The sequence below is a fragment of the Streptomyces sp. NPDC005408 genome (assembly GCF_040606445.1).
Lineage (GTDB): Bacteria > Actinomycetota > Actinomycetes > Streptomycetales > Streptomycetaceae > Streptomyces.
In genome coordinates, this window is sequence record NZ_JBEXEX010000005.1 from 57672 (window position 1) to 273651 (window position 215980).

At 69.4% G+C, this 215980-nt stretch carries 179 protein-coding genes, 4 pseudogenes and 1 riboswitch (1 of these 184 running past the window's edge); of the genes and pseudogenes, 122 read left to right on the plus strand and 61 right to left on the minus strand.

Annotated elements, in window-relative coordinates; genetic code table 11:
• Nucleotides 1–419, plus strand: the 3' portion of a protein-coding gene (locus ABZS64_RS07055; protein ID WP_355824252.1) for a ribonuclease HII. 283 nt of this gene lie to the left of the window's left edge; only the last 419 of its 702 coding nucleotides appear in the window; its start codon lies off the left edge, out of view; the stop codon is at nt 417–419.
• Between the two features lie 82 nt (nt 420–501).
• Nucleotides 502–1116: a hypothetical protein gene (locus ABZS64_RS07060; protein WP_355824255.1), complete on the plus strand. Its 615-nt coding sequence runs from the start codon at nt 502–504 to the stop codon at nt 1114–1116.
• Between the two features lie 109 nt (nt 1117–1225).
• Here ABZS64_RS07060 and ABZS64_RS07065 read toward each other — a convergent pair whose 3' ends face one another.
• Entirely contained in the window at nt 1226–1855 is a 630-nt protein-coding gene (locus ABZS64_RS07065) for a hypothetical protein (protein ID WP_355824258.1), read from the minus strand.
• Between the two features lie 227 nt (nt 1856–2082).
• Nucleotides 2083–4263 carry a RecQ family ATP-dependent DNA helicase gene (locus tag ABZS64_RS07070; protein ID WP_355824261.1) on the minus strand — a complete coding sequence of 727 codons (2181 nt, stop codon included), beginning with the start codon at nt 4261–4263 and terminating at the stop codon, nt 2083–2085.
• A gap of 110 nt (nt 4264–4373) precedes the next feature.
• Here ABZS64_RS07070 and ABZS64_RS07075 point away from each other — a divergent pair, with 110 nt between their 5' ends.
• The 10 genes from ABZS64_RS07075 (at nt 4374) to ABZS64_RS07120 (ending at nt 17400) form a co-directional block, all read left to right on the plus strand.
• Nucleotides 4374–5720 (plus strand): DUF4192 domain-containing protein, encoded by a 1347-nt coding sequence (locus ABZS64_RS07075; protein ID WP_355824263.1) that lies wholly within the window; start codon nt 4374–4376, stop codon nt 5718–5720.
• Between the two features lie 115 nt (nt 5721–5835).
• Complete coding sequence (locus tag ABZS64_RS07080; protein WP_355824266.1) at nt 5836–7869, plus strand: glycogen debranching N-terminal domain-containing protein; 2034 nt, start codon at nt 5836–5838, stop codon at nt 7867–7869.
• Between the two features lie 98 nt (nt 7870–7967).
• Complete coding sequence (locus ABZS64_RS07085) at nt 7968–8732, plus strand: NUDIX domain-containing protein (protein ID WP_355824268.1); 765 nt, start codon at nt 7968–7970, stop codon at nt 8730–8732.
• Between the two features lie 103 nt (nt 8733–8835).
• Complete coding sequence (locus ABZS64_RS07090) at nt 8836–10776, plus strand: ATP-binding cassette domain-containing protein (protein WP_355824271.1); 1941 nt, start codon at nt 8836–8838, stop codon at nt 10774–10776.
• A 159-nt stretch (nt 10777–10935) separates the two neighbouring features.
• Nucleotides 10936–11823 carry a FadR/GntR family transcriptional regulator gene (locus ABZS64_RS07095; RefSeq protein WP_355824274.1) on the plus strand — a complete coding sequence of 296 codons (888 nt, stop codon included), beginning with the start codon at nt 10936–10938 and terminating at the stop codon, nt 11821–11823.
• A 344-nt stretch (nt 11824–12167) separates the two neighbouring features.
• On the plus strand, nt 12168–13724 hold the full coding sequence (locus ABZS64_RS07100; RefSeq protein ID WP_355824277.1) for an RNA polymerase sigma factor: 1557 nt from the start codon (nt 12168–12170) through the stop codon (nt 13722–13724).
• 116 nt (nt 13725–13840) lie between these two features.
• Entirely contained in the window at nt 13841–14737 is an 897-nt protein-coding gene (locus ABZS64_RS07105) for a tyrosine-type recombinase/integrase (protein WP_355824279.1), read from the plus strand.
• 452 nt (nt 14738–15189) lie between these two features.
• A complete protein-coding gene (locus ABZS64_RS07110; protein ID WP_355824282.1) occupies nt 15190–15486 on the plus strand; it encodes a hypothetical protein in 297 nt (98 codons plus the stop codon).
• Nucleotides 15487–15577: 91 nt separating this feature from the next.
• Complete coding sequence (locus tag ABZS64_RS07115; RefSeq protein ID WP_355824284.1) at nt 15578–16363, plus strand: bifunctional DNA primase/polymerase; 786 nt, start codon at nt 15578–15580, stop codon at nt 16361–16363.
• Nucleotides 16363–17400: an AAA family ATPase gene (locus ABZS64_RS07120; RefSeq protein WP_355824287.1), complete on the plus strand. Its 1038-nt coding sequence runs from the start codon at nt 16363–16365 to the stop codon at nt 17398–17400. The genes ABZS64_RS07115 and ABZS64_RS07120 overlap by 1 nt, the downstream gene beginning before the upstream one ends.
• A 640-nt stretch (nt 17401–18040) precedes the next feature.
• Here ABZS64_RS07120 and ABZS64_RS07125 read toward each other — a convergent pair.
• Nucleotides 18041–18358, minus strand: a pseudogene (locus ABZS64_RS07125) (serine hydrolase); the annotation flags it as partial.
• Between the two features lie 893 nt (nt 18359–19251).
• On the opposite strand from ABZS64_RS07125, the gene ABZS64_RS07130 reads away from it, so the two are divergent.
• Both ABZS64_RS07130 and ABZS64_RS07135 read left to right on the plus strand, forming a co-directional pair.
• Nucleotides 19252–21192, plus strand: coding sequence for an AAA family ATPase (locus tag ABZS64_RS07130; protein ID WP_355824290.1), 1941 nt, complete (start codon nt 19252–19254; stop codon nt 21190–21192).
• A 358-nt stretch (nt 21193–21550) separates the two neighbouring features.
• A complete protein-coding gene (locus tag ABZS64_RS07135) occupies nt 21551–22210 on the plus strand; it encodes an HAD family hydrolase (protein WP_355824293.1) in 660 nt (219 codons plus the stop codon).
• Here ABZS64_RS07135 and ABZS64_RS07140 read toward each other — a convergent pair.
• Nucleotides 22191–23462 (minus strand): transcriptional regulator, encoded by a 1272-nt coding sequence (locus ABZS64_RS07140; protein WP_355824296.1) that lies wholly within the window; start codon nt 23460–23462, stop codon nt 22191–22193. The two genes, ABZS64_RS07135 and ABZS64_RS07140, sit on opposite strands and share 20 nt — an antisense overlap.
• Before the next feature lie 362 nt (nt 23463–23824).
• On the opposite strand from ABZS64_RS07140, the gene ABZS64_RS07145 reads away from it, so the two are divergent.
• Genes ABZS64_RS07145 through ABZS64_RS07160 form a run of 4 tightly spaced genes read left to right on the plus strand, consistent with a single transcriptional unit; the run spans nt 23825 to nt 27199 of the window.
• Entirely contained in the window at nt 23825–24184 is a 360-nt protein-coding gene (locus tag ABZS64_RS07145) for a hypothetical protein (RefSeq protein ID WP_355824299.1), read from the plus strand.
• Between the two features lie 5 nt (nt 24185–24189).
• The gene (locus tag ABZS64_RS07150) at nt 24190–25491 is read left to right on the plus strand and encodes a radical SAM protein (RefSeq protein ID WP_355824302.1); all 1302 of its coding nucleotides are present in this window, start codon (nt 24190–24192) and stop codon (nt 25489–25491) included.
• On the plus strand, nt 25488–26393 hold the full coding sequence (locus tag ABZS64_RS07155; protein WP_355824305.1) for a radical SAM protein: 906 nt from the start codon (nt 25488–25490) through the stop codon (nt 26391–26393). Before ABZS64_RS07150 ends, ABZS64_RS07155 begins: the two co-directional genes overlap by 4 nt.
• Before the next feature lie 35 nt (nt 26394–26428).
• Nucleotides 26429–27199: a hypothetical protein gene (locus ABZS64_RS07160; protein WP_355824308.1), complete on the plus strand. Its 771-nt coding sequence runs from the start codon at nt 26429–26431 to the stop codon at nt 27197–27199.
• 58 nt (nt 27200–27257) lie between these two features.
• Here ABZS64_RS07160 and aspS read toward each other — a convergent pair whose 3' ends face one another.
• Entirely contained in the window at nt 27258–28568 is a 1311-nt protein-coding gene (gene aspS / locus ABZS64_RS07165; protein ID WP_355824311.1) for an aspartate--tRNA(Asn) ligase, read from the minus strand.
• A 978-nt stretch (nt 28569–29546) separates the two neighbouring features.
• Between aspS and ABZS64_RS07170 the strand changes: the two genes are divergently transcribed.
• The 3 genes from ABZS64_RS07170 to ABZS64_RS07180 are packed head-to-tail and all read left to right on the plus strand — an operon-like array spanning nt 29547 to nt 36165.
• Entirely contained in the window at nt 29547–33137 is a 3591-nt protein-coding gene (locus tag ABZS64_RS07170; protein WP_355824313.1) for a DEAD/DEAH box helicase family protein, read from the plus strand.
• Nucleotides 33134–34615 carry a restriction endonuclease subunit S gene (locus ABZS64_RS07175; protein WP_355824316.1) on the plus strand — a complete coding sequence of 494 codons (1482 nt, stop codon included), beginning with the start codon at nt 33134–33136 and terminating at the stop codon, nt 34613–34615. The genes ABZS64_RS07170 and ABZS64_RS07175 overlap by 4 nt, the downstream gene beginning before the upstream one ends.
• On the plus strand, nt 34612–36165 hold the full coding sequence (locus tag ABZS64_RS07180; protein ID WP_355824319.1) for a class I SAM-dependent DNA methyltransferase: 1554 nt from the start codon (nt 34612–34614) through the stop codon (nt 36163–36165). Before ABZS64_RS07175 ends, ABZS64_RS07180 begins: the two co-directional genes overlap by 4 nt.
• A 238-nt stretch (nt 36166–36403) precedes the next feature.
• Here ABZS64_RS07180 and ABZS64_RS07185 read toward each other — a convergent pair whose 3' ends face one another.
• Nucleotides 36404–36979: a hypothetical protein gene (locus tag ABZS64_RS07185; protein ID WP_355824322.1), complete on the minus strand. Its 576-nt coding sequence runs from the start codon at nt 36977–36979 to the stop codon at nt 36404–36406.
• 239 nt (nt 36980–37218) lie between these two features.
• Between ABZS64_RS07185 and ABZS64_RS07190 the strand changes: the two genes are divergently transcribed.
• Nucleotides 37219–37443 carry a hypothetical protein gene (locus tag ABZS64_RS07190; RefSeq protein WP_355824325.1) on the plus strand — a complete coding sequence of 75 codons (225 nt, stop codon included), beginning with the start codon at nt 37219–37221 and terminating at the stop codon, nt 37441–37443.
• A gap of 252 nt (nt 37444–37695) precedes the next feature.
• Nucleotides 37696–38511, plus strand: a complete 816-nt coding sequence (locus tag ABZS64_RS07195) for a serine protease (RefSeq protein ID WP_355824327.1) — start codon at nt 37696–37698, stop codon at nt 38509–38511.
• Between the two features lie 132 nt (nt 38512–38643).
• On the opposite strand, the gene ABZS64_RS07200 is transcribed toward ABZS64_RS07195, so the two are convergent.
• On the minus strand, nt 38644–38874 hold the full coding sequence (locus ABZS64_RS07200) for a hypothetical protein (protein ID WP_307660675.1): 231 nt from the start codon (nt 38872–38874) through the stop codon (nt 38644–38646).
• 433 nt (nt 38875–39307) lie between these two features.
• On the opposite strand from ABZS64_RS07200, the gene ABZS64_RS07205 reads away from it, so the two are divergent.
• The 5 genes from ABZS64_RS07205 to ABZS64_RS07225 all read left to right on the plus strand — a co-directional run bounded on the left by ABZS64_RS07205 (nt 39308) and on the right by ABZS64_RS07225 (nt 45515).
• Nucleotides 39308–41425, plus strand: a complete 2118-nt coding sequence (locus ABZS64_RS07205; protein ID WP_355824330.1) for a DNA topoisomerase IV subunit B — start codon at nt 39308–39310, stop codon at nt 41423–41425.
• Between the two features lie 105 nt (nt 41426–41530).
• A complete protein-coding gene (locus ABZS64_RS07210) occupies nt 41531–42712 on the plus strand; it encodes a sensor histidine kinase (RefSeq protein ID WP_355824333.1) in 1182 nt (393 codons plus the stop codon).
• Complete coding sequence (locus ABZS64_RS07215; protein ID WP_355824336.1) at nt 42709–43383, plus strand: response regulator transcription factor; 675 nt, start codon at nt 42709–42711, stop codon at nt 43381–43383. The genes ABZS64_RS07210 and ABZS64_RS07215 overlap by 4 nt, the downstream gene beginning before the upstream one ends.
• Before the next feature lie 99 nt (nt 43384–43482).
• The gene (locus ABZS64_RS07220) at nt 43483–43926 is read left to right on the plus strand and encodes a DUF485 domain-containing protein (RefSeq protein WP_355824339.1); all 444 of its coding nucleotides are present in this window, start codon (nt 43483–43485) and stop codon (nt 43924–43926) included.
• Complete coding sequence (locus ABZS64_RS07225; RefSeq protein WP_355824341.1) at nt 43923–45515, plus strand: cation acetate symporter; 1593 nt, start codon at nt 43923–43925, stop codon at nt 45513–45515. Before ABZS64_RS07220 ends, ABZS64_RS07225 begins: the two co-directional genes overlap by 4 nt.
• 46 nt (nt 45516–45561) lie before the next feature.
• On the opposite strand, the gene ABZS64_RS07230 is transcribed toward ABZS64_RS07225, so the two are convergent.
• Nucleotides 45562–46251, minus strand: a complete 690-nt coding sequence (locus ABZS64_RS07230) for a response regulator (protein ID WP_355824711.1) — start codon at nt 46249–46251, stop codon at nt 45562–45564.
• Nucleotides 46251–47891, minus strand: coding sequence for a sensor histidine kinase (locus tag ABZS64_RS07235; protein ID WP_355824344.1), 1641 nt, complete (start codon nt 47889–47891; stop codon nt 46251–46253). The genes ABZS64_RS07230 and ABZS64_RS07235 overlap by 1 nt, the downstream gene beginning before the upstream one ends.
• A gap of 254 nt (nt 47892–48145) precedes the next feature.
• Here ABZS64_RS07235 and ABZS64_RS07240 point away from each other — a divergent pair, with 254 nt between their 5' ends.
• The 7 genes from ABZS64_RS07240 (at nt 48146) to ABZS64_RS07270 (ending at nt 61311) form a co-directional block, all read left to right on the plus strand.
• Nucleotides 48146–52435 (plus strand): discoidin domain-containing protein, encoded by a 4290-nt coding sequence (locus tag ABZS64_RS07240; protein ID WP_355824347.1) that lies wholly within the window; start codon nt 48146–48148, stop codon nt 52433–52435.
• A 76-nt stretch (nt 52436–52511) separates the two neighbouring features.
• Nucleotides 52512–53519, plus strand: coding sequence for a LacI family DNA-binding transcriptional regulator (locus tag ABZS64_RS07245; protein ID WP_355824350.1), 1008 nt, complete (start codon nt 52512–52514; stop codon nt 53517–53519).
• A gap of 397 nt (nt 53520–53916) precedes the next feature.
• Entirely contained in the window at nt 53917–55302 is a 1386-nt protein-coding gene (locus tag ABZS64_RS07250) for an extracellular solute-binding protein (RefSeq protein WP_355824353.1), read from the plus strand.
• Nucleotides 55303–55305: 3 nt separating this feature from the next.
• The gene (locus ABZS64_RS07255) at nt 55306–56268 is read left to right on the plus strand and encodes a sugar ABC transporter permease (RefSeq protein WP_355824356.1); all 963 of its coding nucleotides are present in this window, start codon (nt 55306–55308) and stop codon (nt 56266–56268) included.
• 16 nt (nt 56269–56284) lie between these two features.
• The gene (locus ABZS64_RS07260) at nt 56285–57157 is read left to right on the plus strand and encodes a carbohydrate ABC transporter permease (RefSeq protein ID WP_355824362.1); all 873 of its coding nucleotides are present in this window, start codon (nt 56285–56287) and stop codon (nt 57155–57157) included.
• A gap of 108 nt (nt 57158–57265) precedes the next feature.
• On the plus strand, nt 57266–58882 hold the full coding sequence (locus ABZS64_RS07265) for a glycoside hydrolase family 13 protein (protein WP_355824364.1): 1617 nt from the start codon (nt 57266–57268) through the stop codon (nt 58880–58882).
• 56 nt (nt 58883–58938) lie between these two features.
• Nucleotides 58939–61311 carry a discoidin domain-containing protein gene (locus ABZS64_RS07270; protein ID WP_355824366.1) on the plus strand — a complete coding sequence of 791 codons (2373 nt, stop codon included), beginning with the start codon at nt 58939–58941 and terminating at the stop codon, nt 61309–61311.
• Between the two features lie 59 nt (nt 61312–61370).
• Here the strand turns inward: ABZS64_RS07270 and ABZS64_RS07275 are convergent, their stop codons facing one another.
• Nucleotides 61371–62606: a citrate synthase gene (locus ABZS64_RS07275; protein WP_355824369.1), complete on the minus strand. Its 1236-nt coding sequence runs from the start codon at nt 62604–62606 to the stop codon at nt 61371–61373.
• Nucleotides 62607–62693: 87 nt separating this feature from the next.
• Here ABZS64_RS07275 and ABZS64_RS07280 point away from each other — a divergent pair, with 87 nt between their 5' ends.
• Both ABZS64_RS07280 and ABZS64_RS07285 read left to right on the plus strand, forming a co-directional pair.
• Entirely contained in the window at nt 62694–63854 is a 1161-nt protein-coding gene (locus tag ABZS64_RS07280) for a citrate synthase/methylcitrate synthase (RefSeq protein ID WP_355824714.1), read from the plus strand.
• A gap of 13 nt (nt 63855–63867) precedes the next feature.
• Entirely contained in the window at nt 63868–64968 is a 1101-nt protein-coding gene (locus ABZS64_RS07285) for a GTP-binding protein (protein ID WP_355824371.1), read from the plus strand.
• Here ABZS64_RS07285 and ABZS64_RS07290 read toward each other — a convergent pair.
• On the minus strand, nt 64965–67415 hold the full coding sequence (locus ABZS64_RS07290; protein ID WP_355824374.1) for a DNA topoisomerase IV subunit A: 2451 nt from the start codon (nt 67413–67415) through the stop codon (nt 64965–64967). The genes ABZS64_RS07285 and ABZS64_RS07290 overlap by 4 nt on opposite strands.
• A 173-nt stretch (nt 67416–67588) precedes the next feature.
• On the opposite strand from ABZS64_RS07290, the gene ABZS64_RS07295 reads away from it, so the two are divergent.
• From ABZS64_RS07295 to ABZS64_RS07310, 4 genes are all read left to right on the plus strand, one after another.
• Nucleotides 67589–68926 carry a pitrilysin family protein gene (locus tag ABZS64_RS07295; RefSeq protein ID WP_355824717.1) on the plus strand — a complete coding sequence of 446 codons (1338 nt, stop codon included), beginning with the start codon at nt 67589–67591 and terminating at the stop codon, nt 68924–68926.
• A complete protein-coding gene (locus ABZS64_RS07300) occupies nt 68923–70311 on the plus strand; it encodes a pitrilysin family protein (RefSeq protein ID WP_355824377.1) in 1389 nt (462 codons plus the stop codon). The genes ABZS64_RS07295 and ABZS64_RS07300 overlap by 4 nt, the downstream gene beginning before the upstream one ends.
• 230 nt (nt 70312–70541) lie before the next feature.
• A riboswitch (cyclic di-AMP (ydaO/yuaA leader) is annotated at nt 70542–70706 on the plus strand.
• A gap of 12 nt (nt 70707–70718) precedes the next feature.
• Complete coding sequence (locus ABZS64_RS07305) at nt 70719–71486, plus strand: M23 family metallopeptidase (protein WP_355824379.1); 768 nt, start codon at nt 70719–70721, stop codon at nt 71484–71486.
• A 217-nt stretch (nt 71487–71703) separates the two neighbouring features.
• Nucleotides 71704–72381: a GntR family transcriptional regulator gene (locus tag ABZS64_RS07310; protein WP_355824381.1), complete on the plus strand. Its 678-nt coding sequence runs from the start codon at nt 71704–71706 to the stop codon at nt 72379–72381.
• Nucleotides 72382–72530: 149 nt separating this feature from the next.
• Here the strand turns inward: ABZS64_RS07310 and ABZS64_RS07315 are convergent, their stop codons facing one another.
• A complete protein-coding gene (locus ABZS64_RS07315; RefSeq protein WP_355824383.1) occupies nt 72531–72812 on the minus strand; it encodes an HPr family phosphocarrier protein in 282 nt (93 codons plus the stop codon).
• 106 nt (nt 72813–72918) lie between these two features.
• On the opposite strand from ABZS64_RS07315, the gene ABZS64_RS07320 reads away from it, so the two are divergent.
• The 4 genes from ABZS64_RS07320 to ABZS64_RS07335 are packed head-to-tail and all read left to right on the plus strand — an operon-like array spanning nt 72919 to nt 78429.
• Nucleotides 72919–75879, plus strand: coding sequence for a GNAT family N-acetyltransferase (locus ABZS64_RS07320; protein ID WP_355824385.1), 2961 nt, complete (start codon nt 72919–72921; stop codon nt 75877–75879).
• 37 nt (nt 75880–75916) lie between these two features.
• On the plus strand, nt 75917–76501 hold the full coding sequence (locus ABZS64_RS07325) for a DUF5998 family protein (RefSeq protein WP_355824387.1): 585 nt from the start codon (nt 75917–75919) through the stop codon (nt 76499–76501).
• Nucleotides 76501–77706 (plus strand): nucleotide pyrophosphatase/phosphodiesterase family protein, encoded by a 1206-nt coding sequence (locus ABZS64_RS07330; protein WP_355824389.1) that lies wholly within the window; start codon nt 76501–76503, stop codon nt 77704–77706. Before ABZS64_RS07325 ends, ABZS64_RS07330 begins: the two co-directional genes overlap by 1 nt.
• 42 nt (nt 77707–77748) lie before the next feature.
• Entirely contained in the window at nt 77749–78429 is a 681-nt protein-coding gene (locus ABZS64_RS07335; protein ID WP_355824391.1) for a thymidine kinase, read from the plus strand.
• Here ABZS64_RS07335 and ABZS64_RS07340 read toward each other — a convergent pair.
• Nucleotides 78401–79174 (minus strand): VOC family protein, encoded by a 774-nt coding sequence (locus tag ABZS64_RS07340; protein ID WP_355824393.1) that lies wholly within the window; start codon nt 79172–79174, stop codon nt 78401–78403. The two genes, ABZS64_RS07335 and ABZS64_RS07340, sit on opposite strands and share 29 nt — an antisense overlap.
• A gap of 225 nt (nt 79175–79399) precedes the next feature.
• Between ABZS64_RS07340 and ABZS64_RS07345 the strand changes: the two genes are divergently transcribed.
• Complete coding sequence (locus ABZS64_RS07345) at nt 79400–80230, plus strand: sulfurtransferase (RefSeq protein WP_355824395.1); 831 nt, start codon at nt 79400–79402, stop codon at nt 80228–80230.
• 70 nt (nt 80231–80300) lie between these two features.
• On the opposite strand, the gene sepH is transcribed toward ABZS64_RS07345, so the two are convergent.
• From sepH to ABZS64_RS07360, 3 genes are all read right to left on the minus strand, one after another.
• On the minus strand, nt 80301–81344 hold the full coding sequence (sepH, locus tag ABZS64_RS07350; RefSeq protein WP_355824397.1) for a septation protein SepH: 1044 nt from the start codon (nt 81342–81344) through the stop codon (nt 80301–80303).
• A gap of 533 nt (nt 81345–81877) precedes the next feature.
• Nucleotides 81878–83191: a D-arabinono-1,4-lactone oxidase gene (locus ABZS64_RS07355; protein ID WP_355824399.1), complete on the minus strand. Its 1314-nt coding sequence runs from the start codon at nt 83189–83191 to the stop codon at nt 81878–81880.
• Nucleotides 83157–84392: an MFS transporter gene (locus tag ABZS64_RS07360; protein ID WP_355824402.1), complete on the minus strand. Its 1236-nt coding sequence runs from the start codon at nt 84390–84392 to the stop codon at nt 83157–83159. The genes ABZS64_RS07355 and ABZS64_RS07360 overlap by 35 nt, the downstream gene beginning before the upstream one ends.
• 186 nt (nt 84393–84578) lie before the next feature.
• Between ABZS64_RS07360 and ABZS64_RS07365 the strand changes: the two genes are divergently transcribed.
• Together ABZS64_RS07365 and ABZS64_RS07370 are read left to right on the plus strand one after the other, a co-directional pair.
• Nucleotides 84579–85730, plus strand: coding sequence for a ferrochelatase (locus ABZS64_RS07365; protein WP_355824405.1), 1152 nt, complete (start codon nt 84579–84581; stop codon nt 85728–85730).
• Nucleotides 85727–86527, plus strand: coding sequence for an inositol monophosphatase family protein (locus ABZS64_RS07370; protein WP_355824408.1), 801 nt, complete (start codon nt 85727–85729; stop codon nt 86525–86527). Before ABZS64_RS07365 ends, ABZS64_RS07370 begins: the two co-directional genes overlap by 4 nt.
• Before the next feature lie 107 nt (nt 86528–86634).
• Here ABZS64_RS07370 and ABZS64_RS07375 read toward each other — a convergent pair whose 3' ends face one another.
• Entirely contained in the window at nt 86635–86802 is a 168-nt protein-coding gene (locus ABZS64_RS07375; protein WP_355824410.1) for a hypothetical protein, read from the minus strand.
• 334 nt (nt 86803–87136) lie between these two features.
• On the opposite strand from ABZS64_RS07375, the gene ABZS64_RS07380 reads away from it, so the two are divergent.
• From ABZS64_RS07380 to ABZS64_RS07395, 4 genes are all read left to right on the plus strand, one after another.
• On the plus strand, nt 87137–87790 hold the full coding sequence (locus tag ABZS64_RS07380; RefSeq protein WP_142213241.1) for a response regulator transcription factor: 654 nt from the start codon (nt 87137–87139) through the stop codon (nt 87788–87790).
• A 5-nt stretch (nt 87791–87795) separates the two neighbouring features.
• Nucleotides 87796–89031: a HAMP domain-containing sensor histidine kinase gene (locus ABZS64_RS07385; RefSeq protein WP_355824413.1), complete on the plus strand. Its 1236-nt coding sequence runs from the start codon at nt 87796–87798 to the stop codon at nt 89029–89031.
• Nucleotides 89032–89424: 393 nt separating this feature from the next.
• Nucleotides 89425–89721: a DUF4193 domain-containing protein gene (locus tag ABZS64_RS07390; RefSeq protein ID WP_355824416.1), complete on the plus strand. Its 297-nt coding sequence runs from the start codon at nt 89425–89427 to the stop codon at nt 89719–89721.
• A 13-nt stretch (nt 89722–89734) separates the two neighbouring features.
• Entirely contained in the window at nt 89735–90652 is a 918-nt protein-coding gene (locus ABZS64_RS07395) for a hypothetical protein (RefSeq protein ID WP_355824418.1), read from the plus strand.
• A gap of 12 nt (nt 90653–90664) precedes the next feature.
• Here the strand turns inward: ABZS64_RS07395 and ABZS64_RS07400 are convergent, their stop codons facing one another.
• Nucleotides 90665–91123: a DUF3093 domain-containing protein gene (locus ABZS64_RS07400; protein WP_355824421.1), complete on the minus strand. Its 459-nt coding sequence runs from the start codon at nt 91121–91123 to the stop codon at nt 90665–90667.
• A gap of 118 nt (nt 91124–91241) precedes the next feature.
• On the opposite strand from ABZS64_RS07400, the gene ABZS64_RS07405 reads away from it, so the two are divergent.
• The 7 genes from ABZS64_RS07405 (at nt 91242) to ABZS64_RS07435 (ending at nt 97759) form a co-directional block, all read left to right on the plus strand.
• The gene (locus ABZS64_RS07405) at nt 91242–91805 is read left to right on the plus strand and encodes a PaaI family thioesterase (protein WP_355824720.1); all 564 of its coding nucleotides are present in this window, start codon (nt 91242–91244) and stop codon (nt 91803–91805) included.
• A complete protein-coding gene (dut, locus tag ABZS64_RS07410) occupies nt 91805–92317 on the plus strand; it encodes a dUTP diphosphatase (protein ID WP_355824422.1) in 513 nt (170 codons plus the stop codon). Before ABZS64_RS07405 ends, dut begins: the two co-directional genes overlap by 1 nt.
• 1 nt (nt 92318) lies before the next feature.
• Nucleotides 92319–93095 (plus strand): DUF3710 domain-containing protein, encoded by a 777-nt coding sequence (locus ABZS64_RS07415; RefSeq protein WP_355824425.1) that lies wholly within the window; start codon nt 92319–92321, stop codon nt 93093–93095.
• A gap of 204 nt (nt 93096–93299) precedes the next feature.
• Nucleotides 93300–95843 carry an ATP-binding protein gene (locus ABZS64_RS07420; protein WP_355824428.1) on the plus strand — a complete coding sequence of 848 codons (2544 nt, stop codon included), beginning with the start codon at nt 93300–93302 and terminating at the stop codon, nt 95841–95843.
• A 47-nt stretch (nt 95844–95890) separates the two neighbouring features.
• A complete protein-coding gene (locus ABZS64_RS07425; protein ID WP_355824723.1) occupies nt 95891–96577 on the plus strand; it encodes a response regulator in 687 nt (228 codons plus the stop codon).
• Nucleotides 96578–96610: 33 nt separating this feature from the next.
• Nucleotides 96611–97018, plus strand: a complete 408-nt coding sequence (locus ABZS64_RS07430) for an OB-fold nucleic acid binding domain-containing protein (RefSeq protein ID WP_355824432.1) — start codon at nt 96611–96613, stop codon at nt 97016–97018.
• Nucleotides 97019–97021: 3 nt separating this feature from the next.
• The gene (locus ABZS64_RS07435) at nt 97022–97759 is read left to right on the plus strand and encodes a DUF3159 domain-containing protein (RefSeq protein WP_355824434.1); all 738 of its coding nucleotides are present in this window, start codon (nt 97022–97024) and stop codon (nt 97757–97759) included.
• Nucleotides 97760–97864: 105 nt separating this feature from the next.
• Here ABZS64_RS07435 and ABZS64_RS07440 read toward each other — a convergent pair whose 3' ends face one another.
• Together ABZS64_RS07440 and ABZS64_RS07445 are read right to left on the minus strand one after the other, a co-directional pair.
• Nucleotides 97865–98533: a TrkA family potassium uptake protein gene (locus tag ABZS64_RS07440; RefSeq protein WP_266481867.1), complete on the minus strand. Its 669-nt coding sequence runs from the start codon at nt 98531–98533 to the stop codon at nt 97865–97867.
• Nucleotides 98533–99201 (minus strand): TrkA family potassium uptake protein, encoded by a 669-nt coding sequence (locus tag ABZS64_RS07445; RefSeq protein ID WP_355824437.1) that lies wholly within the window; start codon nt 99199–99201, stop codon nt 98533–98535. The genes ABZS64_RS07440 and ABZS64_RS07445 overlap by 1 nt, the downstream gene beginning before the upstream one ends.
• A gap of 184 nt (nt 99202–99385) precedes the next feature.
• Here ABZS64_RS07445 and ABZS64_RS07450 point away from each other — a divergent pair, with 184 nt between their 5' ends.
• Together ABZS64_RS07450 and ABZS64_RS07455 are read left to right on the plus strand one after the other, a co-directional pair.
• The gene (locus ABZS64_RS07450; protein ID WP_355824440.1) at nt 99386–101434 is read left to right on the plus strand and encodes an APC family permease; all 2049 of its coding nucleotides are present in this window, start codon (nt 99386–99388) and stop codon (nt 101432–101434) included.
• 85 nt (nt 101435–101519) lie between these two features.
• Nucleotides 101520–102848, plus strand: a complete 1329-nt coding sequence (locus ABZS64_RS07455) for a TRAM domain-containing protein (RefSeq protein WP_355824443.1) — start codon at nt 101520–101522, stop codon at nt 102846–102848.
• A gap of 73 nt (nt 102849–102921) precedes the next feature.
• On the opposite strand, the gene ABZS64_RS07460 is transcribed toward ABZS64_RS07455, so the two are convergent.
• Nucleotides 102922–104397, minus strand: a complete 1476-nt coding sequence (locus ABZS64_RS07460) for an APC family permease (RefSeq protein ID WP_355824446.1) — start codon at nt 104395–104397, stop codon at nt 102922–102924.
• Between the two features lie 160 nt (nt 104398–104557).
• Here ABZS64_RS07460 and ABZS64_RS07465 point away from each other — a divergent pair, with 160 nt between their 5' ends.
• Nucleotides 104558–105736, plus strand: a complete 1179-nt coding sequence (locus tag ABZS64_RS07465; protein WP_355824448.1) for an ROK family transcriptional regulator — start codon at nt 104558–104560, stop codon at nt 105734–105736.
• 6 nt (nt 105737–105742) lie between these two features.
• Here ABZS64_RS07465 and ABZS64_RS07470 read toward each other — a convergent pair whose 3' ends face one another.
• Entirely contained in the window at nt 105743–106312 is a 570-nt protein-coding gene (locus ABZS64_RS07470) for a PadR family transcriptional regulator (protein WP_355824450.1), read from the minus strand.
• Nucleotides 106313–106435: 123 nt separating this feature from the next.
• Between ABZS64_RS07470 and ABZS64_RS07475 the strand changes: the two genes are divergently transcribed.
• The 5 genes and pseudogenes from ABZS64_RS07475 to ABZS64_RS07495 form a co-directional block, all read left to right on the plus strand.
• On the plus strand, nt 106436–106870 hold the full coding sequence (locus ABZS64_RS07475; RefSeq protein WP_355824453.1) for a nuclear transport factor 2 family protein: 435 nt from the start codon (nt 106436–106438) through the stop codon (nt 106868–106870).
• A gap of 81 nt (nt 106871–106951) precedes the next feature.
• The gene (locus ABZS64_RS07480) at nt 106952–107350 is read left to right on the plus strand and encodes a cell division protein SepF (protein WP_355824454.1); all 399 of its coding nucleotides are present in this window, start codon (nt 106952–106954) and stop codon (nt 107348–107350) included.
• Nucleotides 107351–107406: 56 nt separating this feature from the next.
• A complete protein-coding gene (locus tag ABZS64_RS07485; RefSeq protein ID WP_355824457.1) occupies nt 107407–108579 on the plus strand; it encodes an ATP-binding protein in 1173 nt (390 codons plus the stop codon).
• A gap of 89 nt (nt 108580–108668) precedes the next feature.
• Nucleotides 108669–109013, plus strand: a complete 345-nt coding sequence (locus ABZS64_RS07490; protein ID WP_355824460.1) for a nucleotide pyrophosphohydrolase — start codon at nt 108669–108671, stop codon at nt 109011–109013.
• A gap of 182 nt (nt 109014–109195) precedes the next feature.
• A pseudogene (locus ABZS64_RS07495) lies at nt 109196–109645 on the plus strand (DUF6099 family protein); the annotation flags it as partial.
• Between the two features lie 221 nt (nt 109646–109866).
• On the opposite strand, the gene ABZS64_RS07500 reads toward ABZS64_RS07495, so the two are convergent.
• Nucleotides 109867–110145 (minus strand): hypothetical protein, encoded by a 279-nt coding sequence (locus ABZS64_RS07500; protein ID WP_355824729.1) that lies wholly within the window; start codon nt 110143–110145, stop codon nt 109867–109869.
• A gap of 251 nt (nt 110146–110396) precedes the next feature.
• On the opposite strand from ABZS64_RS07500, the gene ABZS64_RS07505 reads away from it, so the two are divergent.
• From ABZS64_RS07505 to argF, 9 genes are all read left to right on the plus strand, one after another.
• A complete protein-coding gene (locus tag ABZS64_RS07505) occupies nt 110397–111320 on the plus strand; it encodes an LLM class F420-dependent oxidoreductase (RefSeq protein WP_355824463.1) in 924 nt (307 codons plus the stop codon).
• 5 nt (nt 111321–111325) lie between these two features.
• Nucleotides 111326–112249 carry a homocysteine S-methyltransferase gene (mmuM, locus tag ABZS64_RS07510; protein WP_355824466.1) on the plus strand — a complete coding sequence of 308 codons (924 nt, stop codon included), beginning with the start codon at nt 111326–111328 and terminating at the stop codon, nt 112247–112249.
• Nucleotides 112250–112269: 20 nt separating this feature from the next.
• Nucleotides 112270–113745, plus strand: a complete 1476-nt coding sequence (locus tag ABZS64_RS07515; RefSeq protein ID WP_355824469.1) for a 3' terminal RNA ribose 2'-O-methyltransferase Hen1 — start codon at nt 112270–112272, stop codon at nt 113743–113745.
• Entirely contained in the window at nt 113742–116294 is a 2553-nt protein-coding gene (locus ABZS64_RS07520) for a polynucleotide kinase-phosphatase (protein ID WP_355824472.1), read from the plus strand. Before ABZS64_RS07515 ends, ABZS64_RS07520 begins: the two co-directional genes overlap by 4 nt.
• 224 nt (nt 116295–116518) lie before the next feature.
• Nucleotides 116519–117175, plus strand: coding sequence for a Crp/Fnr family transcriptional regulator (locus ABZS64_RS07525; protein WP_355824475.1), 657 nt, complete (start codon nt 116519–116521; stop codon nt 117173–117175).
• Nucleotides 117172–117501, plus strand: a complete 330-nt coding sequence (locus ABZS64_RS07530; protein ID WP_355824478.1) for a hypothetical protein — start codon at nt 117172–117174, stop codon at nt 117499–117501. The genes ABZS64_RS07525 and ABZS64_RS07530 overlap by 4 nt, the downstream gene beginning before the upstream one ends.
• Nucleotides 117501–119432 (plus strand): hypothetical protein, encoded by a 1932-nt coding sequence (locus ABZS64_RS07535; RefSeq protein WP_355824481.1) that lies wholly within the window; start codon nt 117501–117503, stop codon nt 119430–119432. Before ABZS64_RS07530 ends, ABZS64_RS07535 begins: the two co-directional genes overlap by 1 nt.
• A gap of 81 nt (nt 119433–119513) precedes the next feature.
• Nucleotides 119514–120746, plus strand: coding sequence for an arginine deiminase (locus tag ABZS64_RS07540; protein WP_355824484.1), 1233 nt, complete (start codon nt 119514–119516; stop codon nt 120744–120746).
• Between the two features lie 82 nt (nt 120747–120828).
• Entirely contained in the window at nt 120829–121827 is a 999-nt protein-coding gene (argF, locus tag ABZS64_RS07545; protein WP_355824487.1) for an ornithine carbamoyltransferase, read from the plus strand.
• A 27-nt stretch (nt 121828–121854) separates the two neighbouring features.
• On the opposite strand, the gene ABZS64_RS07550 is transcribed toward argF, so the two are convergent.
• Nucleotides 121855–122274, minus strand: a complete 420-nt coding sequence (locus ABZS64_RS07550) for an ATP-binding protein (RefSeq protein ID WP_355824490.1) — start codon at nt 122272–122274, stop codon at nt 121855–121857.
• A gap of 241 nt (nt 122275–122515) precedes the next feature.
• Between ABZS64_RS07550 and ABZS64_RS07555 the strand changes: the two genes are divergently transcribed.
• Nucleotides 122516–123343, plus strand: a complete 828-nt coding sequence (locus ABZS64_RS07555; protein ID WP_355824493.1) for an enoyl-CoA hydratase family protein — start codon at nt 122516–122518, stop codon at nt 123341–123343.
• Between the two features lie 2 nt (nt 123344–123345).
• The gene (locus tag ABZS64_RS07560) at nt 123346–125916 is read left to right on the plus strand and encodes a bifunctional salicylyl-CoA 5-hydroxylase/oxidoreductase (protein ID WP_355824496.1); all 2571 of its coding nucleotides are present in this window, start codon (nt 123346–123348) and stop codon (nt 125914–125916) included.
• Here ABZS64_RS07560 and ABZS64_RS07565 read toward each other — a convergent pair.
• Genes ABZS64_RS07565 through ABZS64_RS07575 form a run of 3 tightly spaced genes read right to left on the minus strand, consistent with a single transcriptional unit; the run spans nt 125903 to nt 128821 of the window.
• The gene (locus tag ABZS64_RS07565; protein ID WP_355824499.1) at nt 125903–126367 is read right to left on the minus strand and encodes a hypothetical protein; all 465 of its coding nucleotides are present in this window, start codon (nt 126365–126367) and stop codon (nt 125903–125905) included. The genes ABZS64_RS07560 and ABZS64_RS07565 overlap by 14 nt on opposite strands.
• A 26-nt stretch (nt 126368–126393) precedes the next feature.
• The gene (locus ABZS64_RS07570; protein WP_355824502.1) at nt 126394–127200 is read right to left on the minus strand and encodes a PaaX family transcriptional regulator C-terminal domain-containing protein; all 807 of its coding nucleotides are present in this window, start codon (nt 127198–127200) and stop codon (nt 126394–126396) included.
• Between the two features lie 4 nt (nt 127201–127204).
• Nucleotides 127205–128821, minus strand: a complete 1617-nt coding sequence (locus ABZS64_RS07575) for an AMP-binding protein (RefSeq protein WP_355824505.1) — start codon at nt 128819–128821, stop codon at nt 127205–127207.
• Nucleotides 128822–128952: 131 nt separating this feature from the next.
• On the opposite strand from ABZS64_RS07575, the gene ABZS64_RS07580 reads away from it, so the two are divergent.
• The 5 genes from ABZS64_RS07580 to ABZS64_RS07600 all read left to right on the plus strand — a co-directional run bounded on the left by ABZS64_RS07580 (nt 128953) and on the right by ABZS64_RS07600 (nt 134539).
• Complete coding sequence (locus ABZS64_RS07580) at nt 128953–130062, plus strand: acyl-CoA dehydrogenase (RefSeq protein ID WP_355824507.1); 1110 nt, start codon at nt 128953–128955, stop codon at nt 130060–130062.
• 49 nt (nt 130063–130111) lie between these two features.
• Nucleotides 130112–130510, plus strand: a complete 399-nt coding sequence (locus tag ABZS64_RS07585; RefSeq protein ID WP_355824510.1) for a RidA family protein — start codon at nt 130112–130114, stop codon at nt 130508–130510.
• Between the two features lie 64 nt (nt 130511–130574).
• The gene (locus tag ABZS64_RS07590) at nt 130575–131420 is read left to right on the plus strand and encodes an alpha/beta hydrolase (RefSeq protein WP_355824513.1); all 846 of its coding nucleotides are present in this window, start codon (nt 130575–130577) and stop codon (nt 131418–131420) included.
• Between the two features lie 141 nt (nt 131421–131561).
• The gene (locus ABZS64_RS07595) at nt 131562–133061 is read left to right on the plus strand and encodes an MFS transporter (RefSeq protein WP_355824726.1); all 1500 of its coding nucleotides are present in this window, start codon (nt 131562–131564) and stop codon (nt 133059–133061) included.
• A gap of 65 nt (nt 133062–133126) precedes the next feature.
• Entirely contained in the window at nt 133127–134539 is a 1413-nt protein-coding gene (locus ABZS64_RS07600) for a GAF domain-containing SpoIIE family protein phosphatase (RefSeq protein WP_355824516.1), read from the plus strand.
• A gap of 33 nt (nt 134540–134572) precedes the next feature.
• Here ABZS64_RS07600 and ABZS64_RS07605 read toward each other — a convergent pair whose 3' ends face one another.
• Complete coding sequence (locus ABZS64_RS07605; RefSeq protein WP_355824519.1) at nt 134573–136102, minus strand: UDP-N-acetylglucosamine 1-carboxyvinyltransferase; 1530 nt, start codon at nt 136100–136102, stop codon at nt 134573–134575.
• A 48-nt stretch (nt 136103–136150) separates the two neighbouring features.
• Complete coding sequence (locus ABZS64_RS07610) at nt 136151–136507, minus strand: VOC family protein (protein ID WP_355824522.1); 357 nt, start codon at nt 136505–136507, stop codon at nt 136151–136153.
• Nucleotides 136508–136768: 261 nt separating this feature from the next.
• On the opposite strand from ABZS64_RS07610, the gene acnA reads away from it, so the two are divergent.
• The gene (gene acnA, locus ABZS64_RS07615) at nt 136769–139483 is read left to right on the plus strand and encodes an aconitate hydratase AcnA (protein WP_355824525.1); all 2715 of its coding nucleotides are present in this window, start codon (nt 136769–136771) and stop codon (nt 139481–139483) included.
• 244 nt (nt 139484–139727) lie between these two features.
• On the opposite strand, the gene ABZS64_RS07620 is transcribed toward acnA, so the two are convergent.
• Nucleotides 139728–143564, minus strand: coding sequence for a GH92 family glycosyl hydrolase (locus ABZS64_RS07620; protein ID WP_355824528.1), 3837 nt, complete (start codon nt 143562–143564; stop codon nt 139728–139730).
• Nucleotides 143565–144075: 511 nt separating this feature from the next.
• Here ABZS64_RS07620 and ngcE point away from each other — a divergent pair.
• The 11 genes from ngcE (at nt 144076) to ABZS64_RS07675 (ending at nt 157168) form a co-directional block, all read left to right on the plus strand.
• Entirely contained in the window at nt 144076–145524 is a 1449-nt protein-coding gene (gene ngcE / locus ABZS64_RS07625) for an N-acetylglucosamine/diacetylchitobiose ABC transporter substrate-binding protein (RefSeq protein WP_355824531.1), read from the plus strand.
• 49 nt (nt 145525–145573) lie between these two features.
• Entirely contained in the window at nt 145574–146497 is a 924-nt protein-coding gene (locus tag ABZS64_RS07630; protein WP_355824533.1) for a sugar ABC transporter permease, read from the plus strand.
• A 2-nt stretch (nt 146498–146499) separates the two neighbouring features.
• Complete coding sequence (locus ABZS64_RS07635) at nt 146500–147417, plus strand: carbohydrate ABC transporter permease (RefSeq protein WP_355824535.1); 918 nt, start codon at nt 146500–146502, stop codon at nt 147415–147417.
• Between the two features lie 145 nt (nt 147418–147562).
• Nucleotides 147563–148039 carry a MarR family transcriptional regulator gene (locus ABZS64_RS07640; protein WP_355824537.1) on the plus strand — a complete coding sequence of 159 codons (477 nt, stop codon included), beginning with the start codon at nt 147563–147565 and terminating at the stop codon, nt 148037–148039.
• A gap of 2 nt (nt 148040–148041) precedes the next feature.
• Complete coding sequence (locus ABZS64_RS07645; protein WP_355824539.1) at nt 148042–148485, plus strand: MarR family winged helix-turn-helix transcriptional regulator; 444 nt, start codon at nt 148042–148044, stop codon at nt 148483–148485.
• A gap of 233 nt (nt 148486–148718) precedes the next feature.
• A complete protein-coding gene (locus ABZS64_RS07650; RefSeq protein WP_355824542.1) occupies nt 148719–149918 on the plus strand; it encodes an ROK family transcriptional regulator in 1200 nt (399 codons plus the stop codon).
• 121 nt (nt 149919–150039) lie between these two features.
• The gene (locus tag ABZS64_RS07655; RefSeq protein WP_355824545.1) at nt 150040–151152 is read left to right on the plus strand and encodes a substrate-binding domain-containing protein; all 1113 of its coding nucleotides are present in this window, start codon (nt 150040–150042) and stop codon (nt 151150–151152) included.
• A gap of 182 nt (nt 151153–151334) precedes the next feature.
• Entirely contained in the window at nt 151335–152123 is a 789-nt protein-coding gene (locus ABZS64_RS07660) for an ATP-binding cassette domain-containing protein (RefSeq protein ID WP_355824547.1), read from the plus strand.
• Nucleotides 152120–153409, plus strand: coding sequence for a sugar ABC transporter permease (locus ABZS64_RS07665; protein ID WP_355824550.1), 1290 nt, complete (start codon nt 152120–152122; stop codon nt 153407–153409). Before ABZS64_RS07660 ends, ABZS64_RS07665 begins: the two co-directional genes overlap by 4 nt.
• A 165-nt stretch (nt 153410–153574) precedes the next feature.
• Nucleotides 153575–155488 (plus strand): 1-deoxy-D-xylulose-5-phosphate synthase, encoded by a 1914-nt coding sequence (dxs, locus tag ABZS64_RS07670; RefSeq protein ID WP_355824553.1) that lies wholly within the window; start codon nt 153575–153577, stop codon nt 155486–155488.
• A gap of 162 nt (nt 155489–155650) precedes the next feature.
• Nucleotides 155651–157168 carry an amino acid permease gene (locus ABZS64_RS07675; protein ID WP_355824555.1) on the plus strand — a complete coding sequence of 506 codons (1518 nt, stop codon included), beginning with the start codon at nt 155651–155653 and terminating at the stop codon, nt 157166–157168.
• A gap of 227 nt (nt 157169–157395) precedes the next feature.
• Here ABZS64_RS07675 and ABZS64_RS07680 read toward each other — a convergent pair whose 3' ends face one another.
• The 6 genes from ABZS64_RS07680 to ABZS64_RS07705 all read right to left on the minus strand — a co-directional run bounded on the left by ABZS64_RS07680 (nt 157396) and on the right by ABZS64_RS07705 (nt 164677).
• The gene (locus ABZS64_RS07680) at nt 157396–157782 is read right to left on the minus strand and encodes an NTP pyrophosphohydrolase (protein ID WP_355824557.1); all 387 of its coding nucleotides are present in this window, start codon (nt 157780–157782) and stop codon (nt 157396–157398) included.
• A gap of 91 nt (nt 157783–157873) precedes the next feature.
• Nucleotides 157874–160000, minus strand: coding sequence for a 3-hydroxyacyl-CoA dehydrogenase NAD-binding domain-containing protein (locus ABZS64_RS07685; protein ID WP_355824560.1), 2127 nt, complete (start codon nt 159998–160000; stop codon nt 157874–157876).
• Nucleotides 159997–161217 carry an acetyl-CoA C-acyltransferase gene (locus ABZS64_RS07690; RefSeq protein ID WP_355824562.1) on the minus strand — a complete coding sequence of 407 codons (1221 nt, stop codon included), beginning with the start codon at nt 161215–161217 and terminating at the stop codon, nt 159997–159999. The genes ABZS64_RS07685 and ABZS64_RS07690 overlap by 4 nt, the downstream gene beginning before the upstream one ends.
• A 308-nt stretch (nt 161218–161525) precedes the next feature.
• Nucleotides 161526–162800: a ribonuclease D gene (locus ABZS64_RS07695; protein WP_355824565.1), complete on the minus strand. Its 1275-nt coding sequence runs from the start codon at nt 162798–162800 to the stop codon at nt 161526–161528.
• Between the two features lie 78 nt (nt 162801–162878).
• Entirely contained in the window at nt 162879–163541 is a 663-nt protein-coding gene (locus tag ABZS64_RS07700; RefSeq protein WP_108153209.1) for a response regulator transcription factor, read from the minus strand.
• A 464-nt stretch (nt 163542–164005) separates the two neighbouring features.
• Nucleotides 164006–164677: a DUF3000 domain-containing protein gene (locus ABZS64_RS07705; protein ID WP_355824568.1), complete on the minus strand. Its 672-nt coding sequence runs from the start codon at nt 164675–164677 to the stop codon at nt 164006–164008.
• Between the two features lie 92 nt (nt 164678–164769).
• Between ABZS64_RS07705 and hemE the strand changes: the two genes are divergently transcribed.
• From hemE to ABZS64_RS07720, 3 genes and pseudogenes are all read left to right on the plus strand, one after another.
• Entirely contained in the window at nt 164770–165834 is a 1065-nt protein-coding gene (gene hemE, locus ABZS64_RS07710; protein WP_355824571.1) for a uroporphyrinogen decarboxylase, read from the plus strand.
• Nucleotides 165835–165985: 151 nt separating this feature from the next.
• A pseudogene (locus ABZS64_RS07715) lies at nt 165986–166171 on the plus strand (acyltransferase); the annotation flags it as partial.
• A gap of 187 nt (nt 166172–166358) precedes the next feature.
• A complete protein-coding gene (locus ABZS64_RS07720) occupies nt 166359–166601 on the plus strand; it encodes a hypothetical protein (protein ID WP_355824574.1) in 243 nt (80 codons plus the stop codon).
• 11 nt (nt 166602–166612) lie between these two features.
• Here the strand turns inward: ABZS64_RS07720 and ABZS64_RS07725 are convergent, their stop codons facing one another.
• Together ABZS64_RS07725 and ABZS64_RS07730 are read right to left on the minus strand one after the other, a co-directional pair.
• On the minus strand, nt 166613–167992 hold the full coding sequence (locus ABZS64_RS07725) for an FAD-dependent oxidoreductase (RefSeq protein WP_355824577.1): 1380 nt from the start codon (nt 167990–167992) through the stop codon (nt 166613–166615).
• Nucleotides 167993–168019: 27 nt separating this feature from the next.
• Nucleotides 168020–168964: a DUF4349 domain-containing protein gene (locus tag ABZS64_RS07730; RefSeq protein WP_355824580.1), complete on the minus strand. Its 945-nt coding sequence runs from the start codon at nt 168962–168964 to the stop codon at nt 168020–168022.
• Nucleotides 168965–169092: 128 nt separating this feature from the next.
• Here ABZS64_RS07730 and hemG point away from each other — a divergent pair, with 128 nt between their 5' ends.
• A complete protein-coding gene (hemG, locus tag ABZS64_RS07735; RefSeq protein ID WP_355824583.1) occupies nt 169093–170535 on the plus strand; it encodes a protoporphyrinogen oxidase in 1443 nt (480 codons plus the stop codon).
• 4 nt (nt 170536–170539) lie between these two features.
• Complete coding sequence (hemQ, locus tag ABZS64_RS07740; RefSeq protein ID WP_355824586.1) at nt 170540–171253, plus strand: hydrogen peroxide-dependent heme synthase; 714 nt, start codon at nt 170540–170542, stop codon at nt 171251–171253.
• Nucleotides 171254–171262: 9 nt separating this feature from the next.
• Here hemQ and ABZS64_RS07745 read toward each other — a convergent pair whose 3' ends face one another.
• The 7 genes from ABZS64_RS07745 to ABZS64_RS07775 form a co-directional block, all read right to left on the minus strand.
• A complete protein-coding gene (locus ABZS64_RS07745) occupies nt 171263–172864 on the minus strand; it encodes an alpha/beta hydrolase (RefSeq protein ID WP_355824589.1) in 1602 nt (533 codons plus the stop codon).
• 87 nt (nt 172865–172951) lie between these two features.
• Nucleotides 172952–173719, minus strand: coding sequence for a TIGR04222 domain-containing membrane protein (locus tag ABZS64_RS07750; protein ID WP_355824592.1), 768 nt, complete (start codon nt 173717–173719; stop codon nt 172952–172954).
• Between the two features lie 64 nt (nt 173720–173783).
• Nucleotides 173784–174539 (minus strand): DUF4142 domain-containing protein, encoded by a 756-nt coding sequence (locus ABZS64_RS07755; protein ID WP_355824595.1) that lies wholly within the window; start codon nt 174537–174539, stop codon nt 173784–173786.
• Between the two features lie 222 nt (nt 174540–174761).
• Complete coding sequence (locus ABZS64_RS07760; RefSeq protein ID WP_355824598.1) at nt 174762–175754, minus strand: TIGR04222 domain-containing membrane protein; 993 nt, start codon at nt 175752–175754, stop codon at nt 174762–174764.
• Between the two features lie 6 nt (nt 175755–175760).
• Complete coding sequence (locus ABZS64_RS07765) at nt 175761–177095, minus strand: DUF692 domain-containing protein (protein WP_355824601.1); 1335 nt, start codon at nt 177093–177095, stop codon at nt 175761–175763.
• 139 nt (nt 177096–177234) lie between these two features.
• A complete protein-coding gene (locus tag ABZS64_RS07770) occupies nt 177235–177996 on the minus strand; it encodes a DUF4142 domain-containing protein (RefSeq protein WP_355824604.1) in 762 nt (253 codons plus the stop codon).
• A gap of 107 nt (nt 177997–178103) precedes the next feature.
• On the minus strand, nt 178104–178820 hold the full coding sequence (locus ABZS64_RS07775) for an aminoacyl-tRNA hydrolase (RefSeq protein ID WP_355824607.1): 717 nt from the start codon (nt 178818–178820) through the stop codon (nt 178104–178106).
• A gap of 81 nt (nt 178821–178901) precedes the next feature.
• Here ABZS64_RS07775 and ABZS64_RS07780 point away from each other — a divergent pair, with 81 nt between their 5' ends.
• Together ABZS64_RS07780 and ABZS64_RS07785 are read left to right on the plus strand one after the other, a co-directional pair.
• The gene (locus tag ABZS64_RS07780) at nt 178902–179576 is read left to right on the plus strand and encodes an AIM24 family protein (RefSeq protein ID WP_355824610.1); all 675 of its coding nucleotides are present in this window, start codon (nt 178902–178904) and stop codon (nt 179574–179576) included.
• Between the two features lie 200 nt (nt 179577–179776).
• A complete protein-coding gene (locus tag ABZS64_RS07785) occupies nt 179777–179953 on the plus strand; it encodes a hypothetical protein (protein WP_355824612.1) in 177 nt (58 codons plus the stop codon).
• A gap of 25 nt (nt 179954–179978) precedes the next feature.
• Here the strand turns inward: ABZS64_RS07785 and ABZS64_RS07790 are convergent, their stop codons facing one another.
• Nucleotides 179979–180869, minus strand: a complete 891-nt coding sequence (locus tag ABZS64_RS07790; RefSeq protein ID WP_355824615.1) for a polysaccharide deacetylase family protein — start codon at nt 180867–180869, stop codon at nt 179979–179981.
• A 174-nt stretch (nt 180870–181043) separates the two neighbouring features.
• Between ABZS64_RS07790 and ABZS64_RS07795 the strand changes: the two genes are divergently transcribed.
• Together ABZS64_RS07795 and ABZS64_RS07800 are read left to right on the plus strand one after the other, a co-directional pair.
• A complete protein-coding gene (locus ABZS64_RS07795) occupies nt 181044–181529 on the plus strand; it encodes a hypothetical protein (protein ID WP_355824617.1) in 486 nt (161 codons plus the stop codon).
• Nucleotides 181530–181680: 151 nt separating this feature from the next.
• On the plus strand, nt 181681–182919 hold the full coding sequence (locus ABZS64_RS07800) for a S1 family peptidase (protein WP_355824620.1): 1239 nt from the start codon (nt 181681–181683) through the stop codon (nt 182917–182919).
• Between the two features lie 86 nt (nt 182920–183005).
• On the opposite strand, the gene ABZS64_RS07805 is transcribed toward ABZS64_RS07800, so the two are convergent.
• Nucleotides 183006–183503 (minus strand): MarR family transcriptional regulator, encoded by a 498-nt coding sequence (locus ABZS64_RS07805; protein WP_355824622.1) that lies wholly within the window; start codon nt 183501–183503, stop codon nt 183006–183008.
• Nucleotides 183504–183601: 98 nt separating this feature from the next.
• Here ABZS64_RS07805 and ABZS64_RS07810 point away from each other — a divergent pair, with 98 nt between their 5' ends.
• Entirely contained in the window at nt 183602–184015 is a 414-nt protein-coding gene (locus ABZS64_RS07810) for an organic hydroperoxide resistance protein (RefSeq protein ID WP_142214965.1), read from the plus strand.
• Nucleotides 184016–184077: 62 nt separating this feature from the next.
• Here the strand turns inward: ABZS64_RS07810 and ABZS64_RS07815 are convergent, their stop codons facing one another.
• From ABZS64_RS07815 to zapE, 6 genes are all read right to left on the minus strand, one after another.
• Nucleotides 184078–184968, minus strand: coding sequence for a PPK2 family polyphosphate kinase (locus ABZS64_RS07815; protein WP_355824626.1), 891 nt, complete (start codon nt 184966–184968; stop codon nt 184078–184080).
• Nucleotides 184904–185245, minus strand: a complete 342-nt coding sequence (locus tag ABZS64_RS07820) for a hypothetical protein (protein ID WP_355824629.1) — start codon at nt 185243–185245, stop codon at nt 184904–184906. Before ABZS64_RS07820 ends, ABZS64_RS07815 begins: the two co-directional genes overlap by 65 nt.
• Before the next feature lie 9 nt (nt 185246–185254).
• Complete coding sequence (locus ABZS64_RS07825; RefSeq protein ID WP_355824632.1) at nt 185255–185446, minus strand: solute carrier family 23 protein; 192 nt, start codon at nt 185444–185446, stop codon at nt 185255–185257.
• Nucleotides 185447–185579: 133 nt separating this feature from the next.
• The gene (locus tag ABZS64_RS07830; RefSeq protein ID WP_355824634.1) at nt 185580–186938 is read right to left on the minus strand and encodes an alkaline phosphatase PhoX; all 1359 of its coding nucleotides are present in this window, start codon (nt 186936–186938) and stop codon (nt 185580–185582) included.
• A gap of 149 nt (nt 186939–187087) precedes the next feature.
• Nucleotides 187088–187513 (minus strand): OsmC family protein, encoded by a 426-nt coding sequence (locus ABZS64_RS07835; RefSeq protein WP_266482248.1) that lies wholly within the window; start codon nt 187511–187513, stop codon nt 187088–187090.
• 38 nt (nt 187514–187551) lie between these two features.
• A complete protein-coding gene (zapE, locus tag ABZS64_RS07840; protein WP_355824638.1) occupies nt 187552–188661 on the minus strand; it encodes a cell division protein ZapE in 1110 nt (369 codons plus the stop codon).
• Between zapE and ABZS64_RS07845 the strand changes: the two genes are divergently transcribed.
• The 8 genes from ABZS64_RS07845 to ABZS64_RS07880 all read left to right on the plus strand — a co-directional run bounded on the left by ABZS64_RS07845 (nt 188660) and on the right by ABZS64_RS07880 (nt 195577).
• The gene (locus tag ABZS64_RS07845; RefSeq protein WP_355824641.1) at nt 188660–189424 is read left to right on the plus strand and encodes a pyrimidine reductase family protein; all 765 of its coding nucleotides are present in this window, start codon (nt 188660–188662) and stop codon (nt 189422–189424) included. The two genes, zapE and ABZS64_RS07845, sit on opposite strands and share 2 nt — an antisense overlap.
• A 106-nt stretch (nt 189425–189530) precedes the next feature.
• Nucleotides 189531–190001: an indole-3-glycerol phosphate synthase gene (locus ABZS64_RS07850; protein WP_355824644.1), complete on the plus strand. Its 471-nt coding sequence runs from the start codon at nt 189531–189533 to the stop codon at nt 189999–190001.
• A 44-nt stretch (nt 190002–190045) separates the two neighbouring features.
• Nucleotides 190046–191440: a UDP-N-acetylmuramate--L-alanine ligase gene (gene murC, locus ABZS64_RS07855; RefSeq protein WP_355824647.1), complete on the plus strand. Its 1395-nt coding sequence runs from the start codon at nt 190046–190048 to the stop codon at nt 191438–191440.
• 13 nt (nt 191441–191453) lie between these two features.
• On the plus strand, nt 191454–191861 hold the full coding sequence (gene msrB / locus ABZS64_RS07860; protein WP_355824650.1) for a peptide-methionine (R)-S-oxide reductase MsrB: 408 nt from the start codon (nt 191454–191456) through the stop codon (nt 191859–191861).
• 98 nt (nt 191862–191959) lie between these two features.
• A complete protein-coding gene (locus ABZS64_RS07865) occupies nt 191960–192958 on the plus strand; it encodes a branched-chain amino acid ABC transporter permease (protein WP_355824652.1) in 999 nt (332 codons plus the stop codon).
• A 13-nt stretch (nt 192959–192971) separates the two neighbouring features.
• Nucleotides 192972–193964 (plus strand): branched-chain amino acid ABC transporter permease, encoded by a 993-nt coding sequence (locus ABZS64_RS07870; protein WP_355824655.1) that lies wholly within the window; start codon nt 192972–192974, stop codon nt 193962–193964.
• On the plus strand, nt 193954–194820 hold the full coding sequence (locus ABZS64_RS07875; protein ID WP_355824658.1) for an ABC transporter ATP-binding protein: 867 nt from the start codon (nt 193954–193956) through the stop codon (nt 194818–194820). Before ABZS64_RS07870 ends, ABZS64_RS07875 begins: the two co-directional genes overlap by 11 nt.
• 4 nt (nt 194821–194824) lie before the next feature.
• Entirely contained in the window at nt 194825–195577 is a 753-nt protein-coding gene (locus tag ABZS64_RS07880; RefSeq protein ID WP_355824661.1) for an ABC transporter ATP-binding protein, read from the plus strand.
• 16 nt (nt 195578–195593) lie between these two features.
• Here the strand turns inward: ABZS64_RS07880 and ABZS64_RS07885 are convergent, their stop codons facing one another.
• Complete coding sequence (locus ABZS64_RS07885) at nt 195594–196853, minus strand: ABC transporter substrate-binding protein (protein WP_355824664.1); 1260 nt, start codon at nt 196851–196853, stop codon at nt 195594–195596.
• 131 nt (nt 196854–196984) lie between these two features.
• The gene (locus ABZS64_RS07890; protein ID WP_355824666.1) at nt 196985–197374 is read right to left on the minus strand and encodes a VOC family protein; all 390 of its coding nucleotides are present in this window, start codon (nt 197372–197374) and stop codon (nt 196985–196987) included.
• A gap of 48 nt (nt 197375–197422) precedes the next feature.
• Here ABZS64_RS07890 and ABZS64_RS07895 point away from each other — a divergent pair, with 48 nt between their 5' ends.
• On the plus strand, nt 197423–198073 hold the full coding sequence (locus ABZS64_RS07895) for a nucleoside/nucleotide kinase family protein (RefSeq protein ID WP_355824668.1): 651 nt from the start codon (nt 197423–197425) through the stop codon (nt 198071–198073).
• On the opposite strand, the gene ABZS64_RS07900 is transcribed toward ABZS64_RS07895, so the two are convergent.
• Entirely contained in the window at nt 198057–198854 is a 798-nt protein-coding gene (locus tag ABZS64_RS07900) for a hypothetical protein (protein ID WP_355824670.1), read from the minus strand. The two genes, ABZS64_RS07895 and ABZS64_RS07900, sit on opposite strands and share 17 nt — an antisense overlap.
• A 76-nt stretch (nt 198855–198930) precedes the next feature.
• On the opposite strand from ABZS64_RS07900, the gene ABZS64_RS07905 reads away from it, so the two are divergent.
• The 3 genes from ABZS64_RS07905 (at nt 198931) to ABZS64_RS07915 (ending at nt 202002) form a co-directional block, all read left to right on the plus strand.
• Nucleotides 198931–199797, plus strand: a complete 867-nt coding sequence (locus tag ABZS64_RS07905) for a LysR family transcriptional regulator (RefSeq protein ID WP_355824672.1) — start codon at nt 198931–198933, stop codon at nt 199795–199797.
• Between the two features lie 60 nt (nt 199798–199857).
• A complete protein-coding gene (locus tag ABZS64_RS07910) occupies nt 199858–200811 on the plus strand; it encodes a hypothetical protein (protein WP_355824675.1) in 954 nt (317 codons plus the stop codon).
• A gap of 69 nt (nt 200812–200880) precedes the next feature.
• Nucleotides 200881–202002 carry an aminopeptidase P family protein gene (locus ABZS64_RS07915; RefSeq protein WP_355824678.1) on the plus strand — a complete coding sequence of 374 codons (1122 nt, stop codon included), beginning with the start codon at nt 200881–200883 and terminating at the stop codon, nt 202000–202002.
• Nucleotides 202003–202007: 5 nt separating this feature from the next.
• On the opposite strand, the gene treZ is transcribed toward ABZS64_RS07915, so the two are convergent.
• Complete coding sequence (treZ, locus tag ABZS64_RS07920; RefSeq protein ID WP_355824681.1) at nt 202008–203753, minus strand: malto-oligosyltrehalose trehalohydrolase; 1746 nt, start codon at nt 203751–203753, stop codon at nt 202008–202010.
• Nucleotides 203754–203855: 102 nt separating this feature from the next.
• Between treZ and ABZS64_RS07925 the strand changes: the two genes are divergently transcribed.
• A complete protein-coding gene (locus ABZS64_RS07925; protein ID WP_355824685.1) occupies nt 203856–205217 on the plus strand; it encodes a GH1 family beta-glucosidase in 1362 nt (453 codons plus the stop codon).
• Nucleotides 205218–205249: 32 nt separating this feature from the next.
• On the opposite strand, the gene ABZS64_RS07930 is transcribed toward ABZS64_RS07925, so the two are convergent.
• Both ABZS64_RS07930 and ABZS64_RS07935 read right to left on the minus strand, forming a co-directional pair.
• Nucleotides 205250–206476 carry an MFS transporter gene (locus ABZS64_RS07930; RefSeq protein WP_355824688.1) on the minus strand — a complete coding sequence of 409 codons (1227 nt, stop codon included), beginning with the start codon at nt 206474–206476 and terminating at the stop codon, nt 205250–205252.
• Between the two features lie 57 nt (nt 206477–206533).
• Nucleotides 206534–207430, minus strand: coding sequence for a GNAT family N-acetyltransferase (locus tag ABZS64_RS07935; RefSeq protein WP_355824691.1), 897 nt, complete (start codon nt 207428–207430; stop codon nt 206534–206536).
• 312 nt (nt 207431–207742) lie between these two features.
• Here ABZS64_RS07935 and ABZS64_RS07940 point away from each other — a divergent pair, with 312 nt between their 5' ends.
• Together ABZS64_RS07940 and ABZS64_RS07945 are read left to right on the plus strand one after the other, a co-directional pair.
• Nucleotides 207743–208291: a DUF1707 and FHA domain-containing protein gene (locus tag ABZS64_RS07940; protein ID WP_355824694.1), complete on the plus strand. Its 549-nt coding sequence runs from the start codon at nt 207743–207745 to the stop codon at nt 208289–208291.
• Between the two features lie 135 nt (nt 208292–208426).
• Nucleotides 208427–208546, plus strand: a pseudogene (locus ABZS64_RS07945) (cytochrome); the annotation flags it as partial.
• On the opposite strand, the gene treY reads toward ABZS64_RS07945, so the two are convergent.
• Nucleotides 208503–210863, minus strand: coding sequence for a malto-oligosyltrehalose synthase (gene treY / locus ABZS64_RS07950; RefSeq protein WP_355824697.1), 2361 nt, complete (start codon nt 210861–210863; stop codon nt 208503–208505). The pseudogene ABZS64_RS07945 and the gene treY overlap by 44 nt on opposite strands.
• Before the next feature lie 490 nt (nt 210864–211353).
• Nucleotides 211354–213474: a glycogen debranching protein GlgX gene (glgX, locus tag ABZS64_RS07955; protein WP_355824699.1), complete on the minus strand. Its 2121-nt coding sequence runs from the start codon at nt 213472–213474 to the stop codon at nt 211354–211356.
• 297 nt (nt 213475–213771) lie between these two features.
• Between glgX and ABZS64_RS07960 the strand changes: the two genes are divergently transcribed.
• Both ABZS64_RS07960 and ABZS64_RS07965 read left to right on the plus strand, forming a co-directional pair.
• A complete protein-coding gene (locus ABZS64_RS07960; RefSeq protein WP_355824702.1) occupies nt 213772–215004 on the plus strand; it encodes an SAV2148 family HEPN domain-containing protein in 1233 nt (410 codons plus the stop codon).
• 110 nt (nt 215005–215114) lie between these two features.
• Nucleotides 215115–215840 carry a 3'-5' exonuclease gene (locus tag ABZS64_RS07965; RefSeq protein WP_355824705.1) on the plus strand — a complete coding sequence of 242 codons (726 nt, stop codon included), beginning with the start codon at nt 215115–215117 and terminating at the stop codon, nt 215838–215840.
• Nucleotides 215841–215980 lie beyond the last annotated feature (140 nt).

The window sequence follows — 215980 nt, forward strand, 5'->3', positions numbered from 1 at the left end:
CCGCGGCGCTGCGGCTCGCCGCCGTCCGCGCGCTGGACGCTCTTCCGGTCCGGCCGGACGCGGTCATCCTCGACGGCAAGCACAACTACCTCGGGTCCCCCTGGCAGGTCCGTACGGTCATCAAGGGGGACCAGTCCTGTGTGGCGGTCGCCGCCGCCTCGGTGATCGCCAAGGTGCGCAGGGACGCGATGATGGCCGAACTGCGGAGTGAGTTCGCCGATTTCGGCTTCGACGCCAACGCGGGCTATCCCTCGCCCGTGCACAAGGCAGCCCTTGAGGTGCTGGGGCCCACGCCCTACCACCGGCTTTCGTGGGCCTATCTCGACTCGCTGCCCCAGTGGCGGCACCTCAAGAAGGTCCGCCTCTCCGCGGAGGCGGCCGCACTGGAAAGCGGGGGCCAGCTCGGCTTCGAATTCTGAACCCGCCCCCGCGTCAGGGGAGTCGCACCCATGTGCCCACCCGCCGGTGCCTTCCGCTCCGGCATTTGATAGACATCCACCCATGCCTCTCATCCCCGAGGAGCCTCAGATTCACGAGAGTGCCCAGGGTCCCCGCGCTACTCCGGCCGCAGGCCGCACCGCGCCGACCCCCCGTCCCGTACCCGGTCCGCGTTCCGCGGCCTCGCCGCGTCCCGGACACCCGGGCCCCGGTCCGGCCAGGCCCGCTCCGCCGCGTACACACACCTCTGCCGGGCAGCCCCAGGCCGCCCGGCCGTCCAAGACCTCAGTGCCTCAGATCCAGCTGATCCCCGCCCCGGCCGACGGCGCGCTCGATGCCGCCGACGAGGCGGTCGATCTGCTGCTCGACTCCGGTCGTGCCCCGGGCGACGTCCTGGTGCTCACCACCGGTGAACAGCACCCGTGGGCCGCGCACGAGCTGTCCTTCGGCGAGGCCGCCTACTGGGCCCAGCACGACGCCCGTGACGACGTCTTCTACGCGGACGTCGCTGCGGTGGGCCGGGCCTCGGCCCGTCCCGTGGTGGTCGTCGCGGTCAACGGAGGCGCCTGCGACGACGCCGCCCGCGCACTGCCCGCGGCCCTGGCGAAGGCGACAGCGCTGCTGATCGTGTGCGGTGACCCCAAGCGGATCAACACCGTGCTGGGCACGGGTGTCTGACCCGTACGGTCTCCACGGACCGCGGGGTTCTCACGTCGTGATCCGGCTGCCCACGAGCTGGGCAGCCGGAAAGTGACACCCGTCGGCTCTCTGACGCCTGCGGGGTATTTCAGCGGGCTGCCGTGCGCCGCAGTGCTTCGGCCGCGCCGCCGGCAGTCCGCAGCGGCAGCGGTTCGGCGTCGGCCACCGTGTCGGCGAGATCGCCCGGCGACGACAGGGAGTTGGGCCGTCTGCCGCCCCGCCCCTCACCGAGCACCTGCCAGCCTCCGCGCGTCAGTGTGATGTACGCCCCGCAGCGCAGCCCATGCAGGGTGCAGGCGTCCCGCAGCCCCCACATCCACGCCCCGTCCTCCTCCGTCCATCGCTCGTCGCCCTCGCGGCAGTAGAGCAGCACGGCGGTGCGTACGGGCGTGCGCCGACGCAGATCGTGCGGGATGACCCTGCGCAGATGGACCAGCAGTACGTTGCGGAACTCCCAGCCGTCCACGGGGGCGGAGCGCCGGGCGAACGACGCACTGGCAGCGAGCCGTTCCTCGTGGTCGAGCACGGCGACAACCGCGGTGGCGGGTGCCGGCCGGTGCCGGGTGTGCAGTCCGCTGACCACCTCGCGGGGGCTGCGCAGCAGGGGTATCCCTGCCGCCGCCCACTCGGCAGGTTCGAGCATCCTGGCGAGGCGGCTGGCGGAACTCGCCGACGTGCTGATCGAAGTGGCTGCGGACGGAGCGAATCCGAAGGTCACGTTCCTCCCTTCGCATACGCGCCCACAGTGCGGGCAGGGACGGGTGCGGGCGCACCGCGGCACGGCCCTTCAGGGCCGCGAACGGGCCCGCGGGGAGCGCTCCAATTCTTGCTGGCGCGTGGTCATGCGGCAACGAGCAATTTGGCGTCACCGGCGGGAATCGGCGGGTATGAGGCTCATATCCCTGCCCTAACCCTGCCCATCCGCAACCCCGCTGACCCCTGGCGTCACGCCTGAACGGCAAGGACCAGCGGAAACACCCCCTTCGCCCCGGACCTGCGCAGCAGCCGCGCTGTTACGGCGAGGGTCCAGCCACTGTCCGAAAGATCGTCGATCAGGAGGACAGGACCGTCTGCTGCGGCCAGCGCCTCGGCCAACCGGGGCGGTACGGCGAACGCCTCGTGCAGTCCGCGCACCCGCTGGGCGCTGTTGGTGCGCGAGATCCGTGCCTCCATCGCTTCCGGCGCGTACTCCACCGTGCCCAGCAGGGGCATCCGGCCGACCTCGGCGATCCGGGCGCCGAGAGATCCCACCAGCTGAGGCTTGCTGTGCGAGGCGACGGTGACCACACCCACCGGCCGCGGCGGTGCGTCCGATGCACCGGACGCCCATCCACCGGGGCCCTTGGCCCAGTCGGCGAGCACGGTCACGACGGCCTGCACCACATCGTCCGGAACCGGTCCGTCCGGCGCCTGCGCCGCGAGCATCGGCCGGAGCCGGTTGCCCCAGCCGATGTCGGAGAGCCGCCCCAGCGCCCGGCCCGTGAAGGACTGCTCCCCTTCGGGGATACGGCCCTTGAGGCTGATGCCCACCGCCGCAAGGCCGGTCGGCCACATCTTGCGGGGCTCCACGTCCGCACCGGGCCTGCCCAGCTCCCCGCGCGCGGTGTCCAGGGCCGCGTCGGAGACCTTGTCACTGAAGCGGGCCCCCGAGCAGTTGTCGCAGCGCCCGCACGGCGCCGCTTCCTCGTCGTCCAGCTGCCGCCGCAGGAACTCCATACGGCAGTCCGTCGACCGTGCGTAGTCGCGCATCGCCTGCTGCTCGGACTCGCGCTGCCGGGCGACCCACGCATACCGCTCGGCGTCGTACGACCAAGGCTGGCCCGTGGTCGTCCAGCCACCCTTCACCCGGCGCACCGCACCGTCCACGTCGAGGACCTTGAGCATGGTCTCAAGTCGCGTACGCCGCAGCTCGACCAGTGGCTCCAGCGCGGGCAGGGACAGCGGCCTGCCCGCATCGGCAAGCACGCCGAGGGTGCGTCGCACCAGCTCCTCGGGCGGGAAGGCCACCGAGGCGAAGTACTGCCAGATCGCCTCGTCCTCCCGACCCGGCAGCAGCAGCACCTCCGCGTGCTTCACTCCACGCCCCGCGCGGCCCACCTGCTGGTAATAGGCGATGGGCGAGGAGGGCGAGCCCAGATGCACGACGAATCCGAGATCGGGTTTGTCGAAGCCCATGCCCAGGGCGGACGTGGCGACCAGTGCCTTGACGCGGTTGGCCAGCAGATCCTCCTCGGCCTGCTGACGGTCGGCGTTCTCCGTGCGGCCGGTGTACGAGGCCACCGTGTGGCCGCACTGCCGCAGATACGCGGTGACCTCCTCGGCCGCGGCGACCGTGAGCGTGTAGATGATCCCCGAGCCCGGCAGCTCGCCGAGGTGATCGGCCAGCCAGGCCAGCCGGGTGGCGGCATCGGGGAGCTGGAGCACGCTGAGGCTGAGGCTCTCGCGGTCCAGCGCGCCGCGCAGCACAAGGGCGTCGGTGCCCGCCCCGGTGCCCAGCTGCTCGGCGACGTCCGCGGTCACGCGGGCATTGGCGGTGGCGGTGGTGGCGAGCACCGGGACACCCGCCGGCAGATCCGCCAGCATGGTCCGCAGCCGTCGGTAGTCCGGCCGGAAATCATGGCCCCAGTCGGAGATGCAGTGCGCCTCGTCCACCACCAGGAGCCCTGTCGCGGCTGCCAGCCTGGGAAGCACCTGATCACGGAAGTCGGGGTTGTTGAGCCGCTCCGGACTGACCAGCAGCACATCCACCTCGCCTGCGGCCACCTCGTCCTGGACCGTGTCCCACTCCTCGGTATTGGAGGAGTTGATGGTCCGGGCGCGGATTCCGGCCCGCGCCGCCGCCTCCACCTGGTTACGCATGAGCGCGAGCAGGGGGGAGACGATCACGGTCGGGCCGCTGCCGCGCTCGCGCAGCAGCGAGGTCGCAACGAAGTACACCGCGGACTTGCCCCAGCCGGTCCGCTGCACGACCAGCGCCCTGCGCTTGTCGGCGACGAGCGCCTCGATCGCCCGCCACTGGTCCTCGCGCAGCCGGGCAGTGCCCGTGGTGTCCGAGACGAGGCGGGCGAGTACGGAATCGGCCGAGGCCCTGAGGTCCGCGGAATCAGCGAGGTCTGCGTTGGTCATGCCCCCATGCAACCCGATAGCACCGACAAAGCGCGAACGAGGCCGCCAGCCTGTGGATAACGTTATCCACAGGGGTCGCGGAGCCGGGGCCGCCACGAGACCGTCGTGCCATGAACAAGCACCACGAACCCACCGGTCCCGCCGACGAGCAGCAGATCACCCTGCGCGGACCCGCCGAACTGGCCGATGCTCTCCCGTACATGATGGGCTTCCATCCGAACGATTCGATCGTGCTCGTCGCAGTGCACGGCAACCGCGGCCGCTTCGGCGGGCGGCTGCGGCTCGGCATTCCGAGCTCGCCCCGCGAGTGGTCGCCCGTGGCCGAGCAGCTCGCGGAATGTCTGATCGAGGGCAGCGAACGCCGCGGCTCCCGCCCCGACGGCATCGTCGTCTTTCTCTGCCAGGACCCTGCCGAAGGTGAGACGAGCCGCCGGGTGATGGAGCGGCTGCGCCCGCTCGCGCAAAGACTGAGGACCGCGTGCGGCACCCTCGAGGTGCCGGTCTACGAGGCTCTCTGCATCTCCGACGGCCGTTTCTGGTCCTACTGCTGCCCGGATGCCCGCTGCTGTCCGCCCGAAGGCAGTGCCCTGGCGCTGCCCGGCACCTCGGTGATGGCCGCGGCCGCCGCCTATGCGGGGGTCCAAGTGCGTGGATCCCTGAGGGAGATGGAGGGGCGCGTCGCTCCCATGACCGCTCCGTCGGCGGCCGACCAGGAGAAGGCACTGGACAAGGCGGGCGCTGCGCTGATGTCCAGGATCCTGGACACAGAGGGGCGTGAGCAGGTCGCCACGGAGACCCTCTCGCTCGCCCGCCGGCTGATGAAGTGCATCGCGGAAACACCCCGATCCGGGGGCTGGGCCGAGACAGATGTTGCGGACGACCGGCTCATCACTCACGAGGAAGCCGCCGCCCTGATCCTCGGCCTCCAGGACCGGGACACCCGGGACCGGGCCGCGGAGTGGATGGAGGGCCCTGACGCAGGTCCGGCGCAGCGGCTCTGGCGGGCGCTCGCTCGACGCTGTGTCGGGCCCTACTGCGAGCACGCCGCCGCACCGCTGACCCTCGCAGGCTGGGTGGCCTGGTCAACGGGCGACGAACCCGGAGCGCGGGTCGCCCTTGGACGTGCCCTGCGAGTCGACCCGGACTACGTCTTCGCCCGCCTGCTGCACCGGGCATGCAACGAGGGCCTGGATCCGGAGACGCTTCGCAGCTGTCTGCGTGCGGCGCGCAGCTCACGGGAGCCGTCCGACGGCTCCGACGGCTCCGACGGCACCGGTGGCTCCGACCCGGGCGGGCGCGGCGAAGGTCCGTACCGCCCGCGGCCGCAGAAGGTTCGGCCGCCCCGGGGCAGGAAGGGCCTGCCGCCCGCCGGAACACACCCTGCGAAGTCGGCGTCGGCCGACCGGGTCCGGGGGAGTCGGCGCAGCGGGGAGCGCGGGACAAGGAGCGGGAGATGACGGCCGTGACCTGGGCGCCCGTGCCGCCGTTCACCGTCGTGGCGGAGTCGTACGACCCGTGCCGCCGTCATCGCAGCGGCTGTCCGGAGCGCACGAAAGGCACAGCAGATCACCCATGGCCCTCACCGCCCCTCGACCGCCCCAACAGCCTCGGACGGTTCAGGGCTCCGGCTCGGGCCCCGCGCCGCCCGGAGCCGGACGGACCGCTGATCTGCCGCCGGTGCACAACGCGCTCATCTGTGTCGCCCTGCCGTGCCTGGCGATCTCCCCCGAGCACGGCCAGCTCACCGGGACAGGGCTCGAAGGCGTCTATCAGTCGGGCCGGCGGCTGCTCTCCCGCTGCCAGTTGCGCATCGCGGGGCGCGAACCGGTCGCGGTGCAGAGCAGGTTGGTCTCCGCGGACCGCGCCACCTTCTTCGCCGTGGTGCGGACACCCGCCGACATTGGGCCGGACCCAGAGGTCGCCGTCGAGCGCTCGCGCGACGCCGACGGTACGGAACGGATCACGCTGCGCAGCTCGGCAGCGAGACCCCTCAGGCTCCCGGTGGAGATCGCGCTCGGCACCGACCTCGCGAGCCTGGGGGCGGTCGCGGCCGGACGCCCCGGTCCCGAACTGCGCGCCAGTGTCCACGACTCGGGAATGCGATGGTCCGCCGGCACCGGCTCCCACGCCGTCGTCACGGCGGATCCACCGCCGAAAGACGCCCTGGCCTCCGCCGGAATGCTTCGCTGGGAGGTGGAGCTCGCACCGGGGGCCTCGCGGACCATCGAGCTGCGGGTCCGCTCCGACCGTCCGGCCCGTCCTTCCGGCCGGACGGGCTGCCACCCCTTCGCCGAGGCGCGAGCAGAGGGGGACGACCCGAGGCTGCAGGCGCTGCTCAGGAGCAGCATGGGCGACCTCAAGGGGCTGCTGCTGCGGGACCCGGGGGGATCCGCGGACGTATACCTGGCCGCGGGCGTGCCCTGGCGATGCGGGCCGGCACCCGCCGATGCGCTCTGGGCTTCGCGGATGGCGCTCCCGCTCTCCACCCGGCTGGCCGCGGCCACCCTGCGGACGTTCGGCCGGACCCAACTCTCGGGGCCGGGATCGGACTTCGGGCGCATCCCCGGTCCGCTCAGGGACGCGGGTCCGCATCTGCCACCGAGTTGCACGGGTGTGGAGGCGACCCTCGCGTTCCCCTCGGTCCTTGCCGAGGCATGGCGCTGGGGTCTGCCCGAGCAGGAGCTGCTCGGGCTGCTGCCGACGGCGGAGCGCTGTCTGCACTGGCTGCGTCAGGCCGCGGGAGACGACGGCGTCCTGCCGGAGCCCGGTCCGTCCGGGGCCCGGCGCGCCGAGACCCAGGCCCATGCGCATCGGGCCGCGCTGCTGGGAGCCGACCTTCTGGAGGCCTTCGGCCGTCCCGGTGCCGAGGGCTGGCGCGAGTGGGCGAGCACGCTGCGGAGGCGTTTCAGGGAGGATTTCTGGATCGATGACAGGGCAGGTGGCCGTCCCGCCGCGGCGCGTCTGGCCGACGGACGGCCGGTACCTCATCTGGGAGGCGGCGCCGCGCATCTCCTCGACACCGGGCTGCTCGGCGGGGGACGGCTCGCCCCCGGCCTGCTGGACAAGGTGCAGACCGGGCAGCTGGCCAGGCTGCTCGGCGGTCCCGCGCTGGACTCCGGCTGGGGGCTGCGCAGCCTCGGGGCCAAGGAGCCGGGACACAACCCGTTCGGCCACCGCGCCGGAGCCGTCCGGGTGCACGAGACCGTCGTCGCCGTGGCGGGCCTGGCTGCCGCGGGGTACGAGAAGGAGGCCGTGTCCCTGCTGCGCGGCGTCATCGATGCAGCCGAGGCCTTTCGTTACCGGCTGCCCGAGATGTACGCGGGGGAGCAGCGCACGGCGGACGGCGCGCCGGTACCGCACCCCGCCGGCTGCCGGCCTGCGGCTCTGGCTGCGGCCGCCGGGATCCAGCTCCTGACGACCCTCGCCGGGATCCGTCCCGATGCCCCGGCCCGTATGGTCGCGCTGCGACCGGTGCGCTGCGTTCCCCTCGGCGCGGTGCAGCTGTCCGGACTGTGCGTCGCAGGTGAGCCCTTCGCCGTCCGGATCAGCAGGCTCGGCTTGGGAATGGTGGAGGAGGCCGCCGACGGCCTTCAGTTGGGGGTGTGAGCCGGGTGGGTGGGCAGGGCTGGGGGGTTGATGAAGAAAGAGTCGCGGCAGGTGGCGAAGGGAGTGTTTATCGTCAGGCAGACGACTATGATCACGGCATGTCTCCCTACGACCCGTCGGCCTTTCCGCCTTTTGCTGTCACCGTCGACCTGGTCGTGCTCACCGTGCGTCGTCATGCGCTCTGCGCGCTGGTCGTACGCCGCGGAGAGCCGCCGTTCCAGGGTCGGTGGGCGCTGCCCGGCGGCTTCGTCAGGGGCGACGAGGATCTTGCGGCGGCGGCAGCGCGCGAGCTCGCCGAGGAGACCGGACTGTGCGCGGACGACCCCACATCGCCGGCACCCGGGAACGGCGCGCATCTCGAGCAGCTGGCCACCTATGGAGACCCCAAGCGGGACCCTCGTATGCGCGTTGTCAGCGTGGCTCATCTGGTGTTGGCGCCCGACCTTCCCGCGCCCCGCGCGGGCGGTGACGCCAACAGCGCGCGCTGGGCCCCCGTCGAGGATCTCCTGGTCCAGGAGAACGGGTTCGGCCGCGAGGACGATCAGTCCGCCTCGCTCGCCTTCGATCATGCGCGGATTCTGGCGGACGGGGTGGAGCGGGCCCGTTCCAAGATCGAGTACTCCTCGCTGGCCACCGCATTCTGCCCGCCGGAGTTCACGGTCGGCGAGCTACGACGGGTGTACGAAGCGGTGTGGGGCGTCGCGCTCGATCCACGCAACTTCCACCGCAAGGTGACCGGCACTCCCGGCTTCCTGGTGCCCGCGGGCGGGACCACCACCCGTCAGGGCGGCCGCCCCGCGCAGTTGTTCCGCGCGGGCGGCGCCACCGTGCTGAACCCCCCGATGCTGCGTCCGGAAGTCTGACACCCGCGTCGGGCCCCTGCGCAAAAAGTCCTAAATGTCGCGTTATCTTGCTGCGGTACCCCCGAACTGCCGCCGAGCGGTCTCACCTCCCGCGAGAGAAGCGATGCTCCAGGCCATCGGACTGACCAGCACCCAACGCCGAGACCACCCGCCCGCCGTCGACGACGTCACGTTCGAGGCCCGGCCGGGCCTCGTCACTGCCCTCCTCGGCGTGGCCGGCTCCGGCAAGACGACGGCGCTGCGTCTGATGCTCCAACTCGAGGCCGGCCGAGGCGTCACGTACTTCCGAGGAAACCCTCTCCACCGCATCGCCCACCCGGCCCGTGAGGTCGGGGTGCTCCTCGGTGACGTACCCGGTCATCCGGCACGGACGGCTCGGGGCCAGCTCCGTGTGCTCTGCGCCGCCGCCGGAGTGCCCGGCTCCCGCGCCGACGAGATGCTGGAGGTCGTCGGTCTTGCGGGCCTAGGCGGCCAGCGCCTCGGCACGCTGTCGCTCGGCATGGACCGCAGGCTCGGCCTTGCCTCAGCCCTGCTCGGCGATCCGCAGACGCTGATCCTTGACGAGCCCGCGAAGGGGCTCTCGCCGCGGGAGAACAGTTGGTTGTACGGACTGCTGCGCGCGCACGCCGCCCATGGCGGCACGGTCCTGTGCACCACCGGTGACCCCAAGGAGGCCGCCCGCCTCGCCGACCGCGTCGTCACCCTCGACGGGGGCCGCCTCGTCGCCGACCAGGACGCGACCGCCTTCTCGCGCACCCGGCTCCGCCCCCGCGTCGCCGTCCGCACCCCGCATGCCACCCGCCTGGCCGCCGTCCTCGCCCGTGAGGCGCGCGCCGCTCAGCGTTCCGTCGAGGTCGTCGCCGAGAGCGGCAGCCTGCTGTCCGTCTACGGCAGCAACTGCGCCGAGATCGGCGAAACCGCCTTCCGGCACGGTGTGCTCATCCACCGGCTGACCGACGAGGTCGGAGACACAGGCCCCACCCCGGCCGCCGCGCCCACCGCCGTGCCAACGCCCGCGCAGCCCGCGCCGGCCACCGGACCATCCGCGGCGACCCCCGCGCCCGCCTCCGCGCCTGCAGCCGCGCCGACCCCTGCGCCTGCAGCCGCGCCGACCCCTGCGCCTGCAGCCGCGCCGACCCCTGCGCCCGCCTCCGCTACCGAAGAGCACCCCCCGCCCACCGAACAGGCCGCGCACTCCCCGCGCCCCCCGGACCCTCCTCGAGCCCCCCGTCCCCCCGTCCCCCCTCAGTCCTCGCCCCTCCCGCGTCCCGTACGCAGCCCTCTGTGGCCCCTGCGCTACGAACTCCGTCGTCTTCTCGGGGTCCGTACCGCCCTGTTCGTCCTGGCCGCCGTGCTCGTCGCCTCCGCCGTGCTGTGCGTTCTGCTCGGCCGCACCGGCGGCACCCCGCTCCCGGCCGTGCTCGCTGCCTGGCCCGATTTTCTTCCGCTGCCGCCCGCGGCCTTCGGCGCCGGACTGCTCGGGGCGCTCTCCTTGGGCGAGGAGTTCCGCTATCCCGCCCTCGCCGCCTCCCGTGGCACCGTGCCCCGCCGCCTGGGTCTCCTTCTCGCCAAGCTCGCAGTGACTGCCGCTGCCGCCCTGCTCATCGCATTCCTCGTTGCGGTGGCCGACTTTCAGGCGCTCCGACTCGCCTACGGGAGCGAGGCGACGCCCGTTCCGCAGAACTGGCCCGCACTGATGGCCAGTTGGGGCGGTCTCGCGGTCGGCTGTGCCTGGGCCGGACTGCTCGCCGCCGGGGTGTTCAGGGTCGCCGCCGCCGGAGTGGCCGCCGTACTCGCCGTACCGGTCCTCATCGCTCCTCTCGTACAGAAGGCGCTCATCGCGCCGTCCGTCCGTTCGATCGCGGGGCTTCCCGGCAGACTGCGCGAACTCACCTGGGTACGGCTGCCGCAGCAGGCGGACGACTTGCTGATGGCCGGAGTGCATGTGCTCGCCCAACCGGTCGGTGCGGCACTGACGTTGTCGTTGTTGGCCCTGATCTGCGCATATCTGGTCATGGGCCTTCGCCGCAGCGCTGGTTGGTGATCATGATCGACCGGGACTCGGCGATCTGCTCACAACTCCCTTGAGGGCGCCCGTTTCTTTCCGATAAGGCGTCAATTGTAAGGCCAGCGCCGATCACCCTTTCGTGTGCTTTTCACCAAAGACCTCAAGGGCCGCCGGAGCCACGCCGACAAAGGATGCGTGAGTACCCTTGCGCACACCATGATGACCGCCGCCCGCCCCGCCGAGTCCGGCCTCGCCGGCCCGGGCGAACTCGACCGATACCCCTACGCGGAGTCGCCCGGCGCCGACCGCGTCGGCCCTCCCTCATGGGACGGCGGCGACGCCGAGTTGGGCCGGGTCGGCCGCCGCGCGGCAGGCAGCCGGGGCCGCGGACTGCACGGCCAACTCGTCCAGCAGCTCGGCCAGATGATCGTCTCGGGCGACCTGGGCGCCGATCGCCCGCTGGTCCCCGAGGAGATCGGCCAGCGCTTCGAGGTCTCCCGCACGGTCGTGCGGGAGTCGCTGCGCGTCCTCGAGGCCAAGGGCCTGGTCAGCGCCCGCCCCAATGTCGGCACCCGGGTCCGCCCGGTCAGCGACTGGAACCTGCTGGACCCCGACATCATCGAGTGGCGCGCGTTCGGCCCGCAGCGTGACGACCAGCGCCGGGAGCTGAGCGAGCTGCGCTGGACCATCGAGCCGCTCGCCGCCCGTCTCGCCGCAGGTCACGGCCGTGAGGACGTCCAGCAGCGGCTCGCCGACATGGTCGAGATCATGAACCATGCGCTCACTCAGGGTGACGGAATCACCTTCTCCCGGGCCGACGCGGAGTTCCACTCCCTCCTCATCCAGCTCGCGGCCAACCGCATGCTGGAGCACCTCTCGGGGATCGTCTCCGCCGCCCTCCAGGTCTCCGGCGGCCCGGTCACCGGCTGTGACCGCCCCACCGAGGTCTCCCTCGCCCATCACGCGCGGATCGCCGACGCCCTCGCGACCGGCGACTCGCACGCGGCCGAATCGGCCATGCGTCAACTGCTCACCGTTCACCCTGAGGTGGAGCGAGTCGTCCCCGCGCCGCGCGAGCACTGAGCGCGGGAGGCGGGACGCGGTCAGGAAGTACGGAGGCGTACGCATCGCGTGTCGCCGGATTCCACGGGATCCGGCGGCACGATTGTGTGGTGAACGACTACTCTGGCCGTTTCGTCGTGTATGAGGTGTGACTCGGGCCACGTGGATTGGGCGTAACACTCCTCGAAACAGTGCGATGACCTAAGAGGTGACAGCCGAGGAGGGAATACAGCCGCCATTCAGGGCGCTGTGCAAATCCGAGGTTCAGCCCGCGCCACCGGCACATCCGCAGCCTGGTGGTCGTCGGCTCCGGCCCGATCATGGGCGGGGCCGGAAGCCGTTTCCATCGTTCCGAGAGGTTGTTCGTGTCGGCCAGCACATCCCGTACGCTCCCGCCGGAGATCGCCGAGTCCGAGTCTGTGATGGCGCTCATCGAGCGGGGAAAGGCTGATGGGCAGATCGCCGGCGATGACGTGCGTCGGGCCTTCGAGGCTGACCAGATTCCGCCAACCCAGTGGAAGAATGTTCTGCGCAGCCTCAACCAGATCCTCGAGGAAGAGGGTGTGACGCTGATGGTCAGTGCCGCGGAGTCGCCGAAGCGCGCCCGCAAGAGCGTCGCTGCGAAGAGCCCGGCAAAGCGCACCGCCACCAAGACCGTCGCGGCCAAGACCGCCACGGCGAAGACCGTCGCGGCCACCGCGGCGCCGACGGCCGAGACCGTCGACGTCCCGGCCGACGAGGTCTCGGAGACCGCGCCTGCCAAGAAGACGGCCGCAAAGAAGACAGCGGCCAAGAAGACGGCGGCGAAGAAGACCGCCGCCAAGAAGACCGTGGCCGCAAAGAAGACCACGGGCAAGAAGGACGCCGACGAGGCCACCGAGGGCGAAGAGCTCGATGAGGCCCAGCCCGGTGGCAAGGGCGAGGAGGAAGAGGCCGAGGGCGAGAACAAGGGCTTCGTTCTCTCCGACGACGACGAGGACGACGCGCCCGCTCAGCAGGTCGCCGTCGCCGGTGCCACTGCCGACCCGGTCAAGGACTACCTCAAGCAGATCGGCAAGGTTCCCCTCCTCAACGCCGAGCAGGAGGTCGAGCTCGCCAAGCGCATCGAGGCCGGTCTGTTCGCCGAGGACAAGCTGGCGAACTCCGACAAGCTCGCGCCGAAGCTCAAGCGCGAGCTGGAGATCATCGCCGAGGACGGCCGCCGCGCCAAGAATCACCTGCTGGAGGCCAACCTCCGCCTGGTCGTCTCGCTGGCCAAGCGCTACACCGGCCGCGGCATGCTCTTCCTGGACCTGATCCAGGAGGGCAACCTCGGTCTGATCCGCGCGGTCGAGAAGTTCGACTACACCAAGGGCTACAAGTTCTCCACGTATGCCACCTGGTGGATCCGTCAGGCGATCACCCGCGCCATGGCCGACCAGGCCCGCACCATCCGTATCCCGGTGCACATGGTCGAGGTCATCAACAAGCTCGCGCGCGTGCAGCGCCAGATGCTCCAGGACCTGGGCCGCGAGCCCACCCCGGAGGAGCTGGCCAAGGAACTCGACATGACCCCCGAGAAGGTCATCGAGGTCCAGAAGTACGGTCGCGAGCCGATTTCGCTGCACACCCCCCTCGGCGAGGACGGCGACAGCGAGTTCGGTGACCTGATCGAGGACTCCGAGGCGGTCGTTCCGGCCGACGCAGTCAGCTTCACGCTTCTGCAGGAGCAGCTGCACTCGGTCCTCGACACCCTGTCCGAGCGTGAGGCGGGCGTGGTTTCCATGCGCTTCGGTCTCACCGACGGCCAGCCGAAGACCCTGGACGAGATCGGCAAGGTCTACGGCGTGACGCGTGAGCGCATCCGTCAGATCGAGTCCAAGACCATGTCGAAGCTGCGCCACCCCTCGCGTTCGCAGGTGCTGCGCGACTACCTGGATTAAGTCAAAACCCTACCGACGCCCCTGACCTGCGAACCTTGCGGGTCGGGGGTGTTCCTGTTGCCTGCACAGCGCTCCTAGTCCAGATAGTTCATTCGGCGGGAGTACCCTCGGGCGACATGAACGGTTATTCGGACATACGTGCGCTTCTGGACTCCTGGACTCTGCACCTGGCCGCCGAGCGAAAGAGCGCCCAGACGCTCAAGACCTATGGCGACGGTGTCCGCGCCTTCCTGCGCTGGTGCGAGGCGACCGGCACTGCACCCACCCTCGACCGGCCTACCGTGAACGCCTTCGTGACTGCACTGCTGGACGGTGGGGCCGAGCCCGCGACGGTCAGGTCACGCCAGCTTGCCGTCCGGCGGTTCTCGGCATGGCTGGCCGAGGAGGGCGAGACCGACAACGATGAACTGGTCGGTCTCAAGCCGCCGAAGCTGGACGTGAAGGTGATCAACGAGCTGGACGACGACCAGCTCCGGGCTCTGATCAAGGCGTGCGGCGGGAAGGAGTTCCGCGACCGGCGGGACGAGGCGCTCGTCCGGCTCATGATCGAGACCGGGGCCCGTGCCGGAGAGGTCGTGGCGATGGCCGTGGCCGACGTGGATCTGAGGGCGGGCGGCGCGGTCATTCGCAAGGGCAAGGGCGGCAAGGGGCGCACGGTGCCCTTCGGCGCGCAGACCGGCCGCGCCATCGACCGGTACCTCAGGCTCCGGCGGTCGCACCAGCTCGCCGACACCCCCGCCCTGTGGCTCGGCGACCGGGGCAAGGGCTTCAGCTACGACGGCCTGTACGTCGCCCTGAAGGGCCGGGCGGAGCTGGCTGGTATCGATGGCTTCCACCCCCACCGGATGCGGCACACGGCGGCGTCCAGGTGGCTGGCGGCCGGTGGCAGCGAGGGCGGGCTGATGGCCGTTGCCGGATGGACGCGGCGGGACATGCTGGACAGATACACCCGGGCGTCGTCCGAGCGCCGGGCAGCCGAAGAGGCACGGCGGTTGAACCTGGGGGACCTGTGAATACCCGCCGCTTGCCCGAGGCCTGGACCGGTGCTGGGGTCGTCCTTGTCTGCACGGGACGCGGTGCTCACCGGGAGCGGCGTCTCAGTGGTGTTCTGTGGAATGAGCGGGGGGAGCTCTGCGGCTGGGATGGGCGCAGGCTTGGCCTGCTCGCCGATGGCGGTACGGCCACCCGTATGACTGTGAACAACGTGTGCCCGACATGTGGGCGTGACATGCCAGTGCGCGTGGATACGCTCGCGCGCGCCCAGCCCTCTGCTCAGCAGCTCGCCCAGGCAGGGCATGCGCTGGTGATCGACATCTCTCTCGGGCTCTAGCCGAGCCGCACGCTATGCTAAGTGGCGTGCTCGGGCGTTTTAGCCCGAGTCACCGTCTGCTTGGCGAGTCGCAGTCCGCCGAGGTAAGGCTCTCCCACCGGGGAGCAGATACCTCGCGCCCGGAGGACTGCCCCCGTGTCTCTCACTCCCGAGCAGCGCAGGCTTCGCGCCAGCATCGCCGCTCTCACTCTGTGGTCCAAGACCGAAGATCCCTCTGCCCACACCGCGCCCGCCCGCGCGGCGTTCAACGACCGCTTCGAGCGTGAGGTCGACCCGGGCGCCACCCTGACCCCCACCGAGCGCGCCCGCCGCGCCGAGTACGCACGCAAGGCGTACTTCAGCCGCCTGGCCCTGGCTTCGTCACGCGCCCGCGCCGCCAAGGCCGCGGCCCGCCGCACCGCCAAGGGCGGAGGTGGCGAAGATGCCGCATAACAGCACCGGAGCCGCCGCCCACGGCCAGGGCAACGGCTCCGCAATGATTATCAACCAGGCGACGGTTTCGATCCCTGCCAGGGTAACGCCGATGGCTGCCGCCATCAGCTGCGCCGAGCGTGGCCAGCGGGTCATGTGGGCACCGCCCGGCAGCAAGCACCCGACCGTGAAGGCATGGCAGGACCGCGCCACCACCGACGTTGCCACCATCGCGCGTTGGTGGACGCAGTGCCCCGACGCCAACGTCTGCATCGTCACGGGGCAGGCGTCGGGGATCTGGGTACTCGACATCGACGACAAGAACGGGGCCGTTGGATCGACCACCCTCACCGACCTGGAGCGCCGGTACGGAGAACTCCCGCTGACGTACGCCGTAGGTACCGGGAGCGGTGGCGTCCACTATTACTGGGCGTGGCAGGGCGTCGACTTCGCCCTTGGCAACTCCGCTGGCAAGCTCGGCCCCGCCCTGGACACTCGGGGCAACGGGGGTCAGGTCGTCGCGCCCCCGTCAAGGGCCGACGACCCCGCGCACACCATGGCATATGTCGTGCTCGACCCCCGGCCGCCTGTCGCTGCGCCGGCGTGGCTCCTCGGCCTGCTGCGGCCCGCGAGGCCGGTGGCACGCACGGCGCCGTCCGGCTGGCCCGCGGCGGGCGGTGTGGGCCGCGTCCTCGGCTGGCTCGCCTCCGTGCAGCCGGGAGGGCAGGACAACGCGCTGGCGTGGGTGGTGCGCGTGCTCAAGGACGACGGGCTGAGCCCGCAGGAGGCCGGGGATCTGCTGTGGCCGGTCGTGGCCGCCTGGCCGTGCTCGCGTGCGCCGTGGACCGAGCGGGACATCGAGCGTCATCTGCGCTCCGCGTACCGGGGGGTGGCGTGATGGCGACCCCCCTGTGGTCACCTGGTGGCAGCGGGGAGCAGAGCAACGGCGGCGGCCAGGTACCGCCGTCGGACAACCCCATACAGGCCCGTCTCGCTGCCCTGCGCCAGAAATTGCTGGACAGCGCCGAGCTGGACCAGAGGCCGGACCCCAAGCCGCTGATTGCTGGGGTGCTGTGCCTGGACTCGATCGCCTGGATGTACGGCAAGCCGGGGTCGGGCAAGTCGTTCGTGGGCCTCGACATGGCGTGCTGCGTCGCAGCGAAGGACAAGGCGTGGCAGGACCACCCGACGGAGACCGGGGCGGTCGTGTTCCTGGTCGCCGAGGGAGTCTCCGGGACCGGGAAGCGGAAGCGTGCCTGGGAGAAGGAACACGGCATCACGACCAGCGTGCTGTTCCTGCCGGTAGCCGTGCAGCTCCTCAATGGCATCGACCTGAGTGCGCTGCTGCTCCTGCTTGCGGAGATCAAGCCGCTGCTGGTTGTCATCGACACGCAGGCTCGCTGTACGACCGGCGTGAACGAGAACGACAACGGCGAGATGAGCAAGGTCATTGCGGCCGTCGACCAGATCCGGGCGGTGACCGGCGCGTGCGTCTTGCTCGTTCACCACTCGGGGAGGTCCGGCGAGAACTTGCGGGGAGCGTCCGCCCTCGACGGCGCGGCCACAACCGTGATCAAGGTGTCGATGGACGGCATCTACATCGACCTCGTGTCCGAGAAGCAGAAAGACGCTCCCGACTTCGAGCCCATCCTGCTGCGCACCAAGCCGGTCGGCGACTCGCTTGTCCTGGAGCCTCGGAGCGGTGGGACTAACACGGAGTCAGAACAGACCATCCTCCGCACGCTGCGGGACTGCTTTGGGACTAGCAGCGCCACCGGCACGAAGCTGATGGAGGAGAGCGGGCTGAAGAAATCGACCTTCTACCGGGCGCTGAATGCGCTGGTCACGAGGGGTCTCGTTCAGAACATCGGCACGAGGAAGCGGCCGGTATACGCCCTCCCGGAAGGGCAGGAAATGTTCGACCAGTCTCAGTAGTCCCAACCAGTCCCGCCCGCCTTTCCAGAGTCTCTCCCACCCCCCTCCTCTTAGGGGGTGGGACTAGGACTGAGACGGGACTCAAGGAAGGGACGAAAAACGAAGAGCGCCTCGCCGTCGCTCTGGAAGGCCAGCGGCGCCCGACCCCCCTCTGCCTGGCGCGGGTTGCCACCCCACACCCAATCTGGCCCCTGTGCCGCCCCCTCATGCCCATGAGTGATGTGTTCATGGCCAACATCAGAACAACGCAAAAGACAATCGAAGTCATCGAACGAGTCGAAAAGATCGCGGGACTCATGAGTGATCTTGTGGACTTGGTACATGTGCATGTACCCCGTGCAACGTGGCTCTCGCCGATGTCCTCGTCGGCCACCGAGCGGGTGGTCTGGCCCGAGTTCGGGGGGACGTACGGGTAATCCCCAAAGCCCCCTGGGCAAAGGGGGGAGGGGGTGCACGTAGCGAGATCAAGGGGCCGCGGACCCCGGGGGGTCGGCCCCTTCTCTCTCTAATGTGAAATCGCACTAGTTGATCTTCGAGGCGGCCACCTCACGGATAACGAGGAGTTGAGCGAGGATGGCCGCTCCGAGTTGCGGATCCTCCGCTTCGCCCGCCAGTAGAGCTCGCAGTGCGGCCCGAACAGTTACGCCAGCGGCCTTCGCACTGCGGCGACCAGCGATGTCGCACGCACATCGCTGGGGCCCCCGATGATGTGGTTCATCGCGTAGCCGAAGGCAATGCCGTGCTCCGGGTCGGCGAAGCCAAGCGAGCCGCCTCGACCGATGTGGCCAAAGGAGCGGGGTCCCGCCATGGGGTTGGTCTCGGTGGGCAGCATGTATCCGGAGCTGAACCGGCTTGGCAGCACCATCACCTGGTCCGCCCCGCTGGCCTGCTCCTTGGTCGCGGACGCGAGGGTTTCCGGGGTGAGTATGCGCACGCCGTCCACGTCGCCGATCAGCGCGGTCCACCGTCGGCCGGCCACCCAGGTATACGCACACCGCCGCGCCGATGTCCCCGTGCCGGGCGAAGTTCGCCGCGAACGCTTCGCGCACCGGTTCGAACCCGGCCGCGACATCACCGTCGATCGTCGTCATGCCGCCCATCCTGGCATTATTGGCCGCCTGTTCCGAGGGCCCTGGATCTTGAAAGAGTGGGTGCCCTCAAGTGCTGTCAGGTGGCACTCCCTGTGGCTATCGATCAAGAACCGTACCTCCCAGCGACCGCGACCTGAATCACGCCGTCCCAAGCGGCGGCCGAGGTGCTTGTGCTTCTCAAGGCACGCCTGCTATCTCCATTGAGCCTGGCGCTCGGAGACCCGGGCAACACCAGCCTGGGGTAGTTCACGGCGAACAAGTTCGAAGGCCGCAGCCTGATAGCCGACAGTTGAAATTTCGACTTTCTGATCTGCGCTGACCAGCAACTTCATCCCGAATTGACGCCACCATTCCCGTCAGTCAGCCTGGTAATAGGAGCTGTCACCTTTTGGCGGCTGGGCGCCTTGCCCCGAGACACAGCCGGGACCTGGCGCAACAGACATCGCGCTTGACGCGAGAATCCCTATACGAATGCGCCCATGGGTCGCGGCATGCGAACCGGAAAGCCTAGCCGTTCTGGATGGGGAAGCAAATGAATGACGCAACGCACCACGTAGTTGTTTCAGGGGACGCTCTAGCGGATTGGCTAGTCGCACGACCTGATGAAAGTGACCTAAGAAGGAATGCAGGAGCGAAGTGGCAGCGATCGCGGATAGCTAAGCAGGCGGAGGTTCCCGGAGGTGCGCGCCTACTAGCGAAACTGGTCGACTCCATGCGTCCCGAAAGCTTCGCGCTTCGAACTCACGCGTGGCAGGAGCCGATGGCATGGAATGACAGACAAGTGAGTCATTACTATGCCATCCTTAAGGGATTTCCCGCAAGCGATGAAGTGGACGAAGGGAGCGATACAAAAGCAAAGAATCGACGTTGGAGAATCTTCGAAAATCTTGGCGTTTCGACATGTGATGGCCCCTGCATAACCCACGCACGTTCATGCGAAATCCCAGATGATAAAGAAAAAGCCGAACTCGTCGTCCTTGCGGATGTTGGACTGGGCTATTGTAGTACACCGAACCACTGGCCTAAAGCTGTCACGGATGATACTCAAAACCCTTGGGTTGTCATTAAGCTGGGCGGTGCCAGCGTAGCTGATGAGGGGAATGGACTCTGGGAAAAACTGTCCCAGCGTCGAAATAAAGTTGTTGCTGTGACTACTGCCGATGACCTGCGACGCGAAAAAGCGATTGAAATAAGCAAAGGGACGTCGTGGGAGCGCACTGCCCGAGAGTGCGCTGACGTCTTGCAAAACGATCCTCGCCTTCAAAAACTCGTCCAATGCCGCTATGTGATCGTCTTGTTCGATCCAACGGGTGCCCTAGTGTTTGATCGTGATGCGCGCGGGAGCGGCAGATACTTTCTATTCTTCGATCCCGCAAGGGTGGAAGCCGCACCTGATTTCTGGGGTCAGGGGCGTATGTGGGGCTACACCTCCGCGTTGACCAGTGCACTCGCACACGAGATTATGAGGGCTATTGACGGCGACATTGAAGTGAGTTCTGATGCCATCCGGGAAAGTGTTGAGCGTGGACTTAAAGCTGCACGCATGATCTATGAGTGTGGATTCGGAACGCTCGCTGACGGTGACGAAGCCGACCTCGAGGTACTCGTGCAGTCAATCGCCTACCCCCTGCAGGAAGTCTCCCTCGTAGTAAAAGGGCAAGACTCCGATGAAACGTGGACGAAGAAGCGTCCTCCTCACTTCGCCAAGGCAGAAGTGAGGCTTAGCGCGCCGTTGGAATCATGGACCATATTGGATGATACTCACGGAGTAAATCTCCAAATGCTTGCAAGGGGAATAGTGGAGAAGGGGATAGAATCGGCGCTTGGAGGTGTACCTCGTCTCGAATATGGGAAAGTGGTCACAGTTGACCGAACTGAAATAGAGAGCTTCCAATCTGTTCGATCTCTCGTTAGGGACTACGCGCAGAAGAAAGTGCAGCGCCCGATCGCGCCCCTGTCCATAGTCGTATTCGGTGCTCCCGGGTCTGGCAAATCAACCGCTGTCAAGCAGGTCATAGGGGAGCTCCAGATACCCAACTCGAAGTTTAAGTTCGAAGAGTTCAATCTATCTCAATTCCGCAATACGTCCGACGTAATAGATTCCTTCCATCGACTCCGGGATGATCGACTGAACGGCGTAATACCGCTAGTTCTTTGGGATGAATTCGACACCTCATTTGAATGTAGCCTCGGCTGGCTCCGTTACTTCCTTTCCCCTATGCAGGACGGGACCTTCCAAGAGGGGCAGGCAATTCATCCAATCGGTCGCTCAATCTTCGCATTTGCCGGAGGGGTGTCGCACAGCCTGGAAGATTTCAAGAGTCATCCCGCATACGATGAAGCAAAAGGTCCTGACTTTCTGAGCAGGGTTCGCGGCACTATCGAACTTCGAGGCATCGACGAGTCGGCAGGCGACGAGCATTATGTGGTTAGGCGTGCCATCTTGCTCCGGTCAATCCTAGAAAAAGAGACACAGCTCGCCCAAGGGGGGCGAAACGGCCCTATTCGTATAGATGAAGGAGTTCTGACCGCGTTCTTGAAGGTGTCCAGTTTTAATCATGGCGCGCGCTCGATGAGAGCCATAGTTGCGAACAGTTCCCTTTCGGGCGAGGACTATTTTGGGAGATCAAGCCTGCCCGCTGAAACGCAGCTGAACCTGCACGTCGACGCGAATGAATTCTATACGAAAATGCGAACGTGAGTGGCAGTGCTTCATGGGCACAAGGAGAGTTCCGGCTGGCGGTGACGCAGTTCGAGCTGCAGGATCGTGATCACGCTGCGACCGGCAGTAGTGCCTGAAGCCGCTCGCAGTACCTACGAATTGCCGGAAGGGACTTGTGCGGTGGAGCTGCTCGGAGAACTCCTTCAGGCGGTCCAGAGCCCGGACGGAGCTGACCCTGTCTTCGAGGAGTTCGGCGCCTAGTTGGCGGCGTCGAGGGCTCAGAGGCATGTCCGGCAGGCACGGCGAGGTGATGCTCCCGCTCACCGCCCAGCGGTCAGGACCATTGCTGTCCGAGAGGCCGCTTCGCCGCCGGCTTGGACCGTCTAACCTGCGGAGCATGATTCGTGCGGTGGTATTCGACGTGGGCGAGTGTCTTGTTGACGAGACCCGGGAGTACGGGACGTGGGCGGACTGGCTGGGGGTGCCACGGCACACCTTCGCGGCGATGTTCGGGGCGGTCATCGCGCAGGGGCGCGACTACCGCGAGACGTTCCAGGAGTTCCAGCCCGGGTTCGATCTGACCGAGGAGCGGGAGAAGCGCGCCGCGGCCGGGAAGCCGGAGTGGTTCGGCGAAGACGACCTCTACCCGGACGTCCGGCCCACCCTGGCCGCCCTCCGTGAAGCAGGGCTGTGGGTTGGCATCGCCGGGAATCAGACCGTGAGGGCCGGCGGGCTGCTGCGCGGGCTGGACCTGCCATCCGACCTGATCGCCACCAGCGACGACTGGGGGGCGTCAAAGCCGGACGTGGCCTTCTTCGAGCGGGTCATCGAGGCGACGCCCGCCGAGCCGGGCGAGGTCCTTTACGTCGGTGACCGGCTCGACAACGACATCCGCCCGGCCGTACAAGCGGGGCTCCTGACCGCCCTCATCCGGCGCGGCCCCTGGGGCACGATCCAACAGCGCGATCCGGACGCGGATGCGATCACGACGATGCGCATCGACTCACTCGCGGAACTGCCGGAAAAGATCGCCAAGTTCAACGCTGAAGGGCGCTGACCGTCGTGCCCCAGTCGTAGAGACGGTCATCGAGGTCCCGGACGCACTGCTCGTTCTGCCGGGGGGCGAGCGTGCGCCGGACCTCGCGGATGCGATCCATACCGGTGGCATACCAGGTGATAGCCAACTGGTCGAGGGCCATGATGGCGTATCTGCATGCCTCCTCCGGCTTGCCGTCCGCGGCTTCGACCGCAGCTAGGTCACCAAGGACGACGGTGCGCTGTTTGTCCGACTCGGGTGGTAGACCGGCGAGTACGTCGTGGAGCGTCTGACGAGCCTGCGGCAAGTGGCCTGCCTTCAACTGCGTGTTGCCTTTGAACGCGGACAAGCGGACAGGGCTGAACCAATCCAGCCAGTCGGGAGTGGCATGTTCGGAGCCCGCAGAGAGTGTGTCCTCGGCGCGGCGGATCAAGCGCAGGGCTGCGCGAGGATCTCCGCAGCGGGTTTCGCATTCCGCCTCGACGGCGTCCAGCCACGCCCAGAACTCCGCCGATGTGTGTCCGCGGCGGGCGTAGGTACGGGCGGCCAGCATGCGCTCGACTGCCGCTTCCCGATCGTCCGCCCAGCCTGGGATGAAGGCCATGTGCGCCAGGATGGCCGCTCCGAGCAGTGGGTCGTCCGCTTCGCCTGCCGCCTGCAGAGCCCGCAGGAGGGTCTCTGAAGCCTGTCCTGGTTGTTGCAGGTCGAAGAACTCGATACGGCCGGCCAGCAGGTAGGACTCGGCCAGTGCGGCCGCGACGGTCTGGCGGGCTGGGTTCGCCGTTTCTGGGAGGAGGGCGCAGCCCAGGCGAGCATGCTCCAGAATCGCTGGATGTAGCACGGTCGGCGCAACGGACCAGTACAAGTGCCGGTGCGCGCGTGTGACGGACCCGAAGTCCCGGCCGATTGTTGCTGGTTGCGTTGCGGTTCCACCCTGAGCGGGGACGGACGCCAACCGTGCTCCTGACAGGGCGTGCGGTGTGTTGTCGCGCCCCGTGTTGGGCTGGGGCCGGGAGCTTCCCCAGGGCGGGGTGAAGCCGAGGTCTTCCATGCTCTGCGACAGGAGGTGGGTCAGGACCCGGTGCACATCGGGCTGCGGCCATGGCGGTGTGGAGGACTCCCAGCGCCGGACCTGCCGGACGCCGACGGCCAGACCTCTGATGCCGAGCGTCAACGCCGCCTTGGTGATGGCGTCGGCCAGGGCCTGCTGCGAGTTGTAACCGGCAGCCAGGCGGGCGGCCTTGAGTCTGATGTTGCCTGTGGGGCGCGGCATGGATCTCCTCTGGGGCGAGCTCTCGTCAGAGAGCGACATGCGATGTCCTCATGATGGCGCAAACACATCCATCAGACAGCAACAAGGCCCTGTATAAGTCCCTTTGATGGCCTGTCAGAGTCCTCGAATAGGACCTCTCAGGTCAGCATGATGTCACCACGTCACTGCGAAGCCACGTCTCACCACGCGGCTGTGCGCACCGCGGAGCAGCGGGGCTGACAACTGGGAGTCTGCACTACCCCTCGTGCCCGCTTGTCGCAGTGCTGCCAAGCGCCGCCCCGCCCAAACTCCCCGAGCGGGGCGGTACCTGCCGGTCTGCGGGGGTTGTTCAGCACATCCAGCACACAGGAAAGGGATCAGCTATGCCTCAAGCCAGGAGAGAGAAGAAGGACCACCTGATCTACGCGGACGTCGTGGACTCCAAGTCCAAGGCGGGCGTGTGGATGGGGGAGCGCGCCTCCTTCCAGGAGAAGCAAGGTCGCATCATCGAGGCCCTCAAGGAGCAGACCGACTGGGTTGACCTGAAGGACGCGATCATGGTCATCGGCACCGATCCGGCCGGTGTCACGGTCATCGCGCCGAACCCGACGCTGCCGGGTGTGATCGTCCTCGCTGACGGCGGTTCGCCGGCCACCTCCGCGAAGCTCCAGGCCACCGCCGAGGAGACGGTCCGCGCGGTTATGGGCGAGCTCGGGATCGCCGAAGAGGAAACGACGGCCTGATTACCATGGTCGTCCCCCAGATGCTGTGGGGGAAGTACTTCCAGTACGAGCGGGATGGGGAAGCGGTTCTCCTCGACCCGGTCGCGTTGGACAGTGTCTTCATCGACTCCGGCGAGGTCCGTGACCTCGCCGGGGTCCCCCCGACCGTGACCCATGAAGCCCTTGGAGGGCTCGGCTTCGCTCCCGGTGCCCCCGTGGCCGACCGGCGTGAAGCACTCCATGACCGTCTTCGGCTGCTTGGCCTCGACGCTGCTCCCGGCCGAATCAGCGGTCTGCGGGTGGTGCTCACCGACCGCTGCAACATGGCCTGCACGTACTGCTTCGTCGATACGAACAGCGGCAAGCCGGACATGACGAAGGAGGAACTCTCCAAGGGGCTGGAGTTCCTGTTTGAGCAGAATGCCGGGCAGGACGAGGTGTCAATCCAGTGGTTCGGTGGTGAGCCCACCATCCGCTTCGACCTCATGAGGTACGGCGATCAGCTCGCCGACACCCTTGCCCACCGCTATGACGTGGCTAGGGTACGGCGCACCGTCGTCACCAACGGCGCCCGCCTGACCGACGATGCCCTCGATCACTTCGTCGCGTACGAGTACGGAGTCGGCATCTCCATCGATGGCCCGCCTGGCATCAACTCTGCCAACCGTCTTCTGCTCGGCGGACAGCCCGCCGACGACCGGATTCGCCGTAACGTCGCTCGATTCGTCGAAGCGGGCGGGCTGCATGTGGGCTGCAACCTCACCCCGACGGCCGCGAACATCGGCCGCCTCGCCGAGACCGTCCGGTGGATCATCGATGACCTCGGGCTGAAGTTCATCTACGTCAACACGCCCATCCCGACCGCGGGCCAGTGGCAGGTCAACGGCGCGGACCTAGCCCGCGAGCTGTACGAGGCCCGCGTGGCGGCGCTGGGGCGGGGCGGGATGCTGTTCTCCGTCCTGGACCGCGCCTTCCAGGCCCTCGATACCCGCCGGCCGATGCTGTTCGACCACATGCAGGTCGATCGCAGCCTGAACGCTGCTCTGCTGCCCGGCAACCGGGTGAGCCTGTGCGACATCAACTTCACCGAGCCGTCGTTCCTGCACACCCTCGACGAGCTGCGCGCTGATCCGGGCCTCCTGGCCGGCGTGGCGAAGAGGGTCGCGCCCATCCCCGAGTGCGGGAACTGCCCGGCGCTCGCCATCTGCGGCGGGCCGTCCCGCAACGAGCAGGCTCTCATCGGCGGCAGCACCCCGGATCCGGAGATGTGCGCGTTCTACACGAGCACCGTGGAGATCGCGGTGTGGGACAACACGGGGGTGCAATGAACACACATGTACGCACGGCGTTGGTGTCCACGGCCGGGCACTGCAAGGTGGCCTGCGGATTCTGCTTCCGGGCCGACCGCGCTCACGGCTTCCTGAATACCGCGACCTACGCCCGCCTCCTGTCGCGGCTGAAGGAGGCGGGCGTGGAGGGGGTGTGCCTGACCGGCGGCGAGCCGACCCACCACCCGCAGCTGAGGCACCTCATACAGCTGGCCCACCAGTTCGGAATGTCGGTGTCGATGGTGACCTCGGCCCGCACCGTCGCGGAGGTGGTCACCCTCTCCGAGGTGGCGCATCTGCTGGCCAACGTGACCGTCTCCGCCGACTCGCAAGGAGCGATGGTGCTGGGTCGCACCACCCGCACCGCGACCTCGGGCCTGGCCACGCTGCGCGCCATCAGCACCGAGACGAAGATCCTGCATGTCATGTGCTGGGGCCTAGGCGAGGGTGAGTGTCAGGAGCTGGTCGGCCTCGTGTCCGAGGCTGGGGTGGAGGTTCAGTTCAGCCCCGTCGTCCTCGACGAGCGTGCCCTCCGCCGCGAGGGCACGTCGGTCCAGGACTATCTGGTGCAGCACCACCTCGACGCCGATCGGCTGGACCGCTACTTCAACCTGTCCGACCGATACCGCACCTACCTCGGCGAGCTTAAGGACCTTCAGTTCCCCCCGGAGGGGGGCGAGCGGTGGCCATGCCGTTCGGCGACCGCGTACGTATCCGCCGATGGCTCAATACGGCGCTGCCCCTACGGCCAGGCATCCGTCAGCGTCCACGCTCCCCGGGCCGCGATCAGACATTTCCTGACCGCCCCGGCGCAGGACCGGGTGACACCGGACTGCGCTGCCATCTGTCGCCCCTCCACCACATCCGACGACCGCAGTGCTTCGTGCACCGCGCCGGCATGAAGCGGCCCAGTGCACACGACCCCATGGACCGATCTATGACGATCACGACACCCGAAGATTTCACCCAGCGGTGGCGGCAGCCGCCGAACTTCCCGATGGAGGCCGGCTTCGACTACACGTTCCTGCCCGCCATCGACATCCTCGACCACGTCCGTAGGGACAAGGAGGTCCGTTTCACGATCCTCGGGGACGACGACTGGCAGGTGCGCATGGACCGCACTGCCGCCTTCCGCACCGCGCCGATCGAGGTGGTCGTCACCTGGCCATTCCGGCTGGTGCACTTCAGGCTCAGCCTCTTCTACGACGACCTCCTGGACGGGTTCCAGGAGGAGGTCGTGATCCCCTGGCGCACTCATCTGGCCGCTCAGGGCTTCACCTGGCAGCGCTTGGCGCCCATCCTGTTCCTGTCCACCGAGGGTGCCGCCTCGACCTACCACAACGACAACTCGCACGGCCTTGTCTGGCAGGTTCATGGCATCAAGACCTTCCATAGCTACCTGGATCCCGACAAGCATCTGCCGGCTGACGCGGCGGTCATCGGCGAGACCACAGGCGAGGACCCGCCCGAGCACGATGCGTCCGACCGCCAGTCCGTCACCATGCAACCCGGAGACCAGCTCTGGAGCCACGCACTGACCCCCCACTGGGTCACAACCGAGTCGAAGTTGGCCATGAGCGTCACGCTCTCCCACGGCGGCCTGTGCCACCAGGGCCGCTTCTCGGAGAGGGAGCTAGCGCTGCGCGCCTACTGGGACAAGAACCCCGCTGACGCGTGGACGCATGACCTGCGCAATGTCCGCTACTGAGACCGCGTCCCACGACACGAGGCACTGGCCCATGTCGTGGGACGCAGCCCGCGGCCGGTTACGGGGTGAGCCGGTTCGGCCCGCGGAAGAGGAACGTGGCCTCGCGGATGGAGTCCAGGCCGAGCATCACCATCAGCACCCGGCCGAGGCCCATGCCGAGCCCGCCGTGCGGCGGGCACCCGTATCGGAACGCGTTCAGGTAGTCCTGCAGCGGCTCCGTGCTCATGCCCTTCTCGGCGGCCTGCTTCAGCAGCACGTCGTACCGATGCTCGCGCTGGGCGCCGGTGGTGACCTCCAGCCCGTTCCAGAGCAGGTCGAAGCTCAAGGTCACGCTCGGGTCGTCGGCCGGCCGCATGTGGTAGAAGGGCCGGATGCCGACCGGGTAGTGCGTGATGAACACGAACTCGTGCCCGGTGGTCTCCTTGATGTGCGCCGAGATGCTCCGCTCACCCTCCGGGTCCAGGTCTTCCTTGATGCCCGCCAGGTCCCAGCCGTCCTTGCGTAGGATCTCGTGCGCCTCAGCCATGGTGACGCGGGGGAAGGGCGTGGTGGGGACGGTGACCTCGACGCCGAAGTGCTCTGCGATCGCCTCACCGTGCGCGTCGGCGACCTTGGCGATCGCGTAGGCGAGCATCTGCTCCTCGAACGCCATCACGTCCTCGACCCCGTGGATCCAGGCCAGCTCCACGTCGACGCCGGTGAACTCGGTGGCGTGCCGCGAGGTGAACGACGGCTCGGCACGGAAGACCGGCGCGATCTCGAAAACCTTGTCGATCCCGGCCGAGATCGCCATCTGCTTGTAGAACTGCGGCGACTGCGCCAGGTAGGCGCTGCGGTCGAAGTAGCCGAGCTTGAAGACCTCCGCACCCGACTCCGAGGCGGTGCCCATGAGCTTGGGCGTGTGCATCTCCGTGGCGCCCAGCTTGTAGGCGTACTCGCGCATCCCCTGCTCCAGAGTGGTCTGCACGGCGAACATCAGCTGGGTGGCAGGACGGCGGCGTACGTCCAGGAATCGCCAGTCCAGTCGCTGCTCCAGGCCGGTGTGCTCGTCGATCGGCAGCGGTGTCGCAGCCAGGTTCAGGACCTCGACCACCTCGGGGACGATCTCCAGGCCTCCGAGCTTCACCTGGGCGGCGTCGACGACCCGGCCGGTGATACGGACGGCGGATTCGGGGGTGAGGGCTTCGAGTTGGGCTTCCAGGGGTCCGCCGTCGCGCTTGTGGGTCACCTGCGCCATGCCGGTGCTGTCGCGCACGATGACGAACTGCATTTTGCTCTGCAGGCGGAGGGTGTTCACCCACCCGCAGACGGAAACGGTACGGCCGACGTGTTCTCGCATGTCGGAGACAAGTACGCGGCTGTGGATCATTTCGGTCCTCCGAAGGACGTCGTCATGATCCCTTGGGAGTGCGGGCGAGAAGGGCAACTCGCGGTACCACCGCACTTTCGCCGCCACGAGGTGACGGCCTCATTCGGGCCTTATGACGGGGGCCGGCCGGCGGGGCATGGGACCACCAGATGGGGTCGTTCCTCCCCGCGCTCAGGAGGGTCTTCACCTCGGGCGCGAGACCGCCTTTCCAGCTTCCGGCGGCTCTCTCGGCTCGCGTGTTCCGTGGCTACTCGTCTCCGTCAACGCGTTGCCCAGCAGGATACGGAGCGTGTGGCGGCGGTGGCAATCAAGAAACTCATTCGTTGATGGGAGAACCTGCCGTGAGTGGCGGTGCGACGGGCGGTGGTCGCCGATGTCGAGGAACTCGCCCGCATCCGCCAGCTATCGCTGACCTGTCCGACGGAGCCTTGCACTACGCCGAGAGATTTGCCGGGCGGTCCTTGGACCAAGGGTCGCCGGGAAGCCTTCACCGCTCTGCTCGGTGACCATGCCACGTCCGCTGCGTTCATGGTGATGCCGCAACGCCTGGCTGCCAGGCGCGCTGGGCTTCTTCCGCTCCGGCCGTCAGGCCCCTAACACCAGCAGCCGTTCAACGGGGAGTCAACCCGGCCGCCATCGATCCGCGGTTCCGCCATGGTCTCGCGGGAGTGCTACTGCATCAGCAGGACGTCCAGCTCTGAAGACGAGCCCGAAGATGCGCTATGCCCAGTTGGTGAACCGTCTGTGTCGAAGCTGGCCGAGACGCTTGCGGACGCGGGATGAGGCGGAGAGCTGCGGCTGTGGATGCCGGGGATCCGGTGACGCGGCCGAGCGAGCGGATGCCGGGGAGTCTCCTTCCAGGACGCACCGCACCCGCCGAACACGCCGCATCGGCTAAAGTCCTTGCCAGCGCTGGCTGTTCATGTCATCCTGCAAGGCTTTGCACTGACATATCGACCAGCACTTTGAGGGGAACGCATGGTGACGGCGGCGGTTGGCCCGTCCGGTGGGGACGACGAGCAGGTCGCGCGGTTGGCCGCGGGATCGTCCAACTTCGGCCACCTGCTCGGCCACGAGCCATTACTGGTGACGCTGGGCTGCGCCGCGGAGTCGTACGTGCACACCGATCCGCATGCGGCCATGGTGAAGGCTCGCCTCTTCAGCGAGATCATGGCAAAGCATCTCGTCACCCTGGTCAATGTCACCGTTCCCGGCAACAAGCAGGTCGACCGCATCAACGCCCTGACCGGGGCGGATGTTCTCGTTCCCCAGGTGCGTGCGTGGTTCGAGGGGATCCGCACGACGGGCAACCGGGCGGTCCACGAGTACTACGCCAACGTGCGCGCCGCGCTCCAGGCGGTGGAGACGTGCTTCCGCCTCGGTGACTGGTTGCACCGCTCTCTCGACCAGTCCGACACCACGCACCGCGTCTTCCTGGCGCCCGCGCCCCCGTCCGCCTCGCCCGACCCCGAGACGGTCACCGACGCACAGGAGTTGGAGCAGCTTCGCGCCGAACTCGACGCCTACCGCCGGAAGCTGGAGGTGGCCCGGCTCCGTTACGACGGCAAGCAGAGCCGGCTGGAGCGCGAGCAGGCCGCCCGCGCTCAGGCCGAGGCGGAACTGGCTCGTGCCGAGGCCGAGAGGGCTGCTCTGCACGACGTGGTCGCCGAACTGAGCGACCAGATCACCGAGTTGACCGCCCCCGCCCTGGAGTCGCGTACCACCGCCCGGCCGCTGGACGGAGCGTCGCAGCGCGACGAGTTCATCGCCTACGCGCAGAAGGCTGCCCTTTCGCCGATGAGCGAGGCGCAGGTCCGTACCGAGCTGGACCGCATCCTGGAGAAGGCAGGATGGGCCGTCCAGGACGACAGCACCAAGAACCTCTTCGCGGAGGAGCGCGGCGTCGCCGTCCGGGAGGTCTCCACTGCCGTCGGCCGCGCCGACTACCTGCTCTACGTAGACCAGCGCCTGGTCGGGGTCATAGAGGCTAAGCGGGAGGGCGCCGACCTGGAGGCCGCCATGCAGCAGGCCGCGCGCTACGCCACGGGGCTGACCCGCAGCCAGCAGCTCAGCGCATGGCGTGCCAGCCTGCCCTTCCGGTACGTGGCCGACGGCAACACCGTCCGCTTCCACAACGCGCTCGACCCCTCTCCGCGCACGCGTGAAGTGTTCGCCGTGCACCGGCCGGAGACGATCGCACGCTGGATCGACGAGGCCGAGGCCGACCCCGCCGTGCCGACCCTGCGCGCCCGGATGCGTCGCCTGCCGCAGACCTTCCTCGACCCGGACCCGCTGCGCCCGGCTCAGAGGACGGCTATCACCGGCCTGGAGCGCTCCCTGGCCAAGGACGACCCGCGCGCCCTGATCCAGATGGCAACCGGTGCCGGGAAGACGTACACGGTGGTTAGCGAGAGCTACCGGCTGCTCAAGCACGCGGGCGCCAAGCGTGTGCTGTTCCTCGTCGACCGCAACAACTTGGGCAGCCAGGCCGCCACCGAGTTCGAGAACTTCGACACTCCGGACGACGGCGGCAAGTTCACCGAGCTGTACGTCGTGCAGCGCCTCGCAGGCGACACCGTCCTCGGTTCCGCACACGTGGTGGTGTCCACCGTGCAGCGGCTGTGGCTCGCGCTGACGGGCCAGGCGGTGCCGAGCGCTGACGACAACACCGAGGCGCTCGACCGCTACGATCTCGTCGACGAGCCGGTGGGGGTCGGCTACAACCCGGCCCTGCCGCCGGAGTCCTTCGACCTCATCGTCGTCGACGAGTGCCACCGCTCCATCTACGGCAAGTGGCGAGCGGTTCTTGAGTACTTCGACGCCCACCTGGTCGGCCTGACCGCCACTCCGGTCATGCAGACCTTCGGGTTCTTCTTCCAGAACCTGGTCAGCGAGTACCCGTACGAGCAGGCCGTCGCCGACGGAGTCAACGTCGACTTCGACGTCTTCCGGATCCGTACGGAACTGGGGGAGAACGGCGGAACGATCCCCGCCGAGACGGTCGTGCCGATGCGGGAGCGGAAGACCCGGCGGGAGCGGTACCAGGAGTTGGAGGAGGACCTGGAGTGGAAGGCGTCCCAGTTGGGCCGCCAGGTCATCAGCAAGGGCCAACTGAAGCTCGTCATCGAGACCTTCCGCCAGCACCTGTACACGGACATTTTCCCGCCGGTGGGCGAGGGCGAGGTCCAACGGTCGCGTACGCATGTGCCCAAGACGCTGATCTTCGCGGCGGACGACAACCACGCCGACGAGATCGTCCAGATGGTGCGGCAGGTCTTCGGTGAGAGCGACGACTTCTGCATGAAGATCACCCATGCCGCGAAGCGCCCCGCCGAACTCATCAAGGCATTCCGCAACAGCCCTGAGCTGCGTGTCGCGGTGACCGTGGACATGATCGCCACGGGCACTGACATCCCGCCGCTTGAGTGTGTCTTCTTCCTGCGGGACGTGAAGAGCTGGGCCTACTTCGAGCAGATGAAGGGCCGGGGTTCGCGGACGATCGACCCCGCGGAGTTTCAGGCGGTCACGCCCGACGCCGAGGTCAAGGAGCGGTTCGTGATCGTCGACGCGGTCGGGGTCACGGACTCGCCGCGTGTGGACGCGCGCCCGCTCAACCGTGTCTCCGAGCGGAAGATCCCGCTGGAGCGGCTGATGGCCAAGACGGCCGGACTGGCGCTGACGGAGGACGAGGTCGCCACGCTGGCGGGCCGCCTTGCGCGCCTCGACCGGCAGCTCACTCCCGAGGAGCGCGAGGAGGTCCAGGAACTCGCCGGCCAGCCGCTCCAGGAGATCGTCGGCGGGCTGGTCCGATCTGTCGACCCTGACCAGCAGGAGAGGGCTCGGAGGCTCGGCGGCCAGGAGCAGATCCGGCAGGACATGCTGGAGGCATTGAAGCCGATCGCCGCCAACCGAGAGTTGCGCGTCCGGCTGATGTCGATGCGCCGCGCCCACGACATCGTCATAGACGAGGTCAGCGTGGACGAGGTGAAAGAGGCGCGCGGCATCACGGCGGACGAGCTGGCGATGCGGCGCGTGTCCTCCTGGCAGCAGTACCTGAAGGACCACCGGGACGAGATCGCCGCGTTCAACATCGCGTTCAGCGAGCGGCGCGACCCGAAGGAGGTCTACCGGCGCCTGAGGGATCTGGCGCGGAAGATCGAGCGCCCTCCGTTCCAGTGGACTCCGGCGCGCCTGTACGACGCGTACGTGCAGCTGGGCAAGGCAGCTCAGCATCCGCGGGGGGCGGCTGGTGTCGTGGATCTGATCGGCCTCCTGCGGTTCGAGTTGGGGCTGGATGAGGAGGTACGGCCGTACCGGGCGCTGGTCGAGGAACGGTACGCGGCATGGCGGGCCCAGCAGGAGCAGGCGGGAGCGGAGTTCACGGCCGACCAGGTGTGGTGGCTGGACCGGATGGTGGACGTGATCGCGACGGATGCGGCGATCGAGCCCGAGCACTTGAAGGACGTACCCTTCATCGAGCGTGGGGGCGTGGACGGGTTCCTGAGGGAATTCGGGGCCGATCGGGGGGCTGAGATTTTGGATGAGCTGGGACGGGAGTTGGGTGCGTGAGCGAGGGTGGTTTTTCTTCGGCGTTGCCGGAGGGGTGGGCTTGGGCCACGCTCGACGAACTCCAGGCGGCCGAGCCTGGGGCGATGACAGATGGCCCTTTCGGTTCCAATCTCAAGTCCAGCCACTACACAGAATCTGGCGCTCGGGTGATCCGACTCCAGAACATCGGAGATGGCGAGTACATGGACGAGAAGGCGTTCGTCTCTCTCGACCACTTCGAACAACTCCGAAAGCACGAGGTGCGGGCGGGGGATCTGGCCATTGCATCGCTGGGCAACGAGTTGCCGCGTGCCTGCCTCATTCCTGACCTCAAAGCTCCGGCGATCGTCAAGGCAGACTGCATCCGCATGCGGGTCCACCCTGACATCGACAACCGGTGGCTTCTCTACAGCCTCATTGCGCCGCAGACGCGGGCCTACGCGGCAGAGCGCATCCGTGGGGTGGGGCGCCCCCGGCTTGGGTTGAACGAGATCCGTCGAATTCCGGTGCCCGTGCCCCCGCTGGAGGAGCAGCGACGCATCGTCGCGGCGCTCGAAGAGCGGCTGTCGCGCCTCGAAGCGGCTGATGGGACTCTCCAGATCAGCGCCCGCCGCATCGAGCGGTACCTCCAGGCGGTGCTCCACAAGATGACGTCGTCCCACGACGCGGTGCAACTGGGCGATGTGTTGGCTTCCGGCCTGACGAATGGCCGATCCGTCCCGACTCGAGCGGGTGGATTCCCTGTGCTTCGTCTCACTGCTCTGTCCGACACCTACGTTGACCTCAAGCAATGCAAAGAGGGCGACTGGGAGGAAAGCGAAGCGGAGTCGTTCCTTGTTAAACAAGGTGACTTCCTCATCGCTCGCGGAAATGGTTCGGTTTCTCTGGTAGGTCGTGGGTCACTCGTTGTCGATGTCCCAACTCCTGTCGCTTACCCGGACACTATTATTCGGGCGCGCCCTGACATAAAGAAGATCCTGCCAGGGTATCTGCGCATCGTCTGGTCTTCCTTGGCGGTTAGACGCCAGATTGAAAGCCAGGCACGTACAACAGCGGGCATCCACAAGGTTAATCAGAAGATTCTTGGCGCGATTGAGTTCCCGCTGCCTGACCCGTCGACCCAGCGAGCGCTATTTGCTCAGTGGTCCGACATCGAGCAACAAGCCAGGCATCTCACGCACACTGTGTCCGCCAGCAAGCGACGAAGTGTCACCCTCCGTCGCTCACTCCTCGCCGAGGCCTTCGCCGGACGTCTCGTCCCCCAGGAGCCGGCCGATGAGCCTGCCGACGCGCTGCTTCTTCGCATCCGCGCCGAGCGCGAGGCGGCCGGAGCGACCAAGTCCCGGCGCCGAAGCCCCCGCCGGACGCCCGCGCGACGCACGCGCACGACGGACACCGCACCGGCATCAGACGCGCCCCCATCACCCTCGGCCGACGCCCCCGCCCTCGCCCTCGCTTCCGCCATTCAGCCCACCCTCGACATGGAGATCCCTTCGTGACCACGACCGAGGCCCGTCGGCTCGTCGACAAGCTTTGGAGTTATTGCCATGTCCTGCGCGACGATGGCGTCTCCACCATCGACTACATCGAGCAGTTGACGCTTCTCGTGTTCCTCAAGATGGCGCACGAGGCGCAGTCCCGTCCGCCTATGTTCCGCGAGCAGATCATGCCCGAGGGGTCGGTCTGGGAGGGCCGTGGCTGGCCCGAGCTGCTGAACAACGACGGTGCCGAGCTCGAAGCTGCGTATACACAGCTGCTCGAAGACCTCGGCAACCAGCGCTCCGGCACCACCTTCCGCCTGATCTTCAACGGAGCCAGGAACCGCATCCACGACCCCGCCAAGCTCAAGCGCCTGGTCAAGGACCTGATCGACAAGGAGAACTGGTCGGGTCAGAAGACCGACATCAAGGGCGACGCGTACGAGGAACTGCTATCCCGGGGTGCGGAGGACATCAAGTCGGGTGCAGGGCAGTACTTCACCCCGCGTCCGCTGATCCAGGCGATCATCGACTGCGTCCGCCCGACCCCGGACGACACCATCACCGACCCCGCCTGCGGAACCGGCGGCTTCCTGCTGGCCGCCGCCGAGTACATCCTCCACGAGTACGGCAACCAGCTCACCCCCGAGCAGCGCAAGCACCTCAGCAGCGGCGGCATCTGGGGCACCGAGCTGGTCAAGAACACCGCCCGTCTCGCTGCGATGAACCTCTTCCTGCACGGCATCGGTCAGCCCACCGGACCTGCTCTGGTTCGTACCAAGGACGCCCTCGCCGCTCCGCCCGACAAGCGGGCGAGCCTGGTCCTGGCCAACCCGCCGTTCGGCAAGAAATCGTCCATCACCGTCTACGGCGACGACGGTTCCGCCGCCCGCGAGGCGATCGCCTACGAACGGCGCGACTTCTGGGTAACCACAACCAACAAGCAGCTCAACTTCGTGCAGCACATCGCCTCGCTCCTGGAGATCCACGGCCGAGCTGCGGTCGTCGTCCCCGACAACGTCCTCTTCGAGGGCGGCGCGGGTGAGACCATCCGCCGGCGTCTGCTGAACGAGTACGACGTCCACACGCTGCTCCGCCTGCCCACCGGCATCTTCTACGCGGGCGGCGTCAAGGCCAACGTCCTGTTCTTCGAACGCAAGCCGGCCCGGCCCAACCAGCCGTGGACCGAGAAGCTGTGGGTCTACGACTTCCGTACGGCCCAGCACTTCACCCTCAAGCAGAACCCGCTCACCCGGACCCACCTTGAGGACTTCGTGCAGTGTTACCGCGCTGACGAGGACCGCTCCAAGCGCGTGGAGACGGAACGCTTCAAGGCGTACACGTACGAGGATCTGATCGCCCGCGACAAGGCCAACCTGGCCATCACCTGGCTCCGCGACCCGAGCCTCGACGACGCGGCCAACCTTCCCGCACCCGAGGTGCTGGCCGCCGAGATCGTCGAAGACCTCCAGGCCGCCCTGGAGGAGTTCGCCGCGATCGCGGAGACGCTGCAACAGGCTCGGAGTAAAGGACAGAGTGCGGCAGCGGAGGAAGCGCACGTTGCGGACTGAGCGCACATGCGGCCCAACACGCGTGCAGGCGGGTGCGGGGCCGCATATGTTTGCGCCGTCAGTGCCCGGAGGCAATCCGGGCGGCCCTGGCCGGTCTCAGCCTCCCCGAAAGCGTCTGGGGCAGCGTGCGCCCGATGGTCACAGACGGGGGCTCGCCCTACGTGCACCTGGGCATGATCCGCGGCGGACGTTGCCAAGCGGATGGCCGAGGCCATTGGGGCGTCCACCGAGGAGTCCGTTACTTGATGACGATGTTGAATTGGGCGTTGCCGTTGCTGTCCTCAAACTGCAATGTGCCCGAGGTATTCGGGACTCCTAGCACCTCGGTTGCTTTGACGTACTCGCCGGGGCGCGGCTCGGGCGTGCTGGAGAACGGGTCGTACGGGATCAGCTTGGGGTCCACGGGTCCGGCCACAAAGACAGGGTTTACGGCTTCCCCGTTGGTGCCGGACCAGCGCGGGCTTTCCAGCCAGCCGGTGTCCCACTCTGTCTGACCCAGGTTCTTTACCTGCATGGTGTAGACGACGTACTGCTGTCCTGCGTCCGCCTTCGCGTCGCCGATGGAAGTGGTGTTCTTCACGGCCAGCAGGGTGATGGCAGCAGGCCCTTCCTCGGTCGTGACGGAGATGGTCTGCTCGACCTTCAGCTCGCGCGGCTCAGACGGCGTAGGCGTCGGTGGTGACGGCGTTTGCGGCGTGCTGCTGGGCGGTGCCTTGGGCGGGGTGCTGCCGCTGTCTCCGCCATCTCCGCAGGCTGCGACGCCGCCGATGACGAGCATCGCGACGACAGCGACGCAGGCGGTCTTGTACTTCATGACGATCTTCTTCCGGACTGGTCCCGCCCATCCTCGATCAGGCTGCGATAGGGGCGGCGTAATGTTCTGATTACGCACTGAAATCGTATGCCTTGCTTGTCGAGGAGGTATTGCTGATGACCGACACCCCGCCCCCACAGTGGGGACGGCCACCCCCTGGGGCTGGGGGCTCCCCGGGCCCCGCCCCGGTTGCTAAGAGGAAGAAGCCCCGCAGGATCTTCCTCTGGATCTTCCTTGCTGTGCAGGTGCTGTTCTTGATCTGGATCATCGTGGGCGTGAACAGCGGCAGCGATGACCCCTCCTGTGAGGGCCTGACCGGAGACGCACTTCAGCTGTGTAAGGACGCCGGGGATGCCGGGACTGCGATCGGCGTTGGCCTCGTGATCGGCCTATGGGCAGCCGTGGACATCATCCTGGGCATCACCTACGGCATCTACCGGCTCAACCGCCGAGAGCGAACGTGAATCCAGGATATTTCGACTCCCCCGCTCGGCTCCGACGTGCGTCTATGCAGGTCAAGCGCAGCGTTCAGCCGCTCATACTGCGCGACTACCTCGACTAGGTCGTAGCGATACCTAACAGGTCGTAGAAGTAACGGCCGGCGAAGGGCCCGGATCCCGTCAGGGACCGGGCCCTTCGCCATGTGCGCAGGTGCGTGCCGCGGCGAGCTGGCTGACCCTGAGTGGACTCGACACAACGCAGAGTCAGGAGGCCGTATGCGCCGCTCCTTCGCCCGAGCCCTGACCGGGGCGCTGGCCCTGATCACCGCAGCCGCTGTGGCGCCCTTGGTATCGCCTGTCCCCGCCGGCGCCGACGGCGTGGTCGTCGGCGGCTATCCGGTCCATGCCACAGACACCCCGTGGGTCGTCGCACTCGCCAGCCGTGACCGGTTCGGGGGAACGCGCGCGGGCCAGTTCTGCGGCGGTGTGGTTGTGGCGCCCACGAAGGTGATGACCGCCGCCCACTGCCTGAGCCGGACCGTGCTCGGCCAGGACGTGAAAGAGGCCCGGGATCTGCGGGTCATCTCCGGGCGCTCGGAGCTGCTCGGCACGGGAGGCCGGGAGATCGCGGTCAGCGACAGCCGGGTCGCTCCGGAGTACAGCCCGATGACCAACAGTGCGGACATGGCCGTGCTGACGCTGGCCGAGGCGCTGCCCGCCTCCCAGGTGATCGATCTGGCGGGCGCCGGTGATCCGGCGTACGAGCCGGGAACGAGCGCCACCGTCTACGGCTGGGGCGATACGAGAGGCGACGGCAGCTATGCGTCCTCGCTCCGGGCCGCGCAGGTGACCGTGCTCTCGGACCAGGCCTGCGGACAGGCCTATCCGGGCGGCCTGGGCGGGCGCTACGTGCCCGCAACGATGCTCTGCGCCGGAGACACCGGGGGCGGGCGGGACGCCTGTCAGGGGGACAGTGGAGGGCCGCTGGTGGCCCGCGGGAGGCTCATTGGCCTGGTCTCCTGGGGCAGCGGCTGCGGGCGGGCGGACAGCCCGGGGGTGTACACGCGGATCTCGGCGCTGGCCGGGTTCTAGAGCTCGGGCTGCGGGGCCTCGCGCCGCCGCGGCAGTCACGGTATGAGAGCGGGCGGCCGCCCCTGGTATTCAGGGGCGGCCGCCCGTCGACCGGTCCGAGACCGGCCCTTGGCTCGTCGTGGATGCGAGGTGTCAGTGTTCCTCTTCACCGACGGCGGCCGGCACGGCCGTGAGTCGGTCGGTCTCATCCTGTATTTCCGCGGCGATCTTCTTGAGTTCCGGCTCGAACTTGCGCCCGTGGTGGGCGCAGAAGAGCAGTTCACCGCCGCTGGTCAGTACGACGCGCAGATAGGCCTGGGCGCCGCAACGGTCGCAGCGGTCAGCGGCCGTCAGCGGGCTCGCGGGGGTCAGAACAGTAGTCACGTCGCCTCTTCTCTAGCTCGACGAGCTGTCGTACCAGGGTCAACATCCAACCAGGCCGAAAACGTTCCCGCTCGTGGCTTTTCCTCGAAACTTCTTGTCAAGGTGGCTGTCTGCTGCCGGTTGGCGGCGAATGAGCCGTATTGCTTCGCTCTACGGATTTCGCGTTGCTTGTCTCGTTTGGCCCTCCCGGCTGGGTTGCCGGTTGTTCATGAGGACGTGCCCGGAGCCTAAATGGTTCATGCCTGGAAGGGAACGTGATGTGCGCGTCACTCCATCGAGGGATCGAACATGCATACGAGACTGGACTAGCATGAGAAATCACGAGGGTGGCGTTACATCGGCTCTACCAGGCCTCGGTACCCTCTGACCGGCGACCGACGCCGGGCCTTTACCCCACCGGGCCACATCTCAAATTCAGCGAGGAGCGAACCGCGTGACCGCCGAAACGTCCGTGCCGTCCAGTGCGGTACTGACCGCAGACCGTGACGGGTCCAATTACACCGCGCGGCACCTGCTCGTACTCGAGGGGCTCGAGGCGGTCCGCAAGCGCCCCGGAATGTACATCGGGTCCACCGACAGCCGGGGGCTGATGCACTGCCTCTGGGAAATCATCGACAACTCCGTCGACGAGGCCCTCGGGGGTCACTGCGACCACATCGAGGTGATCCTCCACGAGGACGGCTCGGTCGAGGTCAAGGACAACGGCCGGGGCATCCCCATCGACAAGGAGCCCAAGACCGGCCTCTCCGGCGTCGAGGTCGTGATGACCAAGCTGCACGCGGGCGGCAAGTTCGGCGGTGGCTCGTACGCCGCGTCCGGCGGTCTGCACGGCGTGGGCGCGTCCGTCGTCAACGCCCTCTCGGCCCGCCTGGACGTCGAGGTCGACCGCAACAGCGCGACCCATCTGATCAGCTTCCGGCGCGGGGTCCCCGGCATCTTCACCGAGTCGGGCCCGGACGCCCCCTTCGACCCGGCGAACGGGCTGCTCAAGGGCAAGCGTGTCCCCAAGACCCGGACCGGCACGCGCGTGCGGTACTGGGCGGACCGGCAGATCTTCCTCAAGGACGCCAAGCTCTCCCTGGAGCACCTGCACCAGCGCGCCCGCCAGACCGCCTTCCTGGTGCCCGGCCTGACCATCGTCGTCCGCGACGAGCGGGACCTGGAGGGAGAGGGCAAGAGCGAGGAGACCTTCCGCTTCGACGGCGGCATCAGCGAGTTCTGCGAGTACCTCGCCCAGGACAAGGCCGTCTGCGACGTGCTGCGGCTGACCGGACAGGGCACCTTCAAGGAGACCGTCCCGGTCCTCGACGACCGCGGCCACATGACCCCCACCGAGGTCACCCGGGAGCTCGCCGTCGACATCGCCCTGCGCTGGGGCACGGGCTACGACGCCTCCGTGAAGTCCTTCGTGAACATCATCGCCACCCCCAAGGGCGGCACCCATGTGACCGGCTTCGAGCGCTCCGTCACCAAGACGATGAACGAGGTGCTGCGCTCCGCCAAGCTGCTGCGCGTCGCCGAGGACGACATCGTCAAGGACGACGCCCTGGAGGGCCTCACCGCGGTCGTCACGGTCCGGCTGGCCGAGCCGCAGTTCGAGGGCCAGACCAAGGAGGTCCTCGGCACCTCGGCGGCCAACAGGATCGTGGCCAATGTCGTCGCCAAGGAGCTCAAGGCCTTTCTGACCTCCACGAAGCGGGACGCCAAGGCGCAGGCCCGCGCGGTGCTGGAGAAGGCCGTCGCCGCGGCCCGTACCCGCATCGCGGCCCGCCAGCACAAAGATGCACAGCGCCGGAAGACGGCGCTCGAGTCCTCCTCGCTGCCCGCCAAGCTCGCCGACTGCCGCAGCGACGACGTGGAGCGCAGCGAGCTCTTCATCGTCGAGGGAGACTCCGCGCTCGGCACCGCCAAGCTCGCCCGGAACAGCGAGTTCCAGGCCCTCCTGCCGATCCGCGGCAAGATCCTGAACGTACAGAAGTCGTCCGTCTCGGACATGCTCAAGAACGCCGAGTGCGGCGCGATCATCCAGGTCATAGGAGCCGGATCGGGCCGGACCTTCGACATCGACGCAGCCCGCTACGGCAAGATCGTCCTGCTCGTCGACGCCGACGTCGACGGCGCCCATATCCGCTGCCTCCTGCTCACGCTCTTCCAGCGCTATATGCGGCCCATGGTGGAGGCGGGCCGGGTCTTCGCCGCCGTGCCGCCGCTGCACCGCATCGAGCTGGTCCAGCCCAAGAAGGGCCAGGACAAGTACGTGTACACGTACTCCGACAGCGAACTGCGCCAGACCCTGCTGGAGTTCCAGCGCAAGGGGGTCCGCTTCAAGGATTCCATCCAGCGCTACAAGGGCCTGGGCGAGATGGACGCCGACCAGCTCGCGGAGACCACGATGGACCCGCGGCACCGCACCCTGCGCCGGATCAACATCGGTGATCTGGAGTCCTCCGAGCAGGTCTTCGACCTGCTCATGGGCAATGAGGTGGCGCCCCGCAAGGAATTCATCACCAGCTCCGCGGCGACGCTCGACCGCTCGCGGATCGACGCCTGACGGCGGTCTGCCCACCCAGGGGTGGAGCCGGCGGCTCCACCCCTGATCCGATCCCGGGTCCCGTCCCTGCTCCGTAGCATCGGGGGCGACGGAGGAGGACTTGACGTGCCCAGCAGCCAGTGGACAACGTGGCCCACACGGGAAGCGCTGTCCCGCGTCGGCGTACCGCGCGTCCGTATCGCCCTCGACATCGCGGTGCTCGCCGGTCTTGCGGCATGGGCGGTGTCCAGCGCGTACGACTCGGAGGCCTTCCACGGCTGGGGCGCGGTGCTCCCGCCGCTGGGGCTGCTCTGCTGCGCAGCAGCAGTCTTTGGCTTTCACCGGACGACCATCGACAACAGGCTGGGGCCCTCGCTCGGACTGGTCGCCGCCATCACGGCCTTCGGAGCAGGGGCATACGTCGCCGGGGCCGCGGTGCCGGCGATGGTGTTGTGGATCGCGGCATCCGCCATGGCGATGGAGTGCCTCCCGCTCTTCGCCGGTCTGGGTACCACAGCGGTGATGTCCATCGGCTTCACGCTGGCCGACGACAGCGAACTGGGGGCCTACTTCACGATCGCCGCGGTACTGCTCGGTGGATACTCCCTGCGGCTCGACGCGCAGGCCAGGGGCGCCGGATTCCGCCTGCTCGCCCAGGAACGGGCCGCCCGTGAGGCCGAGGCCACCTCCGTCGCCCTCGCCGAACGGGCCCGTATCGCACGCGAGATCCACGATGTCCTCGCGCACAGCCTCTCCGCGCAGCTCGTGCATCTGGAAGCGGCCCGGATACAGATCGAGCGCGGACCGGAAGGACCGTTCCGGGAGCAGATCCTGGAACGGGTGGTGGCGGCGCGGATGATGGCCCGCGAGGGACTTGCCGAGACCCGGCAGGCTCTCTCCGCGCTGCGCGGCGAGATGGCCCCCGTCGAGGACTATCTGCGCGAACTCGCTGTCGCGGACGGAGCGGTGACCGAGGTGACGGGGGAGCGGCGGCAGCTGACCGCGGAGGCCTCGCAGGCGGTACGTCGCGTGGCCCAGGAGGCCCTGACGAACGCGCGCAAGCACGCGCCGGGCGCCAAGGTGCGCCTGCTGCTCGCCTATGGGATGGATGAAGTGACCCTGGAAGTGCGGGACTCGGGCGCCGACGGGCACGGTGACGAGATCACCGGGCACGGCGGTGAGCTGGGGGCATCCGGTTCCGGGTACGGTCTGCTGGGGATGCGCGAACGGGCCGAACTGCTCGGCGGCACCCTGGAAGCAGGACCCGAGGGAGAGGGCTTCGTGGTGCGGCTGCGAGTGCCGGCATGACCGAGCAGAACGCCAGAGTGATCGTCGTCGACGACCAGGCGGTGGTGCGCGAGGGCATTGTGATGCTCCTGGGGCTGCTGCCCGGCATCGAGGTCGTCGGCTCCGCCAAGGACGGCGAGGAAGCGGTTGCCCTCGTCGCCGAACTCGCCCCCGACGTCGCCCTGATGGATCTGAGGATGCCCCGTTGTGACGGCGTGGAGGCGACTCGCCGTATCCGCAGCGAACATCCGGGCACCCAGATCGTCGTGCTCACCACCTATGCCGACGACGACTCGCTCTTTCCCGCGCTGCGGGCAGGAGCGCGGGGCTATCTCACCAAGGACGCCGGCGGCGACGAGATCGTACGGGCCATCCAGGACGTGATGGCGGGTCGCGCCGGGCTCTCACCGGTCGTGCAGCGGCGCCTCCTCGAGCAGGTCACATCCGCGCCGGAACCGTCCGGGCCGACGCTGCCCGACGGACTGACCGCACGCGAGGGCGAGGTGCTGACCCTGATCGCGGAGGGCCTCACCAACACGGACATCGCCCGCAGACTCCACATCTCCACGGCGACGGTGAAGACCCACATCAACAATCTCTTCTCGAAGGCAGGCATCCACGACCGCGCTCAGGCGGTGCGATACGCCTACCGCGAAGGTCTGGCGCAGCCACCTGGGCCGAGCATCACCTGATGGGGTGAAGACCGGTGGGAGAAGAGTCCTGGATCTTCCCGCTCTGTCCATCCTTGGGCACGCGATCTGAAACGGTTCGCTGACGAGGAGAGTTGATCGGTGGAGCTCGACGACCCGTGGTACGACGCCCTGGCCTCCGGCTGGGGGGAGTTGGACGGTACCGGCACCCCCGCGCCCGTCGCGCCGCCCACACCCGCAGCCCCGGGGCGCGGGCCGAGCGCCGCCGACATCTATCTGGAGGTGCAGCGCAGCGCCGCTTTCCAGGAGGTCCGCAGTCGCTACCGGCGGTTCGTGGTCCCCGCTGCTCTCGCCTTCTTCGTCTGGTATCTGGCGTACGTCGTCGCGGCGACCACCGCGCCCGGACTGATGGCTCGTCCGGTGGCGGGCGCGGTCAATATCGCCATGGTCGCCGGACTCGGGCAGTTCCTCACCACCTTCCTGCTGACCTGGGCGTACGCACGTCATGCACGGCTGCGCCGGGACCGCGCCGCGCTCGATCTCCGGTGGGACACACAGGAATTGACGCGGGGGATCAACCGTTGAGCGGCGACCACCAGACCCTGGCGCTGCTGCTGTTCAGCGCGTTCATCGCGGTCACTCTCGGCATCACGACCTGGGTGAGCCGTAACAGGCATGGTTCGGCGGAGGAGTTCTACGCGGGCGGGCGATTGTTCTCGCCTCTGGAGAATGGTTTCGCCATCGCGGGCGACTACATGTCCGCCGCCTCCTTCCTCGGCATCTCCGGGCTCATCGCGCTCTACGGCTACGACGGAATGCTCTACTCCGTCGGCTTCCTGGTCGCCTGGCTGGTCGTCCTGCTGCTGGTGGCCGAACTCGTCCGCAACTGCGGCAGGTTCACGCTCGCCGACGTCGTCGCATCCAGGATGAGCGAGCGCCCGGTCCGCATCGCTACGGGAACTTCTTCGGTCACCGTGTCCGTTCTCTATCTGGTGGCGCAGATGGTGGGGGCCGGCAGCCTCGTCGCGCTGCTGCTCGGCGGTACGAGCGAAGCCGCGCGCTCGTGGACCGTCATCGGCGTGGGTGCACTGATGGTCATCTATGTGTCGTTGGGAGGGATGCGAGCCACCACCTGGATCCAGATCGTGAAGGCCGTGCTGCTGATGGCGGGCGCGATCGCGATGACCGTCCTCGTCCTCGCGCGCTTCCACGGCGATGTCAACCAGCTGCTCTACTCCGCAGCCGAACGAAGCGGCCACGGCAAGGACTTCCTCTCACCCGGCCTCAAGTACGGCGGGGACTGGACAGCACGCTTCGACTTCATGAGCCTCGGCCTGGCGCTCGTGCTGGGGACGGCGGGGCTGCCGCACATCCTGTCCCGCTTCTACACCGTGCCGACCGCGCGGGCCGCCCGCCGCTCGGTCGTCTGGTCGATCGGTCTCATCGGCAGCTTCTATCTGATGACGATCGTGCTCGGCTTCGGTGCGGCCGCGGTGCTCGGCTCCGACGAGGTACGGAAGTCGAACGCGGCCGGGAACACCGCGGTCCCGCTGCTGGCGCTGGATCTCGGCGGAGGTGCGGGGTCCACAGGCGGAACGGTTCTGTTCGCGGTGGTCGCGGCGGTGGCCTTCGCGACGATCCTCGCCGTCGTCGCAGGGATCACGCTGGCGTCGTCGGCATCCGTCGCCCACGATCTGTACGCCTCGCTCAAGCGCCGCCACGCCAAGCAGCACAGCGAGGTGGCCGTCGCACGGGTCGCGGCGGCGGGCATCGGGGTGGCTGCGATCGCGCTCGGGCTGCTCGCCCGCGACCTGAACGTCGCGTTCCTGGTGGGCCTGGCCTTCGCGGTCGCCGCCTCAGCCAATCTGCCCGTGCTGCTCTACTCCCTGTTCTGGCGGAACTTCACCACGCGTGGAGCGGTCTGGGCGGTGTACGGAGGGCTGATTCCGGCCATGTTGCTCGTGGTGCTGTCGCCGGTCGTCTCGGGCAGCCCGGAGGCTCTGTTCCCGGGGGTGGACTTCCGTGTCTTCCCGCTGCAGAACCCGGGCCTGGTGTCCATCCCCCTGGGGTTCCTGGCGGGCTGGATCGGTACGGCGACCTCGACGGAGCCGCCGGACGAGGCGAAGCATGCGGAGACCGAGGTGCGGGCGCTGACGGGTGCGGGCGCGGTGTGAGCGGTCTGAGGCCCGGGGCCTGTCCGGGATCCGTTCCGTTGTGTCCTCAAGCGCCGGACGGGCTCGAGGACCAGACGTAGCGGTGTTCCGGGCGGCCTGTTTCGCCGTACTTCAGGCTCAGGCGGACCCGGCCCGTCCGCTCCAGCAGCTTCAGATAGCGCTGCGCCGTCTGCCTGCTCACGCCCGCCCGCTCCGCGATCTCCTGGGCGGACAGCGGCCCTTCGGCTGCCAGCAGCACCTGACGGACCACTTCGGCCGTGGTCGGGGAGTGGCCCTTGGGCAGGTCCGGGGTCACCGAGCCCGCCGACAGGGCTCCGAAGATACGGTCCACCTCGGCCTGTTCCGCCTCGCCGCCGCCCTCCAGCGTCCGGCGCAGTGTGGCGTACGCCTCCAACTTGGCGCGCAGACCGGCGAAGTTGAACGGCTTGACCAGGTACTGGAGCGCGCCGTGGCGCATCGCCGCCTGGACGGTGGCCACATCCCGCGCGGCGGTCACCATGATCACGTCGGTCTGGTGGCCGAGCCTGCGCAGCTCCCGTACGACCGCGAGACCGTTCCCGTCCGGCAGATAGTGGTCCATGAGGATCAGATCCACCGGGCTGTCCGCGATCCGGGCGAGCGCCTCGGTGGCCGAGTGCGCTGTCGCGGAGACCCGGAAGCCGGGCACCTTGGAGACATAGGCCGCGTTGATCTCCGCGACCCGTTTGTCGTCGTCCACCACCAGTACGTCGATCATCATGCCTCCACCGCAGCGGCCAGCCCCGGCTCCGTCAGCGCCTCGGGGAGTACGACGGTGAACTCGGCGCCGCCGCCCTGCGCCTCGCGCACCCGCGCGCTGCCGCCCTGCCGTTCCGCGAGCCTGCGCACCAGGGCCAGCCCCAGGCCGCGCTTGCCGTGGACCGGGAGTTCCTTGGTGGACCAGCCCTCGGTGAAGATCAACTCCCGCTGCTCGGGCGGGACCCCGGGACCGCTGTCCGCGATCCGCAGGACAGCCGTACGCCCCTCCGCGTGCACCTCGACCTCGATCCGCGGATCCGGCGAGCCGGTCGCCGCGTCCAGCGCGTTGTCGACGAGGTTGCCCACGACCGTGACAAGCCCGCGCGGATCCACCAGTCGGTCGGGCAGCAGCGTCCCCGGCGCGATGCGCAGCGAGACGCCGCGCTCCGCCGCCACCGTCGCCTTGCCCACCAGCAGGGCGGCCAGCAGCGGATCGTGGATTTTCTCGGTGACCTGTTCGGCGGTGGCCCGGTGGACGCCGACCACCTCGGTGACGTACTCCACCGCCTCCTCGTGCATTTCCAGCTCGAGGAGGCCGAGCAGGGTGTGCATGCGGTTGGCGTGCTCATGGTCCTGTGCGCGCAGGGCGTCGATCAGTCCGCGGGTGGAGTCGAGCTCGCGGCCGAGCTGTTCCAGCTCGGTGCGGTCGCGCAGGGTGGCGACGGCGCCGCCGTCGTCGGTCGGCATCCGGTTGGTGATCAGCACCCGGCTGCCACGTACGGTCAGCAGATCCTCGCCGGTGACCCGCCCGGCCAGCACATCGGTGGTGCGGCCTTGGCCGAGTACCTCGTCGAGGGGACGCCCCTCGGCCTCGGGGCCGAGGCCGAGCAGCCGCTGGGCCTCGTCGTTCATCAGCCGGATCCGGCCCGATGCGTCCAGGGCGACGACGCCTTCACGGATGCCGTGCAGCATCGCCTCGCGCTCCACAAGCAGCGCGGAGATATCGGAGAAGGCCAGGTCATGGGTCTGCCGCTGGAGCCTGCGGGAGATCAGATAGGCGGCCAGGGCCCCGACGGCCAGCGCCCCGCCCGCGTACGCGAGCAGGCCGGGAATCGCCGCAAGGAGCCGGGCGCGCACGCTGTCGTACTCGATGCCGACCGACACCGCACCGACGATCGTGCCGCTGTCGTCGCGCAGGGGCACTTTTCCGCGGGCGGAGCGGCCGAGCGTCCCGCTGTCGATCTCCATGACCTCATGGCCGGCGAGCGCGTCGCTGGGGTCGGTGGAGACTACCCGGCCGATCTGCTCGGGCGCGGTGTGCGACCAGCGCACCCCGCGCTTGTCCATGATCACGATGTACTCGGCGCCGGTGGCCTTCCGGATCCGTTCGGCATCGGCCTGCACCGGACCGCCGGCCGTCGGCTGTGAGCCGAGCAGCTGGTCGGCGACCTTCGGGGATGCGGTCGTCTCGGCGATGGCGAGCGCGCGGCGCATCGCCTGATCGTCGAGCTGGGCGCTGAGCGGGGCGAGAAAGAGGCCGGTGGCCAGCACTGTGACACCGGTGGCGATGGCCAGCTGCATCAGCAGGACCTGGGAGAAGACCCGCTGCGGCCAGCCGAACCGCCGGCGCCGGGCGGGGGCGGTCGGTACGGGGCTCATGCCTAGGAACGGTAAAGGGCGTGCGGCCCTTTCCGAAATCCCTGCTCCACGCAAATCGCTTGCGCATTTTGCGGCCGACTTACGTTTTCTTGGAAGCGGGCGGTAAAGCTGCTGGTGCGGCCGGATTTCGCGGTTCCGGCTGACCGGAGGCGGCCGATTTGACGCGGTCATGGCGGTAGACGACTTGGCATATCTCTGCAACTCTCTGACCGCCACACGCAAAAGACTCAATCTGACGTGCAGATCGGGGACATATGAGACCGCAACGCTGGGGTTGGCGGGTTCTCTCCGCCGTGATCACCACCAGTCTTCTGATAATCGGCTGGCCGTCGCTGACCGCCTCGGCGGCCGCCGGCCCCAATATCGCCGCGGGCCGCTCCGCGGCGGCGAGCAGCGCCCACAGTGACTACGCCGCCCGGAACATCACCGACGGAAACCAGGCGACCTACTGGCAGAGCGACGGCACCAGCTTCCCCCAGTGGGTCCAGACCGACCTCGGCTCCACGAGCCGGATCGACGAGGTCGTGCTGAAACTGCCCGCCGGATGGGAGAGCCGGCAGCAGACCCTCTCCGTCCAGGGCAGCGCCGACGGCACCAGCTTCACGACCCTGAAGACCTCGGCCGCGTACACGTTCAGCCCGGGGCAGGCCAATACAGTGGCGGTCGCCTTAGCCGCCGCCCAGACCCGTTTCGTACGTATCCACATCACGGCGAACACGGGCTGGCAGGCCGCCCAGCTCTCCGAACTCGAAGTCCACGCGGCCGGTGAGTCCTCGCTCGATCTCGCCCGCGGCAAGACCCTGACGGCCAGCAGCTACACCGAGGTCTACGCGGCCGCCCAAGCCAATGACGGCAACCGGGCCAGCTACTGGGAGAGCCGCAACGGCGACCTCCCGCAGTGGATCCAGGCCGACCTCGGCTCGTCCGTCCGTATCGACCGGGTCGTGCTGCGGCTGCCCGACGGCTGGGGAGCCAGAACGCAGACCCTGAAGATCCAGGGCAGCGCCAACGGCACGGACTTCACCGATCTGACCGCCTCGAAGGCGTACGAGTTCAACGCGGCCGGCGGACAGTCGGCGACGATCGCCTTCGACGCCGCCACCACGCGGTACGTCCGCGTCCTGGTCACGGCCAACACCGGCCGGGTGGCCGCGCAGGTCGCCGAGTTCGAGATCTACGGCCCGACGACCGGCGACACCCAGGCTCCGACCACGCCGACAGCGCTCGCCTACACCGAGTCGGCCACCGGCCAGATCAAGCTCACCTGGGAGGCGTCCAGCGACAACACCGCGGTCACCGGCTACGACATCTACGCCAACAACGAGCTGCGCACCAGCGTCGCCGGCAACGTCACGACGTACACGGACACCCAGCCTGCGAGCGCCACGGTCTCGTACTTCGTCCGCGCGACGGACGCCGCCGGGAACCAGTCGGGCAACAGCAACACCGTCACCCGCAAGGGAGAAACCGGCGACACCCAGGCGCCGACCGCGCCCGCCAGTCTCTCCTTCACCGAGCCCGCCGCCGGCCAGATCAAGCTGAGCTGGGGCGCGTCCTCAGACAACACCGCGGTCACCGGCTATGACATCTACGCCAACAACTCGCTGCGCAAGAGCGTGGCGGGCGATGTCACGACGTACACGGACACGCAGCCCGCGAGCGCGACCGTGTCCTATGTCGTACGTGCCAAGGACGCGGCCGGGAACCAGTCGGGCAACAGCAACACCGTGACACGCAACGGCTCCACGGGCTCGGCGTCGAACCTCGCCGTCGGCAAGCCGATCACCGCCTCCTCGGTGATCCACACCTTCGTCGCGGAGAACGCCAACGACAACAGCCTGACGACCTACTGGGAAGGCGCCGCGGGCAGCTACCCGAACACCCTCACCGTGAAACTGGGCGCCAACGCCGATCTCAGCAGTGTGGTGCTCAAGCTCAATCCGGACAGCAGCTGGGGCACCCGGACCCAGAACATCCAGGTGCTGGGACGTGAACAGAGCGCATCCGGCTTCACCAGCCTGGTCGCGGCTAAGGACTACGCCTTCGACCCGGCGGGTGGGAACACCGTGACCGTCCCGGTGGACGCCCGGGTCGCCGACGTACAGCTGAAGTTCACGTCCAACACCGGTGCCACCGCGGGCCAGGTGGCGGAGTTCCAGATCCTGGGCGTCCCGGCGCCCAACCCCGATCTGGAGGTCACCGGTCTGACGGCATCGCCCGCCGCTCCCGTCGAGTCCGACCCGATCACTCTGTCGGCCACCGTGCGCAACAGCGGCCCCGTCGCCTCGGCGGCGAGTGCCGTGGCGCTCCGGCTTGGCGGTACCAAGGTCGCGACGGCCCAGGTCGGCGCGCTGGCAGCCGGGGCCTCGACCACGGTGAGCGCCTCCATCGGGGCGCGAGACGCGGGTACGTACCAGCTCAGCGCCGTCGCCGACGAGGCGAACGCTGTCATCGAGCAGAACGAGACCAACAACACCTACACCAGCCCCACTTCACTGGTGGTCAAGCCCGTCGACAGCTCCGACCTGGTCGCAGCCGCGGTGAGCACCTCGCCGTCGGCCCCGGCCAACGGCGACAGCGTCACCTTCTCCGTGGCCGTCAAGAACCAGGGCACGCAGCCGTCCGCGGGCGGCAGCCACGGTCTGACCCTCTCCCTGATCGACTCCAAGGGCGCGACGGTCAAGACCCTGACCGGTGCGTACAGCGGGACCATCGCCGCGGGTGCCACCACCGCGCCGGTGAATCTGGGCACCTGGACAGCCGCGAACGGTTCGTACACCGTCAAGGTCGTCATCGCGGACGACGCCAACGAACTGCCGGTCAAGCGCGCCAACAACACCAGCACGCAGGCGCTCTTCGTCGGCCGCGGCGCCAATATGCCGTACGACATGTACGAGGCGGAGGACGGCACGGCGGGCGGCGGCGCACAGGTCGTCGGGCCGAACCGGACCATCGGCGATGTCGCGGGCGAGGCGTCCGGTCGTAAGGCCGTCACCCTCGACAACACCGGCAACTATGTGGAGTTCACGACCAGGGCGAGCACCAACACGCTGGTGACGCGGTTCTCCATACCGGACGCGCCGGGCGGCGGAGGCATCGACTCCACGCTCAACGTCTACGTCGACGGCACTTTCCGCAAGGCGATCGACCTGACGTCCAAGTACGCCTGGCTGTACGGGGCGGAGGCCAGCCCGGGGAACTCTCCGGGAGCCGGCGCCCCACGCCACATCTACGACGAGGCGCACATCATGCTGGGCGATTCCGTCCCGGCAGGCAGCAAGATCAAGCTGCAGAAGGATGCGGCCAACACCTCCAAGTACGCGATCGACTTCGTGAGCCTGGAGCAGGTCGCGCCCATCGCCAACCCCGATCCGGCGACGTACACCGTGCCTGCCGGGTTCACCCATCAGGACGTTCAGAACGCCCTGGACAAGGTGCGGATGGACACGACCGGCACACTGGTCGGCGTCTATCTGCCGGCCGGCGACTACCAGACATCCAGCAAGTTCCAGGTGTACGGCAAGGCGGTGAAGGTGGTCGGCGCCGGGCCCTGGTACACCCGGTTCAACGCGCCGACGACACAGGACAACACCGACATCGGCTTCCGGGCGGAGGCGTCCGCGAAGGGCTCGTCGTTCGCGAACTTCGCGTACTTCGGGAACTACACCTCGCGCATCGACGGCCCGGGCAAGGTGTTCGACTTCTCGAATGTCTCGGACATCGTGATCGACAACATCTGGAACGAACACATGGTGTGCCTCTACTGGGGCGCGAACACCGACAAGATCACCATCAAGAACTCCCGCATCCGCGACATGTTCGCCGACGGCATCAACATGACCAACGGGTCGACGGACAACCTCGTGACGAACAACGAGGCGCGGGCCACCGGAGACGACAGCTTCGCGCTCTTCTCGGCGATCGACGCCGGGGGCGCGGACATGAAGAACAACGTCTACGAGAATCTGACCTCGATCCTCACCTGGCGTGCGGCAGGCATCGCCGTCTACGGCGGCTACAACAACACCTTCCGCAACATCCATATCGCGGACACGCTCGTCTACTCCGGGATCACCATCAGCTCGCTGGACTTCGGCTATCCGATGAACGGCTTCGGGACCGATCCGACGACGGTCGAGAATGTCTCGATCGTCCGGGCCGGCGGGCACTTCTGGGGAGCGCAGACCTTCCCGGGGATCTGGCTCTTCTCGGCCTCGAAGGTGTTCCAGGGGATCCGGGTGAACGACGTCGACATCGTCGATCCGACGTACAGCGGAATCATGTTCCAGACCAACTATGTGGGAGGACAGCCGCAGTTCCCGATCAAGGACACCATCCTCAGCGACATCTCGATCTCCGGCGCAAGGAAAAGCGGCGACGCGTACGACGCCAAGTCCGGCTTCGGGCTCTGGGCGAACGAGATGCCGGAGGCGGGTCAGGGGCCCGCGGTCGGTGAGGTCACCGTCAACGGCCTGAAGTTCAGCAACAACGTGCAGGACGTGAAGAACACCACCTCCACCTTCAAGATCAACATCAATCCCTAGGCGGTCCCCGCAGGCCCGGGCGCCGATACGCGGACTAGCGCAAGCCACTTGCATGGCTTGCGCTAGTCTTGCGTGTATGACGCGACGACTTGCTCAGGTGGCGAAGAAGGTTGGGGTCAGCGAGGCCACGGTCAGCCGGGTGCTCAACGGCAAGCCCGGAGTCTCCGAGGCCACCCGGCAGTCGGTGCTGACCGCACTCGACGTTCTCGGGTACGAGCGGCCTACTCAGCTGCGCGGCGAGCGGGCGCGGCTGGTCGGTCTCGTCCTGCCGGAGCTGCAGAACCCGATCTTCCCGGCCTTCGCCGAGGTGATCGGCGGGGCGCTGGCGCAGCAGGGGCTCACGCCCGTGCTCTGCACCCAGACCAAGGGCGGTGTCTCCGAGGCGGACTATGTGGAGCTGCTGCTCCAGCAGCAGGTCTCCGGAGTCGTCTTCGCGGGCGGTCTCTTCGCGCAGGCGGACGCCCCGCACGCCCACTACAGGCTGCTGGCCGAACGCAAGATTCCGGTGGTGCTGATCAATGCCTCCATCGAGAATCTCGACTTCCCCTGTATCGCCTGCGACGACGCGGTGGCCGTGGAGCAGGCCTGGCGCCATCTGGCCTCGCTCGGCCACGGGCGCATCGGCCTTGTCCTCGGCCCGCCCGACCATGTGCCCTCGCGACGCAAGCTCGCCGCCGCGCACGCGGCCGCGAAGGCGGCAGGCGGGGAGCTGCCCGACGAGTGTGTCGAGCGCTCCATGTTCTCCCTGGAAGGCGGGCAGGCCGCGGCCTCGCGGCTGCTCGACCGGGGGATCACCGGGATCATCTGCGCCAGCGATCCGCTCGCGCTCGGAGCCGTACGGGCCGCCCGCCGGCGCGGTCTCGCCGTCCCCGGCGAAGTCTCGGTCGTCGGCTACGACGACTCCGCCTTCATGAACTGCACCGAGCCGCCGCTGACCACCGTTCGCCAGCCGATCGAGGCGATGGGCCGTGCCGCGGTCGAGCTGCTGTGCGCGCAGATCCAGGGCGGCGATGTCCCCCCGGGTGAGCTGCTCTTCGAGCCGGAGCTGGTGGTGCGCGGCTCGACGGGGCAAGCTCCGCGCTAGGGTCTGTCGTTTGGATCAGGCCGGATCAGTGAGCGGCCCGCCGCGGAGCGGCTGATGTCACTGCGGTGCGTGCGATCGCAAGGCGGAGGAAGGAGCCGACGCGGAGCGTCGGCGACTGACGACAACGCAGCGTGGGGGCACCTCCCGTGCCCGAAGGGCTACGGGGGAGTGCGTGCCAATGCACGCGAGCCCGGCAAGATCCGAACGGCAGACCCTAGCCGTACGACCGGCTGCGCAAGCTGTACGACCAACTGCGCCAGCCGTACAACCGACTGTCAAACTTTTACGAAATCGGCGCGAGATATTGCGGTCTTCTGTCGCCGGTGGTTGAGTGTGCCGCGCCTCCCGCAGCGTGTTCGCCGCGGGTCATCCGGCTCATGCCCGAAGGGGACCACCGATGAGAAGTGCTACGACCGTCCTCGTCTCCGCGCTCGCCCTCACCGTCCTGGCCGCCTGCGGCACGAGCAGCAGCGGCAACAACGACGAGGGCTCCGGCGGCGGTTCGTCCGACCCGTCCGCCCCGCTGGACCCGAAGACCAAGCTGACGCTCACGATCGACTGCATGCCCTCGCCCGCCAAGGCCGCCGAGCTCAAGGAGTGGAACGAGGACGTCAAGGCGTTCAACAAGACGTACCCGAACATCAAGATCCAGGGACGTTCGACGCCAGGCCAGTGTCTTGAGCCGCCGCGCTTCACCGCGATGCTGAAGGCCAAGTCCCAACCGGACGTGTTCTACACGTACTTCACCGATCTCCAGCAGGTCCTCGACAACGCCGGAGCCGAGGACATCTCCGCGTACGTCACCCCCAAGACGGTCCCCGCACTCGCCGACATCGACGCCGACGTCATGAACTCCCTCAAGCACGACGGCAAGCTCTACGGCCTCCCCACCAGCAACTACACCATGGGCCTTCTGGTCAACCGCAAGCTCTTCCAGCAGGCCGGGCTCAACCCCGACACCCCGCCGAGGACCTGGGCAGAGGTCCGCACCGCGGCGAAGGCGATCGCCGGACTCGGCAAGGGAGTTGCGGGATACGGCGAGTACAGCGCGGGCAACACCGGCGGCTGGCACTTCACCGCCACGATGTACGGCCTCGGGGGCGAGATCGTCGACGCCAGCGGCAAGAAGGCCGCGTTCAACAGCGACCTGGGCAAGCAGATCGTCGGGAATCTCCACGCCATGCGCTGGGACGACGACAGCATGGGCAAGACCCAGCTGCTCAAGTGGGGCGACCTGCAGAAGCAGATAGCCAGCGACAAGCTCGGCATGTTCCTCGCCGCGCCCGACGACATCGCGTACATGGTCCAGCAACTCGGCGCCACATACGAGAACTTCGGCATGGGACCGATCCCCGGCGAGAAGAACACCCTCTTCGGCGGCAACAACTACGTGATCAAGAAGGGGAACTCCCCGGACAAGATCAAGGCCGCGGTTGCCTGGCTCAACTTCAAGAACCTCACCGTGGGCAAGGGGCAGTTCGACTGGGCGCGCACCAAGACCGACGGTCTGCCCGTCGGCGTCCCGCAGCCCAACTTCTGGCTGAACGCCAGCAAGACGAAGGACGACGCGGCACGCGCGGCCAGTGCCACCATGCCGGTCGAGAACTTCAAGGCCTTCATGGACAACTCGGTCAAGGGCAAGGCCGAGCCGCCCAAGGCACAGGAGATCTACAAGGTCCTGGACAACGTGATGTCGGGAGTGCTCACCAACAAGAACGCGGACGCGGCCAAGTTGCTGGCGAGCGCCGAGTCGCAGGTCAACCAGATCCTGGCGAACCAGTAGCCGATGTCGGCCCCCACCCTGACCCCGCGCAAGGCCGCACCGCGCCGCCCCGGGCGCTCTGCCGGGCTCCGTACGAACGCCTCCAGGGAGGCGTTCGTACGGGCCCTGCGCCGCAATCTGTCGGCCCACGGCTTCCTGATCGGCGCCGTCCTCTGCTTCTCGTTCTTCTCCTGGTATCCGATGGTCAGGGAGTTCGTCCTGGCCTTCCAGAAGACCGAGGACGGGCAGACGACCTGGGCCGGCTGGTCCAACCTCACCACCGTGTTCAACGACCCGGCCTTCTGGCAGGCCTGGCGCAACACCCTGCTGTTCACCGGGCTGGCGCTGCTTCTCGGCTTCGCCGTCCCGTTCGTCGTCGCCCTGGTCCTCAACGAATTCCGGCACGCGCAGGGCTACTTGCGGCTGCTTGTCTATCTGCCCGTGATGCTGCCGCCGGTCGCGTCCGTCCTGCTCTTCAAGTATCTGTACGACCCCGGATACGGACTCCTCAACCGGATCCTGGAACTGCTGCACCTCCCGCAGCAGCAGTGGCTCCAGGACCCCGACACCGCGATGCTCTCGGTCGTCATCGCCGCCACCTGGATGAACATGGGCGGCGCGACCCTGATCTATCTCGCCGCACTGCAGGGCATACCGGGCGAGCTCTACGACGCGGCGGAACTCGACGGCGCGGGACTGCTGCGCAAGATCTGGTACGTCACCATCCCGCAGACCCGGCTGATCCTCTCGCTGATGCTGCTGATGCAGATCATCGCGACGATGCAGGTCTTCACCGAGCCGTTCCTGCTCACCAACGGAGCGGGTCCGGAAGGGTCCACGACGACCGTCGTCTATCTCATCTACCAGTACGCCTTCAACTTCAACAACTACGGCAGCGCCGCCGCGCTCGGCCTGGTCCTGCTCGTACTGCTCGCGGGATTCTCGGCGGCGTACGTCCGGCTCAGCCGCAGCAGCGAGGACGAGTAGGACGGGTGAGACGGACATGACACGCACACTCATCTCACCGGCCCAACTCGCAAGACCACGCGCCAAGTTCCTCTACTGGGCCGTCTTCGCCCTGGTCATCGGCCTCTTCACACTGGTCTTCCTCGGCCCGCTCTACTGGATGGTCTCCGGCGGACTCAAGACCACCCAGGAGGTCGTCCAGTCACCGCCGAGCTTCGTGCCCCAGGCACTGCACCCCGAGAACTACTCCCGGGCCTGGGACGTGATGGACCTGGCCCGGCTGCTGTTCAACACCCTCTACTACGCCTTCGGCGCGCTCGCCTTCCAGCTGGTCCTCGATGTCGCCGCGGCCTATTCGCTGTCCCAGCTGCGGCCGGTGTTCGGCAAGGTCATCCTCGCGATGATGCTGGCCACGCTGATGATCCCGGCCACCGTCCTGGTCGTACCGCAGTATCTGACGGTGCTCGACGTCCCGATCGTGCAGCGCAATCTGCTCAACTCGCCCTGGGCGATCTGGCTTCCGTCCGTCACCAACGCCTTCAACATCTTTCTGCTGAAGCGGTTCTTCGACTCGATTCCGCGCGAGCTCCTCGACGCGGCATCCATCGACGGAGCGTCCCGGATGCGGACCCTGTGGTCGGTCGTGCTGCCGATCTCCCGGCCGATCCTCGGCGTCGTGTCCATCTTCGCGGTCGTCGGAGTCTGGAAGGACTTCCTCTGGCCGATGCTCACCCTCCCCGATCCGAGCAAGCAGACGCTCAACGTCGGCATCTACTCCCTCGCGAACGGTGTGCCCGAGAACGTGCTCATCGCCGCGCTCACCATCGCGTCCGCGCCGACGCTGCTGATCTTCCTGATCTTCCAGCGCAACATCATGAGCGGTCTCACCGCGGGCGGCCTCAAGGGCTGAACCCGGCCCGCTCCTCTGCTCCTCCTCAAGCCTCCGCCGCCGGCCTCTCTCCGGCGCCCCGCTGTCCGGGCCGGCGGCGGAGTCCCACCTGCCCGAAAGGACCGTCACGTGGCAGCCCCTCATTCGGAGCACACGGCCGTGGATCACACGGACGACTGGTGGCGATCGGCCGCCATCTACCAGGTGTACGTACGCAGCTTCGCTGACGGCGACGGTGACGGCACGGGTGATCTCGCAGGCGTACGGGCGAGGCTGCCCCACCTCGCGGATCTGGGCGTCGACGCGATCTGGTTCAACCCGTGGTACCTCTCCCCGCTGGCGGACGGCGGCTACGACGTGGCCGACTACCGCGCCATCGACCCGGCCTTCGGGACCCTCGCCGAGGCCGAGAAGCTCATCAGCGAGGCCCGCGCGCTGGGGATCCGCACCATCGTCGACATCGTGCCCAACCATGTCTCGGACCAGCACGCATGGTTCCGGTCGGCCCTCGCCGCCGGGCCGGGGAGCCCCGAGCGCGAACTGTTCCACTTCCGTCCGGGCCGCGGTGACAGGGGCGAACTGCCGCCCAACAACTGGCCGTCGCAGTTCGCGGGGGAGACCTGGACGCGGGTCCCCGACGGCGAGTGGTACCTGCACCTGTTCACGCCGGAGCAGCCCGACCTCAACTGGGACCACCCGGTCGTACGCCAGGAGCACGAGGACGTGCTGCGCTTCTGGTTCGAGCGCGGTGCCGCGGGTGTACGGATCGACTCCGCGGCCCTGTGCGCCAAGGCCCCCGGTCTGCCGGACGCCGACGAGGACGACACGACTCTCTACGTCGACCGCGACGAGCTGCACGACATCTACCGCGCCTGGCGGGCCGTCGCCGACGAGTACGGCGGGGTGCTCATCGGGGAGCTGTGGGTGCCCGACCCGGACCGCTTCTCCCGCTATCTGAGATCCGACGAGCTGCACACCGCCTTCAACTTCGACTTCCTGGCGCGCCCTTGGGAGGCGGCGGAGCTGCGGGCCTCCATCGACACCACCCTCGCGTACCACGCGCCGGTCGGAGCACCGGCGACCTGGGTGCTGTGCAACCACGACGTGACGCGCACGGTGACGCGCTACGGGAGGGACGACACCGGCTTCGACTTCGCGAAGAAGCGGTTCGGAACACCCACCGACCTCGCCGTCGGCACCCGGCGCGCGCGGGCCGCTGCCCTGCTCTCGCTCGCCCTGCCGGGCTCGGTCTATCTGTTCCAGGGCGAGGAACTGGGGCTTCCCGAGGCGGACATACCACTCGATCGCATCCATGACCCGATGCACTTCCGCTCCGGGGGAGTGGACCCGGGGCGCGACGGCTGCCGGGTGCCGCTGCCCTGGGCCGCGGGCGCGCAGTACTACGGGTTCGGCTCGGCGGTGGATCCCTGGCTTCCGCAGCCCGAGGACTGGGCCTCGTACGCCGCCGACGGGCAGGCGGTCGATCCCGACTCCATGCTGACCCTCTACCGGCATGCCCTGCGGCTGCGCCGGACCGACCCCGGGTTCGGGGACGGACCGCTGCGCTGGCTGCCCGCCGCTCCCGGAGTCCTTGCCTTCAGCCGCGGCGGCGGCCTGATGTGCGTCGTCAATCTCGCCGGAGACCCCGCCGAACTCCCCGGCCACACAAGCGTCCTGCTGACGAGCGGCCCCCTGGACGACGAGGGCCGGCTGCCGCGGGACACGGCGGTCTGGCTGCGGGCCTGACCCCGCGGCCGGCGCCGCCGGTCATCGATCCCCCCACCCCTGGAGGTCTGAGTGTCATGAGCGCAACAAGAGCCGCACCACGTGGACGCCTGTTAACCGCCCTGCTCGCCTCACTGGCCTGCGCCGCATCGCTCGGCACGGCCGCCGTCGCTTCCGGTTCCGGCTCGGCCGCGCCGCCCGCGGCGCCCGCCCTGTCCCCGCTGGCCGTCGAAGGGCGCGGAGCCACCGTGCCGTTCACCGAACTGGAGGCGGAGACCGCCGCCACCAACGGCTCGGTGATCGGCCCCGACCGTACGTACACCACGCTGCCCTCCGAGGCGTCCGGCCGCCGCGCCGTACGGCTCGATGCGGCGGGCGAGTATGTCGAGTTCACGCTGACCCAGCCCGCCAACGCGATGACCGTCCGCTATGCCGTCCCGGACAACGCGGCCGGAACGGGCATCACCGCCCCGGTCGCACTCAGCCTGGACGGCGTCAAGCTGAAGGACGTCGACTTCACCTCCAAGTACGGCTGGTTCTACGGGAGTTACCCGTTCACCAACACCCCGGGCGACAAGCCGCACCACTTCTACGACGAGACCAGAACGCTCTTCGGCCGCACCCTGCCCGTCGGCTCGAAGGTGCGGATCACCCTGGCCCAGGCCGGAGCCACGCCCTGGACCGCGGTCGACCTCGCCGACTTCGAGGAGGTCGCCGCCCCGGTCGGCAGGCCCGCGGGCTCGCTGTCCGTGACGGACTACGGCGCCGACGCGAGCGGCGCCGCCGACTCCACCGCCGCGTTCCAGCAGGCCGTCGACGCGGGCAAGGCGCAGGCCAAAGAGGTGTACATCCCGCAGGGCACGTTCAGGCTCACCGACCATGTCGTCGTCGACCAGGTCACGCTGCGCGGAGCCGGGCCCTGGTACAGCGTGCTGACCGGCCGGCATCCCACCGACCGCAAGCGGGCCGCCGGGATCTACGGGAAGTACGTGGCCGGGGGCGGCTACGGCGGTGAGATACGCCCGCACGAGGCAGGCGGTCCCAGCCGCAATGTGACGCTGAAGGACTTCGCGATCCTCGGCGAGATCGGCGAGCGGATCGACGAGGACCAGGTCAACGCCATCGGCGGCGCGCTCAGCTACTCGGTCGTCGACAACGTGTGGATGCAGCACACCAAGGTCGGGGCGTGGATGGACGGCCCGATGAACAACTTCCACATCAGGAACAGCCGGATCCTGGACCAGACCGCCGACGGCGTCAACTTCCACTGGGGAGTGACCAATTCGTCGGTCGAGAACACCTTCCTGCGCAACCTGGGCGACGACGGCCTCGCCATGTGGGCCGACACCAAGCCCAATGTCGCCAATACGTTCAGCAGGAACACCGTCGTCCTGCCGATCCTCGCGAACAACATCGCGATCTACGGCGGCAAGGACATCGCGGTCACCGACAACGTGGTGGCCGAATCACTGACCAACGGCGGCGGGCTCCACGTCGGCAACCGATACCCGGGCGTGACACCCGGTCAGGGAACCGATGTCCAGGGCACCTTCACCCTCTCCCGCAACACCACGATCCGGGCCGGGAACACCGACTACGGCTGGCCCTTCCCGATCGGCGCGATCTGGTTCGACTCCCGCAACAGCTCCATCGACAAGGCGACGATCAACGTCACCGACACCGACATCCTCGACAGCTCCTACGCGGCGATCCACTTCGTCTCCGGCACCACCAAGGGCGTCAACTTCGGCAAGGTCAACATCGACGGCACGGGCACCTTCGCCCTTCAGTTCAACGACCCGGCGCAGGCCTCGTTCACGGGCGTCACAGCCAAGCACATCGGATTCACCGAGCCCGTCTACAGCTGCCTGGGCAGCCAGCTCAACATCACTCAGGGAGCGGGCAACTCCGGCTGGAACGAGAAGCTCCCGGCCACCTACTGCGGACCGTGGCCGGAGCCGAACCACGGCGGCGGTACGGATCCGAGCCCCTCGCCCGACCCCAGCACCACCCCGCCCCCCGACCCGGACCGCAATCTCGCCGCCGGCCGGCCCGCGACGGCGACCGGATCGGTCGACGTCTACACGCCCGGCAAGGCCGTCGACGGTGATGCGGGCTCGTACTGGGAGAGCACCAACAACGCCTTCCCGCAGTCGCTGACAGTCGACCTCGGCGGGGCGAGCGAGGTGACCCGGCTGGTGCTCAAGCTGCCTCCGCCCGCCGCCTGGCAGGCGCGGACCCAGACCCTGGCGGTGCTGGGGAGCGCCGACGGTTCGTCCTGGTCCACGCTCCTGGCGGCGACCGGCTACCGCTTCGACCCGGCGACCGGCAACACCGTGACCGTACGGCTTCCTGCCGGTACGAGCACGCGCCATCTGCGCCTCACCGTGACGGCCAACACCGGTTGGCCGGCAGCGCAGTTCAGCGAAGTGGAGGCCTATCGCTCCTGACGAGGCTCATGCCTCCTGACGGGACCTGTCGCTCGCGACGCGTCGACTCCTCCGCCCGCTCACGGCAACGGCCTGGGCGGGCGGGGGCCGTCGTACTGCCCGCTCGGACGCATCCGCAGCGGGCGCTCCTCGTACTCCTCCAGCGCGTGCGCGATCCAGCCCGCCGTACGCGCCACGGCGAAGACAGTCTCACCCGCCTCGGCAGGCATAGCGGACGCCACCGAAAGCACCGCCAGCGCCAGATCGACATTGGCGTGCAGCTCGACATGGCGGGCCGTCGTCGCCTCCACCTCGCGTGCCGCCTCCAGCGCGGGCCGGGCGGCGGGCAGCTGTGCCAGTACGCCGAACAGCGCCTCGGCGCGCGGGTCCTTGCCCGGGTAGAGCCGGTGGCCGAGGCCCGGCACACGACGGCCCGCCCGCAGATGGTCCGCCACCACGGCCGCCGCGCTGCCGCGCTCCAGCACCTCGCTGAGCATCCGGTGCGCAAGACCGCTTGCGGCCCCGTGCAACGGGCCGTCGAGCGCGCCGAGTCCAGCCGACACCACGGCGTACGGATGGGCGCGCGCGGACGCGGCGACCCGCACGGCGAGCGTCGATGCGGCCAGATCGTGGTCGATCAGCAGCGAGAGCGCCATGTCCAGAGCTCGTACGGACGCCTCGTCCGGGCGCTCGGTGGTGAGCCGCGACCAGAGCCGCCAGGCGATCCGGCCCTCGCCCCGGTGCCGTTGCCCGACGGTGGGGAGCGCGTCGACCAGGGTGGGGATCAGCATGCGCGCGCTGCCGAGCACCGCATCCCGGTCGAGGTCGAAGCGCAGCGGATCAGCCACCGCTGCCGCGATGGCGGCCACCCGGAGCCGGTCGGTCGATCCGCTGTGTGCGGGCAGCGCATCGACCGCGCGACGGGCCGCGGCGAGCGTCTCGGCGGGGGCGGTGAACCGGACACCGGCCCGCAGGTTGCCGGTCCAGAGCCAGTCGGCGATCTCCTCGTAGCCGTAGCGGCGGGCGAGTTCGGTCGCGTCGACGCCCCGGAAGTAGTAGCGGTCCTTGTCGATCAGCGTGATGCCGGTGCGGATCCGCTGGATGACGTCGCTGCCGGACGAGGGCTCCCGCCGCCCCCTGCGGACGAGCGCGTCGACCTCTTTGGCGTCGAAGGTGCTGCCGCGTCCGGAGGGATCGCGCCTGCTGGAGAGCTGGCCGCGGCTGACATACGCGTACACCGTCTCGGGTTTCACGCCGAGCCGTGCGGCCGCCTCCTTGGTGGTCAGCCGCTCGCCGTCCGCTCCGTGGTCCGTCATGCCGTCACCGTACACATATTGATTCAATCAATATTGACAGTGATCCCGTCAAGCATGGACAGTCGAATCAAGTTCAGGGAGGACACCATGCAGAGCACCGGCACCACCGCACCCGTCGACGTACCGCGCGGACTCGCCGGCGTCGTCGTCACCGACACCGCGCTGGGTGACGTCAGAGGACGCGAGGGCTTCTACCACTACCGCCAGTACTCGGCCGTCGAGCTCGCCGAGAACCGCGGCTTCGAGGACGTCTGGCATCTGATGTTCTACGGCGAGCTGCCGAACGCGGCGCAGCGTGCGGCCTTCGTGGAGCACACCGCGCCTCTGCGTCATCTGCCCGAGGACGTCCGTGCCGCGCTGCCCGCCATAGCCCACTCGTGCGCGCTGTCGGGTCCGCTCGCCGGACTGCGCACCGCGCTCTCCCTGCTGGGAGCCTCCGCGGGGCTGCGCCCGGTGTACGACCTCGACACCGACCGCCGCCGGGCTGACGCGCTCGCCGCGTGTGCGGCCGTGCCGACGCTGCTCACCGCGCTGTACCGCCTCGGCCAGGGCCTTGAGCCGGTCGAACCGCGCGACGACCTGCCCTACGCCGCCAACTACCTCTACATGATGACCGGTTCGGAGCCGGAACCGGCGCGGGCCCGTGCGATCGAGCAGTACCTCGTCTCCACCATCGACCACGGCTTCAACGCCTCGACCTTCACGGCCCGCGTGATCACCTCCACCGGAGCCGACGTGGCCGCAAGCCTGGTGGGAGCGATCGGCGCGCTCTCGGGCCCGCTGCACGGCGGCGCCCCGAGCCGGGCCCTCGACACCCTCGACGCGATCGGTACGCCCGAGCGCATCGACCCCTGGATCAGGGAACGGGTCCTGGCGGGGGAGCGGATCATGGGCTTCGGTCATCCCGTCTACCGCACCGAGGACCCGCGCTCGCGGATGCTGCGAGGGATCGCCGAGAGCTTCGGCGGGCCGCTCGTCGAGTTCGCCGTCCAGGTCGAGGCGCGCGTCGAGGCGATCCTCGCGGAGCTGAAGCCCGGCCGTGAGCTGCACACCAATGTGGAGTTCTACGCGGGCGTGGTCATGGAGCTGTGCGGGCTGCCCCGCGAGATGTTCACGCCGACGTTCTGCGCGGGCCGGGTGGTCGGCTGGAGCGCCAATATCCTGGAGCAGGCGGCGGACTCGAAGATCATCCGCCCGTCGGCCCGCTATGTCGGACCGCCCCCGCCCCAGCCCCTGCCGCACATGTGAGAAAGGCCGCCCCTTGAGCCAGGTGACCAAGCCGCAGATCCCCGTTGTCGTCCTCGCGGGCTTTCTGGGATCCGGCAAGACCACCTTGCTCAACCAGCTGCTCCGGCGGAACGGCGGCAACCGCATCGGCGTGATCGTCAATGACTTCGGCTCCATCGAGATCGACGCCATGACGGTCGCCGGACAGGTCGGCTCCACCGTCTCGCTCGGCAACGGCTGTCTGTGCTGCGCAGTCGACGCGAGCGAGCTGGACGACTATCTGGAACTGCTCACCCGGCCTGCCGCCCGCATCGACATCATCGTCATCGAGGCGAGCGGTCTGGCCGAGCCGCAGGAGCTCGTACGGATGCTGCTGGCCAGCGACAATCCGCGCATTGTGTACGGGGGACTCGTCGAGGTCGTCGACGCGGCCGAGTTCGACGCGACGCGCTCGCGGCACCCGGAGATCGACCGGCATCTCGCGATCGCCGATCTTGTGGTTCTGAACAAGACGGACCGGGTGGAGCAGGCCGCACTTGAGGGCGTACTCGGGACACTCCGTGAGCTCAGTGGTGTCACGCCCGTGATCAGCGCGCAGTACGGCCGGGTCGATCCCGAGGTGCTCTTCGACCCGGCCGCGAGGCCCGAGCGCGAGGAGAAGGTGCGCCAGCTCTCCTTCGAGGATCTGTACGCGGACGATCACGATCACGATCACGATCACGAGGACGACCACGACCACGATCATGCGGGGCATCTGCACGCCGCGTACGAGAGCGTCGGCTTCACCGCGCAGGAACCCATGGACCCGCGCCGGCTGATGGACTTCCTCGACTCCCGGCCCGAAGGGCTCTACCGGATCAAGGGTTTCGTCGACTTCGGCGCGGCCGACCCCCGCAACCGGTACGCCGTGCACGCGGTCGGCCGGTTTCTGCGCTTCTACCCCGAGCCCTGGGGCCGCGGTCAGGAGCGCCGGACCCAACTGGTCCTCATCGGCTCCGGCGTCGACGCCGACAAACTGCGTACGGAACTCGACGAGTGCCGGACGGCCGGACCGCAGGACGCCCCCGACGAGCAGAGCATGTGGGGCGTCCTGCGGTTCGTGCAGTCCGAGCCGTCCGAGCCGGAGAGCGACTAGCTCGACGGGCCCGCCAGCACCGACACCGCCGAAATCAGCGGCATGCCCGAGCCGTCACGGCGCGGGTCGATCTCCGGCAGCTCGGCCGGTGCGCCGTTCTTCTGCGCCGCCCGCGCCGGGGCCGCGCCCGCCCAGGCCAGTACGAGCAGGTCCTCGCCCTTGAGGAAGCGCTGGCAGCGCACCCCGCCCGTGGCCCGCCCCTTGCGCGGGTACTGGTCGAAGGGGGTGAGCTTCGCCGTCAGCACCGAGTCGTCCAGCGTGCCGTGCGAGCCCGCGACCGTGAACACCACCGCGTCCCCGGCCGGGTCCACCGCCGTGAACGAGATCACCTCGGCGCCCTCCGACAGCTTGACTCCGGCCATGCCGCCCGCCGCCCGGCCCTGCGGCCTGACCTGCCCAGCCGGATAGCGCAGCAGCTGTGCGTCGGAGGTGATGAAGACCAGGTCCTCCTCGCCCGTACGCAGCTCCGCACCGCCGACGATCCGGTCACCGTCCTTGAGGGTGATGACCTCCAACTCGTCCTTGTTGGCGGGGTAGTCGGGCACGACGCGCTTGACGACGCCCTGCAGCGTGCCGAGCGCCAGGCCCGGCGAGGACTCGTCGAGCGTGGTGAGGCAGATGATCGTCTCGTCGGCCTCCAGGGACAGGAACTCCGCGACCGGCGCGCCGCCCGAGAGATTCGGCGCGGACGCGGTGTCCGGCAGCTGCGGCAGATCGATCACCGCCAGCCGCAGCAGCCGCCCGGCCGAGGTCACTGCCCCCACATCGCCGCGCGCGGTCGCCGGGACGGCCGAGACGATCACATCGTGCTTGGTGCGCTTGCCGCTGTCGTCGGGAAGCGGCTCGCCCGTGGCCGTACGCGCCAGCAGACCCGTCGACGACAGCAGCACCCGGCACGGGTCGTCCGCGACCTCCAGCGCCACCGCGGCGACCGGCGTACCGGCCGACTCCAGCAGCACGGTGCGCCGCTCGGTGCCGAACTTCTTGGCCACCGCTGCCAGTTCGGAGGAGACCAGCTTCCGGAGCTCGTTGTCCGACTCCAGGATCCCGGTCAGCTCGTCGATCTCGCCGTTCAGCCGGTCGCGCTCGCTCTCCAGCTCGATCCGGTCGAACTTGGTCAGCCGGCGCAGCGGAGTGTCCAGGATGTACTGCGTCTGGACCTCGCTGAGCGAGAAGTGCTCGATCAGCCGCTCCTTGGCCTGCGCCGAATTCTCACTGGACCGGATGAGGCGGATGACCTCGTCGATGTCCAGCAGGGCGACGAGCAGGCCCTCGACCAGATGCAGCCGGTCGCGACGCTTGGTCCGCCGGAACTCGCTGCGGCGGCGCACCACGTCGAAGCGGTGGTCGAGATAGACCTCGAGGAGCTCCTTGAGCCCCAGCGTGAGCGGCTGGCCGTCCACCAGCGCCACATTGTTGATACCGAAGGACTCCTCCATCGGCGTCAGCTTGTAGAGCTGCTCGAGGACGGCCTCGGGCACGAAGCCGTTCTTGACCTCGATGACCAGACGCAGTCCGTGCGAGCGGTCGGTGAGGTCCTTGACGTCCGCGATGCCCTGGAGCTTCTTCGACGAGACCAGGTCCTTGATCTTCGCGATGACCTTCTCGGGGCCGACGGTGAAGGGCAGTTCGGTGACGACCAGGCCCTTGCGGCGGGCCGTGACGTCCTCCACGGAGGCCGTCGCGCGGATCTTGAAGGTGCCGCGGCCCGATTCGTACGCGTCCTTGATGCCGCTCAGGCCCACGATCCGGCCACCGGTCGGCAGGTCGGGACCGGGGACGAAGCGCATCAGCGTCTCGAGGTCGGCGCCGGGGTGCCTGATCAGATGGCGAGCGGCGGCGATGACCTCGCCCAGATTGTGCGGCGGCATGTTCGTCGCCATGCCGACCGCGATCCCGGACGCGCCGTTGACCAGCAGATTCGGGTAGGCGGCGGGGAGCACGACGGGCTCGCGCTCCTGGCCGTCGTAGTTCGACTCGAAATCGACGGTGTCCTCGTCGATCGACTCGGTCATCAGGCGGGTGGCATCTGCCATCCGGCACTCGGTGTACCGCATGGCCGCCGGCGGGTCGTCATTGCCGAGCGAGCCGAAGTTGCCGTGCCCGTCGACCAGCGGCAGGCGCATCGAGAAGGGCTGTGCCATCCGCACCAGGGCGTCGTAGATCGACGCGTCGCCGTGCGGGTGCAGCTTGCCCATGACCTCGCCGACGACGCGGGCGCACTTCACATAGCCGCGGTCGGGGCGCAGGCCCATCTCGTTCATCTGGTACACGATCCGGCGGTGTACCGGCTTCATGCCGTCACGTGCGTCCGGCAGGGCCCGGGAGTAGATCACCGAGTAGGCGTACTCGAGGAAGGAGCCCTGCATTTCGTCCACGACGTCGATGTCGAGGATCTTCTCCTCGAAATCGTCCGGAGGCGGGGTCTTCGTGCTGCGGCGGGCCATCGCGGCTGCTGCTCCTTCACGTACCAGGTCTGGAACTGACGCCGACCATTGTGGACCGTCCCACTGACAACGCCGACCGCGACCCGGGAACTTCGCCAGGTGTCAGCACGCTTGCATACAGTGGCAGGGCTGACAGAAGAAGCAGCATCGCGATCGAAGGGACGTACATGCCCATGGGTCACACGGCCACAGCGCAGGCCGGTTCCGGCGGCCTGACAGCGACCGAGCACCGGCTGGCCAACGGCCTGCGCGTGGTGCTCTCCGAGGACCATCTGACCCCGGTCGCCGCGGTCTGCCTCTGGTACGACGTCGGCTCGCGCCACGAAGTCAAGGGCCGTACCGGCCTCGCCCACCTCTTCGAGCACCTGATGTTCCAGGGCTCGGGACAGGTCAAGGGGAACGGTCACTTCGAGCTGGTGCAGGGGGCGGGCGGCTCGCTGAACGGCACCACCAGCTTTGAGCGCACCAACTACTTCGAGACCATGCCCACCCACCAGCTGGAGCTTGCGCTCTGGCTGGAGGCCGACCGGATGGGCTCGCTGCTCGCCGCGCTCGACGACGAGTCGATGGAGAACCAGCGCGATGTCGTCAAGAACGAGCGCCGCCAGCGGTACGACAACGTCCCGTACGGCACGGCCTTCGAGCGGCTGACGGCTCTCGCCTACCCCGAGGGCCACCCGTACCACCACACGCCGATCGGCTCCATGGCCGACCTGGACGCGGCGACCCTCAAGGACGCCCGCGCCTTCTTCCGGACGTACTACGCGCCGAACAACGTCGTGCTGTCGGTTGTCGGCGACATCGACCCGGTGGAGACGCTCGCCTGGATCGAGAAGTACTTCGGCTCCATCCCCTCCCACGACGGCAAGCAGCCGCCGCGCGACGGCTCGCTCCCGGAGGTGATCGGCGAGCAGCTGCGCGAGGAGATCCGCGAGGAGGTTCCCGCTCGGGCACTGATGGCCGCCTACCGGCTGCCGCACGACGGCACGCGCGAGTGCGACGCCGCTGATCTGGCGCTCACCGTCCTCGGCGGCGGCGAGTCCTCCCGGCTGCACAACCGTCTCGTGCGCCGTGACCAGACTGCTGTCGCCGCCGGGTTCGGTCTGCTGCGCCTCGCCGGTGCTCCCTCGCTCGGCTGGCTGGACGTCAAGACGTCCGGCGGTGTCGAGGTCCCGCAGATCGAGGCCGCGGTCGACGAGGAGCTGGCGCGGTTCGCCGCCGACGGCCCCACGCCCGAGGAGATGGAGCGCGCTCAGGCCCAGTTGGAGCGCGAATGGCTGGACCGGCTCGGCACCGTCGCGGGCCGCGCGGACGAACTGTGCAGGTTTGCCGTGCTGTTCGGCGACCCGCAGCTGGCGCTGACCGCCGTGCAGCGGGTGCTCGACGTCACCGCCGAGGAGGTGCAGGCGGTCGCCCAGGCCCGGCTGCGCCCCGACAACAGGGCAGTGCTCGTGTACGAACCCGTCTCTGCGCCCGAGGGAAGCAACGAAGAGGAAGAGGCGGACCAGTGAGCGACGCTGCCGTGACGATGACGTACCACCCGCAGCCGACGGCGGGTGCCCCCCGGCCCTGGGCCTTCCCCGCCCCCGACCGCGGCACGCTGGACAACGGTCTGACGGTGCTGCGCTGCCACCGGCCCGGCCAGCAGGTGGTGGCCGTCGAGATCCTCCTCGACGCTCCGCTGAACGCCGAGCCCGAGGGTATCGACGGTGTTGCCACGATCATGGCGCGCGCCCTGTCGGAGGGCACCGACAAGCACACCGCCGAGGAGTTCGCCGCCGAGCTGGAGCGCTGCGGCGCGACCCTCGACGCGCATGCCGATCACCCCGGCGTCCGTGTCTCCCTGGAGGTCCCGGTCTCCCGGCTGCCCAAGGCGCTCGGTCTGCTCTCCGACGCCCTGCGCGCGCCCGCCTTCGCCGACAGCGAGGTCGAGCGGCTGGTGCGCAACCGTCTGGACGAGATCCCGCACGAGACGGCCAATCCGGCCCGCCGCGCGGCCAAGGAGCTCTCCAAGGAGCTCTTCCCGGCCACCGCCCGTATGTCGCGCCCCCGCCAGGGCACCGAGGAGACCGTGGCCCGGATCGACTCCGCGGCCGTGCGTGCTTTCTACGAGGCGCACGTCCGGCCCGCCACGGCCACCGCGGTGATCGTCGGCGACCTCACCGGAGTCGACCTGGACGCCGTGCTCGCCGAGACCTTCGGCGGCTGGAAGGGCGACAGCGCCACGCCCCGTCCCGTACCGCCGATCACCGCCGACGACACGGGCCGTGTGGTCATCGTGGACCGCCCGGGCGCCGTGCAGACGCAGCTGCTGATCGGCCGCATCGGCCCGGACCGGCACGACCGCGTCTGGCCCGCGCAGGTGCTCGGCGCGTACTGCCTGGGCGGCACCCTCACCTCGCGTCTGGACCGCGTGCTGCGTGAGGAGAAGGGCTACACCTACGGCGTACGGGCCTTCGGCCAGGTGCTGCGGTCCGCCCCCGACGGCTCGGGCGCCGCGATGCTGGCGATCAGCGGTTCGGTGGACACCCCCAACACCGGACCGGCGCTGGACGACCTGTGGAAGGTGCTGCGGACGCTCGCCGCCGAGGGTCTCACCGATGCCGAGCGCGATGTCGCGGTGCAGAACCTGGTGGGTGTCGCGCCGCTGAAGTTCGAGATGGCCGCGTCTGTCGCGGGCACGCTCGCCGACCAGGTCGAGCAGTTCCTCCCGGACGACTACCAGGCGCAGTTGTACGTGCGGCTGGCGGAGACGGGCACCGTGGAGGCGACTGCGGCGGCCGTCAGCGCCTTCCCGGTTGACCGGCTGGTCACGGTGCTCGTCGGCGACGCCTCGCAGATCGAGGAGCCGGTCAGGGCTCTGGGCATCGGTGAAGTGACCGTGGTCACCGGCTGATCGCCTCTCGCACCAACTGGACAACTCCGGCTGAACCCGGCGCAACAGGCAAGCGGAACCCCGGCATCCAAGCGATGGCGGGGTTCCTCGCTATGTCCGGTTTGTTGTGGAGGCTGCCTGTCTGCCCTGTGGCATGCACTACAAAAGGGCCTGTCTGTTTGGTGATTGAAAGTTGCCCCGCCTAGCGTCGGTCCGGCTGTTCGCCAGTAGCCAGCCGCATCCGCGGCATCGGACAGCCATCGCCGAGTCCCCGTCAGGCGCGAGCCTGGGGAGCCGGGGACCCACTCAGTCCCTGGGGTGAATCGGACGCCTTCGTATCCGTACGGAGGGGCCCGTAGGAGACCTTCCTGCTCCGAACCCGTCAGCTAACCCGGTAGGCGAGAAGGAAGGAAAGGACCAGCCACTTCATGGCGTTCACCCGTGCCACCGGGAAGCACCGTGCCCCGAGCCGCCTGACGCGCAGGAGCGCGAACATGGCGGGCGTAGCGGCCCTTGCCACCACCGGCGTCATCGGAACCCTCGCTTCCCCGGCGCTCGCCGCCACCCCCAGCACCGCCGTCGAGGACACCGGTCTGACCCAGGTCGTGACCGCTGACACCCTCGCCGACCAGATCGCCGACCAGGCCGCCGCCCAGAAGCAGGAGGCCGCCGAGGCCATTGCCAAGGCGAAGGCCGCTGCGGAGGCGAAGCGCAAGGCCGAGGCCCGTGCCAAGGCCGCACGCGAGGCCAAGGAGCGCGCCGCCCGCGAGGCCGAGCGCAAGCGCCTCAACTCCTTCGTCGCGCCGATCACCGGCTCGTACATCTCCACGGGCTACAAGACCGGCGGCGCCATCTGGTCCTCCGGCAGCCACACCGGCATCGACTTCCACGCCGCCTCCGGCACCACCGTGCACGCGGTCGGCTCCGGCACCGTCGTCGAGGCCGGCTGGGGCGGCGCGTACGGCAACAACGTCGTGATCAAGATGAAGGACGGCACGTACACGCAGTACGGCCACCTCTCGTCGATCACCGTCTCGGTCGGCCAGAGCGTGACCCCGGGCCGGCAGATAGGCCACTCCGGCGCGACCGGCAACACCACGGGACCGCACCTCCACTTCGAGGCGCGCACCAGCCCGGAGTACGGCTCCGACATCGACCCGGTCGCGTACCTGCGCGCCCACGGCGTCGGCGTCTGAGCACACGCAGTCTCGGCACACGCAGTCCGAGCACGCGCACACAACGCGTACATGAGAAGGCCCCGGCTCCCTGCCGGGGCCTTCTGCGTTCGGAGCTCTGGCCAAAAGATATCCATGGATTCCGAAGTGCCATCGGAAAATCCGGCCCACTGCAATAGAGTCACCGAACAGACGTCAATCGGCTGCGTTTCGCGCGGATTAAAGCGGAGGTTCGGTCATGCGCATTCCCGCGCACTCGGTATGCACGGCGATCCGCGACGACATCGTCTCCGGCGTATTCGAGCGCGGCAGCCGGCTCACCGAGGAGCAGCTGGCGCGCCGCTACGGCGTCTCCCGGGTCCCGGTCCGCGAAGCCCTGCGAACCCTGGAGTCCGAGGGCTTTGTGACCACCCGCAGGCATGCCGGAGCCTGCGTCGCCGAGCCCACCGAGCAGGAGGCCGCCGACCTGCTGGAGGTCCGGATGCTGCTGGAGCCGCTGGGTGCGGCACGCGCGGCCCAGCGGCGCACGGAGGCGCACCTCAAGGTCCTGCGCGGCCTGGTCAGGCTGGGTCAGGAGCGGGCCCGCCGCGGCCAGGGCGAGGACCTGCGCTCACTGGGCGGCTGGTTCCACGAGACGCTCGCCCAGGCCTCCGGCAGCCCGGGACTGATCGCCCTGCTGACCCAGCTGCGGCACAAGATCGCCTGGATGTACGCGGTCGAGCAGCCCGCCAAGCCCGTCGACTCCTGGGCGGAGCACGGCGCGATCGTGGACGCGGTGGCACGCGGCGATGTGGAGAGGGCACGGGCGCTCACCGCGCTGCATGCCGAGCGGGCCGCATCCGCGCACCGGCTGCGCCGTCCCGAGCGGGTGAGGACTTCGCAACATGCCGTAAACACCGCGAGCGTCCGCAATTAACAGGCGCGCCGTATACAAAGGGAAGATATTCGTGGGGCTTCTTTTCTGCTGCCCGAATTCGCGGAGTCGGACGCAGAAATGAACACAGCCGCGGCCTCCCGAATTCGGGAGGCCGCGGCTGTGTCGCCGGGCGAATTCTGCACAACCGCTCAGACGGTCTCGGGAAGCTCCTCGAGCCCCTCGGCGACCAGCTTGGCCAGACGGTCCAGGGCGGCGTCGGCGCCCTCCGCGTCGGAAGCGAGCACGATCTCCTCGCCGCCCTGCGCGCCCAGGCCGAGAACGGCGAGCATGGAGGCGGCGTTGACCTGGTTGCCGTCAGCCTTGGCGATCGTCACGGGGACGCCGGAGGCCGTGGCGGCACGGACGAAGATGGAAGCGGGGCGGGCGTGAAGGCCCTCGGCCCAGCCGACATTGACGCGGCGCTCAGCCATGGTGTTGCCCTTCAAGTCTTAGCGGTTGTCTAGACCAGTCTCTCATGCGTTGCGGCGTGCTCTCATACCGACCCGCGACCGGTGGGTGAGCCGTACGCTTTCACACATGCAGACCCAGCCGGACCACGACTACCCCGATCACTGGGAAGCAGACGTGGTGCTGCGCGACGGCGGTACGGCGCGCATCAGGCCCATCACCACCGAGGACGCAGAGCGCCTGGTCAGCTTCTACGAACAGGTCTCGGACGAGTCGAAGTACTACCGGTTCTTCGCGCCGTATCCGCGGCTCTCCGCCAAGGACGTCCACCGCTTCACCCATCACGACTACGTGGACCGGGTGGGTCTGGCGGTCACGGTCGGCGGCGAGTTCATCGCCACCGTCCGCTACGACCGCATCAACGCGCAGGGCCGCCCCGCGAGCTCCCCGGCCGACGAGGCGGAGGTCGCTTTCCTCGTACAGGACGCGCACCAGGGGCGCGGTGTCGCCTCCGCCCTCCTCGAGCACATCGCCGCGGTCGCCCGTGAGCGGGGCATCCGGCGCTTCGCCGCGGAGGTGCTCCCCGCCAACAGCAAGATGATCAAGGTGTTCCGGGACGCGGGGTACACACAGAAGCGCAGCTTCGAGGACGGCTCCGTCCATCTGACCCTCGACCTCGAACCGACCGCCGAGTCCCTCGCCGTCCAGCGCGGCCGCGAGCAGCGAGCGGAGGCCCGCTCCGTGCAGCGTCTGCTCGCGCCCGGGTCGGTCGCCGTCGTCGGCGCCGGCCGCGCGCCGGGCGGCGTGGGCCGCACCGTGCTGCGCAACCTCCTCGACGCCGGGTACAGGGGTCGTACGTACGCCGTGAACCGTGCATTCCCAGAGGGTCAGCGGGAGGTGGACGGTGTCCCGGCCTTCCGGTCCGTCGCCGGGATCGGCGAGCCGGTCGACCTGGCGGTCATCGCGGTTCCCGCCGAGCGGGTGCCGGAGGCGGTCGCCGACTGCGGCGAGCACGGCGTGCAGGGCCTGGTCGTCCTCACCGCCGGCTACGCCGAGAGCGGCACGGCGGGGCGCGAGCGCCAGCGCGAACTGGTGCGGCAGGCCCGCTCGTACGGCATGCGGATCATCGGCCCGAACTCCTTCGGCATCATCAGCACCTCGGAAGCCGTCCGGCTCAATGCCTCGCTGGCGCCGGAGTCCCCGGCCCCCGGGCGCATCGGCCTGTTCACCCAGTCCGGCGCGATCGGCATCGCCCTGCTGGCGGGCCTGCACCGGCGCGGCGCCGGACTCTCCTCCTTCATCTCGTCGGGCAACCGCGCGGACGTGTCCGGCAATGACTTTCTGCAGTACTGGTACGAGGACCCGGACACCGATGTCGTGCTGCTGTACCTCGAATCGATCGGCAACCCGCGCAAGTTCACCCGGCTCGCGAGGCGTACCGCGGCGGTGAAGCCGGTGGTCGTGGTCAAGGGAGCCCGGCACAGCGGTAGCGAGCCGCCGGGGCACGCGGTACCCGTGACCCGGATCCCGGACGCCACGGTCGGCGCGCTGCTGCGCCAGGCGGGCGTGATCCGCGTCGACACGGTCACCGAACTCGTCGACGCGGGCCTGCTGCTCGCGGGCCAGCCGCTGCCCGCCGGGCCGCGCGTGGCGATCCTCGGCAACTCCGAGTCCCTCGGGCTCCTCACGTACGACGCCTGCCTGGCCGAGGGCCTGCGCCCGCTGCCACCGCTCGACCTGACGACGGCGGCGACGCCCTCGGACTTCCGTGCGGCCCTGGCCCGGGCGCTCAAGGACGACGCGTGCGACTCGGTCGTGGTGACGGCAATCCCATGGGTCGGCGACAACGGCGTCACCGAATCGGGTGACGGTGAGGTCCTGGCGGCGGCCCTGCGCGAGGCATCGGCCACGTCCCCGGCGAAACCGGTGGCGGTGGTCCACGTGGAGATCGGCGGCCTGGCGGAGGCACTGGCGGCGGCGTCCAGCACGCGCACGGGCTCGGTCCCGGCGGCGGGCGCCCCGGACCGGGGCGCCGATCACGAGGCGCCGGAAGCGGCCGCACGGCCCGCGACAGCTCCGTCGCGTCCCCCCGCGGCCGGCGCGTCGGAATCCGGCCCGCGGCAGGTGACCGCCCCCGGCCGTCCCCCGGCGCCGGGCGCGCCTCCCGCGTCGGCGGCCGTCCGCTATGAGGCCCCGCCCCCCACGACGGCCCCGCACGACTACCGCATCCCCGCCTACCCCGCCGCCGAGCGTGCCGTCCGTGCGCTCTCCGAGGCCGTGAAGTACGCGCAGTGGCGCCGGGACGCCGCCGACCCCGGCAGGGTCCCCAAGTACGAGGACATCGACGAGAGCGGTGCCGCCCAGCAGATCGAGGCGCTGCTGGGGGTCCACGACGACCCCCGCGGCCTCACCCTCGCCCCCGACGACGCCCGCGCCCTCCTCGGCCGGTACGGCGTCGACGTACGGCCGGCCCTCCCCGCCCCGGGCCCCGACGCCGCCGTTCACGCCGCCGGGCAGCTCGGCTATCCCGTCGCCCTCAAGACCACCGCCCCGCACCTCCGGCACCGCGCCGACCTCGGCGGCGTACGGCTCGATCTGGCCAATGAAGAGCAACTGCGTCAGGCATACCGGGAGTTGACCGAGACTCTCGGCAAGCCGGAAGAGCTGCAGCCCGTCGTCCAGGCGATGGCGCCCCGTGGCGTCGACACCGTCGTACGCGCTGCCATCGACCCCGCCGTCGGTGCCGTCCTCTCCTTCGGGCTCGCCGGAGCCGCCTCCGAGCTGCTCGGCGACACGGCGCACCGGCTGGTCCCAGCCACCGACCGTGACGCGGCCGAGTTGATCAGGACCATCCGGACGGCACCCCTCCTCTTCGGCTGGCGCGGCTCCGCGCCCGTCGACACCCCCGCCCTGGAAGAGCTGCTGCTCCGGGTGTCACGACTGGTCGACGACCACCCGGAAGTGGTCGGAATCAGCCTCGAACCGGTCGTCGTCGCTCAGCACGGTCTCTCCGTGCTCGGCGCCTCCGTACGCCTCGCGCCGCCCCCCGCCCGCACCGACCTGGGCCCCCGCCGACTCCCCAGCTACTGAGCGCTCACCGCCCCCAGGGGCCCGTAGGATGGACCGCATGGCGAAGACCGGTACGACGACCCAGGGGCTGCGCGCGGCGATCGAGCGCAGCGGCTACTACCCGGCCCTCGTGGCCGAGGCGGTGGAGGCCGCTGTCGGTGGCGAGCAGATTGCGTCGTACCTGGTGCACCAGGAGACGACCTTCGACGCCAATGAGGTGCGCCGCCATGTCACCGTCCTCGTCCTGACGGTCAACCGCTTCATCGTCAGCCACACCGACGAACAGGCCGCCGACTCCAGCTCCCCGACGCCGTACGCCACGACCTCGACCGAATCGGTCAAGATCGGCCGGATCTCGTCGGTCGTGCTCAGCCGCGTCGTCGCCAACCCGGAGTCGTACACCCCCGGCACCCTGCCCCGCGAGGTCGTCCTCACCATCGGCTGGGGCGCCGTCTCACGTATCGACCTGGAGCCCGCGGCCTGCGGCGACCCCAACTGCGACGCGGACCACGGCTACACCGGCAACTCCACCGCCGACGATCTGAGCCTGCGCGTCAGCGAGGCCGGCGACGGCCCCGACGCTGTCCGTCAGACGCTCGCATTCGCCCAGGCGATGTCCGAAGCCACGGCAGCCACGCGTTGATGGTCCAGCCCGCAGCCCAGTCCGCAGCCTGGCCGGACGACCCCATTCCGCTCGCCCTCGACTCCGCGCCCGTCCCCGAGTACGGCATCGGATCGCTCGCCGATCTGCTGCCGACGCTCGCGGCGGGCCAGGGCGTACCGGGACTCGCGCACAGCATCCCCGAGCTCACTCCCGCCGACCGGAACTGCGTCTTCCTGATCGACGGTCTGGGCTGGGAGCAGATCAAGAACCACCCGGACGAGGCCCCGTACCTGACCTCGCTGCTCGGCACCTCGCGCGGCGGCACAGGACGGCCCATCACCGTCGGTTTCCCGGCCACCACCGCCACCTCGCTGGCCTCCGTCGGCACCGGACTGCCGCCCGGCTCGCACGGCCTGCCCGGCTACACCGCGCGCAACCCGGAGACCGGCGAGCTGATGAACCAGCTGCGCTGGAAGCCGTGGACTCAGCCGCGCGTCTGGCAGCCGTACCCCACCGTGTTCCAGCTCGCCGACGAGGCGGGCGTCCACACAGCCCAGGTGTCGTCGCCGACCTTCGAGCACACCCCGCTCACCAAGATCGCACTCAGCGGCGGCAGTTTCCTCGGCCGGCTCTCCGGCGAGGAGCGCATGGACCTCGCTGCCGAGCAACTGGCCATGGGCGACCGCTCGCTGGTCTACACGTACTACAGCGAAGTGGACGGCAAGGGCCACCGCTTCGGCGTCGACTCCGACGCCTGGCGCGGCCAGCTGATGTACGTCGACCGCCTGGTGCAGCGCCTCGCCGAGCAACTTCCGCCCCACGCGGCCCTGTACATCACCGCCGACCACGGCATGATCGACATCCCCTTCGACGAGCAGTCGCGCATCGACTTCGACGAGGACTGGGAGCTGCGCGCCGGAGTCGCCCTGCTGGGCGGCGAGGGGCGCGCCCGTCATGTGTACGCGGTCCCCGGCGCCGAGTCCGATGTGCTCGCCGTCTGGCGCGAGGTGCTCGGCGAGCAGTTCTGGGTGGCGAGCCGCGACGAGGCGATCGCGGCCGGCTGGTTCGGCACCACGGTCGACGAGCGGGTGTACGCGCGGATCGGCGACGTCGTCGCCGCAGCGCACGACGACGTGGTGATCACCGCATCCGTCAACGAGCCCCACGAGTCGGCGATGGTCGGGATGCACGGCTCCATGACCCCCGTCGAGCAGCTCGTCCCGCTCCTCGAAGTACGCTCGTAACCGCCTCCCCCACACAGACCCCCGAAAGGTCCCCAACTCCCCATGCCCGAGCTGGTGTTCTTCTCCGGAACAATGGACTGCGGAAAGAGCACCCTCGCTCTTCAGATCGAGCACAACCGGTCCACACGCGGCCTCCAGGGCATGATTTTCACGCGCGACGACCGTGCGGGCGAGGGCAAGCTCTCCTCCCGGCTCGGCCTGGTCACCGACGCCGTCGAGGCCGCGGAGGGCTTCGACTTCTACGCGTACCTCGTCGCCCATCTCTCCCAGGGCGGCCGCTGCGACTACGTCATCGCCGACGAGGCGCAGTTCCTCGCGCCCGAGCAGATCGACCAGCTCGCGCGCGTCGTCGACGACCTCGACCTGGACGTCTTCGCCTTCGGTATCACCACCGACTTCCGCTCCAAGCTCTTCCCCGGCTCGCAGCGGCTCGTCGAACTCGCGGACCGCGTCGAGGTGCTCCAGGTCGAGGCACTGTGCTGGTGCGGCGCACGGGCCACGCACAACGCCCGTACGGTCGGCGGGGTGATGGTCGTCGAAGGCGCCCAGGTCGTCGTCGGAGACGTCAACCAGTCGCCGGACGAGATCGGTTACGAGGTGCTGTGCCGGCGCCACCACCGGCGGCGGATGACGGCGGCGACCGCTCGCGCCGCCGCCCTCTCGCCGGACGTCCTGCCGGTGGAGGTCACCGGGATCAGCGAGCGGCCGACCGTACGATCGTGAAGACCGCGCCCTCCGGGTCGGCGACCGTCGCGAGCCGGCCGCTGGAATCCTCGTGGGGCGGCTGCAGCACCTGCCCGCCGAGCTCCACCACGCGTCCCGCGGCCTCGTCGGTGTCCTCGACCTCGAAGTACGTCATCCAGTGCGTGCCCCGGTTGCGCGGCGAGGCATTGCCCACACCGTGCAGGGCGGCCACCGGGCGTCCCTCCAGGAGCAGCGTCACATAGTCGAAGTCCGCCGAGACGACCGCCTCCACCTCGTAACCGAACACCGCTTGGTAGAACTTGCTGACAGACGACGTGTCCGAGGTCAGCAGCTCGTTCCAGACAGGTGTGCCATGTGTGCCGTACACCGCCGTGCCGCCGTGGGCGCTCGCCTGCCAGATGCCGAAGACCGCGCCCGCCGGGTCGGTCACGATGGCCATCCGGCCGGCGTCCTCGGCGTCCAGCGGGCCGACTCCGACGGTGCCTCCGCAACTCCTGATCGTCTCGACGGTCGTGTCCGCGTCGTCGGTCGCCAGATAGGGCGTCCACGCGATCGGCAGCTGCCGATCGGCAGGAAGCCTGCCGATACCGGCCACCTCGTTGCCGTCGATCAGCGCCCGGACATACGGGCCGAGCTGTTGGGGGCCGGGGGCGAACTCCCAGCCGAACAGCTCGCCGTAGAAGCTCTGGGTCGCGTCAAGGCTGTGAACCATCAAGCTCACCCAGCAGGGTGTGCCGGGCGTGTGCCGAGTCGCCTCGGTCATCGTCACTCTCTCCTCGGACCATCGTGGTGGCCGTGCGGGGGGACCGGATACGCGCCGTCGTGCGGAACGGCTGCGCCCCGTGCAGATGGTTCCACCACCCGGCGTCCGGCGCGCCCCGGCCGCGCCGCTTTTGGCGGGTTCCCGATGGAGGATGCCCGCTTTGGGATCACCCATCCGTTTCGGCGGCGTTATGGTGCGCCAGGGCTCTGCGCAAGGATGGCCCTTATGAACCCCATCATTTCCGCTACTGAACTCGCGAGCGAGCTGGTCTCCGGCCGTCCTCCAGTGCTTCTGGACATCCGCTACCAGCTCGGCGGCCCCAACGGGCTGCCCGACTACGAGGCCGGGCACATCCCCGGCGCCGTCTTCGTCGACCTCGACGCGGAACTGGCCGGACCGCCCGGGGCCGGTGGCCGTCACCCCCTGCCCGACGTGGCAGCCTTCGGCGCTGTGATGCGCCGTGCAGGAATCTCCGCGGGCACGCCCGTCGTGACGTACGACGGGGACAAGGGCTGGGCGGCGGCGCGAGCCTGGTGGCTGCTGCGCTGGACGGGCCACGCCGACGTACGGGTACTGGACGGCGGCCTCGCGGCGTGGACCGGCCCGCTGGAGACCAAGATCCCCGACCCGGCCGAGGGCACCTTCACGCCCGCCCCGGGGGCGCTTCCCCTCCTGGACGCCGACGCGGCGGCCGAGTTGGCCCGCACAGGGCTGCTGCTGGACGCCCGCGCGGGGGAGCGCTATCGCGGTGAGGTGGAGCCCATCGACGCCGTGGCGGGCCACATCCCGGGCGCGGTCTCGGCCCCGACGACGGAGAACCTGGCCGGAGACGGCCGATTCCACCCGGCCGGGCGCCTCACCTCCCGCTTCGCCGCCCTGGGCGCCACCGAGGAGTCGAAGGTCGTCGGCGTCTACTGCGGCTCGGGAGTCTCGGCGGCTCAGGAGGCCCTGGCCCTGGAGATCGCGGGCTTCACCCCAGCGCTCTACGCGGGCTCCTGGTCGGAATGGTCGCGAGACCCCGAGCGCCCGGTGGCGACGGGCCCGCAGCCGGGCTGACGGGCGCGCTGAAGGGCCCGGCGCCGTCATGCGCGCCGGGCCCTTGCGTACCGCTACTCCTGCGTTGCCGTTACTCCTGCTTCTTGCGGCGCGTGCCGAAGACGATCTCGTCCCAGCTCGGCACCGCCGCACGGCGGCCGGGGCGTACCCCGTCCGCCTCCGCCTGGCGGTCCGTTGTGCCCGTCAGGCGGTCGCGGTGACCCGCCACCGAGCGGGGCATGAGCACGTCCGCGTACGCCGACCCGGCGCCCGCTGAGGCGGCCGGAGCCACGGGCTCCTCGGCCTCGGGCTCCTGCACGGGCTCCGTCGGCGCAGGCTCCGGAGGTGCGGGCCGCTCCGGGACGACCATGTCGCCACGGAAGCTCGGTACCGCCTCAAGCAGACTCGTCAGGGAGTCCCGCTCCCCGCCGCTCTCCTCCGGCGGAGAGGGCGCGGTCGGCCGCTCCATCTGGCGGTCGAGCGCCCGGTCCAGCGGCCGGTCCCGCGGCAGCCGCGCGATGCGCGGTACGAACGGAAAGCTCGGCTCCTGCGACGCGATCGTGTCGTCGGTCTCGCCGATCAGCGCACGCGCCTCGTCGTCGACGGCCTGTACGAGCCGCCGCGGCGGGTCGTACGTCCAGCTCGCCGAGTGAGGCTCGCCAGCCACCCGGTAGACCAGCAGCACCTCCCAGGTGCCGTCGTCCCGGCGCCAGGAGTCCCACAGCACGGTGTCCTTCTCGGCGCCGCGCAGCGTCAGCCGCTCCTGCACCGCCTCGCCGAGCTGCGGTCCGGTGTTCTCCCCGGGACGGCGTACGGGAGTCTTGCGAGCCCGCTCCGCCATGAACGCGCGCTCCGCGAGCACGGGCCCCTCGAAGCGCCGCACGCGGTCGACCGGAATTCCGGCGAGCTGTGCGACCTCTTCGGCGGAGGCTCCGGCGCGTATACGTGCCTGGATGTCGCGGGGACGGAGGTGGCTCTCCACCTCGATCTCGATCTGGCCGAGGCGGGCGCGGTCATTGCGCACGGCGGCGCGCAGCCGCTCATCGATCGGAAGCGTGTATTCCGTGCTGTCCGCAGCCTTGAGCACCAGTCGTGTGCCGTCGTTGGAGACGGCCACGACACGCAGTTCGGGCATGGGGACCTCCCGGGTGGTGCCTGCCGACGTCACGTGCGTCGCTGCTTCCGCTAGTCGAGTGTGGCCTGCCCGGGTGCAGCCTGCCACAACCTTGCCGAGTTCCCCGGCGTGTCGGGCACATGCCCTGGATCGCCGTTATGGCACGGTTACCTATTTGCGACTCTGAGTGACTGGTCCGTCACTCTCCGCATCGGGTACCCGTGCGGTGCCGCGGCGCCGCCGGATCGAGCGCCGCTTTCGGCCCCCTACCTGGGGTCCGAACACCCGAGAGGGAGCCGGGCCCAGGGCTCGCCACAGTACTCCATTCGGGCCACGGGGGTGGACCGCCGCGCCGCCGAACTTCTCGCCAGGTAGGGGAGTTGGGCGTCCGCGACATGGGTGACCAGGTGTTGTGATTCACGGAATCTTCCGAAAGGGAACTATTCGCTTCGCTCGCATGTCCCTATCCGGCGTGGACCAGAAGAAGGAGACGAAGGAGCATCAGCGCGACCTGAGCCTCCCTCAGGTCGCGGGCGGCGCACCGGTGGCGGCCCTCAGTCGCCCAGCACCCGCCGCAGATAGTCGTTGCCGAACAGCCGCTGCGGGTCCAGCCGGTCGCGCAGCGCGGTGAATTCGCCGAACCGCGGATACACCTCGGCGAAGTACTCCGCGTCCCGCGTGTGCACCTTGCCCCAGTGCGGCCGCCCACCGTGCGCGGTCATGATCCGCTCCACCGCGCTGAAGTACGCCTGGTACGGCGTCCCCCGGTAGAGATGCACGGCGATGTACGCACTCTCCCGGTCCGATGCCGTGGAGAGCGCGATGTCGTCGGCCGGGGCCGTGCGCACCTCCACCGGGAAGCTGACACGCAGCGGCGAGCGCTCGACCATCGCCTTCACCTCGCGCAGCGCGCCGACCGCGGCCTCCCGCGGCAGCGCGTACTCCATCTCCACGAACCGCACCCGGCGCGGAGATGTGAAGACCTTGTAGGGAATGTCCGTGTAGGTACGGGCGGAGAGGGCGCGGCTGGAGATCTTGGCGATCGCCGGGATGGTCGCGGGGACGGCCCGGCCGAGCGAAACCGCCAGCTGGAAAAGGCCGTTGGACAACAGCTCGTCCTCGATCCAGCCACTGATCTGCCCGGGCGGGGCGGGGAAACCCGCGCTGCGGTTGTTGCGCTTGGTGTTGCAGTTGCCGGTGTGCGGAAACCAGTAGAACTCGAAGTGCTCGTTCTCCGCGAAGTGCTGGTCGAACTCGGCCGTGACCTTGTCGAAGGCCATCGGCTCCTCGCGGGCCGTCAGAAGGAAGGTCGGCTCCACGGCGAACGTGATCGCGGTGACGACGCCGAGCGCGCCGAGCCCGATCCGGGCCGCCGCGAAGACGTCCGGATTCTCCTTCTCGGAGCAGGTCAGCACCGAGCCGTCCGCCGTGACCAGCTCAAGTGCCTTGATCTGCGCGGCGATCGAGGCTGACTCGCGGCCCGTCCCGTGCGTGCCGGTAGAGGTCGCTCCCGCCACCGTCTGATCCATGATGTCGCCCATGTTCGTGAGCGACAGGCCTTCACGGGCGAGGGCCACGTTCAGCCGCTTGAGCGGGGTGCCCGCCTCGACGGTCACGGTCATGGCCGTACGGTCGATCTCCCGGATCCCCGTCAGCAGTTCCGGCCGGATCAGCACTCCGTCGGTGGCCGCGGCGGCCGTGAACGAATGGCCCGTGCCGACGGCCTTCACCTTCAGGCCGTCCTCGGCCGCCTTCCGTACCGCGTCGGCGAGTTCATCGGCGGATGCGGGCGAGACCTCCCGTACGGGACGGGCGGTGACATTCCCCGCCCAGTTACGCCACGTGCTGCTCCCGGTCGTGCTGCTCACGCTGCCCCTCCCGCGTCGGCACCGGCCTGCGCAGCCGGCGGTACCCCAAGAACGCCACCGCGGCCGCGATCGCTCCCGCCGCGTTCGAGACCAGGTACCCGGCGTCAGCCCCGGCGGCATCGATCACCCAGCCGGCGACCGACGAGCCGAGCGCGATCCCGACCGCGAGCCCGGTGCCCACCCAGGTCATTCCCTCGGTCAGATTCGCGCGTGGTACGTGCTGCTCGATCAGGGCCATGGTGGTAACCATCGTCGGTGCGATGGAAAGGCCCGCGACAAAGAGCGCCACGGCCAGGAACGGCAGGTTCCCGGCCAGTTGGAGGGGGATCATACTCACGGCCATCGCACAGATGCCCAGCAGCCACGTTCGCTCGCCCGGGCCCTTGAGATGCAGCAGGCCGAAGACGACTCCGGCGAGGCACGAGCCGAGCGCGTACACGGCCAGCACCACGCTTGCCGCGGCCTTGTGTCCCTGCTCGTCGGCGAAGGCCACCGTCACGACGTCGACCGAACCGAAGATCGCGCCCGTCGCGACGAATGTGGCCACCAGGACCTGAAGGCCCGGAGCGCGCAGGGCCGAGCCCTTGCTTTGGTGTTCCTTGGGCTGCGGCACCGGCTCGGTGGAGCGCTGTGCCGTCAGCAGGAAGACGCCAGCCAGCAGGCAGAGCCCGGCGACCAGCGGGCCCGCCTCGGGGAACCAGACCGTGGACAGACCGATGGCGGCGATGGGCCCGAAGATGAAGCAGGCCTCGTCGACGACGGACTCGAAGGCGTACGCGGTGTGCAGTTCGCGGGGCGAACCCCGGTAGATCTCCGCCCAGCGGGCCCGGACCATCGAGCCGACGCTGGGCACACAGCCGATTCCGGCCGCGAAGACGAACAGGGTCCAGTCCGGCCAGCGTTCATGCGCGGAGAGCACCAGTCCGGATGCCGCGACGCCGGAGAGCAGGGTGGCGGGACGCAGGACACGGCGCTGGCCGTGCCGGTCCACCAGCCTGGAGATCTGCGGGCCGATCGCGGCGGCGGAGAGCGCCACGGTCGCCGAGAGCGCGCCCGCCAGCCCGTAGCGCCCGGTGAGCTGCGAGATCATCGTGACGATGCCGATGCCCATCATCGAAAGAGGCAGTCGGCCGATGAAGCCGGCGGCAGAGAACGCCTTGGTGCCGGGGGCGGCGAAGATGGCGCGGTACGGACTGGGCAAGGAGTGCTCCGTAGGGCGGCCTCACCGGGGCCGTGGCAGGCGTGGGCGGGGGCGTGGTGGGTTGCTTGTGCGCTGGGTGGTTACGCGTGGGTAAGGCGTGTGGACAGTCTTGGCAGCTTACGCCCTGCGGCTGTCCGGCGTACGGCGGTTGTCCGGCTGCCGGAAGGGGGTGGCAGGATCGTTCTCATGCCCGATCAGCGCGATCCAGCCCCCTACGACGCCCTGCTGCTGCTCTCGTTCGGCGGCCCCGAGGGCCCGGACGACGTCGTCCCGTTCCTGGAGAACGTGACGCGCGGCCGCGGTATCCCCAAGGAACGTCTCAAGGAGGTGGGGCAGCACTACTTCCTGTTCGGCGGGGTCAGCCCGATCAACGATCAGAACCGCGCCCTGCTGGACGCCCTGCGCAAGGACTTCGCCGAGCACGGCCTGGACCTGCCCGTCCACTGGGGCAACCGGAACTGGGCGCCGTATCTGACCGACACCCTGCGGGAGATGGTCGCCGACGGCCACCGCCGTATCGCCGTCCTCGCCACCAGCGCGTACGCCTCGTACTCCGGCTGCCGCCAGTACCGCGAGAACCTCGCCGACGCGCTGGCGACGCTCGAGGCCGAGGGGCTCGAGCTGCCGCGCGTGGACAAGCTGCGGCACTACTTCAACCACCCCGGCTTCGTACGCCCCATGATCGACGGCGTCCTGAAGTCACTCGCGGACCTCCCCGAGGAGGTGCGCGCGGGAGCCCATTTCGCCTTCACCACCCACTCGATCCCGACCTCTGCGGCCGACGCGTCGGGCCCGGCCGACGAGCACGGCGAGGGCGGGGCCTATGTACGCCAGCACCTGGACGTGGCCCGGCTGATCGCCGACGCCGTGCGCGACGAGACGGGCGTCGAACACCCCTGGCAGCTCGTCTACCAGTCGCGCAGCGGCGCCCCGCACATCCCCTGGCTGGAGCCGGACATCAGCGACCACCTGGAGGAGCTGCACGCCTCCGGCGCACCCGCGGCGGTGATGGTCCCCATCGGCTTCGTCTCCGACCACATGGAAGTGCTCTACGACCTCGACACCGAGGCCACCGCAAAGGCCGCCGAGCTCGGGCTGCCGGTGCAGCGCTCGGCGACGGTGGGCGCCGACCCGCGGTTCGCCGCGGCGGTACGGGACCTGGTCCTGGAGCGCGCGGCGAGCGAGCGGGGTGTGAACGCCGAGCGGTGCGCGCTCGGACCGCTCGGCCCCTCCCACGACCTCTGCCCGGTGGGCTGCTGTCCGGCCCGGGCGCCGAAGCCCGCGGCCGCCGGTGCCGACAGCCCGTACGCCTCCAGTACGCCCAAGGAAGCCCTGTGAGCGACCCTCTGCCGTCCGAACTGCTCGACCTCGCCCTGGAGGCAGCCCGCCGCGCCGGCGAGCTGCTGCGCGACGGCCGCCCCGCCGACCTGGGCGTCGCGGCGACCAAGTCCAGCCCGATCGACGTCGTCACCGAGATGGACATCGCCGCCGAGAAGCTGATCACCGGCTTCCTGGCCGAGCACCGCCCCGACGACGGCTTCCTCGGCGAGGAGGGCGCCTCCACGGCCGGCACCAGCGGCGTCCGCTGGGTCATCGACCCGCTCGACGGGACCGTGAACTACCTGTACGGGCTGCCGACCTGGGCGGTGTCCATCGCCGCTGAGAGGGACGGCGAGACGGTCGTGGGGGTCGTGGAGGCCCCGATGCGCCGCGAGACGTACCGGGCGGTGCTGGGCGGTGGCGCGTACGCAGGGGACAAGCCGCTGTGCTGCCGCCCGGCGCCGCCGCTGGACCAGGCCCTGGTCTCCACCGGCTTCAACTACGTCGCGGTCGTACGAAGCCACCAGGCGGACGTGGCCCAGCGGCTGATCCCGCGGCTGCGGGACATCCGCCGCAGCGGCTCCGCGGCCGTGGACCTGTGCGACGTCGCCGCGGGCCGCCTGGACGGCTGCTACGAGCGCGGGCTCAACCCCTGGGACCTGGCGGCGGGCGACCTGATCGCCCGCGAGGCGGGAGCCCTGACGGGCGGCCGCCCGGGCAGCCCTCCGGACGGCGACCTGGCCATCGCGGCGAGCCCGGGCGTATTCGAACCGCTGCAGGCCCTCCTTGAGGAGTTCGGCGCCTGGCACGACTAGGCCCTGTCCGGGCTCAGCCCGGCACCCCGCCGGACACACAGAAGGGCCCCGACGCCGTCCAGCGGCGTCGGGGCCCTTCTCATGTCCGGTACCTGAGCGGCCCGGCGCTACGCGGCGCTGACCTCCACGCCGTGCTCCGCGGCCAGTCGGTGCAGGTCGTCAAGCTCCGCCTGCTCGACATCCGCGAGGAAGTCGTCGCCCGTCTGGCGAGCCAGGGTGAGGTCGGTCTCGGCGGCCTTTATGCGCTGCAACAGTCCTGCGGTGAATGCGTCCATGTGCGCCCCCTCGTCGTGGGTCGGTGGCACGGGGGTGTGCCTGGGGTCCCCCTGCCGCAGGCAGGGGACGGGGTGATCAACCCTGGAACAGGTCGTGGCGTGCCACATACAGGGCGTGATCGCGGGTGTTTAGTCGTCCTCCCCAGGCCCTCCCTCAAAGAAACCTCAACTGGCCCGAGAATCCGGTGAATTCCTTCGCCCCCAGGTCGGCAGCGGGCGACCGGCTCCGCCTTACAGCCGGTTTACGCGCGTAACGGGCAGGATGGATGCGCACAGCCAGTGCTCACACACCTGCCCCGATCACGGGTGACGGGCCCAGAGGAAGGATCACGACGTGCGCGTACTCGTCGTCGAGGACGAGCAGCTGCTCGCCGATGCGGTGGCCACCGGACTGCGCCGGGAGGCCATGGCCGTCGACGTCGTGTACGACGGCGCCGCGGCGCTGGAGCGCATCGGGGTCAACGACTACGACGTGGTCGTCCTGGACCGTGACCTCCCGCTGGTCCACGGCGACGACGTCTGCCGCAAGATCGTCGAGCTCGGCATGCCCACCCGGGTGCTGATGCTGACCGCGTCCGGCGACGTCAGCGACCGCGTCGAGGGGCTCGAACTGGGCGCCGACGACTATCTCCCCAAGCCCTTCGCCTTCAGCGAGCTCACCGCGCGCGTGCGCGCCCTCGGCCGCCGTACGACCGTTCCGCTGCCGCCCGTCCTGGAGCGCGCCGGGATCAAGCTCGACCCGAACCGCCGCGAGGTCTTCCGCGACGGCAAGGAGATCCAGCTCGCGCCCAAGGAGTTCGCCGTCCTTGAGGTCCTCATGCGCAGCGAGGGCGCGGTCGTCTCGGCCGAGCAGCTGCTGGAGAAGGCCTGGGACGAGAACACCGACCCGTTCACCAACGTCGTGCGCGTGACCGTGATGACCCTGCGGCGCAAGCTCGGCGAGCCGCCCGTGATCGTCACCGTGCCCGGCTCCGGCTACCGGATCTGATGTCGGTGACCGCGACCCCAGCGCCTCCCGAGGCGCCTCCGAAACCGACCTGGGACCCGCGCGACCCGGTCCGCCCCCTGTTGCGCCCCACGATCCGGATACGCCTCACGCTGCTGTATGGCGGGATGTTCCTGATCGCGGGCATCCTGCTGCTCTCGATCATCTATCTGCTGACCGCGCAGGCGCTGCACGTCAGCGTCGGCGATCTGCCGTTCAAGATCGAGACGGGCCGGGTGCAGCCCACCACCTCGTGGTGCCAGCTGCCCGAGCAGGGGACCGGCGACCAGTTCAACCAGGCCGTCGCGGGCTGTCTGCAGCACCAGCGCGAGATGGCCCTGGACGACCTGCTTCGCCGCTCGCTGTTCGCGCTGCTCGGCCTGAGCGTCATCGCCTTCGCCTTCGGCTACGCCATGGCGGGCCGGGTCCTCTCGCCGCTCGGCAAGATCACCCGCACCGCCCGCCAGGTGGCCGGCTCCGACCTCTCGCGGCGGATCGAGCTGGACGGCCCGGACGACGAGCTCAAGGAGCTCGCTGACACCTTCGACGAGATGCTGGACCGCCTGGAGCGCGCCTTCAGCGCCCAGCAGCGGTTCGTCGCGAACGCCTCGCACGAGCTGCGCACGCCCCTCGCGATCAACCGCACGCTGCTGGAGGTCCACCTCTCCGACCCCGGGGTGCCCACGGAGCTCCAGCAGCTCGGCAGGACGCTCCTGGCCACCAACGAGCGCAGTGAGCAGCTGGTTGAGGGGCTGCTGCTGCTCGCCCGCAGCGACAACCAGATCGTCGAGCGCAAGCCGGTCGACCTGGCCGAGGTCGCCAGCCGCGCGGTCGACCAGGTCCGCGCCGAGGCCGACGCCAAGGGCGTGGAGATCCGCGGGGAGCGCGCGCCCGCCGTCGTCCAGGGCAATGGCGTCCTGCTGGAGCGGATCGCCCTGAACCTCGTGCAGAACGGCGTGCGCTACAACATCCCTGAGGGCGGCTGGGTCGAGGTCACCACCGAGATAGAGCACGGCCAGGCGGTTCTGGTGGTCTCGAACACGGGTCCAGTGGTTCCCGCGTACGAGATCGACAACCTCTTCGAGCCGTTCAGGCGGCTGCGACAGGAGCGCACGGGCAGCGACAAGGGCGTAGGCCTGGGGCTTTCGATCGCCCGCTCGATTGCGCGGGCCCACGGAGGCCGTATCATCGCGGAGCCTCGTGACGGCGGTGGCCTCGTGATGCGTGTCACCCTCCCGGTCTGAGATGCTGACCGACGCGAATCACTTCGTTCGCTTTACGCGGAATTTTCGGACCCGTGCCTGAGAGAGCCGTGTGGGATCGATCACAAAGGCGAATTTCAGGCCATCTACTCTCCGTGATCAAGGCTCTTGCCGGAAAGCCGGTAAAAGTCCGGGTTTCCGGGGGTCGAGATCACGGGAAGTACACGGGGTGGCGCCCGTGAAGTGCGACATTCGGACCGTGTACGGTCCTGATCGCCATCCAACCCGATCACTCTCGGGGGATCCGGTTGGGTGTCGATTGAGTAACAGACCTTGATGTGAGGCAAAATCTCCGCCTCGGGTCGGGCACAAGTCCGGCCTCTCACGCGTTACGTGCGCTGGAGACACCGCAGACACCCAGAGGGGGAGAGCGACATGGCAACGGACTACGACACCCCACGCAAGACCGACGACGACGTCGATTCGGACAGCCTTGAGGAACTGAAGGCCCGTCGGAACGACAAGTCGACGTCGTCCGTCGACGTCGACGAATTCGAGCAGGCCGAGGGCCTGGAGCTGCCCGGAGCGGACCTTTCCAACGAGGAACTGTCCGTTCGCGTGCTGCCCCGGCAGGCGGACGAGTTCACCTGCATGAGCTGCTTCCTGGTCCACCACAGGAGCCAGCTCGCCCGCGAGAAGAACGGCCAGCCGATCTGCCGCGACTGCGACTGAGGTCAGGTCGGCCGTGGCAGGCGAGACACCGTCCAGGAAGCGGCGCTTCCGGCGTCTCAAGCCGCCGGAGGCGCACCAGGGCGGCACGGGCCCGGCGCAGGACGTCAAGGCGTCTGCCGAGCACTCGGCCGCCCTGCTGCCCCAGGGTGCAGCAGACGACGACGGGCGGGGCCGTGCGGCCTCGCTCGAAGAAGCCGGTCAGGCGGGTCCCGCGACCAGGGCGCCGCGCCTGGCCGCCGTGCGCCAGGGGGTCCGGAAAGGCCGTGAGAGCGCCAGAGCAGGGCTCGGCTTCATGGCTGACCGGATCATCGAGAACGCACCACGCGTGCCGGTGCGCGATCTGGTGACCCTGCGCAGACAGTTCCCGGACCTCGGTCCCGAGCAGCTCGCGGACAAGCTGGTCGGGGGCGCGGCGATCGGCACATCCACGGTGGGTGCGGGCATCGGCGCGGCCGCGATGCTGCCCGTTCCTCCGGCGATGCCTGCCGAGCTGGCCGCGGAGGTCATCGGCGTCGCCGCGATCGAGCTGAAGCTCATCGCCGAGCTCCACGAGGTCTACGGCATGCGGCCGCAGGGCACCCTCATGGAGCGCAGCACCGCGTATCTGACCTCCTGGACGGAGGAGCGCGGGATCGATGTGACCAAGCCGGCGACGATCAACGCCGCACTGGGCGGCCAGTTCAAGCGCGAGTTGCGGCAGCAGATCATGAAGCGCATGGTCCGCAATCTGCCGAACCTGATGCCGTTCATGGTCGGCGCGACCGTCGGCGCGTGGATGAACCGCCGTGACACCAGGAAGCTCGCGGACCGTATCCGCAAGGACCTGCGCAGCAGACAGGTCCCCTGGGACGCGCTGCCCGCGCTCCCGCCCCTGGAACAGCCCAAGGACCCGCTGGGGGCGGTCCGGGCTCCCCGCGAACTGGGCAGCTGACCCCGCTGGCCCTCAGGCCGCGCGCAGGGCCGTCAGCGCGGCAGCCAGCGCCTTCGGATTCCGGGTCGACAGATACACGTACGGCGTCGGATCGGCCGGGTCCGTGATCTCGATCCGCAGAGCTGTCGGCACATAGCTGCGCAGCAGCATGAAGGCCCGGGTGTCGGCCTTGTACGAGCGCCAGGCACGCGCCTCATCCGCATCCAGCACCTCGGCCTCACCGAGGGCCGTGAGCGGGATCCTGGCCTCGCCCGCGACCAGAGAGTCCGCCACGACGCGGATACGGACCGAGCCGTAGGAACTGACCACGACGGCGGCCACCGCGGCGCCGCCGATCAGGCCGCCGAGCAGCGGCAGCGGACCGAGCGGAAGCATGACGAGACCGCCCGCGACGCCCACCAGGGCGGTGATGACCCACCACGAACGGGGCGCGGTCAGACGTTCTTCGTAGTGCGGGGCGGAAGGCTGCATGAATCCAAGCTTGGCACGGTGCGACCGGCGGGTAGCCGCGCGGGTAAGGTCTGCGCCTGTGAGCACTGAGAATTCCCGGGGGGCGACCCCCAAACCCCCCTCGGGCCGGGCCGCGGCGATGACCCCTCCGGCCGACGCCATACCGCCGGTACGGCATCCCGGCGCCCCGGCTCCCGGGGAGCTCCTCGGCGCGCATTACGAACACTGCTTCGGCTGCGGCGAGGGTCAGCCCCACGGACTGCACCTTCAGGCGCGGGCCGGTGAGGGCGTGAGCATCACGGCCGAGTTCACCGTCAAGCCCGCCCACCAGGGCGCACCGGGCCTCGCGCACGGCGGTGTGCTGGCCACGGCCCTGGACGAGACGCTGGGCTCGCTGAACTGGCTGCTGCGGACGATCGCGGTGACCGGCCGGCTCGAGACCGACTTCGTACGCCCTGTGCCCGTGGACACCGTGCTGCATCTGCAGGCCGAGGTGACCGCGGTCGCCGGACGCAAGATCTACTCCTCCGCCGTGGGCAGGATCGGCGGCCCCGACGGGCCCGTCGCCGTCCGCGCCAGCGCTCTCTTCATCGAGGTCAAGGTCGACCACTTCATCGACAACGGCCGCCCGGAGGAGATCCAGGCAGCCATGGCCGACCCCGACCAGATCAGGCGCTCCCGCGCCTTCGAGGTGAACCCCTGATGCGTAACCCTGTCGATGTGCTGATCCGTCGTGTGGACCCGGAGGTGCCGCTTCCGTCGTACGCACACCCGGGCGACGCCGGTGCCGATCTGGTGACCACCGAGGCCGTCGAACTCGCACCCGGTGAGCGGGTCGTTCTGCCCACCGGTGTGTCCATCGCGCTGCCCGACGGGTACGCCGCTTTCGTGCACCCTCGCTCCGGCCTCGCCGCCCGCTGCGGAGTAGCACTGGTGAATGCCCCGGGGACGGTGGATGCCGGGTACCGTGGGGAGATCAAGGTGATCGTGGTCAATCTCGACCCGCGCGAGAGCGTGCGGTTCGATCGGTTCGACCGGATTGCCCAACTGGTTGTCCAGCAGGTCGAGAAGGTGCGCTTCCACGAGGTGGCGGAGCTTCCCGGCTCGGCGCGGGCCGAGGGGGGCTTCGGGTCCACCGGCGGTCATGCGGACGTGGACGGCTCAACGGGTGGGAATCGATACGCTTCGGTCGTATCCGACCGGGAAGGACAGTGACGTGTTCGGACGTCGCAAGAAGAGTGGTTCCGCCGGGGACGCGGCGGACGCAGCGGGCGAGGCCGAGCAGGTCGTCGACGAGCGCGACACGGAGTACGCCGACGAGGAAGGCGACCCCCGCCGGGTGAACCTTCCGCCGGCGCCGCGGCCCGACGGCCCCTGGGACGTGTCCGAGGTATCCAAGCCCGGCGAGGGCCGGGTCGATCTGGGCGGTCTTTTCGTGCCCGGAGTCGAGGGGATGGAGCTGCGCGTCGAGGTCGCGGGTGACGCGATCGTCGCCGCCACCGTCGTACTGCGCGACAGCGCCGTACAGCTGCAGGCCTTCGCAGCGCCCAAGAAGGAAGGCATCTGGGGCGAGGTCCGCGAGGAGATCGCCTCCGGCATCACGCAGCAGGGCGGCATCATCGACGAGGTCGAGGGCCCGCTCGGCTGGGAGCTGCGAGCCCAGGTTCCCGTACAGCTGCCGGACGGCACCGGCGGTGTGCAGCTGGTGCGCTTCGTCGGCGTCGACGGGCCGCGCTGGTTCCTGCGCGGAGTGATCTCCGGGCAGGGCGCGGTGCAGCCCGAGGCCGCGGGTCTGCTGGAGCAGATCTTCCGCGACACCGTCGTCGTACGGGGCGAGGGGCCGATGGCGCCGCGCGACCCGATCGTCCTCAAGCTGCCGGACGACGCCCAGATGGTGCCCGAGGGTGTCCAGCAGGAGGACCAGGAGAGCTCTCGCTTCTCCGGTGGCATGGGGCAGCTGCAGCGCGGCCCCGAGATCACCGAGGTGCGCTGACCCCTTACGGGGCTGACGCGCTGGTAATACGCCTGCGGCCCGCGGTGGTTCCGGTCTTCCGGACCACCGCGGGCCGTTTTGCTGCCCCGGCATCAGAATCGCGTCAAATACGCAGCTGAGGGCCACCCCATGCCCTGAATGTCCGATTCTCTGGCCGTACGGTCGACGCAGAGTGCGCAGCTGGAACTGAAAGACAATGGGGCCATGGGACGCGGCAAGCTACGGATCTACCTCGGCGCGGCACCGGGCGTCGGCAAGACATACGCCATGCTGTCCGAGGCACACCGGCGCGTGGAGCGTGGCACCGACTGCGTGGTCGGCTTCGTGGAACACCACGGACGCGCCCGTACCGAGGTGATGCTGCACGGCCTGGAGCAGGTAGAGCGGCGCGAGATCGAGTACCGCGGCACGGTCTTCACCGAGATGGACGTCGACGCGGTACTCGAGCGCCGTCCCGCCGTGGCCCTGGTGGACGAACTGGCGCACACCAATGTGCCCGGCTCGCGCAACGCCAAGCGCTGGCAGGACGTCGAGGAGCTGCTCGCCGCGGGCATCGACGTCATATCGACCGTCAACATCCAGCACTTCGAGTCGCTGGGCGATGTCGTCGAGTCGATAACCGGCGTACGGCAGCGAGAGACCGTCCCCGACGAGGTCGTCCGCCGGGCCGACCAGCTGGAACTCGTCGACATGTCGCCCCAGGCCCTGCGCCGCCGCATGGCCCACGGCAACGTCTACACGTCGGACAAGGTCGACGCGGCCCTCTCCAACTACTTCCGCCCGGGCAATCTGACCGCTCTGCGCGAGCTGGCCCTGCTCTGGGTCGCCGACCGCGTCGACGAATACCTCCAGCAGTACCGCGGCGAGCACAACATCCGTACGACCTGGCAGGCGCGCGAGCGCATCGTCGTGGGCCTCACCGGCGGGCCCGAGGGCCGCACCCTGATCCGCCGGGCCGCCCGGCTCGCCGAGAAGGGCGCGGGCGGCGAAGTGCTTGCGGTCTACATCGCCCGCAGCGACGGTCTGACCGCCGCGTCGCCCAAGGAACTCGCCGTCCAGCGCACCCTCGCCGAGGACCTCGGCGGCACCTTCCACCACGTCATCGGCGACGATGTCCCGTCCGCCCTGCTGGAGTTCGCGCGCGGGGTGAACGCCACCCAGATCGTGCTCGGCGCCAGCCGCCGCCGGGCCTGGCAGTACATCTTCGGCCCCGGCGTCAGCGCGACCGTCGCCCGCGATTCAGGTCCCGACCTGGACGTACACATCGTCACGCACGACGCGGCAGGCAAGGGCCGCGGACTGCCGGTGGCTCAAGGCGCCCGCCTGGGCCGTTCCCGGATCATCACGGGCTGGCTGGCCGGTGTCGCCGGTCCCGTACTGCTGTCGCTGCTGCTGACCAGCCTCGACGACAGCCTCGGGCTCGCCAACGACGTGCTGCTCTTCCTCTTCCTGACCGTGGTGTCCGCGCTGCTGGGCGGGCTGCTTCCGGCCCTCGCATCGGCCGCCGTGGGCTCGCTGCTGCTGAACTACTACTTCACACCGCCCACCCACACCCTGACGATCAGCGACCCGAAGAACATCGTCGCCATCGTGATCTTCTTCGCGGTGGCCGTCGCGGTCGCCTCCGTGGTGGATCTGGCCGCCCGCCGCACGCATCAGGCCGCCCGGCTGCGCGCCGAGTCCGAGATCCTCTCGTTCCTCGCCGGAAGCGTGCTCCGCGGCGAGACCACACTCGACGCCCTGCTGGAGCGGGTCCGCGAGACCTTCTCCATGGAGTCCGTGGCATTGCTCGAGCGGCAGAGCGACGTCGACCCGTGGACCTGTGCCGGCGGCGTCGGCCCCAGCTCCGTCGCACGCCCCGAGGACGCGGACGTGGACATGCCCGTCGGCGACCATATGGCGCTCGCCCTGTCGGGCCGGGTCCTGCCCGCCGAGGACCGCCGGGTGCTGGCCGCGTTCGCGGCGCAGGCCGCCGTCGTACTGGAGCGCCAGCGCCTGGTCGGACAGGCGGAGCAGGCACGCAGGCTGGCCGAGGGCAACCGCATACGCACGGCCCTTCTCGCAGCCGTCAGCCACGATCTGCGCACCCCGCTCGCCGCCATCAAGGCCGCCGTCTCCTCGCTCAGGTCCGACGACGTCGCCTGGTCCGAGGAGGACGAGGCGGAACTGCTCGAAGCCATTGAGGACGGCGCCGACCGCCTCGACCATCTTGTCGGCAACCTCCTCGACATGTCCCGCCTCCAGACCGGCACCGTCACCCCGCTGATCCGGGTGACCGATCTCGACGAGGTCGTCCCGATGGCGCTCGTCGGGGTGCCGGTGGAGAGCGTGGAGCTGGACATTCCCGAGACGCTGCCCATGGTGGCCGTCGACCGTGGCCTCCTGGAGCGGGCCGTCGCCAACATCGTCGAGAACGCCGTCAAGTACAGCCCCGACGCCACACCTGTCGCGGTGGCGGCGAGCGCCCTCGGCGACCGGGTCGAGGTGCGCGTCGCCGACCGCGGCCCCGGTGTCCCCGATGACGAGAAGGAGCGGATTTTCGAGCCGTTCCAGCGCTACGGTGACGCTCCACGCGGAGCCGGAGTCGGCCTCGGTCTCGCGGTCGCCCGGGGCTTCGTCGAGGCCATGGGCGGCACGCTGACCGCCGAGGACACCCCCGGCGGCGGCATGACCATGGTCCTCACCATCCAGGCGGCGCCGGGATTCGCTCCGGTCGGCCCCGATCTTCCCGCCCGGGTCACCTCATGACCGGGACGGCAGAGCAGACGACAGTGACAGTGCAGAAAGGCAGGCCGATGACCCGGGTGCTCGTGGTCGACGACGAGCCGCAGATCGTACGCGCCCTCGTGATCAATCTGAAGGCGCGCAAGTACGAGGTGGACGCGGCTCCCGACGGTGCGACAGCGCTCCAGCTGGCCGCGGCCCGCCACCCCGACGTCGTCGTACTCGACCTCGGTCTGCCCGACATGGACGGCGTCGAAGTGATCAAGGGCCTGCGCGGCTGGACCCGCGTCCCGATCCTGGTCCTCTCGGCCCGTCACACCTCCGACGAGAAGGTCGAGGCGCTGGACGCCGGGGCCGACGACTACGTCACCAAGCCGTTCGGCATGGACGAGCTGCTGGCCCGGCTGCGCGCCGCCGTCCGCAGGGCCGAGCCGGTCGGCGGCGGGGACGACGACCTGGTGATCGTCGAGACGGACGGCTTCACCGTCGATCTCGCGGCGAAGAAGGTCCACCGGGACGGGCGCGATGTGCGGCTGACCCCGACCGAGTGGCATCTGCTGGAGGTGCTCGTACGCAACACCGGCCGCCTGGTCAGCCAGAAACAGCTGCTCCAGGAGGTCTGGGGCCCCTCCTACGGCACCGAGACCAACTACCTCCGGGTCTACATGGCGCAGCTGCGGCGCAAGCTGGAGGCCGACCCATCGCACCCGAAACACTTCGTCACCGAGCCGGGCATGGGATACCGCTTCGAGCGCTGATTCGGTGTCGTTGACGGCCGGTAGGCTTGATGCATGAGTGCCGTACCCCGTTCCGAGAAGGCTGAGAAGCCGGCCGGGCGCTTCCGCCGTATGCTCGACCGGCTGTCCACCTCCCAGCAGGACCTCGAGTCCGAAGAGCTGCAGGAGGACGCGCAGGCATCGGGGTGTACCCGCATCGCTGAGTGCCACGACCGCCAGATAGTCAGGGTGACTGGTACCTTGCGCACCGTCACCCTGCGTCCGCGGGCCGGCGTGCCCGCGCTGGAGGCGGAGCTCTTCGACGGCACGGCCCCGCTGGACGTCGTCTGGCTCGGCCGCAGGTCCATCGTGGGCATCGAACCGGGCCGCAGGCTCATCGCCTCGGGCCGGATCTCCATGAGCCACGGCCGCCGGGTGCTGTTCAACCCCAAATACGAACTCCGACCACTCGGACAGGAGTAGCCGGTGACGTCTCTCGACAAGCCGACCACCAAGACGAACGACCAGCAGCAGGACAGCGACGCCAAGGCAGTCACGGAGGCGGCGCTGTTCGAGGCCTTCGGCGGCGTGCGCGGCATGGTGGAGACGGTCCTGCCCGGACTGCTGTTCGTCACGATCTTCACGGTCAACAAGGAGCTGCACATCTCGGCGATCGCGGCGCTCGCGGTCTCGCTGCTGCTCGTCGCGGTCCGCCTGATCCGCAAGGACACCGTCAAGCACGCCTTCAGCGGCGTCTTCGGGGTGGCCTTCGGCGTGGTCTTCGCGATGATGACCGGCAATGCCAAGGACTTCTATCTGCCGGGCATGATCTACACCCTGGGCCTCGCGGTGGCGTACATCGTCACGACGATCGTCGGCGTCCCGCTGATCGGCCTGATCCTCGGCCCGGTCTTCAAGGAGAACCTCTCCTGGCGGACGCGGAACCCGGGCCGCAAGAAGGCCTACGCCAAGGCCAGCTGGGCGTGGGGCCTGATCCTGCTCGCCAAGTGCGCGATCCTCTTCCCGCTGTACTGGTGGGCGGACACCGCGCAGCTCGGCTGGGTCCTGGTCGCCCTGAAGATCCCGCCGTTCCTGCTGGCCGTGTATCTGACCTGGGTCTTCCTGGCGAAGGCGCCGCCGCCGATCGACGTGTTCGCGGAGATGGAGGCGGAGGAGCAGGCCGAGAAGGAGCGCAAGCGCGCCGCTGCCGCGCCCGACGTCTAGCCCGCGCCCTCGCGACGGCACACAAAAAGCCGGACGGGCTCGATGGCCGAGCCCGTCCGGCGATTCGTCCGGCGATTGAGGTCCGGGGCCGGAGCCCCGGAAGGGTCATGACGCGCGGCGCACCGACAGCAGGTCTTCCAGCTGTTCCTCACGCGCCTGAGCCGCCACGAACAGCAGCTCGTCGCCCGCCTCCAGCGTCTCCTCGGCACCCGGCGTGAGCACTCGCGAGCCGCGGATGATCGTGACCAGCGAGGTGTCCTCGGGCCACGCCACATCGCTGACCTGCGTACCGGCCAGCGCCGACTCCGGCGGCAGCGTCAGTTCGACCAGGTTCGCGTCGCCGTGGCTGAAGCGCAGCAGCCGTACGAGATCGCCGACGCTCACCGCCTCCTCCACCAGCGCCGACATCAGACGCGGCGTGGAGACCGCGACATCGACGCCCCAGGACTCGTTGAAGAGCCACTCGTTCTTGGGGTTGTTGACGCGGGCGACGACCCTCGGGACCCCGTACTCCGTCTTCGCGAGCAGCGAGACGACCAGGTTCACCTTGTCGTCACCGGTCGCCGCGATCACGACGTTGCAGCGCTGCAGCGCCGCCTCGTCCAGCGACGTGATCTCGCAGGCGTCGGCCAGCAGCCACTCCGCCTGCGGCACCCGCTCCACCGAGATGGCGGTCGGCGCCTTGTCGATCAGGAGCACTTCGTGCCCGTTCTCCAGCAGCTCACCCGCGATGGAACGGCCCACCGCGCCGGCGCCCGCAATAGCGACCCGCATCAGTGACCGCCCTCCTCAGGGCCTTCGGCGAACGCCGCTTCGACCTTCTCGATCTCGTCCGTACGCATCATCACGTGGACCAGATCGCCCTCCTGCAGAACCGTCTGCGACGTCGGCAGGACAGCCTCGCCCAGCCGGGTGAGGAAGGCGACCCGTACGCCCGTCTCCTCCTGCAGCGTGCTGACCTTGTGGCCGATCCAGGAGGCCGAGGTGTGCACCTCGGCGAGCTGCACGCCACCGCTCGGATCGCGCCACAGCGGCTCCGCCCCGGACGGCAGCAGCCGCCGCAGCATCTGGTCGGCCGTCCAGCGGACCGTGGCGACCGTCGGGATGCCGAGGCGCTGGTAGACCTCGGCACGCCGCGGGTCGTAGATACGGGCCGCGACGTTCTCGATGCCGAACATCTCGCGGGCGACCCGCGCGGCGATGATGTTGGAGTTGTCGCCGCTGCTGACGGCGGCGAAGGCGCCGGCTTCCTCGATCCCCGCTTCACGCAGGGTGTCCTGGTCGAAACCGACTCCGGTGACGCGGCGGCCGCCGAACCCGGAGCCCAAGCGGCGGAAGGCCGTGGGGTCCTGGTCGACGACGGCGACCGTGTGCCCCTGCTGCTCCAGGGTCTGCGCGAGAGCGGATCCCACTCGCCCGCATCCCATGATGACGATGTGCACGACCGTCCTTCCGGCTGTCCATGGTCTTGCTGAGACCTAACTAGGGTCAGGGTCTCAGACCGCGGCCCAAGCTACACACGCGCGGTCCGCCCAGGGACCCCTCGTGCGATGGGAGCGAGAGATTCCGCGGCGGAGGGGGGTGGTGGGTGGGCGTGGCGCATATCGAACGCTTACGATCCTCTGCGTGTCCAAACTGACCGACCTCCCCAAACGGATCCTGATCGGAAGGGCGCTGCGCAGCGACCGGCTCGGAGAAACGCTCCTGCCCAAGCGCATCGCACTTCCCGTCTTCGCCTCCGACCCGCTGTCCTCGGTGGCGTACGCACCGGGAGAAGTCCTTCTGGTGCTCTCCATCGCGGGTGTGTCGGCCTATCACTTCAGCCCGTGGATCGCCTTGGCCGTCGTGGTGCTGATGTTCACGGTGGTTGCCTCCTACCGCCAGAACGTGCACGCCTACCCGAGCGGCGGCGGCGACTACGAGGTCGCCACCACCAACCTTGGCCCCAGGGCCGGCCTCACCGTCGCCAGCGCCCTGCTCGTCGACTACGTCCTCACCGTGGCCGTGTCGATCGCCTCCGGAGTCGAGAACCTCGGCTCCGCGATCCCCTTCGTGGTCGAGAACAAGGTTCTCTGCGCCATCGCGATAATCGTCCTGCTCACGCTGATGAATCTGCGGGGCGTGAAGGAGTCGGGCAAGCTCTTCGCCATCCCGACGTATGTCTTCGTCGCGGGCGTGTTCATCATGATCGCGTGGGGCGCCTTCAGGGGCTTCGTCCTCGACGACACCATGAAGGCCCCGACCGCCGACTTCGAGATCAAGGCCGAGCAGCAGGGGCTTGCCGGCTTCGCGTTGGTCTTCCTGCTGCTGCGGGCCTTCTCCTCCGGCTGTGCCGCGCTCACCGGCGTCGAGGCGATCAGCAACGGCGTCCCCGCCTTCCGCAAGCCGAAGAGCAAGAACGCCGCGAGCACCCTGGCCCTCATGGGCGGCCTCGCCGTCACCATGTTCTGCGGCATCATCGGCCTGGCCATGGCCACCGATGTGAAGATGGCCGAACAGCCCGCCGAGGACCTGCTGCGCAACGGCACCCCGGTCGGCGACGCATATGTCCAGAACCCGGTGATCTCCCAGGTCGCGGCTGCCGTCTTCGGTGACGGCACCTTCTTCTTCGTGCTGCTCGCCGCGGCCACCGCGCTGGTGCTGTTCCTGGCCGCCAACACCGCGTACAACGGCTTCCCGCTGCTCGGCTCGATCCTCGCGCAGGACCGTTATCTGCCCCGCCAGCTGCACACCCGCGGCGACCGGCTCGCCTTCTCCAACGGCATCGTGCTGCTGGCCGGCGCGGCCATCCTGCTGGTCTGGATCTACGGAGCCGACTCGACGAAGCTGATCCAGCTCTACATCGTCGGCGTTTTCGTCTCCTTCACGCTCAGCCAGACCGGCATGGTGCGGCACTGGAACCGCCATCTGCGGACCGAGAAGGACCAGGCCAAGCGCCGCCACATGATCCGCTCCCGGGCGATCAACACCTTCGGCGCCTTCTTCACGGGCCTGGTGCTGGTCGTCGTGCTCGCCACCAAGTTCACGCACGGCGCCTGGGTGGCGCTGCTCGGCATGGTGATCTTCTACGGGACGATGACCGCGATCCGCAGGCACTACGACGGGGTCGCCGCAGAGATCGCGGCCGCGGAGGAGCGTCCCGACGACTATGTGCGCCCGTCGCGCGTGCACTCCATCGTCCTGGTCTCCAAGATCCACAAGCCGACGCTGCGCGCCCTCGCGTACGCCAAGCTGATGCGCTCCGACAAGCTCGAAGCCGTCAGCATCAGCGTCGACACGGCCGAGACCAAGGCGCTCAAGGACGAGTGGGAGCGGCGCGGCATCAATGTGCCGCTGAAGATCCTCGACTCCCCGTACCGCGAGATCACCCGGCCGGTCATCGAGTACGTCAAGGGGCTGCGGCGCGAGAGCCCGCGGGACGTGGTCAGCGTCATCATCCCCGAGTACGTGGTGGGGCACTGGTACGAGCATCTGCTGCACAACCAGAGCGCCCTGCGGCTCAAGGGGCGGCTGCTGTTCACGCCCGGCGTGATGGTGACCTCGGTGCCCTACCAGCTGGTGTCCTCCGAGGCCGCGAAGAAGCGGGCGAGGAAGCGGCAGGAGTGGAACGCGCCCGGTTCGGTGCGGCGCGGGCCCGTGGACCAGCGCCCCAAGGATCCCAGCGGCAAGAGCTGAGGGGTCCGCGCACCCACGTAGACTGGGGGGCTGTCGTCCGCACACGGACGGCGGCCCCCTCTCTCATCCCTGGAGTCACCCCGTCATGCACAACGCATCAGAGTCGTCGCTTGTCGGGGAGGAGTACGAGGTCGAGGTCGGCCCCGTCGCACACGGCGGCCACTGCATCGCCCGCACCGAGGAAGGGCGGGTGCTGTTCGTACGGCACACGCTGCCCGGCGAGAAGGTCGTCGCCCGCATCACCGAGGGCGAGGAGGACTCCCGCTTTCTGCGGGCCGACGCCGTACGGATCATCGAGGCGTCCAAGGACCGTGTCGAGGCCCCTTGTCCGTACTCCGGCCCCGGGAACTGCGGCGGCTGCGACTGGCAGCACGCGAAGCCGGGCGCGCAGCGGCGGTTCAAGGGCGAGGTGATCGCCGAGCAGCTCCAGCGGCTCGCGGGCCTCACCCCTGAGGAGGCCGGCTGGGACGGCACCGTCATGCCCGCGCCGGGGGACAAGCTGCCCGCGGGCGAGGTGCCCGCGTGGCGCACGCGCGTGCAGTACGCGATCGACACGGAGGGCCGCGCGGGGCTGCGCAAGCACCGCTCGCACGACGTCCAGCCGATCGACCACTGCATGATCGCCGCGCCTGGTGTCACCGAACTCGGCATCGAGAAGCAGGACTGGCCGCAGATGGCCACGGTCGAGGCGATCGCGGCGACGGGTTCGAGCGACCGCCAGGTCATCCTCACCCCGCGCCCGGGCGGCCGGCTGCCGCTGGTCGAACTGGACAAGCCGGTCTCGGTGTTGCGGGTCGACGAGAACGACGGCGGAGTGCACCGGGTGCACGGCCGCGCCTTCGTACGGGAGCGGGCCGACGAGCGTACGTACCGCGTCGGCATGGGCGGTTTCTGGCAGGTGCATCCGCAGGCCGCCGACATCCTGGTCAAGGCAGTGATGCAGGGCCTGCTGCCGCGCAAGGGCGACATGGCGCTCGATCTGTACTGCGGCGTGGGCCTGTTCGCGGGCGCGATCGCCGACCGGGTGGGCGAGAAGGGTGCGGTCCTCGGCATCGAGTCGACCAAGCGCGCCGTCGAGGACGCCCGCCACAATCTCCAGGACTTCGAGCGCGTACGCATCGAACACGGCAAGGTCGAACAGATCCTGCCGCGCACCCGGATCACCGAGGTCGACCTGATCGTCCTCGACCCGCCGCGCGCGGGAGCGGGCAAGCAGACGGTGAACCACCTGGCGGGCCTGGGCGCACGGCGTATCGCGTACGTGGCCTGCGACCCGGCGGCGCTGGCGCGGGACCTGGCGTACTTCCGGGACGCGGGCTACAAGCCGCGCACGCTGCGGGCGTTCGACCTGTTTCCTATGACACATCACGTGGAGTGCGTGGCGATCCTTGAGCCCATCAAGAAGGACGACTGACCTGCGATTTCGCGCAGCAGCACCGCGGGACGAGGCTCCGTCCCGCGGTGCTGAGAGCTGATGGACCCGGCCCTCAGGCCGTGACCGTTTCCGTACCGCTGTCCTGTGGATCGGTCCCGCCGGCCTGCGCGGCGAGGTAGTCCTCCGAGATCTCCTTGGAACCGAACGGCCACACCTTCTCGTACCTCGCCCACACCACGAACGCCACACAGCCCAGCGCCAGCCAGGCCAGTGACCATTCGATGGGATGGCGGCCGGGGGAGTTCTTGTCGGCGTATCCGTAGATGACCAGCCAGCCCACCAACGCCACGATGCTCGGCAGCGGGTAGAGCCACATCCGGTACGGGCGGCGCAGGCCCGGCTGCCGTTTGCGCAGGGCGGTCAGGGCGACCACCTGGGCCAGGGCCTGGACGATCACCATCACCGTGGTCAGCAGCTGGATGAGCGTGGCCAGATCGGTGTGGCGGCCGATGAGGAAGCCGATGGCCGTGATGACTCCCATGGTCGCCAGGCCCAGCATCGGGAAGCGGTGCTTAGGGTGGAGCTTGCCGTACGGGCGGAAGAAGACCCGGTCGCGTGCCGCGTCGTACGGCACCCGCGACCCGCCGAGGAGTCCGGCGAAGACGGAGGCGAAGGCGGTGATGAGGATGAGCACGGTGACCGTGTTGGCGGCCCCCTTGCCCCAGGTCTCCTCCATGACGGCGGAGGCGACGGACGTCGAGGCGATGTCACCCGGGTCGGTCATCCGGTGCCAGTCGATGACGCCGAGGGTGCCGATCTGCAGCAGCAGATAGATCGCCATGATGCCGAGGATCGAGAAGATGATCGAACGCGGCAGCGTACGGCCGGGGTTCTTGATCTCGGCGCCCATGTAGGCGGTGGTGTTGTAGCCGAGGTAGTCGTAGATGCCGATCGTCAGGCCCGCGGCGAAGCCGACCCAGAAGGTGTTGCTGGTGAACTCGAAGGCGTGTGCCGGGTAGGTGAAGGCGAGGTCGGCGCTGAAGTCGGTGGCCGCGGCCACGATGACCAGGGTGACCGAGGCGATCATGACCGTCCACATGACGGCGGTGATCCTGGCGATGTGCTCGATGCCGCGCCACAGCAGCACGATCACCAAGACGATGACGCCGAGTCCTATCAGGTCGCCGGTCGACCGGCCCATGCCGGGCGCGAGGTAGCCGAGGTACTGGACGAAGCCCACCACGCCGGTCGACATGATCAGCGGGATGAAGAGCATGGCCGTCCATACGAAGAGGAACGGCATGAGCTTGCCCGTCCGGTACTGGAAGGCCTGGCGCAGATATACGTAACTGCCGCCGGATCCGGGCATGGACGCGCCGAGTTCGGCCCAGATGAGTCCGTCGGCGAGCGCCAGCACCGCACCGGCGACGAAGCCGATGACGGCCTGCGGTCCACCGAAGGCGGCAACCATCAGGGGGATGGTGACGAAGGGCCCGATGCCGCACATCTGGCTCATATTGATGGCGGTGGCCTGGAACGGGCCGATGCGGCGCACGAAGCCGTCGGCGGGCGGCGGGGTTCCGGACAAGGGAAGCCTCCCTGATCTCAGGTGGCGGGGCGGGGAGTTGTGGCCGATTCGTCAGTACTTCGCCAGAAAAGGGATGCACGACGGCGCCGGGTGTGATTAAGTTAAGGAGCTTTACTTGGTCCGTCAAGAGGTCGTCAGGGGATGCGTGAGTATTGACGGCATGACCACCAGCAGCGAGGAGAGCGCCGAGCAGCGCTGGAACAGGCAGCGACTGCGCAGCACCAATGAGCGGCTGCTGCTCGACCGGCTGCGAGCGGGCGGAGCCGCCTCGCGAGCCCAGCTCGCGCGCGAGACGGGCCTGTCGAAACCCACCGTCTCCAGCGCGCTCGCCGCACTGGAACAGGCAGGCCTGGTACGGGAAGCGGGCACCCACACCCCCGAACGCGGCCGCGCCGCCGTGCTCTACGCCCCCGACCCCGCCGCCGGATACGCGCTGGGGATCGACATCGGCCGCGACTGGCTGCGGGTCGCCCTCGCCGATCTGGACGGCTCGGTCGTCACCCGTACCGACGTACGCAACCGCGCCCGGACCTCCGCCACCATGGCCGATCTCGTGGTCGCCACCGCCCACCGGGTCGTCGCCGAGAGCGGCGTCGATACGGACCGGGTCGCCCAGGCCGTGGTCGGCACCCCGGGCGTGTATGACGAGGAACGGCATCGCGTGCGCTATGCCCTGCATCTGCCGGGCTGGGGCCGCGCAGGGCTCTTCGACCGGATGCGCGAGGAACTGGGCGTACCGCTCGCCGTCCACAATGACGCCAACCTCGCAGCCCTCGGCGAGTACACCTTCGGCGTCGGCTCAGGAAGCAGACTCTTCGTCTACGTGATGATCGGCACCGGCCTCGGCATGGGCATCGTCAGCGAGGGCCGCCTGTTCACCGGGGCACACGGCGGGGCCGGCGAGATCGGCTTCCTTCCCTGGCCGGGACGGCAGAAGCCCGACACTCTCGAGGACGCCGTCTCGGGCGAGGCCGTCGTCGAGGCCGCCCGCGCGCTCGGTATGACGGGACCGCTCACCGCGAAGGACGTCTTCGTCGCCGCGCGCCGCGACAACCCCGCCGCGGTCAGGGCGGTCCGGCAGGAGGGCGAACGCCTCGCGCACACCGTCGCCGCAGTGGCCGCCGTCCTCGATCCCGATCTCGTCGTACTCGGCGGCGGCGTCGGACACAGCGCGGACCTGCTGCTGCGCACCGTGCAGGACACCCTCAAGTCCCTTACGCCACTGCGTCCGAAGGTTGCGCCGAGCGCACTCGGAGAAGATGCGGTCCTGCTGGGGGCGGTGGCCACGGCGCTGGGGACGGCACGGGACGTGGTCTTCGAGCGCCGCGGCCCGGCCTAGGGGGTGTCACAACCGGGCGTGGTCCGACTGCCGTTCACGCAGTACGGCGGCGATCCGCAGGCACCAGGCGCGGTTGTCCTCCTCGAAGGCCAGACCGCGCAGACAGGTCAGATACGGCCCGATCCGCTCGCCCCGGCGCAGGAACTCCTCCTCTTCCATCTCGCCCCGCATCTTCCGTAGCAGCTTGCCGAAGAGCTCGATCTTGGCGGCTGCGACGGACGCGCGCTCTTCGAGCTGTTCGATCACCGGCCCGGTGCCGATGCGGTCGGCGGCCTGGACCTTGACAAGCAGATCGTCACGGATGAAGGACGGCTTCGACGTGGCCGCGGCGAACTGCTCCAGTTCGGCGAGACCGGCGTCGGTGACCTTGAACACGCGTTTGTTGGGCCGGGTTTCCTGGACCACCTGTCGACCCGTGACAAGACCGTCCTTCTCCAGCCTGGTCAGTTCGGCATAGAGCTGCTGGGGCAGGGCGTGCCAGAAGTTGGCGACGCCGACGTCGAACGCCTTGGCCAGTTGGTAGCCGCTGTGCTCGCCGTCGAGCAGTGCCGCCAGTACGGCATGTCGCAAAGCCATCGGGGCAGCCCCCTTCCCTCGGTCTCTGTCCGCATGATACTCAAGAAAGAGACTAGTCAGATTCTTGAGTAATAGCGTGTGGACATCAGAGCATCAGGAACATTAGGCACATCAGGAGGGCTCATGGAGACTGCCGAACGCTTCCGCGCTGCCGTGGAGAAGCGGGAACTCAGCGCGCTGGACGACCTGTTCACCGAGGACATCCGCTTCTACAGCCCGGTGAAGTTCACCCCCTTCGAAGGGCGGCCGATGGTGGTCGGGCTCCTCGGCGTCCTGCTGCGCACCTTCGAGGACTTCCGTTATGTCGGGCAGTTCGAGGGCACGGCCGAGACCAGCACGGACGGCCACGAGACCCCCTCGGAGATCCTGATCTTCCGGGCCGTGGTGAACGGCAAGGAGATTCACGGAATCGACCTGCTGCAGTTCGACGAGGCGGGCCTCATCAAGGAGTTCACCGTGATGGTCCGCCCCCTGTCCGCGGTGGAGGTCATGAGGGACGCAGTCTTCGCGGGCCTCGTCGCCGCCGGTCTCGTCCCCGACCCCGCCGCCGCGGGCTGATCCGGCTGCCCGCAGTGATCCTTGGCCGACTCGCCCGTGTCGCTGTTGGGCCGAACGGGTGAGGGGCGCGAGGATGGGCGCATGAGTAGGTACGAGAGGTACGACGTCACCGACGAGCAGTGGGAGGGCCTGGCCCAGGTCGTCCCGCTGCGCAGCCGTAACGAGTGGCCGTCGCGGGTCGACCACCGCACCGTCCCGCAGGACTACGCGGCGGCCGAGCAGCGTCGTTTCGTGGTCATGCGCGTGCAGGTGTTCGCCGACGCACGCGAGGTCGCCGATTACCTCATCGCCCAGATCCCGGTGCTGCTCGACCTCACCGGCGCCGACACCGAAGTCGCCAAGCGCATCCTGGACTTCAGCAGTGGAGTCGTCTTCGGACTCGGCAGCGGGATGCACCGGGTCGACCGGAACGTCTTCCTCCTTGCCCCGATCGGCACCGAGGTCGAGGGGATCGCGGCGGCCGCCGTCCCCCGTTCGTAGGAAGGTCGTCGCGACGGAACGGTTCCGCGCAATTCGTGCTGCGTACCGTCCCGATCATGAACGCGAACACCGCCACACGCACCGCCGCACACACCCCGCTCACCGGCGCCGACATCGTCCGCCCCACCGTCACCGAACTGCGGCTCTCCGCCTTCAGGGCGCACCGCGGCGCGGTCTTTCCCCTCGGTCCGCTGACGCTCTTCGCGGGCGCGAGCGGCAGCGGCAAGTCGAGTGCCCTGCAGGCGTACGAGGCACTGGCGCGGCTCGGAGCGGGCGAGGAACTCGAGAGCGTCTTCCCGGATCCCGCGGCGTGTGTTCCGGAGTGGGCCGAGGCCGACCGGCAGGGGCGCCGGGGATTCAGGATCGGCTGCACGGTCGACGGTCCGGCCGCTCCCGTCCAGCTCGACCTCGCCGTACAGGCCGAACCCGAACTGCGTGTCGTCGGCGAGCGGTTGACCAGCGGTGGACGGACCCTGCTGGCCACCGCGCTGCGCGATCCCGGACGGTCCTCCGTACAGGCGGCCTGGCACACGGCCGGAGCCGTGGCGGTGACGCGGGCCCCACTCCCGGACGACCGGCTCGGCACTGCTCTGCTGCCGCTGCGCGTGGCAGGTAAGACCGAGGGCCAGCTGCAGGTGCTGGCGGCCGCCGAGCAGGTGGTCGTCGCGCTGCGGTCGGTCTTCGCCTGCGATCCGCAGCCGCACCGGATGCGGGAGCCGGTCGCGGCGGGGGAGGGGCGGTTGCGGCGCGGCTGCGACAACCTCGCCGAGGTGCTGCACCGGACGCGGAGCGAGTGCGCCACACGGCATGCGCGACTGGCTGCTGCGGCACGGGTGGGGTGCGCGGGTGCGGTGGAGGACCTGGCCGTCGAGGAGTTGGGGGACGGGACGGTACGGGCGCTGCTGGGCCGGGGCGGGGTGCGCGGCGCGACCCCCGTGGGGCGGCTCGGCGAGGGCGAGTTGAGATTTCTCGCTCTCGCGCTGGTGCTGCTCACCGGGCCGGGGGTGCTGGCCATGGACCAGGCGGCCGAGGTGCCGTCGGCGTATCAGGCGCTCACCGTTCTCGCGGACGGCTTCGACCGCTGCCTGGATCCACGGCAGACGCGCCAACTGGTATCACTGGGCGCGGAGATGGCGGCGAGGGGGCATGTCCGGCTGGTGGGGGCTGTCGCCGATGCGTCGTACGTGCGCGGGGTGGAGGGTGTGACGGTGGTAGACCTGGTGCCGTGACGAGAGAAGACGAGCCGAAGCGGGACGAGCCTACGGAGGCCGGGCCTACGGAGGCCGGGCCTGCGGAACCCGGGTTGACGGGACCCGGGTTGACGGGACCCGGGTCGACGGGACCCGGACTGGATGTGGCGGGGTTGCAGCGCCGGCTCGCGGAGTTCGCGGCGGCGCGGGACTGGGAGCCGTACCACACACCGAAGAATCTGGCGGTGGCGCTGAGCGTCGAGGCGTCCGAACTGGTCGAGATCTTCCAGTGGCTGACGCCCGAGCAGTCGGCGCGGGTGATGGACAAGGAGAGCTCGGCGCACCGGGTGCGCGACGAGGTCGCTGATGTGCTGGCATATCTCCTGCAGTTCTGCGAGGTGCTCGGCATCGATGTGCTGACGGCGCTCTCCGAAAAGATCGACCGGAACGAGATTCGCTTCCCGGCGAAGTGATTCCGGGCGGGTCCGATACCCCGGCAATCAGGACCTCGTCACTCTATGGAGTTGCCCCGTTATCCACAACGGCCTTGGTGTCCACAGATTTCCGAATTCCCCTGGCGTTCAGGCTCAACCGCCTTCACTCTGGGTAATGAACTGAGTGGGCAGTAAGTCGTACGAACGGGGGCGGCGTACACATGGACGCGGAGCGGCTCATCGGGCTCAGTCGGCACGCCTTGGCGCGGAGCCGTGCAGTGCCCGACATCGTGGCGGAAGCCTGGCAGGCGCAGGCACTCGCGCAGGCGATCGGAAGCAGACTGGCGGCATATGGACCGCCGGAGTTGAGAGGTGAGGCACGCGGGCTGAGCGAGATCGGCGGACGTGCATGCGGGGTCCTCGACCATCCGATGGTGCGCAGCGGCGGGGTGAGGGCCTCGCAGCTGTCCGAAGTGGCGGATGCGCGGGAGACGTTGATCGGGCTGGGCGTGCTGTTGGCGGATGTGGGGATCGCCCTGGTCGGGGTCGCGTGTGCCACCGACGAAGAGGGGCTGTACTGGCAGTGCATCGAGGCGATAGACGCCGCCGACGAGTCGAGCGACCGGGTGCAGGGGATGCTGCGGCGGCTCGCGGTGCGGGACGCCGACAGGCCTCCCGATCAGGTCCGGGCCAGAGCCGGTCCGGCGGTTGCGCCGGCTGTGCCGAAGGTGTCCGGGACGCGGGAGCCGACGCGTTCGTCCGGCTCGTGCGGCTCGTCGGGCTCACCGGGCTCCTCCGGCTCGGTGGACAGCGCGGCTGAAGCCGTGGACGCGGTGGACTCGACGGCGGGGTCGTCATGACCTCGAAGGCACTGAGTGGGATCGGTGGACAATCAGGCGTCGCCCGGCCCGCGGTCGCCGGAGGACTGAAGGTCGGCATCGAGCTGGGAGAGATCGGCGGTCAGCGCCGCCATCAGCTCCTCCATCTGCTGCAAGAGACCCTTGGGTGCGCCGTCGCCCTGCTGCTGGGGCAGAGCCGGCTCGGTCATCGCCGGCTCCGGCATTGCCTGTTCGGACAGGGACGGCCCCGGTCCCGCCTGCTCCGGCACGGTCTGGTCGTGTGCGGCCTCTTCAGGTCGTACGGCCTGATCAGGTGCGGCGTCCTGGGGCATGGTGGTGGCCTCCTCGGCCCGGGCCGTTCCCGAGGGGGAAGGGCGACACGTGCGACAGACGCACCGACAGCGGCCGCCGGCGCGCGGGCCGGGCGGTCCGGCTCCGCCCGAGCCAACGACGGGCCCGGGCGGCCAGTCACTGCGGGGGCAGGGCGCCCTCCACCGGGTTGACGGTTTTCACCCGACCGGGCCGGAGTGGGCCTGGCCAGGACGGTGGGGTTGACGGCCGTTCGACGGTGCAGGATGGATGCATGGATCTTCGAATCTTCACCGAGCCCCAGCAAGGGGCGAGCTACGACACCCTGCTGACCGTTGCCAAGGCCACCGAGGACCTCGGATTCGACGCCTTCTTCCGTTCCGACCACTATCTCGCCATGGGTTCCACCGACGGGCTGCCCGGACCGACCGACGCCTGGATCACCCTGGCCGGGCTGGCCCGGGAGACCAAGCGGATCCGCCTGGGCACGCTGATGACCGCGGGCACCTTCCGGCTGCCGGGCGTGCTGGCCATCCAGGTCGCCCAGGTCGCCCAGATGTCGGGCGGCCGGGTCGAGCTGGGCCTCGGCGCGGGCTGGTTCGAGGAGGAACACAGGGCGTACGGCATTCCGTTCCCCAAGGAGAGGTCCGCGCGGCTCGAGGAGCAGCTGGCCATCGTCACCGGGCTGTGGGCCACGGAGATCGGCAAGACGTTCTCGTACGAGGGCGCGTACTACCAGCTCGCCGACTCGCCCGCGCTGCCCAAGCCGGCTCAGGCCAAGCTGCCGGTGCTGATCGGCGGGCACGGGGCGACCCGCACCCCGCGGCTGGCCGCGCAGTATGCCGACGAGTTCAACATTCCGTTCGCCTCGATCGAGGACAGCGAGCGGCAGTTCGGCCGGGTCCGTGCCGCCGCCGAAGCGGCCGGGCGCGGAGCGGACGACCTGGTGTACTCCAATGCCCTGGTCGTCTGCGTGGGCAAGGACGACGCAGAGGTGGCGCGACGCGCGGCCGCCATCGGACGGGAGGTGGAGGAACTGAAGGCGAACGGCCTGGCCGGTTCGCCCGCGGAAGTGGTCGACAAGATCGGGCGGTACGGCGCGATCGGCGCGTCCCGGATCTACCTCCAGGTCCTGGACCTCGACGACCTCGACCACCTGGAGCTGATCTCCGCCCAGGTCCAGTCCCAGCTGAGCTGATCCCTGTGCGCCCCGCCCGTACCCTCGCCGCCGCCCTTGCTGAAGACGTCGTCGTCCTCGACGGCGGCCTCTCCAATCAACTGGAGGCACAGGGCTGCGATCTGTCCGACGAGCTCTGGTCGGCGCGGCTGCTCGCCGACGATCCGGGCCAGATCGAGGCGGCGCACGCGGCGTATGTGCGGGCGGGTGCGCAGGTGCTCATCACGTCCAGCTATCAGGCCACCTTCGAGGGCTTCGCGCGGCGCGGAGTCGAACGGGACGAGGCGGCCGGGCTGCTGGCCCGCAGTGTTGAACTGGCCCGTGCCGCAGGCGGGTTGGTCCAGCGGGAGGTCTGGGTCGCGGCATCGGTCGGGCCGTACGGGGCGATGCTGGCGGACGGCAGCGAGTACCGGGGGCGGTACGGACTGTCCGTGCGGGAGCTGGAGCGTTTCCACCGGCCGAGGATCGAGGCCCTCGTCGCGGCGGGCCCCGATGTGCTCGCCCTGGAGACGGTGCCGGACATGGACGAGGCGGAGGCCCTGCTGGGGGCGGTGGAAGGGAGCGGATTGCCGGTCTGGCTCTCGTACAGCATCACCGGCGAGCGGACCCGGGCCGGCCAGGAGCTGGCTGCGGCCTTCGCCCTGGCCGCCGACCGGGACCAGGTGATCGCGGTCGGAGTGAACTGCTGCGAGCCCGGCGACGCGGACCGCGCGGTGGAGGTGGCGGCGGCGGTCAGCGGCAAGCAGGTGGTCGTCTATCCGAACAGCGGGGAGCGGTGGGACGCCGGGGGACGGCGGTGGCGGGGCGGGGCGACGTACGACCCGGGCAGGGCGCGGGACTGGCTGGCGTCCGGGGCCCGGCTGGTTGGCGGCTGCTGCCGGGTGGGGCCGGGGCAGATCGCGGAGCTGGCGGCAGCGGTCAGGGAGGAATTCCATGGTCGGGATGGGTGAATCCGGCCATACTCGGACGCGTGTTCCTGACGATCAGTACAACCGGCACCCCGGAACGTCCCGCGACCGACCTCGGATTTCTGCTGCACAAGCATCCCGACAAGGCGCAGACGTTCTCCACCTCGCACGGCACGGCGCATGTCTTCTATCCCGAGGCGTCCGCCGAGCGCTGCACTGCCGCGCTGCTGCTGGAGGTGGATCCGGTGGCGCTGGTGCGGCGCGGCAAGGGGAAGGGCCGCGGCGGTGCGCCCGATTCGGCGCTGGCGCAGTACGTCAACGACCGGCCGTACGCCGCGTCCTCGCTGCTGGCCGTGGCGCTGAGCAGCGTGTTCAAGAGCGCCCTGCGGGGTGTGTGCGCCGCGCTGCCCGGGCGCGCCGAGGCGCCGATGCCGTTGCGTATCGAGGTGCCCGCGCTGCCCGCGCGCGGTGGCGCCGAGCTCGTCCGGAAGCTCTTCGGGCCGCTGGGCTGGACATCGGTCGAGGTGGAGCCGGTTGCACTGGACGAGCAGTTCCCGGAGTGGGGCGACTCGCGGTACGTACAGCTGGTGCTTGAGGGGGAGCTCCGGCTCGCCGATGCGCTGCGGCAGTTGTACATCCTGCTGCCGGTGCTCGACGACGCCAAGCACTACTGGGTCGCGCCCGACGAGGTGGACAAGTTGCTGCGGGCGGGCGAGGGCTGGCTGGCCGAGCACCCCGAGCAGAAGTTGATCACCAGCCGCTATCTGTCGCGCCGCTGGGGGCTGACACGACAGGCGATGGAGCGCCTTGAGCTGGTACGGCTCGCCGAGGCCGACGACCTGGAGGTCGAGGCCGTCGACAACGCCGTGGACGAGACGACGGACACGGAAGAGAAGCCGGTGCCGCTCGCCGAGCAGCGGCGGGACGCGATCCTCCACGCCCTGCGTGGCGCCGGGGCGAGCCGGGTGCTCGACCTGGGCTGTGGGCAGGGCCAGTTGGTGCAGGCGCTGCTCAAGGATGTGAGCTTCACCGAGATCGTGGGTGTGGATGTGTCGGTGCGAGCGCTGACCATCGCCGGCCGCAGGCTGAAGCTGGACCAGATGGGCGAGCGCCAGGCCGCACGGATCAAGCTGCTCCAGGGCGCGCTCACGTACACCGACAAGCGCCTGGCGGGTTATGACGCTGCCGTACTCAGCGAGGTTATCGAGCACCTCGATCTGCCGCGGCTGCCCGCGCTGGAGTACGCGGTGTTCGGGTCGGCGCGGCCGCAGACGGTGATCGTGACCACGCCGAACGTCGAGTACAACGTCCGCTGGGAGACGCTCCCCGCCGGGCATGTGCGTCACAGCGACCACCGCTTCGAGTGGACACGCGCGGAGTTCCGCGCATGGGCCGAGGCCGTCGCCGAACGGGACGGCTACGGCGTCGAGTTCGTGCCCGTCGGGCCCGACGACCCCGAGGTGGGGCCGCCCACGCAGATGGCTGTGTTCACCAGGACCGACAAGGCCGGGACCGAGAAGGAGGCGAAGGCCGCATGACCACGTCCACGACCACCACGCCGAAGAAGCGCAAACTCCCGGTGACCGACCTGTCCCTCGTCGTCCTCATCGGCGCCACCGGATCGGGCAAGTCCACCTTCGCCCGTAAGCACTTCAAGCCCACCGAGGTCATCTCCTCGGACTTCTGCCGTGGCCTCGTCGCCGACGACGAGAACGACCAGAGCGCGAGCGGCGACGCCTTCGACGTACTGCACTACATCGCGGGCAAGCGGCTCGCGGCCGGGCGGCTGACCGTCGTCGACGCCACCAACGTCCAGCCGGAGAGTCGCAAGCAGCTGGTGCGGCTGGCGCGCGAGTACGACGTGCTGCCGATCGCGATCGTCCTCGATCTGCCGGAAGAGGTGTGCGCCGAGCGCAATGCCGTACGCCCCGACCGGGCCGGGATGCCCCGCCATGTCATCCAGCGCCACCGTCGCGAGCTGCGCCGTTCGCTGCGCGGCCTCGAGCGCGAAGGCTTCCGCAAGGTGCACATCCTGCGCAGCGTGGAAGAGGTCGAGTCCGCCGAGGTCGTCCTGGAGCGCCGCTACAACGACCTGACCCACCTCACGGGTCCATTCGACATCATCGGCGACATCCATGGCTGCCGCTCCGAGCTGGAGACCCTGCTGGCCACGCTCGGCTATGTGGACGGCGCACACCCGGAAGGCCGTACGGCCGTGTTCGTCGGTGACCTGGTCGACCGGGGACCGGACAGCCCCGGCGTTCTGCGCCGCGTGATGGGCATGGTCGCCTCCGGCAACGCCCTGTGTGTGCCGGGCAACCACGAGAACAAGCTCGGACGCTGGCTCAAGGGCCGGAATGTCCAGCACACCCACGGACTGGCCGAGACCATCGAGCAGTTGGAGAAGGAGGACGACGCCTTCCGCGAGCAGGTGCGGGAGTTCATCGACGGACTTGTCAGCCACTACGTCCTCGACGAGGGCAAGCTGGTCGTCTGCCACGCCGGTCTGCCCGAGAAGTACCACGGGCGCACCTCCGGGCGGGTCCGATCGCACGCGCTGTACGGCGACACCACCGGCGAGACCGACGAGTTCGGCCTGCCCGTGCGTTACCCGTGGGCGGAGGACTACCGAGGCCGGGCCGCTGTGGTCTACGGCCACACACCCGTGCCCAACACCTCATGGATCAACAACACCATCTGCCTCGACACCGGAGCGGTCTTCGGCGGCAAGATGACCGCGCTGCGCTGGCCCGAGCGTGAGCTGGTCGACGTACCGGCCGAGAAGGTCTGGTACGAGCCGGTCAAGCCGCTCGGCACCGAGGCGCCGGGCGGCCGCGAGGGCAGGCCGCTCGACCTCGCCGATGTGCAGGGGCGACGGGTCGTGGAGACCCGGCTCATGGCCCGCATCGGCGTGCGCGAGGAGAACGCAGCGGCGGCGCTCGAAGTGATGAGCCGTTTCGCGGTCGACCCGCGGCTGCTCACCTACCTTCCGCCGACGATGTCGCCGACCGCGACCTCGAAGGAGGAGGGCTACTTGGAGCACCCGGCCGAGGCCTTCGCGCAGTACCGGGCGGACGGCGTCGCGAAGGTCGTGTGCGAGGAGAAGCACATGGGCTCGCGGGCGGTGGCGCTGGTCTGCCGTGACGCCGAGGCCGCGCGCGAGCGCTTCGGGGTCGACGGCCCCACGGGCGCGCTGCACACCCGTACAGGACGTCCCTTCTTCGATGACCGGGCCATCACCGAGGAGATCCTTGACCGGCTGCGCACAGCCGTCACCGAGGCGGGACTCTGGCAGGAACTGGACACTGACTGGCTGCTGCTGGACGCCGAGCTGATGCCCTGGTCGCTCAAGGCCTCCGGGCTGCTGCGCTCGCAGTACGCGGCCGTCGGTGCTGCCTCCGGCGCCGTCTTCCCGGGCGCCACGGCGGCCCTGGAGGCGGCCGTGGCCCGCGGCGTCCCGGTCGACGCACTGCTGGCCAAGCAGCGCGACCGTGCCGCCGACGCCGCTGCCTTCACCGAGGCGTACCGGCGCTACTGCTGGACGACCGAGGGGCTGGACGGGGTGCGTATCGCGCCGTTCCAGATCCTCGCCGTGCAGGGGCGTTCGCTCGCCTCCGTACCGCACGACGAGCAACTGGCGTGGCTGGACAGGCTGGTGGAGCACGACCCGACGGGTCTGCTCCAGGTCACCCGGCGTCTGGTCGTCGAGACCGGCGACGAGGCTTCGGTCGCGGCCGGTGTCGACTGGTGGCTGGAGATGACCGGCAGGGGCGGCGAAGGCATGGTCGTCAAGCCGCTCCAGGCCCTGGCCCGGGACGAGAAGGGCCGGCTCGTGCAGCCGGGCATCAAGGTCCGCGGCCGCGAGTACCTGCGGATCATCTACGGTCCCGAGTACACCCGGCCGGAGAACCTTGAGCGGCTGCGCAACCGGTTCCTGAACCACAAGCGTTCGCTGGCGCTGCGTGAGTACGCGCTGGGTCTTGAGGCCCTGGACCGGCTGGCCGACGGTGAGCCGCTGTGGCGGGTCCACGAAGCGGTCTTCGCGGTGCTCGCACTGGAGTCGGAGCCGGTCGACCCACGGCTGTAATCGCACGCCAGGTCCACTGTACGAGGGGCGCACGGGTGCGGGTGAGGGGCGCACGGCCCTTTCGCGTTGACGCTCGAGCGCCGGGACACCTAGCGTTTTTCACCCTGCGGCGTGACGTGGCATCAACTCTGGGGCTGAGAACGCCACTTGACGTGGGAGGAAGCACACACCGACAGAAGCCGTGGTCCCCCGGAAAGGGCCTGATGGATCGTTGTGGGGGAGCGATGAGTCTGTTCGGCCAGGACCGTTCGTTCCTCGACGCCCTCAGCCCCCAGGACCGCCGGGCGCTGCTCGCCGAAGGCGCGCCCCGGGCGTACGAACCCGGCGACGTGATGATCCGCGAAAGGGACACCACGACCTATGTGCTGGCGCTGCTCTCCGGATGGGCCGTCGTTTCGGTCGAGACGGAGCGCAGCGCCCGGCTCATACTCGCGCTGCGCGGCGCGGGCGAGGTCGTGGGTGATCAGGCCGCCGTCGACCAGGGACCGCGCAGCGCCACCGTCACCGCGCTCGGCCGGGTGGAGGCGGTGGCTGTGTCAGGCGTCCGCTTCCGGGGCTTCCTCGCCGCCCGGCCGCACGCCACATCGCTGATCATGCGTCAGCTCAGCACCAGGCTGCGCAGCGCTGACCTCGAGCGTCGCTCCCTTGCCTCCGGGACCGTGCTGCAGCGGCTGGCCGCCCGCCTCCTGGAGCTCGCCGAGCGGGCGGGCCGCCGCTCCGGCGAAGGCACCGTGCTCGAACTCCCCTTGCCCCAGCACGACTTGGCCGCCGCCATAGGAGCGACCCGGGAGGCGGTCGCCAAGGCATTGGCGTTCACGGCCGTCCTCAACCGGATACCGTGGCGCGGGACCATATCGATGCGCCGGCGGCGGTCGCAGTGAACAAGAGCGATCTGGTGCGCTTCGACCCGTCCGTGGACCGCTGGCTGGGCCGCGCCCTGCCGCCGTACTTCGACGCGGACGCGGTGCGGGCCGAGAGCCGTGACGCCTACGCCTACGTGTCGCATCACGCCAGCTCCGCCTGGCTCAAGCCGTTCGACGACTGCGCCCACTGCACGCTGCACTTCGTGGCGGCGACCGGGGGACAGGCGCGGGGCGACGAGTTTCCCCACGGTGTCAGGCCACGCCGGGTGCTGGCACCCCTGCTGTCGATCTTCGCGATGTGCGGGCTCCTGCCGGGAGCGGAGCCGAGAGAGGTGGGCGTCTGATGGTCCGGCAAGAGGAGTCGGTGGACCAGATCGTCTTCCGCTGGGACGCGGACAACGCTTCGGGCACCACCGGATTCGGCCCGGTGGCCTGGTCCTGCGGCTCCGAGCAGGCGGACGCCGTCTTCCGCGGCACGGCCGCGCTGCTGCGGGCAACCGGCGAGGACACGGTGCCCGCGCTGGTCCGCCTGGAGCGTGAGAACAGTGCGCTGCTGCTGCACCGCACTCCCTGGCGCGACGAGAGCGGCCGCACGAGCACCATCTGCCATGCGCTGCTGGGGTCGTCCCAGATACTCGACCCCGAGACCTCTCTGGGGCTGTACGACTGGCACTTCGAGGGCAGCGACCTGCCGCTGGACGAAGTCCGCGGACCGCTCGGCCAGGTGCGGGCGGCCGAACTGCTGCGCTCCGCCATGGAGGGGCAGCGACGGCTGTCCGGGAGCCTGGCGGAGGCGGAGGAGGAACTGACCGGCGTGGTCGCGGAGTATCTGCGCCATCCCAGTCAGTGCTTCACGGTGCTCGACCGGCAGGGCGGCGACAGCGCCTGCCGGGTGCTGTGGGGAATGGCGGGCATCTTCGGCGGACTGGTGCAGCGGGGCTGGACGTTCGCCACGCACGACACCGCCGAAACCGGGCTGCTGCGCATCGTGTTCGTACGGAGCTGGCCGGGCGCCGCGGCTCAGGACACCCAGCGCCTGCGCACGGATCCGCGCGAGCGCTGCCGGGACCGCGCCGAGCAGCTCGCGGCCGAGCTGGTCCGGCACCATCTGCGGGCGCAGCGGGACGGGCGGGAGTTCGAGGTGGACAGGGAGCTGCGGCAGGCTGCCGCACGACGGGCGGGGAACGGGGGCGGACGAGAGACCCTGCTGGACACGGTGGAACGCGCGCTGTCCGCTCTGGAGAGCGCAGAACGCGCCCGCGCCCGCAGGGCGGAGGAACACCGTCCGCCGCCGTGGGAGGCCCCCGTGCCGTCGGCTCGTGAGCCGTACACCGACGGCGAGACGGATGCCGGGCCCGACCCGTACTCCCAGCGTGAGCAGACGACGCACCAACGGCCCCCGGCACAACCGCCGCGCATCCACGCGCAGCCGCCTGCGCACTCGGTCTCGCACCCGCCCGCGGGCGCGGCGGCCGAGCCCGATGTCCGGGTCGTCCGGCCGGAGTGGCCCGTCCCGCAAGGGAGCTCGCGCCGCATCGCCAGGCGCGGCGAGCGCCCCACCGTGGACCGGCACCACCTCCATGCCGTCCTTTCCGCCTTCCCCGATCGCTACGTCGGGCCCGCGAGCCAGGCCAGGACCGTGCTGCAGGGCGCCGGTGACGAGGACCTGCTCGACGCGCTGCGGACGGGCATCCACTACGAGGCACTGACCCTCCTGATGGCGGAGATCGCCCGCCGGTGGCCGAACTGGCGGCATCGTCAGCGGCGTCACCTGTGCGACACCCTCCTCGACCTGGATCTCTTCCTGACCGAGGGGCACGGCCTCGGCATCGGCGGTCCCAGCGACGAGATCCGGGCCGCCAACGCCGCATCGCTGTACCGCTGGGCGGTCCGCCCCCTGCTGAACGACCCGGTACCGAACACCCGGCTGGGCGAGCTGCTGCCCCGGCTGAGCACCGGCCCGCACCGCGCCGGCCGTGCCGCGGTCTGGCAGATCGTGTCGGGCGAGCGGCCCGGACTGCCCGAAACGGTATGGCTCTCACTGCTCAAGGCGGCGTACGGAAGGCACGAGCCGGGTGCAACCGCCCCCGACGCACGGGCGGTCTCGCACGGCCTCCCGGACCGTCCTGCGCCGGACCACCCCCCGCCGTCGGCAGCGGCCCCGCGCGACCCCGACCACTCCGGGGCCCAGGACGGCCGCATGATCGTCGTCGCCCTCGCCGGTGTGCTCGTGGTGGCCGTGGCTCTGATCGTGATGCTGTGGAACGTGGTGTGATCGCCTGCCGACCGTCAAGATTCACCGGATGAGTGGCCATTCGCCGGGTGAAGGGTGCTCAGTGCGGGTGAGGATGGGGTCATGGGATTCCACGTCGACTCCGAGACCGGGCGGCTGCGCCAGGTCATACTGCACCGGCCAGATCTGGAACTGAAGCGCCTCACGCCCAGCAACAGGGACGCTCTGCTCTTCGACGATGTCCTGTGGGTGCGCCGTGCCCGGCAGGAGCACGACGGGTTCGCGGACGTGCTGCGCGACCGCGGGGTGGAGGTGCACCTCTTCGGTGATCTGCTGCGCGAGTCGCTGGAGATCCCGGAGGCCAGAAAGCTCGTCCTGGACCGGGTCTTCAACGAGAAGGAGTACGGTCCGCTCGCCACGGATCACCTCCGCGCGGCCTTCGACGGGCTGCCCACGGCCGATCTGGTCGAGGCGCTGGTCGGCGGAATGACCAAGCGGGAGTTCCTCGCCGGTCATTCCGAGCCGACGTCCGTCCGCTTCCATGTGATGGACCTGGACGACTTTCTCCTCGGCCCGCTGCCCAACCACCTGTTCACCCGCGACACCTCGGCCTGGATCTACGACGGCGTCTCCATCAACGCCATGCGCTGGCCGGCCCGGCAGCGCGAGACCGTCCACTTCGAGGCGATCTACAAGCACCATCCGCTCTTCACCGGTCCGGAGGCGGGGGAGTTCCACCACTGGTCGGAGGGGCAGGACGACTATCCCTCGACCATCGAGGGCGGTGACGTGCTGGTCATCGGCAACGGCGCGGTGCTGATCGGCATGAGCGAGCGCACCACACCGCAGGCGGTGGAGATGCTGGCGCGCGGGATGTTCGCCGCCGGTTCCGCCCGCACCATCGTGGCGCTCGACATGCCCAAGCGGCGGGCCCTCATGCATCTCGACACCGTGATGACGATGGTCGACGGCGACATCTTCACCCAGTACGCGGGGCTCGGCACGCTCCGCTCGTACACCATCGAGCCGGCCGACGGCGGCCAGGCGCTCAAGGTCACCGACCATCCGCCGGAGCACATGCACAGCGCCATCGCCGCCGCGCTCGGCCTGAAGGAGATCCGGGTGCTCACGGCGACGCAGGACGTGCACGCGGCGGAGCGGGAGCAGTGGGACGACGGGTGCAATGTTCTCGCCGTCGAGCCGGGTGTCGTCGTGGCGTATGAGCGCAATGTCACGACAAACACCCATTTGCGCAAGCAGGGCATCGAGGTGATCGAGATCCCCGGCAGCGAACTGGGCCGGGGCCGGGGAGGCCCTCGTTGTATGAGCTGTCCCTTCGAACGCGACGCCGTCTAAGTATGGGTCGCTGTATAGCAATGCAGATCTGCGTATATACTTCCACGGTCACCGCATCCGCGACCCAGGAGCAGCAGCCACCATGGCGATACATCTCGAAGGCCGCCACTTCCTCAAGGAGCTGGACTTCACCGCCGAGGAGTTTCGCAGCCTGATCGATCTGGCCGCCGAGCTCAAGGCCGCCAAGCGGGCGGGCGTCGAGGTCCAGCGGCTGCGCGGCAAGAACATCGCGCTGATCTTCGAGAAGACCTCCACCCGCACCCGCTGCGCCTTCGAGGTCGCGGCTGCCGACCAGGGTGCCGCGACGACCTACCTCGACCCGGTCGGCTCGCAGATCGCGCACAAGGAGTCGGTGAAGGACACCGCGCGCGTGCTCGGCCGGATGTACGACGCCATCGAGTACCGCGGGCACGGCCAGGGCGTCGTGGAGGAGCTCGCCGTGCATGCCGGGGTCCCCGTCTACAACGGGCTCACCGACGAGTGGCACCCCACCCAGATGCTCGCCGACGTGCTGACGATGACCGAGCACACCGACAAGCCGCTGGATCAGGTCGCGTACGCCTATCTCGGTGACGCCCGCTACAACATGGGCAACTCCTACCTCGTCACGGGCGCCCTGCTCGGCATGGACGTGCGGATCGTCGCGCCCCGGCTGCTGTGGCCCGACGACACGATCGTGGAGCTGGCGCGCGGGCTGGCCAAGGTGTCCGGTGGCACCGTCACGCTCACCGAGGACGTCGCCGACGGTGTGCGCGGGGTGGACTTCGTCGCCACCGACGTATGGGTCTCGATGGGGGAGCCGAAGGAGGTGTGGGACGAGCGGATAGCGCTGCTCGGCCCGTACGCCGTGACCATGGACGTGCTGCGCGCCACAGGCAACGCGGACGTGAAGTTCCTGCACTGCCTCCCCGCCTTCCATGACCTGGGAACCCGGATCGGCCGCGAGATCCACGAGAGGCACGGCCTGACCGAGCTCGAAGTCAGCGACGAGGTCTTCGAGTCGGAGCACTCCGTCGTCTTCGACGAGGCCGAGAACCGGATGCACACGATCAAGGCGATCATGGTGGCCACACTCGGCTGATCGGGGCAGGTCGGCTCCTCGTGCCGGTCAGCTCCGCGACGGGAGGGTGAACCAGACCGCCTTGCCCCCGGCGGTGGGGCGGTGCCCGCAGGCCGAGCTAAGTGCGCGTATCAACAGCAGTCCCCGGCCGTGCTCCTGCCAGGGGTCGGGCTCGCGGCCGGGTCCGCGCCGGGACAGCTCACCCGGCGGGTCCGGGTCCCCGTCATGGACCTCCACCTGGCAGCCCGTCGGCAGCAGTTCCACCACCAGCTCGATCGGCGTCCCGCCCTGCGTGTGCTCCACCGCGTTGGCGACGAGCTCCGCCGTGAGCAGCTCGGCCGTGTCGCTGTCCGCCGACACCTCGATGTCCGCCAGTGCCGTACGGATCAGGGCACGCGCGATCGGTACGGCGGCCGCGGTGTGCGGCAGGGCGATGCGCCATGAGGCGGGGCCGGTGGCTTCGAGCAAGGAGGGGGTTCCGTTCGAGGTGTGTGAGGTCGTGCTTTCAACCTTACGAAGGCCAGGGGGGCAAACAAGGGGCCCCGGCCCGTCTTGCACAGGACCTGTGCCACAGCTGATACGGGACCTTTGTCTCGGTACAAGCCGGCTACAAAGCTGCGTATCGCGCACTCGTGACGGCGGTCACGTAAGAGTGATAGCTTCGGAGGGCAGGCAGCAGCAGACCGCCCGCTGAAGGAGGCCACACTCCATGAGCCCCTTTTCCGGCTCCGCGCAGCGCACCGAGCGCTGGCGCCATCTGCGGCTCACGACCGACGACGGCGTCGCGACCGTCACCCTTGCCCGCCCCGAGAAGCTCAACGCCCTCACCTTCGGCGCCTACGCCGATCTGCGCGATCTGCTGGCAGAGCTGTCACGCGAGCGGTCCGTACGGGCGCTGGTGCTCGGCGGCGAGGGGCGCGGGTTCTGCTCCGGCGGGGACGTCGACGAGATCATCGGCGCGACGCTCTCCATGGACACCGCGCAGCTCCTCGACTTCAACCGGATGACGGGTCAGGTCGTGCGGGCGCTGCGCGAGTGCCCCTTCCCGGTCATCGCGGCGCTCCACGGCGTCGCGGCGGGCGCGGGGGCGGTTCTCGCACTGGCCGCGGACTTCCGAGTCGCGGACCCCTCCGCCCGTTTCGCCTTCCTCTTCACCAAGGTGGGTCTGTCGGGCGGCGACATGGGGGCGGCGTATCTGCTCCCGAGGGTCGTCGGCCTCGGCCACGCCACGCGCCTGCTGATGCTCGGCGAACCGGTCCGCGCGCCCGAGGCCGAACGGATCGGCCTGATCAGCGAGTTGACGGAAGAGGGCCAGGCGCACGCGCGGTCGGCCGAACTGGCCCGCCACCTCGCGGACGGCCCCGCCCTGGCCTACGCCCAGACCAAGGCACTGCTCACCGCGGAGCTCGACATGCCGCTCGCGGCGTCGGTGGAACTGGATGCGGCGACGCAGGCACTGCTGATGAACGGCGAGGACTACGCGGAGTTCCACGCGGCGTTCACGGAAAAGCGCGCACCGAAGTGGCGGGGGCGCTGACGATGCCACGCCCGCCCCATGGGCTCCGCCCCCGGCCCCCCGCGCCGGCGGAGTTTTCAGCCCGTCCGGGGTCTGGGGCGAAGCCCCCACGCGGCGGAGCCGCAAATGTCACAGCCGGGAAGGGGCGGGGTGGGGAAAAGTTCGCCGCAGGCGCCGCGATCCTTCAACCCCCCGCACCGCAGTCGGCCCGAACCCCCCGCTCCCCGGCCGAGCAGGAGGTCCGGGCCCCCGCCACCACGCCCGAGGCGGGGCAGTCCACCTGCACCGCGCCCGAGGCCGGGCCGTCCACGGCCCCTCGGCGCCCCCTCCGCGTCGCCGTCATCGGCGGCGGCCCCGGCGGCCTCTACGCCGCCGCCCTCCTCAAGCGCCTCGACTGCGACCGTGAGATCACCGTCTGGGAGCGCGGCACCCCCGACGACACGTTCGGCTTCGGCGTCGTCCTCTCCGACGAGACCCTCGGCGGGATCGAGCACGCCGACCCCGCCATCTACCGCGCGCTCCAGGACGAGTTCGTCCGCTGGGACGACATCGACATCGTCCACCGCGGCCGCACCCTCACCTCCGGCGGCCACGGCTTCGCCGCCCTCGGCCGCCGCCGCCTTCTGCAGATCCTCCACGCCCGCTGCGCCGATCTCGGCGTACGGCTCCGCTTCCGCACCCCCGCCCCGCCCGCCGCCGAACTCGCCGCCACCCACGACCTGGTCATCGCCGCGGACGGCGTGCACAGCCCCACCCGCGAGGCGCACTCCGACGCGTTCGGGCCGCACATCACGACCCACCGCTGCCGGTACATATGGCTCGCCGCCGACTTCGCCTTCGACGCGTTCCGTTTCGAGATCGCCGAGACCCAGTACGGCCCGATGCAGCTGCACGGCTACCCGTTCGCCCCTGACGCCAGCACCGTCATCGTCGAGATGCGCGAGGAGGTCTGGCAGGCCGCCGGCCTCGACGGCTGCGACGAGCAGGAGTCCATCGACCGGTGCGCCAAGATCTTCGCCGACGCCCTCGACGGCCGCACGCTGCGGGGCAACAACTCCGCCTGGATCGCGTTCCGTACTGTCGTCAACGACCACTGGTCCCACGGCAATACGGTGCTGATCGGCGACGCAGCCCACACCGCTCACTTCTCCATCGGCTCCGGCACCAAGCTCGCCGTCGAGGACGCCCTCGCGCTCGCCGCCTGCGTCGAGGAGCAGCCCGATCTGCCCGCAGCTCTGGCCGCGTACGAGACCGAGCGCCGCCCCGTCGTGGAGTCGACGCAGCGCGCGGCCGCCGCGAGCCTCCGCTGGTTCGAGGAGCTCGGGACCTGTCTCGACCAGCCGGCCCGGCAGTTCGCGTTCAATCTGCTGACCCGCAGCCGTCGCGTCACCCATGACAATCTGCGGCTGCGCGACCGGGCGTTCACCGATGCCGTCGAGCGCGACTTCGGCTGCCCGCCCGGCACACCACCGATGTTCACGCCGTTCACGCTGCGCGGACTGACCCTCCGCAACCGCGTCATCGTCTCGCCCATGGACATGTACTCCGCCCAGGACGGCGTCCCCGGCGACTTCCATCTCGTCCACCTGGGCGCGAGGGCCCTCGGCGGCGCGGGCCTGGTGATGACCGAGATGGTCTGTGTCAGCGCCGAGGGCCGCATCACCCCCGGCTGCACCGGCCTCTACACCCCCGAACAGGGCTCCGCCTGGCGCCGCGTCACCGATTTCGTACACCACCACGCACCCGGCACCGCGATCGGCATCCAGCTGGGCCACTCCGGACGCAAGGGCTCCACCAAGCTCATGTGGGAAGGCATGGACCGGCCGCTCGACGAGGGGAACTGGCCCGTAACCGCCGCCTCACCGCTTCCCTACCGCCCCGGCGTCAACCAGGTCCCGCACGCCCTCGACCGCGCCGGACTCACCGAGATCCGCGAGCAGTTCGCCGCCGCGACCCGGCGTGCGGCCGACTGCGGCTTCGACCTGCTCGAACTGCACTGTGCCCACGGCTATCTCCTCTCCGGCTTCCTCTCCCCGCTCACCAACCGGCGGACCGACGCCTACGGCGGTTCCCTGGAGAACCGTCTGCGCTTCCCCCTCGAAGTCTTCGACACGATGCGCGGCATCTGGCCCGACGACCGGCCCATGACCGTCCGTATCTCGGCCACCGACTGGGCGCCGGGCGGCACCACCGCGGAGGACGCGGTCGAGATCGCCCGCGCCTTCGCCGCCCACGGCGTGGACGCGATCGACGTCTCCACGGGCCAGGTCGTGCCCGACGAACAGCCCGAGTACGGCCGCTCGTACCAGACTCCGTACGCCGACCGGATCCGCAACACGCTCGGCATTCCCGTCATCGCGGTCGGCGCCATCTCCTCCTGGGACGACGTCAACTCGCTCCTGCTCGCGGGCCGCGCGGACCTCTGCGCGCTGGCCAGGCCGCATCTCTACGATCCCCACTGGACCCTTCACGCGGCGGCCGAGCAGGACTACGCGGGACCGGGGGCGATCTGGCCCGATCAGTACGGGGCGGGCAGCCGCAAGCCCCCCACCGGCCGCACGGACGCTCCCAAGCCCCGGCTCACTCTGCGCTGAGGGTGCTCAGGCACTCGTGGCAGCGGCAGGGATCGGGATGCGGCGCGTCGTGATACGTACGCCGGTCACGGGTGGCGATCTGCTCCAGCATCGCGGCGTGCTTCTCGGCCTGCTCGCGCGTCATCGGCGGCCCGTACGCGGCTTCCTCGTACCGGCGCAGCACGGCAGGGGCGTGGACGAGCTTGGCTCGGAAGGAGTGCAGATGCCGCGTCGCCGTGTCGATGGTGATCCAGCGGCCGGTGTGCCGGCCGCGGCCGGCAGTGGTCAGCTGCTCGTGTCCCATGCCCGCGTAGGTGGACACGACGTACACCTTCGCCCCGCCCTTGTAGGCCTTGGTACCGGGACGCAGCTCCTGGCCGCCGTCGCCGTACCGCCGCCACAGCACGACATTGGCGACCACCAGCCAGCGCGGCTCCGGTGTCGCGGCCGTCTCCTCCGGGGACTCGCTCATGTCCGGATACGACGCGAGCCCGCCGGTCACGGTTGCACGAACGCCGCTCCCGCGTCCCGCAGCAGCGCGTGCAGCCGGGCGAAGACCTCAGCCGACCGTTCCCCGGGCCAGCCCTGCGGCAGCAGCCCGGCCGGCAGCCCCGGGTCGATGTAGGGCAGCCGCCGCCAGGAGTCCAGCGCCGGAAGATAGTCGCGGTACGCCTCCATCGGGGGCAGCTCACCGCGCGCCTCCCAGGCGCGCAGCTTCGGCTCGTGCAGATCCAGGAACTCCTCGTGCTCCTTGGCGATCGCGCCCAGGTCCCACCAGCGCGCCACGGCCTCAGCCGTCGCCGCGAAGCCGAGATGCTCGCCGCGGAACAGCTCGACGTACGGGTCGAGTTGGAGCCGGCGCAGGGTGTGACGGGTCTCCTCGTACAGCCGCGCGGGCGCGATCCACACGCCAGGGGCCGCAGAACCGAAGCCGAGCCGCCCCAGCCGCGAACGCAGCAGATGGCGCTTGTGGCGCTCGGCCTCGGGCACCGAGAAGACCGCGAGCACCCAGCCGTCGGACAGCAGGGGCGAGTGGCGGGCGTAGATCCGCCGGTCGCCGTCGTCGAGCAGCTGGCGGGCGTCGTCCGAGAGGGCATAGCCGGCCGCGCCGTCCTCGGTGCGTTCGGGGACCAGCAGGCCACGGCGTTTGAGCCGGGAGACCGATGAGCGCACGGACGGCGCGTCGACGCCGAGAACCGCCAGCAGACGGATGAGTTCGGCCACGGGGAGGGGACCCGGCCGTTCGCGTCCGTACGCGCCGTACAGGGTGACGATCAGGGAACGGGGAGTGTGCTGCTCGGCCACGTGATCACTTTAAGGCCCGCAGGCGGAAGCGCTGCAGCTTGCCGGTGGGGGTGCGCGGAAGCGCGTCGAGGAAGACGATCTCGCGCGGGCACTTGTACGGGGTCAGTCGCTGCTTCACCGCCTCGGTGAGCGCGGCTACGGTCTCCTCGCCGGTCGGGACGCCTTCGCGCAGGACGACGTACGCCACCACGATCTGTCCGCGCAGTTCGTCCTCGCGGCCGATCACCGCGGCCTCCGCCACGTCCGGATGCTGGAGCAGGGCGTCCTCGACCTCGGGCCCTGCGATGTTGTAGCCGGCCGAAATGATCATGTCGTCGGCGCGGGCGACATAGCGGAAATAGCCATCGGGTTCACGCACATATGTGTCACCGGTGAGATTCCAGCCCTCGTGCACATACTCCAGCTGCCGCGGGTCGCTCAGATAGCGGCAGCCGACCGGGCCGCGCACGGCGAGCAGTCCCGGCTCCCCGTCGGCGACCGGGGCCCCGGAGCGGTCCACGACACGCGCCTGCCACCCCGGAACGGGCAGCCCGGTGGTGCCGGGCCTGATCGCGTCGTCGGCCGCCGAGATGAAGATGTGCAGCAGCTCGGTCGCGCCGATGCCGTTGATGATGCGCAGCCCGGTTCGCTCCTGCCAGGCCTGCCAGGTGACCGCGGGCAGATTCTCACCGGCCGAGACGCATCGCCGCAGCGAGCTGGTGTCGTGCTCGTCGAGGCTGTCCAGCATCACGCGGTACGCCGTCGGAGCCGTGAACAGCACCGACACCCGGTGTGTGGCGATCGCGGGCAACAGCTGGTGAGGGCCTGCCTGTTCGAGCAGCAGCGTCGACGCCCCCGCGCGCATCGGGAAGATCACCAGACCGCCGAGCCCGAAGGTGAAGCCGAGCGGCGGGCTGCCCGCGAAGACGTCGTCGGGCTCGGGCCGCAGCACCTGCGCGGAGAAGGTGTCCGCGACGGCCAGTACATCGCGGTGGAAGTGCATACAGCCCTTGGGGCGGCCGGTCGTGCCCGAGGTGAAGGCGATCAGCGCGACATCGTCGGCCGCGGTCTGCACCGCCTCGTACGGCTCCTGCGCTCCCGCTGCGGCAAGCCGCAGCAGATCGTCGGGGGAGTCGCCGCCGTACGCCGTGATGCGCAGCCCGGGCACCTCGGCCTTCGCCAGATCGTCGAGGGAGCGGATGTCGCACAGGGCGTGGCTGACGGCGGCGATCTCGCACACCGTGGCCAGCTCCTTGGCGCGCTGCTGGGCCAGCACGGTGACGGCCACCGCGCCCGTCTTCATCACCGCCAGCCAGCAGGCCGCGAGCCAGGGCGTCGTGGGCCCGCGCAGCAGGACGCGGTTTCCCGGGACGACCCCCAGGTCCGAGGTGAGGACATGCGCCATCCGGTCGACCTGGTCGCGCAGCTCACCGTAGGTCCAGACCTCGCCGCCGCCCGTCCTGAAGGCGGGCCGGCCGGCGCCGAAGCGCTCGATCGTACGGTCCAGCAGCTCGGCCCCGCAGTTGAGCCGCTGCGGATAGTGCAGCGCGGGCAGTTCGAAGAGGAGTTCCGGCCACTGCCCGGCCGGCGGGAGGTGGTCGCGCGCAAAGGTGTCGCGGTGGGCCGAGGGTGACAGCTCCATGGTTCGCCCCCTTCTCGTGGTGGGGTCGCGAATCGAGCGTATCGTGAAGGTGACGACAGTCAACAGTCCGCGATACCGTGCTTTCCCGGGGCCCATCCCCGGACCCCCGGCCGCATGAAGTGGGGGCACGAATGCCCGTATTCTCGCTCGATCCGGCACAAACCGCCCGATGTGCGCAGCTGCGTACGCTGGCCGCCGAGCAGCTCCGGCCGCTCGCCGACAAGGGGGAACCGGGCCGCGTCAATCGCCCGCTCGTGGCCGCCCTCGGCGAACTGGGGCTCCTGGGGCAGTTGTTCGGAGCCGGGGCGCTGGAGCTGTGCCTGCTGCGCGAATCCCTCGCCTACGGATGTACGGAGGCCGAGACCGCCCTCGCCCTCCAGGGCCTGGGCAGCTACCCGCTCGTCCAGGCGGGCACGGCGGCCCAGCAGGAGCGCTGGCTTCCCGAGGTGATCGTGGGGCGTGCCGTCGCCGCCTTCGCGCTCAGCGAGCCCGACGCCGGTTCGGACGCGGCGGCCCTCGCCCTCAAGGCCGAGCCGGATCAAGGGGGTTGGCGGCTGAGCGGTGAGAAGCGCTGGATCTCCAACGCGCCCGAGGCCGACTTCTACACCGTCTTCGCCCGTACGACCGAAGGGGCCGGAGCGCGCGGCGTGACCGCGTTCCTCGTTCCCGCCGACCGGCCGGGGCTCACCGGGACCGCGCTCGAGATGCTCTCACCGCACCCCATCGGCGCGCTCACCTTCGCCGATGTGCCCGTGACCAGGGACGATGTCCTCGGCGACGTGGACCGGGGCTTCCGAGTCGCGATGAACACCCTGAACCTCTTCCGGCCCAGCGTCGGCGCCTTCGCCGTCGGCATGGCCCAGGCGGCCCTGGACGCGGCCATCGACCACACCGCCCACCGCACGGCCTTCGGCGGCCCGCTCAAGGACCTCCAGTCCGTCTCCCACCAGGTTGCCGAGATGGCCACCCGTACCGAGGCCGCGCGGCTGCTGGTCTACGCGGCCGCCGCGGCGTACGACGAAGGGGCCGCCGACGTGCCGAAACGGTCCGCAATGGCGAAACTGCTGGCGACGGAGACCGCGCAGTACGTGGTGGACGCCGCCGTCCAGCTGCACGGCGCCCGGGCGCTCCAGCGCGGCCATCTGCTGGAACATCTGTACCGGGAGGTCCGCGCGCCCCGGATCTACGAGGGCGCGACCGAGGTCCAGCGCACGATCATCGCCAAGGAGCTGTACGCATGACCGCCAAGGAGCCGTACCGGAGCGCTCCGTACGCAGAGGAGAGCGACGCATGAGCCTGCACCGCCACAATCCGGCCGAGCTCTCGCCGCCCACCGGCTTCTCGCACGCCGTCACGGCCACCGGCTCGCGGCTGGTATTCCTGGCCGGGCAGACCGCGCTGGACGCCGGAGGCAAGGTCGTGGGGGAGACGCTGCCCGAGCAGTTCGAGACGGCGCTGGCGAATCTGCTCACCGCCCTCGCGGCCTCCGGCGGCGCCCCGCAGGACCTCGCGCGCGTCACGGTCTACGCCACCGATGTCGCCGACTACCGCGCCAACGCCCCTGAACTGGGCCGTATCTGGCGGCGGTTGGCGGGCCGCGACTATCCCGCGATGGCGGTGATCGGGGTGGTCCGGCTCTGGGACGAGGAGGCCCTGGTGGAACTGGACGGCACGGCGGTGCTGCCCTGACCGGAGGATGGCGGCCCACCACCCCGGGCCATAACATCGTTATGACCCGACCCGAGGGGGGCACATGCCGGAGATCGAACTCAGCGCAGGGACGATCACGTACGAGGACAGCGCAGGCCCGGGCCCGGTCGTGGTCCTGCTGCACGGGCTCGTCCACGACGCGACGGTCTGGCGCAAGGTGGTCGCCGACCTGGGGCGCGACCACCGCTGTATCGCCCCGACCCTGCCGTACGGCGCGCACCGTACCCCCATGCGCCCGGACGTCCCGCTGAGCCCCGACTCCGTCAACGAGCTGATCGCGGAGTTCCTGGACCGCCTGGACCTGCGCGATGTGACCCTCGTGGAGAGCGACTGCGGCCGCGCCCAGACCGTCGCGGCCCGCCACCCCGAGCGCCTGGCGAGACTGGTGCTCATCTCCTGCGAAGCCTTCGACAACTACCCGCCCGGCGCGCCCGGCAAGATGATCTCGCTCGTCTGCAAGGTGCCCGGCGGCATTGCCCTGATGGCCCGGATCCTCGCGCTGAGGCCACTGCGCCGGCTGCCCATCGGCCTCGGCGCACTCACCAAGCGTCCCGTACCGGACGAGATCGTCGACAACTGGCTGCGTCCGCTGCTCACCGACAAGGCGATCAGGGCCGACTTCAAGCGTTACAACGCGGGCGTACGCAAGACCGAACTCCTGGAGGCGGCCGAGGGGCTGCGGAAGTTCGACCGGCCCGCGCTGGTGGTCTGGGCGACGGAGGACCGGATGATGCCGCGCGAACACGGCAGGCGACTGGCCGAACTGCTGCCCCAGGGGCGGCTGCTGGAGATCGAGGACAGCTGCACACTCATCGCCGAGGACCAGCCGGAGGCCCTCACCACGGCCCTGCGCGGCTTTGTCGCGGAGCCCTCCGGCGGCGGATCTTGATCGACTGGTGGCGGGCCAGTCGCTGGTTTACCGTTCATTAGTGGACGGAATCCGTCTACAGACCCTCGTGTGAGGGCACGATGCGCCATGACGACCCCGCAGCCGGTACCCACATCGCAGACCACCGCCCCGAAGAAGTTGATGAGCGGCGGCGATGTGATCGCACTCCTCGTCATCGCCTCCTGTCAGTTGATGGTGGTCCTCGACATCACCATCGTGAACATCGCGCTCCCGCACATCCAGAGCTCGCTGGACTTCTCCACCACAAACCTGTCCTGGGTGGTCAACGCCTACACGCTCACGTTCGGCGGCCTGTTGCTCCTCGGTGGCCGTGTCGGTGACATCCTCGGCCGACGCAGGGTCTTCATGTTCGGAGTGCTGCTCTTCGCACTCGCCTCGCTGCTCGGCGGACTGTCCCAGAACTCCGGTCAGCTGCTGGCCTCGCGCGCCCTGCAGGGCGTCGGCGGCGCCATCGCCTCGCCGACCGCGCTCGCGCTGATCACCACCACCTTCACCGAAGGCCCGGCACGCAACCGGGCGTTCGGTGTTTTCGCGGCCGTCTCCGCGGGCGGCGCCGCGATCGGTCTGCTGGCGGGCGGCGTCCTCGTCGAATGGCTCGACTGGCGCTGGGTGTTCTTCGTCAATGTGCCCATCGCCGTGCTCATCGCTCTGGCAACGCCCCGCCACATCAAGGAGTCCGAACGCCATCCGGGCCACTTCGACCTGGCCGGTGCGCTCACTTCGACCCTCGGCATGGTGGCGCTGGTCTATGGCTTCATCCGGGCTGCTCAGGAAGGCTGGCGCGATCCGTGGACGCTTGCGTCGTTCGGCGCCGCGGTGGTGCTTCTCACCTCGTTCATCCTGATCGAGCGGCGATCCAAGCAGCCGATTACACCCCTGCACATGTTCGCCGACCGTAACCGGGCGGGCACGTACGGAATCATGCTCAGTATTGCTGCCGCGATCTTCGGCATGTTCTTCTTCCTCACGCTCTTCGTGCAGAACGTGCTCGGCTTCAGCCCGCTGCAGGCCGGACTCGCCTTCCTGCCGGTGAGCGCGGTCGTCGCGGTGGGCGCGGGTTTCGCCTCCCAACTCCTGCCGAAATACGGCCCGAAGCCATTCATGGTGACCGGTTCGATCCTGTGCGCGGTGGGTCTGTCCTGGCTGACCCTGACCGATATCAACTCCACGTATCTGGGCAGCATCCTGGGACCGATAGTGGTCTTCGGCTTCGGCATGGGCCTGAACTTCGTGTCGCTGACGCTGATGGCCGTCTCCGGGGTGGCCACGCACGAGACGGGCGCCGCGTCCGGCATGCTCAACGCGACCCAGCAGGTGGGCGGTTCGCTGGGCCTGTCCATCCTGGTCACGGTGTTCGGCACGGCCAGCCGCAACGAGGCCGACGACCAGGTGCCGAGCTTCCTCGCCCAGGCGACCCCGGTGGAGAAGCTGCGCTTCCAGCGCACCGGCCAGCTTCCACGGCCCTTCAGCGACGAGGTCCTTACCTCCGGAGTCTCCGCCGCGTTCATCGCGGCTGCCATCTTCACCGTCGTCGCGGCCGTGATCGCCCTCCTGGCCATCCAGGTCCGCCCCTCGGACCTGGAACGCCTCCAGGGTGGTATCACTCCGGGCCGGCCCTGAGCGACCGAGTGCGTGCCGACTCGCCGGACGGACAAGGGGACGCGTCCTCACCGGCCGGAGGCTCGGTGGGGCTCTCCGTCCTCGGCACGGACATGAGATACCTCTTCGCGGATCCCGTCTACTGCCGGATTTCGGGCGAAGTCCGCGCAGGTCTTGAGGGCCGGACCGTCAGCCCCCGGGCCGAGCTGAGCGTCGGCCCCGCGGCGCTCGAGGCCGCCGTCCTGGCCGACGGGCACTCCCGTACGCATGTGACACCGGTCAGCCGGTGCACCTGGCAGCGACTGACCATCCACGGGGAGGTGGTCGGCCTGGTGGGCCTCGTCGTCGAGAACCTCACTCCGGCCGACCGGCTCCATATCGCGGACGCCGCCGACCGGATCGGGACGACGCTCGACGAGAAGACCACCTGCCTCGAGGTGGTGACCTTCCTCGGTTCGGCACTGGCCGACGCGGCCGCCGTGGACCTGCTGCCGGACGAGCCGCTGCCCGGCGGCGGGCCCGGCGTGGAGCGTGCCGCCGTCGCCGGTCACGCTGAGCTGCTGCCCCCGTACCCGCCTCGTGCTGTACTGCGCGGCCGGCAGGCCCTCGACGAACACCGGCTCGCGGTGCCCCTCAGCGTCCACGACCACGTACTGGGCGCCGTCCTCATCGCCCGGGCGTCCGGCAGCTTCACCGACCGCGACCTGCTGATCGCCCAGTCGGCGGCCCACCGGGCCGCCGTGGCCATCGAACACGCCCGCCTGTTCGGCCAGGCGCAACGGACCGCGGTCGAACTCCAGCGAGCCCTGCTCACCGACCCCGGCCTCCCGCACCCGAACCTCCAACTGGCCACCCGCTACCTGCCCGCGGGCTCGGGCGACCTCGTCGGCGGCGACTGGTTCGAGACCGTACGCCTGCACTTCGGGCGGACCCTGCTGGTGATGGGCGATGTGATGGGCCACGGCGTGGACGCCGCGGTCGACATGAACAGCTACCGATCGGCCCTGCGCGACGTGGCTGCTGCCGACCTGCCGCCCCACCGCGTACTGCGCCGCCTGGACATGGACATCTCCGACGCCTCCACCCGCCGCCCCGCCACCTGCCTGCTCGTCCGGGTCGACCCGGCGCGCATGCTCGCGTCCTTCTCCAGTGCGGGCCATCTGCCGCCCGTCGTCTTCAGCCACGAAGGCGAGGCCCACCTGATCAACGTCCCGGTCGGCCCACCGCTCGGTACGGGCGTGGGCGGCTACGACCTCGTCTCGCGCACCTTCGACCCCGGCGACACCCTGCTCCTGTTCACCGACGGCCTCGTCGAACGCCGCGGCGAGGACATCGACACTTCCCTGTCGCGCCTGGCTGACGTCCATCCTGACCCGGGCGGCACCCTGGACGACCTGGTCGACGAGGTCCTCCACGAACTCGACGCCGCCAACGCGGAAGACGACGTAGCGGTGATGGCGGCCCGCATCCGCCGCAAACAGTCACCGGACGACCCGTGACGTGACGTGCGGCGGACGCCGACCGACGGGCCGTCAGATGTCGCGGAAGATCTCGATCTGCGCCCCCACCGAGTTCAGCCGTTCCGCCAGCTCCTCGTAACCCCTGTTGATCACATACACATTGCGCAGCACCGACGTGCCCTCAGCCGCCATCATCGCCAGCAGTACCACCACCGCGGGCCGCAGTGCCGGCGGGCACATCATCTCTGCCGCGCGCCAGCGGGTCGGGCCCTCCACCAGGACGCGGTGGGGGTCGAGCAACTGCAGGCGGCCGCCTAGGCGGTTGAGGTCCGTGAGGTAGATCGCGCGGTTGTCGTAGACCCAGTCGTGGATCAGCGTCTTGCCCTGGGCGACCGCCGCGATCGCCGCGAAGAACGGGACGTTGTCGATGTTCAGGCCCGGGAACGGCATCGGGTGGATCTTGTCGATCGGTGCCTCCAGCTTGGAGGGGCGCACCGTCAGGTCCACCAGCCGCGTGCGGCCGTTGTCCGCGGCGTACTCCGCCGAGCGGTCGTGGTCGAGGCCCATCTCCTCCAGCACCGCGAGTTCGATCTCCATGAACTCGATCGGGACCCGGCGGATCGTCAGCTGCGACTCCGTGACAACCGCCGCGGCCAGCAGGCTCATCGCCTCGACCGGGTCCTCGGAGGGGGAGTAGTCGACATCCACGTCGATGTTCGGCATGCCGTGCACGGTCAGCGTGGTCGTGCCGACGCCCTCGACCTTGACGCCCAGGGCCTCCAGGAAGAAGCACAGGTCCTGGACCATGTAGTTGGAGGACGCGTTGCGGATGACGGTCACACCGTCGTGCCGGGCCGCGGCCAGCAGCGCGTTCTCGGTCACCGTGTCGCCGCGCTCGGTCAGGACGATCGGGCGGTCCGGCGTGGTCGCCCGCTCCACCTCCGCGTGGTACAGGCCCTCCGTCGCGGTGATGTCCAGGCCGAAGCGGCGCAGGGCGATCATGTGCGGCTCGATGGTCCGCGTGCCGAGGTCGCAGCCGCCCGCGTACGGCAGCTTGAAGCTGTCCATCCGGTGCAGCAGCGGGCCGAGGAACATGATGATCGACCGGGTCCGGCGTGCCGCCTCCGCGTCGATGGCGTCCATGTCGAACTGCGCGGGCGGCACGATCTCCAGGTCCACGCCCTCGTTGATCCAACGGGTGCGCACCCCGATGGAGTTCAGGACCTCCAGCAGGCGGAAGACCTCTTCGATACGGGCCACCCGCCGCAGCACCGTACGGCCCTTGTTGAGCAGCGAGCCGCAGAGCAGTGCGACACAAGCGTTCTTGCTCGTCTTGACGTCGATGGCCCCGGAGAGCCGGCGTCCGCCGACCACCCGAAGGTGCATGGGCCCGGCGTAGCCGAGCGAAACGATCTCACTGTCGAGTGCCTCACCGATGCGCGCGATCATCTCAAGGCTGATGTTCTGGTTTCCGCGCTCGATGCGGTTCACGGCGCTCTGGCTGGTGCCGAGCGCATCGGCCAACTGCGTTTGTGTCCAGCCCCGATGCTGACGGGCGTCACGGATGAGCTTGCCGATGCGTACGAGGTAGTCGTCTGCCATGGCGGCAGGCTATCTCAGATATGAGATGTGATCGCGCAGCGTAGGCCGTCAGGGTGACAGGCTGTGAGCAGTGGGGTGTTTTGGTTCATACAGGGGCAGTTCGGACCCGCTCGGCATCCGCACCGCGGCCAGTACTCCCCACCCCTGATCGCTCGGTGGCTGCGAGATCTCGACCCCGCGCTCCGTCAGCTTCGCCAGCGTCCGCTGAAGGTCGTCGCACATCAGATAGAACTCCGCCTTCGGCTGATCCCCCGTCGGATGTACGGCGATCTCCGCCGGTGGCAGCTTGAAGATCAGCCAGCCGCGCCCGGCGTCGACATGAGCGAATCCGAGCACGTCCTTGACGAAGGCCCGGTCGGCATCCGAGTCCCGGCTGTAGAGGATCACGTGCGCACCGCTGAACATGCTCCGATACTGAGTCGGGCGCACGCGCGCCGCAATCGCTGCGCCGCCGTACGGGCGCCCGGGCCCGTCCTCGAGTGAGGTCCGGGCATGACCGGGCAGCGGTCATGTACTAGAGTTATCTCGACATCGAGATATCTGCCGAAGGCGTACCGCAGCCGCCAACCGGTAAGGGTTACCTAACTAAGTCTTACCTTAGCGGATCGGCGAGCAGCCGTGGCGGCAGCATTGAGGTAGTACGCGCAATTGATGAAGGAGACTGTCGTGTCGGCGAACAGCTTCGACGCCCGCAGCACGCTGCGCGTGGGCGACGAGTCGTACGAGATCTTCAAGCTGGACAAGGTCGAGGGCTCCGCGCGCCTCCCTTACAGCCTGAAGGTGCTGCTGGAGAACCTCCTCCGTACCGAGGACGGCGCGAACATCACCGCCGACCACATCCGGGCGCTCGGCGGCTGGGACTCCCAGGCTCAGCCGAGCCAGGAGATCCAGTTCACGCCGGCCCGCGTGATCATGCAGGACTTCACCGGTGTTCCCTGTGTCGTCGACCTCGCCACCATGCGTGAGGCCGTGAGGGAACTCGGCGGCGACCCGGCGAAGATCAACCCGCTCGCCCCGGCCGAGCTGGTCATCGACCACTCCGTCATCGCCGACAAGTTCGGCACCAACGACGCCTTCGCGCAGAACGTCGAGCTGGAGTACGGCCGCAACAAGGAGCGTTACCAGTTCCTGCGCTGGGGCCAGACCGCCTTCGACGAGTTCAAGGTCGTCCCCCCGGGCACCGGCATCGTCCACCAGGTCAACATCGAGCACCTGGCCCGCACCGTCATGGTCCGGGGTGGCCAGGCGTACCCCGACACCCTCGTCGGCACCGACTCGCACACCACCATGGTCAACGGCCTCGGTGTGCTCGGCTGGGGCGTCGGCGGCATCGAGGCCGAGGCCGCGATGCTCGGCCAGCCGGTCTCCATGCTCATCCCGCGCGTCGTCGGCTTCAAGCTGACCGGTGAGCTCAAGCCGGGCACCACCGCGACCGACCTCGTCCTCACGATCACCGAGATGCTGCGCAAGCACGGCGTCGTCGGCAAGTTCGTCGAGTTCTACGGTGAGGGCGTCGCCGCCACCTCGCTCGCGAACCGCGCCACCATCGGCAACATGTCGCCGGAGTTCGGCTCCACCGCCGCGATCTTCCCGATCGACGACGAGACCATCAAGTACCTGAAGCTGACCGGCCGCAGCGAGCAGCAGCTCGCGCTCGTCGAGGCGTACGCCAAGGAGCAGGGCCTCTGGCTCGACCCGGCCGCCGAGCCCGACTTCTCCGAGAAGCTGGAGCTTGACCTCTCCACGGTCGTCCCGTCGATCGCCGGCCCGAAGCGCCCGCAGGACCGCATCATCCTGGCCAACGCCAAGGAGCAGTTCGCGCTCGACGTCCGCAACTACGTGGACGAGGACGACGAGGCGGGCAAGGAGTCCTTCCCGGCCTCCGACGCCCCCGCCGAGCACAACGGTGTACCGACCCGCCCGACGCTGGTCACCGCCCCCGACGGTTCGACGTACGAGATCGACCACGGCGCAGTCACCGTCGCCGCGATCACCTCCTGCACCAACACCTCGAACCCGTACGTGATGGTCGCCGCCGCGCTCGTGGCCAAGAAGGCGGTCGAGAAGGGCCTGACCCGCAAGCCGTGGGTCAAGACCACGCTCGCCCCGGGCTCCAAGGTCGTCACCGACTACTTCGACAAGGCGGGTCTGACCCCCTACCTCGACAAGCTCGGGTTCAACCTCGTCGGCTACGGCTGCACCACCTGCATCGGCAACTCGGGACCGCTGCCGGAGGAGGTCTCCAAGGCCGTCAACGAGCACGACCTTGCTGTTACGTCCGTCCTTTCGGGCAACCGTAACTTCGAGGGACGCATCAACCCCGACGTCAAGATGAACTACCTGGCCTCCCCGCCGCTGGTCGTCGCGTACGCCCTCGCGGGCTCCATGAAGGTGGACATCACCAAGGACGCGCTGGGCATCGACCAGGACGGCAAGCCGGTCTACCTGCAGGACATCTGGCCGACCGAGGCCGAGGTCAACGACGTGGTGGCCAACGCCATCGGCGAGGACATGTTCAACAAGTCCTACCAGGACGTCTTCGCGGGCGACGCCCAGTGGCAGGCGCTGCCGATCCCGACCGGCAACACCTTCGAGTGGGACCCGCAGTCCACCTACGTCCGTAAGCCCCCGTACTTCGAGGGCATGACGATGGAGACCACCCCGGTCTCGGACATCTCCGGTGCCCGCGTGCTGGCCAAGCTCGGCGACTCGGTAACCACCGACCACATCTCCCCGGCCGGTGCGATCAAGGCCGACACCCCGGCCGGCAAGTACCTCACGGAGCACGGCGTCGAGCGCCGTGACTTCAACTCCTACGGCTCGCGCCGTGGCAACCACGAGGTCATGATCCGCGGCACCTTCGCCAACATCCGCCTGCGCAACCAGATCGCGCCGGGCACCGAGGGCGGCTTCACGCGTGACTTCACGCAGGAGGGCGGCCCGGTCTCCTTCATCTACGACGCCTCGCAGAACTACCAGGCCGCCGGTATCCCGCTGGTGATCCTGGCGGGCAAGGAGTACGGCTCGGGCTCGTCCCGCGACTGGGCCGCCAAGGGCACCGCGCTGCTCGGCGTCAAGGCCGCCATCGCCGAGTCGTACGAGCGCATCCACCGCTCGAACCTCATCGGCATGGGCGTCCTGCCGCTGCAGTTCCCGGAGGGCGCATCCGCGCAGTCCCTCGGCCTGACCGGCGAGGAGACCTTCTCCTTCACCGGCGTGGAGGAGCTCAACAACGGCACCACGCCGCGCACGGTCAAGGTCACCACCGACACCGGTGTGGAGTTCGACGCGGTCGTCCGCATCGACACCCCCGGTGAGGCGGACTACTACCGCAACGGCGGCATCATGCAGTACGTGCTGCGCAACCTGATCCGCAACTGAGCGGAGCAGCCTCGCGGCTGAGGGCCGCACTCCGTCTCGTACGGGGTGCGGCCCTCGCCGTTTTCACAGCAGTGGATCACGCACAGGCCGTGAGCACGGGGAGCCGAATGCGCTACATCATCATCGAGCGGTTGCGGTCGCGCAGGCGCGCAAGCCGAAGGGCCGCACACCCGTCACCGGAGATGCGGCCCTTCGGCCGTGGCAGCGCGGCCGCCGTGGGGGAGGCGGCCGCGTCACCGGTGGTTCAGGAGAGCAGCTCGACCTCCGCGAGCGTCGCCGGACCCGTCGCCACCAGCCGGTACTTCGCGTACGTACCTGGCGCGCCGACGGTGAAGACGCGGGTCTGCCGGTCCCAGGCGAAGCTCTGGCCGGACCGCTTGTCGAGGTCCTTCCAGGTCGTCCCGTCCTGCGAGCCCTGCAGCACCCAGCCGGCCGGGGCCTTGGCCCGCGCCGACGAGGTGAGCGTGTACTGCACCGCACGAGTCCCCGACGTCACCGGCAGCTCCGCCGTCTCGAACGCCGCATCAGTGGCTGAGGCGTTGTCGAAGAGCGGACCTTCACCGGTGATCGCATCGTGGCGGGGCGACGGCTTCTTGTCGTCCTGGGTGATGGAGACCGGGGCGGCGTTCTTCCCCGTGCCCCAGGAGGACGGCTTGGAGCCCATGGAGAACTCCAGCGTGCCGCCCCGCGCGATCAGTTCGTGGGGGAGAGCCGTCGAGTTCCAGGACGAGCCGTTCACCTTCAGTCCCTGGACGTAGATGTTCTTCGCGCTGTTCTTCGGGGCCTTGACCACCAGATCGCGGCCGTTCTCCAGATGGACCGTCGCCTTGGTGAACAGTGGCGACCCGATCGCGTACTCGCCACTTCCCATCACCAGCGGGTAGAAGCCGAGCGCGGAGAAGAGATACCAGGCCGACTGCTCGCCGTTGTCCTCGTCGCCGTGGTAGCCCTGCCCGATCTCGCTGCCGGTGTAGAGGCGGGAGAGCACCTCGCGCACCTTCTCCTGGGTCTTCCAGGGCTGGGACGCGGCGTTGTACATGTACGTGACGTGGTGGGCGACCTGGTTGGAGTGGCCGTACATGCCCATCCGGACGTCACGGGCCTCGGTCATCTCATGGATGACGCTGCCGTACGAGCCGACGAACTCCGGCGAGGCCGTCTCGGGGGTGGAGAAGTAGGCGTCGAGCTTCGAGCCGAGGGCCGCGCGGCCGCCGTAGAGATTGGCGAGGCCGCGGCTGTCCTGGGGTGCGGTGAAGGCATAGCCCCAGCCGTTGGTCTCGGTGTAGTCGTAGCCCCACACCCGCGGGTCGAACGTGTCGGACGGGACTCGCCAGTCGCCCTTGAGGTCGCGCCCCTGGAAGAACCCGGCCTTGGAGTCGAAGAGAGTGACGTAGTTCCGGGCCCGGTTGAGGAAGTACTCGGACTCCTCCTGATAGCGGGCCTTCTTGGTCTTCTTGTAGAGCGCCTGGCCCATCTTCGCCAGGCCGTAGTCGTTGAGATAGCCCTCGAGCGACCAGGACAGGCCCTCATGGGTCTCGGTGGAGGCGTAGCCGAGGAAGGGTGAGGTCTCCATGCCCTTGCGGCCCACGCCCGACGTGGGCGGCACGACCGTCGCGTTCTTCAGCGCCGCCTCGTACGCCGCCTCGGCGTCGAAGTCCACGCCCTTGACGTACGCGTCGGCGAAGGCCACGTCGGAGCTGGTGCCGGTCATAAGGTCGGCGTAGCCCGGCGACGACCAGCGGGATATCCAGCCGCCGTCCTTGTACTGCTGGACGAAGCCGTCCACCAGCTCGCCGGCCTTCTTCGGGGTGAGGAAGGAGTACGCGGGCCAGGTCGTGCGATAGGTGTCCCAGAAGCCGTTGTTGACGTACACCTTGCCGTCGACGATCTTCGCGCCGGTACGGGTCGGGGTGTCGGGCCCGGTCATCGGCGAGAACGGGCTCGCGTACTGCTGCTTGGGACGGGATGTGGTGCTGGTGTTCTCGAAGCCGGAGTTCGGATAGAGGTACAGCCGGTACAGGCTGGAGTAGAGGGTCGTCAGCTGGTCGTGGTTCGCGCCCTCGACCTCCACCTTGCCCAGCAGTTCGTCCCAGGCGTCCTGCGCGCGGTCCTTGACCCGCTCGAAGCGGGTGCCCCGGGGTATCTCGTCCGCCAGGTTCTTCTTCGCCTGGTCGACACTGATGAGCGATGTGGCCAGGCGCAGATTGACGGTGCGGTCATCGCCCGCGTCGAAGCGGAGATGGCCGCTCACGCCCTCGGAGCCCGAAGCGGTGACCGGCGCGTCGAAGACGCCGTACACGAAGAGGCGCGTCGCACCCGTGGACAGTCCGCTCTTGACGTCCGAGAAGCCGGTGAAGGAGCTGGTGGCCGGATCGAGGGTCAGGCCGCCCTCCTTGGTGACGTTGTCGAAGATGACGCTCGCGTCGTCCCCGGGATAGGTGAACCGCATCATCGCAGCGTGGTCGGCCGGGGTGATCTCGGCCTTGAGGCCGTTCTCGAAGGTGACCCCGTAGTAATGCGGACGCGCAGTCTCCTTCTCGTGCCGGAAGGGCAGGGCGCGCTTGACCCGGTCGGTGTCCGGAGTGCCGGCCACCGCCGAGGGCATCACCTGGAAGGTCTGCCGGTCGCCCATCCACGGGCTCGGCTCATGGCTCGCGCTGAAGGACTGCAGGGCCGGCAGATTGTCCGCGTTGTTGCCGCGCGCGTACTCGTAAAGCCAGCTCTTGGACCCGGCGCTGGTCACCGGCGTCCAGAAGTTGAAGCCGTGCGGGACGGCGGTCGCGGGGAAGGTGTTGCCGCGGGAGAACGAGCCGCTGGAGTTGGTGCCGCGGACGGTCGAGGCGTATTCCGAAAGATGGGCGAGCCGCTTCTCGGGAGTCTTCGGCTTCAGCGAGATGTCGTCGATCCAGCCCTGGAACTTCGCCGGGCCCTTGGGGGAGTCGTAAGCCACCAGGATCCGGTCGACCGTCCTGCCGGCCGCGACGGTGCCGATCCTGGACGAGACCTGGTTCCACTGGTTGACGTAGAGCCGCTTGGCCGCGCCCTGGCCCTGCGGCGTCAACAGACCGCCGTGCGAGTCGAGGGCCCGAAGATCACTCAGATAGGTGCCGTCGGTGAAGGCGAGGTCCACCGACACGTTCGTGGCCGGGTAGTTGAGATCCGTCTCCGGCAGGGAGGGGAAGATCCGGTACGAGAGCTCGGTGTCCCGGCCCACGGCCGTATTGACGTCGAAGACCTTGTTGTACGAGTAGGCCCGGCCGTCGGCCTTGTGGGTGCCGGCATACTTCAGCGCCCGCGTGCCGGTGAATCCGACGTTGGACTTGGCGGTGGGGGAGCCGCTGGGTCCGCGGTCGACCTGGCTGCGCATGTCGTCGGGCGTGGGCGTGCTGGTGTCGCCGTTGGAGAACTGCACATCGGCGAGCTGGGTGAGGTCCGCGCCGCTGTTCTTGGTGATCTCAAGACGGTAGTGCGCATACGCCGTGGCGTTCGCCCCGTCGGCGATGTCGTACGTCTTGGTCTCGAAGCGCTTCTCGAAGGTCTGGCCCTCCCGGGAGTCCAGGACCTTCCAGTCCTTGCCGTCGGCCGAGCCCTTGAGGGTCCAGTCCTTGGGGTCGCGCTCGGCGGCGTCGTTCGCCGAGGTCAGCGCATAGGTGACGACCTTGACCGGGGCATCCGTGTCGAACTCGATCCAGGCGGTCGGTTCGAAGGCCAGCCATTTGGTGCCCGGCTGCAGATCGACCAGGTTCTCCTTGGTCTCTCCCCCTCCGGTGTTCTCGGCGCTGGCGCGCAGCTCTGTCACCTTATCGGTGACATTGCCCGGTATTCCGCTGGAGAATCCGCCGTCCACACCGGATGACCGCTTGTTTCCGTCGGCGCCGACGTCAACGGTATTGCGCCAGTCCGGCTGCGGCTCGTCCGCTTCGAACGACGAGGTGAATTCCCGGTCCGCCGAGGGGGATTGGGCGGACTGTTCGGGCAGGGCGTAGGCGGCCGACTGGGCCGTCATCACGATCAGTGAAGCGGCAGCCACGAGGGCTGCCGCACGGAATTGTCTCTGCCGAGGTCGGGTTCTGGGCTGCATCCCGGGGCCTTTCCTCCAGTGGAAGCCGCGTTGGACAACGTTGTCAGGCGCGATGCGCAGGCTCCAGTAGGGAGGTAAGTGCCATACGGTGTCAAGGGTGTTGGCGATGCGGGACGGCTGGATTCTGCCGTTCCGTGAAGAATGCTGTGGTCGGATGGGCGCGCACGGGACTCAGGTATCCGCGAGGTCTCAACTCGGGAAAGACTGCTGCCCAACCTTGCTTTCGATCTTGCTCCCCCGGCGGGAAGTGGACTATACCTGTCGGCGTCCGCATAGCTGTTCCACATGGCAGCGGGCCAGGGGGGACGGGGGTCGGTGGACAGGAGTCTGCGCATCTACTGCCGCCGCAAAAGCTCCGTTCCCGCTGCCAACCGTGCACGACCCAAGCTTCACTGAGTTTCCCCCCGGGAAAACACAGCAACTGACCGCGGTGGCGGGGCCCTTCGCCTGAGGCGAGACGGACGGGCGACCGGTACACCGCCTGAGTCCTGGAGAAGGCGAGGACTTGAGCATGGGATCCACCTCCGCCCGCAACAATGAGGGCCTCGGCCGTCGCGATCTGATCAAGCGTTCTGCCGCAATCGGTCTGATCAGCGTCCCGACGATGAGCTTCCTGTCCGCCTGTGCGAGCAGCGACAGCGGCGGCGACAAAAAGGTCGAGAAGGGCAAGACGTCCGCCAAGAATCCGCTCGGCGTCAATGAGACGGCGCAGCTGGAGGTCGTCATCTTCGACGGCGGTTTCGGCCAGCAGTACGCGCTGGACGCCGAGAAGAAGTACCAGGCGGCCTTCCCGAAGGCGCCCAAGGTCAAGCACCGCGCGACGCAGAAGATCCAGTCGGAGCTTCAGCCGCGCTTCAACGGCGGAACCCCGCCGGACCTCATCGACAACTCCGGCGCCCAGCAGATGGACATGGGCGTCCTGGTCGGCAAGAAGCAGCTCGCCGACCTCACTCCGCTGCTGGACGCCCCCTCCATCGACGACCCGAACAAGAAGGTCCGCGACACCCTTCGCCCGGGCATCGTCGAGATGGGCCAGTTCGACGGCGACCCGGTCTGGATCCTCTACTACGCCTACACCGTGTACGGCGTGTGGTACTCCCAGACCGCCCTGGAGAAGCTCGACGCCACGTACCCGGAGACGTGGGACGAGATGCTCGCCCTGTGCGAGAAGGCGAAGAAGAAGGGCATCGCGGGCTGGACGTACGCGGGCAAGTACCCGTACTACCTGCCGTTCTCGCTGTACCCCTTCATCGCCAAGATCGGTGGCCGCGAGGTCCTCGACGCGATCGACAACCTGGAGCCGAAGGCCTGGGAGCACCCGGCCGTCAAGGCCGCGTTCGAGGCGTACTACGAGCTCTTCAAGAAGGGCTACATCCTCAAGGGCACGCCCGGCATCGACCACATCCAGTCCCAGACGGCCTGGACCCAGGGCAAGGCGCTCTTCATCCCCAACGGCTCCTGGGTGGAGAACGAGGCGGCGAAGACCACGCCCAAGGACTTCAAGATGACGGTGTCGGCGCCCTCCAGCCTCGACAAGTCCGACAAGCTGCCGTTCGGCACCATCTGGGCGTCCGGCGGTGAGCCCTTCGTCGTACCGGCCAAGGCGAAGAACGCCGAGGGCGGCATGGAGCAGCTGCGCATCATGCTCAGCGAGGCCTCGTCGAAGAGCTTCACCCAGCAGGTCAAGTCCCTGACCGCGTTCAACGGCGGCACCGACGGCCTCACCCTGTCGACGGCGATGCAGTCCGGCGTCGACGCGCTGAAGAAGGCCGGCGACAACGTCGTCAACCCGCGTCTGCAGGACTGGTACGTGAAGCTCCAGAAGGAGCAGATCGGTGTCGCCGGACTCGGCGAGATGATGGCAGGCCGCGCGACCCCCGCGGAGACCATCAAGAAGATCCAGGGCTTCGCCGACGCGGCGGCCAAGGACCAGTCGATCAAGCACTACAAGCACCAGTGAGCAAGCGTCACCAGCGGCGGCAATCGCCGGAAGATCGGGGTCGGTAACCATGCAACACGGCAAGTACCGGTTCATCGTGGGCTTTCTGGCGGCCCCATTGGCGTTGTACGCAGTCTTCGTCATCTGGCCGTTCATCCAGTCCATCTATTACTCCTTCACGGACTGGACCGGCCTGAGCCCGGACTTCAAGATGGTCGGCTTCGACAATTACAGTCGGATGCTGGACGACGACATCTTCTGGAAATCGCTGCAGCACAGCCTCTGGTTCGCGCTGCTGCTGCCGCTGGTGACGCTCGGCCTCGCGCTGTTCTTCGCGTTCATGCTCAATGTCGGCGGGCGGCGCCGAAAGGGCGCCGCCATCGCCGGTGTGCGCGGATCGTCCTTCTACAAGATCGCGTACTTCTTCCCGCAGGTGCTGTCGATCGCGATCGTCGCCCTGCTGTTCCAGTTCGCGTACAACCCCAACGACGGTGCGATCAACGGAGCGTTGAAGGCAGTCGGGCTCGACAGCGTCCAGCCGGACTGGCTGGGCGACCCCGATCTGGCCCTCTGGTGCGTCATGGCGGTCCTGGTCTGGAGCACGGTCGGCTTCTTCGTCGTGCTGTTCTCCGCGGGCATGGCCTCCATCCCCAGGGACTTCTACGAGGCGGCGCTGCTCGACGGCGCGAACCGGTTCACCACCTTCTTCCGGATCACCCTGCCGCTCCTGTGGGACACGGTGCAGTCCGGCTGGGTCTACATGGGAATCCTGGCCCTGGGCGCGGAGTCCTTCGCGGTCGTCCAGATCATGACCGTGGGCCCCGGGGGACCCGACTACTCGACCACGGTTCTCACGCTGTACGTCTACCAAACGGCGTTCCGTGACGGCCAGGCGGCTTATGCGACCACGATCGGCGTCGCCCTGCTCGTCGTCACCCTGGCCTTCGCGGCCGTCGTGATGCGGCTGGGCAGGCGCGAGCGGCTGGAGTTCTGAGAATGAAGACGACCGACACCCCTCCCGCCGACGTCTCGGGCGACCGCCCGGCCGTGGTGAAGACCGACGCAGCGCCGGCCAAGGTGAAGAGCAGCGAGGGCGGTGTCCTCAATGTCTTCTCGCACGGTGTGCTCATCGTCTGGGCGATCATGGTCGTCCTGCCGCTGCTCTGGGCGGTGATGACCTCCTTCAAGACCGACAAGGCGATCTTCACCTCGCCGTGGTCGCTGCCCGACTCGCTGCACTTCGACAACTGGTCACGCGCCTGGAGCCAGGCGCACATGAGCGACTACTTCCTCAACACCGCTCTGGTGGTGGGCGGTTCGCTCGTCGGCACGCTGCTGTTCGGCTCGATGGCCGCGTATGTCCTCGCGCGTTTCGACTTCCCCGGGAACCGCTTCATCTACTTCCTCTTCATCGGAGGAATGAGCTTCCCGATCATGCTGGCGCTGGTGCCGCTGTTCTTCGTACTGAACAACATCGCCCTGCTGAACACCCTGCACGGCCTGATCCTGGTCTACATCGCCTACTCACTGCCGTTCACGGTGTTCTTCCTGACCGCCTTCTTCCGTACGCTGCCGACCTCGGTGGCCGAGGCGGCGCTCATCGACGGGGCCTCGCACACCCGGACGTTCTTCCAGGTGATGCTGCCGATGGCGAAGCCGGGTCTGATCAGCGTCGCCATCTTCAACTTCCTCGGCCAGTGGAACCAGTACATGCTGCCCACGGTGCTCAACACCGACCCGGACAAGAAGGTGCTGTCGCAGGGTCTGGTGGAACTGGCCGTCAGTCAGGGCTACAAGGGCGACTGGTCGGGGCTGTTCGCGGGTCTGGTGATGGCGATGCTGCCGGTGCTCGCGGCGTACATCGTCTTCCAGCGGCAGGTGGTCGCCGGTCTCACGGCGGGAGCACTCAAGTAACTCTCGTGGCTCTCTGACGCGAACGGCGGAGGCGCTGTGGTGGGTACCACGGCGCCTTTGCCGTTCGCTCTGCCTCGTTCGCTGTCTTCGTTCGCCGCTTCTTGGATAGTAGCCATGTACATAGTATCCATGTACTGTATCTGGCATGAGCGCAGCATCCGAAGGTCCGACGCCCGGCTTCCTGGTGTGGCGGCTGTCCATGAAGTGGCGGGTCGCCGTCGACCGGGCCGTGGCCCCGCTGGGTCTGACCCACGCGCAGTACTCACTGGTCGCCTCGCTGTACGGCATGCAGCGGTCCGGGCTGCGGCCCAGCCAGCGTCAGCTCGCCGATCACACGGGCCTCGAAGCGCTCTACGTATCGAAGCTGGCCCGCACCCTGGAGGCCGCCGGTCTAGTGGAGCGCGTCCCGGACCCCGCCGACACCCGTGCGGTTCAGTTGTCGCTCACCGATCAGGGGCGCGATGTCACGCGCCGCGCGATCGACGTCGTCCAGCGGCTCCTCGACCGGCTCCTGGAGCCCCTGGGCGGCCTGGAGGGGCGGCGTACCGAAGTCTTCTCCCGCGAACTGGCGGTTCTGCTCGACACACCACTCGACTTCCCGGCTGATGGGACCAAGGAGTAGCCATGTCCACCGCACCCACCCTCAACGGCCAGGTCATAGGCCAGGCCCACTACGCCACCCGCGCCGTCCTCGAGAGCCTGCTGGCCCCCGACGGCATCACCTTCCACCAGGTCTTGGCGCTCAATGCCACCGCCGACGTCGGCGGTGGCATTGAGCGTGACGCGCTCGTCGGCCGGATGACCGGCGGGCTGAAGATCGACGAGTCGGCGGTGCTGGCGACAATCGCCTCTCTGGCCGCGGCAGGGCTGCTGGAGGACCTGCCCGGGGATGTGGCGCGCGTCGCCCTAACCGAGGAGGGCCGGGCGCTGCACGGCCGGATCAGGACCGGCACCGCGGCGATCACCGAGCGGCTCTACGGTGACCTCCCGGCCGAGGACCTCGCGACCGCCGGCCGCGTTCTGACGCTGGTCACAGCCCGGGCGAACGCCGAGCTCGCCGACGCCTGAGCCCCTTCGGGCGGTCGCGCGAAGACCCTCCTGATGCCACTGCCGGACCGCCCCCGGACCGGCACTCCCGGGCCCGCTCATCCGTGGTTCCCTCCGCTCAAGGTCTTGACGCGATAAGGCGCGAGAGTTGTGCTTAGGGTTCACAAGTTGGAGAAACGTCGGGGTCGCCTCACCGTGACCCCGGCCGGGGGCGGTCGTCGCACCGCCCACCGGGGGCAGGAGTGGATGAGTCAATGGAGACTCCGGGATCGCAGACATCTCTGCACCGGGCCAACCTTGAGCGGGTCGTGCGTGCCGTGCGCATGGCGGGCTCGCTCACGCAGGCGGAGATCGCGAGGAGTACCGGCCTCTCCGCGGCCACGGTCTCCAATATCGTTCGCGAACTGAAAGACGGCGGGACCGTTGAGGTGACGCCCACGTCCGCGGGCGGCCGCCGAGCCCGCAGCGTCTCCCTCAGCGGTGACGCGGGCATCGTCATCGGCGTCGACTTCGGCCACACCCACCTGCGGGTCGCCATCGGCAACCTGGCCCACCAGGTGCTCGCGGAGGAGTCCGAGCCGCTCGATGTCGACGCCTCGTCCGCAGAGGGCTTCGATCGCGCGGAACAGCTGGTCAACCGCCTGATCGCGGCCACCGGCATCGGTCCGGACAAGGTGATCGGCGTGGGCCTCGGCGTGCCCGGCCCGATCGACGTGGAGTCGGGCACCCTCGGCTCCACGTCGATCCTGCCGGGCTGGACCGGGATCAACCCCAGCGAGGAGCTCTCACGGCGGCTCGGCGTGCCCGTGTACGTCGACAACGACGCCAATCTCGGCGCCCTGGGCGAGCTCGTCTGGGGCAGTGGCCGAGGGGTCCGGGATCTCGCGTACATCAAGGTCGCCAGCGGCGTCGGCGCAGGCCTGGTGATAGACGGCCAGATCTACCGCGGCCCGGGCGGCACGGCCGGCGAGATCGGCCACATCACGCTCGACGAGTCCGGCCCGGTCTGCCGCTGCGGCAACCGCGGCTGCCTGGAGACCTTCGCCGCGGCCCGTTACGTACTGCCGCTGCTCCAGTCGAGCCACGGCCCCGATCTGACCATGGAGCGCGTGGTCCAGCTGGCCCGCGAGGGCGACCCGGGCTGCCGCCGTGTCGTCGCCGATGTCGGGCGCCACATCGGCAGCGGCGTGGCCAATCTGTGCAATCTGCTCAACCCCAGTCGCGTCGTGCTGGGCGGAAATCTCGCGGAAGCGGGAGAATTGGTTCTTGGACCGATCAGGGAGTCGGTCTCCCGATACGCGATTCCCAGCGCGGCGCGCCAGTTGTCCGTCCTTCCGGGGGCGCTCGGCGGGCGTGCCGAAGTGCTCGGGGCACTGGCCCTCGTCCTCAGCGAAATGGGCGATTCAACCCTTTTGGACAGCTCGATTCCTGCCGGGGCGCCTGTCTTCACTTAGATAACGAATGGCACCGTTGTCATCTCGTTAAGGATTTACTCCTTGACGCTGGCAGCGGGGCCGAGTTGACTTCCAGCCACCTCGGCCGCAACGACGCGGCCTCGTCAGGGAGGTTTCGAAAATGAACACGCGAATGCGTCGTGCAGCCGTAGCCGTAGCCGCCACCACGATGGCCGTTTCCCTCGCCGCCTGTGGCAGCGCCAAGGAGTCCGGCAGTGCGTCCAAGACGAGCGGCGCCGCCAAGGGCGACGACATCACCATCGGTCTGCTGCTGCCGGAGAACCAGACGGCGCGCTACGAGAAGTTCGACAAGCCGCTCATCGAGAAGAAGATCAGCGAGCTGACCAACGGCAAGGCCAAGGTCATCTACGCGAACGCCAAGCAGGACGCGACGCTGCAGAACCAGCAGGTCGACACGATGATCACCAACAAGGTGGACGCCCTCATCGTCGACTCGGTGGACTCCAAGGCCATCGCCGGCTCGGTCAAGAAGGCCAAGGACGCGGACATCCCGGTCGTCGCGTTCGACCGTCTGGCCGAGGGCCCGATCGACGGCTACACCTCCTTCGACAACGAAGAGGTCGGCCACGTCCAGGGCAAGGCGCTCCTCACCGCACTTGGCGCCAAGGCCAAGGACGGCCAGATCGTCATGATGAACGGTGCCGTCACCGACCCGAACGCCGCCCTCTTCAAGAAGGGCGCGCACGCCGAGCTCGACGGCAAGGTGAACATCGGCAAGGAGTACGACACCAAGGAGTGGAAGCCGGAGAACGCCAACGCCAACATGGAGGCCGCGATCACGGCCCTCGGCAAGGACAAGATCATCGGCGTCTACTCCGCCAACGACGGCATGGCGGGCGGCATCATCACCGCCCTGAAGGCCGGCGGCTTCACCAAGCTCCCGCCGGTCACCGGCCAGGACGCCGAGCTCGCCGGTGTGCAGCGCATCGTCGCGGGTGAGCAGTTCGCCAGCGTCTACAAGCCGTACGCGCCGGAGGCCGCTGCCGCCGCCGAGATGGCTGTCGCGCTCGCCAAGGGCGAGAAGCTCGACTCCATCGCCAAGGAGAAGGTGTCCAGCCCCACCACCAAGGACATCCCGTCGGTGCTCGTCCCGGTCGTCTCGCTGACCAAGGACAACATCAACGACACGGTCATCAAGGACGGCGTCTACACCGTCGCTGAGATCTGCACCCCGAAGTACAAGGCCGCCTGCGACGCGCTCGGCCTGAAGTAAGTCCACAGAGCCCTAACGGGACTTACGCACCCAGGAAGCCTGTTCGGTGCCCCGCCCCCTTTTCAGCCCCCGCTACCGGGGCGGGGCGCCGGACAGAAACGCTTCTCCCTTCTGTTCGCTTCTGCTCAACCTCCGCGCCTGTTCCCCGGCGCGGCATCCCCGCCGGTCAGGCGGCGAAGGAGATGGTTCACGTGTCCGCTACGCCCGTGCTGGCGTTGCGCGGGGTCTCCAAGCGATTCGGTGCCGTTCAGGCGCTCACCGACGTAGAGCTTGAGGTCCATTCCGGTGAAGTGGTCGCCCTGGTGGGCGACAACGGCGCCGGAAAGTCCACGCTGGTCAAGACGATCGCCGGCGTACATCCCATCGATGAGGGCGTCATCGAGTGGGAAGGCAGCAAGGTCCAGATCAACCGGCCGCACGATGCCCAGGGCCTGGGCATCGCGACCGTCTACCAGGACCTCGCGCTGTGCGACAACATCGATGTCGTCGGCAACCTTTACCTGGGCCGGGAGATCCGCAAGCGCGGCATCCTCAACGAGGTCGAGATGGAGAAGAACGCCAGGGAGCTGCTCCAGAGGCTGTCGATCCGCATCCCGAGTGTGCGCATCCCGATCGCCTCGCTCTCCGGTGGTCAGCGCCAGACCGTGGCCATCGCCCGTTCGATGCTCGGCGAGCCCAAGCTCGTCATCCTCGACGAGCCGACCGCGGCCCTTGGTGTCGAGCAGACCGCCCAGGTCCTCGACCTCGTCGAGCGGCTCCGTGAGCGTGGTCACGCGGTCATTCTCATCAGCCACAACATGGCCGATGTGAAGGCCGTCGCCGACCGGGTCGCGGTGCTCCGCCTCGGCCGGAACAACGGCGTCTTCGAGGTCAGGACCACCTCGCAGGAAGAGATCATCTCCGCCATCACCGGTGCCACGGACAATGCCGTGACCCGTCGGGCGGCGCGCACCACGGAGGTTCAGAAGTGAACATCGACAAGACCTCCACCCCCGCCGACGCTCCCGTCGTCAACCCGGAAGCCGCCCACGACGCGGTCACCGCGGTCGACCCCCGGCTGCTGGTACGCGAGCAGGGCTTCGCCGGCTACATCTCGGAGTTCAAGCGGAAGCTGCACTCCGGCGACCTGGGCTCGATGCCGGTGGTGATCGGCCTGATCATCATCGCCATCGTCTTCCAGAGCCTGAACTCGAACTTCCTCTCCTCGCAGAACCTCAGCAACATCGCCGTCGCGATGGTCGCCACCGGCATGATGGCCGTCGGCATCATCTTCGTGCTGATGCTCGGCGAGATCGACCTGTCGGTCGGCTCGGTCAGCGGTGTCTCCGGAGCGATCGTCGCGGTCATGAGCGTCACTCACGGAGTGAACGAGTGGCTGGCGGTCATCGTCGCGATCGCAAGCGGCGCGGCCATCGGCGCCATCCACGGCTTCTTCTTCGCCCGGATCGGCGCACCCGCGTTCGCCGTCACCCTGGCCGGTCTGCTGTTCTGGCTGGGCTTCATGCTCCAGCTCCTCGGTGACCAGGGCACCATCAACCTGGACAGCGAGGGCGTGGTCGGCAAGCTGACCACGTACTACTTCTCGGACGTCGCGGCCTCCTACGGCCTCGCCGCGGTGGCGGTCGCCGGATTCTTCCTCTCGGCCTTCTTCGACGCCCGTCGCCGTGAGGCCGCCGGAATCCCGTCCCGGCCGCTCATCGACATCGTGGTGCGCACGGTGCTGCTCGCCGTGGTGGCCTTCGCCGCCGCGGTCATGTTCAACCAGTACAAGGGCCTGCCGCTCGCGCTCGTGCTGTTCCTGGTGGTGCTGGTCGTGACGGACTTCGTGCTCCGGCGCACCACCTACGGCCGCAAGATCTTCGCGCTCGGCGGCAGTGTCGAGGCATCCCGGCGTGCCGGTATCAACGTCGAGATGGTCCGGATCTCGGTCTTCGCGATCGCGGGCACCTTCGCCGCCATCGGCGGTCTGTTCTGGGCGTCCAAGATCGCGGCGGCCAACCAGAGCGCCGGCGCCGGTGACCTGCTGATGAACGTCATCGCGGCGGCCGTCATCGGCGGCACCAGCCTCTTCGGCGGACGCGGCCGGACCTGGAACGCGCTGCTCGGTGTCATGGTGATCGTCTCGATCCAGTACGGGCTCGCGCTGGAAGGCATCGCCACGCCGATCCAGTACATGATCACTGGTGGCGTACTGCTGGCCACCGTGGTGATCGACTCCGTCACCCGGAAGACCCAGAAGACCGCGGGCCGCGCCTGACCGCGGCTCCGCAGGAGTGCCCGGCACCGCTCGCGGTGCCGGGCACCTCTGTGTAATCACCCGTTTGCGTGATGTAGATCGCACCGCCCGATGACGTCCGCACCAGGCGGAACATTAGACTCGACAAACCGGCACGCTTGACCGCTCAACTGCAAGGAGGCACGGGTGGCCCTGCTGACCCGCATCACGGGACCGCGCGATCTGGACCGGCTCAGCCCGGAGCAGCTCGACCAGCTGGCCGCCGAGATCAGGACCTTCCTCGTGGACGCGGTCTCCAAGACCGGCGGCCACCTCGGTCCCAACCTCGGCGTGGTGGAGCTGACGATCGCCCTGCACCGTGTCTTCGACTCGCCGAAGGACAAGGTCCTCTTCGACACGGGCCACCAGAGCTACGTACACAAGCTGCTGACGGGCCGCCAGGACTTCTCCAAGCTGAAGATGAAGGGCGGCCTGTCCGGCTACCCGGCGCGTGCCGAGTCCGAGCACGACATCATCGAGAACTCCCACGCATCGACCGTGCTCGGCTGGGCCGACGGCCTCGCCAAGGCCAACGAGGTCCTGAAGAAGGACGATCACGTCGTTGCCGTCATCGGCGACGGAGCGCTCACCGGCGGTATGGCCTGGGAGGCGCTGAACAACATCGCCGCCGCCAAGGACCGCCCCCTGGTGATCGTCGTCAACGACAACGAGCGCTCGTACGCCCCCACCATCGGCGGCCTCGCCAACCACCTCGCCACGCTGCGGACGACGGACGGCTACGAGCGTTTCCTGGCCCGCGGCAAGGACATCCTGGAGCGCACCCCCGTCGTCGGGAAGCCGCTCTACGAGACCCTGCACGGCGCAAAGAAGGGCCTGAAGGACTTCATCGCCCCGCAGGGCATGTTCGAGGACCTCGGCCTGAAGTACGTCGGCCCCATCGACGGCCACGACATCGAGGCCCTGGAGTCCGCGCTCGCCCGCGCCAAGCGCTTCGGCGGCCCCGTAATCGTCCACTGCCTCACCGAGAAGGGCCGCGGCTACCAGCCCGCCCTCCAGGACGAGGCGGACCGCTTCCACGCCGTCGGCAAGATCCACCCGGACACCGGCCTGCCGATCTCCACTTCGGGCCTCGACTGGACCTCCGTATTCGGTGAGGAGATGGTCGAGCTCGGCAAGGAGCGCAAGGACGTCGTCGCGATCACCGCGGCGATGCTGCAGCCGGTCGGCCTCGACAAGTTCGCCAAGGCCTTCCCCGACCGGGTCTACGACGTCGGCATCGCCGAGCAGCACGGCGCGGTCTCCGCCGCCGGCCTCGCGACCGGCGGACTGCACCCCGTCTTCGCCGTCTACGCCACCTTCCTCAACCGCGCCTTCGACCAGGTGCTGATGGACGTGGCCCTGCACAAGTGCGGAGTGACCTTCGTGCTCGACCGTGCCGGTGTCACCGGCACGGACGGCGCCTCGCACAACGGCATGTGGGACATGTCGATCCTCCAGGTCGTCCCGGGGCTGCGGATCGCGGCCCCGCGCGACGCCGACCAGGTCCGCGCCCAGCTGCGCGAGGCCGTCACGGTCGACGACGCGCCGACCGTGGTGCGCTTCTCCAAGGGCGCGGTAGGACCTGCCGTGAAGGCCGTCGGCAAGGTCGGCGGCATGGACGTCCTGCGCCATGCCGACGCGGACCGCCCGGACGTCCTGCTGGTCTCCGTCGGCGCGCTCGCCCCGATGTGCCTGGAGATCGCCGACCTGCTCGACGCCCAGGGCATCTCGACCACCGTCGTCGACCCCCGCTGGGTCAAGCCGGTCGACGAGGCGATGGCGCCGCTCGCCGAGCAGCACCGCGTGGTCGTCACGGTCGAGGACAACAGCCGTGTCGGCGGCGTCGGTTCCGCCGTCTCCCAGGCGCTGCGCGACGCCGGTGTCGACGTACCGCTGCGCGACTTCGGCATCCCGCCGCGCTTCCTCGACCACGCCTCCCGCAAGGAGGTCATGGCGGAGATCGGTCTGACAGCCCCGGACATCGCCCGCCAGGTCACCGGACTTGTCGCCAGGCTGGACGGCCGGTTCGAGAGCGAGTCGGTGGAGCCCGCCCGCGACTGACCGCGAGTGACCGGGACTGATCCTTGTCGCCGATGGGCCGGTCGGTCACCCTGTATGGGTGGTCCGACCGGCCCATTCGCGTGAAATCCACCCGTACGGAGCTCTGTCGGGCCACCGATGTCCCAATCATGGCGTTCACGACGAGTGCGTGGAGGTACGCCGGTGAGTACGCAGCAGGAGCAGGGGCCAGCCAGAAATGGGCTGTTCAGGACCAAGACGGTCGAGCAGTCGATCCGTGACACCGAAGAACCGGAGCACGCGCTCAAGAAGTCCCTCACGGCATGGGATCTGACCGTCTTCGGTGTCGGTGTCATCATCGGCACCGGCATCTTCGTCCTCACCGGGAAGGTGGCCAAGGAGAACGCGGGACCTGCGACCGCGCTGGCCTTCGTCGCCGCCGGCATCGTCTGTGCGCTGGCGGCCCTGTGCTACGCCGAGTTCGCCTCAACCGTCCCGGTGGCCGGGTCGGCCTACACCTTCGCGTACGCCTCCATCGGTGAGCTGCCCGCCTGGATCATCGGCTGGGACCTCGTCCTCGAATTCGCGCTCGGCACGGCCGTCGTCGCGGTCGGCTGGTCCGGCTATGTGCGCTCCCTGATGGACAACGCGGACTGGCATCTGCCGAATGCGCTGGAAGGGCCCGACGTGTCAGGCGGCACATTCGACATCCTGGCCTTCCTGCTGGTCCTGGTCCTGACCGCGATTCTGGTGGTCGGCATGAAGCTGTCCGCCAACATCACCGCGGTCGTCGTGGCCATCAAGGTGACGGTGGTCATGATCGTGATCGTCGCGGGGCTGTTCTTCATCGTGGGCGACAACTACTCGCCGTTCATCCCCGACGCGGTGGCCCCGGCGGGCGGGCTGGGCTGGGAAGACGCACCTATGGTTCAGCTGATTTTCGGTTACGACGCCACCAACTTCGGCGTCATGGGCATCTTCACCGCCGCCTCCGTCGTCTTCTTCGCCTTCATCGGCTTCGACGTGGTGGCCACCGCCGCCGAGGAGACCAAGCTCCCGCAGCGCGACATGCCGCGCGGCATCCTGGGCTCGCTCGTGATCTGCACCGTGCTCTACGTCGCCGTCGCGCTCGTCGTGACCGGTATGCAGCACTACACCAAACTGTCCGTCAGCGCCCCCCTCGCGGACGCCTTCAAGTCCGTCGGGCACCCCTGGTACGCCGGTGTGATCAGCTTCGGCGCCGCCATCGGCCTCACCACCGTGTGTCTCATCCTGCTGCTTGGGCAGACGCGCGTGTTCTTCGCGATGAGCCGCGACGGTCTGCTGCCGCGCTTCTTCTCCATCACGCACCCGCGCTTCAGGACCCCGTACCGCCCGACCATCCTGCTTGGCGTCCTCATCGCCGTCATCGCGGGCTTCACCAGCATCAACGAGCTCGCGACCCTGGTGAACATCGGCACCCTCTTCGCGTTTGTCGTCGTGGCCGTCGGCGTGATGGTCCTGCGCCGCACCCGCCCCGATCTGCACCGCGCGTTCCGCACGCCGTGGGTGCCGTTCATCCCGATCGTGTCGATCGCCGCATCGCTCTGGCTGATGCTGAACCTGCCGGGCGAGACGTGGCTCCGCTTCGCCGTCTGGATGCTGATCGGCTTCGTCGTGTACTTCCTCTACGGGCGCCGGAACAGCCGCCTCGGCCGCCAGGGAGCCGACGCCACCTACTAGGTCCTGTCCGGTCGATCAGGCCGGATCAGTGAGCGGGTCTGGCGATGGGGGCACCTCCCGTGCCCGAAGGGCTACGGGGGAGCATCGCAAGACAGGGGGAGAGCCGACGCGGAGCGTCGGCGACTGACGACAACGCGGCGAGCGTGCGTGCCAGGGCACGCGAGCCCGGCAAGATCGGCCGGACAGGAGCTAGATCCCCTTTCCCCGCCCGGCCCCGCAGGTCCCGCTCAGACGGGATCTGCGGGGCCGTACACGGTCCGTGGTCCCAAGCACCGGGCGCCGTACGCCTCCACGCGCCGTCTCAGCTCCCGGTCGGCCGTGACGACCACACAGTCCCGGCCCGCGTCACGGGCGGACGCCAGCTCCACGATCAGATCGTCACCGCTGCCGGGCGCCGATTCGACGCGTACGTCCTGCACGCTCTCCACTCCGCTGGCCGCACCCTCCACGACGAGAACCAGCTCGACGGGACCGGGATGGCCGGGTACACCGGCCGATGCGAAGGCGGTCAGCCGGTCGCGCAGCCGCTCGGCGGCCCCGCGCCGGTCGCGCCACCAGCCGTCCGGGACCGAACCGACCACATTCGCCGCGTCGACGATCACCAGCGCACGCATGCGCACAGCCTCGCACGGCAGAGGCGCGGGTAACGCCGAACGGGCCGTACGGGAAGTCCCGTACGGCCCGTTCGTGCGATGAAGTCCGGCGTTACGCCGGGACGCTCGCGACGCCCTGCGCCAGGAACGGCTTGCCGTTCACCCGCTCGGAGACACCCTCACGGTCCAGGTACGGCGTGATGCCGCCCAGGTGGAAGGGCCAGCCGGCGCCCGTGATCAGGCAGAGGTCGATGTCCTGGGCCTCGGCCACGACACCCTCCTCCAGCATCAGGCCGATCTCCTGCGCGACCGCGTCGAGCACGCGCTCACGGGTCTGCTCCTCGGTGAGGACGACGTCGCCCTGCTTGAGGAGGGCGGCGACCTCCGGGTCCAGCTCCGGCTTGCCGGAGTCGTAGACGTAGAAGCCGCGCTTGCCCGCCTTGACGACCGCGGCCAGGTTCTCGGAGACCGTGAAGCGGTCCGGGAAGGCCCGGTTGAGGGTCTCGGAGACATGCAGACCGATGGCCGGGCCGACGAGCTCCAGGAGGACCAGCGGCGACATCGGCAGACCCAGCGGCTCGACGGCCTTCTCGGCCACCTCGACCGGGGTGCCCTCGTCGATGACGTTCTGGATCTCGCCCATGAAGCGGGTCAGGATGCGGTTGACCACGAAGGCCGGGGCGTCCTTGACCAGTACGGCGGTCTTCTTCAGCTTCCTCGCCACGCCGAAGGCGGTGGCGAGGGCCGCGTCGTCCGTCTTCTCACCGCGGACGATCTCCAGCAGCGGGAGGATCGCGACCGGGTTGAAGAAGTGGAAGCCGACCACACGCTCCGGGTGCTGGAGTTTGGACGCCATCTCGGTGACCGAGAGCGAGGAGGTATTGGTGGCGAGGATCGCGTGCGCCGGGGCGACCGCCTCGACCTCCGCGAACACCTGCTGCTTGACGCCGATCTCCTCGAAGACGGCCTCGATGATGAAGTCGGCGTCGGAGAAGCCCTCGGCCTTGTCCAGCACACCGGTGACCAGGCCCTTGAGGCGGTTGGCCTTGTCCTGGTTGATACGGCCCTTGCCGAGCAGCTTCTCGATCTCGGCGTGGACGTAGCCCACGCCCTTGTCGACGCGCTCCTGGTCGATGTCGGTCAGCACGACCGGCACCTCGAGGCGGCGCAGGAAGAGCAGCGCCAGCTGAGAGGCCATCAGGCCTGCGCCGACGACGCCGACCTTGGTGACCGGGCGGGCCAGGTTCTTGTCCGGGGCACCGGCCGGGCGCTTGCCGCGCTTCTGGACCAGGTTGAAGGCGTAGATGCCGCTGCGCAGCTCGCCGCCCATGATCAGGTCCGCGAGGGCGGTGTCCTCGGCGTCGAAGCCCGCCTGCAGGTCGCCGTCCTTGGCCGCGGCGATGATGTCCAGGGCGCGGTAGGCGGCCGGGGCCGCGCCGTGCACCTTGGAGTCCGCGATGAAGCGGCCGCGCTCGACTGCCTGGTCCCAGCCCTCGCCGCGGTCGATCTCGGGACGCTCGACCGTGAGGTCGCCCTTGAGGACGGACGCCGTCCAGATCAGCGACTGCTCGAGGAAGTCCGCGCCCTCGAAGATCGCGTCGGCGATCCCGAGCTCGAAGACCTGCTTGCCCTTGAGCTGCTTGTTCTGGTTGAGCGAGTTCTCGATGATCACCGAGACTGCCTTGTCCGCGCCGATCAGGTTCGGCAGGATCGCGCAGCCGCCCCAGCCCGGGACGAGACCGAGGAAGACCTCGGGCAGCGAGAAGGCCGGGATCGCCTGGGAGACGGTGCGGTACGAGCAGTGCAGACCGACCTCGACGCCGCCGCCCATGGCCGCGCCGTTGTAGTACGCGAAGGTCGGGACCGCGAGGCCGGAGAGACGCTTGAAGACGTCGTGGCCGCCCTTGCCGATGGCGAGCGCGTCCTCATGCCGCTTCAGCAGCTCGACGCCCTTGAGGTCGGCGCCTACGGCGAAGATGAACGGCTTGCCGGTGATGCCGATGCCGACGATCGCGCCATCGGCCGCCTCCTTCTCGACCTGGTCGATGGCGGCGTTCAGGTTCGCCAGCGACTGGGGGCCGAAGGTGGTCGGCTTGGTGTGGTCCAGGCCGTTGTCCAGCGTGATGAGGGCGAACGTGCCCGCGCCCGCGGGGAGGTCGAGGTGGCGCACGTGCGCCTGCGTCACGACCTCGTCCGGGAACAGCTCGGCCGCGCCCTTCAGGAGTTCAGCGGTGCTCACTTGTTGCCTCCGTCGAAGTGCGGGTTCTCCCAGATGACCGTCGCGCCCATGCCGAAGCCGACACACATGGTGGTCAGGCCGTAGCGGACGTGCGGCTGCTCCTCGAACTGCCGCGCCAGCTGCGTCATCAGACGCACACCGGAGGAGGCCAGCGGGTGGCCGTACGCGATGGCGCCGCCGTACTGGTTGACGCGCGCGTCGTCGTCCGCGATGCCGTAGTGCTCAAGGAAGGCCAGCACCTGGACGGCGAAGGCCTCGTTGATCTCGAACAGGCCTATGTCGTCGATCGACAGGCCCGCCTTGGCGAGGGCCTTCTCGGTCGACGGGATCGGGCCGTAGCCCATGACCTCGGGCTCGACACCGGCGTACGCGAACGAGACGAGCCGCATCTTCACCGGCAGGCCCAGCTCACGCGCGACGTCCTCGGAGGCGAGGAGCGAGGCGGTGGCGCCGTCGTTGAGACCGGCGGCGTTGCCCGCGGTGACCCGGCCGTGCGCACGGAACGGCGTCTTCAGCCCGGCCAGCGACTCCAGGGTGGTCCCCGGGCGCATAGGCTCGTCGGCGGTGGCGAGGCCCCAACCGGTCTCGCCCGCCTCGGCGTTGGTGCGACGTACGGAGACCGGCACCAGGTCCTGCTGGATCTTGCCGTTGGCGTACGCCTTCGCGGCCTTCTCCTGCGAGCGCACGGCGTACTCGTCGGCGCGCTGCTTGGTGATGGTCGGGTAGCGGTCGTGCAGGTTCTCGGCGGTCATGCCCATGAAGAGGGCGGACTCGTCGACGAGCTTCTCGCTCACGAACCGCGGGTTCGGGTCGACGCCCTCGCCCATGGGGTGACGGCCCATGTGCTCGACGCCACCGGCGATCACGACGTCGTACGCGCCGAAGGCGATCGAACCGGCGGTCGCCGTCACGGCGGTCATCGCGCCCGCGCACATGCGGTCGATGGAGTAGCCGGGGACGGACTGCGGCAGACCCGCGAGGATGCCGGCGGTGCGGCCGAGGGTGAGGCCCTGGTCGCCGATCTGCGTGGTCGCGGCGATGGCGACCTCGTCGATACGGGCGGGGTCGAGGTCCGGGTTGCGGCGCAGCAGCTCCCGGATCGCCTTCACGACGAGATCGTCGGCACGGGTCTCGTGGTAAATGCCCTTCGGGCCCGCCTTGCCGAACGGGGTGCGGACGCCGTCGACGAAGACGACGTCCCTGACGGTACGAGGCACGATGGCTCTCCTCCAGGGTGCGGGATGGCACTGCTGCGGGCGCACGGCTAAGCGCGCGCTTCCTCCATCATGCTACTTGCGGGTAACCATCGTGCACAGCCCCAGCGACGGGAGCGGCGAACGTCACATGGGGCGCCGCCCCGGAACTCCGCGCCTCAAAAACGCCGGCGGGGCTGAAGTTCAGCCCGTCCGGCGTTTGAGGACACGCGCGAAGCGCGTACGGGGTTGGGGGCGGAGCCCCCACGCGGCGGAGCCGCACATGTCACAGCCGGGAAGGAGCGGGTAGGGGACAAGGCCCACCACAGACGTCAGGCCGTCGCCGTCAACGCTTCCGTCAGGAGCTGAGCCACCTGCTCGATCTGCCAGGCGCGCGCGCCATGCAGAGCCAGTGCCTCGGACACCGCCTCCATCGTCGGTTCGAGCGGCGGCTCCCAGCACACCCGCCGCACCGTGTCCGGCGTGATCAGGTTCTCCTGCGGCATACCCACCTCCTCGGCGAGTGCCGAGACCGCCGCGCGCGCCGCGGAGAGCCGGGCCGCGGCCGCCGGGTCCTTGTCCGCCCACGAGCGCGGCGGTGGCGGCCCGTTCAGCGGCTGGCCCGGCTGCGGCAGCTCGGCGTCGGGCAGCGCCTTCGAGCGGTCGACGGCCGCCTGCCACTGCTCCAGCTGACGCCGCCCCATCCGGTGCCCGAACCCGGGCAGCGCGGTGAGCGCCTGCACGTTCGCGGGTACGGCGAGCGCCGCCTCGACGATCGCGGCATCGCTGAGCACCTTGCCCGGCGATACATCGCGCCGCTGCGCCACCGCGTCGCGTGCGTTCCAGAGCTCCCGTACGACGGCCATCTGGCGACGGCGCCGCACCTTGTGCATCCCGGACGTACGGCGCCAGGGATCCTTGCGCGGGGGAGCGGGCGGGGCCGAGGCGATCGCGTCGAACTCCTGGTACGCCCAGTCCAGCTTGCCCTGCCTGTCCAGTTCCTTCTCCAGCGCGTCGCGCAGATCGACCAGCAGCTCCACATCGAGCGCGGCGTAACGCAGCCACGGCTCGGGCAGCGGGCGGGTCGACCAGTCGACCGCCGAGTGGCCCTTCTCCAGGGCGTAACCGAGTACGGACTCGACCATCGCGCCGAGCCCCACCCGCGGAAAGCCCGCGAGCCGCCCGGCCAGCTCGGTGTCGAAGAGCCGGGTGGGGATCATGCCTATTTCGCGCAGGCAGGGAAGGTCCTGGGTGGCCGCGTGCAGAATCCACTCCACGCCGGCCAGTACCTCGCCGAGCCCGGAGAGATCGGGACAGCCGACGGGATCGATGAGCGCACTGCCCGCGCCCTCGCGGCGCAGCTGTACGAGATAGGCCCGCTGCCCGTAGCGGTAGCCGGATGCGCGCTCGGCGTCGACGGCCACGGGGCCGGTGCCGGAGGCGAATGCGGCGATCACTTCGGCAAGCGCGGCGTCGTCGGCGACCACCGGAGGAATGCCTTCACGGGGCTCCAGCAAGGGAATCGGCGCCGATTCGACGTCGTCCGGGGGAGCGCCCCCGGTGGTTCGCAGTGCGGTCTCTGCTGCGGTCTCTTGGGCGTCGGTCACGTGTCAAGGGTATCTGTGAACGGAAGGCGCCCGTCGACGGAACGTTCCGTCGACGGGCGCGAAAGAAATGTACAGCGGTCAGTGGATGATGCCGGTGCGCAGTGCGACGGCCACCATCCCGGCGCGGTCGCCCGTGCCGAGCTTGCGTGCGATACGGGCGAGGTGGCTCTTGACGGTCAGCGCGGACAGGCCCATGGAGACGCCGATCGCCTTGTTGGACTGGCCTTCGGCGACCAGGCGGAGCACCTCGACCTCACGGCCGGAGAGCTCGCGGTAGCCGCCCGGGTGGCTCGGGGCACCCGGGGGGCGGCGGTGCATCCGGCCGGCCGCGGCGCCGATGGGGGCGGCGCCGGGACGGGTCGGGTGCCCGATGTTCGTACGCGTACCGGTGACGACATATCCCTTGACGCCGCCCGCGAGGGCGTTGCGTACGGCGCCGATGTCGTCGGCGGCGGAGAGGGCGAGGCCGTTGGGCCACCCCGCGGCTCGGGTCTCGGACAGGAGGGTCAGCCCGGAACCGTCGGGCAGGTGGACGTCGGCAACGCAGATGTCGCGCGGGTTGCCGACGCGGGGACGGGCCTCCGCGATGGACGACGCCTCGATGACGTCACGCACTCCGAGGGCCCACAGGTGGCGGGTGACGGTGGAGCGGACGCGCGGGTCGGCCACGACGACCATGGCCGTCGGCTTGTTCGGGCGGTAGGCGACCAGGCTTGCGGGCTGCTCGAGAAGAACTGACACCAGGCCTCCTGGGGGGAAGGTGCGGGACGGAGCCGGCTCGGGGATGAAGCCGGGGCGAACCGTGCAGTTAGGGTCACAGACCTCTTCGGCAGCGAACCCTCCCGCCTTTAGAGAATGATCACGATTTGGTGAGTAACAATTGGTGCAATTCGGACGAGTGATCGATCATCCTACGAACGAACCGTCCTGAGCGGGCGCACCAGCACGAGCGCGGGCGCACGGCCGGCGCGGCCCGGATCAGCCCGAGGTCGGGCGTGAGTTCCGGCGCGTCCGCCGCCCGGTGTCCCCGCCCGCTCGGTGTCCCGCGCGGGCGGACTCGTTGCGCTCGGTGCACGCGGGTGCCGGGCTCCGGTGCGACCGCGCGCGGTGCACCCGGAAGCCGACTTCTGGTGCGTCCGCGTCCGGCGTCCCCGGGTTGCCGGTGCGTCCGGGCACAGTGTCCCGGGCGCGGCCTGGCCGCGATGTCAGCGCTGCTGCGGACCCCGACGCTGCGGGAGCGATACGACACCCGTCGCCGTGTCCCCCTGACCCGCCGTCGCAGGCGGCAGTCCGGCGATCTGGCAGAGCAGATCGCACCAGGCCGCGAGGTGTGCGGCGGAGTCGGGAACCCCGCCCAGACCCTCCCGCGGTGTCCACGACGCGCGGATCTCGATCTGCGTCGCCGGACGCCGCTCGGAGAGTCCACCGAAATAGTGAGACCCCGCGCGGGTGACGGTGCCGCTCGGGTCCCCGTACGAGAGACCGCGCGCCTCCATCGCACCCGTCAGCCACGACCAGCAGACCTCGGGAAGCAGCGGATCGGTCGCCATCTCCGGCTCCAGCTCCGCGCGCACCAGCGTCACCAGCCGGAAGGTGCCCTGCCAGGCATCGTGACCGGCCGGGTCGTGCAGCAGTACGAGGCGGCCGTCCGCGAGATCCTCGTCGCCGTCGACGACCGCAGCCTCCAGCGCGTACGCATGCGGGGCGAGCCGCTGCGGCGGGCGCGTCGGATCCACCTCGATCTCCGGGCGCAGACGCGCAGTCCGCAGCGCGTCGACCGCCTGCCGGAACGCACGCGGGACGGCATTCCCCTCCGCACTGTCCGGGTCGTCAGTGCTGTTGGAATGATCGGAAAAATGTCCCTGAGCCGCAGCCATGCGGGGAAGAGTAGGCGGAACGGGGGCTTCGCGCAGGGAGGGACACCCGGCCCGGGGCGGCCACTTCCGGACTACGTGCGAAGATTCTGGGCGTGAGTGCCAATGACCGCCCCTCGGGCCAGCCGACGAAGACGTACGACTCCGCGTTCATGAAGGCTTGCAGGCGTGAGCCGGTGCCTCATACGCCGGTCTGGTTCATGCGTCAGGCGGGGCGCTCACTGCCCGAATACCTGAAGGTGCGCGAGGGCATCCCGATGCTCGAGTCGTGCATGCAGCCCGAGCTCGTCACCGAGATCACGCTGCAGCCGGTGCGCCGCCACAAGGTTGACGCCGCGATCTACTTCAGCGACATCGTCGTACCCCTCAAGGCCATCGGCGTCGACCTCGACATCAAGCCCGGCGTCGGCCCGGTCGTCGCCGAGCCGATCCGCACCCGCGCCGACCTGGCGCGCCTGCGTGATCTGACGCCCGAGGACGTCTCGTACGTCACCGAGGCCATCGGCATGCTCACCGGCGAGCTGGGCTCCACCCCGCTCATCGGCTTCGCGGGCGCGCCCTTCACCCTCGCGAGCTACCTCGTCGAGGGCGGCCCCTCGCGCAACCACGAGCACACCAAGGCGCTGATGTACGGCGACCCGCAGCTGTGGGCCGATCTGCTCGACCGCCTCGCGGAGATCACCTCCGCCTTCCTCAAGGTGCAGATCGAGGCGGGCGCGAGCGCCGTGCAGCTCTTCGACTCCTGGGTGGGCGCACTCGCCCCCGCCGACTACCGCCGCTCGGTGATGCCCGCGTCGGCCAAGGTCTTCGACGCGGTGGCCTCGTACGGAGTGCCGCGCATCCACTTCGGCGTGGGTACCGGTGAACTGCTCGGCCTGATGGGCGAGGCGGGTGCGGACGTCGTCGGCGTCGACTGGCGCGTCCCCCTGGACGAGGGCGCCCGCCGCGTCGGCCCCGGCAAGGCCCTTCAGGGCAACCTCGACCCGGCTGTCCTGTTCTCCACCCAGGAGGCTGTGGAGACCAAGACCCGCGAGGTACTGGACGCGGCGGCGGGCCTGGAGGGACATGTCTTCAACCTGGGTCACGGCGTCCTGCCGACGACGGACCCGGACGCCCTGACGCGTCTGGTGGAGTACGTGCACACGCGCACCGCGCGCTAGAACCGGGGGACGGCTCCACGTGACACAGGATTCCCCGACGCTGGCCCTGCCCCGCATGCGGCAGGAGCCGGCGCCGGAGCACATAACCGTGCCCGCGCCCAGGCGCGGGCGAATAGCGGCCCTGGACGGCCTGCGACTGCTCGCGGCGCTGATGGTGGTGGCCTACCACTACCTGGCGCGCGGCGAGGGCTGGTCGGCGTCCGGGCAGGCCAAGTTCCCGACCGCTTTCCCCTTCGCCGCCTACGGGTGGCTGGGCGTGGAGCTCTTCTTCCTGATCAGCGGCTTCGTCATCTGCATGAGCTGCTGGGGCCGGTCGGTCGGCGACTTCTTCACCTCCCGGGTCACCCGGCTCTACCCGGCCTATTGGTTCGCCGTTCTCGCCACCACGGCGGTGGTTCTGCTCAGGTGCTGCGGGCGGCGGGCACCGCCGCCCCGAAGCACACCAGCCCTTCTGGCCGGTCGTCGCCGTCCTCGCGGTGTGCTTCGGCGTGATGGGACTCGTGGCGACCGGGAAACTGTCGTGGGTGACGTGGCGCTGGCTGCCGTACGCGGGCGCCGCCACGTACCCCCTCTATCTGCTGCACCAGAACATCGGCTGGGAACTCATCAGGGTGCTGGAGCCCCGTGTACCGGCGTATGCGCTGGTCGGTCTGCTGGTCGGGGTGATGCTGCTGACCGCCTATCTGGTGCACCGGCTGGTGGAGCGGCCGCTGGCCCGGCCGCTGCGGCGCCGGCTCGACAAGGCGCTGGCCGACGCGAGGCGGTAGAGCCCGTTGCTCTAGAGCCCCTCCCGGCGGACCGCTGTCACCGACTTGCGGGCCGCCACCAGGACCGGGTCCCAGACCGGGGAGAACGGTGGGGCGTAGCCGAGGTCCAGGGCCGTCATCTGTTCCACCGTCATTCCGGCCGTCAGCGCCACCGCCGCGATGTCGACGCGCTTCGCGGCGCCCTCGGTGCCGACGATCTGGACGCCCAGCAGCCTGCCCGTACGGCGTTCCGCGAGCATCTTCACCGTCATCAGTGCGGCGCCGGGGTAGTAGCCGGCGCTGTTCGTCGACTCGATCGTGGCCGTGACGTACTGCAGGCCCACCGCGCGCGTGTCCTTCTCGCGCAGGCCGGTGCGGGCGATCTCCAGTTCGCAGACCTTGCTGACGGCCGTGCCCACCACACCCGGGAACGTCCCGTATCCGCCGCCCACGTTCGAGCCGATGATCTGGCCGTGCTTGTTGGCGTGCGTGCCCAGCGCGATATGGCGCTCGCGGCCGGAGACCAGGTCGAGGACCTCCACACAGTCGCCGCCCGCCCAGATGTTCTCGTGGCCGCGGACCCGCATTGCCAGATCGGTGAGCAGCCCGCCGTACTCACCGAGGGGCAGGCCCGCGGCCCGGGCGAGAGTGGTCTCAGGTTCGACGCCGATGCCGAGGACCACAACGTCCGCCGGGTAGTCCCCGTCCTCCGTGGCCACCGCGCGGACCCGGCCGTCCTCGCCCGTGAGGATCTTGGTGACCTCGGCGCCGCCCACGGTCGTGATGCCCATGCGGTCCATCGCGGCATGGACCAGGCGGCCCATGTCCGGGTCGAGTGTGGACATCGGCTGCTCGCCGCGGTTCAGGACCGTCACCTCGAAACCGTGCTTCAGCAGGGCCTCCGCCATCTCGACGCCGATGTAGCCCGCGCCGACGACGACCGCCCGGCGGCCCTCGATGCCGTTCAGGGTGTCCAGCAGGTCCTGGCCGTCGTCGAGGGTCTGCACCCCGTGTACGCCTGGCGCGTCTATGCCGGGCAGCGCCGGGCGGACCGGGCGCGCGCCCGTCGCGATGACCAGCTTGTCGAAGCCGGTCCACGCCTCCGTGCCCGTCTCCAGGTCACGGGAGCGCACCCGCCCGCCCGGGACGTCGATCTCCGTCACTTCCGTGCGCATCCGGAGATCGATGTCGCGCTCGCGGTGCTCGGTCGGCGTCCGGGCGATCAGATCGTCGCGCTCGGGCACATTACCGCCCACCCAGTACGGAATCCCGCACGCCGAGTACGAGCTGAAGTGGCCGCGCTCGAACGCGACGATCTCCAGCTCGTCCGGGCCCTTGAGCCTGCGTGCCTGCGATGCGGCGGACATGCCCGCCGCATCGCCCCCGATGACCACCAGCCGCTCCATCGTCATGGGAACACGCTACGGGTGAACGGCGGTTCAGTCCTGGTCGGGGCCCGGGTAGGGCGGGTGCGCCGGACCGGGCGCGGGAGCCGTGGCCTCGGCAACCGGACGCCTGCCCAGCCGGGGCCGCAGCACCCAGCGCCACAGCGCGTACAGCGCCGCGAGGACCGCCGCGAACGGAGCCACCGCGCCGATCGCCACCGTTATCCACCGCACTGTCGCCGCCAGCGCGTCCCAGCCGCCGCCCAGGGCGTCCAGGAAGCCGGGGTCGTCGTCCTCCTTGGTCTCCTTCTTCTCGGTCTCGGAGAGCGAGAGCGTGATGGTCGCAAGCGTCGTACGGTCCTTGAGCGCGGCCTGCTGGGCGAGCAGCGATTCCAACTCCGCCTGACGGCTGCTCAGTTGACCCTCCAGCGTGACCACGTCGCTGAGCTTGTCGGCCCGGTCCATCAGTGCCCGTACGCGGTTCACGCTCGCCCGCTGAGTGGCTATCCGGCTCTCCACGTCGACGACCTGGTCGGTGACGTCCTTGGCGTCGGCCTTGCGGGAGAGCAGCTTTCCGGCACCGGCCAGCTCGGCGAGGACCTCGTCGTACTTCTCCTGCGGGACGCGCAGGACGAGACGCGAGGTCACATGGGTGTCGTCGATCCGCTCGGTGGACTCGTTGGCGACATGGCCCCCGGCGTTCTCGGCCGTCCCGCGGGCGGCCGCGAGCGCCTTGGAAGCGTCCTTGACCTCCACGTCGAGTTCGGCCGTGCGGATGATGTGGGTCGGCAGCAGCGGCTGCTTGGGCTGCTTCGGATCGGCCTGCCGCGCGCCGGAATCCTTGTCGCCGGCGTACCCCGAGCCCGCCGCCCCCTCCGCCGCGGGCTTTGCGGCCGCCTTGTCGTCAGTGGCGGATTGGTCGTTCGCTGCGCCGCTGCACCCCGCGAGGGCGAGTGAAGCGGTGAGAAACAGTGCCGCGACCGTACGACGTGCACGCATACAGGCCCCCCGGGGACAGATGGTGAGTGTTGCCGGTTCGACGTTCGACGCACCTGTGCGGGTTGCCCACTTTCGGTCCCGAAGCGGTCACGGTCAGGACTCGGTACGGGGTTTGAGAGAGTTGCCTTATGCAGCGTTCCATTAACCGCGTGGACCCGGGTACGGGTCATGTCGTCGTCGTCGGAGGCGGCATCGCCGGTCTCGCCGCCGCCCACCGGCTGCTCGCCTCCGGGGTGCGCGTCACCCTCCTCGAAGCCACCGACCGTCTCGGCGGCAAGCTCCAGGCGGGCGAGATCGAGGGCGCCCCCGTCGACCTCGGCGCCGAGTCGATGCTCGCCCGCCGCCCCGAAGCCGTCGAACTGGCCCGTGCCGTGGGTCTCGCCGACCGGCTCCAGCCGCCCGCGACGGCCAGCGCCTCCGTCTGGACGCGCGACGCGCTGCGCCCGATGCCCAAGGGCCATGTGATGGGCGTGCCGGCCGACCCGGCGGCCCTCGCCGGGCTGCTCACGCCCGAGGGCGTCGCCCGTATCGAGCATGAGCGGGACCTCCCGCCGGCCGAGCTCGGAGACGACGTCGCGGTGGGCGCGTATGTCGCCGAGCGCCTGGGCCGCGAGGTCGTCGACCGGCTGGTCGAGCCGCTGCTCGGCGGGGTGTACGCGGGCGACGCGTACCGCATCTCCATGCGTGCCGCCGTCCCCCAGCTCTTCGAGGCCGCCAAGACCCACGCCTCGCTGCTCGAAGGCGTACGCGACATCCAGGCCAAGGCCGCCGGGCAGCAGGCCGCCGGGCCCGTCTTCATGGGCATCGAAGGTGGTGTGGGGCAGCTGCCGCGCGCCGTCGCCGACGCCGTACGCGACCAGGGCGGCGAGATCCTGATGGAGACGCCCGTCCTCGGCATGACCCGTACCGCCGGGGGCTGGGACATCCGCACCGATCAGTGCGTCATCGCGGCCGACGCGGTGGTCCTCGCGACCCCCGCCTGGTCCGCGTCTGCGCTGCTCGCCGCCGAGTGCCCGGCCGCCGCGGCCGAGCTCGGCCAGGTCGAGTACGCCTCGATGGCCCTGGTCACCATGGCATTCCGGCGCAGCGACCTGTCCGGAATGCCGGACGGCAGCGGCTTCCTGGTGCCGCCCGTCGACGGCCACACCATCAAGGCGTCCACGTTCTCCACGCGTAAGTGGGGCTGGGTGGACGAGGGTTCCCCGGACCTCTTCGTCCTGCGCACCTCGATCGGGCGTTACGGCGATGAGGAGCATCTGCACCGCGAGGACGCCGAGCTCGTCGGGGTGTCCCTGCGCGATCTCGGCGAGGCCACCGGACTGGCCGCCAGGCCCGTGGCCACCGAGGTGACCCGGTGGATCGGCGGACTGCCGCAGTACCCCGTGGGGCATCTGACGCGCGTCGCCCGCATCCGCGAGGAGATCGCCAAACTGCCGGGTCTCAGGGTCTGCGGCGCGGCATACGACGGTGTCGGCATCCCCGCCTGCATCGCCAGTGCCCGGCGCGCGGCCGACGAGATCCTCGCCACGGCCACCCTGGCGCGGAGCGCGGATCACGAGGCGGGAGAATAGCCCCATGAGTGCGACCGAAAAGATTCCGAACGCAGGCAAGAAGGCCAAGGACCTCAACGAGGTCATCCGGTACACGCTGTGGTCCGTCTTCAAGCTGCGCGATGTGCTGCCCGAGGACCGTTCCGGTTACGCCGACGAGGTCCAGGAGCTGTTCGACCAGCTCGCCGCCAAGGACGTCACCGTGCGCGGCACGTACGACCTGTCCGGGCTGCGCGCCGACGCCGACGTCATGATCTGGTGGCACGCCGAGACCGCGGACGAGCTTCAGGAGGCGTACAACCTCTTCCGCCGCACCCGGCTCGGCCGCGCTCTGGACCCGGTCTGGTCGAACATGGCGCTGCACCGCCCGGCCGAGTTCAACAAGGCGCACATCCCGGCCTTCCTGGCCGACGAGACGCCGCGCAACTATGTCTCGGTCTACCCCTTCGTGCGCTCCTACGACTGGTACCTGCTGCCCGACGAGGACCGCCGCAGGATGCTCGCCGACCACGGCAAGATGGCCCGCGGCTACCCGGACGTGCGGGCCAACACGGTGGCGTCGTTCTCGCTCGGCGACTACGAGTGGATCCTGGCCTTCGAGGCCGACGAGCTGCACCGCATCGTCGACCTGATGCGTCATCTGCGCGCCTCCGAGGCGCGTATGCACGTCCGCGAAGAGGTCCCGTTCTACACGGGGCGGCGGAAGTCGCTGGCGGAACTGGTATCGGGCCTCGCCTGACCCGGAGGATCAGACGGTGTGCGGCACCTTCGGTGTGGCCGCACGCCGCTCCGGCGAGACCGGGTTCGGCTCCGGGTGCGGTGCGCACGAAGCGTGCCGCACCGGCGTCTTGCCGTGCAGCAGGTAGTCCTCCATGTAGGCGTTGACGCACTCGTTGCTGCCGCCGCCGATGCCGTGCGTACCGGCGTCCTCCTCCGTGATCAGCACGGCACCCTTCAGCCGCTGCGCCAGCTCGCGCGCCCCCTCGTACGGTGTCGCCGCGTCCCGCTCGGCGGCCAGGATCAGCGTCGGCGGCAGCGCGCCGCGCTGCGTACGTACTTCCAGCGGCTGTTGCCGTGGCGCGGGCCAGAACGCGCACGGCAGATTCATGAAGGCGTTGTCCCAGGTCTCGAACGGCGCCTTGCGCGCGAGATGGGTGTTGTCGCGGTCCCAGACTTCCCACTCGGTCGGCCAGGGGGCGTCGTTGCACTCGACGGCGGTGTAGACGGCGTTGCCGTTCTCCGCGTCCCGCGCCTCCTCCGGCCGTGGGGCGGCCTGGCTGATCAGTGGCTTCTCATTGCCCTTCAGAAACTCCGAGAGCGCGGTGGCACGCGGGATCCACAGGTCGTCGTAATAGCCCGCCCCCAGGAACGCCGCGTGCAGCTGGCCGGGGCCGACGACGCCGCCCGCGGGTTTCAGCGCGAGACGGGCGCGCACCCTCTCGTAGCTGTTCGCCACCGCTTCGGGCGTGGCGCCCAGGTGGTAGGTGCGGTCGTGCTTGGCCACCCAGGCGCGGAAGTCCGCCCAGCGGCTCTCGAAGGCGAGCGACTGGTCGAGGTTGCTGCGGTACCAGATCTCGCGCCGCTCCGGGTTGACCGCCGAGTCGAAGACCATACGGCGTACATGCGAGGGGAAGAGGGTCGCGTAAAGCGCACCGAAGTAGGTGCCGTACGAGGCGCCCATGAAGGTCAGCTTCTGCCGGCCGAGCGCTGCCCGCAGCACATCGAGGTCGCGGGCGTTGTTGAGCGAGGTGTAGTGGCGCAGGGACTCTCCCGCGTTGCTCGCGCAGCCCTGCGCGTAGGCCTGCGCCCGCGCGATCCGCTCCTTCTTGTACGAGGCCGAGGGATGCACCGGCGCCAGGGTGGGCGCCTTGCTGAAGTCCGCCGGGTCCTGGCAGGACAGCGGGGCGGAGCGGCCGACGCCGCGCGGGGAGTAGCCCACGATGTCGTACGCCCCGGCGATCCGCTTCCACTCGGGGAGCCGGGCGGCCAGCGGGAAGTACATGCTGGAAGCGCCGGGACCGCCGGGGTTGTAGACGAACGCCCCCTGGTATTCGGCCGCCGTCCCGCTCGCCTTCACGCGGCTGACGGTCAGCGAGATCTGACGGCCCGACGGCTCGGCGTAGTCGAGCGGGACGGTGACCGTGCCGCACTGAACGGGGGAGGGCAGCATCTCGGCCTTGGGGCAGGGGCCGAAGTGGATACCGGCAGCCTCGGCACGGCGGGCGGCGATGGCCGTGCCGTACGACTCGGCGTCCGCGGTGCTCGTGCCGCCGGCCGGGGCGACGGCCAGCGCGGTGATGACAAGGGAACCGAGGCTTGTCACTGCCCCGTACATCGCCACTGCTCTCATCGTGTTCCCTTCGTGCGGACGTCACCGTTCGGCAAAGGGAACGCAGAGCATTTCTACTTGTAAAGGACCAATGTCCGGGTGTCGGAGTCAATGACTCCGATGCGCCATGCGGCCGTTCGTCAGCGCCGCCCGCAGCCGCGGATCGTCGAGCGCGCGGACGCCGCCCACTGCGAGCGCGGTGAGCGTGTCCTTGGAGGACGTGGGGGAGAGCGTGCCGAGCAGACGCTGGCCGTCGGGCGATGCCCAGCGTGTGTACGGATGCACCTCGATACGCGCGATGGCCAGACAGCCCAGGGTGAGGAGCAGGGGAAGCGCGAACCAGCCGAGCACCGGTGCGGTCGCGGCCTGGCCCTGAGGGAGCATCAGCAGGGCGGCGCCCGCCATCGCGACCGTGAGCGCGCTCGCGCCCTGAACGCCGCGCACGGCGGCCGCGACACCCGACCTGGTGCCGTCCGGGACGGCGAGCCCGGCGCTGACGAGCCGGTCGGCGATGGCCCTGACCGCGTCGGCGGCGGAGGCGGCCGCCCGTACCGGCGCTATCCGTGCCTGGCCCGCGGGCCCTATCGCGCCGATGACCGAGCGCTCCAGGTCGTCCTCGCCCTCCGGGTCGACGACCGTGGCCCAGCCGGTGTGTGCGAGCAGCAGCATGCGGCGGCGGTGCATCGAGACCAGGGTGAGCTCCGCGACCCGGTGCGGGCCACCGGACAGGAAGGCCGCCTCGTACAGGCTCAACTCCCGCTTCCTTCCGGCTCCTTCGGGGGACAGGCGGGCGGCTTCCAGCGCGGCGACGCAGAGCCGGGCGCAGCTGATGGCTGCCGCGGCCCAGGCCACCAGCACGAACAGGACCCAGAGCATGGCTGGTTTCTACGCGAGATGTCCGCGGGAGCGCCATGGGTTGTTCACCATGCGGACCGTGGCGTTATCTGTTCGTGACGTCGGAGCGGGGGCGGGATGCCGCGGGCGGCAGTGAGAAGGAGGGGGGCGGGGTGGGCGTGACGGCCTCGGCCGGCGGTGGTGTCGCCCCCGAGGCGGGCGGCGGTGGTCCGGTCGGGCTTGCGGTCCCGGTGCCCGCGGCCTGATTCGCGATGGCGTCGAAGTCGACGAGGCCGGTTGCCTCCAGGATCTTGATGTGGTCCAGGACGGTGGTGTTGGCGTCGTCGGCGAGTTCGCGCACAAGGGTGTTGCGGGTGCTGTTGCGGATGTCCGCGACGAGCGAGAAGACCTTGCCGTGAGCCCGGCGCAGGATGTTGGCGAACTTCGTCTCGTACTCCTGGCCGCGCGCTTTGGTGAACTCCTTCAGCCAGCCCTGCTGCTGGGTGGTCGGCTGGTTCGGCAGCTCCAGGTTCAGCCGTGCCGCGACCTCGCGGACGCGGGCGTCGAGATAGGTGTGGCCCTCGACGAGGTGCTCGCCGGCCGTCTTGACCGCGACCGTGGGGGCGCGGCCGACAGCCTGCTGGCCTGCGGGCAGCTCCCACAGACCGGCGAGTCTGACCCGGACGACGAAGTCACGGTCGGCGGCGGAGAGCGGGCCCCAGGGGGTGGTGACGGAACCGGCCCTGAGATTGGCCTCCGCGGTTCCTGAACGGTCGTCGTACGACCAGACGGGGAAGAGGATCGCGGCGATGGTCGCCGTCAGTGCGACGACGATCAGGCCGGTGCCGGTGAGGAAACGCATGGTGCCTCCTGCGTGCGGTCCGCACGCTAGTCGGCTGCGTGATGATCCTGTGGGCGGTTGGAGGAAGTGCGAGGTGGTGGGTGCCAGGTCCCGTCCGGTCGATCAGGCCGGATCATTGAGCGGGTCTGGCTACGGGGGAGTCGGCGACCACGACAACGCAGCGAGGTGCCGTGCCAGGGCACGCGAGCCCGGCAAGATCGGCCGGACAGGACCTGGGGCGACTCAGGAGCTGCTGCCGCAACTGGAGCCGGACGACGATCCGCAGCTGGAGCCGGACGAGCTGCCGCAGCTGGACCCACCGCCCGACGAACCGCCGCAGCTGGACCCGCTGCTGCAGCTCGAGCCGCCGGACGAACCGCCGCTGCCGCAGCTGGAGCTCCCGCAGCTCGATCCTCCCGGGCTCGACCCGGCGCACCACACGGTCGTCGAGTACGAGTTCGAGTACGACGGTGAGTGGCTGCTCGTCCGGGGCGACGGGATACGGGCTGCCGCGATCAGCTGCGCCTGGAGCGCCGGGTCCGGCACCGCGCGCAGGCCGTGCAGCGCGACGAGATGGGCCACCGAGTACGCCTGCGCGTACTGGATTCCGTACGAGCGCAGCGCGTGCTGCCCGGCCGTGGTGACCCGGCGCCGGGAGCGGGCAGCCACGACGAACCCGATCACGCTGCCGGGGATCAGCGCCGGGAAGACCATGACGATGAACGGCGGTCCGGATTCGTTTTCCCCGATGAAGCTGATGATGGTGACGGCGAAGGCGACCGGCAGTGCGAGCAGGCTCAGGATGCCCTGGACGAGACCCCACACCGCAAGGCCGCGGTGCTGTCCTGGCGGTGTCATCAGACTTCGGGCGGCGAGGCCGTCGCCGATCTCCTGCACGGCCGGGTGCCGCATCACCGCGCGGCGCAGCGTGTGCAGCGCCCCGGTCGGCGCGGCGGCCAGCTGCTCGAACACCGCGCGCTCGACGGGGTCATGGGCGAGCGGATGGAGTACGGAGACGATGCCGGGGCCGCCGATGGCCAGCCGGCCGTCCGCGTGCAGCGCGGCGATCGCCGAGTCCACGACCCTGGCCGGGCCGCCGCTGAGGAACGCGGCCTCGTAGACATGCTGGATGGGCCCCGCGGCCAGGTGGCCCGGCCGGGCGGAGGACGAGCGGACCAGCAGCACGGCGGAGGACGCGCCGATGGCCAGATAGACGAGTACGGCCAGAAGGACCATCGGGATTCACCTCCGGGAGAGGGCAGCACGGGCAGCGCGTACAAACCGGGTGGCACGCCGCGGCGGGTGCGCGGCGGCGCGCTCCTCCCACCAGCGGGTCAGCAGACGGCGTGCGCCGTCGTCCTCGGGACGTCCGGCGATGAGCAGCTGCTCGGCGAAGTCGAGGGCGTCGCGGCGGTAACCGGCCTGCATGGGACGGGACTTGGCGTACGCGAGGAACGCCTCCCGGTACCCGTGGCCGAGGATCTCGGGCAGCTCGGGAGCGACCTTGGCGACGACATCGGCCCGCTTGGCGGCCAGCGCACGGCTCTGGACGCGCAGGCGCCGGGAGTCGAAGCCTTCGGGAGTGGGCGTGCCCGCGACGAGGGCGGAGAGGAGAGCGGCCTGGGCGAGCGCGAGGCGCTCGCGTGCACCGGGGGAGGCGTTCTCCCACCCCGCCCGTCCCGGATCCTGGAGCCCTCCGCGGGCGCGAGCTTCACGGCGCGGCTCGCTCGCCGTTCCAACAACCTGCCGCACCGGCGCAGCGTCCGCTCCCACCGTCGTGCGGATCACCTTCAATTCTGCCGCCAGCTCCTCCGCGGGCGGGAAGTCGTCGTCCCGTTCCAGCAGCACTCCCGGTGGGGTGACCCGGTCACGCAGCGCCGAGAGGATGTCGAGGACCGGCCTGGTGACCGGATGGGCGTGGGTGTCGTGCCAGACACCGTCGCGCTCGATGCCGCCCGCCACATGCACGTAGGCGATCGCCTCGACCGGGAGTTCGTCCAGTGCCTTCACCGGGTTCTCGCCGCGGTTGACGTGGTTCGTGTGGAGGTTGGCCACGTCGATCAGGAGGCCGACGCCTGTCCGGTCCACCAGCTCCGCCAGGAACTGGCCCTCTGTGAGCTCTTCGTCCGGCCAGGAGATCAGCGCCGCGATGTTCTCCAGTGCCAGCGGCACCGGGAGCGAGTCCTGCGCGATGCGGACGTTCTCGCAGAGCACCTTCAGCGCGTCCCAGGTGCGCGGCACCGGCAGCAGGTGGCCCGCCTCCAGCTGCTGGGACGCGGTGAGCACGCCTCCGGCCCGTACGAACGCGATGTGTTCGGTCACCAGCGGCGCCCCCAGCGCCGTCGCTCGCTCAGCCAGATCCGCGAGCCGCTCCTTGGACGGGCGGTCCGCGCCGCCGAGGCCAAGGGAGACTCCGTGCGGGATGATCCGGGTGCCGCGCGAGCGCAGCCGGGTCAGTGCGGCGGGCAGATGGCCCGGGCAGATGTTCTCCGCGACGACCTCGACCCAGTCGACGCCCAGGCCCTCCACCGCGTCCGCGATCTCCGGGCGCCAGCCGATACCGATACCGAGTTCCATGGGTCCCCTCCCCTGCGCCGTGTGACGGTGCGTGCAGGGCCTATGGCCCCGCCGGACGGCGGTGAATCCAGAGGAGGGGACGTTCAGAGGTTGATTTGGGGTTCCGCCCGGCTCTGCTGGGCTCCGGTGCGGAACCGTGTCACGGACGGTTCGTGTTGATCGCTGTCGGTGCCCCCGGCTGTGTGGACGGCCGTGACGTGAACGACTGGTCCCCGGACGGCGACACCGGCGCAGGCTGCGGCGGCAGGTTGCCGTCCGGCGGCGGCGGACCGGTCGGGCTGGCCGTCGCACCGCCCGCCGCCTCGTTCGCGATGGCGTCGAAGTCGACGAACCCCGTCCCCTCCAGCATGGTGATGTGGTCGAGCACCGTCTGGTTCGCGTCCGTAGCCAGCTGGCGTATCAGCGTGTTCCGGGTGGTGTGCCTGACCTGCGCGATCAGCGCGAAGACCTTGCCGTGCGCATTGCGCAGCAGGTTCGCGAACTTGCGCTCATATTCCTGGCCGGTCGCCGCCGACAGCTCCCGCAGCCATCCTTGCTGCTGCTCGTTCGGCTGGTTCGGCAGCTCGACGCCGAGCTTCGCCGCAACGTCGCGCGCCCGCTTGTCGAGGTCGGTGTGGCCGACGATGAGGTGGTCACCCGCGTCCTTGATCGCCTTGGTCGGCGCCCGCTCGATCGCCTGCTGTCCCGCGGGGAGCTCCCAGAGCCCGGCCAGCCGGACCTTGACCAGGAAGTCGCGGTCCGTGGCTGTCAGTGGCCCCCACTGGGTCGCCACACTCGAGGCATTGACGTTGTCCTGACCGGTGCCGGAACGGTCCGCGTATGACCACACGGGGAACGCCAGCGCTCCTACCGTGGCGACCAGAGCCGCGATGATGAGTGCTGTCCCGTTGATGCGCCGCAACAATGTGCCTCCAGAGCCGATGCGTTACACGGCAACCAACCGCCCGTTGAACCGTGGTTCAAGTAAATCGGCGGTACTGAGAGGTACGTAACGCGGGTCCCGAGTGTTCAGCCGCGCAGCGACGGATGATCCGCGACCACCGTGCAGGACCCCGGAGCGATCTCCGTGAAGCCCGCGTCACGGACCACCGGCAGCCCGCTGACCGTGAGTTTCCGCCAGTGCGCGGGCTCCGCGGTGCGCACGGACAGCGCGAAACCGGCCTCCCGCCACGCCTTGCGGTCCGCCTCCGACAACTCCCACCAGGCGAGTTGCGCACCGTGGCCGGCCTGCGCCATCGCCTTGCCCGCCGACATGTCCAGATCCGGGCTGAGCCAGAGGACCGGACCCGCGAGGTCGGGCGCCGCGGGCGATTCGGAATCGTCCAGGTCCGTGCCTGAGACCTGGAGTTTGGCCAGCTCCTTGGGCCAGCCGTCCAGCGGGACGGGCGGGAAGACCCGCACCTCGGCCGTCCCTTCCGTCACCGTGATGCCCGGCAGCGCCGCGGCCTTGCGCCACTCCGCGCCGCGCGCCCGCCGCACCACCTTGCGGATACGGGCGTCCTGCCAGTCCCGCATCGCCTGCGCCCACTCCCCGTCGCCCAGCGAACGCTCGTCGCTGAGGATGGCGAGCACGGCGCGGGCCGCGGCCTCCAGCGCGTCCGTACGGGCCGGGGGTTCGGCCTTCTCGATACGCACCACGAGCGGCAGCACGAACTGCGGCGCCTCGTCGCGGGCGAGGTTCTCGTGCTGGAAGGGACTGTCGGTACGGGGTTCTTCGCTGCTCACACGGCCAGTCTGCCAGCCGCTTCTGCCTCACCCCGTCGGGATTGTTGGCGGAACGGAATCCTCCGGGCCACGATGCTCCCCATGAAAAGTGATCTCTTCGCCTCCGAGAACATGGCACAGCAGGCGACCGTCCCCGGTATGAGCCTGCAGAACGCCAAGTCGATCAAGTACGCCGTCAACGGCGAGATGCACGCGCGACAGGGATCGATGATCGCCTTCCGCGGCAATCTCCAGTTCGAGCGCAAGGGCCAGGGCATAGGCGGCATGCTCAAGCGCGCCGTCACCGGCGAGGGCCTGGCGCTGATGGCGGTCCGTGGCCAGGGCGAGGCATGGTTCGCCCACGAGGCCCAGAACTGTTTCATCGTCGACATCGAGCAGGGTGACGCGCTCACCATCAACGGCCGTAACGTTCTGTGTTTCGACGCCTCGCTCTCGTACGAGATCAAGACCGTGAAGGGCGCCGGCATGACCGGCGGCGGCCTGTTCAACAGCGTCTTCACCGGCTGGGGAAAGCTCGCCGTCATCTGCGAGGGCAACCCCATCGTGATACCCGTCACCGGGCAGCAGCCCGTCTACGTGGACACGGACGCTGTCGTCGGCTGGAGCGCCCAGCTGAACACCTCGCTGCACCGCTCGCAGTCGGTCGGCTCGATGATCCGCGGCGGTTCGGGCGAGGCCGTCCAGCTGATGCTCCAGGGCGAGGGATTCGTGATCGTCCGGCCCAGCGAGCTCACCCCGCAGAAGGCGGCCAACTGAAACTCCGGGGAGTCGGCCGCCGTTACGGCCTCGGCGGACCATGAGTGCTGCGGGGGGTCCATCTCGACCTGCCCGCACACGTCCTGGTCCGCATCCAGGGCACGAACGGCAGCGGAAAGTCGACACGGGCGCGGCGGGCGCGGTGGCCTGCGCCCTCTGCGCCCTCCGCGGCGCGGACGGCGCGAGTTAACCTCGTACGCATGGACGAGCCGTACTGCGAGACGCCCGCCCCCGCGCCTGTGGCGGCCGGTGGGCCGCCCTTCGCGGAGTGCGTGCTGTGCCGGAAGCCGACGGAGTACCCGGAGTCGGTCAAGGGTGCGACGCTCTGCCCGGTCTGCGAATGGCAGGAAGCACAGCGGACGGCCTGCTCGGGCTGAGATCAAGCCCGTCCGGAGCCGCGCATCAAGCCCGTCCGGAGCCGCGCATCAGGTCCGAGACCTTCACAAAGCGGTAGCCGCGCTTGCGCAGCTCGGGGACGATCCTGCGGACCGCCTCGTCGGTTACCGGCGCCGCGCTGCGCGTGCAGTGCATGACCACCAGCGACCCCGGCCCGACTCCTGCCAGGACCTGCTCGGCCACGGCGTCGGCGTCCGTCGCGAAGGCATCGCCGCTGACGACGTCCCACTGGACCGCGGTCACCTTCGCGGGGGCGAGCGCACGCAGGGCCGCATTGTTGTAGCAGCCGCCAGGGAAGCGGAAGTACGGCACCACATTGCGCGCCCCGGCCTTCTTGAACGCGGCGAAGGCCCGGTCCACATCGGCCAGCATGGCGTTCTTCTCCACCACCGGCAGGCCGTAGCAGGGGGACTTGAAGGCGTAGTGGCTGTAGGAGTGATTGGCGATCTCGAAGAGCGGATCGTTGCCGATCGACCTCGCCTGGTCCGGGTACTCCTCGGCCCAGCGGCCCGTCATGAAGACCGTCGACGGTACGTTCAGCCTGCGCAGCGAGGCGATGAGGGCGGGGTTGTCGAAGTGCTCGCCGTGCGCCGCCCGGGGGCCCTGGTCGGCGGTCATGTCGGCGTCGAAGGTCAGCGCGACCGTCTTCTCCGCTTTTGTGGCCGACGTGGCCGCGCGCTCGAAGACAGGGGTGAGGCCAGCGGGCCCGGGTGCCACGGTCGGCGCCTTGCGCACCGTGTCCGCGAGGGGCTTTCCGGGCTTGGGGGCAGCCGCTGCGTCCGTCCTGTCGGGGGAGGGCACGGCGGAACCGCCGCCGTTCTCGCCACTGCCGCCACTGCCGCCGTTGCCGCCGGAGCAACCGACGAGCACGGCGCCCATCACGACAGCCGTTGCCATTCTTCGTACAAAAGTGATCACTGACGGAAACTATCCGATCAGTCCGACTATCTGAGCATGCGGCATACGTGCGTCAGGGTTACGTTCCGTCAGAGCGCAGGCTCAGGCTCCCGTCCAGCCCGGCGGGTGGGATGATGCCCCGGCCGGAGGGACGCCGTGCTCAGGAGGAATGACATGTCTGTGCCCCCTGAGGTGGGCGTGCTCGCCGATGTCGAGGAGCTGCTCCGCGACCTGCCCGCCGACCGGAGCGGCGCCCTGTGGCGGCTCTCCGGCGAAGGGCGGCAGCTGGACTCGAATGTCATCCGCATGCTGCCGGGCACCCGGGTCAGCGGCCATGTCGAGCCGGATCTCGATGTGTTGCTCTGTGTGCTGGGCGGGAGCGGCCGCCTGGAGATCGACGGCGGGCGCCGGCAGCTGGAGTCCGGCTGTGTGGCCTGGATTCCGCGCGGCACCCGGCGCGGGCTCCTCGCCCACGAGGACGGACTCGTCTACGTCACGGTGCACCGCCGCCGTCCGGGACTCACCATCCGCAGCGCTGCCGAGGCGGAAGGGGGCGAGGCAGCCTGTCTGCTCAACCGGGTCTGCCCCGGCTGCGACCGCCCCGCCGAGGAGATCGGCGCACGTTACTGCAGCCGTTGCGGCAGCCAACTGCCTTCGTGAGGCTCCGCCTCACCGCGCCTCACGGTCCGTCAGAAGACCTTTTTCGCACTGTGGATGAGTACAACTCGCGCCCCATCCGTATCAAGGGGCGGACGCGTCCCCCGGTTTCCGTCGGCAACCGGACTCCGTACCCCCCTCAGGAGGCGACGAGTTGAGTCACAGGCGAATACCCAAGCGGAAGGCCGTTCTCGCGGGAGCCGGGGCGGTGGGCATCGCTGCAGCGGCCATCCTGCTGCCCCACGCGAACGCTTCCCAGTCCGGAAACGACTCGCAGGCGCGGTCGGCCCCCAGGACGATGAGCGCCGCTTCGGCGGCCGAGATCGTCTCGCAACTGGGCAAGAAGCTCGGTGAGGCTTACGGCGGGGCCTACTACGACGCCGGGAAGCAGCAGCTCGTCGTGAACGTCGTGGGCGACAACAACAATCTCGCCGTCGAGGTCAACAAAGCCGGCGCCGTCGCGCGAAGTGTCGAGAACAGCGTGGGCGAACTGAAGTCGGCCGCCGGCACACTGGCCGCGAAGGCCACCATCCCGGGAACCGCGTGGGCCGTCGACCCGAAGACCAACCAGATCCTCGTCACGGCGGACCGCACGGTCGCGGGCGAGCGCTGGGACAGACTTGAGACGGCAGTGAAGTCCCTGGGCGACGGTGTGGCCCGGATCCAGAAGTCCGCGGGCACGTTCAAGCCCTTCCTGGAGGGCGGCGACGCCATCTTCGGTGGCGGCGCCCGCTGTTCGCTCGGCTTCAACGTGACCACCCAGGACGGCAGTCCCGGCTTCCTGACCGCGGGCCACTGCGGTGTCGCAGCCAAGCAGTGGTCGGAATCCGCGAACGGCCAGCCCATCGGCACGGTGCAGGCGGCGACGTTCCCGGGCGACGGCGACTTCGCACTGGTCACGTACGACGACCCGGCGACGCAGGCCGCGAGCGAGGTCGACCTGGGCAACGGTCAGACCCTGCCGATCACGCAGGCGGCCGACGCCGCGGTCGGACAGCAGGTGTTCCGGATGGGCAGCACCACCGGCCTGAAGGACGGCTCGGTCACCGGGCTCAACGCCACCGTGAACTATCCGGAGGGCACCGTCAGCGGGCTCATCCAGACCGATGTGTGCGCGGAACCGGGTGACAGCGGCGGTTCGCTCTTCACCCAGGACGGGAGCGCTATCGGCCTCACCTCGGGCGGCAGCGGAGACTGCACTGCGGGCGGGGAGACGTTCTTCCAGCCGGTGACGACGGCGCTGGCCGCGGTGGGCGCTCAGATCGGCGACGGCCAGGGCGCCGGCGGCGCTCAGGACAACGGCCAGGGTGGCGGCGCTCAGGACAACGGCGGCGCTCAGGACAGCGGCCAGGGCAGCGGCGCGGCCGAGGACCCCGCGGGCCAGACCGGCTGACGCTTCACGGGAGGGAGGACGGGCGGGACGGGCCCCGGGCATCGACCGATGCCGGGGGCCCGTCCGGTGTCCCTCGCCGCCCGGCCTCAGCCGTCGGCGGCCGCGCAGTCGGAGGCCTCGGGACCGCCGCCGTCCAGCGTCGCGGTCAGGGCTTCCAGGTCGGCGCGCAGCTGCCGGATCCGCTCCAGGGGCAGGCCCGTGGCCTCGGCGATCCTGCGCGGTACGCCGAGCGCCTTCTCGCGGAGTTCGGTGCCCGCGGCGGTGGGGCGGGCGGTGACGGAGCGCTCGTCGTCGGGGCTGCGGCGCCGCTCCACGTAACCCGCCGACTCCAGGCGCTTGAGCAGGGGCGACAGCGTGCCCGAGTCGAGGCGCAGGTGCTCGCCGATCCGCTTCACCGGCAGCTCGCCGTGCTCCCAGAGCACCAGCATCACCAGGTACTGCGGATAGGTGAGGTTCAGATCCTTCAGCGCGCTGCGGTAGACACCGTTGAAGGCGCGGGACGCGGCGTGCAGCGAGAAGCAGATCTGGTGGTCGAGGCGCAGGAAGTCCTCGTCCGGCACGGTCGTCAGCGTCGTCTTCTCCATGGGGAACAGCATACCTGCGCGCTACTGAGTTGTGCACAACTGAATTGTGTGATGTAGTTATGCCATCGGTTCCCCACGGACGAAGAGGGATGCAACTCATGGACGCGCTCTACACCGCTGTCGCCACCGCCAATGGCCGTGAAGGCCGCGCTGTCAGCTCCGACGGCCACATCGACCTGCCGCTCGCCTTCCCCCAGGCCCTCGGCGGCAACGGACAGGGCACCAACCCCGAGCAGCTCTTCGCCGCCGGGTACGCCGCCTGCTTCGCCAGCGCCATGGGTGCCATAGGCCGCCAGGAGAAGATCGACGTCAAGGACGCCTCCGTGACCGCCGAGGTCAGCATCGGCAAGGACACCGACGGCGGCTTCGGGCTCTCCGTGATCATGCGCGTCGAGCTTCCCGACCACCTCCAGGGCGAGGCGGGCCGCGACCTGCTGGAGAAGACCCACGCCTACTGCCCGTACTCCAAGGCGACCCGCGGCAACCTGCCGATCGAGCTCGTCATCGAGTAGTCGGTTCCCGCTCATTCAGCGGGTGCGCCCCGAGCCCCGTCGCCGCGATCCGGCGACGGGGCTCACGGCATGTCCAGCAGCCTCTTGCGGCACTCGTCCACATCGAAGTCGGCCTCGGGGTACTGCGGATCGAGTGCCTCGAGATGCTCCAGGAGCAGCTTGCTGATGGCCCAGTTCCGGTACCACTTGCGGTCGGACGGTACGAGATACCAGGGCGCCGCCTCCGTCGAGCAGCGCTCCAGGGCGATCCCGTACGCCCTCTGGTAGTCGGGCCACACCGCCCGCTCCTCGATGTCGCCCGGGTTGAACTTCCAGTGCTTCTCCGGCTTGTCGAGCCGCTCCAGCAGACGGCGGCGCTGCTGCTCGTAACTGATGTGCAGAAACACCTTCACCATCGTGACCCCGTCCTTGACGAGGCCCTCTTCGAAGCGGTTGATCTCGGCGTAGCGGGGCCCGAGCTGCTTGCGCGGCACCAGTTCGCGGACCCGGGCGATCAGTACGTCCTCGTAGTGCGAGCGGTCGAAGATCCCGATCTCGCCCGGCTGCGGCAGGGCATCGGTGATCCGCCAGAGGAAGGGGTGGTTCTTCTCCTCCGGAGTCGGGGCCTTGAAGGCTTTGATCCGGCAGCCGGACGGATTGAAGAGGCCGATGACGTGCTTGACCGTGCCGCCCTTGCCGCTGGTGTCCATGCCCTGGAGTACGAGCAGGATGCGGCGGCGGTCGCCCGCCGTGCTCGACGCGTACAGACGCTCCTGGAGATCGGCCAGACGTTCACCCATCCGGGCCGTCGCGGCCAGCCCCTCGGCCTTCTTCCGGGGCCCGGCGGGAGTGGCGTCGGCTGCGTAGGAGGAGAGGTCGACGTGCTCGCCGCCGGGGACGCGCAGCAGCTCACGGAGTACTTCCGGCTCCTTCTCCGACTCCCTCTCCCGCTCCAGGTCGTCCTTCGTGGCCACGGCGCACCCCTTCCGGCTCCGGTCCGTTCCCTCGATCGTGCGACGGAACCCCGGCTCCCGCGAGCGTGGTGTGGTGGAAGAGCAGGTTCAGCGCGAACGCGGTCACCGCGGCGCTGGTGATGCCGCTTCCCGTGATGATCTGCGCCCACGACGGGAAGCCGTCATAGATCCCGTCCGCCATCTCGGGCAGCAGGCCCACACCGAGCGAGACCGACGCGATGATCAGGTTGTGGCCCTGGCCGAGGTCGACCCGGCGCAGAGTGTTGATGCCGACCATCGCGACCGACTAGAACCGCACCAGACCCGCCGCGCCGACGACGGGTCCCGGCAGCGCGGCCACCACCTCGCCCAGCTTGGGCACCAGGCCGAGCGCCACCAGAATGCCGCCGGCCACGGCCGTGGGGTACCGGCTGAAGACCTTCGTCATGCCGATGAGACCGACGTTCTGGCCGAAGACCGTGTCCATGAAGGAGTTCATCGTGCCGCCCAGGACTCCGGAAAGACGCCAGGCCTTTCGGGAGTCGGACCAGCATTGATGCAGGCGATCTTTGAGCGCCTGGGGCGGATGCGTTACGCACGTGTTGCGCACCCGCCCCAGCAGGGTCAGTGCATCAGCGCCACGGCCCGGTGACCGCGAACGTCGTGCCGGGCGTATAGCAGTTGACGTACATGGTCTCCCCGTCCGGAGAGAAGGTGACGCCCGCGAACTCGCCCCACTCCGGTGCCTCAGGCGTGCCGATGTTCTGCGCGCCGCGCGCCATCGGGTAGACCTCGCCGCGCTTGGTCAGCCCGTACACATGCTGCGCGCCGTTCCCGTCCTCGCACACCATCAGACCGCCGCTGGGTGCAAGGCAGATATTGTCCGGCGACTCACCGGGCAGCTGGATGTCCGTGCTCGGACCGAAGACGATCACCAGCGTCAGACGGCGCCGGTGCGGCTCGTACTTCCACACCTGCCCGAAGTGGTCCGCCGCCGAGCCCATCTTGCTCTGGGCGAAGCTGGAGACGAAGTACACCGAACTCCCGCCCCAGTAGCAGCCCTCCAGCTTCTGCGCGTGCGTGATGCCCTTCGGGCCGAAGTCCTGCAGCCGGACGGGTGTCTGCTTCGCCTGGCTGTCCGGTACGGGCACCCACTCGATCCCGTCGAAGCTCGCGCCGGTCTCCTGGATCGCGGACAGGTCGGGCACGCCCGGCACTCGCATCGCCTCCAGGGCGCCGCCCGCGCGCAGCGAACCGGTGCCGCCCAGCGGCTTGTCCGGCAGGAAGCGGTAGAAGAGCCCGAAGGGCCGGTCGAAGGCGTCCTCCGTCTCGTACACGATCCCGCTCTTCGGATCGATGGCGATGGCCTCGTGCTGGAAGCGGCCCATCGCGGTGAGCGGCACGGCTCCGGTACGGCGTGGATCGGCGCCGTCGACCTCGAAGATGAAGCCGTGGTCCTTGGTGTAGCCGTTGGTTCCTGCTCTGTCCTCGGTCTCCTCGCAGGTGAGCCAGGTGCCCCACGGGGTGGGCCCGCCCGCGCAGTTGACGGCCGTGCCTGCGATGGCGACCCGCTCGGACAGCACGTTGTTGCGGCCGTCCAGCTCCAGCGCCGTACAGCCGCCCTTGCCCATCGGGTCGTAGGTGAGGCCTTCGACCGCCGGGACGCCGATCTTGGCGGTGACGCGGTTCTCGTGGTTGCGGACGAGATGCACGCGGCCGCGGCGGCCGGCGAAGGCGCCCATGCCATCGTGGTTGCTGGGGACCTTTCCCTTGCCGGAGCGCAGTGCGTCGCCCTCGCGGGAGAGGACCTTGTAGCGGAAGCCTTTCGGCAGATCGAGCAGCCCGGCCGGGTCGGGGACGAGCGGGCCGTACCCGCTGTGGCCGCGGGCGGCCGCGGTGCCCGCGAAGAGTTCGGAGAAGGCTCCGGTGAAGGCGATCCCGGCGCCCAACGCGCCGGTACCTGCCAGGACTTGACGTCGTGTTGCGGACATGTGGCAACTCCCTGCTGGCGGACAGGAGATGTGACCCGCACGTGTGTATCACGCAGATCGCTGACACGAGAACCGTGCGGGCCACTATGCCTTTGTGTGTCGCTGTGCCAGGCGCGGAGCCGGGCGCAGGGCCGTGCGAGGGGCAGGGGTCAGGCGAGTTCGGCGGTCAGGGTGATCGTCGTACCGGCGAGCGCCTGGCTTACGGGGCAGTTCTTCTTGGCGTCCTCGGCCAGCTCGAGAAAGCGGTCCTTGTCCAGGCCCGGGACCTCGCCGCGCACGGTGATGTGGCTGCCGGTAATGCCCTCGCCAGGCACGAAGGTGACGTCGGCCTTGGTCTCCAGGCGGGTCGGCGCGTGGCCGGCCTTGGCCAGGATGTTGGAGAACGCCATCGAGTAGCAGCTGGAGTGGGCGGCCGCGATCAGTTCCTCCGGGCTTGTCTTGCCGCCGGGCTGCTCGGTGCGGGCCGGCCACGAGACGGCGAAGGTGCCGTTGCCGGAGGAGTCGAGGGTGACCTCGCCCGATCCCTTGAGGAGATCGCCCTCCCAGATGGTGTGGGCGGTACGCGTAGCGGCCATGATGGTGGTTCCCTTCGGTCGGGGTGACGCCCCCAAACCTACTGCGCCACAAGCCCCTTCGCGTCCCGTGCCAGCGCGGTGAGCCGGGAGATCGCCCGGAAGTACTTCTTGCGGTAGCCGCCGTTCAGCATTTCTTCGCTGAACAGTCGGTCGAAGGGCATTCCGGACGCGAGCACGGGCACCTCGCGGTCGTACAGCCGGTCGGCGAGCACCACGAGGCGCAGCGCCGTCGACTGGTCGGGAATGGGTTGCACATCGGTGAGGCAGACGGCGCGCACACCGTCCGTGAGCGCCCCGTACCGGCTCGGATGCACCTTCGCGAGATGCTCGAGCAGCTGCGGGAAACCGTCGAGGGACGCCCCTTCGGTGGCGTACGCGGCCTTCTCGACCTGTTCCTCGGAGTACGGGGGAGGGGCCTCGGGCAGACCGCGGTGACGGTAGTCCTCGCCGTCGATCCGCAGCGGGCGGAAGTGCGCGGAAAGACCCTGGATCTCACGGAGGAAGTCGGCCGCCGCGAACCGGCCCTCGCCGAGCTTGCCCGGCAGTGTGTTGGAGGTGGCGGCCAGGGCCACGCCCGCGTCGACCAGCTTGCCGAGGAGCGTCGACACGAGGACGGTGTCGCCCGGGTCGTCGAGCTCGAATTCGTCGATGCAGAGCAGCCGGTGCCCGCTCAGGGTCCGCACGGTCTGCTGGAAGCCGAGGGCGCCGACCAGATTCGTCAGCTCCACGAAGGTGCCGAAGGCCTTGAGGGACGCCTCGGCGGGGGTGGCGTGCCACAGGGAGGCGAGCAGATGCGTCTTGCCGACGCCGTAGCCGCCGTCGAGGTAGACGCCGCGCGGGGCGGTGGGGGCAGCGGGCTTCTTGGCGAACCACCTGCGCCGGCCGGAGCCGCTCGCGTGCGCCCCGCCCAGGCCCGCGGCGAAGGAGCTGAGGACCGTGACGGCCTCGCGCTGGCTCGGCTGGTTCGGGTCCGGGACGTACGTGTCGAAGCGCACCGAGTCGAAGCGCGGCGGCGGCACCATCTCGGCGACCAGCCGGTCGGCGGGGACATGCGGCTCGCGGGCGCAGAGGGACAGCGGGGCCGCTTCGGTTATGGCACTGGTCGACACAGTTCCTAACTGTAAGCGCCGTGGAAGACTGCACTGCATGCGACGTCTGCTCCCTGTGACCGACCAGACAGCCACAGTGGACCGTGAGTGGTCCCTGGACGAGCTGGCCGACGCCTATGCGTATCCGGACGGCGCGGAGGGCCCCTGGCTGCGGGCGAACATGGTCTCCACGCTGGACGGTGCGGCCCAGCACGAAGGCCGCTCGCAGGGGATCTCCTCCGACACCGACATGCGGATCTTCGGCACGCTGCGGGGGCTGGCCGATGCGGTGGTGGTCGGCGCCGAAACGGTACGCCTCGAGGGGTACCGCCCCGCCCGCGCCCGGGAGGCCTTCGCGGCCCGGCGGGCCGCGGCCGGCCAGGGCCCCGCCCCCGCGATCGCCGTGGTCAGCGCCTCGCTCGACCTCGACTTCTCGCTCCCCCTGTTCGCCGGGCCGCTGGTGCCGACACTGGTGCTGACGGGGGCCGCGGCGCCCCCGGACCGGGTCCGCGAGGCGGAGAAGGCGGGCGCGGAGGTGGTGATCGCCGGGGACGGACCCGGAGTGGAGCCGGCCAGGGCGCTACGGGCGCTGGCGGAGCGCGGCCTGACACGGCTGCTGACCGAGGGCGGCCCGCGGCTGCTCGGTCAGTTCGTGGCGGCCGGGATACTGGATGAGCTGTGTCTGACCGTGTCGCCGACGCTGACGGCGGGGGACGCGCAGCGGATCGCGGGCGGACCGGCCCTGGCCGTTCCGGAGAGGTTGGCCCTGGCGTCCGTGCTGGAGGAGGCGGGGTTCCTTTTCACCCGCTACCGTCGCATCTGACAAGGGGTGGAACTTGTCGTACCGGTTAGCTTCCGCTGGGCACACTTACTCTCGCAGACCCCGTGCGGGCACGGGGAAGGATGGTTTCCGCAGAAGGGCTCCTGACGTGTTCACAAGCGTATTGATGATCGAGAAGCCCCTGACGTCGGAAGACGTGGAATTCGTCACGAGCCTGCACGGGGACGAGAGCGTGTCCTTCATCGTGCTCATGCAGCCCCGCGGCGACCAGGCCGACGTCCTCCTGCGAGCCATTGACGACGTCGCGCTCGGCGAACTGAAGCAAGCCGTCCGTGAGGGCGACAAGCCCGAGGGGAGAGACGCCGAGGCCCCCGCCAGGCTGGCCCTGGAGCACTCGCTGGCGGCCCTGCGGGCGTCGGGCAGCCAGGCCGTGGGCGAGGTCGTCGAGAAGCATCCGCTGGACAAACTGACGTCCGTGGTGGACGAGTCGGGCGCCGACGAGGTGATCGTGCTGACCGAGCCGCACTACGTGGAGGAGTTCTTCCACCGGGACTGGGCCTCCAGGGCCCGCCACAAGGTCGGCGTACCGGTGCTCAAGCTCTTCGCGCACAGCGAATAGGCTGGGCCCTCGCACGCACTCGTACATCTTGGGGAGACACACGCATGGCACCCGCCATCCCTAGCGCCATGGAACGCCCGCACTTCATCGGCATCGGCGGCGCCGGAATGTCGGGCATCGCCAAGATCCTCGCCCAGCGCGGCGCGAAGGTCGCGGGCAGCGACGCGAAGGAGTCGGCGACGGCCGAGTCCCTGCGCGAGCTCGGCGCCACCGTCCATATCGGGCACGCGGCCGAGCATCTGGCGTCCGACGCCAGCTGTGTCGTCGTCTCCAGCGCCATCCGCGCGGACAACCCGGAGCTGGCGCGCGCCGCCGAGCTGTCCGTCCCGGTCGTGCACCGTTCCGACGCGCTCGCCTCGCTGATGACCGGCCTGCGCTCGATCGCCGTCGCGGGCACGCACGGCAAGACCACCACCACCTCCATGCTGGCCGTGGCCCTGACCGAGCTGGGCCTCGACCCCTCGTACGCCATCGGCGGCGACCTCGCAGGGCCGGGGACGAACGCCCGCCACGGCGGGGGCGAGATCTTCGTCGCGGAGGCCGACGAGAGCGACCGCAGCTTCCAGAAGTACGACCCCGAGGTCGCGATCGTCCTCAATGTGGAGCTCGACCACCACGCCAACTACGCCTCGATGGACGAGATCTACGACTCCTTCGAGACCTTCGTCGGCAAGGTCGTCCCGGGCGGCACGCTGGTGATCTCCGCGGACCAGTCCGGAGCGGTGGAGCTGACCCAGCGCGTCCGCGACCTGTCCACGCTGAAGGTCGTCACCTACGGCGAGTCCCCGTCCGCCGACGTGCGCGTCCACAAGATCACCCCGCGCGGCCTCACAAGCGAGGTCACGGTCCTTCTGGACGGGCGCTTCCTGACCTTCACGGTCTCGGTGCCCGGCCGCCACTACGCGCTCAACGCCGTGGCCGCGCTCGCCGCCGGAGTGGCGCTCGGGATCCCCGCGCACAACCTCGCGTCGGCGATCGGCAAGTACACCGGCGTCAAGCGGCGCCTCCAGCTCAAGGGCGAGGCCGCCGGCGTCCAGGTGATCGACTCCTACGCCCACCACCCGACCGAGATGACCGCGGACCTGGAAGCGATGCGCGGCGCCGCGGCGGACTCGCGGCTTCTCGTGGTCTTCCAGCCCCACCTCTTCTCCCGCACCCAGGAGCTCGGCACGGAGATGGGCCAGGCCCTCGCCCTGGCCGACGCGTCCGTGGTCCTGGACATCTACCCGGCCCGCGAGGACCCGATCCCGGGCATCACCAGCGCCCTGATCATCGACGCGGCCCGGGCGGCGGACGCGGACGTCACGGCCGTGCACGACAAGGCGACCGTCCCCGACGTCGTCGCGGGAATGGCGAAGCCCGGCGATCTGGTTCTCACGATGGGCGCGGGCGACGTCACGGACCTCGGTCCCGTCATCCTGGCCCGCCTGTCGAACTGAGGGAGCCGTTTTCATGTCGTACGACGTCGAAAAGCCGGACGAGCAGTGGCGCGCGGAACTGTCCCCCGCGGAGTACAAAGTCCTGCGCGAGGCCGGCACCGAGCCTGCCTTCGTCGGTGAGTACACGGACGCCAAGACGGAGGGCGTGTACTCCTGCCGGGCGTGCGGCGCCGAACTCTTCCGCTCCGACACGAAGTTCGAGTCGCACTGCGGCTGGCCGTCCTTCTACGACCCGAAGGACACCGACGCCGTCGAGCTGATCGAGGACCGCTCGCACGGGATGCGCCGCACAGAGGTCCGGTGCGCGCGGTGCGGGTCGCACCTCGGTCATGTCTTCGAGGGCGAGGGGTATCCGACCCCGACCGATCAGCGGTACTGCATCAACAGCATTTCGCTGCGGCTGACGCCCGACGAGGGCTGACACCGGACACGAGCCGACTCCCGGCGATGGCTGAGCGCCCAGCCCGAGCTGCACTTACACTGAGTCACAAAGGGTGTTTGTGACATACCGGAGTCACTGTGCGCTATCAGCGGCTGTTCGTACCGGCGCTCGCCCTGCTCCTTGTGATGCTGCCCGCGGCCACCGCGGCGGCGCAGGGTGAAGAGGAGGTACCGCACGGCCCGGGGTTCGGTGCCCGGGCCCTGCAGGCGCTCATCGACGGGATTCAGTTCGGCGTCATCATCGCGATCTGCGCGGTGGGCCTGTCCCTGATCTTCGGGACCATCCACCTGATCAACTTCGCGCACGGCGAGCTCGTGACGATCGGCGCCACGTTCGCGTTCTTCCTGAATGTCTCGCCGGCCGGTCCCGGCTGGCATCTGATCCCCGCCGCGATCGTCTCCGTGGCCTTCGGCGCCCTGCTGGGCCTGGGCATCGACCGTGGTCTCTGGCGGCCGTTGCGGGCCCGCGGCACGGGTCTGATCAACATGTTCATCGTCACGATCGGACTGTCGTTGCTGCTGCGGCACATCGTGCTCGTGTTGTACGGAACCCGGCCCGGCTCCTTTGCCCAGTACGACATCCAGAAGGCGTACGACCTCGGCCCGGTGGGCATCACCCCACGGGATCTCACCGTCACCCTGCTCTCGATACTGACGCTGCTCGGTGTCGCCGCGCTGCTCCAGAGGACCCGGATCGGCACGGCCATCCGGGCCGTCTCCGAAAACCGCGACCTCGCCGAGGCCTCGGGCATCGATGTGCAGCGGGTCGTCTCGTTCGTCTGGATGCTCGGCGGTGCGCTCGCCGCCCTCGGCGGGGTCTTCTTCGGACTGGTCGAGATCGTCACCTGGGACATGGGCTTCAAGCTGCTGCTGCTCATGTTCGCCGGAGTCATCCTCGGCGGTCTCGGCTCCGCGTACGGCGCGATGGTGGGCAGCCTCGTCATCGGCATCGTCGCCCAGATGTCCACGCTGTGGTTCCCGGTCGACCTGCAGTACGCGTGGGCGCTGCTCACGCTCATCATCGTCCTGCTCGTCCGGCCGCAGGGCATCCTCGGCCACCGCGAACGCATCGGTTGAGGGGTGGTGTGCCATGGAATTCAACGTCATCCTCTCCGACGCCCTGCGCTCCGGCATCGGCCCTATTGCCGCCATCTACGTGCTCGCCGCCATGGGCCTGAACCTGCACTTCGGCTACACCGGCCTGCTGAACTTCGGCCAGGTCGGCTTCATGCTCGTCGGCGGTTACGGGCTCGCCATCACCGTCGTGACGTGGGGCGGCTCGATGTGGCTAGGCATCCTGGTCGGACTGGCCTCCTCGATCGTGCTGGCCCTGCTGCTCGGTCTGCCGACCCTGCGGCTGCGCGCCGACTATCTCGCGATCACCACGATCGCCGCGGGGGAGACGCTACGGCTGTTCTACCGGTCCAGTTGGGCCGAGCCGACCACCGGCGGTGTGTTCGGGCTCCAGCGGTTCGCCAACGACTTCTACGATCTGAACCCCATCCCGCGCGGCTCGTACGGCTTCTGGACGGTCACGTTCAGCGCCCGGGACCTGTGGGTGATGATCGTCGCCTGGGCCCTGGTGGTGATCGTCGGGCTGCTGATGGCCCTGCTGATCCACAGCCCGTGGGGCCGTGTCATCCGGTCCATCCGCGATGACGAGACCGCCGTACGCAGCCTCGGCAAGAACGTGTACGCGTACAAGATGACGAGCCTCGTGCTGGGCGGTGTGCTCGGCGGGGTCGCCGGAATGCTGCAGGCCATCCAGGTGCAGTCGGTGAGCGCGGACAGCTTCGATCCGGCCGTCACCTTCTTCCTCTACACCCTGCTCGTGCTGGGCGGTGCCGGGCGGATCCTCGGCCCCGTCGTCGGCTCGATCCTCTTCTGGTTCGTGCTCACCTTCATCGACAGCGCACTGCGGCAGGCCATCGACGCCGGTTACATCTCGTCCGACGTGATCAGCACGTCGGAGATCGGCGCCGTCCGCTTCGCCCTGGTCGGGCTCGCCCTGATCCTGCTGATGGCGTTCAGACCGCAGGGGATCCTCGGCAGCCGGAAGGAGATGTTGCTCAGTGGCCGCTGATCCGCAGCCCCCGGCCGCGCCCGAGCCCCAGCCCGTGCCCGAGCCTGTGCCAGGAGTGCGCAAGCCCGACCCTCTGCTCGTGCTGGACGACGTGACCCGCACGTTCGGCGGTCTCGTCGCCGTGCACGTCGAGCATCTGGAGGTGCAGCGCGGGACGATCACCGCGCTCATCGGGCCCAACGGGGCAGGAAAGACAACGCTGTTCAATGTGGTGAGCGGGTTCGACCGGGCTGACGGCGGCGAGTGGGCGTTCGACGGGCAGCCGCTCAGCGGGCGCCCGCCGCACCGGATCGCCCGCTCCGGGCTGGTCCGTACGTTCCAGCTCACCCGGACCCCCGCCCGGCTCACCGTGCTGGAGAACATGCTGCTCGCGCCGACCGCGCAGCGCGGCGAGCGGCTGTTGCCCGCGCTGCTGCGGCCGTTGTGGCGCGGACAGGAGCGGGAGATCGTGGCCCGGGCCGACGAGCTGTTGAACCGCTTCCGGCTCACCAAGCTGCGTGACGAGTACGCGGGCACCCTCTCCGGCGGGCAGCGCAAACTGCTCGAACTGGCCCGCGCGCTGATGGCCCGCCCCGTCATGCTCCTGCTGGACGAGCCGATGGCCGGGGTGAACCCCGCACTGACCCAGTCGCTGCTCGGTCACATCACCGGGCTGCGCGACGAGGGGCTGACCGTGTGCTTCGTCGAGCACGACATGGATGTGGTGATGGGCATCAGCGACTGGGTGGCCGTCATGGCAGGCGGCCGCCTCGTGGCCGAGGGACCGCCGTACACGATCGGCCGGAACCGCGCCGTCGTGGACGCCTACCTCGGCAAGCGGCACGACGAACCCGAAGCGACCGGCGAGGAGACGTGACCCCATGCCCGAGAACGAAAATGGGCCTGTGGAAGGGCCTGTGCTGGTGGCCGACGCGATCGTCGCCGGATATGTGCCGGGCGTCGATGTGCTGCGCGGCTGCAGCATCGAGGTCCGCCCCGGGGAGCTGATCGGCGTGATCGGCCCCAATGGAGCCGGAAAGTCGACGCTCATCAAGGCGGTCTTCGGCCTGCTGCGCGTGCGTAAAGGGAAGGTACGGCTGCACGGAGAGGACGTCACCAACCGGCCCGCCCACGAGCTGGTCCGCCGGGGCGTCGGGTATGTACCCCAGCTGCAGAACGTCTTCCCCGCACTGACCGTCGAGGAGAACCTGCGGATGGGTATCTATCTGCGGCCCAAGGCCTTTGTACGGCGGACCGCGGCGGTGGAGGAAATCTTCCCGCTGCTGGCCGAGCGCCGGAAACAGAAGGCCGGTTCGATGTCCGGCGGTGAGCGGCAGATGCTCGCCATGGCCCGGGCGCTGATGATGGAGCCGCAGGTGCTGCTGCTCGACGAGCCGTCAGCGGGACTGTCCCCGATCTTCCAGGACCAGGTGTTCGACCGGGTGAAGGAGATCAACGGCGCGGGCGTCGCCGTGCTCATGGTCGAGCAGAACGCCCGCAGGTGCCTGCAGATCTGCGACCGTGGCTACGTCCTCGACCAGGGCCGCAACGCCCACACCGGTACCGGTATGGGACTGCTGCACGACGAGAAGGTGATCGAGTTGTACCTCGGCACCCTCGCCCGCGTCCGCTGAACTCCGCTTTCTTCCCTCACTGCTGACCCTTGCTCACCTCGGTACTCACGGTCTGCAGCTGGCCCTTCTCGTTGTACGTGTAGACCTCGATCGTCGCCTGGCCGGGCTCACCGGCGTCGGTGAAGTCGAGCGGACCGCTCACGCCGTCGTAGTCGATGTCCTTGCCCTCGGCAATCAGCTTCTTGCAGGCGGCGAACGAGTTGCACTTCTCGCCGTCCTTGGTGACCGCGATCATCTCGTCGACGAACTTGCCCGGGTCGTCCGACTTGGCCTGCTCCGCAGCGAGCGCGACGGTCGTCACGCAGTCGAAAGTCTGCGGTGCGAACTGCAGTACCTTCAGGCTCGGCGCGAACGCCTTCAACGCCTTCACATACTGCGGGTTGGACGCCGATGCCGGAGCCGTCCCCTTCATCCCGGCGAGCGTGGCGGGCTTGCCCGGGGCTACGAGGGCAGGCAGTTCCTCACTCCGCAGCCCGTCGGTTCCGTACACACCGACCTGCTGGGGCCCGAGTCCTGCCTCGATCAGGCCCTGGAGGATCTGCGCGCCCTCCTCGAAGGCGATCACCACGACGGCATCCGGCTTCGAGTTCTTGACCTGCTGCACGAGCTGGTCGTAGTTCGTGGCCTTCGTGTCGTACGTCTGGGCGACCGTCACGGTCGCGCCGCCGTCCTCCAGCGCCTTCTTGGTGGAGTCCAGCAGCCCCTTTCCGTAGTCGTCGGCACGCGCGACCAGGGCCACGCGCTTGTGGCCGTCGCCCTGGATGGTCTTCGCCAGGATCGGCCCCTGGAGGGCGTCGCTCGGCGCGGTACGGAAGTAGAACCCGCCGTCGTCGTAGTCGGTGAACGTGGGTGCGGTGTTGGACCCGGAGCACTGGACGACACCTTCACCGGTGACCCGGTCGATGATCGCCAGCGACATCCCGGAAGCCGCGGCACCGATGATCGCATCGACACCCGAGTTCAGTACGCGGTCCGCCGACTGTGACGCCACGGCCTCCTGCCCCGCCTCGTCACCACCGACCACTTTCGGAATCGGCTTGCCGAGCACACCACCGGCGTCATTGATGGTCTTGACCGCGAAATTCGTCGACTGGATCATCGGCGGCCCCAGAAAGGCCAGCTGTCCGGTCTCCGGCAGCACGTACCCGAGTTTGAGCTGACCGTCGCCGTCCTTGGCGGGGGCCGAGGACTGAGCACTGCCGCTCGTGCCGCATGCGGTCAGCAGGAGTACGGCCGCGCTCGTGAAGATCGCGGACCGCCGTACAGACGTCTTCATGTCCGTCTCCTCTCAGCGGAGGCTGGCGGTGGGTCGACAGGCCGGCCTTCCGCCGCCCTCTGTAATGAGAGTAGAACGATCAGCCTATTTCGGCTCGAAATGGGCGGAGAGCACTTCGTGCGACTGAAGCCCTACTTGGGCTGCAACAGGTCCCAGCGGTTGCCGTACAGGTCCTCGAAGACCGCGACCGAGCCGTACGGCTCGTGCCGCGGCTCTTCCAGGAAGCGGACGCCGGCCGCCGTCATCCTGGCGTGGTCGGCCGCGAAGTCCGCGGTGTGCAGGAAGAAGCCGACCCGGCCGCCCGTCTGCCCGCCCACGCTCGCGCGCTGGGCCTCGTCGGCGGCGCGGGCCAGCAGCAGCGCGGTGTCGCGGCCTGAGCCGGGCGGGCGGACCACCACCCAGCGGGTGCCGTCCCCGCGGTCGGTGTCCTCGACCAGCTCGAAGCCGAGCGCGTCGGTGTAGAAGGCGATGGCCTCGTCGTAGTCACGGACGACGAGGGTGACCAGGGCGATATGCGACATGGGCGCCACGTTATACGTATGACCAAGCCGGATCAACGCAATGGAAGAATGCGTGCCATGCACGCGCCGCCGCCCCCGCAGTACCCACCGCACGTCCTGTACCGCGCCCGCGCCCTCGCCGTCCCCGGCCGCCGCGTCGTCCTGGGCATCGCGGGAGCCCCGGGCTCCGGGAAGTCGACCCTTGCGGCCCACATCGTCGACGCCCTCGACGGCCTCGCCGTCCTCGTCCCCATGGACGGCTTCCATCTCGCCCAGGCCGAGCTCGGACGCCTCGGCCGGGCCCGCCGCAAGGGCGCGCCGGACACCTTCGACGCCGCCGGGTACGCCGCCCTGCTCGCGCGGCTGCGGGCCCCCGCCCCCGACACCACGGTCTACGCCCCCGCCTTCGACCGCGCCCTGGAGGAGCCGGTGGCGGGCAGCATCCCGGTCGCCCCCGATGTCCCTCTTGTCGTCACCGAGGGCAATTACCTTCTCCATGACGAGGGCCCCTGGGCGCAGGTCCGCCCCTTCCTCGACGAGGTCTGGTACCTGGAGATCGATGATGCAGTACGGGTGAGCCGGCTGGTCGACCGGCATGTGCGGTTCGGCAAGCAGCGGGCGTATGCCGAGCGCTGGGTGCACGACTCCGACGAGCCCAACGCCCGGCTGGTCGCCCGCGGCCGCAACCGCGCCGACTTCGTGGTCACGCAGTCCCCGTAGTCCTCTCGGCCGAAACCGCGCCCGCCGCGACGCTCGCGTGCGCCACCGCTGCCGTCGCCAGCCCCCGCACGATCGGGTGCGGCCGAGTCCCGTCTCCGTACAGCTCGGGCTGGAACAGTGTTGCCAGGAAGAAGGGATGTCCGGGCAGTTCGGCGATCCGGACCTGCCCCTCCTCGTCCTCGCCCGTGAAGTGCAGCCCGTGCGCCGTCAGCGTGTCGAGATGCCGCGAGTCGGGGCCGTACGAGCAGTGGTAGCGCTCCTGTGTCTTCTGCGCGCCGAGCACCGACTCCGCGAGCGAACCGGGCGTCAGCCGCACCGCGCCCTCATGGCCCACGAGCGAGCAGGCGAGTGGCGCGATGAGCAGGTCGTCGGCGTCGGGGTCGTTCTCCGCGTGGGCCACATCGGTGAGGTCGCAGACATCGCGCGCGTACTCCAACAGCGCGTGCTGGAAGCCTCCGCAGGTGCCGAGGAAGGGGATGCCGCGCTCGCGTGCGGTGCGGATAGCCGATAGGGCGCCCGCCTCGCTGCGGTACGGGCTGCCCGGCAGCACCCACACCGCGTCGAAGCCGTCGACCGCGCCGGGCTCCTCCGCGTCACCGGTCGGGATCCAGTACGCGTCGAGGACGAGCCCGTCGCGTTCGGCGAGTGCGTCGAGGAGGCCGGGGATACGGGTGTGGGACTTCACATGGGGCGAGCGATCGCCGACGAGGGCGATCCGGGCGCTTGTCCTCGTCACGCTGGTCTGCTTCGTAACGGTCTGCTTCGTGCTGGTCTTCGTCATGACGAACATGCTGGTCGCCAGCGCCGGTTCACGTCCAACGATGATCTGTACTCCCGCGATCGCGGATGCTTATGACATGGACCCGCACCTCCTGCGTACATACGTCACCGTCGCCCGGCTGGCCTCCTTCTCCGCCGCCGCCCGCGAGCTGGGCTTCACCCAGTCCGCCGTCTCGCAGCACATCGCCGCCCTCGAGCACGACCTCGGTATGCCGCTACTCAGCCGCCGTCCCGTCGCGCCGACCCGGGCGGGGGAGCGGCTGCTGGAGCACGCGGGCTCCCTGTTGCTGCGGCTCGAGGCCGCCCGCGCCGATCTCGCGCGCATGGCGGGCGAACCGGCCGAGGAGCTGACTCTTGCCGCATCCCCGCTCGCCGTCCGCCCGGACGCCCTCGCCGCGCTGCCCGTCTCGCGCGCGACCCTGCGCGTGCTGCCGCGCGAGGAGATACCGGTCGCCGTCGCGAAGGGCTCGGCCGACCTGGGGCTCGTCGACGGCCTCGCCGCGCCCAGCGACCCCTTGCGGCTCCCGGACGTCGCGCCGCTCACCGCCACGGGCGTCGCCGAGGAGCCGGTCGCCGTCGTGCTCCCCGACGGCCATCCGCTCACCCGCCGCCCAGGGCTGCGGCTCGCCGATCTCGTCGACGCCCGCTGGCTGGACGCGCCGGAGGCCGGACTGCCGCTGGACCAGCTGCGCGCGGCGACAGCCACGGCGCGGGGCTTCCGGCCCGCCCTGCGCTACGAGGGCACGGACATCCGCACGCTCATCGGCCTCGCGGCCGCCGGACACGGTCTGACCCTGCTGCCGCTCGCCCCGGCCCGGGCGTACGGGACCGTCGCCGTGCCGCTCACCGAGCCCCGGCTCGTACACCGCACCGAACTGCTGCACACCGGCGTGCTGCGGGGCCCTGCCGAGGAGTTGGCCCGTCGCTTGCAGAGTGGGCCCTAGGAGAACAGGGCACTGTCTGTACGCTCGAGGTTCTGGCATGCGAACGGAAGGCGGGTTGACGTGGGGCTGTTCCGGCGAGGGCCGAAGCGCGACGGACGCGATGCACCCCGGGACCCCGAGTTCTCCTTCTTTTCGGTGGAGGAGGGCACCCGCTTCCGCGGCCAGGTGCGCGAGGCCTTCGCCGAACAGGCCCTGGAGGTGACCGTCTACGCGGATGTGGTGTCCGACAGCGCGGGCCGCCAGTTCGGACTCGCCAACCTCGCCGCCGTCTGTCACAACGACGAACGCGGGCCGCGCGCCTGGCCCGAACTGGTCCACCACCACGTCGGGATGGTCCTGCGCACCATGGACGCCCCCTCCGCGCTGGACACGCTGCCGACCGAACAGATCCGCGCCCAGCTCTACCCCCGCGTCGTCGGCCGCGACGGCTTCAACCCGGCGAACTTCGGCTACGCCCGCTCCCTCGCGCCCGGCCTGTACGAGATCATCGCGCTCGACCTCCCCGAGAGCGTCATGATGCTCACCGACGAGGCCCTGGAACCCCTCGGCGACCTCCAGTACCTGCGCGACCAGGCGCTGTACAACCTCAGGGGACTGCCCGTCGAGGCCCATGAGACCGTCAAGGACGCCGACGGTATGCGCTTCGAGGTGGTCCTCGGCGACTCCTTCTACACCGCGAGCCGGGTCCTGGCGCTGGAGAGCGTCGTACGGCAGGTCACCGGGCAGCAACTGTCCCCCGACGGCGCGCTGGTGGCCATGCCCTTCCGGCATCAGCTGGCCTTCCACGCCATCCACGACACCAGCATGATCCCCGCGCTCAACGCCATGGCCTCGTTCGCGGCCTCCGGCTACGCCGACACCCCGGGCGCCATCAGCCCGTACGTCTACTGGTGGCGCGACGGCACGCTCACCCAGCTCAGCGACCGTGACGAGGACGGCGATGGCCTGCGGATCGTCGTCGGCGAGGAATTCCAGGAACTTCTCGAGCGGCTGGTGGCCAAGGGCCAGGACTGAACTCGGGGCGACGCGCGCGGGAGCTGAAACGAGCTCGCGCGCCCCACCCCCTGCGGGCAGGATGGCCCCATGGCCACCACACCCTCGCCCTTCACCGCCGACGACTACCGGGCCAGGATGGCCCGCGCTGCCGGCTCCGCCGCCGACGCGGGGCTCGCGGGACTGCTCGTAGCCCCCGGCCCCGACCTGGTGTACCTCACCGGCTACCGGCCCGCGGAAACCGAACGGCTCACCCTCCTCGTCCTCGCGGCGGGCCAGGACCCGGTCCTCGTCGTCCCGACCCTGGAAGCCCCGGATGCCGAGGAGGCCCCCGGCGCGTCCGCGCTGACCCTGCGGGACTGGACCGACGGCAAGGACCCCTACGCCGTCACCGCGCCGCTCCTCGACGTGGCCGGGCGGTACGGGGTGAGCGACAACGCCTGGGCCATGCATCTGCTCGGCCTGCAGACGACGCTGCCGCAGACCTCGTACGTATCGCTGACCGAGGCGCTGCCGATGCTGCGGGCGGTGAAGGACGCGCATGAACTGGAGCGGCTGGCCGCGGCGGGTGCGGCGGCGGACGCGACGTACGAGGAGATCCTCAAGGTCCGCTTCTCGGGGCGCAGGGAGACGGACGTCGCGGCCGATCTCGCCGCGCTGCTCAAGCACTTCGGCCACTCCCAGGTGGACTTCACGGTCGTCGGCTCCGGCCCGAACGGCGCGAATCCGCACCACGAGGCGGGCGACCGGACCATCGAGCAGGGCGACATGGTCGTCCTCGACTTCGGCGGCCTCAAGCACGGCTACGGCTCGGACACCTCCCGTACCGTCCATGTCGGCGAGCCGTCCCCCGCGGAGCAGCACATCCACGACGTCGTACAGGAGGCCCAGCGGGCCGGGGTCGAAGCGGTGAAGCCGGGCGTGGCCTGCCAGGAGATCGACCGGGCGGCACGCGAGATCATCGACGAGGCGGGGTACGGGGACTTGTTCATCCACCGCACCGGGCACGGGATCGGGGTCACGACGCATGAGCCGCCGTACATGATCGAGGGGGAGGGGCGGGCGTTGGTGCCGGGGATGTGTTTTTCGGTGGAGCCGGGGATTTATCTGCCGGGGCGGTTCGGTGTCCGTATCGAGGACATCGTCACGGTGACGGAGGACGGTGGGCGTCGGCTGAATGCGACGTCGCGCGAGATGGCGATCGTGGAGTAGCGGGCTCAGCCGTCCGCCAGGACCACGCAAGACTCCGGCGGCAGGTGCAACAAGCCGTCCGCGCCCGGTGGTTGGACCGGGTCCCAGGACGCCAGGACCCGCCCCCCACCCCCCAGCGGAATCGCCGCCGGGTCCTTCGCGAGGTTGACCGCGACCCTTGTGTCACCGCGGCGGTAGGCGAGCCAGCGTGCCGACTCGTCGAACGCCACCTTCACCGCCGCCAGGTCCGGATCCGTCAGATCGGGCTGCGTGCGGCGCAGGGCGATCAGTTCGCGGTGCCAGGCCAGCAGCCGGGCGTGTGGTTCGCGGGACCGTTCGGTGCGGTCCAGGCAGGAGTGTTCCCGGGTCTGCGGGTCCTGCGGGTCGGGGATCTGTTCCGCAGCCCAGCCGTGCGCCGCGAACTCCCGCCGCCGGCCGCGCCGTACCGCATCGGCGAGCTCCGCGTCGGTGTGGTCGGTGAAGAACTGCCAGGGCGTACGGGCGCCCCACTCCTCGCCCATGAACAGCATCGGCGTGAAGGGCCCGGTGACCACCAGCGCGGCCGCGCACGCCAGCAGCCCGGGGGAGAGCGTGGCCGAGAGCCGGTCGCCGAGTGCCCGGTTGCCGATCTGGTCGTGCGTCTGGGCGTAGCCGAGGAAGCGGTGCGCGGGGGTGATCGTCACATCGAGGGGGCGGCCGTGCGTACGCCCGCGGAAGCTCGAATACGTGCCGTCGTGGAAGAAACCGTGCGTGAGGGTCTTCGCGACGGCCGCAAGGGGAGCGGCCGCGAAGTCGGCGTAGTAGCCCTGGGATTCGCCGGTCAGCGCGCTGTGCAGCGCATGGTGGTGGTCGTCGTTCCACTGCGCGTGCAGACCGAGACCGCCCGCTTCACGCGGCGTCGTCGTCCGGGGGTCGCCGAGATCCGACTCGGCGATCAGGAACAGGGGCCGCCCGAGTTCGCCGGAGAGCTCGTCGACGGCGGCGGACAGCTCTTCCAGGAACGGCAGGGCGCGGGTGTCGGCGAGGGCGTGCACGGCGTCGAGACGCAGCCCGTCGATGCGGTGGTCGCGCAGCCAGGCCAGCGCGCTGCTCAGCAGATACGCGCGCACCTCGTCCGAGCCGGGGGCGTCGAGGTTGACGGCCGCGCCCCAGGGCGTGTGGTGGGTGTCGGTGAAGTACGGGCCGAAGGCGGGCAGGTGATTTCCGGACGGGCCGAGGTGGTTGTGGACCACGTCCAGGACCACCCCGAGGCCATGACCGTGCGCCGTGTCGACAAAGCGCTTGAGCGCCTCCGGTCCGCCGTACGGCTCGTGGACCGCCCACAGCGACACGCCCTCGTAACCCCAGCCGTGCACTCCCGGGAAGGGACACAGCGGCATCAGCTCGACATGTGTGATCCCCAACTCGGCCAGCTCGCCCAGCTGTTCGGCCGCCGCGTCGAGCGTTCCCTCGCGCGTGTACGTGCCGATGTGCAGCTCGTACAGCACCGCACCGCCGAGGCCCCGCCCCGCCCACGCGTGCCGCCATTCGTACGCGCCCTGGTCGACCACGGCGCTCGTCCCGTCGGGTCCTTCCGGCTGGCGGCGCGAGCGCGGATCGGGCAGCACAGGACCGCCGTCCAGCGCGAAGCCGTACCGCGCGCCGTCGCCCGATTCCGCCTCCGCGTGCCACCAGCCAGGGCGTCCTTCCGCCCGCTCCATGGGGAGCTCGGTGCCCTCCAGCCACAGCGTCACCCGGTCCTCGGCCTGCGGCGCCCACACCTCGAACAGCACTGGCGGTCCCCTCGTCGTCGATGCCCGTGGTCGATGCCGGTTCCATCCTGGCAAGATCGGGGTCTAGAAGCGGTCGCCTTAGGGCCATTAGGGTCACGAGCCATGTCGACGCCGCTGCCGCCGCTGCCCACCTTCCCGCCCGGTTTCCTCTGGGGCGCGTCCGCCTCCGCCTTCCAGACCGAGGGAGCCGCCGACACCGACGGCAAGGGGCCCTCGGGGTGGGACGCCTTCGCCGCCCAGGGCCGTATCAAGGACGGAGCCGACGCCTCGCGCGCCACCGGCTTCCACGCCCGCTACCGCGAGGACGTCGCCCTGCTCGCCGGGCTCGGCGCGGACGCCTTCCGCTTCTCCGTCAGCTGGCCGCGTGTCGTCCCCGGCGGCAGCGGTCCGGTCAACACCGCCGGGCTCGACTTCTACGACCGCCTCGTCGACGAGCTGTGCGCCCACGGCATCACGCCCGCACCCACCCTGTACCACTGGGACACCCCGCTCCCGCTGGACGAGGCGGGCGGCTGGCTGAACCGGGACACGGCGGCGCGCTTCGCCGAGTACGCATCCGTCGTCGCCGAACGGCTCGCCGACCGCGTACCGATGTGGATCACCATCAACGAACCGGCCGAGGTCACCCTGCTCGGCTACGCGCTCGGCGAGCACGCGCCGGGCAAACAGCTGCTCTTCGACGCCCTGCCCGCCGCCCACCACCAGCTGCTCGCCCACGGCCTCGCCGTGCAGGCCCTGCGCGCCGCGGGCGCGGCCAACATCGGCCTCGCCGTCTCCCACTCGCCCGTGCGGACCGCCGGGACCAGCGAGGAGGACCGGTTCGGCGCCGAGCTGTACGACACGATCACCAACTGGATGTTCGCCGACCCGATTCTCACCGGCCGCTACCCCGACGAGAACTTCGCCGCCCTGATGCCGGGGCCCGTCGCGGACGACCTCACCGTCATCTCCGCCCCGCTCGACTGGTACGGCGTGAACTACTACCAGCCGATGCTCGTCGGCGCGCCGTCGAACGAGGCGCTCGGAGACTTCGCCGGTGTCGGCCTGCCCGCCGAACTCCCTTTCGGGGTACGGGAGATCGAGAGCGAGCAGCGCACCGACTTCGGCTGGGCGGTCGTGCCCGACGGGCTGCGCGAGCTGCTCGTCCTGCTGAAGGACCGCTTCGGCGACCGGCTGCCGCCGGTGTACATCACCGAGAACGGCTGCTCGTACGACGGTCTCGACGACCGGCGGCGTATCGACTTCCTCGACGGCCATCTGCGTGCACTGCACGAGGCGATCGACGCGGGTGTCGACGTACGCGGCTACTTCACCTGGTCGCTCACCGACAACATCGAGTGGGTCGAGGGCGCGGCCCAGCGCTTCGGTCTCGTCCACATCGACTACGAGACTCTGGAGCGCACGCCGAAGGCCTCGTACGGCTGGTACCGGGACGCGATCGCCGCCCAGAAGTCACGGCACTGAACGTCACCCACCGAACGTCACAGCACCGAACGTCACGGCACCGAACGGATCTTCCAGACCAGCACACCGCCCAGCACTGTGACGAGCGTGGAGGTCAGATACAGCCCGGCGTAGCCGCCCGCGTACGCCACGACCGGCGCGGCCAGCGCCGGGCCGAGGACCTGCGGGGCCGAGTTGGCGATATTGATGACGCCCAGGTCCTTGGCGCGGTCGCCGGCCTGCGGCAGCACCTGAGTGATCAGCGCCTGGTCGACCGCGATGTACACCCCGAAGCCGAGCCCCAGCAGCGCCGCGGCACCCATCGCCACCGGCCAGGTGTGCCAGAACGTCAGCAGCAGCGAAGCCACCGCCATCACTGCCGAACTGACCGCCACCATGGCCCTGCGCCGCCCCAGCCGGTCCGAGACCACCCCGCCGGCCACCGCCGTCACCACTACGCCCGCCGTGTACAGCAGCGTCAGAATCAGCACGCCCTCGTCCGGATCCGCGTAATGCACCGCGTCCTTGAGGAAGTACAGGAGATAGAGCGTGCCCATCGCATTGCCGAGCATCACCAGAAAGCGGGTGAGCCAGGCCCAGCCGAAGTCCGGATGCGCCCGCGGGCTCACCCAGAAGTCCCTCAGCCGCACCGGCTCCCGTGCGGACAGCGGTACTTGGGGGTCGGGTGCCAGGAGGACGAAGGGCAGGGCGCAGAGCACCGTCAGCACGGCCAGCAGCAGATAGCCCGTCGCGATCCCCGTCACCACCATGGTCACAAGCAGCGCGCCGACGACAAGACCGAGTGTCTGCGGTATCCCGATGAAGCCCGAGACCGCGGCCCGCTGCCCGACCGGCACCTGGTCGGGAACCATGGCACTGGTCCCGGCGAGCATGGCGTTCAGACCGAGCTGGGCCAGACACCAGCCGAGCGCGACCCCGACGACGGTCGTCTGCGCTGCGGTGACGGCGAGTCCCACCGCGCCCAGCACCGCCCCGCCCAGGATCCACGGCCTGCGGCGCCCGAAGCGCCCGCCCGTACGGTCCGAGAGCGCGCCCGCGAGCGGATTGGCGACGACGGCGACCAGCGCCCCCACACCCGTCGCCCAGCCCAGCGCGACCTCTTTGCCCGACGGCGAGAGCTCGTCGATCTGCTCGGCGAGCAGCACTTGTATCGGCGTCAGAAAGGCCATGTACAGGCCCAGGTTGGCCAGCACAAGACCCGATATCCAGCCGCTGCCGACGCGGACCCGTGGCTCGGAGTGCAGCTCTTCCGTCGTCATGGGCGGCTCGCCATCAGCTCGGGGGTGTCCGGAGCTTACGGACACCCCCGAGCCTGATCAATGCTGCGAACCGGGCAGGAAGTGGATCCGCTCCTGCACGATCGGATGCCCGGCCTTCGCGAAGTTCGCCGCCATCGGGAAGTTGCCCTGATCGGTGGCGCCCGCGACGAACTCCGCGCCCCGCTCGGCCAGGAAGTGCGTGCACTCCACCAGCAGGTCGTACGCAAAGCCGTGGCCGCGCTGCTCCGGCACGACCCCGATGAAGCCGACGCACGGCCCCGAGGGGTTGTGCGCCGGGATCTGCAGACCGACCAGCTCACCTTCCGGTGTGTACGCCAGCTGCCACCACTCGCGGGGCGACGGGCACCAGTGGAAGAAGTCCAGCTCCTCCTGCGCCGCCTGGTCCACGCCCGACTCGGCGATGGCGCGCAGGGCATGAGCGTCGAGCGTCACGGAGTGGACGCGGCGCAGCACGTCGAGGAAGACGGCATCGTCGGGCTCCGTCCGGAACTCCAGCCGTCCCGGCCGCTGGGGCAGCCCGGACTCCGGCGTCCACCGGTACTGGTAGCGCTCCACCAGGACCTTCATCCCGGCCGCCTCCGCGGCGCGGATCCTGGCCTCACCGGCCGCCAGAGCCGCCGGGTCCTCGCGCCAGCCCGCGGGCAGGATCAGTACGTACTCGACCTGGTACGGGGAGATGCGCAGCAGTTCGGCACCCGCCTCCTCCTCGCCGTCGGCGAAGTCGAACCAGTTGATGTTGACGGGGGTTTCGTCATCGGGACCGCCCCACCAGGCGGCCCGCGCGACGACCTTGCCGTCGCGCAGCGCGACCCGCTTCCAGTCCGGCCGGTGCGTGGCCCGGGCCAGCGCGGGGCCCACACCGAGAGGGTCGGGCAGGGTGTCGAAGAGATACGCGTCGCTCTCGCCGAGCGCGCGAATGACCAGTCCGGTCATGAGAGTTGTCCTCCGGGAAGAGATGTGCGGTGTGCGCTCCCGGTCAGACTGCGAACGCGCGGTGGACGGGGCGGGAGCGCGGGAATCGTGTGGTCTGCACTGCTCTCGCCTCCTTCCGTCGGTCCGTGGCGTCGCGATCACGGTAGACGGCACGACAGTGGCCGTCCAGCGCTTTTGTTTCAACTGCGCTCCAGAAACCGCGCCGAAACGGCGGAGCGAGTGCTTCCGTGCAGGTCAGCAGCCGGTCGCGGGACGGACCGGAACGCCGCTGCTTCTGGACACCTGCGGCCCTTCGGCCCGACAATCTCGTATGTGACGTCCTCCTACGAGTTCCACACGTATCCCGCTCGGCTCTCAGATGCCGAGCGCGACCGTGTCCTCGGTGTGCTCAGAGAGGGCGCGGCCCAGGGCAAGCTGTCGCACGACACCTTCATCCGGCGCATGGAACTCGCCCTGGCCGCCCGCCGGCCCGACGAACTGCAGGCGCTCACCGCCGACCTCAACACCGAGAGCCGCTGGTCACGCCGGCTGTACAGCGCGGTCGGCCGCGTCTCCGCCTTCTCCGTACGGCTGCGCAGGGCCTGGCAGGCCGAGAAGCTGCCGCCGCTGCTGCTTCCTGAACCCGGCCCGTACCCCCTGCGGATCGGCCGCGACCCGGGCAACGGCCTGCGGCTGAGCCATGACACGGTCTCGCGCCTGCACGCCGAGCTCAGCAGGCAGGGCAGTCTCTGGATCCTGCGCGACCTCGGTTCGACCAACGGCACCACCGTGAACGGACGGCGGGTGACCGGCTCGGTCGTCGTGCACGACGGGGACATGGTGGGCTTCGGCCGGATGAGTTTCCGCCTCACGGCACGCTGACGGTCTTCTCCCGCGTGCAACTGAGGGGCGCGGTGGCGTCCTTCGTGGACCCGCTGCGCACGTCCTCCCGGTGGTACGGCTCACCCGTACGGGCGCACGCGGAGTGCGCGGAGGTCACGGTGAGCGGCGGCACTACTGCACGCCCTGATGGACGCGATGCCCGGCCTCCGCCGTGCGGACGGCTTCCGGCTCGCCGCCGCGACCGGGCTGCTCACACGCTCCCCGCGGACCCTTCTCGTACGGCCCTGCGGCTGAGCAGTGCCACCGGACGCTCGGCGAACAGCTCCGCCAGCGGCACGGCCCCGCCGGCGAACTCCCGTTCCGGAGCGAGCAGATCGTCCCAGCGCCCCTCCGGAAGAGTCAGTTCCGTATCGCCCCAGCCGCCCGCCTCCGCCAGCCGCAGCGACAGCCGGGTGACGGCCGTGACCGCCTCGCCCGTGCGGCAGAAGGCGACACAGTGCCCGGCCGCGGGACCGCTCGCGCTCAGCGGTGCGTACGTCCCCGACTCGCCGAAGACCTCGGGCCTCTCCCCGCGCAGCCGCAGCGCCGCCTTCGTCACCGCCGTCTTCTCGTCCGGCGGGCCCTCGCGGAACGGCCGCCGGTTGTCCGGGTCCACCAACGCCACATACTCCCGCTCCGTGCCCTGATACAGGTCCGGCACCCCCGGCATCGTCAGCTGGAGCAGCGCCGCGCCGAGCGCATTGGCCCGGACATACGGATCCAGCTTCCGGGCGAAGAGCGCGACCGAATACAGCGGCGGCCCGGCCGGACCCGCTCCCACGAAGTCGGTGACGGCCTGCTCGTACACCACGTCCTGCTCCGTCCAGGCGGTGTGCAGCCCCGCCTCCCGGGCGGCCTTCAGCAGGGCGGTCCGAAGCCGTTCGTCGTACGGGAAGCCGAAGCCGACCGCGGTCTGCCATGCCACCCACGCCAGATGCGGATCGGGCGCCTGCCCGCCCTCCAGGCGGCCCGCCTCCTCGGTGATCCGCCCGAGGAAGTCCGCCCACTCCCCGGGGCACTCGGACAGCACGGCGATCCTGGCTCGTACATCCGCGCTGCGTTTGGTGTCGTGCGTGGTCAGGACGGTCCCGGTGGCCGGCCAGTCACGGGCCAGCCGTTCGCAGTAGGCGTGGAACCGCTCCGGGCTCACCGCCGGACTGCCCGGATCACCGCCCACCTCGTTCGCCGAGATCAGTGGCACATAGCGGTAAAAGGCCGTGTCCTCGACGGACTTGGCGCGCAGCGCGGACGAGGTCTGTGCGAAGCGCGTACGGAACGCGTCATGGTCGGGCCCCTCGCCGAGCCGCCCGAGCGCGAGGTCGCGCACCACGTCCACTGCCGCTGCCTCCTCGGCCACCGCGAACGCCGCCTTCGCTGCTGCCGCCGCCGGTGCCGTCAGCACGTCCTCGCCGCCGACGCGGTACGGACGGTAGACGGGCACGCGCACCAGCAGCTCGCGGAGTGCCGACCGCAGCGCCCACGGGGCGTGGTCGCGCAGCGCGGGATCCGCCGCGCAGACACACGCGGCCAGGCGGGTCAGCGCCGCGGTCTCGGCGGCCAGCTCATGCGTGACCACCTTGTACGCGGCGCGGCGCACGGTCGCCTGCCAGTAGCCGCCCCGGTCACCGGCGGGAGCGGCGAACTCCCGGTACTGACCGACCAGTTCGACCGCCCCCGTCGGATCGGTGAACAGTCCGTCGATCTGCCGCAGCGCGTCGTAGCCCGTCGTCCCCGCCACCGGCCAGCCGGCCGGCAGCCGCTCGTCCCCGGTGAGGATCTTCTCCACCACGGTCCAGCACGCCGCCCCGCCCGTGGCCTTGTCCAGCCGCCGCAGATACGCCTCGGGGTCGGCGAGCCCGTCCGGGTGGTCGATCCGCAGGCCCTCGACGACCCCGTCCCGTACCAGCTCGAGGATCTTGGAGTGGGTGGCGTCGAAGACCTCCGGGTCCTCAACCCGTACCCCGATCAGCTCCGAGATCGTGAAGAACCGCCGGTAGTTGAGCTCGGTCCGGGCCAGCCGCCACCAGCCGAGCCGGTACCACTGCGCGTCGAGAAGCTCGGGCAGCGGCAGCTTCGCGGTGGACTCGCGCAGCGGGAAGCGCTGCTCCCCGTAGTGCAGGACGTCACCCTCGACGCGCATCGCACCCAGCTCGTCCCCGATCCGTCCCGCGAGGACGGGCAGCAGCACCTTCCCGCCGCCCGCCTCCCAGTCGATGTCGAACCAGGGGGCGTACGGCGACAGGGGGCCCTCGCGCAGCACCTCCCACAGGGCCCTGTTGTGTCCCGGGACGGCGGCCATATGGTTCGGGACGATGTCGAGGACGAGCCCGAGCCCGTGCGCCCGTGCCGCACGGGCCAGCGCACGCAGCCCCGCCTCGCCGCCGAGCTCCTCGCGGACGCGTGTGGGGTCGACGACGTCATAGCCGTGGGTGGACCCCGGCACCGCCTCGAGCACCGGCGACAGATGCAGATGCGAGACACCGAGCTCGGCGAGGTAGGGCACGGCCTGGGCGGCCGCCGAGAACGGGAATGCCGGCTGGAGCTGAAGCCGGTAGGTGGCGTTGGGCGTCATGCGAACGTACGTACCCACCTTGAGGGCTTCTGTGTCACGTGCACCGGCGGCCGTGTCGGCCGATCGGACTAGGACCCCCCGGGTGCGGGTCCCTTCGCGGGGTGCGGGTTCCGGGCTGCCCGGTGACGGGTGCGTGCCCTCTGGGGCCGCTTCGGGGCTCGTATTCTGGACTGCTTTCCTCACCGCGCTTCGCGCGAGCTGCGCCGCTTTACGTCCAGAACACGACCCCTGCGCGTCCCCCGCCTCGTTGAACGAGCCCCGTGCGCCCGGCGTGCAGCACTGCGGCGCGAAGCTGCCCGGGGGTACGGGGGCGCCAGCCCCCATCCAGGCCCGCACCTGCGGACTGCGGTACGGAACCGCCCGCACCAGGCCCCGGGCGGCCAGCCCTGCCCGGCGGCGCGAAGCTGCCGCCCGGGGGTGTGGGGGCGTCAGCCCCTGCCGTTCCCGTCAGGGTTTCGGGAAGGGGGGTGGGGTGGGGGACAACCCCCCGTCACGCCGGGCGACGCAGCACCGTGAGGCTCCGGCCCACCAGCCGGACCCGCTCGCCCGCCGCCACCTTCGGGCCCTCGCCCGGCGGCACGCCCTCCTTGCGGGCCGTGTCCACCACGATCTGCCACTGCCGTCCGTGGTTCACCGGCACCGCGAAATCCATGTCCTCCGCGCTCGCGTTGAACATCAGCAGGAACGAGTCGTCCCCGATCCGCTCCCCCCGCGGTCCCGGCTCCGAGATCGCGTGTCCGTTCAGGAACACCGACAGCGCCTTCGCGGACGCCGCCTGCCAGTCCCGCTGGACCATTTCCTCGCCTTCCGGGGTGAACCACGCGATGTCGGTGAGCTCGTCGTGTGTCCCCTCCACCGGCCGCCCGTGGAAGAACCGCCGCCGCCGGAAGACGGGATGGTCGCGCCGCAGCCACACCATGGCCCGGGTGAAGGCGAGCAGCGTGCCGTCAGTGTCCTCGCCCGGCTCGGGCCAGCGCACCCAGGACACCTCGTTGTCCTGGCAGTACGCGTTGTTGTTGCCGCCCTGCGTACGCGCGAACTCGTCGCCGTGGCTGAGCATCGGCACACCCTGCGACAGCATCAGCGTCGCGATGAAGTTGCGCATCTGCCGGTCGCGCAGATCGAGCACATCCGGGTCGTCGCTCTCGCCCTCGACGCCGCAGTTCCAGGACCGGTTGTGGCTCTCGCCGTCGCGGTTGCCCTCGCCGTTCGCCTCGTTGCGCTTGTCGTTGTACGAGACGAGATCGTGCAAGGTGAAACCGTCGTGGCAGGTCGTGAAGTTGATGGAGGCCAGCGGCCGCCGCCCGTCGTCCTGGTAGAGGTCGGACGAGCCGGTCAGCCGGGACGCGAACTCCGCGAGTGTCCGGGGCTCGCCACGCCACAGGTCCCGTACGGTGTCGCGGTACTTGCCGTTCCACTCGGTCCACAGCGGCGGGAAGTTCCCCACCTGGTACCCGCCCTCGCCCACGTCCCACGGCTCGGCGATCAGTTTCACCTGGCTGACCACCGGGTCCTGCTGCACCAGGTCGAAGAACGACGACAGCCGGTCCACCTCGTGGAACTGCCGCGCCAGCGTCGCCGCGAGGTCGAAGCGGAAGCCGTCGACGTGCATCTCGGTCACCCAGTACCGCAGCGAGTCCATGATCAGCTGCAGTACATGGGGGCTGCGCATCAGCAGGGAGTTCCCGGTCCCTGTTGTGTCCGTGTAGTAGCGGGGATCGTCGGACAGCCGGTAGTACGACGCGTTGTCGAGGCCCCTGAAGGAGAGCGTGGGGCCCAGATGGTTGCCCTCCGCGGTGTGGTTGTAGACCACGTCGAGGATGACCTCGATGCCCGCCTGGTGCAGCGCCCGTACCGCCTGCTTGAACTCGAGCACCTGCTCGCCGCGGTCGCCCCAGGAGGCATAGGCGTTGTGCGGGGCGAAGAAGCCGATGGTGTTGTAGCCCCAGTAGTTGTTCAGATTCGCGTCCACCAGTCGGTGGTCGTTGACGGACTGGTGCACCGGCATCAACTCGAGTGTGGTGACGCCCAGTTCGGTGAGATGGGAGATGACCGCGGGATGCGCGAGCCCGGCGTAGGTACCGCGCAGCTCCTCCGGCAGCTCCGGATGCAGCATCGTCAGGCCCTTCACATGGGCCTCGTAGATCACCGTGCGGTGGTAGTCGGTACGCGGTGGCCGGTCGTCGCCCCAGTCGAAGTACGGGTTGACCACGACCGATGTCATCGTGTGCGGCGCCGAGTCCAGGTCGTTGCGCGAGTCCGGCTTGCCGAAGTGGTAGCCGTACACCGTCTCGCCCCAGTCGATGGCGCCACTGATCGCACGCGCGTACGGGTCGAGGAGCAGCTTGGCGGAGTTGCAGCGCTGCCCGCGCTCGGGTGCGTAGGGGCCGTGCACCCGGAATCCGTACCGCTGACCCGGCATCACGCCCGGCAGATAGGCGTGCCGTACGAAGGCGTCGGTCTCGCGCAGCTCCACCGCGGTCTCCGAGCCGTCGTCGTGCAGCAGGCACAGCTCGATGCGCCGTGCGGCTTCGGAGTACACCGCGAAGTTGGTGCCGGCGCCGTCGTACGTGGCACCGAGGGGATACGCCTGTCCCGGCCAGACCTGCATAGATAGACCATTCCACTTCTGATCCGGGTGCTGGGGGGCACTTGGCCCAGATCCTCCCCGAAAGTATTGCCCGTAAGAGGGCCCCGCGGCGGTGGACGACGCGGTCAACATCGGGTTCCGTGTGTCGCCCCAGGAAGCAACCGCTATGAAACCGCTCACTCCGGCAGATCTCGCCTGGCGGAACGGCCGCACTTGACAAGGGAGTTGGGAAAGTACACTGCCGATCCGGCTGCACCGCGGACCGCTGGCGGAGTAGTCTTCCTTGATCGTTGAAGGGCCAGAGAAGGCGGTGCGTGGGTGAGCTCGGGAGGGCTGGAGCTTCCCCCCGGTGACGCAGGTCACGAGGGGGAAACCGCCGACGTCCCGCCAGGAGCGGTCTCCCTCGCCAGACCTATGGAGATCGGGGCGGAACTGGACTGGGGCGCGGACGCCTGGAGTGAGGTCCGTACGCGCGCACAGCGTGCCGGGCGTGCCTACATCTGGCTGAACCTCGTCGAACAGCGGCTGCGGGCCGTCGTGGCCGCCGTGCTGCGCCCGATCTACGAACCGGTGCACGGCGACGACTGGGTGGTGGCCGCGGCCGGGCCCGCGGGGCAGGAGTGGGTGCAGCGCGCGGTCGCGGTCCGAGAGGTCTCGCGCCGCAAGGGCTATCTGCTGGACCCAGCGGACGACAATGTCCTGTCCTTCCTCACCCTGCCGCAGCTGCGGGAGCTGATGGTCCAGCACTGGCCGTGCTTCGAGCCGTACTTCGACGACCGGCGCGATGTGGAGCTGGCGCTGGACGAGCTGGAGGTGGCGCGCAATGTCGTCTCCCGCAACCGCGCGCTGAACGAGGCGGTCCTCGCGCAGGCGGAACGTGCCTCGGCCCGTCTCCTGGACATACTCGGCAGCGGCGCGGGCGTCCCCTCCGCCGACCGGCTCCCGGTCGACGCGGTCGAGGATCTCGTCGGCGACCGCTACGCGGACGTGGTCTCCGTCCACCCCGACCGGGTGCGGCTGCAGCGCCAGATCCCGGCGGAAGACCTCTTCGGCGGGGCACGCCGTCTCGACGCGATCGGGATAGGCCTGAACCTCCTCGTCCAGAACTTCTCCGGCCGCCGGCTCGTGCGGCTGGCCGAGTCGGGCTGCCGGGTGCGGCTGCTGTTCCTGAATCCGGCGAGCAGTGCGGTCAAGCGGCGTGAGCGCGAACTGGGTCTCAAGAAGGGTGAGTTGAGCCGTACGGTCGAGATGAACATCCTCCATATGCGCAGGGTGCGCTCCCGGCTGCGCGACCCGGGTGCCTTCGAGATCCAGGTCTTCGACGAGACTCCCCGCTTCACGGCCTACCTGGTCGACGGCGACGGCCCGGACGGCCTGGCTGTCGTCCAGTCATATCTGCGCAGGGCGCGCGGCATGGAGGCACCGGTCCTGGTGATGCGGGGCGGCGGGCGGTCGGTCGTCCGCCCCGATCACGACAGCGAAAACGGTCTGTTCCAGACATATCGCGAGGAGTTCGAGTCCGTGTGGGCGGACTCGCGGCCCGTTTCCTGAGTTGTCAGTGGCGCGTGGGAGGGTGAATACCGATGGGGGAAACCGCGGGGGACACCCAAGAGGGACACCCACGGGGGAAGCACCACCGCACCACTGAGGAGGGGGCCACGATGGCTTGGCACGGGGAACCGCTGGTCGGCTTCGATCTGGAGACGACGGGGACGGAGCCGCTGGAGGCGCGGATCGTGACGGCCGCGATCGTCGCGGTCCGCGCGGGGGAGCCGGTGCGGCAGCGGGGCTGGCTTGCGGACCCGGGGATCCGCATCCCGGCACAGGCGTCGGCGATCCACGGCATCACCAGCGAGCACGCGACGGCGGAGGGCCGCCCGGCGCGGGACGTGGCGGACGAGATCGCGGAGACGCTGACCGGGTACTGGGCGCAGGGGGTGCCGGTCGTCGCGTACAACGCGGCGTTCGATCTGACGCTGCTCACGGCCGAGTTGCAGCGCCACGGCCTGCCGTCGCTGAGCGCCCGACTGGACGGCAGCCCGATCGGCCCGGTGATCGACCCGTACACCATCGACCGCGCGGTCGACCGCTACCGCAAGGGCAAGCGCACGCTGGAGGCGGTCTGCGTCGAGTACGGCGTGGTCCTGGACACGGCCCACGACGCCACGGCGGACGCGCTGGCGGCGGTCCGGGTGGCGTGCGCGATAGCGACTCGCCACGGTTCGGTGGCCTCGCTGACGCCGATGGAGCTGCATGAGCGTCAGATCCAGTGGTACGCGGAGCGGGCGGCGGACTTCCAGCGCTTCCTGCGGGGGAAGGGGGATGTGGAGGCGGTGGTGGACGCGTCGTGGCCACTGCGGGAGTTGGCGGCGCGGACGACGGGCTAGGGCCTGTCGTTCGGATCTTGCCGGGCTCGCGTGCCCTGGTGCGCGCTCCCCCGTAGCCCTTCGGGCACGGGAGGTGCCCCCACGCTGCGTTGTCGTCAGTCGCCGACGCTCCGCGTCGGCTCTCCCCCTGCCTTCGGCGG

Excerpts from the sequence above, each read along its gene's own strand:
- ABZS64_RS07060 (WP_355824255.1), top strand. The coding sequence starts at position 502 with ATGCCTCTCATCCCCGAGGAGCCTCAGATTCACGAGAGTGCCCAGGGT.
- ABZS64_RS07070 (WP_355824261.1), bottom strand. The coding sequence starts at position 4,263 with ATGACCAACGCAGACCTCGCTGATTCCGCGGACCTCAGGGCCTCGGCC.
- ABZS64_RS07075 (WP_355824263.1), top strand. The coding sequence starts at position 4,374 with ATGAACAAGCACCACGAACCCACCGGTCCCGCCGACGAGCAGCAGATC.
- ABZS64_RS07080 (WP_355824266.1), top strand. The coding sequence starts at position 5,836 with ATGGCCCTCACCGCCCCTCGACCGCCCCAACAGCCTCGGACGGTTCAG.
- ABZS64_RS07085 (WP_355824268.1), top strand. The coding sequence starts at position 7,968 with ATGTCTCCCTACGACCCGTCGGCCTTTCCGCCTTTTGCTGTCACCGTC.
- ABZS64_RS07090 (WP_355824271.1), top strand. The coding sequence starts at position 8,836 with ATGCTCCAGGCCATCGGACTGACCAGCACCCAACGCCGAGACCACCCG.
- ABZS64_RS07105 (WP_355824279.1), top strand. The coding sequence starts at position 13,841 with ATGAACGGTTATTCGGACATACGTGCGCTTCTGGACTCCTGGACTCTG.
- ABZS64_RS07115 (WP_355824284.1), top strand. The coding sequence starts at position 15,578 with ATGGCTGCCGCCATCAGCTGCGCCGAGCGTGGCCAGCGGGTCATGTGG.
- ABZS64_RS07120 (WP_355824287.1), top strand. The coding sequence starts at position 16,363 with ATGGCGACCCCCCTGTGGTCACCTGGTGGCAGCGGGGAGCAGAGCAAC.
- ABZS64_RS07130 (WP_355824290.1), top strand. The coding sequence starts at position 19,252 with ATGGCATGGAATGACAGACAAGTGAGTCATTACTATGCCATCCTTAAG.
- ABZS64_RS07135 (WP_355824293.1), top strand. The coding sequence starts at position 21,551 with ATGATTCGTGCGGTGGTATTCGACGTGGGCGAGTGTCTTGTTGACGAG.
- ABZS64_RS07140 (WP_355824296.1), bottom strand. The coding sequence starts at position 23,462 with ATGCCGCGCCCCACAGGCAACATCAGACTCAAGGCCGCCCGCCTGGCT.
- ABZS64_RS07145 (WP_355824299.1), top strand. The coding sequence starts at position 23,825 with ATGCCTCAAGCCAGGAGAGAGAAGAAGGACCACCTGATCTACGCGGAC.
- ABZS64_RS07150 (WP_355824302.1), top strand. The coding sequence starts at position 24,190 with ATGGTCGTCCCCCAGATGCTGTGGGGGAAGTACTTCCAGTACGAGCGG.
- ABZS64_RS07155 (WP_355824305.1), top strand. The coding sequence starts at position 25,488 with ATGAACACACATGTACGCACGGCGTTGGTGTCCACGGCCGGGCACTGC.
- ABZS64_RS07160 (WP_355824308.1), top strand. The coding sequence starts at position 26,429 with ATGACGATCACGACACCCGAAGATTTCACCCAGCGGTGGCGGCAGCCG.
- aspS (WP_355824311.1), bottom strand. The coding sequence starts at position 28,568 with ATGATCCACAGCCGCGTACTTGTCTCCGACATGCGAGAACACGTCGGC.
- ABZS64_RS07170 (WP_355824313.1), top strand. The coding sequence starts at position 29,547 with ATGGTGACGGCGGCGGTTGGCCCGTCCGGTGGGGACGACGAGCAGGTC.
- ABZS64_RS07185 (WP_355824322.1), bottom strand. The coding sequence starts at position 36,979 with ATGAAGTACAAGACCGCCTGCGTCGCTGTCGTCGCGATGCTCGTCATC.
- ABZS64_RS07195 (WP_355824327.1), top strand. The coding sequence starts at position 37,696 with ATGCGCCGCTCCTTCGCCCGAGCCCTGACCGGGGCGCTGGCCCTGATC.
- ABZS64_RS07215 (WP_355824336.1), top strand. The coding sequence starts at position 42,709 with ATGACCGAGCAGAACGCCAGAGTGATCGTCGTCGACGACCAGGCGGTG.
- ABZS64_RS07230 (WP_355824711.1), bottom strand. The coding sequence starts at position 46,251 with ATGATCGACGTACTGGTGGTGGACGACGACAAACGGGTCGCGGAGATC.
- ABZS64_RS07235 (WP_355824344.1), bottom strand. The coding sequence starts at position 47,891 with ATGAGCCCCGTACCGACCGCCCCCGCCCGGCGCCGGCGGTTCGGCTGG.
- ABZS64_RS07240 (WP_355824347.1), top strand. The coding sequence starts at position 48,146 with ATGAGACCGCAACGCTGGGGTTGGCGGGTTCTCTCCGCCGTGATCACC.
- ABZS64_RS07245 (WP_355824350.1), top strand. The coding sequence starts at position 52,512 with ATGACGCGACGACTTGCTCAGGTGGCGAAGAAGGTTGGGGTCAGCGAG.
- ABZS64_RS07250 (WP_355824353.1), top strand. The coding sequence starts at position 53,917 with ATGAGAAGTGCTACGACCGTCCTCGTCTCCGCGCTCGCCCTCACCGTC.
- ABZS64_RS07255 (WP_355824356.1), top strand. The coding sequence starts at position 55,306 with ATGTCGGCCCCCACCCTGACCCCGCGCAAGGCCGCACCGCGCCGCCCC.
- ABZS64_RS07260 (WP_355824362.1), top strand. The coding sequence starts at position 56,285 with ATGACACGCACACTCATCTCACCGGCCCAACTCGCAAGACCACGCGCC.
- ABZS64_RS07270 (WP_355824366.1), top strand. The coding sequence starts at position 58,939 with ATGAGCGCAACAAGAGCCGCACCACGTGGACGCCTGTTAACCGCCCTG.
- ABZS64_RS07275 (WP_355824369.1), bottom strand. The coding sequence starts at position 62,606 with ATGACGGACCACGGAGCGGACGGCGAGCGGCTGACCACCAAGGAGGCG.
- ABZS64_RS07280 (WP_355824714.1), top strand. The coding sequence starts at position 62,694 with ATGCAGAGCACCGGCACCACCGCACCCGTCGACGTACCGCGCGGACTC.
- ABZS64_RS07290 (WP_355824374.1), bottom strand. The coding sequence starts at position 67,415 with ATGGCCCGCCGCAGCACGAAGACCCCGCCTCCGGACGATTTCGAGGAG.
- ABZS64_RS07295 (WP_355824717.1), top strand. The coding sequence starts at position 67,589 with ATGGGTCACACGGCCACAGCGCAGGCCGGTTCCGGCGGCCTGACAGCG.
- ABZS64_RS07305 (WP_355824379.1), top strand. The coding sequence starts at position 70,719 with ATGGCGTTCACCCGTGCCACCGGGAAGCACCGTGCCCCGAGCCGCCTG.
- ABZS64_RS07310 (WP_355824381.1), top strand. The coding sequence starts at position 71,704 with ATGCGCATTCCCGCGCACTCGGTATGCACGGCGATCCGCGACGACATC.
- ABZS64_RS07315 (WP_355824383.1), bottom strand. The coding sequence starts at position 72,812 with ATGGCTGAGCGCCGCGTCAATGTCGGCTGGGCCGAGGGCCTTCACGCC.
- ABZS64_RS07320 (WP_355824385.1), top strand. The coding sequence starts at position 72,919 with ATGCAGACCCAGCCGGACCACGACTACCCCGATCACTGGGAAGCAGAC.
- ABZS64_RS07325 (WP_355824387.1), top strand. The coding sequence starts at position 75,917 with ATGGCGAAGACCGGTACGACGACCCAGGGGCTGCGCGCGGCGATCGAG.
- ABZS64_RS07330 (WP_355824389.1), top strand. The coding sequence starts at position 76,501 with ATGGTCCAGCCCGCAGCCCAGTCCGCAGCCTGGCCGGACGACCCCATT.
- ABZS64_RS07335 (WP_355824391.1), top strand. The coding sequence starts at position 77,749 with ATGCCCGAGCTGGTGTTCTTCTCCGGAACAATGGACTGCGGAAAGAGC.
- ABZS64_RS07340 (WP_355824393.1), bottom strand. The coding sequence starts at position 79,174 with ATGACCGAGGCGACTCGGCACACGCCCGGCACACCCTGCTGGGTGAGC.
- ABZS64_RS07345 (WP_355824395.1), top strand. The coding sequence starts at position 79,400 with ATGAACCCCATCATTTCCGCTACTGAACTCGCGAGCGAGCTGGTCTCC.
- sepH (WP_355824397.1), bottom strand. The coding sequence starts at position 81,344 with ATGCCCGAACTGCGTGTCGTGGCCGTCTCCAACGACGGCACACGACTG.
- ABZS64_RS07365 (WP_355824405.1), top strand. The coding sequence starts at position 84,579 with ATGCCCGATCAGCGCGATCCAGCCCCCTACGACGCCCTGCTGCTGCTC.
- ABZS64_RS07375 (WP_355824410.1), bottom strand. The coding sequence starts at position 86,802 with ATGGACGCATTCACCGCAGGACTGTTGCAGCGCATAAAGGCCGCCGAG.
- ABZS64_RS07390 (WP_355824416.1), top strand. The coding sequence starts at position 89,425 with ATGGCAACGGACTACGACACCCCACGCAAGACCGACGACGACGTCGAT.
- ABZS64_RS07400 (WP_355824421.1), bottom strand. The coding sequence starts at position 91,123 with ATGCAGCCTTCCGCCCCGCACTACGAAGAACGTCTGACCGCGCCCCGT.
- ABZS64_RS07405 (WP_355824720.1), top strand. The coding sequence starts at position 91,242 with ATGACCCCTCCGGCCGACGCCATACCGCCGGTACGGCATCCCGGCGCC.
- dut (WP_355824422.1), top strand. The coding sequence starts at position 91,805 with ATGCGTAACCCTGTCGATGTGCTGATCCGTCGTGTGGACCCGGAGGTG.
- ABZS64_RS07420 (WP_355824428.1), top strand. The coding sequence starts at position 93,300 with ATGGGACGCGGCAAGCTACGGATCTACCTCGGCGCGGCACCGGGCGTC.
- ABZS64_RS07425 (WP_355824723.1), top strand. The coding sequence starts at position 95,891 with ATGACCCGGGTGCTCGTGGTCGACGACGAGCCGCAGATCGTACGCGCC.
- ABZS64_RS07430 (WP_355824432.1), top strand. The coding sequence starts at position 96,611 with ATGAGTGCCGTACCCCGTTCCGAGAAGGCTGAGAAGCCGGCCGGGCGC.
- ABZS64_RS07440 (WP_266481867.1), bottom strand. The coding sequence starts at position 98,533 with ATGCGGGTCGCTATTGCGGGCGCCGGCGCGGTGGGCCGTTCCATCGCG.
- ABZS64_RS07455 (WP_355824443.1), top strand. The coding sequence starts at position 101,520 with ATGCACAACGCATCAGAGTCGTCGCTTGTCGGGGAGGAGTACGAGGTC.
- ABZS64_RS07465 (WP_355824448.1), top strand. The coding sequence starts at position 104,558 with ATGACCACCAGCAGCGAGGAGAGCGCCGAGCAGCGCTGGAACAGGCAG.
- ABZS64_RS07470 (WP_355824450.1), bottom strand. The coding sequence starts at position 106,312 with ATGGCTTTGCGACATGCCGTACTGGCGGCACTGCTCGACGGCGAGCAC.
- ABZS64_RS07475 (WP_355824453.1), top strand. The coding sequence starts at position 106,436 with ATGGAGACTGCCGAACGCTTCCGCGCTGCCGTGGAGAAGCGGGAACTC.
- ABZS64_RS07480 (WP_355824454.1), top strand. The coding sequence starts at position 106,952 with ATGAGTAGGTACGAGAGGTACGACGTCACCGACGAGCAGTGGGAGGGC.
- ABZS64_RS07485 (WP_355824457.1), top strand. The coding sequence starts at position 107,407 with ATGAACGCGAACACCGCCACACGCACCGCCGCACACACCCCGCTCACC.
- ABZS64_RS07500 (WP_355824729.1), bottom strand. The coding sequence starts at position 110,145 with ATGCCCCAGGACGCCGCACCTGATCAGGCCGTACGACCTGAAGAGGCC.
- ABZS64_RS07505 (WP_355824463.1), top strand. The coding sequence starts at position 110,397 with ATGGATCTTCGAATCTTCACCGAGCCCCAGCAAGGGGCGAGCTACGAC.
- ABZS64_RS07520 (WP_355824472.1), top strand. The coding sequence starts at position 113,742 with ATGACCACGTCCACGACCACCACGCCGAAGAAGCGCAAACTCCCGGTG.
- ABZS64_RS07525 (WP_355824475.1), top strand. The coding sequence starts at position 116,519 with ATGAGTCTGTTCGGCCAGGACCGTTCGTTCCTCGACGCCCTCAGCCCC.
- ABZS64_RS07535 (WP_355824481.1), top strand. The coding sequence starts at position 117,501 with ATGGTCCGGCAAGAGGAGTCGGTGGACCAGATCGTCTTCCGCTGGGAC.
- ABZS64_RS07540 (WP_355824484.1), top strand. The coding sequence starts at position 119,514 with ATGGGATTCCACGTCGACTCCGAGACCGGGCGGCTGCGCCAGGTCATA.
- argF (WP_355824487.1), top strand. The coding sequence starts at position 120,829 with ATGGCGATACATCTCGAAGGCCGCCACTTCCTCAAGGAGCTGGACTTC.
- ABZS64_RS07555 (WP_355824493.1), top strand. The coding sequence starts at position 122,516 with ATGAGCCCCTTTTCCGGCTCCGCGCAGCGCACCGAGCGCTGGCGCCAT.
- ABZS64_RS07560 (WP_355824496.1), top strand. The coding sequence starts at position 123,346 with ATGCCACGCCCGCCCCATGGGCTCCGCCCCCGGCCCCCCGCGCCGGCG.
- ABZS64_RS07565 (WP_355824499.1), bottom strand. The coding sequence starts at position 126,367 with ATGAGCGAGTCCCCGGAGGAGACGGCCGCGACACCGGAGCCGCGCTGG.
- ABZS64_RS07575 (WP_355824505.1), bottom strand. The coding sequence starts at position 128,821 with ATGGAGCTGTCACCCTCGGCCCACCGCGACACCTTTGCGCGCGACCAC.
- ABZS64_RS07580 (WP_355824507.1), top strand. The coding sequence starts at position 128,953 with ATGCCCGTATTCTCGCTCGATCCGGCACAAACCGCCCGATGTGCGCAG.
- ABZS64_RS07585 (WP_355824510.1), top strand. The coding sequence starts at position 130,112 with ATGAGCCTGCACCGCCACAATCCGGCCGAGCTCTCGCCGCCCACCGGC.
- ABZS64_RS07590 (WP_355824513.1), top strand. The coding sequence starts at position 130,575 with ATGCCGGAGATCGAACTCAGCGCAGGGACGATCACGTACGAGGACAGC.
- ABZS64_RS07595 (WP_355824726.1), top strand. The coding sequence starts at position 131,562 with ATGAGCGGCGGCGATGTGATCGCACTCCTCGTCATCGCCTCCTGTCAG.
- ABZS64_RS07605 (WP_355824519.1), bottom strand. The coding sequence starts at position 136,102 with ATGGCAGACGACTACCTCGTACGCATCGGCAAGCTCATCCGTGACGCC.
- ABZS64_RS07610 (WP_355824522.1), bottom strand. The coding sequence starts at position 136,507 with ATGTTCAGCGGTGCGCACGTGATCCTCTACAGCCGGGACTCGGATGCC.
- ABZS64_RS07620 (WP_355824528.1), bottom strand. The coding sequence starts at position 143,564 with ATGCAGCCCAGAACCCGACCTCGGCAGAGACAATTCCGTGCGGCAGCC.
- ngcE (WP_355824531.1), top strand. The coding sequence starts at position 144,076 with ATGGGATCCACCTCCGCCCGCAACAATGAGGGCCTCGGCCGTCGCGAT.
- ABZS64_RS07630 (WP_355824533.1), top strand. The coding sequence starts at position 145,574 with ATGCAACACGGCAAGTACCGGTTCATCGTGGGCTTTCTGGCGGCCCCA.
- ABZS64_RS07635 (WP_355824535.1), top strand. The coding sequence starts at position 146,500 with ATGAAGACGACCGACACCCCTCCCGCCGACGTCTCGGGCGACCGCCCG.
- ABZS64_RS07640 (WP_355824537.1), top strand. The coding sequence starts at position 147,563 with ATGAGCGCAGCATCCGAAGGTCCGACGCCCGGCTTCCTGGTGTGGCGG.
- ABZS64_RS07645 (WP_355824539.1), top strand. The coding sequence starts at position 148,042 with ATGTCCACCGCACCCACCCTCAACGGCCAGGTCATAGGCCAGGCCCAC.
- ABZS64_RS07650 (WP_355824542.1), top strand. The coding sequence starts at position 148,719 with ATGGAGACTCCGGGATCGCAGACATCTCTGCACCGGGCCAACCTTGAG.
- ABZS64_RS07655 (WP_355824545.1), top strand. The coding sequence starts at position 150,040 with ATGAACACGCGAATGCGTCGTGCAGCCGTAGCCGTAGCCGCCACCACG.
- ABZS64_RS07660 (WP_355824547.1), top strand. The coding sequence starts at position 151,335 with ATGGTTCACGTGTCCGCTACGCCCGTGCTGGCGTTGCGCGGGGTCTCC.
- ABZS64_RS07680 (WP_355824557.1), bottom strand. The coding sequence starts at position 157,782 with ATGCGTGCGCTGGTGATCGTCGACGCGGCGAATGTGGTCGGTTCGGTC.
- ABZS64_RS07705 (WP_355824568.1), bottom strand. The coding sequence starts at position 164,677 with ATGGCTGCGGCTCAGGGACATTTTTCCGATCATTCCAACAGCACTGAC.
- ABZS64_RS07725 (WP_355824577.1), bottom strand. The coding sequence starts at position 167,992 with ATGACGATGGAGCGGCTGGTGGTCATCGGGGGCGATGCGGCGGGCATG.
- ABZS64_RS07730 (WP_355824580.1), bottom strand. The coding sequence starts at position 168,964 with ATGCGTGCACGTCGTACGGTCGCGGCACTGTTTCTCACCGCTTCACTC.
- hemG (WP_355824583.1), top strand. The coding sequence starts at position 169,093 with ATGCAGCGTTCCATTAACCGCGTGGACCCGGGTACGGGTCATGTCGTC.
- hemQ (WP_355824586.1), top strand. The coding sequence starts at position 170,540 with ATGAGTGCGACCGAAAAGATTCCGAACGCAGGCAAGAAGGCCAAGGAC.
- ABZS64_RS07745 (WP_355824589.1), bottom strand. The coding sequence starts at position 172,864 with ATGAGAGCAGTGGCGATGTACGGGGCAGTGACAAGCCTCGGTTCCCTT.
- ABZS64_RS07750 (WP_355824592.1), bottom strand. The coding sequence starts at position 173,719 with ATGCTCTGGGTCCTGTTCGTGCTGGTGGCCTGGGCCGCGGCAGCCATC.
- ABZS64_RS07755 (WP_355824595.1), bottom strand. The coding sequence starts at position 174,539 with ATGCGTTTCCTCACCGGCACCGGCCTGATCGTCGTCGCACTGACGGCG.
- ABZS64_RS07760 (WP_355824598.1), bottom strand. The coding sequence starts at position 175,754 with ATGGTCCTTCTGGCCGTACTCGTCTATCTGGCCATCGGCGCGTCCTCC.
- ABZS64_RS07765 (WP_355824601.1), bottom strand. The coding sequence starts at position 177,095 with ATGGAACTCGGTATCGGTATCGGCTGGCGCCCGGAGATCGCGGACGCG.
- ABZS64_RS07780 (WP_355824610.1), top strand. The coding sequence starts at position 178,902 with ATGAAAAGTGATCTCTTCGCCTCCGAGAACATGGCACAGCAGGCGACC.
- ABZS64_RS07785 (WP_355824612.1), top strand. The coding sequence starts at position 179,777 with ATGGACGAGCCGTACTGCGAGACGCCCGCCCCCGCGCCTGTGGCGGCC.
- ABZS64_RS07790 (WP_355824615.1), bottom strand. The coding sequence starts at position 180,869 with ATGGCAACGGCTGTCGTGATGGGCGCCGTGCTCGTCGGTTGCTCCGGC.
- ABZS64_RS07795 (WP_355824617.1), top strand. The coding sequence starts at position 181,044 with ATGTCTGTGCCCCCTGAGGTGGGCGTGCTCGCCGATGTCGAGGAGCTG.
- ABZS64_RS07805 (WP_355824622.1), bottom strand. The coding sequence starts at position 183,503 with ATGGAGAAGACGACGCTGACGACCGTGCCGGACGAGGACTTCCTGCGC.
- ABZS64_RS07810 (WP_142214965.1), top strand. The coding sequence starts at position 183,602 with ATGGACGCGCTCTACACCGCTGTCGCCACCGCCAATGGCCGTGAAGGC.
- ABZS64_RS07820 (WP_355824629.1), bottom strand. The coding sequence starts at position 185,245 with ATGGTCGGCATCAACACTCTGCGCCGGGTCGACCTCGGCCAGGGCCAC.
- ABZS64_RS07825 (WP_355824632.1), bottom strand. The coding sequence starts at position 185,446 with ATGAACTCCTTCATGGACACGGTCTTCGGCCAGAACGTCGGTCTCATC.
- ABZS64_RS07830 (WP_355824634.1), bottom strand. The coding sequence starts at position 186,938 with ATGTCCGCAACACGACGTCAAGTCCTGGCAGGTACCGGCGCGTTGGGC.
- ABZS64_RS07835 (WP_266482248.1), bottom strand. The coding sequence starts at position 187,513 with ATGGCCGCTACGCGTACCGCCCACACCATCTGGGAGGGCGATCTCCTC.
- ABZS64_RS07845 (WP_355824641.1), top strand. The coding sequence starts at position 188,660 with ATGCGACGTCTGCTCCCTGTGACCGACCAGACAGCCACAGTGGACCGT.
- zapE (WP_355824638.1), bottom strand. The coding sequence starts at position 188,661 with ATGCAGTGCAGTCTTCCACGGCGCTTACAGTTAGGAACTGTGTCGACC.
- murC (WP_355824647.1), top strand. The coding sequence starts at position 190,046 with ATGGCACCCGCCATCCCTAGCGCCATGGAACGCCCGCACTTCATCGGC.
- msrB (WP_355824650.1), top strand. The coding sequence starts at position 191,454 with ATGTCGTACGACGTCGAAAAGCCGGACGAGCAGTGGCGCGCGGAACTG.
- ABZS64_RS07870 (WP_355824655.1), top strand. The coding sequence starts at position 192,972 with ATGGAATTCAACGTCATCCTCTCCGACGCCCTGCGCTCCGGCATCGGC.
- ABZS64_RS07880 (WP_355824661.1), top strand. The coding sequence starts at position 194,825 with ATGCCCGAGAACGAAAATGGGCCTGTGGAAGGGCCTGTGCTGGTGGCC.
- ABZS64_RS07885 (WP_355824664.1), bottom strand. The coding sequence starts at position 196,853 with ATGAAGACGTCTGTACGGCGGTCCGCGATCTTCACGAGCGCGGCCGTA.
- ABZS64_RS07890 (WP_355824666.1), bottom strand. The coding sequence starts at position 197,374 with ATGTCGCATATCGCCCTGGTCACCCTCGTCGTCCGTGACTACGACGAG.
- ABZS64_RS07895 (WP_355824668.1), top strand. The coding sequence starts at position 197,423 with ATGCGTGCCATGCACGCGCCGCCGCCCCCGCAGTACCCACCGCACGTC.
- ABZS64_RS07900 (WP_355824670.1), bottom strand. The coding sequence starts at position 198,854 with ATGACGAAGACCAGCACGAAGCAGACCGTTACGAAGCAGACCAGCGTG.
- ABZS64_RS07905 (WP_355824672.1), top strand. The coding sequence starts at position 198,931 with ATGGACCCGCACCTCCTGCGTACATACGTCACCGTCGCCCGGCTGGCC.
- ABZS64_RS07915 (WP_355824678.1), top strand. The coding sequence starts at position 200,881 with ATGGCCACCACACCCTCGCCCTTCACCGCCGACGACTACCGGGCCAGG.
- ABZS64_RS07925 (WP_355824685.1), top strand. The coding sequence starts at position 203,856 with ATGTCGACGCCGCTGCCGCCGCTGCCCACCTTCCCGCCCGGTTTCCTC.
- ABZS64_RS07930 (WP_355824688.1), bottom strand. The coding sequence starts at position 206,476 with ATGACGACGGAAGAGCTGCACTCCGAGCCACGGGTCCGCGTCGGCAGC.
- ABZS64_RS07935 (WP_355824691.1), bottom strand. The coding sequence starts at position 207,430 with ATGACCGGACTGGTCATTCGCGCGCTCGGCGAGAGCGACGCGTATCTC.
- treY (WP_355824697.1), bottom strand. The coding sequence starts at position 210,863 with ATGACGCCCAACGCCACCTACCGGCTTCAGCTCCAGCCGGCATTCCCG.
- glgX (WP_355824699.1), bottom strand. The coding sequence starts at position 213,474 with ATGCAGGTCTGGCCGGGACAGGCGTATCCCCTCGGTGCCACGTACGAC.
- ABZS64_RS07965 (WP_355824705.1), top strand. The coding sequence starts at position 215,115 with ATGGCTTGGCACGGGGAACCGCTGGTCGGCTTCGATCTGGAGACGACG.